Consider the following 210,743-nt stretch of genomic DNA (forward strand, 5'->3'; position numbering starts at 1 on the left):
CACGGTCGCCGACTCGATGATCAAGTCGGGTGCGGCGAACAAGGCGCTCGTCGTCGGCTCGGAGGTGTTCTCGCGCATCCTCGATTTCAACGATCGCACGACGTGCGTGCTGTTCGGCGACGGCGCCGGCGCGGTCGTGCTCGAGGCGTCCGACCAGCCCGGCATCCTCGCTTCGGACCTGCACGCGGACGGCAGGCACGTGGGCATCCTGTGCGTGCCGGGCACCGTATCGGGCGGCAAGGTGCTGGGCGAGCCCCTGCTGAAGATGGACGGCCAGGCCGTGTTCAAGCTCGCGATCGGCGTGCTCGAAGACGCCGCGCGCAAGACGCTCGCCAAGGCGGGACGCACCGATGCCGACATCGACTGGCTGATTCCGCACCAGGCCAACCTGCGCATCATGCAGGGCACCGCGAAGAAACTGAAGCTGCCGCTTCACAAGCTCATCGTGACGGTGGACGAACACGGCAACACGTCGGCGGCATCGATCCCGCTCGCGCTCGACGCCGCCGTGCGCGGCGGCCAGATCGAGCGTGGCGACACGCTGATGCTCGAGGGCGTGGGCGGCGGCTTCACCTGGGGCGCCGTCCTGCTCGACTACTGAGGCGCCGCGAGGCGGCCCCGCGGAACAAGAAATCACATGAAACCGTTCGCATTCGTCTTTCCCGGACAGGGTTCGCAAGCCGTCGGCATGCTCGATGCGTGGGGTGATCATCCTGCCGTCAAGGAGTCGTTGCGCGAGGCGTCCGACGCGCTCGGCGAGGACCTCGGCCGGCTGATCCGGGAAGGCCCGAAGGAGGCGCTCGCCCTCACCACCAACACGCAGCCCGCGATGCTGGTCGCGGGCGTGGCGGCGTGGCGCGCGTGGAAGGCCGAAGGCGGGGCCGATCCGGTCGTTGCGGCCGGTCACTCGCTCGGCGAATATTCCGCGCTGGTGGCGGCGGGGTCTCTCACCCTCGCCGACGCCGCGCCGCTCGTGCGCTTTCGCGCTCAGGCCATGCAGGAAGCCGTGCCCGTCGGAGTCGGCGCGATGGCCGCCGTGCTCGGCATGGATGCGCACAAGGTGATCGAAGGCTGCGCCGAGGCGCAGCGCACCTTCGGCACCAACAGCGACGAGGTGGTCGAGGCGGTGAATTTCAACGATCCTCTGCAGACGGTGATCGCCGGCAGCAAGGCCGCCGTGGACAAGGCGTGCGAGATCCTGAAGGCCAGCGGCGCCAAGCGCGCGCTGCCGCTGCCGGTGTCGGCCCCCTTCCATTCGAGCCTCATGAAGCCCGCGGCCGAACGGCTGAAGGAAAAGCTCGCGGCCACCGAGTTCGCTTCGCCTCGCATTCCGGTCGTGAACAACATCGAGGCGAAGTCCGAAAGCGATCCGCAGCGCATCCGCGCGGCACTCTACGAGCAGGCTTTCGGTCCGGTGCGATGGGTCGACTGCGTGCGATCGATCAAGGCGCACGGTGCGCGGATCGTGATCGAGTGCGGTCCCGGCAAGGTGCTCGCGGCCATGGTGAAGCGCATCGACGGCGAGCTCGCCTCCGGCGCGATGTACGACCCCGCGACGCTTGCCGAAGCGAAGGGGCTCGTCGCATGACGGCTGCGAAGTTCCAGGGACAGGTGGCGCTCGTCACCGGCGCGTCGCGCGGCATCGGCGCGGCGATCGCGCACGAACTCGCGCACCGCGGCGTGAAGGTGATCGGCACCGCGACGACGGATGAGGGCGCGTCGAAGGTGAGCGCGGCACTCGCCGAGTTCGCGGGCTGCCGAGGCGCGAAGCTCGACGTGAACGATGCCGCCGCGGCGCAGGCGGTGGTCGACGCGATCGCCGCGGAGCACGGCGGCTTGCAGGTGCTCGTCAACAACGCCGGCATCACGCGCGACACGCTCGCCATGCGGATGAAGGACGAGGACTGGGACGCCGTGCTCGACACGAACCTGAAGGCCGTGTTTCGCATGAGCCGCGCCGTGATGCGCACGATGATGAAGCAGCGCTACGGCCGCATCGTGAACATCACGAGCGTCGTGGGCGCGAGCGGCAATGCGGGTCAGGCCAACTACGCGGCCGCCAAGGCCGGCGTGGCCGGCATGACCCGCTCGCTCGCCCGCGAGCTCGGCAGCCGGGGCATCACGGTCAATTGCGTGGCGCCGGGCTTCATCGAGACCGACATGACGGCGAGCTTGCCGCAGGAGCAGCAAAAGGCGCTGCTCGGCCAGATCCCGCTCGGCCACCTCGGCAAGCCGGCCGACATCGCGCATGCCGTCGCCTGGCTCGCCTCGCCCGAGGCCGGCTACGTGACGGGACAGGAGGTCCATGTGAACGGCGGGATGTACATGGCCTGACGCATGCGTGCAAATGGGGCGATTCGCCCGAGCCCGGCCGGGAGGGCTGCCCGGTCTAGAATTGCGGATTCAGTCACAACCCTCCGAGGGATCAAATGAGCGATATCGAAGCACGTGTCAAGAAAATCATCGCCGAGCAGCTCGGCGTGGAGGAGTCGCAGGTCACCAACGAGAAGGCTTTCGTGGCGGACCTCGGCGCCGATTCGCTCGACACGGTGGAGCTGGTGATGGCCCTCGAGGATGAATTCGGCATCGAGATTCCCGACGAGGACGCCGAGAAGATCACCACGGTGCAGAACGCGATCGACTACGCGCAGCAGCACCAGAAGGCTTGAGCGGATGGGAAGCGGAATGCACGCAGCGCGCAGCGTGGGCGCAGCATGAGTCGCCGTCGCGTTGTCGTGACCGGCCTGGGCTGCATCAGCCCCGTGGGCAACACGGTGGCCGAGTCGTGGGCCAACCTCCTCGCGGGCAAGCCGGGCATCGATTCGGTCGCATCGTTCGACGCGAGCAATCTCGCGTGCAGGTTCGCGGGAGAAGTGAAGGGCTTCGACATCGGCGAATACATCGCCGAGAAGGAAGCGCGGCACATGGACCGCTTCATCCACCTCGGCCTCGCCGCGGCGTGCCAGGCGGTGGCCGACAGCGGCTTGCCGACCGGCGACGCGCTGGATGGCGAACTCGCCACGCGCATCGGGGTGAACATCGGCTCGGGCATCGGCGGGCTGCCGCTCATCGAGCAGACGCACACGGAAATGGTCAATCGCGGCCCGCGCCGCATCTCGCCTTTCTTCGTGCCGGCTTCGATCATCAACATGATCTCGGGCCACGTTTCGATCAAGTTCGGCTTCCAGGGGCCGAACATCGCCGTGGTGACCGCGTGCACGACGGGTCTCCACGCGATCGGCGTGTCGGCGCGGATGATCGAATCGGGCGACGCCGACGTGATGGTCGCGGGCGGCGCCGAATCGTGCGTGTCGCCGCTCGGCATCGGCGGGTTCGCGGCGGCGCGCGCGCTGTCGACGCGCAACGACGATCCGAAGACCGCTTCGCGGCCCTGGGACAAGGACCGCGACGGATTCGTGCTCGGTGAAGGCGGCGGCGTGCTCGTGCTGGAAGAGTACGACCATGCGAAGGCCCGGGGCGCGAAGATCTACGCGGAGCTCGCCGGCTTCGGCCTGAGCGCGGACGCCTTCCATATGACGGCGCCCAACGTGGACGGTCCGCGCCGCTCCATGGCGATGGCGCTGAAGAACGCGGGCGTGAATGCGCACGAGGTCGATTACATCAACGCGCACGGCACATCCACGCCGCTTGGCGATGTCAACGAGACCAACGCGATCAAGCTCGCGCTCGGCGAGCATGCGAAGAAGGTCGTGGTGAACTCCACCAAGTCGATGACGGGCCACCTGCTGGGCGGCGCCGGCGGCATCGAATCGGTGTTCACCGTGCTCGCGCTGCACGAACAGAAGAGCCCGCCCACCATCAACATCTTCAACCAGGACCCGGAGTGCGACCTGGACTACTGTGCCAACACGGCGCGCGACCTGAAGATCGACGTGGCGGTGAAGAACAACTTCGGGTTCGGCGGCACCAACGGCACGCTGGTGTTCAGGCGCGCCTGACCTGATCCGTTTCCCAGGCATGCATCGCGCCCCGTCGGTGAGCTACCCGGTGGGGCGTTGCCGTTTCGCGGCCGCCGCCTGCGTGGTCGCCTGGCTGCTGGGTGGCATCGCCCTTTCCGGGTGGGCGTGGCAGGGCCAGCCGCTGAACGCGCGCCACGGTGCGGCGCTGGTGCTCTGGTGCGCCGTGGGGGCGGCCGCGGTCGCCGGCTGGTGGCGCTCGCCGGGCGGCATGATCGAATGGGACGGCGGCATCTGGCACTTCGGTACCCGCGAAGCCGAGGTGCTGCGCGTGGCGCTCGACCTGCAGCACGTCCTGCTGCTGTGCGTGAAGGTCTCCGGCGGCGAGGAGTGGCTGTGGGCCGAACGGCGCGCGGCGGCGTCCGACTGGGATGCGCTGCGGCGTGCGGTATATTCGCGCGCCAGGACCGCGGCGCTGGTCCGTCCGCCGGTGGCTGCCCCATGACCGAGACTCCTGCCGCGCCGCCTCCTTCGCCCGCCGATCCCGATTTCGTCCTGGTCGAGCGCACGGTCGCGGGCGACCACAAGGCCTACGCTCTTCTCGTGCTGAAGTATCAGCGGCGCATCGAACGGCTGATCGGGCGCATGGTGCGCGATACCGACCTGATCGAGGACATCGCGCAGGAAACCTTCATTCGCGCCTACCGCGCGCTCGGGCAGTTCCGGGGCGAGGCGCAGTTCTACACGTGGCTGTACCGGATCGCGGTGAACACCGCCAAGAAGGCGCTCGTCGACCTGAAGCGCGACCCGCTGGTGTCGGAAAGCGCGCTGAAGGGCGGCGGCGATGAGGACGGGGACGAAACTTCCGCCGTGGAGAACGAACTAACCTCCGCGGAAACGCCCGAAACGGTGCTCGCGGCCAAGGAGATCGCGGCCACGGTGAACTCGGCCATGGAAGCGCTGCCCGAGGAGCTGCGCCAGGCGGTGCAGCTGCGGGAGATCGAAGGTCTCTCGTACGAGGAGATCGCGGAAGTGATGAACTGCCCGATCGGAACGGTGCGCTCGCGAATCTTCCGGGCGCGCGAGGCGATTTCGGCCAAGGTCAAGCCCCTGCTGGAGAACCAGTCGGGCAGGCGCTGGTAGGCGCGAAGGGTGATGCAATGAACAATATGAATACGCAGGAACTGGTTTCGGCACTGGCGGATGGTCATCTTGAAGGCGATGCGCTTGCCGGGGCGCTCGACGCGGTGTGCGCGGACGAGGCGGCGCTTGCGGCCTGGCACCGGTATCACCTGATCGGCGACGTCCTGCGTTCGCAGGATCTCGCCGCGGCGACGCCGGCCGAGAGATTCCTCGCGCGCCTGCAGGAGAGCCTGCGGGGAGAATCGGTGACGCGCGAGCTGAAGCAGATCGAGTGCTTCCCGGCCGCGGCGGCAGTGGATGCCGCACGGCCGGCGGCCAACGACAGCCGCCGCTGGAAGATGGTGGCGGGCGTGGCGACCCTCACGGCCGCCGCGGCGATCGGCTGGTCCATGATCGGCGCTCCGGCCGCGGATCGCGCGGCGGGCCCGCAGCTCGCGGCAGCGCCCGCGCCCTCGGCGGGGTCGGCCATGGTCCTCACGGGGTCGGCGAACGGCCCCATGATCCGCGACGAGGACCTGGATCGCCTGCTGGCCGCGCATCGCCAGTTCGGCACGGCCACGGCGCTGCAGACTCCCGCGCAGTTCGTGCGCAACGCGGCCTTCGAAGGCCCGGCTCGCTAAAGCCCGCGGCGCGCAATGGCATTCGCAACCCCCTCGACGCTGCTCGCGCGCGCCGGACGATGGGCCCTGCTCCTGTGGGCGGGTGGGGTCGTCGGCATCGCCGCCGCGCAGACCGCCGCGGCGCCTCCCGAAGGCAAGGAGGCGCGCCAGCGCGGCATCAACGAATGGCTGCTTCGCATGCACGACGCCTCGCGCCTACGCAGCTATGCCGGCACCTTCGTGGTCTCGTCCCCCACCGGGCTTGCGAGCGCGCGCATCTGGCACGCGTGCGAGGGCGACGTGCAGGTGGAGCGCGTGGAGTCGCTCACCGGGGCGCGTCGTTCCACCTTCCGCCGCAACGAAGAGGTGGTGACGCTGCTGCCGGAGAGGCGCCTCGCGCGGACCGAGCATCGCGAATCGCTCGGCATGTTCACGGACCTGCTGAAAGGTGCGGGCACTTCGATCCCGGCGTTCTACGAGGCGAAGCGCGTGGGCGAGGACCGCGTGGCGGGCTTCGACACCGACGTCGTCCAGATCGTGCCGAAGGACAACCTGCGCTTCGGCTATCGCGTCTGGAGCGAGAAGAAGACGGGCCTCGTCGTGAAGACGCAGACGCTCGACGTGCTGGGCGCCGTGCTCGAGCAGGCCGCTTTTTCCGAGCTGCAGCTCGACGCGCCCGTGCACGCCGAGCGGCTGGCGCAGATGATGGCCGTTCCGGAGGGCTGGCGGGTGGAGCGCAGCGAAGCCGTCCGCACGACGCCCGATGCCGAGGGCTGGTCGATGCGCACGGCCGTGGCGGGCTTCAAGCCGCTCAGCTGCTACAAGCGGCCCGCCGAAGGCGTGCTGCAGTGGATCTTTTCGGACGGACTCGCTTCCGTCTCGCTCTTCATCGAGGCGCTCGACCGTCGCCGCCACGTCCAGGAAGGCATCTTCGCGAGCGGCGCGACCCATACGCTCACGCGCCGGGTTCAGGGCTCGTGGCTCACCGTCGTGGGCGAGGTGCCGCCGCAGACGCTCAATCAGTTCGCGCAGGGCCTGGAGCATCGCAAGTAGGATCGCGTGAGGCGGCGGCCCGCGCGAGCCCGGTGGGGGGTGCGGGCGGCGCGCGGGCGGGGGTGCGCCGAATGCGCCCTCGGCTGACGCTGAACCAATTTGCCGCAGCGTATTCTGAGCATTATTGTTCTCAGCCGTTTCTCCAGGAAAGGTCGATATGTTCCGCATCGAATGGAAGGCGTTGCGCACCGGTGCCGCCGCTCTCGGGCTTGCGTTCGGCGCCTCGATGGCGCTCGTGCCCTGCGCCCCTGCATTGGCGCAGTCGGCGCCGCAGCCGCGCTCGCTGCCTGATTTCACCGAACTGGCCGAACAGGTGGGCCCGGCCGTGGTGAACATCCGCACGCTCGAGCGTGCGCGTTCCTCGCGGGGGGACCCGTCGGATGAGGAGATGCAGGAATTCTTCCGGCGCTTCTTCGGCGTGCCCATGCCCAACGTGCCGCGACGCGGCAACCCGGGCCGGCCGTCGCCGGCGCCCGATGAGGAGCATCCGCGCGGCGTCGGCTCGGGCTTCATCCTGTCGCCCGACGGCTACGTGATGACGAATGCCCACGTGGTGGAGGATGCGGACGAAGTGATCGTCACGCTCACCGACAAGCGCGAGTTCAAGGCGAAGATCATCGGCTCGGACAAGCGCACGGACGTCGCGGTCGTGAAGATCGAGGCAACCGGCCTGCCCGCCGTGCGCGTGGGCGACGCGAACAAGCTGAAGGTGGGCGAATGGGTGATGGCCATCGGCTCGCCGTTCGGCCTGGAGAACACCGTGACCGCGGGCATCGTGAGCGCCAAGCAGCGCGACACGGGCGACTATCTGCCTTTCATCCAGACCGACGTCGCGATCAACCCGGGCAACTCGGGCGGGCCGCTCATCAACCTGCGCGGCGAAGTGGTGGGCATCAACAGCCAGATCTACTCGCGCTCGGGCGGCTTCATGGGCATCTCGTTCGCGATTCCGATCGACGAGGCGATCCGCGTCTCCGAGCAGCTTCGCACGACGGGACGCGTCTCCCGCGGGCGCATCGGCGTGCAGATCGACCAGGTGACGAAGGACGTGGCCGAATCGATCGGGCTCGGCAAGGCGCTCGGCGCGCTCGTGCGCAATGTCGAGAGCGGCTCGCCGGCCGACAAGGCGGGCGTCGAGGCGGGCGACATCATCACGAAGTTCAATGGCGTGGCAATCGACAAGGCGACCGATCTGCCGCGGCTCGTCGGCAACACCAAGCCGGGCAGCCGCGTGAACATGACGCTCTTCCGGCGCGGCGGCTCGCGCGACGTCACGGTGACCGTGGCCGAGATCGAGCCCGAGAAGGAGCAGGCCCGGGCGAACTCGTCCGAGGAACAATCGAAAGCCACGCCCAGCGCGAAGACACTCGGCCTTGCCGTGCGAGAACTCACGGACGCGCAGAAGAAGGAGAACAAGGTGAAAGGCGGTGTGGTGGTCGATGCGGCGAGCGGCGCCGCCGCGCGAGCCGGCATCCAGGAAGGCGACATCATCGTCGCCATCGGCAACACGGACGTCCGCAGCGTGCGCGAGTTCGACGCGGTGATCGCGAAGGTCGACAAGACGAAGCCGGTGCCGGTGCTGCTGCATCGCGGAGAGCTCGCGACCTACGCTCTCATCCGGCCGTCACGCGGGTAGCTCCTTTCGGGGCATGCCGGCGAGGGAGCCCCAAGCCCGTACTCGGGTTTGGGGTTTTGCTCAAGGGGTGATCAAAAAAAGACAGGCCTCGAAATTTTTTTCGGCCGGGCAAGGCGATCCGGCTAGTTAGCGTACGCACACTTTGATCGGAGCTAACGACTATTTTCGATAGAATCGAGAGTGCCGAGGCGCGATTGGCCACATATCAGGCAACCGGGGTCACCACGATGCGGGATGGTCTCAGCCATTGCACAGCGCATCCACAGATCGCCCACACGTTGTCCCAGCCATTTGCCCCAATCTTGTTGACAAGATGTGTACAAACTGCGAGTTGCGACCCTGCAACGACCCCCTGGATCGAACGGCGCGACTATACGCCCGGGGCTTTTTGCCTAAAATGAAGTTCCAACTATCGCAGTTGCCATAGATTGTTGGTTTAGGGCGCGTCACTTGAGGGCGCGCCCTTTTTTCTTTGTGCGCGCCCTTTCGAATCAATCACTTGAGTGTCCCCCTTGATGAATCACATCAGAAACTTCTCGATCATCGCGCACATCGATCACGGCAAATCGACGCTCGCCGATCGCCTGATCCAGCGTTGCGGCGGACTCTCCGACCGCGAGATGGAGGAGCAGGTGCTCGATTCGATGGAGCTCGAACGGGAGCGTGGGATAACCATCAAGGCGCAGACCGCTTCGCTCGCATACAAGGCGCGTGACGGCAACGTCTACAACCTCAACCTGATCGACACGCCGGGCCACGTCGACTTCTCGTACGAAGTCTCGCGCTCGCTCTCCGCATGCGAAGGCGCGCTGCTCGTGGTCGATGCGAGCCAGGGCGTGGAGGCGCAGACGGTCGCGAACTGCTACACCGCGCTCGACCTCCACGTCGAAGTCGTCCCGGTGCTGAACAAGATGGACCTGCCGCAGGCCGACCCCGAGCGCGCGAAGGAGGAGATCGAGGACGTGATCGGCATCGACGCGAGCCACGCGATCCCCTGCTCGGCCAAGACGGGCGAGGGCATCGACGACATCCTCGAAGCGATCGTCGCGCGCATCCCCGCGCCGCGCGGCGACCCGGAAGCGCCGCTGCGCGCGATGATCATCGACAGCTGGTTCGACAGCTACGTCGGCGTCGTGATGCTCGTGCGCGTGGTCGACGGCCGCGTCGCGAAGGGCGACCGCATCCAGCTCATGGCATCGGGGGCGGCCTACGACGCCGACCAGCTCGGCGTCTTCACTCCCTCCAATGCCCCGCGCGATGCGCTCGAAGCGGGCGAGGTGGGCTACGTCATCGCCGGCATCAAGGAGCTGAAGGCCGCTCGCGTGGGCGACACGATCACGCGCATCCGCGCCGGGCAGCGCAGCGTCGTGCCGGCCGAGGAGGCGCTGCCGGGCTTCAAGGAAATCCAGCCGCAGGTGTTCGCCGGCCTCTATCCGACGGAGGCGAACCAGTACGACTCGCTGCGCGACAGCCTGGAAAAACTGAAGCTCAACGATTCGTCGCTGCGCTACGAGCCCGAGGTGAGCCAGGCGCTCGGCTTCGGCTTTCGCTGCGGCTTCCTGGGCCTGCTGCACCTGGAGATCGTGCAGGAGCGGCTCGAACGTGAATTCGACCAGGATCTCATCACGACCGCGCCTTCGGTCGTCTATCAGGTCGAGAAGAACGACGGCGAAGTCGTCATGGTCGAGAACCCCGCCAAGATGCCCGAGCAGGGGCAGCTGCGCGAGATTCGCGAGCCGATCGTGACCGTGCACCTGTACATGCCGCAGGAGTACGTGGGCCCCGTGATGACCCTTGCCAATCAGAAGCGCGGCGTGCAGGTGAACATGGCCTATCACGGGCGCCAGGTCATGCTCACGTACGAACTGCCGCTCGGCGAGATCGTGCTCGACTTCTTCGACAAGCTGAAGTCGGTGAGCCGCGGCTACGCGTCGATGGACTACGAGTTCAAGGAATTCCGGGCGTCCGACGTGGTGAAGGTCGACATGCTCCTGAACGGCGAGAAGGTGGATGCCCTCTCGATCATCGTGCACCGCACCCAGGCGCAGTACCGCGGACGGGCGGTCGCCTCGAAGATGCGCGAGATCATCAGCCGCCAGATGTTCGACGTGGCCATCCAGGCGGCCATCGGCGCCAACATCATCGCGCGGGAGACCATCAAGGCCCTGCGCAAGAACGTGCTGGCAAAATGCTACGGCGGCGACATCACCCGCAAGCGCAAGCTCCTCGAAAAACAAAAGGCAGGCAAGAAACGCATGAAGCAGATCGGGTCCGTGGAAGTCCCGCAGGAAGCCTTCCTGGCCATCCTGCAAGTAGAAGAATGATGAGCCCCCGCACTCCCCACTCCGTGCGGCAGGCGCCCCCCGAGGGCGCTCGCGCGCCCCTCGGCTCGGCACGAAAGGCGCGATGATGCCCTTCCTCACCGCCGTCGTCCTGGCCGCATTCGTCGCATACGCGGGCGCGTGGTACTTCGAGATGATCGAAGGCAACTTCGCGCTGCTCCTCTTCCTCGCGACCGTCGTGACCGGGCTCTACTGGGTCGCCGAGCGCCTCTATTTCCTGCCGAAGCGCCGCGAAGCGGCCGCGACGCTGCAGGCGCAGGCCGCGCAGCGCAAGGCGCAGCTCTCGGCCAAGGGCATCCAGGCCGATGGCGGCGACATCTCCGAGGCGCGCCAGCGCCTGCTGATGCAGCCGTGGTGGCTCGACTGGACGGCCGGGCTTTTCCCCGTGATCCTCGCCGTCTTCGTGCTGCGTTCGTTCCTCTTCGAGCCGTTCAAGATTCCCTCCGGCTCGATGGTCCCGACGCTCCTGGTGGGCGACCTGATCCTCGTCAACAAGTTCACCTACGGCCTGAGGCTGCCGGTCGTGAACACCAAGCTCACCGAGGGCAACGCGCCCCAGCGCGGCGACGTGATGGTGTTTCGCTACCCGCCCAAGCCGAGCCTCGACTACATCAAGCGCGTGGTGGGCGTGCCGGGCGACACGGTCGCCTACATCGACAAGAAGCTCACGATCAACGGGCAGCCCGTGAGCAAGGACCCCGTGCCCGAATACTTCGACGCCGACTCGATGCGCTACTTCAAGCAGTTCGAGGAAGTGCTCGGTGGCAAGCGCCATCGCATCCTGAACGACGACGCGCGGCCCGCTTTCGTGGAGGGCGCGTTCGACTTCCCGTATCGGGAGAATTGCCGCTACAGTGTCGACGGCGTCACATGCAAGGTTCCCCCGGGCTACTATTTCATGATGGGGGACAACCGCGATAATTCGCAGGATTCGCGGTACTGGGGGTTCGTGCCCGACCGCAACATCGTCGGCAGGGCATTCTTCATCTGGATGAATTTCACAAGCCTGGGCCGCATCGGCTCGTTCGAGTAGCTCTCACTCAGAGGGGTTTGGTAGATGAGACAGCAACGCAGGACCCGGCAGGCGGGTATTTCGTTTTTCGGATTGATCTTCGTGATCGCCGTGCTCGCGAGCGTGGGCGTGCTCGCCGCGCAGGCCTTCCCGACCGTCCTCGAGTATCAGGCCATCCTCAAGGCCGTGAACAAGGCCCGCGAAGGCACGACCGTGCAGGAAGTGCGCACCATCTTCGACAAGGCCGCGCAGATCGACGACATCACCTCCATCAGCAGCAAGGACCTTCAGATCACCAAGAACGGCGACCGCGTGGTCGTCTCCTTCGCCTACGACAAGGAGATCCACATGTTCGGTCCGGCCTATCTCCTGCTCAAGTACCGGGGGCAATCGATCTAGTGGATGAATCGCTCGCAGCGCTGCAGCAGCGCTTGCAGCACCGCTTTTCCGATCCGCGCCTGCTCAGGCGGGCGCTCACGCATCGCAGCTTTGGCGCAGAGCACAACGAACGCCTGGAGTTCCTCGGCGACTCCGTGCTGAACCTGGCCGTCTCCGCGCTGCTCTACGAGCGGCTGCAATCGCTTACCGAGGGTGACCTGACGAAGATCCGTGCTTCGCTCGTGCGTCAGGACTCGCTGCACCAGCTCGCGCTCGGGCTCGAACTGTCCGAGGCGATCCAGCTCGGCGAAGGCGAACTGCGCACGGGCGGCCGGCGGCGCCCCTCGATCCTTGCCGATGCGCTGGAAGCCGTGCTGGGCGCGGTCTATCTGGATGCGGGCTATGCGGCGGCCGAGGCACTCGTGCACAGGCTCTTCAAGGACGTGGAGGTCCGGCCGACCCTGGCGGCGGCCGCCAAGGACCCGAAGACGGAGCTGCAGGAATGGCTGCAGGGCCGCAAAATGAAGCTGCCGGTCTACCGTGTCGCGGCGACCCTGGGGGCGGCGCACAAGCAGACGTTCGATGTGGAATGCGAAGTCACGGAGCTCGGCGTCGTCGAACGCGGCATCGGCGCGACGCGGCGCGCCGGCGAGCAGGCGGCCGCGGCCGCCGTTCTGATGGCACTCAAGGCACGCAAGTGAGCGATACGGGCACCGGGACCGGCAGCAACGCGACCGCGGGTCGGCACTGCGGCCTGATCGCGATCGTGGGCAAGCCCAACGTGGGCAAGTCGACGCTCCTGAACGCGCTCGTCGGACAGAAGATCAGCATCACGTCGCGCAAGGCCCAGACGACGCGCCACCGCATCACCGGCATCCGCACGGTGGGCGACACGCAGTTCGTGTTCGTCGATACGCCGGGCTTCCAGACGCGGCACAGCACGGCACTCAACCGTTCGCTCAACAAGGCGGTAAGCGGTGTGGTGGGCGACGTCGACCTGGTCCTCTTCGTGGTCGAGGCGGGCACCTTCACGCTCGCCGATGCGAAGGTGCTCGCGCTTCTGAGGCCCAACGTGCCGGCGATCCTCCTTGCGAACAAGCTCGATCAGGTGCATCGCCGCGAGGAGCTCGCGCCTTGGCTGCGCGAGATGCAGGAGCGGCATGCGTTCGCCGAATTCGTGCCGATGTCCGCGAAGAACCCGAAGGACATCGAGCGGCTCTTTGCCGTCTGCCGCAAGTACCTGCCCGAGCAGCCGTGGTGGTACGGGGAGGACGAACTCACCGACCGCAGCGAGAAGTTCCTGGCGGGCGAAATCGTGCGGGAGAAGCTGTTCCGCCTGACCGGGGAAGAGCTGCCCTACACCTCGACGGTGGTGGTGGATCAGTTCGAGGAAGAGCCGAGCCCGAAGCACGGCCGGTTCGTGAAGATCGCGGCGACCGTCGTGGTGGAGCGCGACAGCCACAAGGCCATGGTGATCGGCGACGGGGGCGAGCGGCTGAAGCGCATCGGCACCGAAGCGCGCCAGGAACTCGAGAAACTCTTCGGCGCGAAAGTCTTCCTGCAGCTCTGGGTCAAGGTGCGAGGCGGCTGGGCCGACGACGAGGCGCGCGTGCGCAGCTTCGGGTATGAATGACGCATGAAGCGCACCGCGGACGAGCCGGCCTATGTGCTGCACCGCTATGACTGGAGCGAATCCAGCCTGATCCTCGAGGTGTTCACTCGCCACCACGGCCGCATCGCGCTCGCGGCCAAAGGCGTGAAGCGGCCCAGCTCGAATTTCCGGCCGGTGCTGCTGCCGCTGCAGCGGCTGGAGATCGCCTTCGGCGGCACCGGCGAGATACGGCAGCTCAAGTCCGCCGAATGGGTCGGCGGGCAGGTCATGCCCACGGGCGAGGCATTGCTGTCGGGCTACTACCTGAACGAACTCCTGTTGCGCCTCATCGCGCGCGACGATCCCCATGCGAAGCTTTTCGACGCGTACTCGGCCGCCGTGCAGGTGCTGGCCAGCGAACATGGCGAGGCATTGCAGCCGGCGCTGCGCGCTTTCGAGCTGCTGCTCCTGCGGGAAATCGGCCTGCTGCCCATGCTCGATGCGCAGACCTCGACACTCGCGCCCTTGCTTGGCGATGCGCGCTATTCGCTGCTGCCCGAAGCGGGACTGGTCGAAACGGGGGGCGACGACGCGCGGCCCGCGATGGCGGGCGGCCAGTGGCGCCAACTGCAAGAGGCGCTGGACGGCCCAGCACCGTTTTCCGCGGTGCTGCCCCTCACGGATTCGATGATGCAGGCCCTCAAGCCCCAGCTGCGCGCGCTGCTGAACTACCATTGCGGAGTCAACGTGCTGCGCACCCGGCAGATGATGATCGATCTCCAGTCCCTATGAGCATGTCAGCCCCCACGCTTGTCACTTCGTGTACTGCGCTGCCCCCCGAGGGGGCGTTCGCCGCCTTGGGGCGGCCCGGCGACGGCTCATGACCACCGCCCTTTCGGTCAACGTCAACAAGGTCGCGCTCGTACGCAACACGCGCCACCTGGGCATCCCGAGCGTGGTGCGGGCGGCCACGTTGTGCCTGCAGGCGGGCGCGCACGGGATCACGGTGCATCCGCGGCCGGATGCGCGGCACATCCGCGCCGAAGACGTGCACGACCTGCGCGAACTCATGAAGTCGTGGCCGCAGGCGGAATTCAACATCGAGGGCAATCCCTTCCACAACCTCATGGACTTCGTGCGCGACGCGCGTCCGGACCAGTGCACCTTCGTGCCGGACAGCGAAGGCCAGTTCACGAGCGATCACGGCTGGGACCTACGTGCCGACGGCGAGCGCGTGAAGCCGCTCATCGCCGAAGCGAAAGCGCTCGGCGTGCGCGTGAGCCTCTTCATGGACCCGCTGCCCGATGCGATGGAGCTCGCGAGGGCCGTGGGCGCCGACCGGGTGGAGCTCTACACCGAACCTTATGCGTCTTCGTGGGGCACGCCCCGCCAGACGCAGGAGCTGGGCCGGTTCGCGGATGCCGCGCGCGCGGCCGCGGCGCAAGGCCTGGGAGTGAACGCGGGCCACGATCTCAACCGCGACAATCTGCCGGATTTCCTGCGCGCTGTGCCCGGCGTGCTGGAAGTGTCGATCGGCCACGCGTTGATCGCCGACGCGCTGGAGTTCGGCTACGCGCAGACGGTGCGCCTCTATCTGCAAGCCATCGGCCAGGGCAGCGGCGGCGGGAGCCCATGATCTTCGGCATCGGCACCGACATCTGCGACGTGAGGCGCATCCGCGCCACCTACGAGCGCAACGGCGAAAAGTTCATCCGCCGGGTGCTGAGCGAAGGCGAGATCGCCGTGTGGAAGCACCGCACCTCGCGCTGGCCGGAGCGCGGCATCCGCTTTCTCGCGACACGCTTTTCCGCCAAGGAAGCTTTCAGCAAGGCGGTGGGGCTGGGACTACGCATGCCGATGGCGTGGCGCCTGTGCGAGATCGCCAATCATGCGAGCGGCAAGCCCTACATCGTCCTGCACGGCGGACTGAAGGACTGGTTCGATGCGCGCGGTCTCACCGCGCAGGTGACGGTCACCGACGAAAGCGATTACGCCGCGAGCTTCGTGATCGTGGAGAAGAAGGAGAACGAATAGTGAGCGAGCACGCGCCTCTTGTCATCGACGTTGCCGGCACCGAACTCACGGCGGTGGACCAAAAGCGCCTCGCGCATCCGCTCGTGGGCGGCATGATTCTCTTTGCCCGCAACTGGAAGGACCGCGAGCAGCTCACCACCCTCTGCACGGCGGTGAAGTCCGTGCGCGAGGACCTGCTCGTCTGCGTCGATCACGAAGGCGGCCGCGTGCAGCGGTTCCGCACCGACGGGTTCACGCACCTGCCGCCCATGCGAGCGCTGGGCGAGATGTGGATGACCGATGCGATGCAGGCCACCAACGCGGCCACCGCGTGCGGCTATGTGCTCGCGTCGGAACTGCGCGCTTGCGGCGTCGATCTGAGCTTTGCACCGGTGCTCGATCTGGATCACGGCGCGAGCAGCGTGATCGGCGACCGCTCGTTCCACTATGACGCGCGCGTGTCGGCGCTGCTCGCCAAGAGCCTGATGCACGGCATGCTGCAGGCGGGCATGGGCAACTGCGGCAAGCATTTCCCGGGGCATGGATTCGTGAAGGCGGATTCGCACGTCGACGTGCCGGTCGACGACCGCGCGCTGAAGGCGATCCTTGCCGACGATGCGATGCCGTATGGCTGGCTCAGCACGGTCTTGACCGGTGTGATGCCGGCGCACGTCGTCTATCCGAAGGTGGACCGGCGGCCCGCGGGATTCTCCACGAAATGGCTGAACGGCATCCTGCGCGGGCAACTCGGATTCGAAGGTGCGGTGTTCAGCGATGACCTGAGCATGGCCGGGGCGCGATCGATCGACGGGCGGCAGGTGACGTACAGCGAAGCCGCGGTCGCCGCGTTGAATGCCGGCTGCGACATGGTGCTGCTGTGCAACGAGTCGGCGCAGTCGGGCGGCAAGGCGATCGATATGGTGCTCGAGGAACTGGAGCGCGCGCGCGTGGCGGGCGACTGGCAGGCGAGCGAGCGCAGCGAGCAGCGCAGGCTCGCGCTGCTGCCCTCGATCGGGGCGCCCTCGTGGGATGCGCTGATGTCGGACCCGCATTACATGCATGCGGTCGGGCTCGTGCCCTAGCGAGCCAGCCACCCGCCTCGAGCGATCAGCCTTCGCGCCTGAGAGCGGGAAACAGGATCACGTCGCGGATGCTCGGGCTGTCGGTGAGCAGCATCATCAGCCGATCGACGCCCACACCGCACCCCCCCGTGGGCGGCATGCCGTATTCGAGCGCGCGCACGAAGTCGTGGTCGAAGAACATGGCTTCGTCGTCGCCCGCGTCCTTCGCGTTCACCTGGGCCTGAAAGCGCGCGGCCTGATCCTCCGCGTCGTTCAGTTCGGAAAATCCGTTGGCCATCTCGCGGCCGGTGATGTAGAGCTCGAAGCGTTCGGTGACTTCCGGCCGCTCGTCGTTGGCGCGCGCGAGCGGAGAGATTTCGGTCGGGTGTTCCATGATGAAGGTCGGCTGCCAGAGCTTGTCCTCGACCTTCTCCTCGAAATAGAGCACCTGCAGCGACGCAAGCGAGCGCGTGGAGAGGCGGTTCTTCTCCTCGCTCAGGCCGGCCTTGCGCAGCGCGCCGATCAGCCAGTCGCGGTCGTCGACGCCCGAGCCCGCCTCGGTGTGCTTCAGGATCGCATCGCGGATCGTGAGGCGCGCGAAAGGCTGCGCGAGGTCCACGGCCTCGCCGGCGTAGGAGAGATCGAGCCGTCCCACGGACTTAATCGCCATGTCGCGCACGAGCGCTTCCGTGAAGTCCATCAGGTCGCGGTAGTTCCAGTAGGCCGCGTAGAACTCCATCATCGTGAACTCGGGGTTGTGGCGCACCGAGATGCCTTCGTTGCGGAAGTTGCGGTTGATCTCGAACACGCGTTCGAACCCGCCCACGACGAGGCGCTTCAGGAAAAGCTCGGGCGCGATGCGAAGGTACATCTCCTGGTCGAGCGCGTTGTGGTGCGTGACGAAGGGGCGCGCGTTCGCTCCGCCCGGAATCGGGTGCAGCATCGGCGTTTCGACTTCCAGGAAGCCGTGGCTCACCATGAATTCGCGCAGGCCCGAAATCGCCTTGCTGCGCGCGACGAAGCGCCTGCGCGCCTCCTCGTCGGTCATGAGGTCCAGGTAGCGCTGGCGGTACTTCATCTCCTGGTCCGCCATGCCGTGGAACTTGTCGGGCATGGGGCGCAGGCTCTTCGTGAGAAGCCGGATCGACGTGGCGTGGATCGAAAGCTCGCCCGTGCGCGTCTTGAACACCTTGCCCTCGGCCGCGACGATGTCGCCCAGGTCCCAATGCTTGAACGCCGCGTAGGCCTCTTCGCCCACGCCGTCGCGCGTGACGTACAGCTGGATCTGCCCGGAGCCGTCCTGCACGGTGGCGAAGCTCGCCTTGCCCATCACGCGTTTGAGCATCATGCGGCCGGCCACGCGCACCTGGACGGCTTCGGCTTCGAGCGGACCGGGCTCCTTGGCGCCGTGGTCGCGATGCAGGTCCGCCGCGTGGTGCGACGGCTTGAAGTCGTTCGGGAAGGCGACGCCTTGTCCCGCCTTCTGTGCTTCGCGCAGGAGGCGCAGCTTCTCGCGGCGCTCGGCGATCAGCTTGTTCTCGTCGACGGGCAGGGATTCGTTGGACATTCGGGAAGGAAAGAGGGGAAAGCGGCGAGCCGACGCGAAACGTGTGATTTTAGGGGTCTATGGCGCATCGCGCTTCCGCGCCGAGTGGACGGCATCCGTCATCCCAGGCTTCGCCAGGCGCCTTGGATTCCCGCTTTCGCGGGAATGACGGGACGGAGGCGGGGACGACGAGTGTCATCGATAGAGCGGAAACGCCGTTTCTCGAGCCTCCCGCGCTTTGGATACGATCCCTGCCATGTTCCTGCGTGCCGGTGCACTTTCCCTGGCCCTGCTGGTGGCCAGCCGGCTGCTGGGCCTGCTGCGCGAAACCGCGCAGGCGGCGGCCTTCGGCGCGTCGGGCCTTGCCGACGTGGCCGTGCTCATGCTCACGTTGCCCGACTGGATGGCGAGCCTCGTCGCAAGCGGGGCGCTCGCGTACGTGATGCTGCCGGCGTGGTCGGGGCAGTCTTCGCACGCCATCGCGGCAGGGCAAAGGCGGCTGGCGCGCGTCCTGCTCGCGGCAGGGCTCGCCATCGGCGTCACGCTCGCGCTCTCGCGCGATGCCGCGCTCGATCTGCTGGCGCCGGGGCTCGGCGCGTCGCTGAGGAGCGAAGGCGCCGAAGCATTGTGGTTCAGCGGGGCGGCGCTGCCGCTCGCGCTACTCGCGTCGCTCTGGGCGACACGCCTGCAGCACGAGCGCGAATTCGTCGGCATGTACGGCGCCAACCTCGTCGTGAATGCCGTGCTCATCGCAACACTCTGGCTGCTTGCCGCGCACGCGGACGCCGCGGTGGTCGGACTCGGCTCGGGGCTCCTTGCCGCGATGGCTTTGCGCCTCGTGTGGCTGCATGGGCGACTGCCGCGCCACGAGCTCGCCCGAGAAGATCGCGAGATCGCATTGCCGCCCCCCGCCACGTGGTGGTGGGCCGCGCTCGCGGCGGGCCTGCCGCTCGCGCTGCCTTTCGCCGCGCGTTCGGCCGCCTCCGCCGACGGCGAAGGCGCGCTCGCCGTCTTCAACTACGCGTGGAAGCTCGTGGAGCTGCCCCTCGTGCTTGCGATCCAGCTCGTCGCGACGCTGGCCTTCCCCGGCATCGCGCGCGCCTTCGCCCAACCGCAGCGCCTCGACGAGGCCGAAGTGCGCCTGGCCGTTCGGCCCGCCTTCGCCCTCGCGTGGACGCTCGCGTGCGCCGCCGCCGCCGGGGTGATCCTCGGGGCACCCGCGCTCGCGCACCTGCTCTTCGGCTGGGGACGCATGACGAGCCTCGCGCTCGTCCACGTGGCCGAGTGGGGGCGCATCGGCGCATGGGGGCTCTTGCCGCAGGCGGTGATCGCCGTGGCGCTCACGATCCTCGCGGCGCGCAGGCGCATGCGCGTGGCCGTGCTCGCCTATGCGGCCGCGCTGGCGCTGCTGCTGGCCGCGGCGGCCGCGGGTTTCAACGGCGGGGCGGCCATGATGCTCACGCTCGACATGGTCCTGGCCGCGATCGCGGCCGTGCTGCTCATCGCCCTGCGGTCGCTTCCCCGTTGCATCCCGTGGCGGACCATGACAGTGGCTGCCGCGACCCTGCTCATCCTCGTGCTCGGCACGAAGGGGGGCGGCATCCTGCCCGCGAACGACGCCCTGCAGCTCGGCATTGCCGCGTGCGCGGCAGCCCTCGTGCTCGTGGCGACCTCCATCGCGAGCCCCGAACTGCGCACGGCCCTGCGGCGATAATCGACGGGTCATGCTCGAGCTGATCCAGATCACGAACGACCCCGCCTTCGCGCGCCGCTGCGACGCGCTCGCGAGCTTTCGACTCTTCGTCGACCTCGAACGCCTCGGCAAGGCCGAGCGACAGGCGGGGCGCAACACGTTCATCAGCGAACATCGCATGGACGACGTGGGCCGCGTGCGCGACGCCGTGCGCCACTGCGACCTGATGGTGCGCGTGAATCCGCTGCACGACGACACGGAAGAAGAGCTCGACGAGGTCCTCGACTACGGCCCCGACTCGCTCATGCTGCCGATGTTCCAGGGAGCCGCCGACCTCGGCGAATTCGCGCGCCTCGTGAACGGGCGCGCGCCGATCGTGGCTCTGCTGGAAACCTCGGCCGCCTTGCAATCGCTCGACGAGTGGATCGCGACCCCCGGCCTGGATGAAGTCTACGTCGGCCTCAACGACCTGCACGTCTCGCTCGGGCTTGCCTTCATGTTCGAGCCGCTCGCCAACGGAGACGTGGAGCGTGTCGCGCGAGCCGCGCAGGCACGCACGCTCGCGTTCGGCTTCGGCGGGATCGCGCGGCTGGACGATGGCCTCCTGCCCGGCCGCGACGTGCTGGCCGAGCACCTGCGCCTGCAGTCCGATGCCGTGATCCTCTCGCGCACCTTCCATCGCGAGGACTCTCCTGTGACGTTCGAACGCGAGGTGAGGGCACTGCGCGAGGCCGAAGCGCGGCTCGCCCGGCGCAGCCGCGACGAGGTGGAAAACGATCGCGTGCGCATCGCCGCGCGCATCCGGGAGATCGCGGCCGGGCTTGCCAGGCCGTGACGAAGCGCGCCGTGGATGTGCTCCTGTCGCTCGCGGCGCTGGTCGTGCTGTCTCCCGTTCTCGTTGCCACGGCGGTCGGGATCGCGCTGGAGGATGGATTTCCCGTGCTGTTCCGCCAGGCCCGCATCGGCCGCGCGGGGCGCGAGTTCGCGATGTACAAGTTCCGCAGCATGGTGAAGAACGCCGCCGCTCTCGGCCCGTATTTCACCGCGTCCGGCGATCCGCGCGTGACGCGCGTGGGCCGTTTCATCCGCCGCACGAGCATCGACGAGCTGCCGCAGCTCTTCAACGTGTTGAAGGGCGACATGAGCCTCGTCGGCCCGCGCCCGGACGTGCCCGCGCAAAGGTCGCTCTACTCGGAGGAGGACTGGGCGCTGCGCTGCAGTGTGCGGCCCGGCATCACAGGATGGGCGCAGGCGAAGCTGCGCTCGGAAGCGACGGAAGACGAGCGGCGCGGGCTCGATCTGCGCTATGCGCGGGAACACACGCTCGCGCTCGACCTGCGCATCATGGCGTGGACGCTCGGACGCCTGTCGGGCAAAGGCAGCAATTGAAGTGAAGCGACATCGCGCGCCCATCGTCCCCGCGTCAAGGGTCGTCGTCCTCGCGTCAAGCGTCGTCATACCCGCGTCAAAGTTCGTCATCCCCGCGAAAGCGGGGATCCAGGGCCTCCTGACACCCTGGATTCCCGCCTTCGCGGGCATGACGACGCGCCCCCGCGAAAGCTGACCCCATGTGCGGCATCTTCGGCTACTGGGACCGCGGCGCGCGCGCCATGCCGGACGAAACGCTCGCCGTCATGGCGAGCAAGCTCGCACACCGCGGCCCCGACGACCAAGGGACATGGCACCAACCCGGGCGCGGCGTCGCCATCGGCAACAAGCGCCTTTCGATCATCGACATCGCCGGCGGCCACCAGCCGATGGTGTCGGACGACGGACGCATTGCCATCGTGCAGAACGGCGAAATCTTCAACTACGTCGAACTCGCCGACGAACTGCGCGCCCAGGGCGTGGCGCTGCGCACGCACTCCGACACCGAAGTCATCCTGCGCCTCTACGAACGCGAAGGCATCGCCTGCCTGAACCGCCTGAACGGCATGTTCGCGATCGCGATCGACGACGCGCGGGCCGATGCGCTCTACCTCGCGCGCGACCGCATCGGCGTGAAGCCGCTCTACATCGCCGAGCAGAGCCGCCGCGTGGTGTTCGCCTCCGAGATCAAGGCGATGCTGCCCGCGCTCGCGGCGCAGCCGGCCATCGACCTGGAGGCGATCCACCACTACCTCACCTTCAACTACATCCCGCCGCCGTGGACCGTGTGGGAAGGCGTGCGCCACGTGATGCCCGGGCACTGGATGAAGTTCACGCGCGGCGGCACCGAGGTCCGCCGCTGGTGGGACCTCTCCTTGCAGCGCGAACGTGACCACGGCTTCGACGAATGGCGCGACGAGTTCCTCGCGCTGCTGGACGACGCCACGCGCATCCGGCTTCGCGCGGACGTGCCGTGGGGCGCGTTCCTCTCGGGCGGTGTCGACTCGAGCACGATCGTGGGCCTCATGGCGCGGCACGTGAGCCGGCCGGTGGAGACCTTCTGCATCGGCTTCGAAGACCCGCGCTTCGACGAATCGCGGCACGCAGCCGAGGCGGCGATACGCTTCGGCTGCGAGCACACGATGGAGGTCGCCGAGCTGAACATGCTGGGCCGCTGGCCGCACGTGCTGTACCACCTCGACCAGCCGCACGGCGACGCGTCCTTCATGCCGACGCTGCGCGTGAGCGAGCTCGCGGCCAAGCACGTGAAAGTCGTCCTCACGGGCGACGGCGGCGACGAACTCTTCGCAGGCTACGAGAAGTATTCGGCCTACTTCGGGCAAGACGGCATCGCAAGCCTCCCGGAGGAATCGTTTCGCCGCAGCTACTTCGATTCGATCTCGCTTTTCACACCGGCCGCCAAGCTCGACCTGTATCGGCCGGCGGTCGCGCGCAGACTCTGGGAAGTCGACAGCTTCCGCGCGGCGGCCGAATCCTGGTTCGACGAGGCCGCGCACTTCGACCGCGTGAACCAGGCGCTCTACCTCGACATGCAGCTGCTCCTGCCCGGCAACAACCTCGTGAAGCCCGACCGCATGGGCATGGCGGTCTCGATCGAGGCACGTACACCGTTTCTCGACTGGCGCGTGATGGAGCTTGCCTTCCGTTCGCGCGGCGCGACCAAGCTGCACGGCGCCGACAAGAAGCACTGGTACAAGCGGGCCGTCGTGCCGCTGATCGGCGAAGACCTCGCGCATCGCAAAAAGCAGATGTTCACCGTGCCCGTGGGTGAATGGTTCCGGGGCGAGAGCTACGAATGGTTGCGCGCGACGCTCGCGGGCAGCGGCTTGTTGCAGGAACTGTTCCGCCCCGAGGCCATCGCAGCCCTGCTCGAAGCCCATCGGGACGGCACGGCCAACCACACCCGGGAATTGCGGGCGCTTTGCGCTCTCGCGCTGTGGGCGCCGGACTCGGCCGCTATCCGATAATCCGGCCATGGCTCGAGCGAGGATCCTGTTCGTCACGTACGGTGGCGGCCATGCACAGATGGTCGTTCCCGTGGCGCGCGCATTGGCCGCGAGCGATTGGGCCGAGCCGGTCGTGCTCGGCCTCACGACCGCGGCGAAAGCGGTGCGCGATGCGGGCTTGCCGCTCGTGCAGTTCAAGGACTTCCTCGGTCCGGCCGACGCCGCGGCGCGCCGCTGGGGCGAACGGCTGCTTCGCGAGATGAGCGGCGCGACCATCGACGCCGAGGAATCGATTGCCTATCTCGGCCTCTCGTTCGCCGAGCGCGTGGACGAGCTCGGCGAGGCCGCCGCGCTCGACGAATACCGAGCGAAAGGGCGGCATGCCTTCCTGCCCGACGTGACGCTCGAGCGCATCCTGCGCCGCGTGCAGCCCGACCTGGTGGTCGCGACCAGCTCGCCCCGGGCCGAACAGGCCGCGTTCATCGCCGCGCGCCGCCTGGGTATCCCTTCCGTCTGCATGATCGACACGTTCATCCGCGACGACGCGAAGCGCCTCGGCGCGCCCGGCTACGCGGATGCGTACTGCGTGCTCAACGAGGCCGTGGCGCAGGTGCTCGTGGCGTGCGGCGTGCGCGCGCAGCAGGTGCACGTCACGGGCAATCCGGCATTCGACGCACTCCTCGATGTTCGCAATCTCGAGCGCGGCAAGGCGCTCAGGCAAAGCATGGGCTGGCAGGGACGCTACGTCGTGCTGCTGCCGGCGCAGAACTTCCAGCCGTGGCACCCGCTCACCGGGCCTTGGGCCGAACACGATCTGCCGCAGCGGCTCGAAGCCGTGATGCTGCGCTGGCTCGAGCGCAACGAGGACGCGGTGCTGTGCCTGCGTCCGCGCCCGGGCGAGGCGGCCGCGAACACACCGGTGAGCGATCGCGCCGCGATCACGGGCGGCGCCGAATGGCCGCTCGCGCCGCTGCTCTACGCCGTGGATGCGGTGGTGACGATCTGTTCGACCGTCGGCATGGAAGGGCGCCTGGCGGGCGCGCGGCTCGTGCAGGTACTGGGCACGCCGTTCGATGCCGACACGCCCTGGCTCGAATCCGGCATCGCGGACCGCGCGGTCGAACTCGACGGCGTCGAACGCGCGCTCGACGAAATCCGCGGTCTGCCGCGGCACGATCTTGCCGGCCGTCATGCCGCCACGCCCCAAGTCATCGAAGTCCTGCGCGAAGCCGTGGCCGCCGCGCACACGCAATGAAATTCCAACGAGTCCTCGTCACCGGCGCCGACGGCTTCATCGGCTCGCACCTCGTGGAGCAGCTCGCCGCGGCCGGCCACGACGTGACGGCGCTTGCGCTCTACAACTCCTTCAACGACTGGGGCTGGCTCGAAACCATCGACCGCGAGCGCGTGAAAGTGGTCACGGGCGACGTGCGCGATCCGGCGTTTTGCCGCAGCATCGTGGCGGGGCACGAAGCGGTGTTCCATCTGGCCGCGCTGATCGCGATTCCGTATTCGTACGCCGCGCCGGACAGCTACGTGGACGTGAACATCCGCGGCACGCTCAACATGTGTCAGGCCGCGCGCGATCACGGCGTCGCGCGGTTCATCCAGACTTCGACCTCCGAGGTGTACGGCACGGCGCAATACGTGCCCATCGACGAGAAGCATCCGCTCGCGCCGCAGTCGCCCTACAGCGCAAGCAAGATCGGCTCGGACGCGATGGCGCTCAGCTTCCATCTTTCATTCGATCTGCCCGTGATCGTGGCGCGGCCCTTCAACACCTACGGCCCGCGGCAAAGCGCGCGTGCGGTGATCCCCACCATCATCACGCAGATCGCCGCGGGGAAGGACCGCATCCGCCTCGGCGACACGCGCCCGACGCGCGACTTCAACTACGTGGCCGACACGTGCCGGGGGCTGCGCCTGCTCGCGGATTGCGATGCGGCGGTCGGGCGGACCGTGAACATCGGCTCGAACCGCGAGATCTCCATCGGCGACACGTTCGCGCTCATCAACCGCCTCATGGGCGCGAACGCGGAAATCGAAAGCGATGCGGAGCGCACGCGGCCCGCGAATTCCGAAGTGCATCGCCTCTGGTGCGACAACTCGCTGATCCGCGAGCTCACGGGGTTCGAGACCGAGTACACGCTCGAAGAAGGTCTTGCGCGCACCATCGAGTGGTTCACGCAGCCGGGCAACCTCGCTCGCTACAAGACGGATATCTACAATGTCTGAGATCTCCGGACGATTGCGCGAGCTGTACGAGTTCATCCGCGAGCTGTACGGCCGCGAGGGCCGCATCGCGCTGCACGAGCCGGTCTTTCGCGGCAACGAAAAGAAATACCTCGCCGACTGCATCGACACGACCTACGTTTCTTCCGTGGGCGAGTACGTGGACCGCTTCGAATCGATGATGCAGGAGATCACCGGCGCGCGTTTCGCGGTCGCGACGATGAACGGCACCGCCGCGCTGCATCTCGCCTTGGTCGTGGCCGGCGTGCGCGACGGCGACGAAGTGATCACGCAACCGCTGTCGTTCGTCGCGACCTGCAACGCGATCGCGTATCAGCGTGCGCATCCGGTGTTCGTCGATGTCGATGCCGACACGCTCGGCATGTCGCCGGATGCGCTGCAGGCTTTTCTCGAAACGTCGTGCGAGCGCGTCGATGGCGAATGCCGCCACCGGCGCACCGGCCGGCGCGTGGCGGCGGTCGTGCCGATGCACACCTTCGGGCTGCCTTGCCGCATCGAGGAACTGGCCCGGCTGTGCGCTCGCTGGGGCCTCGCGCTCGTCGAGGACGCGGCCGAATCGCTCGGCGCGAAAATCGGTACGCGCCACACCGGCACCTTCGGGCGCATCGGCGCGTTCAGCTTCAACGGCAACAAGACCGTGACCTCGGGTGGCGGCGGTTGTATCGTGACGGACGACGAAGCACTCGCGCGCCGCGCGAAGCACCTGAGCACGACGGCCAAGGAATCGCACCGCTGGGAGTTCCGGCATGACGAAGTCGGCTTCAACTATCGCCTGCCCAACCTCAACGCGGCGCTCGCGTGCGCACAGCTGGAGCAGCTCGACGGATTCCTCGCGAACAAGCGCGTCACGGCGCAGGCCTATATCCGCCGCTGCGACGCGCTGGGCGTGCCCGTGGCCCGCGAACGGCCCGGGACGACTTCGAACTACTGGCTGAACGCTGTCTTCGCCGCCGACGAAGGAGAGCGCGACGCCTTCCTCGCGTACTGCAACGACGCGGGCGTGATGGCGCGTCCCGCGTGGAAGCTGATGAACGAACTGCCCGCGTTCGCCGCGGCGGCATGCGCGCCGATCCCGAATGCGAAATTCGGGGCCGAGCGCCTCGTCAACCTGCCGAGCAGCGTGCGGCGATGAGCGATATACGGCCGCCCGAAGGCGCTCCGATCCGGAGCGCGCAGCGCGAAGGCGGACCGGTGACCGCCATCGTGCTGGTTGGCGGCGGAGGGCATTGCCAGTCGTGCATGGCCGTGCTTCAGAGCGCGGGCCGCGAGATCGCCGGTGTCATCGACGTCCGGCGGGGCGTGGCGCCGCCGGGAACGGTCTGGCTCGGCGACGATGCCTGGCTCGACACGAACGCGGCGCGGGATTTCGTGTATCTCGTGTCGGTCGGCCTGAATCGCGTCGGCCCGCGCCGCGCCGCCATCTATGAAGCCATTCTTCAGCGCGGCCTGTCGCTTGCGACCGCCGTGGCATCGAGCGCTGTCGTGGCGCCCGGCGCATCGATCGGGCCCGGGACCATCGTCATGCACCAGGCCGTGGTCAACGCGGGCGCCCGGATCGGTGCGAACTGCATCGTCAACACCGCGGCCATCGTCGAGCACGGCGCGGTCCTCGGCGACCATTGCCACGCGGCACCGGGCTCGATCGTGAATGGCGACGCACAGGTGGGAAGCGGCTCGATGATCGGCGCCGGCGCGGTGCTGCTGCCGGGCACGCGCATCGGCGCGAACGTGATGGTGGGCGCGGGCTGCGTGGTCACGCGCGACCTGCTCGAAGACGGCACGACCTGGGCGGGCGCGCCCGCGAGGAAGCTTTCATGACGCCCTGGCAGCAACGCGTGTTCGTGATCGGCGAGGCGGGCGTCAACCACAACGGCGATCTCGCGCTGGCCCTCGGGCTCGTCGATGTCGCGGCCGACGCGGGATGCGACGCCGTGAAATTCCAGACCTTCCGCGCCGAGGCGCTCGTCACGCGCGACGCGGCGATGGCCGACTACCAGCGCGAGAACACGGGCGTGAGCGAAAGCCAGTTCGACATGCTGAAGCGCCTGGAGCTGGACGAAGCCGCGCATCGCGCGCTCGCGGCGCGCGCGGGCGAGCGCGGCATCGCGATGTTCTCCACCGCGTTCGATCTGCAAAGCGTCGACCTGCTCGCGGAGATGGGCATCCCGCTTTGGAAGATTCCCTCCGGGGAGATCACGAACTACCCTTATCTCGTGAAGATCGCGCAGCTCGGGCAACCGATCGTGCTCTCGACCGGCATGGCGACACTCGCCGACGTGGCCGAGGCGCTGGACGTGCTGCTCGCGCACGGCGCCGCGCGCGAGCGGGTCTGCGTACTTCACTGCAACACCGACTACCCCACGCGCTTCGAAGACGTGAACCTGCGGGCGATGGCCACGATGGGACGCGCGCTCGGTGTGGCGTTCGGCTACTCGGACCATACGCCGGGGGTCGAGATCCCGACCGCGGCCGTCGCGCTCGGCGCACGCGTGATCGAAAAGCACTTCACGCTCGATCGCGCCTTGCCCGGCCCGGACCAGGCCGCCAGTCTCGAGCCCGGCGAACTCGGCGCGATGGTCCGCGCGATCCGGCGCGTGGAAGCCGCGCTCGGCGACGGCATCAAGCGGCCGAGCGCGAGCGAAGCGAAGAACCGCGCGGTCGCGCGCAAGTCGATCGTCGCCGCGCGCGCGATCGCGGCCGGCGAGCCTTTCACCGAGGCGAACGTCACCGTCAAGCGTCCGGGAACAGGCATCTCGCCGATGCGCTGGAACGAGGTGCTCGGCGTGCGCGCGCCGCGCGCCTTCGCGCCCGACGAGCCGATCGAACTGCCGCGATGATCGTTGCGATCCACCAGCCGAGCTACTTTCCGTGGCTGGGCCTGTTGCACAAAGCCCGAGGCTGCGACGTCTTCGTGCTGATGGACGAAGTGCAGCTGACCGACAGCGCCTATCAGCATCGCAACCAGTTCCTCACGACGGCGGGCGAGGTGAAATACCTCTCGATCCCGTTCGTGCGCAAGGGCTACCTCGACCGGCCGCTGCGCGACATCGCCCTGGCCGATCCGCATTGGGCGAGGCGGCACCGCGACTTCCTCTGGAACAACTACCGCAAGCACCCGTTCGCCGGCGAGCTGTTCGAGCGGCTCGAAGCCTTTTACGCGCAGACGTACGCGACGCTCTTCGAGGTCGTACGTGCCTCGATGGCGCTCAGCTTCGAATGGATGCGCATTCCCGCGCGCGTCGTGCTGCAAACGAGCCTCGACTACGACCGCACGCTTCGGCGGGGCGATCTGGTGCTCGCGCTGGTACGAGCAGCCGGCGGCGACGTGTACCTCTCCGGCACGGGTGCTCGGGCGTATCTCGACGAAGGCGCGTTCGGGCGCGACGTCGCACTGCGATACGATCGCTTCACGCACCCGGTGTATCCGCAAGCCCACTCGGCCGCCTTCGTGCCGGGGCTCGCTTGCCTTGACGCGTTGTTCAACGTCGGCCTCGAGGAAGCATGGAAACTGCTCGTGGATGCGGGCACGGTGTGAAGCGATGAAGAAGATTCTGGGCCTCACCTCGATCCGTTCGGACTACGACCTCCTGAGCGGCGTGTACACGCTGCTCGCGCGCGAGCCCGGCGTGGACTTCCGCCTGCTAGTGGCCGGCACGCACCTTTCGGCGAACCACGGCCACACGATCGACATGGTGCGAGCCGACGGCCTGCCGATCCTCGCGGAAATCGAAAGCCTGATCGATGGCGACGCGCCGCGTTCGCGCGCGAAGTCCGCGGGCATCTTCCTGCAGTCCGCCTGCGACGCCGTTGCGTCCTGGGCGCCGGACCTCTTCATCTTCGCGGGCGACCGCGAAGATGCGCTGATGGCCGCCGCGCTCGGCGCCTACCTGCAGGTGCCCACGGTGCACTTCTTCGGCGGCGACCACGAACAGGATGGCCATGCCGACACGGCCGCGCGTCATGCGATCTCCAAGCTCGCGACGGCGCACGTCGTCGCCACCGACGAACAGCGCCGCCGCCTGCGGGCGATGGGGGAAAGCGCGCATCGCATCGTCGTGGCCGGCAGTGTCGCGCTGGACCGCTTCGTCGCGCATCGCGCACCGACGCCCACGGAGCTGAAGCAACTGCTCCCCCCGGACAAGTCGCTCGACGGCTACGCGCTTCTCATCTTTCACCCGGTCGATGCCGAGCGCGAGCACGCGGGCGAGCAGTTCGAAACGATCCTGCGGCAGTTGCGCGATCGCGGCATCCCGGTGTGCGCGAGCTATCCGAACACCGACCCGGGCAATGCGTCCATTCGCAACGCCATGGCGAAGTACGAACACGAACCGGACTGCTGGTTCTTTCACAACCTCGCGCGCGAACCCTTCCTCTCGGTCTACAAGTCCGCGAGCTTTCTGATCGGCAATTCGTCCTCCGGCATTCTCGAGGCCGCTTCGATCCCGCTGCCGGTGGTGAACGTGGGCCTGCGCCAGCGCGGCCGCGCGGCGGGGGCGAACGTGGTCTTCTGCGACGCCGATGCGCAAAGCATCGGGGATGCGATCGATGGCGTGCGTTCGGAGGCGTTTCGCGCCGGCATCGCAGGCATGGAGAACCCCTACGGGCGCGGCGACAGCTGCCGGCGGGCCGTGCGCTTCCTGCTCGAGACCGACTTCGCCGCGATCCGCGCGAAAATCGAGGATCCATTGACGCTCACGAACCCGAACGAGAGGACGCCCGGTGCAGGCCACTGAATCCGCGCAGGTGCGCAACACCGAACGCAACGCGCAGATCTGGCAGGCGCTCTATGCGGCCGGCCGCAACGACCTGCGTTACCCGAGCGACATGCTGGTGCGGCTTTCCGCCCGCTGGTGGCCAGCGGGCGAGCCGCGGCGCATCCTCGACTACGGCTGCGGCACCGGCGCCAATCTCGCGCATCTCGCGCGTCTCGGTCACCGGGTGCAGGGTGTGGAGGTCGCGCAGTCCGCCGTCGAAGTGGCGTCGTCGCGCCTGCTCGAAGCCGGGCTTTCCGGGCAGGTGCATCTCGTCGGGGCGGGCGCGACGCTTCCCTTCGAAGACGAATCGTTCGACGCGGTCGTGGCGTGGCAGGTGCTTTACTACAACGAGCGCGCGACGTGGTCGGCGGCCATCGCCGAAATCGAACGTGTCGCCGCACCCGGCGCGCGCATCCTGATCGCGACCGCGGCGCCAGGCGACATCTCGCATCGGATGAGCCAGGCGCTCGGCGATTCGATCTATCGTTCGCAAGTGCCCGGGCAGGAGGGCTGCATGCTCCTCATCCCCGAGCGCGACGAGCTTGCCGCGCTTTTCCCCGGGCGCGAACTGGAAGTCGGCGAATTCGGCCACGAGTTCGGCGGCACGCGTTCGAGGCACTGGATCATCACCTACCGGATGCCCGACGCATGACGAATCGCATTCTCGTGGTCGCTCCGCATGCCGACGACGAACTGCTCGGCTGCGGCGGCACGCTGCTGCGCCGCAGGGACGAAGGCGTGGAGGTCGACTGGCTGCTCGTCACGGGCATGTCGGCAGCCGCGGGCTACGCGGCCGACCGGGTCGCGCGCCGCGCGGAAGAGATCGCGCAGGTCGCCGCGCAAGTGGGCTTTCGCAAGGTCACGCAGCTCGGCTTCGCGCCCACCCGGCTCGATGCGCAGCCGCTCGGCACGCTCGTGCAGCGCATCGGCGAAGCGATCGAGGAGGCGCAGCCGTCGGAGATCTTCGTGCCGTCGCCTTCGGACGTCCACTCGGATCACCGCGTGGTGTTCGATGCTGTCGCGGGTTGCGCCAAGTGGTTTCGCTATCCTTCCGTGCGGCGCGTGCTCGCCTACGAGACGCTGTCGGAAACCGATTTCGCGCTCGACCCCGGCGCGGCGTTTCGCGCGAACGTGTTCGTCGATATTTCCGCGCAGATCGAACGCAAGCTGGAGCTCCTCGCGATCTACGCATCGGAGCTCGCGGCATTCCCCTTTCCCCGCAGCGTCGAGGCGGTGCGCGCGCTCGCGCAGGTGCGCGGCGCGGCGAGCGGGTTCGCCGCGGCCGAGGCGTTCCAGCTCCTGCGCGAGCGGCTGTGAGATTCGCGCATGGGTGACTGGCACGAAACGCTGACGCCCGAGACGGCGAACCTGCGCGAAGCCATCGCGCGCATCGACGCGAGCGCGCTGCAGATCGCGCTCGTGGTGGACGCGAACGGCCGCCTTTTGGGCACGCTCACGGACGGCGACGTGCGCCGCGCATTGCTGCGCGGCGCCTCGCTCGATGCGCCCGTGTCCGATGCGATGAACACCGCGCCCACGGTTGCGCATGCCGGCGACAATCTGCGCGAACGCCTCGCGGTGCTTCGCGGCAAGGGCATCCAGCGCATCCCGGTGGTCGATGCCGACGGCCGCGTGATCGGGCTCGAACGCATCGAACAGCTCGCGATGCAACCGCCCGAGCGCGACAACTGGGTCGTGCTCATGGCGGGCGGCCTCGGCAGCCGCCTGAAGCCACTCACGGACGATCGTCCGAAGCCGATGCTGCACGTGGGCGACCGGCCGATCCTCGAGACGATTCTCGCGAGCTTCGTGGAACAGGGCTTTCGCCGCTTCTTCATCTCCGTGAACTACCGGGGCGAGCTCGTGCGCGAACACTTCGGCGACGGCAGCCGCTTCGGCGTGGAGATCCGCTATCTGGTGGAAGACCGCCGCCTCGGCACCGCGGGCGCGCTTTCGCTGCTGCCCGAGCGGCCCAGCGAGCCGTTCTTCGTCATGAACGGCGACATCCTCGCGCGCGTCAACTTCAACGCGATGCTCGACTTCCACGCGGGCTCCAACGCGATGGCATCGGTGGGCGTGCGGCGCATCACGCATTCCATTCCCTACGGCGTCGTGAAACTGCAGGGCCAGCGGCTCGTGGACATCGTCGAGAAGCCCGAAGAGGAGGTGTTCGTGAGCGCGGGCATCTACGTGCTTTCGCCCGCGGCGCTCGATCTCGTCGCTTCCGGTGCCACGCTCGACATGCCCTCGCTCCTGCAGGGCCTCATGGCGCGCGGCGACGCGGCGGTCGGATTTCCGATCCACGAATACTGGCTCGACATCGGGCGCATGGAAGACTTCGCGCGCGCACACGAAGATTACGGGATGGTCTTCAAATGATCTCGGGGCGCTCGGTGCTCGCGCTGATCCCCGCGCGCGGCGGCTCCAGGAGACTTCCCGGCAAGAACATCCGCGCCCTCGGCGGCAAGCCGCTCATCGCGTGGTCGATCGATCTCGCGCGCTCGGTGCAGGGCATCGACGAGGTGCTGGTCTCGACCGACGACGCGGACATCGCGAAAGTCGCGAAGGCGCACGGCGCGAGCGTGCCGTGGCTGAGGCCCGCCGAGTACGCGACCGACACGTCGCCCTCTTCGGACGCCATCGTGCATGCGATCCAGGAGCGCGCGCGAGAAGGCCGCTCGTTCGACATCTTCGTGTTGCTGCAGCCGACGTCGCCGTTTCGTTCGGCCTCGCACGTGCGCGAGGCCATCGAGTTGTGCATCGCGCACGACGGCGAGCCGGTCGTCGACTTCGCGCCAGCGCGCTCGCACCCGGGCTGGTGCTTCACCGTGGATGAAGAAGGCCGTGCGCATCCTTTGCTCGAAGCGGGCGGCACGGCCCTGCGCTCGCAGGACCTCGCGCCGGTGGTGGAGGTGAGCGGCAGCCTCTATGCGATCGGCGTCGCGCGGTTCCTTCGCGAGCGGACGTTCTTCTCGCGGGACACGCGGGCGCTCGTGCTCGCCGAGCGCCATCTCGCGCTCGACATCGACGACGAATTCGACTGGATGGTGGCCGAGGCGGTGCTCGCGCACGGCCTGGCGCGGGCATGAAGGCGCTTCGCTCTCGTCTCGGTTCGACCCTCGCGCCGCTCGCCGCGGATTTGCTGCTGGTGATGGCGGCGTGGTGGGCGGCGTTCTGGCTGCGCTTCAACCTCGACCTGCCCGACGAATTCGAGCAGATCGCACTGCTCGCGAGCCCCTGGTGCGTGCTCGCCTACGGCATCGGCCTGGCGGTGACTCGCGTGCACCGGCAGGTGTGGCGCTACACGGGCCTGCCGGAACTGCAGCAGCTCGCCACCGGCGTGCTGCTGGGCGCGGTGCTCACGGCGGCGGCGGTGCTCATGCTGCGCTTTCCGTCGTTCCCGCGTTCGGTGCTGCTGCTGCAGCCGATGATCGCGCTCATTCTGCTCGGCGCGTTGCGCGCGGCCTGGCGCATGCTCGCGGAGCGGCGCATCCTCACCGATGGCGCGAACCGGCTCGTGATCGTCGGCACGCTGGCCGATGCATCGAACGCATTGCGCGCGCTGAAGGGGTCGCATCAATGGCAGGCCATCGGCATCCTTTCGCCCGACCCGGCCGAAGAAGGACGCTCGATTCAGAACGTGCGCGTGCTCGGCACGATCGCGGGGCTGCCGCGCGCCTGCGAGGCGCTCGGCGCTCAGGCGGCGCTCGTGGCGAGCCCGCCCGGCGCGCCCGAGCGGCGCGACGCGCTGCTCGCCGCGGCGGCGGCGGGCATCACGCTGCTCACGCTGCCGCGGCCCGACCAGTGGCTGAGGCCCGAGGGCGTGGGCCCGCGCAAGATCGAACTGGAGGACTTGCTCGGGCGCCAGCCCGTGCAGCTCGACGTCGCGGGACTCGCGCAGATGATCTCCGGCCAGACGGTGCTCGTCACCGGCGCGGGCGGCTCGATCGGGTCGGAGCTGTGCCGCCAGATCGCGCGCTTCGGCGTCGGCCGGCTCGTGTGCGTCGATGTGTCCGAATACGGGGTGTACCAGCTCGAACAGGAGTTGCGCGAGGCGCATCCGCAGATGGAGGGCGTCTATTACACGGCGAACGTGCGCGAACTGGAACGCCTGGCCGCGATCTGCGCGAAGCACCGTCCGGCGGTCGTGTTCCACGCCGCGGCGTACAAGCACGTGCCGCTCATGGAAACCGCCAACGAGATCGAGGCGCTGCGCACCAACGTGCTCGGCACGTGGCATGCGGCGCGCGCCGCGGGCGAATGCGGCGCGCGCCGCTTCGTGATGATCTCCACCGACAAGGCGGTGAACCCGACGAACGTGATGGGCGCGAGCAAGCGCCTGGCCGAACTCGTGGTGCAGGCGGAAGCCGCGCAGTATCCGAAGACGCAGTACGTGTCGGTGCGCTTCGGCAACGTGCTGGGCTCCAGCGGCTCGGTGGTGCCGCTCTTCACCGCGCAGGTGGCGCGGGGTGGGCCGGTCACGGTCACGCACCCGGACATCGTGCGCTACTTCATGACGATCCCCGAGGCCGCGCAGCTCGTGCTGCAGGCGGGCCTCATGGGGCGCTCGGGGCAGATCTTCGTGCTGGACATGGGCGAGCCGGTGAAGATCGCGGATCTCGCGCGCATGCTCATACGGCTGTCGGGCAAGACGGAGCAGGAAGTCCCGATCACCTACACGGGCCTGCGCCCGGGCGAAAAGCTCTTCGAGGAACTGCTTGCGAACGACGAGACGACCGAGCCCACGCCGCATCCGAAGCTGCGCGTGGCGAAGACCGGCGGGCCGCTCGCGGACGTCGATGCGGTCATGCGGTGGGTGGTGCAGGCGGGGGCGGCGCCTTCACCGGAAGACGTGCGCGAATGGTTGAAGACGCAAGTGCCGGAATATCAGCCGCGGATGTGAACGGCGCCCGGGCTCGACGGAACGCGCCTCGGCGCGAAAGTGCCGAAAGCGCTGCGGTGCCATCTCCGCGGCGACGGGCGAGGGCGGGGCTCACTGCGTGATGCCGGTTCGCGTGAGCACATCGCTCACGAGTTCCAGCCGCACGAGCGGATTCTCCAGTTCCATGAGGCGCTGCTTCAAGGCGATCGGCAGCGGCAGCAGTTCGCACCAGCGGTTCGCGACCCAGCCGCAATCGTCGAGGTGCCACGGCGGCATCACCGGCGCCTGGTCGGGCGCGGGTGCGCGCTCCTGCAGCGACGTGATCACTTTCTCGAGCGCGGCGGAGGTGACCTTCAGGTCGTCGGGCACCGGCACCGCCTGGTCGCTGTCGACGCGTTCGACGTCGGCCACCCACAGGCCGTGCTTCAGCTGGTCGCTCGACGTGATGCGGAAGCGCTGCTCGCCGCTTGCGCGCACGAGCATGAGGCCGGGGCGCGGCGTTTCGAATTCGGTGATGGTGGCGAGCGTGCCCACGCGCGAGAACGCTTCCTTCACGCCGGGCAGGCGCACCTCGCCGCCTTGCGTGAGCGACACCACGCCGAAGGGCGCGCCCGCCTTGCGGCAGCGGCCGATCATGTCGAGATAGCGCACTTCGAAGATTCTGAGCGGCATCACGCCGCCGGGAAACAGGACGGCCGCGAGCGGAAAGAGCGGCAGGGACTGCAGGGTGAGTGCGGCGGACACAGGGATCAGGACGCGGGCAGACGTCGGCGAAACATGGGTTCTGCCCGCTATCATCCCACGGCCGCAACGGAAGGCGCTCCATGATCTTCGAAATAGTCAAGTTCCTGCTGGACGTGGCCGTCGGCCTGCTGGCCGGGGCCTGCCTCCTGCGTCTCTACATGCAGTACCAAAGGATTGCATTCGGCAACCCCGTCGGCCGCTTCGTGTTCTCGCTCACCGACTGGCTGGTGCTGCCGCTGCGCCGCCTGCTGCCGGCCGTCGGCCGCTGGGACACGGCGAGCATCGTCGCCGCGTTCCTGCTCGAACTCGCGCAGTACGGGCTGCTCTGGCTGCTCGCGGGCCGTGCCGTGCAGGTCCCGGTCGTCCTGCTCCTGGCCGTGTTCGGCCTGCTGCGGCTTGCGCTGTCGGGGCTGATGGGCCTCGTGATCGTCTACGCCATCCTCTCCTGGGTGCGCGCGGATACGCCGATCACGGACCTGATCGAGCGGCTCTGCGCGCCGCTCATGCGGCCCTGGCGCCGCATCATCCCGCTCGTGGGCGGCATCGATCTGTCGCCGCTCGCCTTTCTCGTCGTCGCGCAGATCCTGCTGATCGTGCTCACCTCCATCGAGCAGGCGGCGCTGCAAGGCGCGCTGCGCTGACGGCGGACGTGGCCGCCCCCGACCCCTGGCGGATCGCGCGCCTGCCGGACGAATGGCAGGACCTCGGGGGCGCGCTGCCCACGCCCATCGCCTGCTGGGATGTCTCGTGGCCGACAGCGCCGCGGGACGCGCTCGCAGTGAATTTGCTGCGCCTGCAGCGCGAGGCGTTCGGCGCGGAGGAGGCCCAGCCGCAGGACGATACCGGGCCGCACGCGGACGCCGACGTGCTTCCCCGGTTCGCCGCCGGGCTCGCCGTGCACCTCATGGGGCTGGGCATGCCGACCGCCCGCGACTGGTTCGCCGCGCTCCCATGGCAGCCCGCGCGTGAATTGCGCTATCCCTACGCCGACGAAGTCCTGGCCGAGTTGTGCGGCCGCGCGGCGCTGCGCATCGCGCGCGCGCTCGCGCAGCGGGGCGACGATTCCTTCGCGTCGTTTCGCGCGGCGGCCGCGCAGTCGATCGAGCAGGAGAGCCGCAGATTCGAGGGGCTGCGCCCGAACGACGGCACGATCGATACCGTGCTTCACGCGATCGGACGCGGCATCCCGGTGCGGCGCATCGTCACCTCCGCGGCGGTCTACCGGTTCGGCGACGGCAGCGCGCAGCGGCGGCTGTGGCGCGGCTTCACGCAGTCGACGAGCCACATCGGCACCGTGATGGCAACACGCAAGGACGTGACGAACGAGCTGCTGCGCACCCACGGCTTTCCGGTGCCGCGCCAGGCGCTCGCGAGGGATTTCGAAGCCGCGAGGAGGGCGGCCGCCGCGATCGGCTGGCCGGTCATCGTCAAGCCGGCCGCCAGCGACTTCGGAACGGCGGTGACGACGAATATCCGCGACGAGGCCGCGTTGCAACGCGCCTTCACGGCGGCGCGGGCCCACGGCATCGCCGTCGTGGAAAACCACGTGCCCGGCGAGGACTACCGCTTCACGGTGCTCGGCGGCCAGTGCTTCAGCGTGCTGCTGCGCCTGTCCGCGCGCGTGACGGGCAACGGCCGGGATTCGATCGCCGTGCTGATGGCGCGCTACGCCGAGGAGCGCAGGCGCGATCCGCAGATGAGGAGCTATCGCGCCGCATCGCTGGACGATCCGCTCGTGGCCGCGACGCTCTCCGATCAGGGCCTGTCGCCGAAGGACGTGCCTCCCGAGGGGCGGGTCGTGCTGCTGCGCACCAATTCCAACGTCTCCACGGGCGGCGTGTCGAAGGAGGTGAAGGAAGCCACCCACCCGGACAATCTGCGCCTGGCCGAGCGCGCCGCCGCCTGCCTGGGCCTGGATCATGCGGGGATCGACTTCCTCACGACCGATGTGAGCCGTTCGTGGCGCGAGGTGGGCGGCGCGATCTGCGAGGTGAATCCGACTCCCGCCCGGGTGAGCGATGGCGGGCCGAAGCGGGTGGTCGATCATCTGTTTCCGCACGGCGGCAACGGCCGCATTCCCGTGATCGTCGTCGTTGCGGCCGCCGCCGAGGCCGCCCGGTCACGCGAGGCGATCGAAGCATACGCGCGCTCGCGCGGCCTGTGCCTGGGCGCGGTGTTCGGTGGCGACGCGTTCGCCGGTCCGCTCGCGATCAATGCGGCGCGGGGCGCCTCCACCGCGGACCTCGTGCGCATGGTGCTCGGCGACACGTCGGTCGATATCGCCCTCGTGCAGGTCGAAGCCGACGTGCTGCTGGCCCAGGGATTGCCGCTTGCCTGTTGCGACGTGGCCGTGTTCGAGGCGGAAGGCGAGGCGAAGGATCGCATCCTGCAGTCGCGCCTGTCGGTGCTCGGGCGCTCGCGCGCGATCGTCACGGGGCTCGAGCCGTCGCCGCTCCTGGAAGCCCTCGAAACCCTGATGCCACCGGTGACCGCGGCAATTGCGTAGGATGGCCGTCATGGACTCGCTTGCCCTCGACCCCGCGATCGTCGCGACGCTGCAAGGCGTTTCGACCGCCACCCTCACCACCGTGCTGCTGAAGCACGGCTTGCGCAACGTCTGGCTGCGCGGCACGCGGCCGCTCGCGCCCGGTTATCCGCGGCTCGTGGGCCGCGCGTTCACTTTACGTTTCGTGCCCGCGCGCGAGGACCTTGCCACGCCGGCGTCGTGGGGCAACCCGATCTCCACGCGCGCGGCCATCGAGGCCATGCCCGAAGGCTGCATCGCCGTGGTGGGCGCGATGGGGGTGACGGATGCCGGCATCTTCGGCGACATCCTGTGCGCTCGCATGGCACAGCGCGGCGTGGCCGCGCTCGTGAGCGACGGCGTGGTGCGCGACGTGACGGGCGTGCTCGGCACGCAATTGCCGGTGTGGTGCCAGGGGACCGCCGCGCCTTCGTCGGTGACGGGGCTCACGTTCGTGGGCTGGCAGGAGCCGATCGGCTGCGGCGGCGTCGCGGTGTTTCCGAACGACGTCGTCGTCGCGGACCAGGACGGCGCGGTCCTCATTCCGCAGGCCTTGCTGGACGAAGTGATCGAGGCTTCCGTCGAACAGGAGCGGCTGGAAGGCTGGATCATGTCGCAGGTGGCAGCCGGTGCGAAGCTGCCGGGGCTCTATCCGCCCAACGACGAGAACCGGAAGAAGTACGAGGCGTGGAAGAAGTCGGGTGGCCGGTGAGAGTGGGAGGTGCCTTTCGCCGACCCCACCCCGCCGGGCACCGTGTGTCCTAGCGCAGCATGTGGAAGTTGAGCAGCCGCGTCGCCACGATCGTCTCCCACAGGAAGCACAGCAGCGCGAGCAGGAAGCTCACCACGCCGATCAGGAAACTCACGACCGCGCTCACGTTCGTGCGGAACTCCACCGCCTCCCCGAGGAAGATCAGGATGATCGTGAGGCCGATCAGGATCGCGCACGTCGTGAGCAGGGCGATCGCCGCATTCGACAGGCGCCCGCGAAATCGCAATTCCGCCAGCTCCGCATAGGCGCGCTTTACGGTTTCGTCGTCCCGCGCCTCGCGCGCGATGTCCTCCACGCGCCTCGCGCGGTCGATGATGCGCGCAAGCCGCGTGGCCACCACGCCCGTCATGCCCGACACCGCCGTGAGCAGGAACACCGGCGCGATCGCAAGCTGGATGCCGTGCGTGATGCTTTCGGTGTCGGTCGGAAGCGCCAGCGTATCGCGTCCCTCGTCAGCGCGAAATGAAGCGCGCTTTGCCGGCCGTCCAGCGGTCGAGCTTCTGCCGCGCGCCGTTCCTGGCCGGGTCCATCGCCTCGTCGTGGTTCGGCCGTTTCGCGCACAGTTCCAGCACGTAGCCGTTCGGGTCGCGAAAGTAGATCGAGTCGATGAAGCCGTGGTCGGAAACGCCGCGCGTCTCGATGCCCTCGGCCTTGCCTTTCTCGAACATGCGCTGCAGCACCTCGGGCTTCACTTCCAGCGCGATGTGCAGGTCGTAGTCGTGCTGCTTCTTGAACTCGAACGGCATGTCGCCCGCCTCGAAGAAGGCGAGGTGCGAACCGTCGTCGAGCCGGTAGAAGGTGTGCAGCGTGTCGGTGGCGCGGCCGCTTTTCGTCTCCCTGATCTCGACCACGCCCGCGAGCGTGAGGCCGAGGAAATCCTCGTAGAACCGGCGGGTCTCCTCGGAGTCGCGGCAGCGGTACGCCGCGTGGTGCAGCTTCTCGATCACACCGTCACCATCGGCTGGTCCTTGATCGACTGCGCGTAGCCGGTGATCGCCTCGTGCACCTTGCTCCAGCTGGAAAGCGCCTTCATGCGGCCGAGCCAGGCGCACACGTTGGGATAGTCGCTGAACTTGCAGCCGGTGATCTCGCCCACGCCGAGCATGGCGGCGCCGAGGTAGTCGGCGATGGTGATCCTGTCGCCGCAGACGTAGTTGTTGCCCGGGCCGAGGATGTGGTCGTTCATCACCTTCAGCCACTTCTGCGAGCGTTCCTTGCCCCACTGCACCGTGGCGTCCTGCACTTCGGGCGACGAGCGCTTCAGGAAGCCGAAGATCTGCGGATAGAGGAATCCGTAGTTGAACTCGCGGTTGAGCTGGGTGTTGAACCAGTCCATCCGCTCGTTGACGCGAGCGCGTTCCTTCAGGTCCTTCGGGTACTGCGGGGAATCGATCTTGTCGGCGAGGTACTTGAGAATCGCCGAGGCTTCCGTGAGGCGGAAGTCGCCGTCTTCCAGCACGGGCACGAGGTGGTTCGGGTTCACCGACTCGAACGCGGGCTTGTATTGCTCGCCGGTGAAGATGTCCACCAGTTCGTATTCCAGCGGGATGTTCGCCTCGGCGGCGAAGAGCATCGGCGGGCGGCAGCTGGTGGAGGCGGGGTGGTAGTACAGCTTCATGCGAACTCTCCTTGGGTGGGCTCCGAGGAGCGCATGCTACTGCGACGAGGGGGGAATGTCTAAGGCTGCCGGCGTCGGCGAGCCCCTCACCCCGACCCTCTCCCCAGAGGGGAGAGGGGGCAATACCGTGCCCCTATTGCGCGACCCGATGCTGCGCAAGCACCTCCAGCGCGAGCACCAGCGCCGAATGATCCGCCTGCGCGTTGCCGAGCGCGGCGCACGACTGCATCAGCTGCGCTGCCATCGCCGTCTGCGGCAGCGCCATCGACAGGCCGCGGGCGCCCTGCAAGGCAAGGTTCAGGTCCTTCTGATGCAGCGCGATGCGAAAGCCCGGCGCGAAGGTGCGCTTCACCATCCGCTCGCCATGCACTTCGAGCACGCGCGAGCTCGCGAAGCCGCCCATCAGCGCCTCGCGCACCCGCGCCGGATCGGCACCGGCCTTCGACGCGAACACGAGCGCTTCGGCGACCGCCGCGATGTTCAGCGCCACGACGATCTGGTTGGCGACCTTGCACACCTGGCCGTCGCCCACGTTCCCGACGAGCGTGATGTTCCTGCCCATCAGCTCGAGCAGGGGCTTGACGCGGTCGAACGCGGCGGGCTCGCCACCCACCATGATGCTGAGCGTCGCGGCCTTCGCGCCGACTTCGCCGCCCGACACCGGCGCGTCGAGATAGTCGCAGCCGAGCCCGCGAATCTTCGCGGCGAACGCGCGCGTCGCGATCGGGTCGATCGAGCTGCAGTCCACGACCGTCTTGCCCTTCGCGAGTCCCGAAGCCACGCCGTATTCGCCGAAGAGCACCTGCTCCACGTCGGGCGTGTCGGGCACCATGATGAAGATCGTGTCCGCCCGCTCGGCCACGCCGCGCGCGTTCACGCACACCGTCGCGCCACCGGCGACGAGCGCCTCGGGCACCTTGCCGCGCGTGTTGACGAAGAGGACGTGTCCCGCGTTCAGCAGATGCTGAGCCATGGGCGCGCCCATCACGCCCAGGCCGATGAAGCCGATCTTCAGTCCGGATTTGGTCATTGAAGTTGTTCCTCGAGCCAGTTCAGTCCTTCGGCGGTGGTGGTCTTCGGCTTGTATTCGCAGCCGATGTGACCCTTCCAGCCGATCGCGTCGATGTGGCGCAGGAGAAAGCGCCAGTTGATCTCGCCCGTGCCCGGCTCGTTGCGGCCGGGGTTGTCGGCGAGCTGGATGTGGCCGATGCGCGGCAGGTTCTTCCGAAGCGTCGCGGCGAGCTCGCCTTCCATGCGCTGCGCGTGATAGATGTCGTACTGCACAAAGAGGTTGTCCGAGGCGACCTCCTCGATGATCGCGAGCGCCTGGTCCGTGCGCGTGAGGAAGAAGCCGGGGATGTCGAAGTGGTTGATCGGCTCGATGAGGAGCCGGATGCCGTTCGCGCGCAGCAGGCCCGCGGCGAACCTCAGGTTCTCGACGAACACCTCGCGCGCCTCGGCCGGGTTCACGCCTTGCGGGAGCTTTCCCGCGAGGCAGTTCACCTGCGGGCAGTCGAGCGCATGCGCGTACTCGATGGCGCGCGAGACGCCTTCGCTGAATTCCTTCACGCGCTGCGGATGGCAGGCGATGCCGCGTTCCCCCGCGGCCCAGTCGCCCGCCGGCAGGTTGTGCAGCACCTGCTTCAGGCCGTGGCGGCGCAGGAGCTGCGACAGCGTTTCCTTCGGGTAGTCGTAAGGGAAGAGATATTCGACCGCATCGAAGCCCGCTTTCCTGGCGGCGGCGAAGCGGTCGAGGAACGGCTGCTCGGTGAAGAGCATCGAGAGGTTGGCGGCGAACCGGGGCATGGCGGGCGTCTTCCTTTCAGTCCAGCAGGGCCGCGACCGCGGTCGGCGCATCGGCCCGGTTCTCGGCGAGTTCCTCGAACTCGACGATGTTGTCGATCTCGGTTCCCATCGCGACGTTGGTGACGCGTTCGAGGATCACCTCCACCACCACGGGCACCCGGAATTCCTTCATGAGTTCGTCCGCGCGCTTCAGCGCCGAGCGCAGTTCATCGGGCGTGTGCACGCGGATCGCCTTGCAGCCGAGCCCCTCCACCACCTTCACGTGATCGACCCCGTAGCCCCGCTCGGGCGCGGCGTCCTCGGGCATGTTGATGTTGTCGAAGGCGAGCTGCACGCAGTAGTCCATGTCGAAGCCGCGCTGCGACTGCCGGATGAGCCCGAGATAGGAGTTGTTCACCACCACGTGGATGTAGGGCAGCTTGAACTGCGCGCCCACGGCCAGCTCCTCGAGCATGAACTGGAAGTCGTAGTCGCCCGACAGCGCCACGATGCGCCGCGCGGGATCGGCCGCGCGCACGCCGAGCGCCGCGGGCACCGTCCAGCCGAGCGGGCCCGCCTGGCCGCAGTTGATCCAGTGCCGCGGCTTGAAGACGTGCAGGAACTGCGCGCCCGCGATCTGCGACAGGCCGATCGTGCTCACGTAGCACGTGTCGCGGCCGAACGCGTTGTTCATGCACTGGTACACGCGCTGCGGCTTCATCGGCACCGCTTCGAAGTTCGTCTTGCGCAGCATCGTGCGCTTGCGCTCGCGGCAGGCCTCGGCCCAGTCGCCGAAATTCCGCAGCCGCCCCTCGGCCCGCCATTCGCGCGCCACTTCGACGAAGAGCGCGAGCGCGGCCTTCGCATCCGACACGATGCCGTAGTCCGGCGCGAAGACGCGCCCGATCTGCGTGGGCTCGATGTCCACGTGCACGAACTTGCGCCCCTGGGTATAGACGTCCGTCGAGCCGGTGTGCCGGTTGGCCCAGCGGTTGCCGATGCCCAGCACGAAGTCGCCGGCGAGCATCGTCGCGTTGCCGTAGCGGTGGCTCGTCTGCAGGCCGCACATGCCGGCCATGAGCGGGTGATCGTCGGGGATCGCGCCCCAGCCCATGAGCGTCGGAAGGACCGGCACGCCGGTGATCTCCGCGAATTCGACGAGCAGTTCGCACGCATCCGCATTGATGATCCCGCCGCCCGCGACGATGAGCGGGCGGTCGGCGGCCTGCAGCATCGAGAGGGCTTTTTCCACCTGCGCTCGCGTGGCCGCGGGCTTGTAAGCGGCAAGCGGCGAGTAGGTGTCCGGATCGAATTCGATCTCGGCCGTCTGCACGTCGAAGGGCAGGTCGATCAGCACCGGGCCGGGGCGGCCGGAGCGCATCAGGTGAAAGGCCTGCTGGAAAGCGCGCGGCACCTGTGCGGGTTCGCGCACGGTGACGGCCCATTTCGTCACGGGCTTGGCGATGGATTCGATGTCGACGGCCTGGAAGTCTTCCTTGTAGAGGCGCGCGCGCGGCGCCTGGCCGGTGATGCACAGGATCGGGATCGAGTCGGCCCACGCGGAATAAAGGCCCGTGATCATGTCGGTGCCCGCGGGCCCGGACGTGCCGATGCACACGCCGATGTTGCCCGCGGTCGCGCGCGTGTAGCCCTCGGCCATGTGCGACGCGCCTTCCACGTGCCGCGCGAGGATGTGCCCGATCGAGCCGCGCCGGCGCAAGGCCGAATAGAGCGGGTTGATGGCGGCGCCGGGCACGCCGAACGCCTGCGTCACGCCTTCTCTTTCCATCACGTGCACGGCCGCATCGATCGCGCGCATTCTTGCCATCTATGTTCTCCTCGAGCTGTCTTGCATTTCTCCCTCCCGCGCAGGAGGGGAGGGCCGGGGTGGGGCATGCCTTCACTGTAGGAACACGGGCCGCGTTGCGGAATCCGTCCCCCGCCCATAAGATTTATTCCAAGATGGAATGAGCGATGGAGTGGAGTACTCACGATGGACCGGCTGCTGGCGATGGAAATGTTCGTGCGGGTGGTGGAGACCGGAAGCTTTTCCAAGGCCGCGCGCGAGTTCGCGACGACGCAGCCCACCGTCACGAAGCAGGTCGCCGCGATCGAGGCGCGCCTGAAGGCGCGCCTCCTCAATCGCAACACGCGCGGCGTGAGCCTCACCGAGGCAGGCACGCTCTACTACGACAAGTGCAAGACGATCCTGCGCGAAGCCGAGGAGGCCGACAGCATCGTGAAGCTTCGCCAGGGCCAGGCGCAGGGCCTGCTTCGCATCGGAAGCTCCGTGGCGTTCGGCCGGCGCGTGGTGGTGCCGCTCGCGCTCGAATTCATGGCGCAGCATCCGCAGCTGAAGGTGGACCTGAGTTTCGAGGACCGCTACACGGACCTCGTGGCGCAGGGCATCGACGTCGCGCTTCGCCTCGGCAAGCTGGCCGACTCGTCGCTCGGCGCGCGGTTCCTCGGTGCGAACCCCTGGGTGCTCGTCGCGTCGCCGAAATACCTGAAGAAGCACGGCGTGCCGAAGAAGCCCGAGGACCTGAGCGCGCACGATACGCTCATCTACAGCAGCGTGCAGGGCAACGACGTGTGGCGCGTGATCGCACCGAAAGGCGAGCCGGTGAGCGTGCCCGTCACCGGGCGGCTGCGCTCGAACAATCTGTCGGCGGTGCTCGCGGCCGCGCGGTCGAGTCTCGGCATCGCCGCGCTGCCGTGGTATGTGGCATTCGAGTCGCTGAAAGCCGCAAGTCTCGTGGAGGTGCTCAAAGGGCACGGTCTGCCCGAGCAGGAGATCAACGCCGTGTTTCCCTCGCCCAAGCTGGTGCCCGGCAAGGTGCAGGCCTTCATCGCTTTCCTGCAGGGCAGGTTTGCGGGAAACTGGTGGGAACTGCTGCCGCGGGGTTGAAGTGAAATGAACGAATACACCGTCGTGCGCACCGCGAGCTGGCAGCTTCGCCTGCCGGCCGACTGGGCGGACCGCACCGAGACCGCGTCCGAGGAGGTGTACTTCGAATCGGCGGACGGCACCAAGGGCGTCTACATCGCGACGTGGAACATCCCGATGGGCGCCGAACACGACGGCAAGCAGGCCGCGAAATCGTTTCGCCGCGCCGAACAGGCTTCGCTTCGGCGCATGCAGGGCTACTCGTGGGACTTGCTGCAGGACGAGTCGATCACGCTCGGCGCGACCACCGTGGCGATTTCGGACGCCTTCGCGCGGGGACAGGCCTATCGCATCGCCTCCAAGGTGATCGCGCACGTGCCGCTGGTCGTTCGCGCCGCGTTTCACGACTACCAGTGCGACGACCTCGCGGCGTCGCAGCGCTATTTCGCCGATATCATCGAGTCTCTGCGCCTCAACTGGGACGGAGCCTGATCCGACATGCCGATCGTAGTGCGCCCGCTCACCGCCGAACGCTGGGACGACCTCGAGGCCGTCTTCAACGCGAAGGGCTGCTCGGTGGCGCGCAGCTGCTGGTGCATGTACTACCGCAAGAGCGGCAAGGAAACGGGCTACATGCGCCCGGGCGACGACCGCGTCGCGCGCAACAGGAAAGCGCTGCATGAACTCGCGAGCCATGATCCGCCGCCGGGTCTCATCGGCTATCGAGGCCACAAGCCGGTGGGATGGGTCTCGCTCGGGCCGCGCGAGGACTACCGCAAGCTCGAGAAGTCGCGCGTGATGAAGGCCGTGGACGGCGAGCCGGTGTGGTCCATCATCTGCTTCGTCGTGCCATCGGAGTTCCGCGGGCAGGGCGTCGCGCGCGAATTGCTCGCCGCGGCCGTCGGGTACGCGCGCAAGCGCGGCGTGAAGCTCCTGGAGGCGTATCCGGTGGACAAGGACGAGCCGGGCGCCGCGCGGGCCGACTGGTTCGGCTCCAAGCGCATGTTCGACGAGGCCGGGTTCGGCGAAGTGGCGCGCCATCGCCCGGACCGGCCGATCGTGCGGCTTGCGCTCGAGGTCGCGGCGCCCGCGCCGAAGCGGCGATGAAATCGTTCTCCGGCCTGAGGCTCCTCGCGCCGCGCATCGAGCTGCGACCGCTCGTGGCGGGCGACGAGCCGGCGCTCTTTTCCATCTTCTCGGACCGCGAAGTGATGCGCTACTGGAGCACGGTGCCCTGGCAGTCCATGGATTTCGCCGAGCGGTTCGTGCGCACCGACATCGATGCGATGGCGCGCGGCGAGCACCTGCGCCTGGGGATCGTGCGGCGCGAGGACGACGCCCTTCTCGGCATGTGCACGCTCTTCGATTTCGTCGAGGCCTGCCGCCGCTGCCAGGTCGGCTACGGACTCGCGCGTTCCGCATGGGGCAAGGGCTACGTGCACGAAGCGCTCGTGCAGCTGCTGGACTATGGCTTCGCGGAGCTTTCGCTCAATCGCGTCGAAGCGGACATCGATCCGCGCAATGGCCGTTCCGCGCGCAGCCTGCAGCGGCTCGGCTTTCGCAAGGAAGGGCACTTGCGCGAACGCTGGATCGTCGACGGGGAAGTGTCGGATTCGGAACTGTACGGCCTGCTGCTGAGCGACTGGAACGGAAGGAGCGCGTCATGAAGAGGACGCTTCACGCAAGGCTCGCGCGCCATCTCGCGCTGCCGATTGCATTGGCGCTCGCCACCGCCGCATTCGCCGCGCATGCCGAAGCGCCCGACATCGGCAGGCTCGCCTGGCTGGCCGGCTGCTGGACGGCCGAGGGCGGCGAACCGGGCTCGGGCGAACACCCGCAGCACGAATTCCCCCAGCGCGTGGTCTATGCCCGCGAAGGCGCCGACCGGCTTGCCGCGCGCATCGAGGGCATGCGTGGCGGCAGCCTGCGGGTGATCCCGTTTCCCATGGTGCGCGTGAGCTGCGACGCGCTCCTGCAAGGCGCGAAGCCATGAACTTTCCACTCGAAGGCGGCTGCGGCTGCCGCCATGTCCGCTACCGCATGCACACCGCGCCGCTCGTCGTGCATGCGTGCCACTGCCGCTGGTGCCAGCGCGAAACGGGCACGGCTTTCGCGCTGAATGCGATGATCGAATCGGATCGCGTCGAGACGCTTGCGGGCGAGCCCGATCTCGTCGATACGCCTTCCTTGAGCGGGCAGGGGCAGCTCATCGCGCGCTGCCCGCAATGCCGCGTCGCGCTCTGGAGTCACTACGCCGGCGCGGGGCCCGTGCTGAAGTTCGTTCGGGTGGGCACGCTCGACGACCCGGACGCACTTGCGCCCGACATCCATATCTTCACGTCGTCGAAGCAGCCGTGGGTCGTGTTGCCCGAGGGTGCGCGCGCGGTGCCGGAGTACTACGACAGCAAGGAAGTGTGGTCCGCCGAAAGCCTCGAGCGGCGCCGCGCGATCATGCCGAAGATCGAAGCGCACCGGGCGCGGCAAGGGCGCTGAGGCTGCATCGCCCCTGGATCGCGCTTGCGAAGTCCTGCGGGTTTTCTCTGGAAGGCTATTTCGCCGAAGTCCCCGAAGATCGGCGGACGCTGGCGCGATCACGAGCGCTGGGCGATCGTGGCGCGATGAAGGAGAGCGGAACATGTCGAACTCGCCAACCGTGGCCGATCCCGAAGCGTGGCACCGCTTCTTCGGATCGCAGGCGAACAACCGGGCCTGGGAACTCGCCGAATTGCCGGGTCGCAACGAGGCACAGACGCGGGAAATGGTCGATGCGGCCCACACCGCGGCCTGGCACTGGGGCCACGTCGGCACGGAGCTGCATCGCATGCGCGCGGCGATGCTGCTCGCACAGGCGCACGCGCTCGCGGGCGACGGCCCCGGCGCGATCGCCTATGCGCGGGAGATGAGCGAATTCTTCCTCTCGCGCCCCGAGACGCCCGATTGGGAAATCGCTTTCACGCACGCGATCCACGCGCATGCGGCGAAGGTGGCGGGGCTCGAGGCCGAGCACAAGCGCTCGTACGGGCTCGCCGCCTCCAGCGTCGAGGGCATCGAGGACCCCGAGGACAAGGCGATCGTGCTGCGCACCTTCCGCCACGTGCCTGCGCCATGAGAGGTGCCGTCATGAGGTATGTGCATGCGGTGCTGGCGGTGCTCGTGCTGCTCGTCGCCGGTTGCGCCTCCACGGGTGCGCCGGACACGGAGCGCCTGCGCGAACAGGTGCGTGCCACCGAAGCCGCGTTCGCGCGGACGATGGCCGAGCGCGACCACGCGGCGTTCACCTCGTTTCTTTCGGACGAGGCGGTGTTCTTCGGCCGCACGGTGCAGCACGGCAAGCGCGAGGTGTCCGAGGCGTGGGCGCGGTTCTTCACGCAGCGGGCCGCGCCGTTTTCGTGGGAGCCCGAGCAGGTGGAGGTGCTGCCTTCGGGCCAACTCGCGCTCAGCTCGGGGCCGGTGCACGATCCCGAGGGCAACCTGATCGGGCGCTTCACCTCGATCTGGCGGCAGGAAGCGCCGGGGCAGTGGAGGATCGTCTTCGACAAGGGGTGCAACTGCCCGCTGAAGTGAGGCGGCGTCGAGACGTCGGCGCGCTCGCGGGACGGGCGGGGGAATGACGGTGCGCAGACGACCGGCGAGTGCGGCGATGACGCGTGCGTGCGTGAACGACCCGCAACGCGGCGCAATAATCGCGTCATGGAAACCAAGTGGCTCGAGGATTTCGTGAGCCTCGCCGAAACGCGCAGCTTCAGCCGCTCGGCGCAGCTTCGCCATGTGACGCAGCCCGCCTTCTCACGGCGCATCCAGGCGCTCGAGGCGTGGGCGGGCACGGACCTCGTCGATCGAAGCTCCTACCCGACGCGCCTCACGCCCGCCGGGGAAACCCTCCATTCGCAGGCGCTCGAGATGCTGCAGTCGCTGCAGACCACGCGCGCGATGCTGCGCGGACACTCGGCGGCCGCGCAGGACGTCGTGGAAGTCGCCGTGCCGCACACGCTCGCCTTCACGTTCTTCCCGGCGTGGATCTCGAGCCTGCGCGACAAGTTCGGGCCGCTCAAGAGCCGGCTCATCGCGCTGAACGTGCACGACGCGGTGATGCGCCTCGTCGAAGGCAGCTGCGACCTGCTGATCGCCTACCACCACCCCTCGCAGCCGTTCCAGCTCGATACCGACCGCTACGAGATGGTGCCGCTTGGCCAGGAATCGCTCGCGCCCTACTGCAAGGCCGACGCCGAGGGCGAGCCGATGTTCAGGCTGCCGGGGCGCGCGGGTCACCCGCTGCCCTATCTCGCCTACGCGCCGGACGCCTACCTCGGAGGCGTGACCGAGCTCATCCTGAAGCAGGCCGGCACCGCCATCCACTTCGACCGCGTGTACGAGACCGACATGGCCGAGGGCCTGAAGGTGATGGCGCTCGAAGGCCACGGCGTGGCCTTCCTCCCATACAGCGCGGTGAAGAAGGAACTGCGCTCGCGCCGCCTGGTGAACGCGGCGCCGGGCCTCGCGGGACTCGAGATGTCGATGGAGGTGCGCGCTTATCGGGAAAAACCCGTAGGCAAGGACCAGCCGAAGCGGACCGTGCAGTCGCTCTGGGAATACCTCGCTTCTCACCATCCTTCCGTATGAGCGCCGTATGAATTTCTTGCATGACCCGGCGCGCAAACAGCATTTGCTCGCGCGGGCGGGGCCCACTACAGTTCGCGCGAATTCGAAACCACCCCCGCATGCCATCCGCTGAATATCGCGTCGAGCACGATTTCCTCGGCGACAAGCGCATTCCTTTCGATGCCTACTGGGGCGTGCACACGGCGCGCGCCATGGAGAATTTTCCGATCTCCGGCACGACCGTCGCGCAGATGCCGGAGCTGATCCGAGCGCTCGGCTTCGTGAAGAAGGCGGCGGCGCGCGCCAATCAGCAGTTGGGCGCACTCGACCAGCTCCGCGCCGGCGCCATCGCCGCCGCCTGCGACGAGCTGATCGCCGGGCGCTTCCACGAGCACTTCGTGGTCGACGTGATCCAGGGTGGCGCGGGCACTTCGACCAACATGAACGCGAACGAGGTGATCGCGAACGTGGCGCTCGAAATCATGGGTTACCAGAAGGGCCGCTACGACGTCTTGCACCCCAACGACCACGTGAACGCCTCGCAGAGCACGAACGACGTTTATCCGACCGCGGTGCGGATGTCGCTTTGGCTCGGCATCGAGGGGCTGCTCGCGGCCATGGCGAAGCTGCGCGAAGCGTTCGAGGACAAGGCCGCGGAATTCGCGACCGTGCTGAAGATCGGCCGCACGCAGCTGCAAGACGCGGTGCCGATGACGCTCGGCCAGGAGTTTTCGGCCTACGCCGTGATGCTGGACGAGGACGAGGCTCGCCTGCGCGAGGCGCGCTCGCTGATCCAGGAAGTGAACCTCGGCGCGACCGCGATCGGCACGGGCATCAACTCGCGCCACGGCTATGCGGAACTCGTCTGCCGGCTGCTCGCGGAATCGAGCGGCATTCCCGTCGTGAAGGCGCACAACCTGATCGAAGCCACGCAGGACACGGGCGCTTTCGTGCAGCTCTCCGGGGTGCTGAAGCGCGTCGCGACCAAACTGTCGAAGACATGCAACGATCTGCGCCTGCTCTCGAGCGGCCCGCAGGCGGGCTTCGGCGACATCCGGCTGCCGGCGCGGCAGGCGGGGTCCTCGATCATGCCCGGCAAGGTGAATCCGGTGATCCCCGAGGTCGTGAACCAGGTCGCCTTCGAGGTGATCGGCAACGACGTGACCGTGACGCTCGCATCCGAGGCGGGGCAGCTGCAGCTCAACGCCTTCGAACCCATCATGGGATGGAGCCTTTTCAAGAGCATCACGCACCTGTCGAGCGCATGTCTCACGCTCGAGGCGCATTGCGTGCGCGGCATCGAAGCGAACACCGAACTGCTTGCAAGGCGGGTGCGCGAATCGATCACGCTCGTGACCGCCCTGAACCCGATCATTGGCTACGAGAAGGCGGCGCTCATCGCCAAGACCGCGATTGCCACCGGCCGTCCGGTGGACGACGTGGCGAAGTCGCTCGGCATCCTCACGCAAGAGGAAATCGAAGCGCTCCTCGTGCCGGAAAAACTGACGCAGCCTTTGCGCCTGAAAGCGTGATGGCATGGAGGCTGCTTTCAGTCTGGATTCCTAAGGGTAATCCGGGTAATCCCTCAAGCCCGGTTCCATAGAATCCCGTTGTCCCATCACACGATATTCACTCCAGGAGAAACAGGCATGAAGAAGCATTTGCTGGCCTTTGCCGTGGCCGCCGTGGCCGCGAGCGGCGCTTTCGCGCAGGCTAACGACACGATCGCCAAGGTCAAGTCCTCCGGCACCATCACCATGGGTGTGCGCGATTCGTCGGGTGGCCTGTCGTATGCCATCGGAGACGGCAAGTACGGCGGCTTCCACACCGAAGTCTGCCAGCGCATCATCGCCAACCTCGAGAAGCAGGTCGGGCGCAAGGTGAACGTCGTGTATCAGCCCGTCACCTCGCAAAACCGGATTCCGCTCGTGGCCAACGGCACCGTGGACATCGAGTGCGGCTCGACCACGAACAACGCGACGCGCCAGAAGGACGTCGCCTTCCTCGATACGACGTACGTCGAGGAAGTGCGCACCGCGGTGAAGGCCAACTCGGGCATCACGTCGATCAACCAGCTGAATGGCAAGACCGTCGCCACCACGACCGGCACGACCTCCGTGCAGCACCTGCGCAAGCACGAGCGCGCCTCCGGCATCGACTTCAAGGAAGTGTTCGGCAAGGACCACTCCGACAGCCTGCTGCTGCTGGAGACCGGCCGCGCGGACGCCTTCGTGATGGACGGCCAGATCCTCGCGGGCGAGATCGCCAAGTCGAAGAACCCGGCGGAGCTGAAGATCTGCTGCGAAGTGCTGTCGGTGGAGCCCATCGCCATCATGGTCCGCAAGGGCGACCCCGCGTTCAAGAAGCTCGGCGACGACACGATCGTCCAGCTCGTGAAGTCGGGCGAGATGTCCAAGCTCTACGACAAGTGGTTCATGCAGCCGATCCCGCCGAAGAACGTTCGCATCGGCCTGCCCGCGTCGGACAGCACGAAGGCCGCATGGGCCAATCCGAACGACAAGCCGATGGAAGACTACGCCAAGAAGTAACCGGCCGATTTCGGCTCGACCCCTGACCGGACGGGTTCCGGCAGGGGTCTTCCCGTTTCGCCCCCCGTTTCGCCCCATATCGAAGAGGAGTACCGCATGGCTTGGGACTGGCAGGTGTTCTGCAAGGAGACGACCACCGGTGAAGTGATTTCGGGTTGCCTTGCGGGATTCGCCAAGGGACAGGACCAGACCTATCTCAACTGGCTGATCACCGCCTGGGGCTGGACGCTCGCCGTCGCAATCCTGTCGCTGATCGTGGCGCTGGTGGCGGGGCTCGTCGTCGGCACGCTTCGCACCTTGCCGAACAGCCCGTGGCTCGTGCGCTTCGCCAACAGCTGGGTCGAGCTCTTTCGCAATGTGCCGCTGCTGGTGCAGATCTTCCTGTGGTATTTCGTTGTGCCCGGCATCTTCCCCGCGATGAAGGACACGCCGCCGCTCCTGCTCGTGATACTGGCCCTTGGACTCTTCACTTCCGCGCGGATCGCGGAGCAGGTACGCGCGGGCATCCAGGCGCTGCCGCGCGGGCAGCGCTATGCCGGGCTTGCGCTTGGCCTCACCACCGCGCAGACCTATCGCTACGTGCTGCTGCCGATGGCGCTGCGCATCGTGATCCCGCCGCTCACGAGCGAGTCGATGAACATCATCAAGAATTCGTCGGTGGCGTTCGCGGTGTCGATCACCGAACTCACCTTCTTCGCTCGCCAGTCGGGCGAGGAGACTTCGGCGCCGGTGCAGATGTACATGGCGGTGACGGTGCTCTACGCGATCTCGGCGTTCGTGATCAACCGGGTGATGCGCGTGATCGAGCGCAGGACGCAGGTGCCCGGCTTCGTGGCCGCGGGCGGCATGGGGGGCCACTGAGATGCTCGGAAATCTCGACCTCTCGTTCTTCAGCTGGGACGTCCTCGCGCCGTTCGTCATCAAAGGCTTCTGGTTTTCGATCTGGCTCACCATCGTCGCCACCATCGGTGGCATCGCATTCGGGACCGTGCTCGCGCTCATGCGGCTTTCCGGCAAGCCGAGCCTCGAGCTGCCGGCCGCCGCGTACGTGAACACCATGCGCTCGGTCCCGCTCGTGATGGTGCTGCTGTGGTTCTTCCTGCTGATCCCCTTTGCGATCGGACGGCCGATCGGCGCGGAGATGTCGGCGATCATCACCTTCATCGCGTTCGAGGCGGCGTACTTCTCCGAGATCGTGCGCGCGGGCATCCAGTCGATTCCGCGCGGCCAGGTCTACGCGGGCTATGCGCTCGGGATGAGCTATGGCCAGAACATGAAGCTCGTCATCCTGCCGCAGGCATTTCGCAATATGCTGCCGGTGTTCCTCACACAGACCATCATCCTGTTTCAGGACACCTCGCTCGTCTACGCGATCGGCGCGTACGACATGCTGAAGGGGTTCGAGACGGCCGGCCACAACATGGGGCGCCCCGTGGAGGCGTACCTGCTGGCCGCCGTGCTGTATTTCCTCATGTGCGTGACGCTCTCCTGGATCGTGCGGCGCGTGCAGTTGAAAATCCAGATCATCCGCTGAAGGAAAGCGCGCCATCATGTCCATGATCGAAATCAAGAACGTCTCCAAGTGGTACGGACCGGTGCAGGTGCTCAACGACTGCTCGGTGAACATCGACAAGGGCGACGTCGTCGTGGTGTGCGGGCCCTCGGGCTCGGGCAAGTCGACGCTCATCAAGACCGTGAACGGGCTCGAGCCGTTTCAGAAGGGCGAAATCTACGTCGACGGCATCGGCGTGCACGACGCGAAGACCGACCTGCCCAAGCTGCGCAGCCGCGTGGGCATGGTCTTTCAGCACTTCGAGCTCTTTCCCCATCTCTCGGTCACCGAAAACCTCACGATCGCGCAGATCAAGGTGCTCGGGCGCAATCCCGACGAGGCGAAGACGCGCGGGCTGAAGATGCTCGACCGCGTGGGCCTCATGGCGCACAAGGACAAGTTCCCGGGCCAGCTTTCCGGCGGGCAGCAGCAGCGCGTGGCGATCGCGCGGGCGCTTTCGATGGACCCGATCGTGATGCTCTTCGACGAGCCGACCTCCGCGCTCGACCCCGAGATGGTGGGCGAGGTGCTCGACGTGATGGTGAAGCTCGCGAAGGAAGGCATGACGATGATGGTGGTCACGCACGAGATGGGGTTCGCCCGCAAGGTGGCCAATCGCGTGATCTTCATCGACGTGGGCGGGCGCATCCTGGAGGACTGCACGAAGGACGATTTCTTCGGCAGTCCCGAGGCGCGGCAGCCGCGGACCAAGGATTTCCTGAACAAGATCCTGGCGCACTAGGGGCTTGTTCACCGCAGAGGCGCAGAGCAGATTGCAGAGGGCCGCAGAGAAGATTTGGTTTTTCTCTGCGGCCCTCTGCGTTGGACCGCGCGGCCTTGCGTCAACGACAATGGGGCCATGAAGTCCCTCACCATCACCCGTCCGGACGACTGGCACCTGCACGTGCGCGACGGGGACGCGATGCGCGCGGTGGTGCCGCACTCGGCGGCGCAATTCGGCCGCGCGATCGTGATGCCCAATCTGCGACCGCCGATCACGACGACGGCGCTTGCACTGGCCTACAAAGAGCGCATCCTGGCGTGCGTTGCGAACGGTTCGAGCTTCGAGCCGCTCATGACGCTCTACCTCACCGACAACCTGCCTTCTGAGGAGATCGCGCGGGCGAAGGCGGCGGGCATCGTGGCCTGCAAGCTCTATCCGGCAGGCGCCACCACCAACAGCGACGCCGGTGTCACGGATATCCGCAAGACCTACCGGACGCTCGAAGCGATGCAACGCGAAGGCCTGCTGCTGCTCGTGCACGGCGAAGTGACGGACCCGGAGGTGGACGTGTTCGATCGCGAGGCCGTGTTCATCGATCGCCACCTGAGGCCGCTGCGCCGCGATTTTCCCGAGCTGAAGATCGTGATGGAGCACCTCACGACCAGTGAAGGCGCGCAGTACGTGCGCGATGCGGACCGCTTCCTCGGCGCGACCATCACCGCGCATCACCTGCTCTACAACCGCAACGCGATCTTCACGGGCGGCATCCGGCCGCACTACTACTGCCTGCCGGTGCTCAAGCGCGAGGAGCATCGCCAGGCGCTCGTCGAAGCGGCCACTGGCGGCCACGCGCGCTTTTTCCTCGGCACCGACAGCGCGCCGCACGCGGCGCACCTGAAGGAGCACGCGTTCGGCTGCGCAGGCTGCTACACGGCCATCACGGCGATGGAGATGTACGCCGAGGCATTCGAGCGCGCCGGCGCGCTGGACCGGCTCGAAGCCTTCGCGAGTTTTCACGGCGCCGATTTCTACGGACTGCCGCGCAACGCCGGCACGCTCACGCTGACACGGGAAGAATGGACGGTGCCCGAAACCTTGCCGTACGGGGATGCGCAGCTGAAGCCGCTGCGCGGCGGGGACGTGCTCAACTGGCGCGTTGCCGCCTGAGGCAAAAGCCATGAACGGAAAAGCCCGCGTGGCCCTCCTGATCGACGCCGACAATTCGCCGGCGGGCAAGATCGACCTGATTCTGAACGAGCTTTCGACCTTCGGGGAAACCAACGTGCGGCGCGCGTACGGCAACTGGAAGAAGTCGGAGCTGAAAGGCTGGGAGGAAATGCTGCACGAGCACGCCATCCGCCCCATGCAGCAGTTCGACTATTCCAAGGGAAAGAATGCGAGCGACATGGCGATGGTGATCGACGCGCTCGACCTGCTCTACACCGACCGGCCCGACGCGTTCGGCATCGTTTCGTCCGATGCCGACTTCACGCCGCTCGTCATGCATCTGAGGGCCAAGGGCGCCGCGGTCTACGGGTTCGGCGCGCGCAAGACGCCCGAGCCGTTCGTGAACGCGTGTTCGCGCTTTCTCTTCCTCGACGAGCTGCGCGCGTCGCCGAACGAAGCGGAAGCCGAGGCGGTTGCCGTGGCGCAGCCGCTTCGCATGAGCACCGCGCAGCTGAAGCAGGACGCGAAGCTCGTCACGCTGCTGCGCAACGCGGTGCAGGCCGCGGCCGACGACGAGGGTTGGGCGCGCGTGGATGCCGTGGGCAACCAGATCGCCAACCAGGCGTCCTTCGATCCGCGCAACTACGGCTACGCCACGCTCACGAAGCTCCTGACCGCCACGCAGCTGTTCGAGCTCGCGAACGAAGGGCGGGGCGCCGTCGCCGTGCGCGACAAGCGCCTGTCCAAAGGCGCCCGCGGCTGATCCGCCCGCCCGTCCGTTCGTGGTCCTTTCGCGATCCGTTCGTGATTCGCCCGTGATCCGCGCCATCGACTGGACCGCGCCCTGGTTTCTTCCCTGGCGCGACAGCGGGCAGGCGGTGGCGCATGCCGTCGCGCGGGAAGCGGCGGTGCACGATGCGCTGAACGCGCAGGGCACGGCGCCGGTCCGGTTCGTGGCGGCCAGTGAGCTGCCGCCGGGCGCGCCTTACGAACTGCACATCTTCCGCCACGGCACCTGCCCGACGCGCGGCAACCTGCACGACTTCTTCAACGGCCTCGTCTGGCTGCGCTTCGCGCGCAGCAAGCAGGCGCTCAATCGCCTGCAGGCCGAGGAGATCGTGCGCAGCGGCGTCGGCGCGCGCCGCGGCCCGGTGCGCGATGCGATCACGATCTTCGACGAGAACGGCGCCTTGCTGCACGCGCCCGCGCCGCTGTGGGAAGCGCTTCGCGCGCGCGAGTGGCACCGCGTCTTCGTCGAACTGCGGCCGCTCTGGCGCAAGGCGACGGTCACGGTGTTCGGCCACGCGCTGCTCGAGCAGCTCGCCGCGCCGCGCAAGAATCTGACCGCGCACGTGTGGTGCGCCGATGCGCCCGGGCAGCGGGCGGAACTCGACGCGTGGCTCGCGGATCGAATGAAGCCGGAGGCACTCGCCGCCAAGCCGTTCACGCCGCTGCCGGTGCTCGGCGTGCCGGGCTGGTGGCCCGGCAACGCCGACGAATCCTTCTATGATGACCCGCTCGTGTTCCGGCCGCCTCCCGTCTTGAAACAGGGCCTGGCGGCCTCATCTGTGGCGCCGGGCGAGTTTTCAAGCCCAACGGAGAATCCATGAAACGCATCGTCCTCTTCGTGCTGACCAACCTGGCCGTGGTGCTGGTGCTGGGCATCGTTGCCCGGCTGCTCGGCGTCGACCGCTATCTCACCGCCAACGGCATGAACTTCAACGCGCTGCTCGTCTACGCGGCCGTGATCGGCTTTGGCGGCGCGATCATTTCACTGCTCATTTCCAAGCCGATGGCCAAGTGGACCACCGGCATGACCATCGTGACCGGTACCGAAGGCGCCGACGAGGCCTGGATCGTGAACACGGTGCGCCGCTTCGCCGAGCAGGCCGGCATCGGCATGCCCGAAGTCGGCATCTACGAAGGCGAGCCGAATGCGTTCGCCACCGGCGCGTTCAAGAACAGCGCGCTCGTGGCCGTGTCGACCGGCCTGCTGCAGGGCATGACGCGCGAGGAAGTGGAGGCCGTGATCGGCCACGAGGTCTCGCACATCGCCAACGGCGACATGGTGACGATGGCGCTGATCCAGGGCGTGATGAACACGTTCGTCGTGTTCCTCTCGCGCGTGATCGGCTGGCTGGTGGACAGCTGGTTGTCGCGCGGCGACGAGCGCAGGAGCGGCCCCGGGATCGGCTACTGGATCACGACCATCGTGCTGGACATCCTGCTCGGGTTCGTCGCGGCGATGATCGTGGCGTGGTTCTCGCGGCAGCGCGAATTCCGCGCGGACCGCGGCTCGGCGAATCTGCTCGGTCGCCCGCAGCCCATGATCAATGCGCTGGCACGCCTCGGCGGCATGGTGCCGGGCGAGTTGCCGAAGAATCTGCAGAGCATGGGCATCACCTCGGGCGTGGGGAGGCTCTTCTCCACGCACCCGCCGATCGAGGAGCGCATCGCGGCGTTGCAGAACGCGGGCGCGCAGTGACGGCGGCGCGCTGGCCGATCGCGGTGGGCTAGCCGAAGGGCAGTCCGCCTTGCGCTGTGCGAAAATCTTCCCGTGAAGCACGCCAGACCGCCGCTGGTGCATTCGCCGAAAGGCCGCACTGGAGGAACGTCCGGACTGCACAGGGCAGCGTAGCAGGTAACACCTGTCCACCGTGAGGTGAGGATCAGAGCAACAGAGACGAGTCCTCGCGGGCGACCGCGAGGGGTGAAACGGGCAATCTCTACGCGCAGCAATACCAAATAGGCCGGCACGGCAGCAGGGCAGCCTGCTGCCTCACTGTGGCCCGCAAGACGCCGGCGGGTAGGTAGCACCGAGCCGGGGGGCGACTCCCGGCCCAGAGGAATGGCGGTCACGCGTGGGCGACCACGCGCACAGGATCCGGCGTACCGGCGCGCTTCACTTCTTTCCAGGCGGAGCCTGGAAAGAAGTGATGCTCCTGCTTCAGGAACCCCTCACCCCAACCCTCTCCCCGAGGGGGAGAGGGAGTAATGCACGTCACTCCGGCGTACGATGCTTCATGGTCACGCGAGCTGCAGCGATTCGATCCGCTGCACGTGCGCGAGCAGCGAACGCTGCGCCACCGGCCACATCCGCTGCGGCACATCGTCGTAGGCGAGCTCGACCCATTCTTCCAGCGTCCCGTTCGGCTTCGCGCGCATCGCGGCGAGCACCTTGGCCTCGCGCTGCAGCCGATGCGCCTTCAGATGCGCGATCGCCTCCTTCGCGAAACCGATCACGTGGCCGTGCGCGGGCAGGATGAATTCGATGCCGAAGGTGTCGCACGCGGCCATCAGGGTGTCGAGCGAATCGATGTAGGCCGTCATGTCGCCGTCCGGCGGGCTCACGACCGTCGTGCTGCCATTGAGCACATGGTCGCCGGAGAAGAGCAGGCCGTCCTCGATCAGCACGAGGCACAGGTGGTTGGCGGCGTGCCCGGGTGTGTGGACAACATGCAGCGTGTGCGTCGCGCCGCCGCCTTCGAGCACGACGCGCTCGCCGTTCGCAAGCTCCCGGTCTGGATGGAATTCGCTGTCCGTCCGCGCCGTCGGACGCGAGCCGAGTCCGAGGATGGGAGGCTTCTCCTTGCACAGCGCCTGCAGCGGCCGGGCGCCCGGCGAATGATCCGGATGCGAATGCGTGCAGACGATCGTGCGGATGTTCCCGCCCGTCGCGCGCCACAGGCGATCGATGTGTTCCGGCTCGTTCGGCCCGGGGTCGATCACGAGGTAGCCGCTCGACGGATCGCCCACGATGTAGCTGTTGGTGCCGGGGCCGGTCATCACGCCGGGATTGGGCGCCGTGAGCCGCGTGACGTTCTTCAGCAGCGCCACGGGCTCGTCGGTGCGCCAGTCGAGGTGATGCAGCATCTGGCCGTCGGGGCAGACGAGCGCGAGTTCGCCGAACTGCATTTCATGTTCCATGTAGCGCGCCTCGGCGCCGCGCAGCAGCCCGCCGCGTGGACAGCTCGTCCACAAGGGCTTGTCGCCGGCGCACGTCGCGAGCACTTCGTCGACACGCGCGAATCGCGTGAGGCGCTGCAGCGTGCGGATCGTCGGAAAGACCATGAAGAAGCGGCCCGCCTCGTGCCTTGCGAGCGCGTCGGCCGGACGCACCCACTCCGGCTCGAACTGTTCGGCCTCGTCGGCCCGCGGCGACTGCCCCGCCGGCATGCGCGCGACGAGGAAAGGCACGTCGAAGCGGCGTGGCAAGTCGCGGTCGGTGATCCAGTGGGCGAGCACGAACACATCGTCCGCCGCGAGCGTGAGGCCCGCCGCGGAGCACTGCTCGAAGAATGGCGCCTCGCGATCGAGCGCGGCGACTTCCCGCGCCGTCACGGGCGAGCCGTCGGCATGCCGCGCGAGCAGCACGCCGACTTCCTCGAACGATTCGCGGATCGCGGCGATCGCCTGCGTGAGCAGAAGGTCGCCTTGCGAGGGCCTGCGCGCGGCGAGCGCATGCGCCTTCGCATCGGCCGCGTCGATGGCGCCGCCGGGAAAGACGTAGGCGCCAGGAGAAAAGCTCGCGGTGGGCGACCTTCGGGTCATCAGCAGCTCGACCCCCTCGGGCCCGTCGCGCATGAGAAGAACTGTGGCGGCAGGGCGCGGCGCGACGGGCTCGCGCCGGGGATGCAGCAGTTGAGTGGCTCGTACCATGCGAAACAGCATACCGCCGCTGGCGCGTCCCGACCCCATGCCCCGATAATCCAGGGATGTCGGCCCCCACGCTTGTCACTTCGTGTACTGCGCTGCCCCCCGAGGGGGCGTCGGCCTCCCTGAGGCGGCTCGGCGGAGGCTGAGATGCGTGTGCGGTTCACCAAGATGCAAGGGGCGGGCAACGACTTCGTCGTGCTGGACGAAACGCGCGGCCGCCTCGGGCTTCGCCGCGAGCAGTACCGCTGGCTCGCGGACCGCCATTTCGGCGTGGGCGCGGACCAGATCCTTTCGGTGAGGACGGCGCCCGAAGCCGGCGTCGACTTCGAATACGTGATCCACAACGCCGATGGTGGCGAGGTGGAACAGTGCGGCAACGGCGCGCGCTGCTTCGTGCGCTACGTGCGCGAACACCGCCTGACGGACAAGGACACGATCCGCGTGAGCACGCGCGGCGGCGTGATCGAGCCGCGCCTCGACGCCGACGGCCGCGTCACCGTCGACATGGGCGCGCCGGTGTTCGAGCCGGCATCGATTCCCTTCGATGCCGCCGGACTCCGCGAGCACCCGGAAGGCGGCTGGCATCGCTGGCACCTGGCACTCGATACGCATGCCCAGTCGCCCGTCGTGCCGCTCGCGGTGCTTTCCATGGGCAATCCGCATGCGGTACAGGAGGTGGCCGATGTCGATGCGGCGCCCGTCCAGTCGCAGGGGCCGCGTATCGAGCACCACCCGCGCTTTCCCAATCGCGTGAACGCGGGCTTCATGCAGATTGTCGATCGCACCCACATCCGCTTGCGCGTGTGGGAGCGCGGCGCGGGCGAGACGCTCGCGTGCGGCACCGGCGCGTGCGCGGCGGTCGTGGCGGGGATCCGGCTCGGGCGGCTCGATGCCCGGGTCGACGTCGAAACCCGCGGCGGCACGCTCACGATCGAATGGGCGGGCGGCCACGCGCCCGTGTACATGACCGGCCCGGCGGCCACCGTGTTCGAAGGCGAGATCGAGATTCCCGAATGAGCGACATGAACCCCATCACCGAAGAAGACATCGCCAACTACCTCGCGAACACGCCCGACTTCTTCGAGCGCCACGCGGAGCTGCTCGCATCCGTGCAGCTCGCGAGTCCGCACGGCAATCGCGCGGTGAGTCTGCAGGAGCGGCAGGCGGAGATGCTGCGCGAGAAGATCAAGGCGCTCGAGCACCGCATCATGGACATGGTGCGGCACGGCAACGAGAACCAGATGATCGCGGAGCGGCTCTACCGCTGGGCGCGGGCGCTCTTTCTCGTGCAGTCGGGCCGCGCGTTGCCGGCCACGCTGGTCGCGGAGCTGCAGCGGACCTTCATGGTGCCGCAGGTCGCGCTGAAGGTCTGGGACGTCGACAACCGCTACGGCAACGAGCCCTTCGCGCTGGGCGTGAGCGAGGACGCGAAGAGTTTCGCCACGTCCCTCACGCAGCCTTACACGGGCGTCAATTCGGGTTTCGAAGCCGTCTCGTGGCTGGAGGACCCGGACACCGCGATGTCCGTGGCGCTGATCCCGTTGCGCTCGGGCACCGCGAACGGCTCGGGCGATGCGTTCGGCATGCTCGTGCTCGCTTCGCCCGATCCGCAGCGGTTCGCGGCAGGTCTCGGCACGGACTTCCTGGAACGCATCGCGGAGCTCGCGAGCGCCGCCCTGATCCGCCTCAGGCCACGGTAGGCCGCCCCCGTCAAGCCGCACCAGGGGCAATGCAAGACGCCGCACTCCTCGAGCGATACCTCGAACACGTGCGCGTCGAAAAGCGCCTTGCCGCGCGCACCGTCGAGCTCTACGCGCTCGATCTCGCCCGGCTCGCTGCCAACGCCGCGAAAGCCGGCGTCGATCTCACGCGCGTGCAGAACGCCCACATCCGCCGCTGGGTCGCGCAGATGCACGGCGCGGGCCGCAGCGGGCGCGGCATCGCGCTGATCCTGTCCGGCTGGCGCGGCTTTTACCGCTGGCTCGGCCGCGAGGGGCTCGTCGCGAGCAATCCGGTGCAGGACGTGCGCGCGCCCAAGCAGGCCAAGCCGCTGCCCAAGGCGCTGGGTGTCGAAGATGCAATGCAGCTTGCCCAGCACCATGACGATCGCGGCGGCGCATGGCTCGACGCGCGCGATGCGGCGATCGTGGAACTGCTCTACGGCTGCGGCTTGCGTGTCGGCGAACTCGTGGGGCTCGACGTGCGCGCGAGCGCGCACGCGCGAGGCTGGATCGATCTCGACGCGGGCGATGCGCACGTGCTCGGCAAGGGCGGCAAGCGGCGCAGCGTCCCGGTGGGCAGCAAGGCGGCCGAAGCGCTCAGGCTGTGGCTGGGCGCGCGCGCGCAGGCGCCCTGGGCGGCGTCCGAGCCCGCGCTCTTCACGGGGCGCAACGGCACGCGGCTCACGGCGCAGAGCGTGTGGGCGCGCCTGAAGCGCCGCGGCCTCGAGGCGGGACTCGCGACCCCCGTGCATCCGCACATGCTGCGCCATTCGTTCGCGAGCCACCTGCTGCAGTCGAGCGGCGACCTGCGCGCGGTGCAGGAACTGCTCGGGCACGCGAACATCACGACCACGCAGGTCTACACACGGCTCGACTTCCAGCATCTCGCGAAGGCGTACGACGCGGCGCATCCACGCGCGCATCGGCCCCGAAAGCAAAGCGGCGAGCGGTGACTACGAAGTCGCCACCGCCCGTTGCAGCGTGAACACCGCGCGCTTGCTGTCGCCCGGCACGCTCGCAAGGAGCACCTGCAGCTCGCCGAGCAGCACGTCCGGGTCGGTCCCGTCCATCGGCACGAGCGCCTGCGCCACGCGCACCTGCGCCACCCACTCCATCGGCTTGCCCTTGTAGGGCATCAGGCAGCGCGCCACGATGCGCGGCCCGGCCGCGGCCAGTTCCTCGGCGGTGAGCGGTCCTTCCAGCAGCACGCCGAAGCGGTGTTCGGCGAGCCTCGCGACACTGTCGATCTCGCGCGCCGCCGAGATGAGCCGGCCCGCGACCTGCAGCGGCAGCTCGGCGGCCGAACGCGGGCCGAACTGTTCGCGGATCGTCTCCACGTTGGCGATCTGCACGAGCAGCACGGCGCTGCGCAGCTTGAGCCGTTGCGAGATCGCGATGAGGCGCAGCAGGCGGTCGCGAAAGACGTGTTCGTTGATGAGCCCGGTGGCGGGGTCGATGCGGTCGAGCCCCTGCATGCGCCGCGCGAGCTCGCGCCGGTGCTGGCTGCGCAGCATGAGGATCAGGAGCACGAGAGGCAGCTCGATCGCCATGCCGACCTGCATGCCGTGCAGCGTCCAGAAGCCCGCCGGGACGAGGTCCGCCGCGTGCGCGATCGCCAACGCCGAGGCGAGGACGACCGGCAGCGACGCGAGCAGCAGCCAGAGCCCCCAGCGGTCGCCGCGGCGCACGGCCCAGACGAGCGCCGCCGTCGATGCGCTCGCCGTGAGCGCGATGCAGGGCACCATGAGCCAGAATCGATGCGAGGGTTCGACGAGCATCGCGCCCGCCGCCGCGACGATGCTGAGCATGCCGAGCGCCGACAGCATCCGGTGCATGAGCGGCGAGCGCTCGGGCAGCGAGACGACGGCCGAGAAGAACCACGGAAGCGATCCCACGGCGAGGATGGGCAGCACGATCGAGGAAGCGTCGTTCCAGAGCGGCCATCGCGGCCACAGATGCAGCCCCGCGATTCCCGTCATCGACGCCTGCGTCAACCCCATCAGCGCCACGGTCACCGCGTAGAAGGCATAGGCCCGGTCGCGCAGCGACGCGGCGCTCAGCGCGGCGAGCATCGCGGCCAGTCCGGCGAGGCCGAAGTAGATGCCAAGGACGAGCGACGTGCGCTGCTCGTGGCGGTTCAGCCAGCTCTCGCTCACGAAAGCGAGCGGCGCGCTGAAGCTGTGGGCGTTGCGTACGCGCAGCAAATATTTGCGCGGCTCCTCCGCGGAGACGACGACCGGCATCAGCGGGTGCCGATGCGGCACGGGCCAGTCGGCGACTGCAAGCGCGTCGCCCGCCGACTGCGACTGCCACTTGCCGATGCTGTCGGGCGCGAAGAGCGTGACCTGGTCCACCGACGGATCGGGCACATCGAGGTACCAGCGCTCCCCATCGGGCGCGGGCGGCACCGTGAAGCGAATCCAGAGCGCCCGGCGCTCGCCGAGGTCGTAGCTCGTCTCCTGCCCCGTCGGCCGCCAGGGAATGGCCGGATCGGTGGCGACGCGCTCCACGGCGGCTTCGCCCGTTTCGTCGATCCACGCATCGCCCCAGTCGAGAAGGCGCACGGGCTGGCGAGCCGCATCGAGCTCCAGCACGGATCGTCCCCATGCGGCCGTGAGCGAAAGGCTCGCGCAGAGCAGCACGAGCGCGAGCACCCACCGGCGCGTTCCCTGCATTGCCATCGTCTTGTCTTCGAGCATCCGTCACGCGATTGTCGTATGCGGACGGCGGCCTGGTGTCTCGCCCCGACGACAATGGGGGCATGAAAGTCATCCGGCTGCACCCGGGGCGCGAGCGTTCGCTCCTGAGGCGCCACCCGTGGATCTTCGATTCGGCGGTGGCCAAGGGCGGCGCCGACCCCGGCGAGACGGTGCGCATCGAGTCGAGCGACGGGCGTTTCCTCGCCTGGGCCGCGTTCAGCCCGGCCTCGGGCATCCGGGCGCGCGCCTGGAGTTTCGACGAGGCCGAGCGTATCGAGCCCGCGTTCTTCCGCGGCCGCTGCGCGCGCGCGATCGCCGCGCGCACGCGCCTCGACATCCCGAGCGACGCCCTGCGCCTCGTGCATGGGGAGTCCGACGGCCTGCCCGGTCTCGTCGTGGACCGCTATGGCGACACGCTCGTCGCGCAATTCCTCGCCGCGGGCGCCGAGCGCTGGAAGAAAGTGCTCGCCGATGCACTCCTGCAGGAGACGGGGCTCGCGAAGCTGTACGAACGGTCGGACGCGAACGCGCGCAAGCTCGAGGGCCTCGGCGAGACGGCCGGCTGGCTGCGAGGCGACGGGCCGACCGAGCTCGGGATCTCCGAACACGGCTGGCGCTTCGGCGTCGACATCGCCCACGGACACAAGACCGGCTTCTACCTCGACCAGCGCGACAGCCGGCGCAAGTTCGCGCAATGGGTGGGCCGCACGGGCGCGCGGCGCGTCCTCAACTGTTTTTGCTACACGGGCGGCTTCTCGGTGGCGGCGCTCGCGGGCGGGGCGGCGAGCGTGACCTCGGTCGATTCCTCGGCGCCCGCGCTCGAACGCGCGCGCGCCAACGTGGCGCTGGCGGGGTTCGACGCCGCCCGCGCGGAGTTCGTCGACGCCGACGTCAACGATTCGCTCCGGCGCTTCGTCGCCGAGGGCGCGAGCTTCGATGCGATCGTGCTCGATCCGCCCAAGCTCGCGCCGAGCGCGGCGGCGGCCGAACGCGCGGCGCGCGCCTACAAGGACCTGAACCGCCTTGCGCTGAAACTGCTCGCGGAAGGCGGCGTGCTCTTCACGTACTCGTGCTCGGGCGGGATCGGCGCGGACCTGTTCCACAAGATCGTGGCATCCGCAGGCGCCGATGCCGGCGTGGACGGCTACATCGCCGAGCGGCTCGGCGCCGCGCCCGACCACCCGATGACGCTCGCATTTCCGGAGGGCGAGTACCTGAAGGGCCTGATCGTCGTGCGCAAATGACCGGGCTCACCGCGCGGCGTCCCGCGCGAGCCTACACTTCACGCTTCAACGGAGTCGCATCAAAATGGCCCTCATCCCCGCCACGATCCTCACGGGCTTTCTCGGCTCGGGCAAAACCACCTTGCTCAAGCGCGTGCTGAACGAGGCGCACGGACAGAAGATCGCCGTGATCGAAAACGAGTTCGGCGAGGAGAACATCGACAACGACATCCTCGTGAACGAGACGAAGGAGCAGATCGTGCAGATGAGCAACGGCTGCATCTGCTGCACGATCCGCGAGGACCTGAGGGAGGCGCTGCAGGCCCTGGCCGCCAAGAAGCGCAAGGGCCTGCTCGACTTCGACCGCGTGGTGATCGAGACGACCGGCCTCGCGGACCCGGGCCCGGTCGCGCAGACATTCTTCATGGACGACGAGATCGCCGAGAGCTACCTGCTCGATTCGATCCTCACCCTGGTCGATGCGAAGCACGCCGACAAGCAGCTCGACGAGCGCCAGGAGGCGCGCCGCCAGGTGGGCTTCGCCGACCAGATCTTCATCAGCAAGACCGACCTGGTCGCCCAGGACGAGGTGGACGCGCTCGTGCACCGGCTGAAGCACATGAACCCGCGCGCGCCGCATCGGCCGGTGCACTTCGGCGACGTGCCGATCGGCGAGGTGTTCGACCTGCGCGGCTTCAACCTGAACGCCAAGCTGGACATCGACCCCGACTTCCTGAAGGAAGAGGACGAGCACCACGATCACGAGCATGGGCACGACCACGATCACGATCATGAGCACGGCGAGCACTGCGACCACCCGCACCACCACCATCACGACGACGACGTGAAGAGCTTCGTGTTCCGCTCGGACCGGCCGTTCGATCCGGCCCGGCTGGAGGATTTCCTGGGCGCCGTGGTGAACATCTACGGCCCGCGCATGCTGCGCTACAAGGGCGTGCTGCACATGTCGGGCACCGACCGCAAGGTGATCTTCCAGGGCGTGCACCAGCTGATGGGCAGCGACCTCGGGCCGCTGTGGGCCGAAGGCGAGGCGCGCGGCAGCAAGATGGTGTTCATCGGCATCGAGCTGCCCAAGGAGATCTTCCTGCAGGGACTCGAGCAGTGCCTCGTGTGACGGCCGGGGCACGGTCGCACTTCGGTTAGGCTTCGGGCTGGCCGGCCGAATGGCTGGCGGGGAGGGCCGTCATGTTTGTCTCGATTCTGCAACTGCTGGGTTTCCCGGCTTTCGGAGCGGGGGCGCCCGCTCCTGCCGCGCAAAAGGCCGACAGTGACCGTTCGGCGACCGTCAATCAGGGTATAAATCGCCCTCATGAAGGCGCTTCGACTCGACAACAAGGCAGCACGGCGCACCCGCATGCTGCTCACAGCGCCACCGACGCGAGGAGACCAGCCGTGAAGCCTCAGCCCAAGAGCGCTGCCAAGGCCGCCAAGAAGCCCGCCGGGGCGCGGCCCGCCGCGAAGGCGCCGGCCAGGAAGGCGGTGGCCAAGGCCGCGGTGAAGAAGGCAGCGAAGGCACCGGCGAAGAAGGCCCCTTCGCGAGCCGCAGCCCCAGCGCCCGCCAGGGCTCCGGCCAAGGCATCTTCCAAGGGTTCCGCCAAGACGGCCGCACGGACTTCGGCGAAGCCCGCGACCGGGACTGCCGTCAAGTCCGCGGCGAAACACGCCGCCGGTGCGGTGAAGACGGCGATGAAATCGGCCGTGAATCCTCCGCAGAAGGCGGCCGCGCCGGAAGCAGCCAAGCCCCATCCCGCCGCCCGGGCGGCCGCGCCCGCGAAGGCCGGGCCTGCCGGCGGCACACCCAGCAAACCCACGCCGGCGCCCGTCGCCGGCGCCGTCCAGCCTGCTCAAGCGGCTGCCGCGCGAGCTCCGGCCCCGTCGAATGCGACGGCGAGTGCCGCGACGCAGCCGGCAACCGCGAGCACGGCCTCCACCGCTGCACATACCGCTGCCCCTACCGCTGCAAAAGCAAGCTATACCCCCATGTCGTCCCAATCCCTCCTGAATCCCCCGCCCGTCGTGGCAATCAAGAAAGACCCGAAGCTCGCGAACAACTGGAAGACCAAGACGGCGGAGGAACTCTCGGACGAGGAAGTGCTCGCCATGCCCGACGGCGAGTACATGAACGAGAAACAGCTCGCCTTCTTTCGCCTGAAGCTGATCGGCCTGAAGGAAGACATCCTGAAGAGCGCCGGCGAGACCACCGAGCACCTGCGCGACGACACCGTGATCGTTCCGGACCCCGCCGACCGGGCCACCATCGAGGAAGAACACGCGCTCGAACTGCGCACGCGCGACCGCGAGAGAAAGCTGCTGAAAAAGATCGAGCAGTCCATCGCGCGCATCGACGCGGGCGACTACGGGTATTGCGACGAGACCGGCGAGCCGATCGGCGTGGGGCGCCTCCTTGCGCGGCCCACGGCGACGCTCTCGCTGGAGGCGCAGCAGCGGCGCGAGCTGAAGCAGAAGATGTTCGGAGACTGAAGTCTCGGTGGCATCCACCGCCCTTCGGCCGGACAATCGAAATCATCATGGCTGCAAAGGACGACCCCGGCCTTTTGTCGAAAGTCGTGCGGTTCGTAAAGAACACCACGACGAACTGGGCCGACCTCGATCAGCAGGAGACCGAGCGCGAGAGCTCCTACAGCAAGCAGATGCTGAAGGAGATGATCGAGCGCAAGCGCCGCAACGATTTCGTGAGGAAGCGCGAATTCGACATGCTGCGCAAGATGCGCCGAAGCGAAGTGATGGCGGGTCAGGACCCGGCCGCGCGTCCGTCCTTCTTCCAGAGCTCGATGCCGTCCAAGCCGGACGATCGCGCCACCACGCTGAAGAAGATCGATGAGATCGAGGCGCAGATGTCGATGCAGTGGTGGAAGACGAAGCATGCCGACACCGCGGCGCGCACGGGCGGCCCGACCAGCCAGTTCCCCGTGTCCACGCACATGCCGCCCGATTCCACTCCGGGCAGCCGCCCCGTGGGCTCGCCCACGCTCAAGTCGACCGCGTACACCCGCACGGAACCCCAGCCGCTCGTGAGCGCCAAGGATGCGGACAAGACGCGTCCCGTGGAGCTTCAGCCGATGCTCGACGTGGTCACGCCCGCGGCCGTGGCGGCGAAGTCGGCCGTGTCCGTTTCCGAGCAGCCGGCGAGCGCTCAGCCGCCGTCGCTCTCATCGTCGTCCTCCGGCTCGTCCCGGATGTCCAGCGGCGCGGCGGCGGGGCCGGTGTCGGAGCCTTCCGGCGGCGCAAGCGCATTCACGCCCTCGAAACTCTTCGCGATCGACGTCGACGAATTCGCGCACGACCCCGAGCTCGAGGAGGCGGCCATCCGCTTTGCCAACGGCGACAGCGCGGGTGCCGAGGCGGGCCTCCTGGAAGTGCTCGCACCGCATGGCGCGCGGGTCAACCACGACGAGACCTGGCTCACGCTCTTCGACCTCTACCGCGCAACCGGCCAGCAGGACCGCTTCGAGACCGCCGCGATCGATTTCGCGAGCCGCTTCGGCCGCTCCGCCCCGCAGTGGTTCTCGCTGCCGGAACTTGTGGGGCGCATGACGACGGTCACACCGTCGAGCCTGCCCTCAGGGCAGGCCGTGGCCGACTGGACCTCGCCCGCGGTGTTCGGCACGCAGACTCTTGCCGCGATGAATGCCGCGCTCGCGAAGGCGCCCGCGCCGTGGCGGCTTGCCTGGACCAAGCTCAACTCGATTGCCGAGTCGGCCGTGGAGCCGCTCACGAAGATGTTCACCCAGTGGGCTTCCCAGCCCGTGCAGCTGCGCTTCATCGGCGCCGACGTGTTCGAGAAGGTGCTGAAGGAGGCGACGCCTTCCGGCGACCGCGGCGTGAACCCCGCGTGGTGGAAGCTGCGCATGGAGGTGCTGCGCGTGATGCACCGGCCCGACGAATTCGAACTGGTCGCGCTCGACTACTGCGTGACGTACGAAGTCTCGCCGCCCTCGTGGGACAGCGCGCGCTGCGACTTCAAGGCGCTGCAGGCCGATGGCAGCCTCGCGCACGGCCATACGATCATCGGAGAGGCCTTTCGCGACTCCCTCGCCTCCGGCATGAACACCGCCTACGGCGATACCCAGATGCCTTCCATGAGTTCGCAGATGTCGAACGTCTCGACCGTGGAGCTTGCCGGCCACATCAGCGGCGACGCGACCGAAGCGGTCGATACGCTCGAAGCCCGGCTTGCCGGCGCGGACGTGATGGTGATCTCCTGCTCCCGGCTGGTGCGCATCGACTTCTCCGCCGCGGGCACGCTGCTCAACTGGGTCACGGCCCGGCAGGCGGAGGGCCGCCAGGTGCAGTTCGTCGAGGTGCACCGCCTGGTGGCCGCGTTCTTCAACGTGATCGGCATCAGCGAACACGCGCGCATCATTCCGCGCCACGATTGATCCTTCTCGCGCTTGCTTATCGCGGCGCACGCCCCATTTCACAACGATGGAACAGTTTCACGGCACGACCATCCTGAGCGTGCGGCGCGGCGGCCAGGTGGCGCTCGGCGGCGACGGGCAGGTGACGCTCGGCAACCTGGTCGTCAAGGGCACGGCCCGCAAGGTTCGCAAGCTTCATCACGACAAGGTGCTCGCGGGCTTCGCGGGCGCGACCGCCGACGCCTTCACGCTCTTCGAACGCTTCGAAGGCAAGCTCGAGAAGCATCAGGGCCACCTCGTCCGCGCGGCGATCGAGCTCACCAAGGACTGGCGCACGGACCGCGTGCTGAGGCGGCTCGAAGCGATGCTGGCCGTCGCCGACCGGGACGCCTCGCTCATCATCACCGGCAACGGCGACGTGCTCGAGCCCGAGTACGGCATCGTCGCCATCGGCTCGGGGGGGCCGTACGCGCAGGCCTCGGCGAAGGCCCTTCTCGACAACACGCAGCTGTCGGCGGCGGACATCGTGAAGAAGTCGCTCGAGATCGCGGGCGAGCTGTGCATCTACACGAACATGCACCATACGATCGAAGTCCTGGGGGACAAGCCTTGAGTTCGATGACGCCCCAGGAAATCGTCTCCGAACTCGACCGCCACATCGTCGGGCAGGACGGTGCGAAGCGCGCCGTCGCGATCGCGCTTCGCAACCGCTGGCGCCGCCAGCAGGTGGACGAGAAGCTGCGCGCGGAGATCACGCCGAAGAACATTCTCATGATCGGCCCCACGGGCGTCGGCAAGACCGAGATCGCGCGGCGGCTCGCCAAGCTCGCGGATGCGCCCTTCATCAAGGTGGAGGCGACCAAGTTCACCGAGGTCGGCTATGTCGGCAAGGACGTCGACGCGATCGTGCGCGACCTGGCCGAGATGGCGGTGAAGCAAACGCGCGTCGCGGAGATGCAGAAGGTGAAGACGCGCGCTGAGGACGCCGCCGAGGAACGCATCCTCGAAGCATTGCTGCCCGGCACGCGCGGCGACGAACACAACGCCACGCGGCACTCCTTCCGCAAGCGCCTGCGCGAAGGCCAGCTCGACGACAAGGACGTGGAAGTCGAGGTCGCGGAGCCCAAGCCGCAGGTGGAGATCATGACGCCGCCCGGCATGGAGGAGATGACCGAGCAGCTGCGCGGGCTCTTCAGCCAGATGGGTAGCGGCCGCCGCAAGTCGCGCAAGCTGAAGATCGCCGAGGCGATGAAGCTGCTCGTGGAGGAAGAGGCCGCGGGCATGGTGAACGAGGACGAGATCCGCGCGCGGGCCGTGCACAACGCCGAACAGAACGGCATCGTCTTCATCGACGAAATCGACAAGGTGGCCTCGCGCGGCGACGTCGCGGGCGCGGACGTTTCGCGCCAGGGCGTTCAGCGCGACTTGCTGCCGCTCGTCGAGGGCACGACGGTGGCGACGAAGTACGGGCCGATCCGCACGGACCACATCCTCTTCATCGCAAGCGGCGCGTTCCATCTGTCCAAACCGAGCGACCTGATCCCGGAGCTGCAGGGACGCTTTCCGATCCGCGTCGAGCTCGCATCGCTTTCGGTGGGAGACTTCGAGGCGATCCTCACGAGCACGCACGCGTCGCTCGTGAAGCAGTACCAGGCGCTGCTCGCCACCGAGGGCGTCACGCTGCGGTTCACGCCCGACGGCATCACGCGGCTCGCGGCGATCGCCTTCGAGGTGAACGAGCGCACCGAAAACATCGGGGCGAGGCGACTCTCCACCGTGATGGAGCGGCTGCTCGACGAAGTGAGCTTCGATGCCACGAAGCTCGCGGGCGGCACGGTGACGATCGACGGTCCTTACGTCGATGCACGGCTGCAGCAACTGAGCCGTGACGAAGACCTCTCGCGCTACATCCTCTGAAGCCTGGGCGCAGTATCGCGCTGGTTGTCGCGCTGGTTGTCGCGCCGTCCCGTGTCGCGGCAGCGACGGGCGCGGCGGGAGCCATCCGCGAAATTGGCGGAACCGGGGGAATCAGCGGAATTGGCGTTTGCACTGTCCCTGAAACGGATGCCGCGGTTCATCCTCGACGCATTCGAAAGTGACAGGGACATGCACGATGGACGTCGGTGAAATCAGGCACCTGATCGAGCAGGTGCGCCGCGCGAAACTCTCGCGCCGCGACTTCGTGAGCAAGATGGCGGCCGCGGGCCTCGCGGCGCCGATGGCGTCGATGCTGCTCGCGCACCACGGCGTTGCCTGGCCCCAGGCCGCGCCTGCCTACAGTCCGACGAGGCGCGGCGGCGGCGGCACGCTCCGGCTCATCTCGTGGCAGGGGTCCACCTTGCTGCAGCCGCACTTCGCCAACGGCGTGAAGGACCAGGAGGCATCGCGCATCTTCTACGAGCCGCTCGCCAACTGGGATGCCGAGGGCTCGCTCGTGCCGGTGCTGGCCGCCGGGATTCCCACGCGCGAGAACGGCGGCGTTTCCGCGGACGGCACCTCGGTCACGTGGAAGCTCAAGCAAGGCGTGACGTGGCACGACGGGCAGCCCTTCACGGCGGACGACTGCGTGGCGACCTGGGAATTCGTGAGCCATCCGCAGGCCGCCACGGTCACGGGCGGCAGCTACCGGGGCTTGACCGTGACGCGGGTCGACTCGCACACGATCCGGATCGTCTTCGCGAAGCCCACGCCGTTCTGGGCGAGCCCGTTCGTGGGCGCCATCGGCATGATCCTGCCCCGGCATCACTTCGGGGCCTACATCGGCGCGAAGTCGCGCGAAGCGCCCGCGAACCTGCGGCCGGTAGGCACCGGCCCCTACAGGTTCGTGGACTTCAGGCCGGGCGATTTCGTGCGCGCCGAGCTCTACCGCGATTACCACATGCCCAACCGGCCCTACTTCGATGCCGTGGAAATCAAAGGCGGCGGCGACGCCACGTCCGCGGCCCGCGCGGTGCTTCAGACGGGCGACTTCGACCATGCGGGGAACATCCTCGTGGAAGACGACGTGCTCAGACGGATGGAAGAGGGCGGCACCGGCCACGTGCGCACCGTGCAGGGCGGCGACATCGAATTCATGCTGCTCAACATGACCGACCCCTGGTCGGAATTCGAAGGAGAGCGCGCGCACGCGAAAACGAGGCACTTCGCTTTCTCCGATCCGGCCGTGCGCGAGGCGATGTCGCTTCTCGTCGACCGGGCCGAATTGCAGCGCTTCGTCTACGGCCGCTCCGGCACCGCGACGCCCAACATCCTGAACAATCCGGAGCGCTTCCGCTCGCCGAACAACAGGATGGTGTTCGACACCGAAAGGGCCGCAGCGCTTCTCGAAGCGGCCGGATGGAAGCCGGGCGCCGACGGCATCCGCGAGAAGGCGGGGCGCCGGCTGAAGTTCGAATTCCAGACCTCTGTGAGCGCGCCGCGGCAGAAAGCCCAGGCCGTGATCAAGCAGGCGGCGCGCGCCGCGGGCGTCGAGCTCGAGCTGAAGACCGTCATCCCGTCGGTGTACTTTTCATCGGACGTGGCCAACCCGAACACCTACAGCAAGTTCTGGAGCGACATGCAGATGTACGCCCATCCGCAGACGCAGCCCGATCCGGAACGCTTCATGTTCCAGTTCCGCGCGGCCGAAATCCCGACGAAGGCCAACAAATGGCAAGGCCGCAACATCGCGCGGTGGACGCATCCCGAGTACGAGCGCGCGTGCGCGGCGGCCGAGGCGGAGCTCGACCCCGCCGCCCGCGCGGCGCTATTCATCCGCATGAACGACATCGTCGTGCGCGACCACGCGGTGATCCCGCTCGTGTTGCGCTCCCGGGTGTCCGTCTCGGCGAACGACCTTGTCGCGCCGATGTCGCCGTGGGATCTCGACCTGTCGACCCTGCACAGCTGGCATCGGCGGACCTGACACTTACCCTTCGCGCGTAGCGGCAGCCACCGGCAGCTCGAGCGTGAAAGTCGAGCCGCGGCCGGCGCCTTCGCTATGGGCGAGCAGCCGCCCGCCCATCTCCATCGCCGCGAGGGCGCTGCTGTGCAGGCCGAAGCCGTGGCCGTTCTTGCGCGTCGTGAAGCCATGCGCGAAGAGCCGCCGCAGGTTCTCGGGCGCGATGCCCTCGCCGCAATCGCCGACGGTGATTCGCAGGCGCGAGCCGGTCCGGTCATCGACGATGCCTGTGCCGAGCGTGAGCACGCGCGAGCCTTCGGCGGTGTTCGCCATCGCCTGCGCGGCGTTGTCGATCAGGTTCACGAGAATCTGCAGCATGCGCGGCCGGTCGAGCGCCGCGGGCGGCAAGTCGGCGTAGCGGCGCACCACCGCGATGCCGCAGGTCCCGGTCGTCTTCGCGCTCAGGCGCAGCGCCTCTTCGAGCAACTCCTGCGGCCGGGTCGCCTCCAGCAAGCTGGACGGCCCGGCATGCGACTGCTGGGTGGAGACGATGTAGGAGACGTGTTCCACGCTGCGTGTGAGCCGGTCGAGGTTGGCGCGCATGTCCTGCCGCTCCGCGCGAAGCGCGGCGGCCAGCTCCTTCAGGTAGCTGAAAAGCGCCGCTCCGCGCGAGTCGCGCCCGAGGAAGTCCGGCAGGTCGTGCTGATGCTCCTGAAGCAGCGCCACCGCGCGATCGAGGCCCGCGCCGCGCGATGCTTCGACGAGATGGCGCACGACGCTCGCCGACACGTTGATGCTGTTCAGGACGTTGCCGACGTTGTGCAGCACGTTGTTGGCGATCTCCGCCATGCCCGCGCGGCGCGCGGTCGCGACGAGCTCGGCCTGCATTTCCTGCAGCTCGCGCGTGCGCGCCTGCACGCGCTCTTCCAGGCTTTCGTAGAGTTGCGCGTTGCCGAGCGACACGGCGAGCTGCCCCGCGATGAGCATCACGGCGTCGAGCGACTGCGCGTTGAACGCGGCTCGCCCCTGACGGTTTTCGAGCAGGAGGATCGCGCCCGCTTCGCCCTGGATCGCGATGGGCGCCGCCATCATGGAGCAGGAAGCGAGCCGGTCGAAGTAAGGGTCTCGCGAGAAACGGTCGTCGGCCACTGCATCGTCGATCACGAGCACTTCGCGCGTGCGCTCGACGTACGAGAACACCGACTGGGGCACGAGGCCCTGCTGCGCCGCGCGCGAGACGGGGATCGGCGCGCCGCCCGGGGCGAGCAGCGACCATCGGCCTTCGACGCACGAGAGCACCAGCACCTGCGTCGCGCCGCTCAGGGCCGCCACCACTTCGGTGACGCGGGCGGCCAGGCGGTCCAGGCTCGTTTCGGAGCTGAGCGCCTGCGACGCGCGCAGCACGCCAAGCAGATCGAGGGATTCGGACAGGACGCTGTTGGAGCCGCCCTTGGTGGACGACTGCGCGAGGCGCGGTGCCCCACGCTGCGGCTCCTGCGGCTGCGTCGCGCGCAGGAAGTCGTATTCGTTGCGCAGGCTCTCCGCCTTCGCCGCGGCGCCCCAGGCCTGGTAGGCGTCCCGGGCGCGGGCGAGGAGATCGCGGCCCGCGGCGGTCAAACCCTGCTGCAGGTAAAACCGCCCCGCGCGCTCCTTGATGAGCGCGGCGTGCCAGGGCCGGGAGCGAATGCCCGATTCGAGCACCGCCGCATCGAATGCCTTGGCCGCGTCCCATGGCCTTGCGAGCGCCCAGGCTTGCTCGGCTTCCACGAGTCGCAGCAGGTGCAGGAAATTGTGGGGCTGGTCGGTCGCCCGCGCCGCGAGCCAGGCGCGGCAGCCTTCGAGCTCGCGCTCCTGCGCCTGGTGCTCCGGGTTCTCGAGGTGCTGCTCCTGCTGATGCGGGGCCTCCGCGCCGCCGCGAAGCTGCCAGGCACGAGCGAGCGCGAGCGCCACGTGGTTGTGAACCGCGGTCAGGAACGGCCGCACGCTCGCGAGCGTGTCCGCATGCCGCGCGATGAATTCGAAGTCGCCCATGACGAGCGCGTGCAAGGTCCGGTAGTCCGTGTGGATCGTGGCGAACGCGGATGCCTCGCGCGCTCGCAGCGTTGCCTCGCTCCCCTGGGCGTCCCCGAAGGGGACGGGCGCGCGCGGCTGCCTGCGCAGCGCCCGCTGTAGCTGCTGCTGCGAAAGATGAAGCCCCGCCGAGTACGCGTTGCCCGTGCTTTCGGCGAGCGCACCGCCTCGCGCGACGCTCGCCTCGAATTCGTCGAGACTCGGGGCGGTTTCCAGCACGAGCAGGTTGATGGCGAGATGCACATAGGACGCGTAGGATGCGTCGCCCGACTCCCGCACGCCCGCGAAGGCGCGCTCGAGCTGTTCGAGGACGTTCTCCAGCGGCTCGATCCAGTGCCCGGCGAAGGTGCAATAGATGAATCGCGCTTCCGAGGTCTGAGGCTCGTATCCCAGCGTTTCGCCCACGGTGACGACGTGCCGTGCGATGCGGCAGCCGGTGAAATAGTCGTGGCGCCCGCGGATCAGTGCGACGCTCAGGCGGCCGAGGCCCGCCACGAGTTCCGGACAGGGGCCGTGCTCGTCCCACATGCGACGGCTTTCCATCAGGAGCCATGCGAAAGCGTCTTCCTCGCCGAGGAAATAGGCGGCCCGCACCATGCAGCTCATGAGCCGCGCCACTGCGCGCGTTCGCCTGTCCGTGATCTGCGCGCGAGAGCGATGGTCCAAGGCGCTTTCCTGCGCGAGCCACGCGGCCGAGGTGTCGAGCCGCTCCTGCGTGTCGGCGGCGCAGCCTTCGGACATCTCCTGCCCGAGGCGGGCCAAGAGCTGCCGTCCCAGTCGAAACGAGTCGCGCAGCCGCGCGCGCATGTCCAGACTGCGCATCTGCAGGCATGCGGGCTCGACGATGTCGAGCGGCTCGACGCGAGCCGCCTGCATCTGCGCGAACAGCAAATCCGCCTCCTGCAGGCGCCCGAGGCTGTACAGCGCGGCGTGACGCGCGGCATCGACTTCGGCTCGCAGCGACTCGCTTTCATGCTGTCCGCGGTCCGCGAGAAGCTCCGAAGCTGCTGCGAGATAGCGTTCGGCCAGCAGGTTGCTCGCGGCGTCCGCGAGCCGCCGGGCGAGACGATGGAAGAGCCGGCAGGCGAGCAGTTTCTCATCGGCGTCGCTGAGCAGTCCCGCGCACGCAAGGTACTGCTGGGCCGCCTCGGCCTCGAATTCGGGACGGGCGGCCAGGCGCCGCGCCATGAGGAGGTGACGCGATTCGCGTTGGCCGGCACCCATCGAGCCCAGCACGGCCTGCTGGACACGGTCGTGCGTAAAGCGCACGCGCCGAAGCGGGGCGCCGTCGCTCACCAGTGCAAGGCCTTCCTCGATGGCCGGATGCAAGCCCTTGTCCAGTTCATCCGCTTCGAGTCCGCAGGCGATGTGCAGGAGTTGTGCGTCCACGACATTGCCCAGGCAGCTCATCGAATCCAGCAGTAGCCGCGAGGCCTCGGGCAGGCGGGCGATGCGCGCCGCGAGGAGGTCCGCCACGCTCTTGCGCCCCGCGAATCCGACGATCGCGTCTTCGTCCCATTCCCAGCCATGGCGTCCGATGCGCAGCAGATCGGCTGCGCGCAGTTCGTTGATCAGCTCGACCGTGTCGAAGGGATTGCCCGCGGCGACCTCTCCGATCGCGCGGGCCAGCCGCTCCGCCCAGGGGCGGTCCAGACGCAGCATGCCGGCGATGAGCTCGGTGGACTCGGCTGTCGGCATTCCGGCGAGTTCGATTCGCACCGCGGGCAGCTCCCGGTCGCGCAGGCTCGCAAGCAGCGGCGTGAGGCTGTCGGCCGCGTGCAGGGGCTCGGTGCGGTACGTCCCGATCAGCAGCAGGCCGGCCACGCGGGGCTCGAGCGCGAGCCGCTCGATCGTGCGCAGCGACAGCGCGCCGGCCCACTGCAGGTCATCCAGGACCACCGCGATCGGCCGGGCGGGGGACGCGACGGCGGTGAAGAGAGCGACGATGGCCTCGCGCATCTGCGATTCGGCCAGTTGCGGGTCGACTTCCAGCGCATCGGATTGCTCGCCGAGCAGCAGCGCGAACTCGGGCAACCACCGCGTGATGAGTGCGGCATTGCGGCCCAGGTGAGCCAGTAGGCGCTCTTTCTGTCCGGCGATGTCGTCGCTCGCGAGCAGCACGCGGCCGAGGCCGCGCAGCACCTGCGTCACTCCGCCGTCAGTGGCGCCTTCGCGCTGATATTGATCGAACTTGCCCTGCAGGAACAGGCCGCCGGCTTCGGCCACGACGGGCCGCAGTTCGTTCACCAGCATGGTCTTGCCGACCCCCGCCGCACCGGCGACGAGCACGATCCGGGCCGACTCGCGAAGGACATCGGCGAACGATTGCCGCAGCAAGGCGAGTTCCGCCTCGCGCCCCACGAGCCTGGCCGGCGCGGCGAGGCGCGCCGGGAAGTCGCGCTCGCCCAGCGCGAACGCGTCGTCCCCGCCTTCGGCGAGCACGGTGCGCAACCGCTCCAGGTCATGCAGGAGGCCTTCGGCGCTTTGATACCGTTGCTCCGGCACCTTTGCGAGCAGGCGCAGCACGATCCTCGAGAGGCCGTCCGGCACGCGCTCGTCGAGGCGCGAGGGCGGCACGGGCTCGCGCACGAGATGGTCGTGCACGAGCTGCAGCGCATCCTGTGCATCGAAGGGCAGGCGCCCCGTCGCCATCTCGTAGATCGTGACGCCCAGTGCGTAGAGGTCGGCCCGGTGGTCCACCCCGCGTCCCGTGCGGCCGGTCTGTTCGGGAGCGAGATAGCCGAGCGTGCCCACGACTTCACTCGTCGCGCCCGGCGCGCTCGGCTGATGCGCCCACGCGGCCGAGTCGAAGTCGATCAGCACGGGCTCCTGCGAGGCCGCGAGGAGGATGTTGGAGGGGTTGATGTCGCGGTGGACGACCGCGGCGCGGTGAATCCCGGTGAGCGTTCGCGCGATCTTCGCGGCGAGGTCGATCGCCTCGAGCGGCGGCAGAGCGACCCCGCGCAGCCGTCGCGCGAGCGGCTCGCCTCCGCAGTCCCGCAGCACGAGCAAGCCGTCCGCGCGAGGCCCGGATGCGAGTTTCGCGACCCCATCGACCGCGGCGAGGCCGGCGAGGATCGCGCCTTCGTGCCCCAGGCGTTGCGCGGCCGCCGGACCGAGCGGCTCCTTGCAGATCACGCCCGCATCGGCAATCCGCCAGACCCGCGTCGTCGAGCTCTCGTAGAGCATCTCCGAAAACGGCCCGGCGGCCATGTCTGCCGGCAGAACGCCGGTGTCTGTCATCCCGCCGCTAAGCATCGCATCGCTGGTTCGATCGCCTTGTGGTTGTGCCGCGCACGCCTGCGAAAAGGGCGGGCTTGCCGCGCTTCGCACGTGTATGTGCGCAGGTATACCAGCATGCGCGGCCCTGTTCCAGCATTCGGATGAGGTCGCGTTGCGTGCAGGGACGGTTCGGTCCGCGAAACGCCTGAGCCTCATGAATCACTTTCAGAGCGTGACGTAAGTATTTGCTCCTGAAGGAGAAACAGCGCGAGCCGGCCTCGAAGATCGGCCCTAACTCCTTGATTTCGTTGCGAATTTTGATACACGAGTTTGCCGCACGCCGGTTTTTTCCTGCTACAGTGCAAAAAAGTGCAATTAAGTGGTGGTCAGTGCCTTCGGGGCTGGCCTCGCGCCGTTCGAACGTAGCCGAGGATTTACGCAGGTGTTCCAAGGGGCTTCATCGCTCAGTCTCGATGCCAAGGGCCGGCTCTCGATGCCGACCCGGCACCGTGACGTGCTCGCCTCGCAAGCGAACAACCAGCTCACGATCACGAAGCATCCGCACGGCTGCCTCATGATCTTTCCGCGCCCCGAATGGGAAAAATTCCGCGACCGGATCGCGCAGCTCCCCATGGCCGCGCAGTGGTGGAAGAGAATCTTCATGGGCAACGCGATGGATGTGGAGCTCGACGGCACCGGCCGCATGCTCGTGTCTCCGGAACTGCGCAGCAGCGCGGGAATCGAGAAGGAAACGATGCTGCTCGGGATGGGCGACCATTTCGAACTCTGGGACCGCGCGACCTACGAGGCGAAGGAAGCCGAGGCACTGCTGAGCGACATGCCGGACGCATTCAAGGACTTCTCTTTCTGAAGGCAGGCGGTGGAAGGCACATGGCAACACACCACCGTCTTGTTGAACGAAGCAGTCGATGCACTTTCGGCCGATGCGTTCTCCAAGCCGGGACAGACCTACGTGGACGCGACCTTCGGCCGCGGAGGTCACTCCCGGCTCATTCTCTCGCGCATCGACCCGTCGTCGCATCTCATCGCCTTCGACAAGGACCCGGAAGCGGTCGCCGCGGCCAACGCGATCGAGGACACGCGCTTCGAGATTCGTCACCAGGGCTTCCGCTCGATCGGCGAATTGCCGCGCCGCGGCGTGGCGGGCGTGCTGATGGACCTGGGCGTGAGCTCGCCGCAGATCGACAACCCCGCGCGCGGCTTTTCCTTCCGCGCGGAGGGGCCGCTCGACATGCGCATGGACACCACGCGCGGCACGAGCGCCGCGGAGTGGCTCGCTGCCGCCTCGGTGGAGCAGATGGCGGAGGTGATCCGTGACTATGGCGAAGAACGGTTTGCTCTTCCGGTTGCAAAGGCGATTGCTGCTCGCCGACAGGAACGGGGCCCTCTTGCAACCACCGCCGAACTGGCCGAGCTCGTGGCTCGTGCGGTCAAAACCCGCGAGCCGGGCCAGGACCCTGCAACGCGCACATTTCAGGCTCTTCGGATTTTCGTCAACGCCGAGCTTGAAGAGCTGCAGGAGGCGCTAGATGCGAGTCTCGACATCCTGCAGACCGACGGGCGCCTCGTCGTCATCAGCTTCCATTCGCTGGAAGACCGCATCGTGAAGCAGTTCATCGCGAAGCATTCGCGCGAGGTCTACGACCGCCGCGCGCCCTTCGCGCGGCCCGAGCGGATGAAGCTCGAGGCGATCGCGCGAGTGAAGCCGGGTGAAGAAGAGATCGCGCGCAATCCGCGCGCGCGCAGCGCGATCATGCGCGTGGCGCGAAGGACCGACGCATGACCCGGGTGAACCTCGCGCTCCTCGCCGCCGTGCTCGCGAGCGCGCTCTACCTCGTGCATGTGCAGTACGAGTCGCGCTACCTCTATGCCGAGATCGAGAAGGCGCAGGCGAGCTCGCGCCAGATCGAGATCGAGAACTACCGGCTCGAAGTGGAAAAGCGCGCGCAGGCCACGCCGCTGCGCGTCGAGAAAGTCGCGAAAGACCAGCTGCAGATGCGCACGGCCACGCCCGCGATCACGCAGTACGTCGCGCGGCCGACGGGGAGCCAGCCGTGAAGAACGCCAAGGCCGTCCTGCACGCCCCGAGCCCGCTGCTTGCGAGCAAGACGCCCGTGTGGCGCAGCAAGCTCATCGTGGGCGCGATCGCGCTCGGCTTCGCCGCGCTCGCGGGCCGCGCCGCGTGGGTGCAGATCTTCGGCAGCGAGTTCTTCCGCAAGCAAGGCGAAGTGCGCTTCGAGCGCTCGCTCGAGCTGCCCGCCAACCGGGGCCGCATCTTCGACCGCAACGGCCTGCTGCTCGCGACCAGCGTCCTCGCGCCGAGCATCTGGGCGATCCCGGAGGATGTGGACCGCGATCCCGCGAAACTCTCCAGGCTCGCGAAGCTGCTCGACATGCCGATGTCCGAGCTCGGCCACAAGCTCGAAAACGAGGACAAGACCTTCGTCTGGCTGAAGCGCCAGGTGGACGAACCGGTGGCGCGCGAGATCGCGAAGCTCGGCATCGCGGGCATCTATCAGCGAAAGGAATACAAGCGCGAATACCCCGAAGGCGAGGCCGCGGCGCACGTGGTGGGCTTCACCAACGTCGAGGACGTCGGGCAGGAAGGCATCGAGCTCGAATTCAACAAGGAGCTCGCGGGCCGCCCCGGCTCTCGCCGCGTGATCAAGGACCGGCTCGGGCGGATCGTGGAAGACGTGGGCCAGCAAGTGCCGCCGGTGGACGGCGCGGACATCCAGCTTTCCATCGACTCGAAGGTGCAGTTCTTCGCCTACCAGAAGCTGCGCGACGCGGTGATCGAGCACAAGGCGAAGTCCGGCAGCGCCGTCGTGCTGGATGCCGAGACTGGCGAAGTGCTCGCGCTCGCGAACTATCCAAGCTACGACCCCGGCCGCCGGCAGAATCTCTCGGGCGCGCAACTGCGCAATCGCGCGCTCACCGACACATTCGAGCCGGGCTCGACCATGAAGCCCTTCGTGGCGGCGCTCGCGCTCGAAAAAGGCGTCGTCACGCCCGACACGGTGATCCAGACTTCGCCCGGGCGCCTCACGATCGGCGGCTCGACCATCAGCGACGCGCACCCGCAGGGCGCGCTCACCGTGAACCAGGTGATCCAGAAGTCGAGCAACGTCGGCATCGTGAAGATCGCGATGCAGATGCAGCCGCGCGACATGTGGGAGATCTTCAGCGAAGTGGGACTCGGTCAGAAGCCGCAGATCAGCTTCCCGGGCGCCGTCGGCGGCCGGTTGCGGGCCTGGCGGAGCTGGCGGCCGATCGAGCAGGCGACCATGGCCTACGGCTACGGCCTCTCCGCGAGCCTTTTTCAGCTCGCGCATGCGTACACCGTGTTCGCGCGCGACGGCGAGCTCGTGCCGGCAACCCTCCTCAAGTCGCCAGGCGATGCGGCGGGCCTGCGTGTGATCGATCCGGAAGTCGCGCGGGCCGTGCGCAACATGCTGCACCTCGTGACGCAGTCCGGGGGCACCGCGCCGCGCGCGCAGACCATGGGCTATTCGGTGGGCGGCAAGACCGGCACCGCGCACAAGCAGGAAGGCAAGGGCTACGCGGAACACAAGTACCGCGGGTTCTTCGTGGGCATCGCGCCGGTCGAGAAGCCGCGCATCGTCGTGGCCGTGCTGATCGACGAGCCCTCCGCGGGCCGCTACTTCGGCGGCGACGTCGCCGCGCCGGTGTTCAGCGCGACGGTGCAGCAGACCCTGCGCATGCTGGGGGTGCAGCCCGACATGAACGTGAAGCCGCAGATCGTGGTGGAACAGGTGGAGGAGTCGTTCTGATGCTCGACTTCCACCATCCGCGCGAAGCCGCCCGGTGGCTGGCCGGGCAGGTCGACGGCACGCTGCACTGCGACAGCCGCAAGCTGCAGCCAGGCGATGGATTCATCGCCTGGCCGGGCGCCGCCACGGACGGACGACAGTTCGTGCGCGAGGCGCTCGCGCGCGGCGCGGCGGCCTGTCTCGTCGAGGCGGAAGGTGCCGAATCGTTCGCCTTCGATTCGCCGCAGGTCGCGGGCTACCGGGGCCTGAAGAACGCGACTTCGCTCGTCGCAGCCGAGTACTACGGCCATCCGAGCGAGCAGATCGACGTGCTTGCCGTGACGGGCACGAACGGCAAGACATCGACCGCGTGGTGGCTCGCGCAGGCGCTTTCGGGCGTGAAGCCGCATCCGATCGGCTGCGCCGTGATCGGCACGCTCGGCACGGGCCAGCCGCCTCATGTGCATTCGACGGGCCTCACGACGCCCGACCCCGTCTTGCTGCAGCGCGAACTGCGCCGCTTCGCCGACGCGGGCCTGGGCGCCTGCGCGATGGAGGCCTCTTCCATCGGGATCGCCGAGCATCGCATGGACGGCATGCGCATCCGCACCGCGATCTTCACGAACCTCACGCAGGACCACCTCGACTACCACGGCACGATGCAGGCGTACTGGGAAGCGAAGCGAATGCTCTTCCGCTGGCCGGGGCTGCAGGCCGCGGTCGTGAACGTCGATGACGAGAAAGGCGGCGAACTGCACGACGAGCTGAAGGATGCGGGCATGGACCTCTGGAGCGTCTCCTGCCTCGGACCCGCGCGGCTGCGTGCGCTCGACATCGCCCATGCGACCGAGGGCCTCGCCTTCACCGTCGCGGAAAACGGCGACCGCGAAACGCTTCGCACGCAGCTCGTCGGGCAATACAACGTGTCCAATCTCCTCGGCGTCATCGCCGCGATGCGCACGCTCGGCGTGTCGCTCGCCCGCGCTGTGGAGGCGTGCCACGCGCTGCTGCCTGTGCCGGGACGCATGGAACGCATCGGCCTGCCCGGCCAGCCGCTGGTGGCGGTCGACTACTCGCACACCCCCGACGCGCTCGACAAGGCGCTGGCCGCGCTCAGGCCGCTCGCGCGCGAGCGTGGCGGCAAGCTCTGGTGCGTGTTCGGCTGCGGCGGCGATCGCGACCCGGTGAAGCGGCCGATCATGGCCGCTGTGGCCGAGAAGGGCGCGGACCACGTGGTGGTCACGAGCGACAACCCGCGCGGCGAAAAGCCCGAAGCGATCATCTGCCAGATCCTGCTTGGCCTCTCGCACAACGAATGCGTGAATGTGCAGGCCGACCGCGCGCGGGCGATCCGCGAATCGATCGCCCAGGCCGCTGCCGAGGACGTGATCCTCATCGCCGGCAAAGGGCACGAGGACTATCAGGAGATCGCGGGCGTGAAGCACCCGTTCTCCGACCAGGCGCACGCGCGCGAGGCGCTCGAGGAACGGCGGGCATGACGATGTTCACGCTTCGGGAAGCCGCGCAGTGGCTGGGAGGAAAAGTCGTGGGCGACGCTTCGCTCCAGCCTGCGCGCGTCCACTCCGACACGCGCACCCTCGAGCCCGGCGATCTCTTCGTGGCGCTCAAGGGAGAACGCTTCGACGCGAACGATTTCATCGCCGAAGCGCAGGCCAAGGGCGCCCTGGCGGCGCTCGCGCATCGCGGCCGCATCCCGGCGGGCTTCAGCGGCATCGAGGTCGACGACACGCTTCTTGCGCTCGGGCGGCTTGCGAAATCGTGGCGCTGCCGGTTCGATCTGCCCGTCATCGCCGTGACCGGCAGCAACGGCAAGACGACCGTGACGCAGATGATCGCGGCGATCCTGCGCGCGTGGCACGGCGACGCCGCGCTCGCGACGCAGGGCAACCTCAACAACGACATCGGTCTGCCGCTCATGCTGCTGCGCCTTGGCGAGCGGCACAAGGCCGCCGTGTTCGAGCTCGGCATGAATCATTCGGGCGAGATCGGCTACCTCGCGGGCATCACGAAGCCCACCGTCGCTCTCGTGAACAACGCGCAGCGCGAGCACCAGGAATTCATGGCCACGGTGGAAGCCGTGGCGCGCGAGAACGGCAGCGTGTTCTGCGCGCTCGCGCGTTCGGGCACGGCGGTGTTCCCCGCGGGCGACGAGTTCACGCCCTTGTGGACGCGGCTCGCGGGCGAGCGCGCCTGCACGACTTTCGGCGATGCGACCAGCGCGCAGGCCGACATCCGTCTGGCCGGGACTGAATGGCACGACGACGGACACTGGCGCGTGAGGGCGCAGACGCCTGCCGGGCCGGTGGCCTACCGTCTCCATATCGCCGGCCGCCACAACGTGCGCAACTCGCTTGCCGCGGCCGCCTGCGCGCTCGCCGCGGGCGCGCCGCTGGAGGCGATCGTGCGCGGGCTCGAAGCGTTCGAGCCGGTGAAGGGCCGCTCGCGTGCCGTGGCCCTGACGCTTGCGGGCCGCACGATCACGCTGGTGGACGACACCTACAACGCCAATCCCGATTCCGCGCGGGCGGCCGTCGACGTGCTTGCGGAACTGCCCGCGCCCCAGCTGCTCGTGCTGGGCGACATGGGCGAGGTGGGCGAGAACGGGCCGCGGTTCCATGCCGAGGTGGGTGCGTATGCGCGCGAGCGCGGCATCGCGCTTCTCTTCACGCTGGGAGATCAATCGGTGGCGATGGCGGGGCGCCATTTCGGCAACGTCGAGTCGCTGAAGGCGGCGGTGCTCGAGCAATTGCCCCACGTCGCGAGCGTGCTCGTGAAGGGGTCGCGATTCATGAAGATGGAACGCGTGACCGAGGCGATCCTCGCGCTGGGCCGGCAGGAACGGCAACATCCGCAAGGAGACAGCGCGTGCTGATCTTCCTCGCCTCGTGGCTGCAGTCGCTCGGTCCCGAGTTCGGCTGGCTGCGCGTCTTCCAGTACATCACGTTCCGCGCGGTGATGGCCGCGATGACGGCGCTCCTGATCGGCCTCGTGGCCGGTCCGTTCGTGATCCGGCGCCTGGCGGAGCTGAAGATCGGCCAGCCGATCCGCGGCTACGCGATGCAGACGCACCTGAGCAAGAGCGGCACGCCCACGATGGGCGGCGTGCTGATCCTCATCTGCATCACGGTGAGCACGCTGCTCTGGTTCGACTGGACCAACCGGTTCGTGTGGATCGTGCTCGCGGTCACGCTCGGCTTCGGCGCGATCGGCTGGGTCGACGACTGGCGCAAGGTCGTGCACAAGGACCCGGAGGGCATGCGTTCGCGCGAGAAGTACTTCTGGCAGTCCCTGATCGGACTGCTCGCCGCGCTCTATCTCGTGTTCAGCATCTCCGAAGTGTCGAACTGGCGCGTGCTGGAGCTCTTCTTCAAGTGGGTGGCCTCGGGGTTCGACGTGAACCTGCCGCCCAAAGCGGGGCTGCTCCTGCCCTTCGTGAAGGAGGTGAGCTATCCACTCGGCGTGTTCGGCTTCGTGATCCTCACCTATCTCGTGATCGTGGGTTCCAGCAACGCGGTGAACCTCACCGACGGGCTCGACGGCCTCGCGATCATGCCGGTGGTGATGGTGGGCTCGGCGCTCGGCGTGTTCGCCTACGTGACGGGCAACGCGGTGTATTCGAAATACCTGCTGATCCCGCACATCCCCGGCTCCGGCGAGCTGCTCGTGTTCTGCGCCGCGATCTCGGGCGCGGGGCTTGCCTTCCTCTGGTTCAACACGCATCCGGCGCAGGTCTTCATGGGCGACGTCGGCGCGCTCGCGCTCGGCGCGTCGCTCGGCACGATCGCGGTCATCGTGCGGCAGGAGATCGTGCTCGCGATCATGGGCGGCATCTTCGTGGTCGAGGCGATTTCGGTCATGGCGCAGGTCGTGTACTTCAAATACACGAAGCGGCGCTACGGCGAGGGCCGGCGCATCCTGAAGATGGCGCCGCTGCACCATCACTTCGAGAAAACCGGCTGGAAGGAGACTCAGGTCGTGGTCCGCTTCTGGATCATCACGATGCTGCTGTGCCTGGTCGGCCTGTCTTCGCTGAAGCTCAGATGAGCGCGATGGAAGCAGGCCACATCCTCGTCCTCGGCTGCGGCGCATCCGGCCTCGCGATGGCGCGCTGGTGCGCGGGGCGGGGCGCGCGCGTCACCGTCGCCGACACGCGCGAGGCGCCGCCCGGGCTCGCGGCCCTGCGCGAGCAGGTGCCGCAGGCCCGCTTCGTGCCCGGCACATTCGCGCCTTCGCTGCTCGAAGAGGACGTGACGCTCGTCCTTCGCAGCCCGGGCCTCGCACCCGCCCAGACCGCGCCGGTGACCGAGGCGGCGCGCGCGCGCGGTATCCGCGTGATGAGCGAGCTCGGGCTCTTCGCCGATGCGCTGGTCGCGCTGAAGGCCTCCGACGGCTATGCGCCGCGGGTGCTCGCGATCACGGGTACGAACGGCAAGACGACGGTGACGTCGCTGACGGGTCAACTTGTCGAACGCGCCGGACGCACGGTCGCGGTCGCGGGCAACATCGGCCCGACGCTGGTCGAGACGCTCGGCGCGAAGCTGGAAGCGGCAGCGCTGCCGCAGGTGTGGGTGATCGAACTCTCCAGCTTCCAGCTCGAAGGCGCCGACAACTTCGAGCCCACGGCGGCGACGGTGCTGAATGTCACCCAGGACCACCTGGACTGGCACGGCACGATGCAAGCGTATGCCGCGGCGAAGGCGCGCATCTTCGGCAAGGAGGCGCTCATGGTGCTCAATCGCGAGGATCCGCTCGTGATGAGCATGCTGCCGCAGCCCGTGCGCGTGAAGGGCGGCAAGTTCGAAGAGCGAGCGCACGTCACCTTCGGCGGCGACATGCCCCGGCGCCCCGGCGACTTCGGCCTGGAGGTCGTGCACGGCATGGCGTGGCTCGTGCGCGCGCACGAAGCCGACGAGACGCAAAAAAGGCGCAAGGACGAGGAAGAAGAAATCCACATCCAGCGCCTCATGCCCGCCGATGCCTTGCGCATCCGCGGCCGTCACAACGCGATCAACGCGCTCGCGGCGCTCGCGCTCGCGACCGCGGCAGGCTCGCCGCTCGCGCCGATGCTCTACGGCCTGCGCGAATACCGCGGCGAGCCGCATCGCGTCGAACCCGTGGGCATCGTGAACGGGATCGAGTATTTCGACGACAGCAAGGGCACGAACGTGGGCGCGACGGTCGCGGCATTGCACGGCCTCGGCGCGGAACGCAAACTCGTCGTGATCCTGGGCGGCGACGGCAAGGGCCAGGACTTCGCGCCGCTCGCGACGCCCGTTGCGCAATACGCGCGCGCGGCCGTGCTGATCGGCCGCGACGCTCCGAGCATCCGGTCGGTGCTCGAAGATACCGGCGTGCCGCTGCTCGAAGCCGGTTCGATGGAAGACGCGGTTCGCCTCGCCACGCAGCGTGCGCATGCGGGAGACGCGGTGCTGATGTCGCCCGCGTGCGCGAGCTTCGACATGTATCGCGACTACAAGCACCGGGCGGCCGTCTTCTGCGAGGTCGTGCATTCGGTGGCGAACGACGCCGGCGTGGTGATCGAAGGGGACTGCCGGTGAACCTCCACGCCGTTCTTCGCCCCTGGACACCGCGCCGTGCGCAGGCCGATGGCCGCCTGCGCGCGGCACACATGGCCGGGTTCGACCAGGCGCTGCTCTGGGTCACCGTCGCGTTGCTCGCCTGGGGCCTCGTGATGGTGTATTCGGCCTCGATCGCGATGCCGGACAACCCGAAGTTCTCGCGCTACGCGCACGACTTCTTCCTCACGCGCCACGCGCTCTTCCTCGCGCTCGCCTTCGCCGCGGGGCTGCTCGCATTCCAGGTGCCGATGTCGGTGTGGGAGAGATGGGCGCCGTGGCTTTTCGTCGTGTCCCTCCTGCTTCTGATCGTGGTCCTCGTGCCGCACGTGGGCAAGGGCGTGAACGGCGCGAGGCGGTGGATCGCCCTTGGCGCCCTCAACTTCCAGCCCTCGGAGCTCGCGAAACTGGCGGTGCTGCTCTACGCGGCCGACTACATGGTGCGCAAGATGGAGGTGAAGGAACGCTTCTTCCGCGCCGTGCTGCCGATGGCCGTGGCGGTCGCGGTGATCGGCTCGCTGCTGCTCGCGGAGCCGGACATGGGCGCCTTCATGGTGATCGCCGTGATCGCGATGGGCATCCTCTTTCTGGGGGGCGTGAACGCGCGGATGTTCTTCCTGATCGCGGCGGTGATGACGATCGCCTTCGTGCTGATGATCGCCCTGTCGGACTGGCGGCGCGAGCGCATCTTCGCGTATCTCGATCCGTGGAGCGAGAAGAACGCGCTCGGCAAGGGCTACCAGCTGTCGCATTCGCTGATCGCGCTCGGCCGCGGCGAACTGTTCGGCGTGGGGCTGGGCGGCAGCGTCGAAAAGCTGCACTGGCTGCCGGAGGCGCACACCGACTTCCTGCTCGCCGTGATCGGCGAGGAATTCGGCTTCGCCGGCGTGCTCACGGCGATCGTGCTCTTCCTCTGGATGACGCGGCGGATCATGCACATCGGCCGGCAGGCGATCGCGCTCGACCGCGTGTTCTCCGGGCTCGTGGCGCAGGGCGTCGGCATCTGGGTGGGCTTTCAGGCCTTCATCAACATGGGCGTGAACCTGGGCGCGCTGCCCACCAAGGGGCTCACGCTGCCGCTCATGAGTTACGGGGGCTCCGCGGTGCTCATGAACGTGATCGCGATCGCGATCGTGTTGCGAATCGACGCGGAAAACCGCACGTTGATGCGCGGAGGGCGGCCATGACGAGATGCGCGCTCGTCATGGCCGGCGGCACGGGCGGCCACATCTTCCCCGGCCTCGCCGTCGCGGAGGCCTTGCGCGGCCGGGGCTGGCGCGTGCACTGGCTGGGCGGGCGAAACAGCATGGAAAGCGACCTCGTGCCGCCGCGCGGCTTCCCGCTGGAGACCATCGATTTCTCGGGCGTGCGCGGCAAGGGACTGAAGACGCTGGTGCTGCTGCCGCTGCGCCTGCTCAAAGCCTTCTGGCAAAGCATCGGCGTCGTGCGGCGAGTGCGTCCGCACGTGGTCGTGGGGCTCGGCGGCTACATCACCTTCCCGGCCGGGATGATGAGCGTGTTGCTCGGCAAGCCGCTCGTGCTGCACGAGCAGAACTCGGTGGCGGGCATGGCCAACCGCGTGCTCGCGGGCGTGGCCGATCGCGTGTTCACCGCGTTTCCCGGCGTGCTCGGCAAGGGCCGCTGGATCGGCAATCCGTTGCGCGGCGAATTCCTGAAGCAGCCCGACCCGGCCACGCGCTTCGCGGGACGCGAAGGCCCGCTCGAAGTGCTCGTGGTGGGCGGCAGCCTCGGTGCGAGGGGATTGAACGACGTCGTGCCGAAGGCGCTCGCGCTCCTGCCGGAGCATGAGCGCCCGCGCGTGCTGCATCAAAGCGGAGCCAAGCAGATCGACGAACTGCACGCGAACTACGTGGCCGCGGGTGTGCAGGCCGATCTCACGCCCTTCATCGAAGACACCGCGAGCGCGTATGCGCGGGCCGACCTCCTCATCTGCCGGGCCGGCGCGAGCACGGTCACCGAGATCGCGGCGGTGGGCGCGGCGGCGCTCTTCGTGCCGTTCCCGTTCGCGGTGGACGATCACCAGACGACGAACGCGAAGTTTCTCGTGGACGCGGGCGGCGGCTGGCTCGTCCAGCAGCGCGACCTCACACCCGAGAAGCTCGCGCAATTCCTGCAGGACGCGACGCGTGCGGAACTCCTGAAGCGCGCGCAGGCCGCGAGCAAGATGCGCAAGACGCAGGCCACCGCGGACATCGTTGCCGCATGCGAAGAGTTGGCCGGACCATGAAACACGAGAAATCGACCCACCCCCGAAGCGCCTGCACCGATGGCCCGGCAAGGCCGGTTCCACGGTGGCACTGGAAGAGATCGTGAAGCGCTCATGAAACACGCGATCAAGCACATTCACTTCGTCGGCATCGGCGGTGCCGGCATGTCGGGCATCGCCGAGGTGCTGCGCAACCTCGGCTATCTCATATCCGGATCGGACCAGAGCGACAGCGCGACGCTCGGGCGCCTGCGCGGCCTGGGCATCCAGACCTACGTGGGCCACGCCGCGAGCCAGGTGATCGGCGCGGACGCCGTGGTGACTTCCACGGCCGTCCAGCCGGACAACCCCGAGGTGCTCGCCGCCCGCAAGCGCCGGATTCCGGTCGTGCCGCGCGCGACGATGCTCGCGGAGCTGATGCGCCTGAAGCAGGGCATCGCGATCGCGGGGACGCATGGCAAGACGACGACGACGAGCCTCGTGGCGAGCCTGCTCGCCGAAGGCGGGCTCGATCCGACGTTCGTGATCGGGGGCCGCCTGAACAGCGCGGGCGCGAACGCCAAGCTGGGCGGCGGCGACTACATCGTGGTGGAGGCCGACGAATCGGATGCGTCGTTCCTGAACCTGATGCCCGTGATGGCCGTCGTCACCAACATCGACGCCGATCACATGGAAACCTACGGCCACGACTTCGGCCGCCTGAAGCGCGCGTTCGTCGACTTCCTGCATCGCATGCCCTTCTACGGCACGGCCATCCTGTGCGTGGACGACGAAGCCGTGCGCTCCATCGTGGCGGAGGTGCAGTGCCCGGTGACGACCTACGGCTTCGGCGAAGACGCCCAGGTGCGCGCGAGCGGCGTGCGCGCGGTGGGCGCGCAGATGCACTTCCACGTGCAGCGCCGCAACGGCGTGACGCTGCCCGATCTGGACGTGAAGCTCAACCTCGCGGGAATGCACAACGTGCTCAATGCGCTGGCCGCCATCGCGGTCGGCGTGGAGCTGAACGTCCCCGACGATGCGGTGCTGAAGGCGCTCGCCGAATTCAAGGGCGTGGGGCGGCGCTTCCAGAGCTACGGCGAACTCGCCGTGCCTGCTTCACAGGGCGGCGGCCGGTTCACCGTGATCGAGGACTATGGCCATCATCCCGCGGAAATCGCAGCCACGCTCGCGGCGGCGCGGGGCGCCTTTCCCGGGCGGCGCATCGTGGTCGCCTTCCAGCCGCATCGCTACACGCGCACGCGCGACTGCTTCGAGGACTTCGTGAAGGTGCTGGGCCTCGCCGACGCGGTGCTGCTGGCCGAGGTCTATGCCGCCGGGGAGGAGCCGATCGTCGCGGCCGACGGCCGTGCGCTCGCGCGTGCCGTGCGCATCGCGGGCAAGGTCGAGCCGCGATTCGTGGGCGACGTGAGCGAGATGCCGCAGGCCGTGCTCGACACGGTGCGCGACGGCGACGTCGTGATGTGCATGGGCGCGGGCTCGATCGGCGGCGTGCCCGCGAAGCTGGTGGAGATGGGAGGCTCGGCATGAGCGTCGACCCGAAGTCCTTCGGCAAGGTGGCCGTGCTGATGGGCGGCCGTTCGGCCGAGCGCGAGGTGTCGCTCATGTCCGGCAGCGGCGTCTTGAAGGCCCTGCAAGCGAAAGGCGTCGACGCCCATGCGTTCGATCCGGCCGAACGCGACCTCGTGGAATTGAAGCGCAAGGGCTTCGGGCGCTGCTTCATCGCGCTGCACGGCCGCTTCGGCGAAGACGGCACGGTGCAAGGCGCGCTCGAGCTGCTCGGCATTCCCTACACCGGCTCGGGCGTGATGGCCTCGGCGATCGCGATCGACAAGGTGATGACCAAGCGAGTCTGGATCGCGGAGGGCCTGCCGACGCCGAAGTTCGTGCTGCTGAGGCGCGGCACATTCACGCGCGAGCAGGTGCGCTCGATTCCCGACGAGCTCGAGCTGCCGCTCATCGTGAAGCCCGCGCGCGAAGGCTCCTCCATCGGCGTGGGCAAGGTGCACGGCTACTCGGAGATGCAGGACGCGGTGGAGGCGGCCGCGGCGCTCGATGCGGACGTCCTGTGCGAGCAGTTCATCTCGGGCGACGAAGTGACGTGCCCCGTGCTCGGAACGGGCGACGCGGCGCGCGCGCTGCCCGTGATCCGCATCGTGGCGCCCGAGGGCAACTACGACTACCAGAACAAGTACTTCACCGACGACACCAAGTACCTCGTGCCGTGCGGCCTGCCCGCGGGGGAGGAGGAGGCGATCCAGGACATCGTGCTGAAGGCGTATCGCGTGCTCGGCTGCCGCGGCTGGGGCCGCGCCGACGTGATGATCGATGCGGCGACGCGCAAGCCCTCGCTGCTGGAGATCAACACGTCACCGGGCATGACGGGCCATTCGCTCGTGCCGATGTCGGCGCGCGCGGCGGGCATCTCCTACGAAGACCTCTGCCTGCAGCTGCTCGCGATGGCGGCGCTGGACCATGAAGCCGGGGAGGCGAAACGCAGATGACCGCGGGCCTGCCCACGCCGCTCGACGTGAAGCTGATGAACATCACCGCTTCGGTGCTGTTCGCGGCGTTCGCGCTGCTGCTCGCTGCGGCGGCGGGCTGGTGGGCGCTGCGCCATCAGATGTTCGCGATCGCGGCGATCGCGGTGGAAGGCGATACGTCGCACAACAGCGTCGCGATGCTTCGCGCCAACGTGGCGCCGAAGCTCTCGGGCAACTTCTTCACGCTCGACTTGCAGCGGGCGCGCGCGGCATTCGAGGCGGTGCCGTGGGTGCGCCACGCGGTCGTGCGCCGCCAGTTTCCGAACCGCCTGCGCGTGCGCCTGCAGGAGCACGAAGCGGCGGCGCTCTGGGGCGCCGAGGGCGCCGAGGGCGATTCGCGGCTGGTGAACACCTACGGCGAGGTGTTCGAAGCCAATGTCGGCGACGTGGAGCAGGACAACCTGCCGCGCCTGGCGGGCCCCGAAGGCGAATCGGCGCAGGTGCTTGCGATGTATCGCGCGCTGCAACCGGTGTTCGAACCGCTGGACCTCGCGATCGAGCAGCTCACGCTTTCCAACCGTGGCAGCTGGGCGGCGACGCTCGACTCGGGCGCGGTGATCGAGCTCGGGCGCGGCAGCGGCGCCGAGGTGGTCGCGCGCACGCAGCGGTTCGCGCAGACGCTCACCCAGGTGACGGGTAAGTACGGACGCAGCCCCGAGGCGCTGGTCTCGGCGGACCTGCGCCACACGGACGGTTATGCGGTGCGGCTGAGGGGCGTCAGCACGACCGAGCCGCCGGCGAAGAAATAGAGGGACGAGGACGGAGATGGCAAAGGACTACAAGGATCTGGTCGTGGGCCTCGACATCGGGACCGCCAAGGTCATGACGGTCGTGGCCGAGGTGATGGCGAACGGCGAGCTGAAGCTCGCCGGGCTCGGCGTCGCGCCGTCCAACGGACTGAAGCGCGGCGTGGTCGTGAACATCGACGCCACGGTGCAGAGCATTCAGCAGGCGCTGAAGGAAGCCGAGCTGATGGCCGACTGCAAGATCACGCGCGTCTACACCGGCATCACGGGCAGCCACATCCGCGGCATCAATTCGAGCGGCATGGTGGCCGTGAAGGACCGCGAGGTGACGCCCACCGACGTCGCGCGCGTCGTGGAGACCGCGCGCGCGATCAACATCTCGACCGACCAGCGCCTCCTGCTCGTGGAGCCGCAGGAATTCGTGATCGACGGCCAGGACGTGAAGGAGCCGATCGGCATGAGCGGCATCCGGCTGGAAGCCAAGGTGCACATCGTGACGGGCGCCCAGAGCGCGGCGGAGAACATCCTGAAATGCGTGCGGCGCTGCGGGCTCGAGGTGGAGCAGCTCATGCTGAATCCGCTCGCGTCGAGCCAGGCGGTGCTCACCGACGACGAGAAGGAGCTGGGCGTGGCATGCGTCGACGTGGGCGCGGGCACGACCGACGTCGCGATCTTCACGGGCGGCGCGATCCGCCACACGGCGGTGATCCCGATCGCGGGCGACCTCATCACGAGCGACATCGCGATGGCGCTGCGCACGCCGACGAAGGACGCGGAGGACATCAAGGTCGAGTCGGGCTATGCGAAGCAGCTCCTCGCCGATCCGGAGGTCCAGGTCGAAGTGCCGGGGCTTGGCGACCGCGGGCCGCGCATGCTGTCGCGCCAGGCGCTCGCGGGCGTGATCGAGCCGCGCGTGGAAGAGATCTTCTCGCTCGTGCAGCAGGTGATCCGCGACTCGGGCTACGAGGAGGTGCTTTCCTCGGGCGTCGTGATCACGGGCGGCAGCGCCGTGATGCCCGGCATGGTGGAGCTCGGCGAAGACATCTTCCTGAAGCCGGTGCGCCGCGGCGTGCCGCGCTACGTGGGCGCGCTGTCGGACATGGTGGCGCAGCCGCGCGCGGCGACCGTGATGGGCCTGCTCGAGGAAGCGCGGCTCGCGCGCGTGCGCGGTGCGCGCGTGGCGCAGAAGAACGGGTCCGTGAAAACCGCGTTCGGCCGCATCAAGGACTTCATCGTGGGGAATTTCTGAATGGTTCGAACCGGAACAAGAACCCATCGGAGGCGACGACGATGTTGCCCGTGCACCGATCCGCCTTTTGAGCGTTATCGAATCACGCGAACAAGCACACCAACAAGACGGCAAGTGGCAACTGCAACAGATAGGAGCATCAAATGAGCATCGAAATGATCGAAGTCGAGGAGTTCCACCAGGGCACGCAAATCAAGGTGATCGGCGTGGGCGGCGGCGGCGGCAACGCCGTGCAGCACATGATCGAGCGCAAGGTGCAGGGCGTGGAATTCATCTGCGCCAACACCGATGCGCAGGCGCTGCAGCGCAACTCCGCGCACAAGCATATCCAGCTCGGCTCGAGCGGCCTGGGCGCGGGCAGCAAGCCCGACAAGGGGCGCGAAGCGGCCGTCGCGGCCGACGCCGCGATCCGCGAGGCGATCGCCGGGGCGCACATGCTCTTCATCACGGCGGGCATGGGCGGGGGCACCGGCACGGGCGCCGCGCCCGTCATCGCGCGCGTCGCGAAGGAAATGGGCATCCTGACAGTGGGCGTCGTCACCAAGCCGTTCGACTGGGAAGGCGGCCGGCGCATGACCAACGCGGACCAGGGCCTCGCCGAGCTCGAAGCCAACGTCGATTCGCTCATCGTCGTGCTCAACGAGAAACTGCTCGACGTGCTGGGCGACGACATCTCGCAGGACGAAGCCTTCGCGCACGCGAACGACGTGCTGAAGAACGCCGTGGGCGGCATCGCGGAGATCATCAACGACTACGGCCACATCAACGTCGACTTCGAGGACGTGCGCACGGTGATGGGCGAGCCGGGCAAGGCGATGATGGGAACGGCGATGGCCTCGGGGCCGGACCGCGCGCGCATCGCCGCGGAGCAGGCCGTGGCCTGTCCGCTACTCGACGGCATCGATCTTTCCGGCGCGAAGGGCGTGCTGGTGCTCGTGACCGCGGCCAAGGGGTCGCTGAAGCTGTCGGAGTCGAAGCTCGCGATGAACACCATCCGGGCCTATGCGTCGCAGGATGCGCACGTGATCTACGGCGCCGCCTACGACGACAGCCTCGGCGACAACGTGCGCGTGACGGTGGTGGCGACGGGGCTTTCGCGTCCCGGCGAGCCCGCTCGCCGCGCCGCCCCGCCGCTGAAGGTGCTGCGCACCGGCACCGACAACGTGCCGCTGAACGTGCCGACGATCCACAACGCCGTGGGCGGGCCCGGTGCGATCGTCACGCGCGAGATGCAGATGGGCACCGCCACGGCCGCGCAGGACTACGCGGGCATGGCGGTGCCGAGCGTCTGGCGCAACAACCGCGGCCAGGCGGCGGCCAGGGTCGATGCGCTCACCGCGGGAGGCCTGGACGAAATCGAGGTCCCGGCGTTCCTGCGCAAGCAGGCGGACTGAGCAGGAAAAAAAAGAGCGAAATCACGAAGAGTGTTCTCCAAGGGGAGTGCTTGGGGTGGGCTTGTCCCACCCTTTTTCTTTGTCGCGGGGTCTGCGCGAGCCTCGCACCGTCCTTTCCTGCGCACCGACTCTGCGCTATAAACAGGCCGCAGAAGAAACTTCGAAGAACAAGGGCCACGCATGAAGGGGCACAACAGCGCGAAGCGCGCAACGGGAGTCTGGCAGCGGCAGGGCGTGGCGGCGGCTTTCGCGGCCCTTTGCGCCTGGACCGCGCACGCGCAGCCGGCAAGCGTCGCGGCGCGAAGCGACATCGACCTGAGCGATCTCTCGATCGAACAGCTCGCCAACATCGTCGTCACGTCGGTCTCTCGCCGCGACGAGTCGCTGCTGAGGGCCGCGGCTTCGGCCTACGTGATCACCGCAGACGACATCCGCCGCTCGGGCGCGCGCAGCCTGCCCGAGGCGCTGCGCCTCGCGCCGAATCTTCAGGTCGCGCGCGTGAACGCGGCTCAATGGTCGATCAGCGCGCGCGGCTTCAACAACGCCATCGGCAACAAGCTGCTCGTGCTGGTGGACGGGCGCACCATCTATTCGCCGCTTTTCTCCGGCGTGTTCTGGGACGCGCAGGACGTGATGCTGGAAGATGTGGACCGCATCGAAGTGATCAGCGGCCCGGGCGCGACCCTCTGGGGCGCGAATGCCGTGAACGGCGTCATCAACGTGGTCACGCGCGCTTCGAAGGACACGCAAGGCGCGTTGCTCGGCGCGAGCGGCGGCGGCACCGACGGCCAGCTCGCGGCCCGCTTTGGCGGCAAGCTGGGACAAACCGGCACGTTCCGCGTCTACGGCCTGGGGATCGAGCGCGAGCATTCGCATAGCGCGAGCGGAGCAAAGCTGAACGACGCGACCCGCAAGAAACAGGCCGGCTGGCGTGCGGATTGGGACATGGGCGCGGACGGCTTCACGTTCCAGGGCGACGCGTACGAAGGCGGCGAGCGGCCGGGCACGCCCGAAGCGCCGAAGCTGGACGGCGCGAACGTGCTGGCGCGTTGGAACCGTCGCGAGGTCGATGGCTCGTCGTGGCAGTTGCAGGCGTACTGGGACCAGAGCCGGCGCGTCGAGCCGTTCTCGTTCAACGACGACATGCAGGTGATGGACGTCGAGTGGCAGCACAGCCCGGCGCTCGGCCAGTCGCACAAGCTCGTCTGGGGCGCGGGCTACCGCCAGGCGCGCGACGATACGCAGGCCACGTTGCTCGTGCGCTTCATCCCGCAGCAGAAGGACCTGCGCTGGGTGAACGTGTTCGCGCAGGACGAGATCGCGCTCGGCGACCGGTGGGCGGTGACGCTGGGCTCCAAGCTGGAACGGAACGTCTACACCGGCTGGGAGTTCCTGCCGAACGCGCGCCTTGCCTGGACGCCTTCGCCCACGCGCATGGCCTGGGCATCGCTGTCGCGCGCCGTGCGCGCGCCGGCACGGCTGGATCGCGAGTTCTTCTTTCCGGGCGCGCCGCCCTTCTTCATCAACGGCGGCCCCAACTTCCAGTCGGAAGTGGCGAAGGTCGCCGAAATCGGCTGGCGCGAACAGCCGACGCCGCACCTTTCGTACTCGGTGACGCTCTTCTACGATCAATACGAGAAGCTTCGCAGCGGCCAGCCGCCGCCGGCCGTGGTGCAGAACATGATCGAAGGCCACACGAGCGGCGTCGAGGCGTGGGGCCTCTGGCAGGTGAGGGACAACTGGCGCCTGAGCGCGGGGTTCAATCAGCTGCACAAGAGCCTGCATCTGCTGCCCGGCAGCACCGACCCGACGGGGCCCAGCGCGCTCGGCAACGACCCTCGCATGCAGTGGCAGGTGCGCTCCAGCCTGAACGCCGGCGCGCACGAATTCGATACCACCGTGCGCCATGTGGGCGCGCTGCCGTCGCCCTTCGTTGCCGCATACACCGCCGTGGACCTGCGCTGGGGATGGCACGTGTCGAGGCGGACGGAGCTGTCGCTTCTCGTGCAGAACCTGTTCGACTCGGCCCACGTGGAGTACGGCGCCGCGCCCGGCGCAGCGGAGGTCCAGCGTGCGGTCTGGATGAAGATCTTGTGGCGGATGTAAGGATTCGCTGCGGCTGCGAGCGCGTTGCCGCACGACTCCCTAGAATGCGCGGATGCTGCGCCAACGGACCCTCAAGACCCTGACCAAGGCCGTCGGCGTTGGATTGCACAGCGGCCACCGCGTGGAGCTCACGCTGCGCCCCGCGCAGCCGGACACGGGCATCGTGTTTCGCCGAGTCGATCTGCCGCTGCCGGTGGACATTCCCGTCTCGGCGACCGCCGTCACCGACACGCGGCTCGCGTCCACCATCTCCAATGGCGGCGCCAAGGTGATGACGGTCGAACACCTGATGTCGGCCTGCGCGGGACTGTGCATCGACAACCTCTATGTCGACATCACGGCCGAAGAGGTGCCGATTCTGGACGGATCGTCTTCTTCGTTCGTCTTCCTGCTGCAAAGCGCGGGGATCGAGCTGCAGAACGCCCCGAAGCGTTTCGTGAAGGTGAAGCGGACAGTGGAGGTGCGCGAAGGCGAGGGCCACAACCTCAAGTGGGCGCGCCTGGAGCCCTATCACGGCTACAAGCTCGCGTTCGAGATCGTCTTCGATCATCGCGTGGTGGAGGGCCAGCGCTACGAATTCGATCTGTCCACCGGCAACTATTCGCGCGACATCGCGCGTGCACGCACGTTCGGCTTCACGAAGGACGTGGAGGCGATGCGCGCGAGCGGCCTGGGCCTGGGAGGCAGCCTGGACAACGCGATCGTGATGGACGACTACCGCGTGCTCAATGCGGGCGGCTTGCGCTACGACGACGAATTCGTGAAGCACAAGCTGCTCGATGCGATGGGCGACCTGTACCTGATCGGCAAGCCGCTGCTCGCGAGCTACAGCGCGTTCCGTTCGGGGCATGCGCTGAACAACCGGCTGCTGCGCGAGCTGCTGGCGAATCCGGCGTCGTTCGAAATGGTGACTTTCGATGACGAGAGCCTCGCGCCGGCGGGCTTTGTGCGGATGGCGCGGGCCTGGTAGCGGCGCCGGCGCGCAGGCGCTTCGAAGGGAATCGATTTACTCAATATCCTGAGTAAAATTACTCAGGATATTGAGTAAATCGTCATGGCCTATCGCCGCCCGCAGTTCGCCGTTCTCGCCGCCCGGCTTGCCGAGCCCAGGCGCTTCATCCAGGTGGTCGCCGGCCCGCGGCAGGTGGGCAAGAGCACGTTGGCTCAGGATGCGGTGGCCGCGTCGCGGCTGCCCCATCGCATTGTGAGCGCCGACGAGCCCTCCCTGCGGGGCCCTGGATGGATCCGGCAGCAATGGGAGGCCGCCCGGCTCGCTTCGGCCGGCGCCGAGCAAGGCGGTGGCGTCCTCGTGCTCGACGAAATCCAGAAGATTCCCGGCTGGTCCGATGCCGTGAAGAGCCTGTGGGACGAGGACACGCGCAACCGCTCGGCCCTGAAAGTCGTGCTCCTGGGGTCCGCGCCGCTGCTCATCGAGCGCGGTCTGAGCGAAAGCCTCGCGGGGCGTTTCGAGTTGATCCACCTGCCGCATTGGTCGTTCGCGGAAATGCGCGAAGCCTTCGGCTGGGACCTGGATACCTATGTCTTTCACGGCGGCTATCCAGGCGCGGCGGCGCTGATCGGCGAGCCGCATCGCTGGTCCCGCTACATTCTCGATTCGCTGGTGGAGACGTCGATCTCGCGGGACGTTCTTCTGCTGTCGCGCGTGGACAAGCCGGCGCTGATGCGTCGCCTCTTCGATCTGGCGTGCCGCTACTCGGGCCAGATTCTGTCGTACACGAAGATGCTCGGTCCCTTGCAGGACGCGGGCAACACCACGACCCTGGCACATTACCTCGAACTGCTCGCGGCGGCGGGGATGGTCACGGGCTTGCACAAGTTCGCGGGCGACGAAGCGCGCAGCCGCGCCTCGAGTCCGAAACTGCAGGTCTACAACAACGCGCTCATCACGGCGCCGAGCGGATTCACGCAGGCGCAGGTGAGGGCGCAGCCGGAGCTGTGGGGTCGCCTCGTGGAGTCGGCGGTCGGTGCGCATCTTGCGAACGCCGCGGCGGGCGGCGCCTTCGAACTGTTCTATTGGCGCGATCGTGGTCATGAGGTCGACTTCGTGGTGCGCGCCGGGCGTCAGGTGACAGCCATCGAGGTCAAGAGCGGCCGTAGCCCGCAGGCTCTCGCGGGCATGGCCGCATTCGAGGCCGCGTTCAAGCCGCGGCGCACACTGCTCGTCGGCGGCGATGGCATCGCCGTGGACGAATTCCTCGCTCGCTCGCCTTCGGACTGGGTTGCTTGAGGCGCCATGGGTGGATCGCACTGGGACGGCTGCGAGGCCGCTGGTTCAGGCGATGAGACCCTCGGCGCGCACTTCCGCCTCCACGAGAGCGAGGCAAGGTTCCATCGCGGGCCATCCGACCGGAAAGAAGTCCGCCACGTCGGCTTGCGAGGCGTCGAGTTGCGCCTTCGCGCGTCGAACGAGATCGAGAAGAGCCGTCAATGCCGAAGGCCGCTCATGCGCGAACGCGGAGTTCGCCACGAGCACGTGATTGATCTGCGCAAAGCCGCGGCGCGCATGCCATTCGCGCGCGCAGGCGTCCGCATCGCCGAAGGCCCCGCGCACACCGCAGACACCCCGGATATCCGGAAGCACTGCGGCGTCGAGGCGGCGCTCCGAGAGCATCTGGCGCAAGTCGCCGGGAGGCATCCGCTCCAGCGCGGGCGGCTCCGAATGGCCGGGGACATCTCCGCCGTCCATCGCGATCCAGCGAATGGTGCCGGGGTCGATACCGCGCTCGCGCAGCATCGACTTGATCCAGACGACGGTCGTTGCCGTGTGCGAGCGAACGCCCACGGTGCGGATCGACTCGAGGCGCATGCCGCGCGCTTCGTCCACGACGAAGTACGGATGCTGGAAACGCGCCTGAACCGCCACGGGCAGCAGCGTGACCGGAAAACCACGCGAACGCGCGATGAGGCTCGTGACGAGTGGCAGCTCGGCCACGTCCCAGTTCATGGATTCCAGCAGGCGCAGGAAGCGCGGACCGGAAGCCGCGAGTTCGCTCCAAAGCAAAGTGAGATTTTCATTGGCGATCGTTCCCTCGACGAGCGGCGCCGTCAGCGCATTGCGCGCACAGACCATGCGGACTTCTTCGCAGGCCGCCAACGGGGATGCGCCGGACATCAGTGGCGAATCTTGTCCCAGATGCGCTCGCGCAACTGGTTGAAGAGCGGCGTGCTCATCATCTGATGCGTACGCGGTCGTGGCAGATTCACGTCGATGCGGTCGACGACGCGCCCCGGCCGCGCGCTCATGACGATGATCTCGTCGGCGAGGTACACGGCTTCGCTCAGCCCGTGCGTCACGAACACGATGGTCTTGGCCGTCTTCGCCCAGATGCGCAGGAGCTCATCTCCCATCGTGAGGCGGGTCTGTTCGTCGAGCGCGGCAAAGGGCTCGTCCATGAGGAGCACGGGCGGGTCCTGCACGAGCCCGCGCGCGATCGACACGCGCTGCTTCATGCCGCCGGAAAGCTCGTGCGGGCGGCTGTTGCCGAAATCGGCGAGGCCGACGAGGGCCAGGGCTTCGCGCGCGGCGCGCGAGCGCTCATCCTTCGCGACACGCTTCAGCTCCAGCGGAAATTCGACGTTCTGCTGTGCCGTGAGCCAGGGATACAGGTTCGCCTCCTGGAACACGACGCCGATCCGGTCGGGATCGGGCTTCGTCATCGGCTTGCCCTCGCACAGGATCTCACCGCCCGTGAGCGGCCGCAGGCCCGCGAGCGTCATGAGCAGCGACGACTTGCCGCACCCCGACGGCCCGACGATCGCGACGAATCTGCCGGGAGCAATCGTGAACGACACGTTCTCGAACGCCTGCACCTCGCGCGAAGCCGAGCCGAACCGCAGTGAGGCGCTACGCACCTCCATCGCATATTTGGCTTCGGCGTGCGCCGCCTCCACGAGGCGCGGGGCGCGGGAATCCGGATCGGCGCTGGCTTTCATCAGGTACATGGTTTCAGATTTCTCCTCGACTTATTATCATAATAATGTTGCGATGACGTCAACACCACGAAAATATGGGTGCGCTTGCACCAATTTCTATCTTGCGTGCCGCTCAATTGTTATATTAAGATAATCGCGAACACCGAAAGGATCGATCACATGCCAGCCCAGGATTCCACGACGCGGCCCATCCAGTTCGAGAAGACGAGGCGTCCGCTGCCGGAGGCGTCGCACGCGCCCGGCTTCATCTACCACTCGGAAGAAGTGCTCGCCGAGGAAAAGCGCAAGATCTTCCTGAAGGAATGGCTCTGCGTCGCGCGCAGCGAGGAAGTGGGCGAGCCCGGCAGCTACATGACGCTCGGCATCCTCGGCGAGCCCATCGTCATCACGCGCGATGCGCAAGGGCGCATCAACTGTTTCGCGAACATGTGCCTGCACCGCGGGGTCGAGGTGGCCTACGGCTGCGGGCACGCCGAGGAGTTCAGCTGCCCTTATCACGCCTGGCGCTACGACCTGAGCGGCCGTCTCGTGAGCGCGTCGTACATGCGCGAGTCGTGCGGGTTCGACCCGAAGGCCGTGCGGCTGAAGCCCATCGCGGTGGGCGAGTGGACCGGATGGGTCTTCATCAACCTCGCGGACGACCCCAAGCCGCTGCAGGACCACCTGGAATTCTTCTCGCGCGACCTCGGCTTCCTGAAGATGGAGGACTGCCGCATCGGCTCCAAGCTCGTGATCGACCTGAAGGCCAACTGGAAGTTCGTGGTCGAGAACCTCATGGACATCTATCACGCGCGGACGCTGCACATCAACACGTTCGGCAAGTTCCGCTCGAGTCCCGAGAAGCACCCCACCGAGCCCCGGCCCAACGGCGGCACCTTCATGATCTACGAGGCCGCGCCCATGACACCCGATGGCAAGACGCTCTTCGGGCGGATGCCCGCGATCGCGGATCGCGGCGACAGCTTCGCCTGCTCCTCCCACCTGTTCCCCAACATGCAGGTCATCGCCCGCAGCGACAACATCCACCCCCTCGTCATGTGGCCGGTGACGGCGAACACGAGCCGCACGATCGTCTACAACCTGTTCCCCAAGGAATTTCTCGAGCAGCCGGGCGCGCACGAACGGGTGAAGGTGTACGACGACTACATCCACGTCGTGCTGGAGGAGGACCGGCTCATGATGGATTCGCTGCAGCGCGCAGTCCAGTCGAAGAACTACGAGCCCGGCCGGATGAGCACGCTCGAAGTCGGCATCTACACGGTGGTCAACGACTACCTCGACAGGATGTTCGGCTCTCGCTGAGGAAGGACGAACCATGCCAGTGAGCCAATCCGAACTCGTGCGTGCCTGGCGGCACGTGCTCGATCTCTCGCGCGTGAACGCCCAGGAGACCGTGGCGATCCTCACGCGCCAGGGTGCCGACGCGCGCAACCTTGCCGCCGCGCAGCACGCGCTGGCCGACATCGGTGCCAAGGTGTTTCTCATGGAGCCGGTGCTCGACGGCCGAAGCCTGCGCGAGAACGCCGTCGCCATGCACGCGCTCAAGAGCGTGGACATGGTGCTCGATTTCCTCGGCCTGCACCACCTGCGCACCTACGAGCAAGCCGACATCATGCAGGCCGGCGTGCGCATTCTCTACACCGTCGAGCCGCCCGAAGGCATGCTGCCGCTCATTCCCTGCGCCGAAGACAAGCGCCGCGTGAAGGCGGCGGCGCAATGCCTGAAGGCGGCCAAGGCGATGCACGTCGAATCCGATGCGGGAACGAACCTCGACGTGCGCGTGGGCGAATACCCGCTGCTCACGCAGTGGGGCTACAGCGACGAGCCGGGGCACTGGGACCACTGGCCCTCCACCTTCCTCGCGACCTGGCCGAACGAAGGCTCGGCCAACGGCACCGTGATGCTGATGCCCGGCGACATCGTCCTGCCGCTGAAGAACTACGTGACGTCGCCGGTGAAGCTCACGATCCGCGAAGGCTATATCGTGGACGTCGAGGGCGGCTTCGATGCCGAATACCTTTCGGATCACATCGCGAGCTACGGGGACCCCGAAGCCTACGCGGTTTCGCATCTGGGCTGGGGCCTCGATCCGCGCTCGCGGTGGACCACGCTGGGAACGATGGCCAAGCACCAGACGAACGGCAACGAAGCGCGGGCCTTCGCGGGCAATTTCATGTTCTCCACGGGGCCGAACACGGACGCGGGCGGCAAGCGCGACACGCGCTGCCACCTGGACATCCCGATGCGCAAGTGCTCCGTGTTCCTCGACGGCGTGCCCATGACGCTCAAAGGCAAGGTCATTCCCGCGGACCAGGCGGGCTGAGGGCGCGGAAGAACGAGGAGACACGATGAGTGAACTGGATTTCATGGGCTTTCGGCGCCGGGACGGCGGCATCGGCATCCGCAACCTGATGGTCGTGCTGTCGGCAACCGATGCGGCGAATCCCGTCGCGCGTTCGATCGCGGCGCAGTTTCCGGATGCCGTCGCCGTCACGCCGCCCGGCGGCCGAGGGCAGCTCGGGGACGACCTCGAGCAGCGCATTCGCACGCTCGTCGGTCTCGGCTGCAGCCCGAACGTCTTCGCCGTGCTGGTGGTGAGCCTCGAATCGGTGGCGGGCGAGCGCATCGCCGAATCCATCGCGCGGTCGGGCAAACCCGTCGAACTGCTGTCGATCCAGGGCGAGCACGGCACGCAGGCCGTGCGCCGCAAGGGAGTCGAATGGCTGAAGGTGTGGCAGCGCGAACGCGATCGCCAGCGGCGCGAGCCCGGCAGCGCGCGCGAACTGAGCATCGGCCTCGAGTGCGGCGGCTCGGACGCCACGTCGGGGCTCGTGTCGAATCCCGCGATCGGGCTCGTTACGAACCGCATCGTGGACCGCGGGGGCATCGCGATCTTCTCCGAGCCGGTCGAGTGCCTGGGCGGCGAAGAGGTCCTGCGGCGCCGCGCGAAGGATTCCGTGGTGGCCGAGCGCATCCTCGCGACGATCCACCACTATGAAACGATCGCGATGCGCGCCGGCGTCGACCTGAACCGCATCAACCCCGCGCCCGACAACATCAAGGGCGGCCTCAGCTCCATCGAGGAGAAGTCGCTCGGTTCGATCTGCAAGTCCGGCGCGCGATCGATCTCGGGCGTGCTCGCCTATGGCGAGCGGCCGTCCGGCCCCGGACTCTTCCTCATGGATGCGCCGGCTCCCGCCACGGAAAACATCACCGCGCTCGCGGCGGCGGGCGCGCAAGTCATCCTCTTCGGCACGGGCATGGTCAACACGATCGGCAGTCCGATCGCGCCGACCATCAAGATCTGCGGCAACCCGAACAGCTGCCGCACCATGGGGCCTCACATCGACGTCGACCTGGGCGACGTGATCGACGGCACCGCGGGCCTGGACGACGCCGCGGAAAAGATCGTCCGCGCGTTGTCGGGCGTGCTGAACGGCGAGCCGACCTGCTGCGAGGTGCTCGGCGAACTCGAAGTCGCCATCAGCCGCATCGGGCCTTCGATATGAGCAGCCCTGCATCGCCCTCCGTCTGGATTCTCGATCGAAGCGACAACGTCGGCTCCGTCGTCGGAGTGGATGCCGCGAGCGGCGCGCGATGCGCGATGCGAGGCGCGGCAACCGGCCAGCTCGAAGTGCGCCAGGACATTCCGCACGGTCACAAGGTGGCCCTTCGCGCGATCGCCGCGGGCGACCCCGTGATCAAGTACGGCGCGCGAGTGGGACGCATGACCGCGGATGTCGCGCCGGGCGAGCACGTGCACGTGCACAACATGGAGTCGCTGCGCGGCCGCGGCGACATCGCTGTCGCGCAGGGCGATCCGCGCGCGCAGTACGAACCGCGTTCGACGGTCACGGCCAGCTACCTGGAGCGGTTCCGCGTGGAATGCGCCGAAGCAAGCGTCGCGGCGAGAAAGTCCCTGCCTTGCACGCTCGACGTCGCCTTCGGCGAGGCCGCGGGCGACCGGCTCGACCTCTTCTGGAGCGAACGCCGCGAGCAGGCGCCGCTTTGCGTCTTCCTGCATGGCGGCTTCTGGCGTTCGAACCGCAAGGAAGACTTCAGCTACGTCGCCACGGGGCTCACCCAGGCCGGGATGAACGTCGCGATCGTCGACTACGACCTCATTCCGTCGGTGCGGATGAGTCGGCTCGTGGATCAGTGCCGCGACGCCGTCGCCTGGCTCGCGCGCAATGCCGGGCGGCTCGGCCTGCGCGATGGAAGTGTGTTTCTGTGCGGACACTCCGCCGGTGCGCACGTGGCCGCGATGCTGCTGTCCACCGATTGGGCGGCGCGCGCGAGCGATCTCCCGCGGGACTTCATCCGCGGCGCCATCGGATTGAGCGGGCTTTACGACCTTGCACCCGTGCAGCAGGCGCCGATCAACCAGACACTCGCGCTCACCGATCAGGAAGTGCGCGACTTCAGCCCGGTGAACCTGAGCCCGCGCGTGCAATGCGCTTTCGAGCTCCTGGTGGGCAGCGCCGAGACGACCGAGTTTCAGCGGCAAAGCGACTTGCTTGCCGATCGATGGAAGTCCGGGATAACAGCGCCGCGCGTGCGAAGAATCGCGAACGCGAACCACTATTCCATTCGCGGCCAGCTTGGCGACGCGCGCAGCGAAGTGACGAAGCTCGTGCGCGAGCTGTGCGTCGGCGGCGGAGGGCAGGCATGAGCGCCGTGCGGCCTTGCGAAGGCGCTTCACTTCCGCTGTCGAGCGCCGAGCGCTTCGACATCGTGATCGTGGGAGCGGGGCACGCGGGGGATCGCGCCGCGGAGGCCGCGCGGCTCGCGAATCCTCACGCGTCCATCGCTCTCATCGGCGATGAATCGTGTCTCCCCTACGAGCGCCCGCCGCTGTCGAAAGGACTCCTTGCGCATCCGGCGGCGCTGCTCACCCACAGGCGCCACGATCCGGCGTTCTACGGCGACAGGCGCATCGGGCTCGTGCTGGGCAGCCGCGTTGTCTCGGCCGACGCGACGCAGCGGCGGCTCGTCCTTGCGGACGGACGCGCGATCTCGTACGACGCACTCGTTCTCGCCACGGGATCCCGGCCGAGGCGGCTCGCGCTGCTCGATGGATTGCCGAACGTGCACTACCTGCGCACCGCCGCGGATGCGCTCGCGCTCGCGGCCTGCCTGCGCCCTGGTGAGCGGCTCGGCGTGGTCGGTGGCGGATTCATCGGACTCGAAGTCGCCGCGACGGCCGCGCGCCTGGGTTGCAGCGTCACTGTGATGGAGCAGGCGCCCGTGCTGCTCGGCCGCGTGTTGCCTGCGGCTGTTTCGGAGGCGATCCGGAAGTTTCACGAAGCCCAGGGCATCTCCGTGCGCACCGGGTTCGAGATCGAGTCCGCCGGCACGGATTCGCAAGGTGCCCTGCGGCTTCGATCGCGCGAGGGAGAGACCCACGTGTTCGCGTCCGTCGTGGTGGGCATCGGCGTGCAGCCCAACGTCGAGCTCGCGCAGGCGCTGGGACTCGACGTCGACGACGGCATCGTGGTCGATGCCTTCGGGCGCGCGTCGCTGCCGGGCATCTATGCCGCCGGCGAAGTCACGCGCCACCCCGTGCCGCATGCAGGCGGCACGGCGCGTCACGAGTTCTGGCAGATCGCCGAGCACCAGGCGTTCGCCGCCGGCAGTTCTGCGGCGGGGCGGCCCGCGGAATTCGGGGAGATGCCGTGGTTCTGGTCGGATCAGGGAGAATTGAAGCTGCAGTCCGTCGGCACGTGGAGTGCCGATGCGGCGTGGGCGATGCGCGACTACGGTCGCGGCCGGCTCACCGTGCTGGCGATGCAGGAGGGCCGGCTCACGGGCGCCGTGACGCTGAACGAGGGACGGGACATTTCGATTTCCAAACGGCTCATTGCGGCCGGCGCTGCTGCGGCGGCGCATGCGCACCGGTTCGCGGACGCCGCCGTCCCGCTGGCAGCGCTCTTGAAGGACGTGCGGGCGGCAGCGATGGAGACAGTGACGTGAGCGAGTGGCACAAGGCGTGCGCATCGGACGATGTGTCGGAGGGAGGGCCCTTCGGATGCGTGCTGGCCGGCGTGGAAATCGCCATCTTCCGCATCGGTGAGCGGTGTTTCGCGACCAGCAACGTGTGCACGCACGAAGTGGCGATGCTGTCCGAAGGCTGGCAGGAAGGCGACGAGATCGAATGCCCCGTGCACCAGGCGAGATTCAGGATCACCGACGGCAAGTGCACGGCGGGCCCGGCGAAGGACGACCTGCGATGCTTCCAGGTCGATGAAAAGGATGGCGCGGTCTACGTGGCCGTCGACCCCGAATGAACACGAAAACCCTAGGCACCAGCGACAAGCCCCTGTACCTGCAGTTGAGCGATGCGCTCGAGCAGCGCATCGACGAGGGCGAATTCCAGCCCGGCGACAAGCTGCCCGGCGACTTCGCGCTGAGCGAGGAATACGGGATCAGCGTCATCACCGCGCGCGCGGCGATGCGCGTGCTGATCGACAAGCTGAAGGTGGTCCGCTATCCGGGCAAAGGCACGTTCGTGCGCAAGCCCGACGGCGAGACGCCCGTCTGGGGGCTGGGCTCGATGTTCGACCTCGTCCTGATCGGCTTGCAGACCAAGCTGGTCTTGCTGGACAGGTCGCTCTCGATCCCACCGGCGTGGGCCGCGAAGAAATTCGGCCGTTCGGCAAACTCGAAGCTCTATGTCGTGCGCACGGCGCGTGAAAGCCAGGGCGAACGGTTCTCCATCGCCGATGTCTACTACCACCCGAAAGTCGGCGAGCTCATGGACAAGGTCGACTTCGAGGACCCGGCGTTCCAGAACCAGCTGATGATCACGGTGCTGCAGGAGAAGACGGGGATCGTGGCTCACGAGACCTACCAGACGATCACGGCGGAAATCTGCGACGAGGAATCCGCGAAGGCGATGGGCGTGAATCCGGGCGATCCGCTGCTGGTGCTCGATCGCGACTACTACGACGAATCGGGCAACCTCGTGCAGGCCGCGCGCACGAAATACCGCGTGGACCACTACCAGTACCGCATCAGCTTCTCCAGCGTGCGGCCGCCTTCGCGCCTGCGCCGGCGCACGCTGGCCAAGCCGGCCTCCTCCGCGGGCTCCGCTTCCTCCGCGCGTCCGCGCGGCAGGAAGGCCGGCTGAGCGGAACACGGGCGATGACGTCGCCGAACGAGCTGAGCGTCTCGCAGGCGCTCGCGCAGATGAAGTCGGGGCGTCTCAGCTGCGGCGAACTCGTGGAAGCCTGCCTTGCGCGCGTCGCAGCGCGTGAAGCGTCGGTCGGTGCTTGGACTTTTCTCGAACCCGACTCGCTTCGCAAGGAGGCGCTCGAGAAGGATCGTGTCCCCGCGGCGATACGGCCGCCGTTGCACGGCTTGCCCATCGGGATCAAGGACATCATCGACACGGCCGGCATGCCGACGTGCCGCGGCTCGCGCATCTACGCCGAACGCGTGCCGTCTTCCGATGCCTCGTGCGTGGCGTTCATGAAGCGCGCGGGTGCCCTCGTGATGGGCAAGACGGTGACGACGGAGTTCGCGTACTTCTCGCCGGGAAAGACCCGCAATCCGCACGACGTGGAGCGCACCCCGGGCGGCTCGTCGAGCGGCAGCGCGGCGGCGGTGGCAGATTTCATGGTCCCTGCCGCTTTCGGCACGCAGACGGCAGGATCGATCATCCGGCCCGCCTCCTATTGCGGCGTGGTGGGCTACAAGCCGAGCACGGGCGCATTCTCGCTCGTGGGCGTGAAGGCGCTCGCCGAGTCGCTCGATACGCTCGGGCTGCTCACGCGCCACGTGGCCGATGTCGTGCTCCTGCGCGCGGCGCTCGCGGGCTGCGATCCCGAGGCCGCGACCATCGTCGCGCAGCCGCCCCGCATTGGCCTGTGCCGCACGCCCTGGTGGAGCGAGGCCGATGCCGATTCGAGAAATGCCGTGGAGCTTGCCGCGTCGATGTTCGCTCGCGCCGGAGCGGAGGTGGACGAATTCATGCTTCCCGCGGAGTTCGAGCGACTCGCGGCGGACCAGAAGGAGATCATGGCTTTCGAAAGCGCGCGTGCACTAGCTTACGAGCGCGACGCGTTCCGGGAGCAACTGAGCCCGGAACTCACGGAGTTGATCGAAGCTGGAGAGGCGCTGTCGTGGAGTGACTATGCCGCTGCGAAGACCCGGGCGCGACGCGCGAGAATCGAATTCGCATCCATGATTCAGGACGGGCGCATCCTGCTCTCGCCGAGCGCGAAAGGCTCGGCGCCCCTCGGCCTGCGCGCCACGGGCGACCCGCTTTTCAGCCGCATGTGGACGCTGCTGGAAGTGCCCACGATTTCATTGCCCGGCCTGAAATGCGCGAATGGCTTGCCCATCGGCGTGCAACTCGCGGGCGGCTTCGGCGAGGACGATCGGTTGCTCGCGAATGCCCGGTGGTGCGAAGAAGCGCTCGCCTGATGCGAGTCCAGGGCCGATCAGAGATTCGCGCCGCAGGCGAGTCCGAGCTCGCGGCCGAGAGTGCGCAGCTCCTCGATGACCTTCGAATGCAGCGGCACGCCGAGTGCGAGATTCGATTCGCGCACCCGCTGGCGGCGATCGCCCGGCGCGAGGATATCGCTGCCCGCGGCCGACGGCGCGGCCCGTAGCTCCTCGAGCATCCGGTCGATTCGCGCGATGAATTCGGCAAGCGGCATGAACGCGGCGGGATCGATCGCGCAAATGAAGTGACCGACTTGCGCAGGCGCGGCCGTATCCGTCTGCGATCGCACGTGCGGGGCGAAGGCGCCGCCCGTGAGCACGCCGCACAGCACTTCGAGCGCGACGATGAGCGCATAGCCCTTGGCGCCCGCCATGGGCAGCACCGAACCGCTCAAAGCCGCGGCCGGGTCGGTCGTGGGGCGTCCTTCGGCATCGACGGCCCACCCTTCGGGAATCGGGCGGCCCGTCTGTTGCGCGAGCAGGATGCGTCCTCGCGCGGTCACGCTGGTCGCCATGTCCACCACGAGCGGGTGCGACGAAGTGGGCGCCGCCAGCGCGAACGGATTGTTCGCGAAGAACGCGCGCTTGCCGCCCCAAGGCGCGACGGAGGGCTCGCCGCTCGATGAGGACAAGCCGATCATCCCCGCGCGCGCGATCCGCTCGCAGTAGAAGCTGGCAAATCCGAAATGGTTGCTGTGGCGAACACCGACCCACGCCACGCCCTGCGTTCGGGCAAGGCGGAGGGCTTCATCCGCCGCAACGCCGGCGGCCACAGGACCGGGCGCGTTGTCGCCGTCGACGACCGCGCAGCCGCCCACGCCGGGCAGGATGCGGACGTCGGGCGTGGCATTCACCACTGCCGCGCGCAGCCGCTTCGCGTACACGGGCAGGCGCGCGACGCCGTGCGTATGCACGCCGCAGAGGTCCGCCGCGACGAGGCAATCGCCGATGCGCTGGGCGTGCCGCGGCGAGACGCGCAGCGTTTCCATGCAAGCCTGAACGAATGCCTGCAGCCTCTCGCCGGGGATGCGGACCGCCTCGCCCGAGTTCATGACGGGCTTCTCGCCGCGGTGACCATGATCTCGACCAGGTGGCCGCGATCCAGCGTCGCGCCTACTACGGCGCGGGCCGGCGGATGGCCCGGATCGATCCAACGGCACCATACGTCCGTCACCGCCTGCCATGCCCCGATGTCGTGCAGCCAGATCTGCGCGGAAAGCAGCATGCGCTTGTCGCTGCCGGCCTCGCGCAGGTAACCTTCGATCTTCGCGAGCACCTGCTCGGTCTGACCCGCGACATCCTGACTCACGTCGTCTGCCGTCATGCCCGCGAGGAAGACGAGATCGCCGCAGCACACCGCGCGGCTCGGCCAGGCATTGGAATCGATCCGCCGAATCGTGTTCATGGGTTGCCTATAAGTTGTTATGTCAATGTAGCGACGAATTGGGGGTCCGTTCGGTTTCAGTGCGATCCTGCACTCCCCCGCCGCCACTGCAATTCTCCTTGCAATCTTCATGCACTAACAATATTATAACAACTAGGCCATCCAGCAATTCGCATTTCTTCAAGGAGCATAGCCATGTCTCGACTTCCGATACGACCGCGTGCCGCACGCGGCCTGCCGAGCCGAATCGGCGCGTTCGCCATCGCGCTCGCCGCGAGCGCGATGCCGCTTGCCGCCGCGGCCGCGGACGTGATCCGGATCGGCCTGCCGGTGAAGGCCTACTGGAGTACCGTCACGACCGACGCAGCAACCAACCTGAAGCTGTTCCAGAAGGAAGGCATCACCGCCGAAGTGACGATCTTTCGCAGCAGTGGCGACGCATTCGAGGCGATGGCCGCGGGTTCCACGGACCTGATCCTCGCGTCGCCGTCCCAGGTGGCCGCGGGGATCACGCGCGGTGTGGCCAGCAAAGTCGTCGCCGGCGGCGCGAACAAGCCGAACGGCTGGTACCTGCTTGCGACCGCGAAGTCGCCGGTGTCGAAGGTGCAGGAGATGCAGGGCAAGAGCATCGGCATCGCCGGCGCGGGCTCCATGACGGATCTCTTCGCGCGTTGGGCGGCGACCCAGGGCAACGTGGAGGTGAAGCGCATTCCCGTGGGCAGCGCGGGCGTCGTTCCGAACCTGATCGCGGGCAATGTGGACACGGCGGTGATCATGGCGCCGCAGAGCTTTCAGCTCATCACGGAGAAGACGGCCAAGCCGGTCGTCGACTTCGGCACTCAGATGCCCGAGATGCTGTCCGAAGGCTGGATCGCCACCGACAAGCTGATCGCGGAGAAGCCGCAGCTCATCCAAAGGGCGCTGAATGCGCTCTACGGCGGCCTGCGCTACGTGCAGCAGAACCGCGCCTACGGCATCAAGGCAATCGCCGAAGTGCACGGGATTTCCGAACCCGTCGCGGTAAAGCAGTACGAAGACGTCGTGCTCAAGCTACTGCCCAACGGGGAAATCAGGAAGGAGTGGGTGGAAGCCTGGCTCGACCTGGCCAAGACGGGCGGCATGACCGGCCTCGCGCCCGCCGAAGCCACCTACACCACCCGCTTCAAGCCGGTGCCGACGACGCCATAGCCGCGAATGAACGTGAGGACAATCGCGGGCGCCGCCGCATCGGTCGCGAGCCGGCTCGTCATGGTGGGCATCGTGGCGGGCATCTGGGAACTGTGCGCGCGCACCGGCATGGTCGATGCAAAGCTCCTGCCCTCGTTCACCGACACGATGGTGCGCTTGTGGCATCAGGTTGCCGATCCCGCCGTCCGGTTGCATCTGCTGCTCACGTCGGCGGAAGTGCTCCTCGCGCTCGTGATCTCGATTCCGCTAGGCGCGGCGGTGGGCATTCTCGTGGCGGAGAACCGCTACTGGGGCGACGTCCTGCGGCCGCTGCTCTACTTTCCGATGAGCATGCCCAAGTCGGTGTTCCTGCCGCTTTTCGTGCTGCTGCTGGGCATCACGCTCACCGAGAAGGTCGCGTTCGGCGTATTCTCCACGGTGTTCATCATCGTGATGAGCACCGCCACGGCGATCGAGTCGGTGCTGCCGAACCACGTGATGGTCGCGAAATCCTGCGGCGCGACGCGCATGCAGATCATCTCCCGCGTCTACGTTCCCAGCATGCTGCCGCTCCTGCTGGAGGGCGTGCGCCTCGCGATGATCTTCGATCTCACGGGCATCCTGATCGCCGAGATGTACGGCGCGCGCAGCGGCATCGGCTATCTCATCACCTCCTGGGGCGATTCGTTCGCGATCGGCGACCTGCTCGCGGGCATTCTCCTCGTGTCGTTCGTCGCCATCCTCTTCAACGAGGCGATCCGCGGCCTCGAGCACGTGTTCGGAAGCTGGCGCACGACATGAAGCGTCCCATCGCACTCTCGCCGCGAGCCACGCGCTGGCTGATCGTCGCGGGCCTCCTCGCCGCCTGGGAGGTCGTCCCTCGCATGGGGCTCGTTCCTGCGCTTTTTCTTCCCTCGCTCTCGGACACACTGGTCGTCGGCGCGCGCAACTGGCACGAATACACCGAGCATCTGTGGGTCACGCTGAAGGAAGTCGCCATCGCGGGATTCTTTTCCTGCACCGCGGGCATCCTGCTGGGTGTTCTTGCCGGCGGCACGGCCACCGCGAGGCGCCTTCTGCTGCCGGTGCTCTCCAGCCTCTACGCGGTGCCGCTCATCATCATCTATCCGCTGCTCGCGGCCTGGTTCGGCGTCGGCGTGGCATCCAAGATCTGGTTCGCGGGCGTCTATGGATTGCTGCCCACGGTACTCGCGACGGCGGCTGGGGTGCGGACCATCCCACCACAATTCGTGCTCACCGCCTCCAGCATGGGCGCTTCGACCTCGCAGAAGGTATGGCGCGTGATGATCCCTGCGGCCATGCCGGCGGTGCTCGCGGGCATGCGGCTCGGCGGCGCGCTGGTGATCGTGGGGGTCGTCGTGACGGAGATGCTGTCGTCGCAGGCGGGCATCGGTTTTCTGATCACGCAGTATCGGACGCTCATGGATACGCCGCAGGTGTTCTTCGCGATTCTGCTCGTCGTGGCGATCACGGTGCTCTTCGATCGCGCGATGCTGCGGCTGGAAAGCCGCACCGCCGCCTGGCGAGAGGCGTGAGGGACATGCGGGGGCAAGCCCTGGATTCCCGCCTTCGCGGGAATGACGGAGGCGGCGGGGAATGACGGAGGCGGCGGGAACGACGGAGGCGGCGGGAACGACGGAGGCGGTGGGAACGACGGAGGCGGTGGGAACGAAGGAGGGCCAGGCCCGGCCCGCTTGCCGTTGCGCGTGTATGCTTCGGCATGCGCGCGTCGCCCTCGCCCCGCAGCCAGCCGGACGTCCTGGACTCCGGTGCCGATTCGCCGCAACTGCGCGTCGAGCCCCAACTCGTCTCCTCGGCACCTGAAGACCCCACGCCGCGTCGCGCACAGGCGCAGCGCACCTGGCAAGCCGCCCAAGCCAGCGTCGACGACGTCGTGCGCGATCGGGCCGAGCTCGAACGAATGGATCGCGGCCTGCTCGCGCTGCGCAAACACTCGGTCGCGGCGCGCAACGAGACGACGCAGTTGCGCGAACAACTGGAGCAGGCCAAGAAGGATCGCTATCCCGCCGCGGTCGTATGGGGCGCCGGCATGCTCGCCATCGTCGGCTGGGCGGCCTGGCTGCTGGAGCGGCGCCAGCGCATCGCACTCGAGGATGCCGGCGCCATGCACGACGCCCACTCCAGTTCCATGATCTTCGGGCGGAACCCCGGGCGCTCGTCCATCGCCGAGCAGAGCCCGGCCCCGAGCGTTGCGGACGACAAAGTCGAGCCGTGGATCGAAAGCGCTGAAGCGGCGACGCCGAAGGCGGCTCAGTAGGCCCGCCCGGCCTTGTACATGGCGCTCGCGCGGCGCGACGTCCGCGCCGCCTGGCCGATGCGGTCGATGGCGGTTCGGGCATGGGCATGGGTGATGGCGAGGCCCAATGCATCCGCCGCGTCCTTGCCGGGCAGGCCCGGCAGATTCAGCAGGCGCTTCACCATCTCCTGCACCTGAGTCTTGGCGGCCTTGCCGTAGCCGGCCACGGCCTGCTTCATCTGCAGCGCGGTGTACTCCGCCACCGCGAGATCGCACGCGACCAGCGCCGTCACGCATGCGCCGCGAGCCTGCCCGAGAAGCAGCGTGGCCTGCGGGTTCACGTTCACGAAGACGATTTCCACCGCGGCGACGTCGGGCTCGTAGCGCGCGCGGACTTCGGCGATGCCGTCGTAAAGCGCCTTCAGGCGTGCTGGCAGGTTGCCGCGATCCAGGTGCGTCGTGGTGATCGTGCCGCTTGCGACATAGGCGAGCGACTGGCCCGGGGCGACGTCCACCACGCCGAAGCCGGTGGTCTGGAGACCGGGGTCGATGCCGAGAATGCGCATGCCCGCATTACACCCCGAAATACCACCGCACCGAATGAAAAAAGATCGGCGCGGCAAAGCAGAGCGCATCCACGCGATCGAGCAATCCGTTCGCTCCAGTGACCGACAGGCTCCGCTTGCCCCATGACGTCACGCCGCGATCGCGCTTGAGCGCCTTCATGACGAGGTGGCCGAGCGAGCCCGCGGCGCAGGCGATGAAGCCCATCGCGAGCGCCTGCGCGGGACGGAAGGGCGTGATGAACGACAGGAGCGCCGCCACCATGCTGCCCACCGACATGCCGAGCGCCCAGCTGTACCAGTTGAAGCTCGCGCTCACCTGCGGGATGCTCGGCGGCCGCCTCAGGTTGCGCGCGAGCACGCGCTGCACGAGCAGGCAGGTCTGCACCACGAACACGAGGAAGAAGACGAGAAATGCTCCCTTGCCGACGAAGTTGCGGCGCGGGAAGTCGAGCAGCATGAGCGCGGGCACGTGGCTCATGCCGTACACGCACACCACGATGCCCCACTGCAGCTTGGCGTTGCGTTCGAGAAAGCGCTGGGGGTCGCCCTCGAGCACGCTCGCCACCGGGATCAGGAGGAACACGTAGACCGGGATGAAGACGGTGAAGAGGTCGAAGTGCCGCGTGCCCGCGAGCCAGAACTGCACGGGCAGGATGACGAAGAAGGCGAGCACGAGGCTGTTGTGATCGCCCCGGCGCGTGGGCGAGAGCGTGATGAACTCGCGCAGCGCGAAGAAGGCGATCAGCGCGAAGAGCACGGTCGCGACCGTCTCGCCCGATGCCCACGCGAGCCAGAACACGATCACCATGAACCAGGACGTGCCCAGCAGCCGGCGGAAATCCTTCAGCTCCTCGTAGCGGACCTCGTCGAGCGGCGTCGCGCGTTCGCGAAACGTGAGCAGGAACGCCGTGACGCTCGCGATCACGAGGCAGCCGAACACGATGATGAAAAGCGCCGCGACCTGCTGCGTGGAAGAGAGCGTGCGAAGGAACTCGTTCATACGTCACGCAACGCGACGACGGCCTGCTGCGCGCGATCGAGGAAGGCCCGGCGCTCCTCGCCTTCGGCCAGCGCGATCGGCGCGCCGAACGTGACCGAGCAGAGGATCGGCACCGGCACCACCTCGCCCTTGGGCATCACGCGCTGGATGTTGTCGATCCAGGCGGGCACGAGCACCACTTGCGGAAACTTCTGCGCAAGCGCATGGAGCCCGGACTTGAACGGCTGCGGCTCCTCCGCGTTGCCGCGCGTGCCTTCGGGAAAGAGGATGATCGAGTCGCCGCTTTCGAGCGCTTTCACGAGCGGCGCGAGCGGGTCCTCGCCTTCCTTGCGTTCGCGGTCGACGTAGACGGCATTGAACACGGCCGTCGTGATCCAGCGGCGAAAGGGCGTCTTCGTCCAGTAGTCCTTTGCCGCGATCGGCCGCGTGATGCCGCGCAGCTCCTGCGGCAAGGCCGCCCAGATCATCACGAGGTCGGCATGGCTCTGGTGGTTGGCGAAGTAGATGCGCTGCTCCGCCTTGGGCGGACAGCCGTACCAGCGCGCCTGCGCGCCCGTGAGCACGCGCACGATGGCCAGGAGCAGATAGCCCATCAGTTTGGCGAGCATGGCGCGGATCATAAGCGCGGGCTTTCGAGGGGCGTCCCGCGACCGCCCCCGCCGGCAGCGCTCCTCAGCCGCGCGCCGCCGAGGCCGCCACCAGGGCCGTCATGTTGATCACGCGCCGCACGGTCGCCGAGGGCGTGAGCACGTGCACCGGCGCGCGCGCGCCAAGCAGGATCGGCCCGACCGTGATGCCGTGGCCGCCGCTCATCTTGAGCACGTTGAAGAGGATGTTGGCCGAATCGAGATTCGGGCAGATCAAGAGGTTGGCCTCGCCGGAAAGCGTGCCGCCTTCCATGAGGCTCGCGCGGCGCACGTTCTCGGAAAGCGCCGCGTCGCCTTGCAGTTCGCCATCGCATTCGATGTCCGGCGCCATCTGCAGGAAGACGTCGCGCGCGCGGCGCATCTTCGCGGCCGAAGCGCGTGTCGAGGAGCCATAGTTGCTGTGCGAGAGGAAGGCCACTTTCGGCGGCAGACCGAAGCGGCGCACTTCCTTCGCCGCCATGAGCGCGATCGAGGCGAGCAGCTCCGCGCTCGGATCGTCGTTCACGTACGTGTCGGCGATGAAGAGCGTGCGGTCCTGCAGCATCACGGCGTTCAGCGTCGCGAAGCCGGGCGCGCGTTCCTCGAGGCCGATCACGTGGCGCACATGTTCGAGATGCTGGTCGAAGCGGCCGAGCAGGCCGCACAGCATCGCATCGGCGTCGCCGAGATGTACCGAGAGCGCGCCGATCAGCGTGTTGGAGCGGCGCACCGCCGCCTTCGCCGCTTCCGGCGTGATGCCGTTGCGGCCCATCAGGCGGTGATACGCCTCCCAGTACTGGCGAAAGCGCGTATCGCTTTCCGGGTTGACGCATTCCACATCCGTGCCGAGCCTGAAGCGCAGGCCCGCCTTGGCGATGCGTGCTTCGATCACCGCGGGCCGCCCGATCAGGATCGGCTGCGCGAGCTTCTCGTCGAGCGCCGTCTGCGCGGCGCGCAGCGCCCGCTCGTCCTCGCCTTCGGCGTAGGCGATGCGCTGGCGAGCCACCGCCTTGGCCGCGGCGAACACCGGGCGCATGATCATGCCCGTCTGGTAGACGAAGCGCAGCAGGTGCTGGCGGTACGTGTCGAAGTCCTCGATCGGGCGCGTCGCGACGCCCGATTCCGCCGCTGCTCGCGCCACCGCGGGCGCGATGCGCAGGATGAGGCGCGAATCGAACGGCGTCGGGATGATGTAGTCGCAACCGAACTTCAGCTCCTTGCCCGCGTACGCGTTGGCGACTTCCTCGCTGATGTCGGCCTTGGCGAGCTGCGCGATCTCGCGCACGGCGGCCAGCTGCATTGCTTCGGTGATCTTCGTCGCGCCGCAATCGAGCGCGCCTCGGAAGATGTAGGGGAAGCACAGCACGTTGTTCACCTGGTTCGGATAGTCCGAGCGGCCGGTGGCGATGATGCAGTCGGGCCGCGCGGCCAGCGCGACTTCCGGTCGAATCTCGGGCTCCGGGTTGGCCAGGGCGAGGATGATCGGCTTGTCGGCCATGGTCTTCACCATGTCGGCCGTGAGCACGCCGGCGGTGGAGCAGCCGAGGAACACGTCCGCATCGCGCGTGATGTCGGCGAGCGTGCGCTTGGACGTCTCTTGCGCGTACTTCGCCTTGGATTCGTCGTAGCCTCCGGGGCGGCCCTCGTGGATGACACCCTTGGAATCGCACACGAAGATGTTCTTCGGCGACATGCCCAGGCCCACGAAGATGTCGAGGCACGCGATCGCCGCGGCGCCCGCGCCGGAGACGGCGACCTTCACGTCGCGGATGTTCTTGCCGACGAGCTCCAGGCCATTGAGCACCGCGGCCGCGGAGATGATCGCGGTGCCGTGCTGGTCGTCGTGGAATACGGGGATGTTGAGCCGGTCGCGCAGTTTGCGCTCGATGTAGAAGCACTCGGGCGCCTTGATGTCCTCGAGGTTGATGCCGCCGAGCGTCGGCTCGAGCGCCGCGATGATGTCGACGAGCCGGTCGGGGTTCTTCTCGGCGAGTTCGATGTCGAACACGTCGATGCCCGCGAACTTCTTGAAGAGGCAGCCCTTGCCTTCCATCACCGGCTTGCCCGCGAGCGGGCCGATGTCGCCCAGGCCCAGCACGGCGGTACCGTTGGTGACGACGCCGACCAGGTTGGCGCGCGAAGTGTATTCGGCGGCAAGCTTCGGATCGGCCTGGATGTCGAGGCAGGGATACGCGACGCCCGGCGAGTAGGCGAGCGACAGATCGCGCTGGTTGGAAAGCGGCTTGGTGGGCGTGATGGAGATCTTGCCGCGCGTGGGCGTGCGGTGGTATTCGCGGGCGGCCTCGCGCAGGGCCTGTTCGGCTTGTGACAGTTCTCTGTCCATCGTTGTCTCCTTTTGGGGGGCGAATGATACCGCTGCAGGCAAGGCGCCTCGGCCCTCAGAACGAAACGCAGGCCGCGGCCCTCACGCGAAGCACGGACTCTTGCCGGAACTGTGCCTTGTATTGCGAGACGATCTCGCGGATGGCGGCGTCCGAGGCCGCGTCCGGTGCATGCAGTAGGGCCAGCACGTGGGAGCTCTCGCGCGTGAGCGAACCATTTCCCGCACGCCACTGTCCTGAAGCCGGCCACGTGGTGAGTCCGGCGGGAAAGCGCGGAGTGACGACGCGTTCGAGGAAGGCTTTCCATTCGTCGTCGGAGACCACCCCGCCCGGCATCGCGGTGCCGAAGAAGAGGAGATCGTTCACCATCGTGTCTTCGCCCGGCCCGCAAGCCTGTGAAGGAGGCGCCGAAGAGGGTGAAGAGAGCGGCGCGCAGCTCGCGAGCAGCAGCAGCCCCGCGCAGGCGAGCGTGCTACGGAGCATTCGCGTTGCCTTGGCCTGCTTCGCGAGCCTGCCTGGCGCGCAGGACGCGGCCGCGCCAGCGAAGCAGACCTACGGCGTAGCTGATGTAGTAGCCCGCGAGGAGACCGAAGGCCGAGAGCGTGAGCGGACTGCGGGCGAACTCCGTGGCGCTGTACTGAGCTTGCGGCGCGATGTAGAACACTTCGATGAGCCTGTAGGCGATGCGAGCGACGAAGACAAGCGAAAGTGCGATGCCGAGATGGGCGTTGGGCGTATAGAAGAGCCCCTGGCCCGGGACGGCTTCGAAGCGCGTGTGGGCGAGGCCGAAGAAGCCCAGTGCGACACCGCAGCCGAGTGCGGCCGCAAACCACAGCAGATTGAGCGGATGCGCGAGCGACGCAAGGGCGACCAGTGCGACCAATACGGGGAAGATGACGAGTGTGATGGCGGGGCGGTACTTCGACAGCCTTTGCCGTCCGACCATCCGGCGAAAGCGCGAGTAGACGCGCCAGGCGACGAGCGCGCCGAGGGACACGTAGGCGGCGGTGGAGGCGAGTGGGTGCATTTCGGATTCCGGCTTCCTGGGTCACTCGAGCAGCGGAAGCCCTCGAGCCCGGAGTTCCGGATTCTCGCGCAAACTCAATTGGGGACGGGCTTCGCGCTGATCGCAATGCGTGCCGGGTTGCGCGCATCATCTGCCCAGATCACCACCTCGACGCAAAACTGATCAGCTATGAGAGTACGTCAATGACTTCCTTTCGGGCCGGATTCCATATGTCGGGATTTTGCTCCTCAAGCTGGCCTTCGAACCACTTCCAGCCTCTCCCGACGACGAGCGCTGCTTCGGTACCTGTGATCGGCACAAGATAAGCAAAGACCGTTGGAGGAGACGGAGATTCGAAATGGGTCAACGATTCATCAAAGGGGCTCGGGTTCGTCACATAGATTGCCGTAGTCGATGCGCCCGGAACAACTGGTGTCGCCGGACCCAAGACATCCCCGCGCAACAAAGCCTTTCCACCGCGGAGCACGTGTTCAGCTATCGACAGCATCAAGCCAGCGATGGCAGCGGGCTCGACGTCGTCGTTGGCGGACATCAGCAATTCCTGCCTGACCTTCCTGGCTCCCGGCAAGTCCACCACGTGCTCACTCAGACCAAGCGTCGCATAGGATCTGACGCCGGGCTCTGGCTGGCTTTCAAAGCAAACGACCTGAACCCCGTGCATGCGATCTTCATCCGACCACCCGCGTGCGATTTCACCGAGATGCTTCTCGTAGTGAGCGGGCAGCGACGAGGGGTCAGTTTCCATTGTCCGATCGGTTGCATCCGACGCAGCGAAGACGCGTGCCAGTGTTGTACTCGTCGAGAACGCCCTTCCGATCCTTCCCGGCAAGGTCTCGGTCTCGCCACGGCGGAATGTGATCGTTGTCCCAATCCTTGCTCTTTTCTCCCGGCTGGGAGCTCACTTCCCTTCCGCACGTGGGGCAGAGCTTGCTCCCATTCTCACCGTCCTGAGCATTGTCCCAATTGGCCTGTTCGGTTCCCTTTCGTACTCGCGAAGGACGCTTGGTCACGTCCTTCTGGTCGGCTGATTGACCATCACTCCCGGTGCCTTGACCTATCGGCCGGTTGTCAGCTTCATTGAAGATCAGGCCTGTTGCCCTGTCAAGTAGCTCGCTCGTGCGTTGCAGTACCCGATTTGCTCCCTCGACCATCAGGAGGCGGGCTTCCGGTGAAAGCTGCGAAGCGATGCCGATCCCAACCAGCCCGACGCCGAGCGCACCTGCCGCGGCGATCGGATTGCGGCCGTCCAGGTCCACATACCGATACGGATTGTTGTTCGCATACGCGTACCGGTTGAAACTGTGCAGATCGTTCGGGTCCACGCCCTTCGGATCCACTCCCATGAAACGCCCGATCAGCGGGTCGTAGTAGCGCGCCCCGAAATACGACAGGCCGGTCGCCGCTTCGTACTGCTTGCCCGCGAACCAGCTTGGGTTGTCCGCCGCGTTCGACGGATTGCTCAGCCGGTAGCCGAAGGGTAGATAGTTCTCCTTCCACGCGATCAGACCCGCAGCATCCGTCGCGAGCACCGGCGAGCCGGCAAGGTCGTTGTGAAGGTACGTCGTGGGCGCGCCGCCGCCCACCGCCTGCGCTACACGCCTTTCGCCGAGATAGAAATGCTCGACCAGCCTGCCGTTCGCCGGCGTGAACTCGACCAGCAGGCGGCCCTCGCGGTCGTGGATCTCGATGGTCACCACGCCGTTCCTCTTGGCCGCGAGCCGCTGGTTGCTCGCGTCGTAGATGTAATTCACGGCCTTGGCCGCGTTGGCGCAATTGGCGCAGACGAGATTCGGCACACCGTCGTACGTGAAGGTGTTGGCGCCCGCGGCCACGACATCGCCCCAGGCGTCGTACGCATAGCTCGCACCGAACGTCCCACCGATCGAGCTCAGCCGATTGGACGCGTCGTACGCATAGCCGAACGTCACCGGCCCATAGCTTTGCTGCGCGATATTGCCCGTGGCCGTGTAGCCGATGGTGCCCGTGCCGGCGAACGTGTCCGCACCGGTGAGGCGGTTCAAGCCGTCGTAGCGCAGGGTGCGGTTGTACGCGGCGTCCTGCGTGTCGACGATGCTCGTGAGATTGCCCGCGCCGTCCCACGCGTAGCTCGCGTTGGCGAGCGACGTGCCCGACTTCGTCACGCGCAAGGCGCTGGGCAGCAGGCGCGAGTTCTGGTCGTACGTGACGCTCACGCTATTGGCGTACGTCACCTGGTTCAGCTGCCCGTTGGGCCAGTACGTCACCGTACTCGCGATGCCCGACATCTTCGTCGGCCGCCCGAGCGCGTCCGGCGAATACAGCACGCTTCTGCCGGAAAGCGGGTAGCCGATGCCACCCAGATGGTCGTTGGCGTCGTACGCATAGGTGATCGCCACGTTCGTGTCGCCGATGCCGAGCGAGTCGGACAGCAGGTTGCCGTTGCCGTCGTACGCATACGTGCGGTTGCCGATGGCGGACGTGGAGCGTGTGATGCGATGCGCCCGGTCGTACGCGTGCGTGACGGCCGCGGCGCCCGTGTAAGTCACCGACGTGAGGCGGTTCTGGCCGTCGTAACCGTAGCTCGTGGTTCCGGCGGCGCCGACGGAGCGGCTTGTCATGTTGCCCGCCGCGTCGCGTCCGTAGATCGTCGTGCCGGTCTCGGGGTTGTAGACGGTCGTGAGGTAGTTGTTGCCGCTGTAGCCGTAGGTGCGCGTGAGGCCGCCTTGCGTGATCGAGGTCACCCGGTCGCGCGAATCGCGTTGCAGCGTGAGGCTCGCGCTCGGCTCGGGCGCGCTCACGGCCATCGCAAATGTCCGATCCGGATCACCGTATGCACGGTAGCTGTAGCTCGTGGCGAAGCCTCGCTCGTCGGTCACGGTCTTTCCGGCGGGACCGTAGGCGATCCTCACCCGGGTGGCGTCCGCGTGCGTGACGAGCGTCGGCCGGCCGAGGATGTCGTACTGCACCGTGTCGCCCTGCGTCCCGCTGCCGGGGTTCGAAGCGAATGTCGTGCGTCCGAGCGCATCCACGGTGAAGGTGCGCGCGATGCCGCCCCGGACCACCGATACGGTGTTGCCGAAGCCGTCGTAGCCGGTCGTCTCCACGAGACCGCCCCGTGTGGCCTGACGCGTTGTTGCGCCGTAAGTCACCGCGACCGCGTTGCCGACGGGAGGGCTCACGGACGTGACGCGGTTCAGGCCGTCATAGCCGTAGCTCGTCGTGAATCCCTCGCCGTTCGTCTGCGAAGAGACGTTGCCCGCGTCGCTCACCGTGCGCGCGAGGTTCACGCCTTCGGGCTGGTTTTCCGTCTGCGCGACGCCGCGCTTGTAGTTCGAATACTGGTGCAGCAGGCCGCGCGGAAACGTCGCCGTGCTCACGTTGCCTTGCGAGTCGTACGTGTAGCTCGTGCTCACGCCGTCGCGCGAGATCGCGAGGAGATTGCCGTTGCCGTCGAACGTGCGGTCGACGGTGCTCGCGCCGACCTCGTCCTGTACCTGCTTCACGAACCACTTCGCCGTGTTGACGTAGTAGCCGACCTGCGTCGTGCGGTTGCCGCCGTTCGGCCCCGCCTCGCCGATCGTGCCGGGGTTGCCGAAGCCGTCGAAGCCCGAGTACGCGGTGGCGTACGTCGCGCCGTCGCGCGTGATCGTCCTGGCCGTCAGCACGGGCGCGTTCGTCGCGCCCGAATCGATCTTCGTCACGAAAGCGCCGGGGCGAAAGTAGTTCTCGGAGGAGATCTTGAGCTTGCCCCACGTGTAGCTCTCGGTCTGCGCGGTGCCGATCGTCCTGGATATCAGCAGGCCGACCATCCACACCGTGCCCGAACTCGAATAGTTGGGCCCGACGTGCCGGTAGACGATTGTGCCGGCCGGTGTGTTCGCGGTCGTGGTGTCGAGAGTGCCGGGGCCGCCGGGCTGGTAGGTGAAAGTCCAGTTGCCTCCCGTGCTCACCGACTTCGTCGCGACGACGGCCGTGCGGCTGAGGGGGTTGGCCTGCGAGTCGAAGTAGACGTACGCGTAGCCGTAGTTGATCTGCCCGCCTTGCGGATACGTGACGCGGCTCATCAGGTAGCTGCCGGCCGCGCCGTTCAGGTTGCCGTTGTACGCGTAGTTCCACGTTCGCCCGTCGGGTCGGGTCACGGAGGCGAGCTGATAGAGGCCCGCAAATCCGGTGACGGCCTGGTAGCCGTACGTGTACGTCTGCCCCGCCGCGGTGATCGAGGAGATCCTTCGGGTCGCGAGGCCGCTGTCCGCGTAAACGAAGGCGATGCTGCGTCCGTCGCTCGTCGAAACGCCCGCGATCTGCTGCGTGGCGCCCGCATACGCGATGGTGGCGTAATTGCCGTTGCGGTCCGTGATCTTCGTCGTGTACCACGCGTAGACGGGCGCGAGCTGCGTGCCCACGTTGACCGGCTGCGTCATGTCGTAGCGCGTGCCGTCGGGCGAATACACGGCCAGGCCGCTGCCGAAGCAGTCGGCCTTCCACCACTGCGAGGTGAGCATGAGCGGCGATGTGCCGCCCGTGAAGGCGAGCAGTTGGCGGCTGCCGTCGGGCAGTTCGAGCACCGGGTTGTCCGCGACGGAGAGCGCGTTCTGATTCGTGCAGACGAACGCCTGCTTCGCCTTCAGCACCCGGCCGAAGTGCACGGTCCACCCGAGCCCGGCGAGCGATTCGTAGGCCGCCGGGTTGGCGCTGTCGATGCTCGCGCTGTTGTACGAGCGCACGACCTTCAGGTCGAAGCCGCCGTTGCCGGGCAGATGGATGTCGACCGAATGCAGCTGCAGGGCACCGGTGAACGGATCGATGTGCTCCGTGACGTGCTGGTTGACGTAGCTGCGGTTGGGGTAGAGACCGGGGTCCTTGTAGAAGTCCGGAATCACTTCCTGCCCGAATGCGGCGGCGCTCCAAGCGGCGCACGACGCGACGAAGCAGGCGAATGCGTTTCGCCAGTTGGCCATGTGTCGTTCCTCCCTGAAGCGCGCGATCTTAGTTCAAACTTTTGTTTCTCGACCGCGCCGTTTCCGCAAGATGTCGCCGGGAAGCTGTGACACGTGTCCTGGACGCGGCCCACGCGCCTCGAGCGGCTGACGCAGGTTGTTTCGCTCGCGCGCGAAGTGCCCGGCTACACCGCCACCTCCGGCGACGGCTCGCTCCTTCGCACCTCGCCCGCGAAGCCCGCGCGATCCATCACCTCCCTCGGCTGCTCCTGCAGGTTCTCGATGAAAAGCGAGCCGCGCCGCAGCAGCACGGCCTTGTGCAACTGGCGCAGCGAATCGAGGCCGGACGTGTCGAGGTGCACGAGATGCAGCGCATCGAGCACGACGACCGGCTGCTCGGGCCCGCGCTCGACCGCCTGGAGCACTTCGTCGACTTTCGCGACCGCGCCGAAGAAGAGCGACCCGTAGAGCTTGTATTCGATGAGCGCGCCCTCGCGCTTCACGAGCTCCACCGAGAAGAGCGAGCTCATCTTGCGGATGAAAAGAACGCAGGCGACCACGAGGCCCGCCTGCACGGCGACGGTGAGGTCGAACACGACCGTGAGCGTGAAGGTGCCCAGCATCAGCACGCGGTAGTGCGTGCTGTACTTCCACATGTGCGAGAACTCCCGCCACTCGCCCATGTTCCACGCGACGAAAAGAAGGATGCCCGAGAGCACCGACAGCGGCACGAGCACCGCGAGCGGCCCCGCCAGGAGCACGATCGCGGCGAGCGTGATCGAGTGCACGATGCCCGCCACAGGCGTCGTCGCGCCGGATCGCACGTTGGTCACCGTGCGCGCGATGGTTCCGGTAGCGGGCATGCCGCCGAAGAACGGCGTGATGAAGTTCGCGAGGCCCTGCGCCATCAGCTCCTGGTTGGGGTCGTGGCGCGGCAGTGCCGTGAGCTGGTCGGCCACGCGCGCGCACAGAAGCGACTCGATCGCGCCGAGGAGAGCGATCGTGACGGTCGGCGTGACGAGCAGCTTCACGGTCTGCCAGCTGAAGGTGGGCAGCGCAAGCGTTGGCAGCCCCGTCGGAATCTCGCCGAAGCGCGTGCCGATCGTCTCCACCGGCATGTGGAAGTACCACGCGACAAAGGTGAGGGTGACGAGCGCCACGATCGGCCCGGGCGTACGCGCGCTGAACTTCACCGCGCGGCGCATGCCGGGCACATCCATCGCGAGCTGGACCGGCGAGCGCTCGCTCCAGAGGCGCGGCCAGAGGACGAGGCCCACGACGCACGCGAGCCCGAGCGCGAACGAGTAGATGTTGAAGGTGTCCAGATGCGCGGCCATCACCTCCAGCTGGGTGAAGAAGTCCGCCGGCATCTTCGCGATCCTGAGGCCCAGCCAGTCCTTCAGCTGCGATGCGGCGATCAGCACCGCGATGCCGTTGGTAAAGCCGATCACGATGCTCACCGGCACGTAGCGCACGAGCCGGCCCAGCTTGAGAAGGCCGAGCGCGAAGAGCACGACGCCCGCGCAGGCCGTGGCGATCATGAGGTTGGCGAGCCCGTAGCGTTCGAGGATGCCGTAGACGATGACGATGAAGGCGCCGGCGGGGCCGCCGATCTGCACGTTGGAGCCGCCCGCGAGCGAGATGGCGAGCCCCGCGATGATCGCGGTCCAGAGGCCCGCCTCGGGCTTCAGCCCGGAGGCGATGGCGAACGCCATGGCAAGCGGCAGCGCGACGATGCCGACGGTGATGCCCGCGCCGAGGTCGCGGACGAACCGCTCACGGTCGTAGCCGCGAACCGCATCGAGCAGGCGGGGGCGGAATGCTGCGAAGGAAAGGCGCAATGAAGTCTCCGGAAGTCGAACCGAACCGCGAATGACGGTCAGGCGACTGCCGGAGGCCCGCAGTGATGCAGGCGGGTGATGAAACGCCTGCGACGCGAAAGGGGCAGCAGGACGGTCGGGTACATGCCTGCCAGTCTAAGGGCGGGCGGGGAGCGCGTCACTTGAGAATTCGCAAGTGGCGGCGGGCTACTTCTCGTCTTTCCTGCCATCCGGGATGACTAGGTCGGCCGCGGCGCCGACCGCCTTGCCCGTGAGCTTGACCGCGCCCACGGCGACGTCGGCCGCCGTGACCACCGCGCCCACGACCATGCTCACGCACCCGGACAGAAGGATGCAGGCGGATGCTGCGGCGAGAACGGACTTCATGGACTGCCCCGGGAAGAACTGCAAGGAGGACGGATCGAACCGATTCTCCGGCCGGGGGAGCGCTTCGCCAATGTCTGGCGCGTGTTCCGCTTGTAAAGCGTTGGGTCGCGCCGACACCGCTTGCGCGGGTTGCGGCCTGCGCTAGCGGTTCAGCGCGAGCCGAGTGGATTCGCGTCTCGTCGCGTCCCTTCCCGTCTAGCGCGAGGTGGCTTCGCCGGTCGTGCCTTGGTGCGCGACTTTCTTCACGCTTTCAACTTCGGCGACGACCGAATCCTCGGGCAGCGCCTTGCCGACGATGTAGACAGTGGGCAGCGTCACGAGCATCGGCTCGTGACGGGCCGGTGCGCGCATCTGGTCGCCCCAGATGATGATGCTGGCGGATGCGATCGATGCGATCACCAGTGCGGCGGTGCGGGCGATGTCCGCGCCTTCGATTGCCGGCCTTTCGCCAGCGCGCCGGAAGCGGCGCCAGGAATTCGTTTTCATTGCGTGCCTCGAAAGGGAAGCGAGTCTAGGCAGACTGCCGAGGCACGTCTCTATACGTTCGTATCGTCTTGCCGCGTCGACGGCGGCACGCGCGGGGCCCAGCCCTATCGGACGCGCATCCCCGGCTGCGCGCCGGGCCAGGCGGAGAGCACGAAGATGCCCGGGTTCGACTTCTCGTCGCCGTGGCTCGCGGAGAGCACCATGCCTTCGCTCACGCCGAACTTCATCTTGCGTGCGGCCAGATTCGCGACCACCACCACGAACTGCCCCTGCAGGTCCTCGGGCTTGTACGCCGAAGCGATTCCGGAGAACACGTTTCTCGTGCGTCCCTCGCCGACGTCGAGCGTGAGCTGCAGCAGCTTGGTCGACCCTTCGACGGGCTTGCATTCGACGACTTTTGCGATGCGCATGTCCACCTTCGCGAATTCGTCGATGGTGATGTCCTGCCCGATGGCCTCCCCGCCTGGCAAGCCGCTCCCTCCCGCTTTGGGGGAGGGCTGAGGTGGGGGCGCTTCCCCCGCCGGCTCGAACAACGCGTCGAGCAGCTTCATATCCACTCGCTGCATCAGATGCCGGTATTGCGCCACGACGTGGCCTTCCCCGAGCGGCACCGCCGCATTCGCCCACGTGAGCGGATCGCATTCGAGGAACGCCTCCGCATGCTGCGCGAGTTCGGGCAGCACGGGCTTCAGGCACGCCGTGAGCACCTTGAAGGCCTCGATGCATTCCGAGCAGACTCGGGCGGCGTCCTCGCGCCTGTCTTCCTTCACGAGTTTCCAGGGAGCCGCAGCGTCGAAGCGCAGGTTCACCTCGTCGGCGAAGGCCATCACTTCGCGCAGCGCCTTGCCGAATTCGCGCGACTCGTAAAGCGCCTTCACGCTGTCGACGAGCTTCGCCGGCTGCAGTCGCGCCGTGTCCGACTTCAGGAGCTTCCCGCCGGGAATGAACTTCACCGCGCGGCTTGCGATGTTCACGTACTTGCCGATGAGATCGGCGTTCACGCGCGCCACGAAGTCGTCGGGGTTGAAGTCGACGTCCTCCACGCGGCTGTTCAGCTTGGCCGCGATGTAGTAGCGCAGCCACTCGGGGTTCATGCCGAGCGACAGGTACTTCAGCGGATCGATGCCCGTGCCGCGGCTCTTGGACATCTTCTCGCCGCTCACGGTGATGAAGCCGTGCACGTTCACCTGCGAAGGCGTCTTGCGGCCGGAAAACCGGAGCATCGCGGGCCAGAAGAGCGTGTGGAAGTACACGATGTCCTTGCCGATGAAATGCACCTGCTCGACTTCCGGGTCGCTCACGAACTGCTCGAAGGTGGCATCGGTGCGCGAATGCGGGTCCGGGTGATTCCTGGCTTGCCCCTTGTCGAAATGGTTCTTGAGACTTGCGAGGTAGCCGATGGGCGCATCGAGCCACACGTAGAAGTACTTGCCCGGCGCGTCGGGGATTTCGATGCCGAAGTAGGGCGCATCGCGCGAGATGTCCCAGTCCGCGAGGCCCGCTTCGAACCACTCGCTTGCCTTCTTCGCCATCTCGGGCTGCAGTTTGCCGTCCTGCGTCCACGACTGCAGGAATTCGACCACCTTCGCATCCGAGAGCTTGAAGAAGAAGTGTTCGGACGTGCGCAGCTCGGGCTTGGCACCCGTCAGCACGGAGTAGGGATCGATCAGCTCCGTGGGCGAATACACGCTCGAGCACACCTCGCACGAGTCGCCGTACTGATCTTTCGAATGGCACACGGGGCATTCGCCCTTGATGTACCGGTCGGGCAGGAACATGCCCTTCACGGGGTCGTAGAACTGTTCGATGGTGCGCGAGGCCACGAGCCCGCCCGCCTTCAGCCGCTCGTAGATGCCTTGTGCGAGTTCGGCGTTCTCGGGGCTGTCGGTGGAGTGCCAGTTGTCGAATGCGATGTGAAAGCCGTCGAGGTATTCCTTGCGCCCGGCCGCGATGTCCTGCACGAACGCCTGCGGCGTCTTGCCGGCCTTCTCGGCGGCGATCATGATCGGCGCGCCGTGCGCGTCGTCCGCGCCCACGAAGTGCACCATGTGAGCGCCCATTCGCTGGTGCCGCACCCAGATGTCGGCCTGGATGTACTCCATGATGTGGCCGATGTGGAACTTGCCGTTGGCGTACGGCAAGGCGGTGGTGACGAAGAGCTTGCGCTGGGGCATTGGCGGCGATCGGGGGGACAATCCGGGGAAACGACGATTTTATTCCGCGAAGGGCAGAGGATTTGGACCGACCGAAGATCGTCCTGATTGCAGGACCGAATGGCGCTGGGAAGACGACGTTCGCAAGGGAGTACCTGCCCCGGATCGCGTCTTCCCCCATTTACCTGAATGCCGATCTCATCGCGGCGGGGCTGTCGCCATTTGCTCCGGAGCGGGCCGCGGTGCAGGCGGGTCGACTTCTGCTGGAAGCGATCGATCAGCACGTCTCCCGAGGCGAAAGCTTTGCCTTCGAAACGACGCTCTCGGGCTTGGGGTACGCACGCAAGATCTCGCGTTGGCGTGCAGCCGGCTATGGCGTGGAGCTGATCTTCCTGCGGCTGCCGACACCCGAATTCGCGATCGGTCGGGTGGCTGCCCGGGTGAAACAGGGGGGGCATCACATTCCGGAAGAGATCGTGAGGCGCCGATTCGCGGCAGGGCTCGAGCTCTTCGAGAGGATCTACAAGCCATTGGTGGACTGCTGGGTTCTCTACGACAATGTGAAAGTCCCGCCTTTGTTGATCGACACCGGCGGCCAATCGATGACCTTTGGCGCGATGGAAGAACCAGCAGACCGCTATCCGGGGCTACCTCCGAATGCCCCACCCGAAATTCGTGTCTCGTACGAGGCCCTGTTGCGCGCTGCCGAACGCGCGCGGGAAATCGCGAAGCAGACCGGGACGTATCTCGTGATGTGGCGCGACGGCCGCGTCGTTCACGTGGACCCGCACACGGGAGAGGAACGGTCCTGAGGCGCGCGGCTCCTGTCGGTACACTCGCATGGATTCGAGACACCCCATGCCCACTCCAGACCAGCTCCTCCAGGTCCTCGCTTCCGTCACCGACCCCAACACCGGCCACGACTTCGTCTCCACCCGGCAGCTGAAGAATCTTCAGGTCGAAGGCGCGGACGTCTCCTTCGACGTCGAGCTCGGCTATCCCGCCAGGAGCCAGCTGCCCGCCCTGCGCCAGTCGTTCATCGCGGCGGCGAAGACTGTCGCCGGCGTCGGCAACGTCTCCGTCAACATCTCCACCAAGGTGATCGCCCACGCCGTGCAGCGCGGCGTGCAGCTCATGCCCAACGTGAAGAACATCGTCGCCGTCGCCTCGGGCAAGGGCGGCGTGGGCAAGAGCACGACGGCGGCCAATCTCGCGCTCGCGCTCGCGGCCGAAGGCGCACGCGTGGGCCTGCTCGACGCCGACATCTACGGCCCCTCGCAGCCGATGATGATGGGCATCGACCGCCGCCCCGAAAGCGAGGACGGCAAGACGATGGACCCGCTCGAGAACTACGGCGTGCAGGTGATGTCGATCGGCTTTCTCGTGAACCAGGACGAAGCCATGATCTGGCGCGGGCCGATGGCAACGCAAGCGCTCGAGCAGCTGCTGCGCCAGACCAACTGGGACGATCTCGACTACCTCATCGTCGACCTGCCGCCCGGCACGGGCGACATCCAGCTCACCCTCTCGCAGCGCGTGCCGATGACGGGCGCCGTGATCGTCACCACGCCGCAGGACATCGCGCTGCTGGACGCGCGCAAGGGCGTGGCGATGTTCGAGAAGGTGGGCGTGCCGATCCTCGGCGTCGTGGAGAACATGGCCGTGCACATCTGCAGCAACTGCGGGCACGTGGAGCACATCTTCGGCGAAGGCGGCGGCAAGCGGTATGCGGCCGAGCACGGCGTCGCCTACCTCGGCGCGCTGCCGCTCGACATCCGCATCCGCGAACAGGCCGACAGCGGCAAGCCGACGGTCGTGGCCGACCCCGACGGCGAGATCGCTTCGATCTACAAGACCGTGGCGCGGCAGGTGGCGCTCACGATCGCCGCGAAGGCGAAGGACTTCACCGCGAAGTTTCCGACGATCACGGTTTCGAAGAACACCTGAGCGCTGGCGCGGTGCCTCACGGGCGGATCACGCGCGCGTCGGCGGATGCGTAGAGCGCCTCCACCTCCGCTTTGCGCCTCTCCAGCACGGCGCGCTGATTCACGTAGCCCTTGTCCGTGATCTCCCCCGCATCCGCACTCGGCGGCTCGTCGAGCACCAGCGCGCAGGTCGGCGTCCGAGAGGACCCGAGGCCCTCGGAGCCCAGCGCGCGCAGCGCCTGCCGCACGTGCGCACGCAAGTCTTCCGCCGGCAGCGCCTTCGCCTGCGGCGTCGCGAAGACGAGCAGGCCGATTTCCTCGCGGTCGTGGCCGGCGACTACCACATCCGCCACGTGCGGTGCCATGGCGCTCACCGCCTTTACCCGCAGCATCCCCACGTTCACCCACGTGCCGGACATCAGCTTGAAGTCTTCGGCCACGCGGCCGTCGAAGGCGACGCCTTGCACCGGATCGTCCGCGTCCACGAGCCGGCCCGCATCGCCGATGCGGTAGTAGCTCTCTTCGTCGAACGCCTGCGATGACAGCTCCGGCGCGTCGCGATAGCCGGGAAACACGCTCGGCCCGCGCACGCGCATCTCCAGCTTCGCGCCGTTGGGCACGAACTTGAGCGTCACCCCCGGCAGGGGCAGGCCGATGCAGCCCGCGCGTTCGATTCGCCAGTGCACCTGCGTCGCGGCAGGAGAGGTCTCCGTCGATCCCCACGCGGAGGTGAACCACAGCGGCCGCTCGCGCGCCTTTCGCGCGACCGCTTCGAGGCGCTGCCACACGCTTTGCGGCAGCGCCGCGCCCGCGTAGAAAATGCCTTCGAGCCGCTCGAAGACATCGCGGGCCGCGGCGGCGTCGGCCTCGAGGAAGGGCAGCAGCATGTCGAAGCCGCGCGGCACGTTGAACCAGAAGTTGGGCTTCACCTCGCGCAGGTTGCGCAGCGTCTTCTCCACGAGCCCCGGCGCGGGCCGGCCTTCGTCGATGTAGAGCGCGCCGCCGTGCGCGAGCACCATGTTGAAGTTGTGGTTGGCGCCGAACGTGTGGCTCCACGGCAGCCAGTCCACGAGCACGAGCGGATGCCGCGCGAGGAACGGCCACACCTGCTCGATCATCTGCTGGTTGGCGCAGAGCATGCGGTGCGTGTTGATCACGACCTTCGGAGCGCCGGTGGAGCCGCTCGTGAGCAGGTACTTGGCGTGATCGTCGGGGCGAATCCGCGCGAAGGCCCGCATCACGGCGCTGGTTTCGCGCGGCTCCAGCAGGTCGGCGAAATCGTGCGAGCCCTCGATGCGCCCGGCGCCGAACACGACGGGTGACTTCGCGCCCCACGCGGTCACGGCCGGGCCGTAGACCGCGACGTCCGAGGCGTACACGAGCGCGGGATCGAGCGCATCGAGAATCGCGGCGATGCGCGAATGATCCTTCGTGAGGCGGCAGTACGCGCTCGACACGGTACAGCTCGGACGGCCGACGTGCATCGCCGCCAGCGAGAGCAAGGCGGCGTCCACGGAATTGTCCGAGAGCGTGACGACGGGCTGGCCGCCCGCAAGGTCCATGTCCAGCAGCGCCTGCGCGATGCGCCCCACCGATTCGCGCACCTGGCGGTACGACAGGCGGCGCCATGCGCCCGAGGCTTCGCGCTCGGCGAGGAAGATCGCATCGGGCGTCGTGCCGGCCCAGTGATCGAGCCATGCGCCGACGCAGCGTGCGTACGGCTGCAGCGGCTCGGGGTGGCGCAGCACGAAGCCGCCCGTGGGCAGGCTTTCGCACGTGACGCGAGGCGGCGCGAGCGCCGCGGGGTCGCCGAAGGGGTAGGGAGGAAGTTCGCGCATTCGCCAAGCCAGTATCGGCAGCACGGCGCGAACCGGCATAGGGAAACGCCCGAGAATCAGGGTAAGGCCCAGGGAGGGGCCCGGCCGGATCGGCAGGCGATCCGGCTTTCTTGCCCATCCGCGCCCCGCCGCGTCCCGACCGGCGCTACAGTGTCCGGATGACCCCGCGCCCGAGCATCGAAGTTGCCGTGGTGATGCGACGCATCCGCCAGGCGAGCGCGTGGCAGCCCTGGCGGTGGGAGCTGGGCGAGGTCATTCCGAACGAGCCGGCGTTCGGCAGCCAACCCCGGTGCCTCGTGAACAACGCGAGCGAGGAGCGCTGGCTGCACGCGGGCTTCACCGTCGAACTCTTTCGCGACGACGCGGAAGGCTACTACCTCAACGCCACCACACCGGCGCCGTGCTGGTTCGTGCTGTGGCGGATGGAGGAGACGCCCTCGATCTCCGAGGCGCCGATCGCGCGGCCCGTCGCGGTGAGCCTCAGCTATCACGACGCGGGCCGCTGGCTCGACGCGCAGGAGACGGTGGAGCAGGTGAGCGCGCCCGCCGACGTGATCGAGTGGATGCGCGCGTTCGCCGACGAGCACTATGTGCCCGAGCCGAGAAAGCGCCGGCGGCCGCAGAGTTTCCGCGCGCTCGAGGACCGTTTCGCAGGCGAGCCGGAGCACGGGAGGCCCGATGAGTGACGAAGGATTCCTCGCGCGCTGGTCGCGCCGCAAGGATGCGGTTCGCGAGGGCAAGGAGGTGCAGGCGGAGCCTGCCGCCGAACCGCAGCCGGCTTCGGTGCCCGCTTCGGTGCCCGCTTCGCAGCCCTCTCCCGCGGCCGCTGACTCAGCCGGGAAAGCGCGCGAAGATGGGCAGGCCGCCGTGCCCCTCCCGACTCTCGAAGACGTCCGATCCCTCACGCCCGAATCCGACTTCAGCCGCTTCGTCGCGGCCGAGGTCCCCGAGGACGTGAAGAACGCCGCGGTCAGAAAGCTTTTCTCGGACCCGCACTTCAACCGCATGGACAGGCTCGACGTCTACATCGACGATTATTCCCAGCCCGATCCGATCTCGCCGCAGATGCTGAAGAAGATGGCGAGCGCGCAAGTCCTGCGGTTGTTCGACGAAGAAGAGACCGAGCCGACAGCCGGCAGGGAAGACGCGGATCACGCGCTTTCGCAAAGCGTGGCACAGTCGGGCGAGCAACCCCATGCCGACTCTGATCTGCGACTGCAACCGGACGATGCCCCTGGACCCGAAGGCCCTGGGCAGCGCGCTGAATGAGGACCTGAAACTCCATTCGGTGCTCTGCCGGCGCGAGGCCGGCGACTTCCAGCAGGCGATGCGCGGCAGCGGCGAGGTCGTGGTCGCCTGCACGCAGGAAAGGCGCCTCTTCACGGAGATCGCCGAGCACACCGAAGGCGCGGTGGCGCCGGTGCGCTTCGTGAACATCCGCGAGACGGGCGGCTGGAGCCGCGACGCCGCGAGCGCTGTCCCCAAGCTTGCAGCCTTGCTCGCCGCGGCGAAGCTGCCCGAGCCGGAACCGGTGCCGACCGTCACGTACAAGAGCGATGGCCGCTTGCTCGTCATCGGGCCCCTGGACGAGGCGGAAGGCTACGCGGCGATGCTCGCGGATGCACTCGACGTGACGATCTTCGCCTGTGGCGGCGCGGGTGCGCAGGAGCGCCGCTGGCCCGTGCTCGCAGGGCGCATCGGCCGGCTCTCGGGCCGGCTCGGCGCCTTCGAGCTCGCGTGGACGCGGACCAATCCCATCGACCTCGACCTGTGCACGCGCTGCAACGCCTGCGTGGCCGCCTGCCCCGAGAACGCGATCGGCCTCGACTACCAGATCGACCTTGCGGCCTGCCGGGAGCATCGCGACTGCGTGAAGGCTTGCCAGGTGGCCGGCGCGATCGACTTCACGCGCGAGCCGCATGAAGACGTCGAAAAGTTCGACGTCGTGCTGGACCTGCGCGAGCGCCCGGCGTTCGCGCGGCACGCGAAGCCGCAGGGGTATTTCCACTTGCGCGCGGATGCGGCGGCCTCCGCCGGGAGCGGGTGGGCGCTGCCGACGCTCCTCGAGGTGCGAGGCCTGGCCGGCGAATTCGAAAAGCCGCGCTTTTTCGCGTACCGGCAAAAGCTCTGCGCGCACGCCCGCAATGAAACCGTGGGATGCAATGCCTGCGTCGACATCTGCTCGGCCGAAGCCATCGCGAGCGACAAGGAGCGCAACCAGGTCCGGGTCGATCCCTACCTGTGCGTGGGCTGCGGCGCGTGCTCGGCGGTGTGTCCCACGGGGGCGATGACTTTCGCGTATCCGGCCGTGCACGAGCAGGGCCTGAAGGTCCGCACGCTGCTGCACACCTACCTGAAGGCCGGCGGCCGCGGCTGCGCGCTGCTGCTGCACGATTCGCAGCGTGGCCAGTCGCTCGTCGAGGAGCTCGGCCGCGCGGCGCGCGTCGGCGCCGCGCACGGCGTGCCCGCTCACGTGATTCCGATGGCGCTGTGGCATGCGGCCAGTACCGGCATCGACCTGTGGCTTGCCGCCGTGGCGCACGGGGCGTCGCAGGTGATCGTGCTCGCCACGGGCGAAGAGGCGCCGCAGTACCGGCAGGCGCTGCTCGCGCAAATGGCCGTCGCGCAGGACATTGTGGAAGGCCTCGGCTTCGATGCCGTGCGTCTGAAGCTGATCGAGTGCGGCAATGCGCAGGACCTCGACCAGGAACTGCGTCTCGTGCCCAGGCGCGAAGGCAAGACGCCGCCGCCGGCCACCTTCGCGGTCGTGAACGACAAGCGCGCGACGCTCGGACTCGCGATCGATCACCTCGTGCGGCACGCCCCGCTCGAGCCCGGTGCGATCGCCTTGCGTCCGGGCGCGCCTTTCGGCACGGTCGAGGTGGACAAGGACAAGTGCACGCTGTGCATGGCGTGCGTGAGCGCCTGCCCGGCGAGCGCGCTGCAGGACAATCCGCTCGCCCCCGAGCTCGGCTTCGTCGAACGCAATTGCGTGCAGTGCGGCCTGTGCGAGAAGACCTGTCCGGAAGATGCGATTCGCCTCGTGCCGAGGCTCGCGCTCACGCCCGAGGCGCGCCGGCCGCGAATCCTGAACCGTACGGCGCCTTTCGACTGCATCCGCTGCGGCAAACCGTTCGGCACGCTCAAAGGCGTCGAAGCCATGCTCGGCAAGCTGGCCGGCCACGCGATGTTCCAGGGCGCGGCGCTCGAGCGGCTGAAGATGTGCGGCGATTGCCGCGTGATCGACATCCACTCCTCGGGCGGCGAGGCGAAGATCACCGGCCTATGAAGGAGCCTTCGCTGCAATCGTCCGCGCTCGACGAAGAGGTCGCGCGCGCCGAGCTGTACGGGCTGCTCGCCCAGCTGTATTACGCGCCGCCCGCACCGGAACTGCTCGCCGCGCTGCGCGTCGCGGTCACCGATGCGCCGGCGCGCGGCGCCTTCCTCGAAGAGCCCTGGCGGGCCCTGGTCGGCGCGGCGCGCGAAGCAGCCGACGCCGAGATCGCGAGCGAATACGACGCGCTCTTCGGCGGCGTCGGAAAACCCGAGGTGTTCCTCTTCGGCTCGCACTACCTCGCGGGCTTCCTGAACGAGCGGCCGCTCTCGAAGCTGCGCGACGATCTCGCGACGCTCGGCCTCACGCGCGACGAGGCCATGCCCGAGACGGAAGATCACATCGCCTACTTGTGCGAGGTGATGCGCTTCCTGATCGCGGGGGACGACGCGGGCGTGTCCAACCTCGCGCGGCAGCGCGAGTTCTACACGCGGCACCTGCAGCCGTGGGTGAATCGGTTGTGCGACGCAATATCGTCCGAGCCGCGCGCGAGGTTCTATGCGCGCCTCGCGGACTTCACGCGGGCCTTCGCAAGCGTGGAAGCCCAGGGCTTCGACCTGCTCGCCTGAGAGTGCGAATGCATCGGGCGGTGCCTGTCCGCCAAAGGTCCACATCGCGTTAACCCTGAGGCGCATCGGCGACTTTTCGCATGCCGAGGGCTTCGCTTCGGACTAGAGTATGTAAGGGATTTCATAAGAGCAGAGCGCTCCGAAGCGCTCCCCGCTCCCTTATCCAGGCAGGAGACGAAGATGCAACCATCCTCGAACAAGAAGGCATCGCGCCGCGGCTTCCTCTGGGGCGCGGCCGCCACCGGCGCCGCCGCCACGGCGGTCGCCACGTTGCCGAATGTGCAGGCACCTTCCGCCCCCGCCGTCGCCGAAGATGCGCCGCCGCCTCCCGAGCGCGGCGGCGGCTATCGCGAAAGCGAGCACGTGCGGCGCTACTACAAGACCACGCGGTTCTGAACAACCGAGGTGAGGAGACATCCAATGTTGCTGACCCGCAAATCGGCCCCGGGCGAGCGGACGCATTCGCCTTTCGTGCACAGCCTGCAGCGCGGCCTGGCCGCCGCGATTCCGACGATGGACCGGCGCGCGTTCCTGCGCCGCTCCGGGCTCGGGGTGGGCGTGGGCATCGCCGCTTCGTCGCTCGCGCTCGTGAAGAAGTCCGAAGCGAAGGAAGGCGGCGCCGAGCCCGCCGTCGGCGCGGGGCGAGTGGAGGTGAAGCGCACCGTGTGCACCCACTGCTCGGTGGGCTGCGCCGTCGACGCGGTCGTCGAAAACGGCGTGTGGGTGCGCCAGGAGCCGGTGTTCGATTCGCCCATCAACATGGGCGCGCACTGTGCGAAGGGCGCCTCGGTGCGCGAGCACGGGCACGGCGAATTCCGGCTTCGCTATCCGATGAAGCTCGTGGACGGCAAGTACCAGCGCATCGGCTGGGACCAGGCGTACAGCGAGATCTCGGCGAAGCTGCAGGACATCCGCAAGGCGAGCGGCCCGGACGCGGTGTTCTGGGTCGGCTCGTCGAAGCATTCGAACGAACAGTCGTACCTGATGCGCAAGTTCGTGAGCCTGTGGGGCAGCAACAACTGCGACCACCAGGCGCGCATCTGCCACTCCACCACCGTCGCCGGCGTCGCCAACACGTGGGGTTACGGCGCGATGACGAATTCGTACAACGACATGCAAAACAGCAGGTGCGCGTTGTACATCGGCTCCAACGCCGCCGAGGCGCACCCGGTGAGCCTCGTGCACATGCTCCACTCCAAGGAAAACGGCTGCAAGATGATCGTGGTGGACCCGCGCTTCACGCGCACCGCCGCGAAGGCCGACGAGTACGTGCGGCTGCGCTCGGGCGGCGACATCCCCTTCCTCTTCGGGCTGCTGTACCACGTCTTCAAGAACGGCTGGGAAGACCCGAAGTACCTGCACGACCGCGTCTACGGCATGGACGACGTGAAGAAGGACGTGATGGCCAAGTGGACGCCCGACAAGGTGGAGGAGGCCTGCGGGGTGCCGGAAGCGCGCATGGCGCAGATCGCGGAGATGTTCGCGAAGAACCGCCCGTCCACCATCGTCTGGTGCATGGGCCAGACGCAGCACACGATCGGCAACGCGATGGTGCGCGCCTCGTGCATCCTGCAGCTCGCGCTCGGCAACATCGGCGTGTCCGGCGGCGGCGCCAACATCTTCCGCGGGCACGACAACGTGCAGGGCGCGACCGACGTCGGGCCCAACCCCGATTCGCTGCCCGGCTACTACGGCATCGTCGAAGGCTCGTGGCGCCACTTCGCCAAGGTGTGGGGCGTGGACTTCGACTGGCTCAAGGGCCGCTTCGCCAACGCGGGGATGATGTCCAAGCCGGGCATCACCGTCTCGCGCTGGATCGACGGCGTGCTCGAGAAAAACGAGCTGATCGACCAGGACCCGAACCTGCGCGCGCTCGTCTTCTGGGGCCACGCGCCGAATTCGCAGACGCGCGGCCTCGAGATGAAAAAGGCGATGGACAAGCTCGACTTGCTGGTCGTGGTCGATCCTTATCCCTCGGCAACGGCCGCCATGGCCGCGATGCCCGGCAGGCCGGAGGACCTGAATCCGAACCGCACGGTGTACCTGCTGCCCGCGGCCACGCAGTTCGAGACCAGTGGTTCGGTGACCGCGTCGAACCGGTCGATCCAGTGGCGCGAGAAGGTGATCGAGCCGCTCTGGGAAAGCCGCAGCGACCACATGATCATGTATCAGCTCGCGGACAAGCTCGGCTTCGGCAAGGAGCTCGTGAAGAACTTCAAGATGCAGCAGGTAAAAGGCATGGACGAGCCCGTGCCCGAGGACATCCTGCGCGAAATCAACAAGACCTGCTGGTCGATCGGCTACACGGGCCAGAGCCCCGAGCGGCTGAAGGCGCACATGAAGAACATGGCGGCCTTCGACGTGAAGACGCTGCGCTGCAAGGGCACCGTGAAGGACAAGGACACGGGCTACGACCTCACGGGCGACTACTTCGGCCTGCCGTGGCCCTGCTTCGGCACGCCGGAGCTGAAGCACCCCGGAACGCACGTGCTGTACAACACGAATCTGCCCGTGATGGACGGCGGTGGCTGCTTCCGCGCGAATTTCGGCGTGGAGCGCAACGGCGTGAACCTGCTCGCCGAGGACGGTTCGTACCCGAAGGATTGCGACATCACCACGGGCTATCCCGAGATCGACCACGTGTTCGTGAAGAAGCTCGGCTGGTGGGGCGAGCTCACGCCCGCCGAGCAGGCGGCGGCCGAAGGCAAGAACTGGAAGACCGATCTCTCGGGCGGCCTCATCCGCGTGGTGATGAAAAACCACGGCGTCTACCCCTTCGGCAACGCGAAGGCGCGCGCGGTCGTGTGGAACTTCCCCGACCCGATCCCGCAGCATCGCGAGCCGCTCTACAGCACCCGGCCCGACCTCGTCGCGAAATATCCGACGCACGACGACAAGAAGGCGTTCTGGCGGCTGCCCACGCTCTTCAAGTCGCTGCAGGACAAGAACCTGCGCGACAAGGTGGCGGAGAAGTTCCCGCTCATCCTCACCTCGGGCCGGCTCACCGAATACGAAGGCGGCGGCGAGGAAACGCGGTCCAACCCGTGGCTTGCGGAGCTGCAGCAGGAGTCGTTCGTCGAGATCAATCCGAAGACGGCGGCCGCGCGCAACATCCGCAACGGCGACCGCGTGTGGGTGAAGACGCCCACGGGCGCGCAGCTCAATGTGCAGGCCATGGTGACCGAACGCGTCGGGCCGGACACGGTGTGGATGCCGTTTCACTTCTCGGGGCGCTGGCAGGGCATGGACATGCTGCCTTACTACCCGAGCGGCGCGGCGCCGATCGTGCGCGGCGAAGCCGTGAACACCGGCACGACGTACGGCTACGACAGCGTGACGATGATGCAAGAGACGAAGACCACGATCTGCGACGTGCAGCGGGCCTGAAGGAGAGCGCGACATGGCACGAATGAAATTCATCTGCGACTCCGAGCGCTGCATCGAGTGCAACGGCTGCGTGACGGCGTGCAAGAACGAGCACGAAGTCCCCTGGGGCGTGAACCGCCGCCGCGTGATCACGCTGAACGACGGCGTGCCGGGCGAGCGGTCGGTCTCGGTCGCGTGCATGCACTGCTCCGATGCGCCGTGCATCGCCGTGTGTCCGGTCAACTGCATCTACCACACCGACGAAGGCGTGGTGCTGCACGACAAGGACACGTGCATCGGCTGCGGCTACTGCAGCTACGCGTGCCCCTTCGGCGCGCCGCAGTTTCCGGCGCAAGGCGCGTTCGGCGTGCGCGGCAAGATGGACAAGTGCACCTTCTGCGCGGGCGGGCCCGAGGCGAACGGCAGCGAAGCGGAATTCGAGAAGTACGGACGCAACCGCCTCGCCGAGGGGAAGCTGCCGGCGTGCGCGGAGATGTGCTCGACCAAGGCGCTGCTCGCGGGCGACGGCGACGTGGTGGCGGACATCTTCCGCAACCGCGTGGTGAAGCGCGGCAAGGGCGCGGAAGTGTGGGGCTGGGGCACGGCCTACGGCTCCAAGCAGGCGGGCCAGCCGGGAGGACAGAAGTCATGACGCAACCGCACGAGCAGCCTCAGCAACCGAAGCGGCCGCGCCGCGTGGTGATCGTGTGGTGGGCGTTCACCGCGATCGCGATGTCGGCGTGCACGGAAGCCCCCCAGACCGCGACCGGCGTGCGCAGCGACTCGCCCGCGTTCCAGGGCACGAATACGATGCCCTTCACCGCCGCCGGGTGGAAGCCGGGAGACCGGGGCAGCTGGGAGGAGCACCTCAAGGTCCGCACGCAGACCGGCCAGAACGACTATGCCAAAGTCAATTGATCCCCCCCGAAGCGGCCTGCGGCCGCCTCCCCCCGAGGGGGGTGCACCCGGCGGCCCGGCGAAGCCGGTTGCGCGGGGGCACTGGTGCATCTTGGGCGTGGCATCGCTGGTGCTCGCGGTGGCCGGCAGCAGCGCCTTCGCGCAAGCCGCGGCGCAAGGCCAGAGCTCCGCCGAGAAGCCGGCGCCCGCGGCGAGCAAGATCGTCCCCGAGGACATCGTGCCGGGCCAGGCCGCGCCGGGCGGCATCCAGTCGCAGAACATCTTCGACGTGAAGCCGGAGGTGAAGCGCGACGCGCCGAGCGATCCCGGCTACCTGCAGCAGAACAACGGCCAGCGCAACCGCGTGCAGCCCGGCAACAATTCGCCCGCATGGCGCGGCGTGCATGCGGGGCAGGAAGGCTTCACGAACTACCCGCGCGACACGTACCCCGAAGCGGGCGTGGCGATCCAGCCGCAGGTGCGCTACCCGGGCTCGCACACGACGACCGCCGGGCAGGCGTGGCGCGAAACGCGCAACCTGTGGATCCTGCCTTACGGCGGCTCGCTCCTGCTCATCGCGCTCGTGGCGCTCGCCATCATGTGGTTCGCCCGCGGCGAGATCGGCCACAACCCCGCGGTGGGCGGCGGCGGGCGGCGCATCGAGCGCTTCACGCCGTTCGAGCGCGCGGCGCACTGGACGAACGCGATCGCGTTCAGCGTGCTCGCGATCTCGGGCCTCGTCATGGCGTTCGGCAAGTTCCTGCTGCTGCCCCTGATGGGCGGCGTGCTCTTCGGCTGGCTCACCTATGTCCTGAAGAACCTGCACAACTTCTTCGGCCCGCTCTTCGCCGTGTCGCTCGTGATCGTGTTCATCACGTTCGTGCGCTCCGAATTTCCCGAGCGCGGCGACCTGCGCTGGCTGCTGCACGCGGGCGGCGTGTTCCGCCGCAAGGCAAGGCAAGGCGTGGGCGACGAACTGCCCGCGGGACGGTTCAACGCGGGCGAAAAGGTCGTGTTCTGGATCGGCGTGCTGATCCTCGGCTTCGTCGTCGTGGCCTCGGGGCTCTTCCTCGACAAAGTGCTGCCCTCGATGGACTACGTGCGCGGCAACATGCAGCTCGCGAACATGGTGCACGCCACCTTCGCCGTCCTCATGATGTGCGTGTTCGCGGTGCACATCTACCTCGGCACGATCGGCTACAAGGGTGCCTACGACGCCATGCGTCACGGCTATGTCGATGAGGCCTGGGCGAAGGAACACCACGCCTACTGGCTGGAAGACATTCATGCGGGCAAGGTGCCGGCCGAACGCAGCAAGGCGCAGCCCGTGGTGCGTCCGAGTGACGAAACGGTGCGGCCCGCCTGAGGAGGAAGCGACATGAAACGATGGATGCCGGTGCCCGCGCTGATTGCGTTCCTTGCGTGCGGCTTCGCGCTCGCGAAACTGCCCGCGCCCGACGACGCCGCCAAGGCGAAGGCGGCCGAGGCGGCAGCGAAAGCGGCGTGGCAAGGCAAGGTGGACGCGTTCGGCCTGTGCAAGGCGCAAGACAGGGTGGCCGCGAAATTCGGTAAACACGATGCGGCGGCGAAGCCATCGGCCGTTTCCGCGTCGAAGCCCGCGGCAGCGGCCTCGGCCGCGAAGGCGGGCGCGAGCGCGAGTGCGCCGACGCCGTCGCCCGCGGTGGCTGCCGCCCCCACGGTGCCCGCGTGCGCGGACCCCGGGCCGTTCGCGTACAACCCGCCCTCGCAGACGCCGGTGGAAACGTCGGGCGCGCATTCGCCCGCGGGAAACGCGGCGAGTCCGCCGAGTGTGAACAAGACGGCGGGGGAGATGAAGCCTGCCGAGAAGAAGAAGTAGAAGTCGTCGTACGATGGCGGAGTGCCCTTCGGGTACCCGGCCCGCGCAGGGTGGGGGAGTCGAGCGAAGCGGAGGGCACCTCACCGCCCATGCGTATTCCCCGCCTCACCCAAGCCCGCGCCCCGCTCACCCGCGACGTCCGGACCGTCAACGAAAAGGGCGAGGTGCAATCCACCTCGATCCCCGCCGAGCGTGCGCTCACCGTCTACGTCGACAACCGCGAGCTCGTCACCCTCATGACGCTCGGCGCCGAGCCCGAATGGCTGGTGCTCGGCTACCTGCGCAATCAACGTCTCGTGGAATCGGTGGAGGAAGTCGAATCCATCACCGTCGACTGGGACGTGGATGCGGCCGCCGTCAGGACGCGCGAAGGCATCGCGCGGATCGAGGAGCGCACGAAAAAGCGCGTCGTCACCACCGGCTGCGGCCAGGGCAGCGTCTTCGGCGACATGATGGAAGAACTCGACCGCATCGAGCTGCCCGCGGCTTCCATCTCGCAGGCGCAGCTCTACGGCATCGTGAACACGATCCGGCTGCAGGAGACCACGTACAAGTCGGCGGGCTCCGTGCACGGCTGCGCGCTCTTCGCGGGCGGGGAGATGCTCCTCTTCATCGAGGATGTCGGGCGGCACAACGCGATCGACACGATCGCGGGCTGGATGTGGCTGCACGGCGCCGACGCGGCGCGCGGCGACGACAAGGTGTTCTACACGACGGGGCGCCTCACGAGCGAGATGGTGATCAAGTCCGCGCAGATGGGGGTGCCGATCGTCGTGTCGCGCAGCGGGATCACGCAGATGGGCCACGATGTGGCCAAGCGCCTCGGGCTGTGCACGATCGGGCGGGCGACCGGGAAGCATTTCCTCTGCTACACCGGCCAGGAGAGGCTGCTGCTGCAGCCCGAACTCGCGCAGCGTTGATGAAAGGAAAGCGCTCGCCGCGGGCTGTCGGCTACTGCGCGACGGCGCTCATGCGCACCGGCTTTCCGTTCGCGGGCGTGAACTTCACATCGAGCGTGCGGTCGCCGAACTCCAGCAGGAAGAGCTGGTCGCGCGCCTCTTCGGGCCAGCGCACCGCGACCTCCAGTTTGCGCGGGCCGAGCCACTGCGAGCGCGAATACGCCACTTCGCCTCGCCACGGCGCGGCGGCGCTCCAGCCCTGCAGGCCCAGCGGCCGCACTTGCGGCTCGGGTGCGTCCTCCCATTGCAGCTCGTAGCGTCCCGCGCCGGTGAAATCGATCGTCACCGCACGCAGCCGCGCGGGATTGGGTTCGAACCTGAACGTGTGCGACTGCGGCGGCGAAGCATCCTTGGCGTGGGCCGGCGCGGGTGGCGTCGCCGCCTTCCGCACCTCGGCCTGCAGCAGCGCGTGGGCGGAATCGTCGGGCGCGATCGCTTCGTCGGATCGCACCGCGCCCACGAGCTTGTCGATCACGTCCTCGAACGCGTAACCCGCACGGCCTGTGAATGCGGCAACCACCCGCTGGCGCGGCAGCACGACGATGAGCTGGCGCGCATAGCCGACCGCGAGGTAAGCCTCTTTCGAAGGCAGCGTCCACCAGCCGTCGGCGTAGCGCCACTGCGCCATGGGATGCATCGGCACCTTCGCGTCGAACACCTTGTCGACCCAGGCCCGCGGAACGACGGGCCTGCCGTTCCATTCACCGTGGTTCAGGTAGAGATAGCCGTAGCGCGCCATGTCGCGCGTGTGCATGTACAAGCCCATTGCGCCGGTGTTCACCCCTTGCGGGTCTTCACGCCAGCGGAAATCGCGAATGCCGATGGGGTCGAGGAGACGCCGTACGGCGAATTCGCGCGTGCTCATCCCCGTCTTGCGCGCGACGATCGCTGAAGCGAGCTGGCTGTTTCCCGAGTTGTAGTTGAACTCCGTCCCCGGCGCGCTCGCCATGGGCTGGTCCAGCACGTAGCGCACCCAGTGGCTGCTGCGTTCCATGGCCACGAGCGAGCGCGGAAAGTCGGACGTGAGCGGCTCGTGCCACTCGATGCCGGAAGTCATGTCGATCAGGTGCTGCAGCGTGATCGCCCGGCGCGCAGGGTCGGTGGACGACTCGCCGAGCTGGACGAGCGCGCCGCCCTGCGGATCGAGCAGGCCCTCCGCGGCCGCGATGCCCACCAGCGATCCCACGAAAGCCTTGGTGGCGGAATTGATGCGGTGCTTCATCGCCGCGTCGTACGGCGCGTAGTAGGCCTCGGTGACGATGCGCCCGTGGCGCGTGACGACGAGGCTGTCGACGTGGGCGAAGGACGCCCAGGTGAGAAGCTCCGCGAGCGCGCGAGACGACATGCCTTGCGACTCGGGCGTCGCCGTTTCCCAATCGTCCCCGGGCCAGACGTCGCGCGCGGCGTGCGCGGCGAGTGACACGATCGCAAGCGAGAGCGCAGCGACCAAGTTCAGGGTGCGTGACAGCATGGGCACTCCGGACATCGTGCGCCCGACTATAAGGCCTCCGATACAAGCGGCGTCCCCGCTCCCTGTCTCACGCTCACCTCATTCGGCAGTGCGCCTTTTGTAATACGCTTGCGAACATGCAAACCGCGTCCCCCTGGTCCCTCGGCTGGCGCACGCTCTGGCGCGACCTGCGCGCGGGCGAACTGCGGCTCCTGATCGTTGCGGTGACGCTCGCGGTCGCGGCGCTTACCGCCGTCGGCTTCTTCGCCGACCGGCTGAAGACCGGCCTCTCGCGCGACGCGCGCGAACTCCTCGGCGGCGACGCGGTGATCGTGAGCGACAACCCCACGCCGCAAGCCTTCATCGACCGCGCGAAAGCGCTCGGCCTCGAAACGATTTCGACGCAGGTGTTTCCCTCCATGGCGCGCGCTGCCGACGCGAAGGGCGGTGCGAGCCGACTCATCGCATTGAAGGCGGTCCCGCCGGGCTATCCGCTGCGCGGCAGTCTCACGGTCGCGGACGCGGCGCACCCGGCGCACCGGACGCATGACGTGCCCGCCCGCGGCGAGGCGTGGGTCGATGCGGCGGTGCTGGAAGCGCTGGGCCTCGACTACGGCGACACGCTGCAGCTCGGCGACGCGACCTTCGGCATCGCGCGCACGATCGTCGTGGAGCCCGATCGCGGCGGCGGCTTCCTCAACTTCGCGCCGCGCGTCATGATCAACGCTGGCGATCTCCCCGCGACGCATCTCGTGCAGCCGGCCAGCCGCATCACGTGGCGCTTCGCGGTCGCCGGGCGCGATACGGCCGTCGCGCGCTTCACCGACTGGGCGGCGCAGGAAGCGAAGTCGCCGGCCGTGCACGGCCTGCGCATCGAGTCCTTCGAAGGCGGCCGGCCCGAGATGCGCCAGACGCTCGACCGCGCCGAAAAATTCCTGAACCTCGTCGCGTTGCTGGCCGCGTTGCTGAGCGCGGTGGCGGTGGCGCTTGCCGCGCGCGGCTTCGCGGCCAACCACCTGGACGACTGCGCGATGCTGCGCGTGCTGGGCGAAAGCCAGCGCCGCATCGCGCTTGGCTACACGTTCGAGTTCGCGCTTGTGGGGCTCGTTGCGAGCGTCGCCGGCGTGCTGCTGGGTTTTGCCGTGCACTTCGTCTTCGTGTACCTGCTCGGCGGACTCGTGGAAACGTCGCTGCCCGCGCCGGGCGCATGGCCCGTGCTGTTCGGCGTCGGCGTCGGCCTCACGCTGCTCTTCGCGTTCGGCCTTCCGCCGGTGCTGCAGCTCGCGCAGGTGCCGCCGCTGCGCGTGATCCGGCGCGACGTGGGCAACCTGAAGCCCACATCGATCGCGGTGCTCACGCTCGGCGTCGCGGGCTTCGCCGCGCTGCTCCTGGCCGCCAGCAGCGACGTGAAACTGGGCGGCATCGCCGTCGGCGGTTTCGCGGGCGCGGTGCTCGTGTTCGCGGGGCTCAGCTGGGTCGCCGTGAAGCTGCTGCGCCGCGTCGTCAACGAATCCACCGCGCCGCGCTGGCTCGTGCTCGCCACGCGCCATATCTCCGCGCGCCCTGCGTACACCGTGGTGCAGGCGAGCGCGCTCGCGGTGGGGCTGCTCGCACTGGTGCTGCTCGTGCTGCTGCGCACGGACCTGATCTCGAGCTGGCGCCGCGCCACGCCGGCCGATGCGCCCAATCGCTTCGTGATCAACGTGATGCCGGAGCAAAGCGACGCCTTCGTGAAGACGCTGCGCGACGAGGGCGTGCGGCAGCTCGACTGGTATCCGATGTTTCGCGGCCGGCTCGTCGCGGTGAACGGGCGGTCCGTCTCGCCCGAGGACTATGCGGAAGATCGTGCGAAGCGCCTGATCGACCGCGAATTCAATCTCTCCTACAGCGCCGAGCGCCCGCCGCACAACGACGTCGTCGCGGGGCGCTGGAAGCCCGAAGAGCGCGATGCGGTGAGTGTGGAGCAGGGCATCGCCGAGACGCTCGGACTGAAGATCGGCGACAAGCTGCGATTCGACATCGCGGGCACGCAGACCGAGGCGAAGATCACGTCGCTGCGCAAGGTGGACTGGAGCTCGATGCACGCGAACTTCTTCGTGATGTATCCGGTCGCGCGCCTGCCCGACGTGCCCGCGACCTTCATGGGCGCGTTCCGTGCGCCCGAGCGGCGCGGCTTCGACAACGAGCTCGTGCGGCGCTTTCCGAACATCACCGAAGTGGACATGACGGCCACGATCAACCAGGTGCAGTCGGTGCTGGACAAGGTGATCCGTGCGGTGGAATTCCTCTTCGGCTTCACGCTCGCCGCGGGGGTGGTCGTTCTGTTCGCGGCCGTGACCGCGACGCGCGAGGAGCGCGCGCGCGAGTTCGCGATCATGCGTGCCGTGGGTGCGAGCAGCGCGTTGCTGCGGCAGGTACAGCGCGCGGAACTCGCGGGGGTTGGCCTGCTGGCGGGCTCGCTTGCGAGCATCGTTGCCGCGGCCGTCGGCTGGGCGCTCGCGAAGTATGCGTTCGACTTCGAGTGGACCGCCTCGCCCTTCGTGCCGCTCGCCGGCGCCGCGGCGGGGGCGCTGCTCGCGCTGGCGGCGGGGTGGTGGGGGCTGCGCGAGGTGCTCAGCCGGCCGGTGATCGAGACGTTGCGCAAGGCCCCCGAGTGATCGAAACGTTATGCGGCGATGGGACAATCGCGCGCATGGAAACACAAACCCCGTTCGAGCGCATCGGCGGCGAAGAGAAGGTGAAGGCGCTCGTCGAACGCTTCTACGACCTGATGGACCTGGAGCCGCGGTACTCGGCGCTGCGCGCGGTGCACGGCAGCGAGCTCGGGCAGGCGCGGCAGAAGCTCTTCTGGTTCCTGTGCGGCTGGCTCGGCGGCCCGCAGCACTACACGAACCGATTCGGGCATCCGATGCTGCGCGCGCGGCACCTGCCTTTCAGGATCGGGATCAGGGAACGCGATCAGTGGCTCGCGTGCATGGACCAGGCGATGCAGGAGACGGGGGTGGAAGAGACGATGCGCGAGCGGCTGCGCGAATCGTTCTTCCAGACGGCGGACTGGATGCGCAATGTGGGTGGGGGTTCGGGTTGAGGCGCTTGATTCCCGACCGACTGCGAGGCACGATTCGTTCTCGACAGGTTGATGGGAGTTCAAGTGGAGCGCGGGATAGTTCATTTGTTGTCCAGTGCGGTTGGCGTCGGTGCACTTGCTTGGCTATCCCATGTCCTCGACCTGCCTGAAAAGGTCAAGAAAGGCATGGACGAAATCTGGCCACCCAGGGAGCTGGTCGCCTATATCCCCAACATCAACTTTGCGAACATTCATTCCACTCCGGGGGACGGCGGCGCGGCCTACATCAAGTTTCGATATGACGGAGTGGAGCCGCGAAACGCCCAGGTTCTGGCGGTCAAGCTCGTGGCCACCCGCGACGCGCGTTCGGCGATGCATCCATGTCAGGGCAACGAGGAAACCGCTTGCTACCGGGTGCTGTCCGAAATTCCCGACTTCACGACTTGGAAGGGGGACTCGGACTCGTTGAAGCCGTTCGGTGTATCGCTTCCGCCGAGACAGCCGGCGACTCTGGCTGTCGATGCGCAAAGCGTGATGTTCGATTCCCAGCTCACATCCGATATTGGGTTCCTGGTCGTCTATCAAGTGGAACCTGGCACGGGTTCTCAGCAGTCGCGCGTCTTGCGTGGTCAGACCGTGGAGCGCATCCCGCAGACGCAGGATCTCCGCCTGCTGATCGAGGACCGCGGACCGCAAGTGCTCTATGCCTACGGCCGTCCCTGGATAGCCCACAGGGCTCGAGAAATCTGGGCGAGCAAGGCTTGGTATCTTTGGATTGCCGGCCTGTTTGCGTTCACGATCCTTGCGTATTCCGCGCTGGCTCGAATCCGGAACAGGCGCCACGCAGAGTCCATCGAGGGCCTCCCATCCGTGCCTCCGGCGTGACGCCTCGACCCGGCGTCGCTCGTGGTCTCTAGAATCGCTCCAAAGGAGCGTTCATGCCGGAAATTGTCTTCAAGGGCAAGGAGTACGTCTACAACCATCACCTGACGGTGCCTTACCGGCCGCTCGTGGTGGACAAGTCCAAGGGCATCGGGCCCGGCGATCTGTCCGGCAACCTCATCGTTCACGGCGACAACCTGCACGCGCTGAAGGCGCTCCTGCCTCGCTACGCCGGGCAGGTGGACCTCGTCTTCATCGATCCTCCTTACAACACCGGCAACGAAGGGTGGTGCTACAGCGACAACGTCAACAGTCCGATCATGAAGGAATGGCTCTCGTCGAATCCCGTGGACGGCGAGGACATGCTGCGGCACGACAAGTGGCTGTGCATGATGTGGCCGCGGCTCGTGCTGCTGCGCGAGCTGATGTCGGACAAGGGGAGCATCTGGATCACGCTCGACGACAACGAAGTGCATCGGGCGAGGATGATGCTGGATGAGATCTTCGGGGAGGAGAACTTCGTTGCTGCATGTGTGTGGCAAAAGAACTTTTCACCGAAGAATACGGCGCAATTCTTCAGCGAAGACCATGACTATTTGCTCGTGGTCGCGAAAGATAAGAAACAATGGCGACCGAATCTGCTGGAGCGAACCGAGGGAATGGAGGCCAGGTATGCAAATCCGGACGGGGATCCTCGTGGACCTTGGACATCTGGCGATCTCTCCGCACGAAACTCCTATAGCGAGGGTGTGTACGACATCACGTGTCCCAGTGGTCGACTGATCGAGGGACCTCCCCCTGGGACCTATTGGAGAGTGAAGAAGTCAAAGTTCCTCGACATGGACAAGGAAGGCAGAATCTGGTGGGGCGCCGACGGAAACAACCAACCAAGGATCAAACGATATCTCTCCGAAGTGAAGCAGGGCCGCACTCCTCAGACGCTGTGGTTTTACGAAGAGGTCGGGCATACGCAGGATGCCAAGAAGACGCTGTTGGAGATAGGTGTCCTCGAGGGCAATGAGAGCTCCATTACCCCGAAACCTGTGGGTTTGATTGAACGCGTTCTGGAACTTGCTAGCAACGAAGACTCGATCATCCTCGACTCCTTCGCCGGCTCCGGCACCACCGCGCATGCCGTCCTCAAGGCCAATGCCAAAGACAACGGCAACCGCAAGTTCATCCTCGTGGAAGGCGAGGACTACGCCGACAAGCTGACGGCCGAACGCGTGCGCCGCGTCATCGACGGCTACGCGTGGAGCGGCACGCAGCGCGAGACGCTCCTGGAAGAGAAGATCAACTGGGCGCAGTTCAGGAAAGCGGACGAATGGCTCGCGAAGGTCGATGCGCTCAAGGCCCGCGAGGGCTTCGCCGAGGGCGATCTCGCGGACCGCGCGACCGACCGGCGCAAACGCTTCGACCGCATCAATGTGGAGTTGAAGGACGGCATCCTGCGAGTCGAAGGCGAGAAGAAGGTGTCCGAACGCGCCGATGGCCTCGGCGGAGAATTCGCCTACTGCACACTCGGCGAACCCCTGGACATCGAGAAGCTCCTGTCCGGCGAGTCGCTCCCGGCGTGGGAGGCCCTGGGCGCGTGGCTGTTCCACACCGCCACGGGCGGCTCGCTGCCCCCGGCGCCCAGGGATGCGCCTCGCTGGTACCTCGGCGAAGCCAAGGACGCGCACGTCTGGCTGATCTACGAACCGCGCCTCGCGTTTCTGAAGTCGCCCGACGCGGCCCTTACCCTGAGCCGGGCGACCGAGCTCTCGACATGGGCAAAGGACCATGCGGCTCGAACCGCGGGCGAAGTGAAGCGGTGTCTGGTCTTCGCGCCCGCGAAGTACCTGAGCAACAAGCAGCTCGCGGAGCACGGGATCGAATACGCCGCATTGCCCTTCGCGCTGTATCGGAACGGGTGACGCGATGAGCCGCCAACGATTCCAGGAGCACCGGGCGCTTTTCGACAAGGCGCTGGCACGGCTGCACGAAGCACTCGCGGAAAACGAGACCGCCATCGTCCGCGACGCGCTCATCCAGCGCTTCGAGTTCACCTTCGAGATGGCGTGGCTTTCATTGTTCGACTACTTGTCGGCGCAAGGCGCTGGCGTGCCTCGTCAGGCCTTTGCCGTCATTCCGCTGGCTTTTCAGTCGCAGCTCCTCGCGGATGCGCAGGTGTGGGATCAGATCCGGGCCTATCGCAATCTCACGAGCCACACGTACGACGAAGCCAAGGCGATCCAGGTGGCGGCGTTCATCCGCTCCACGGCCGCGGGCGCCTTCGACGTCTTGCAGCAGAAACTGCGCACGCTATGACCGACGCCGCGGGGGACTTCGGAATCGCGCGCTCGTCGGCCGCGAAGCTGCGCGCGCTCTTCGAAGAGGCGAGCGGACTTCAGCGGGTCTGGATCTTCGGTTCTCGCGGCCGCGGCGACGCCCGGCCGGATTCCGACATCGATCTGGCTTTCGACGCGCCGGGTTGGACATTCGCGGATCACGCGGGGCTCGCGGGGCGGATCGAGAGTCTGAACCTGCTCTACAAGGTCGACGCGGTCCTGTTGCAGGACACGCTCGATCCGGCCTTTCGAGCGGCAATAGAGCGCGATCGGAAACTATTCTGGGAGATCCGGTTGCGCCCGGCTTCACGCGAGGGCGCGGCCCAGCTGAAGAAGTTCCAGAGCGAGACGCTCGCTCAGCTGGACCGCTACCTCGATCACCTCGTGCAGTGCCGCCGCCAGAGCGAGCAGCAGCTTGCACACTTGCGCGCGATGGAGGGTGCCGAGGATCTCGCGCTGCAGGCACGGGACTTTCCCCGAAAGGCCTGGGCAGCGATGCAGAAATCGGGCGCGCTGCCGCCCAAGTTCGCCGTCCATCCCCATTCCAGCCGCTTCGACGGGGCCGGCCGCGCGATTCCCAATGTCTGTTTCAAGGTGCCGACGGGTGGGGGCAAGACGCTGCTCGCAGCGGCGAGTCTCGGCAAGGTGTTCAATGCCTACCTGGAACGGCATGTGGGATTCGTCCTGTGGATCGTGCCGAACGACGCGATCTACCGGCAGACCCTGAGGACGCTTGCCGACCGCGATCATCCCTATCGGCAGATGCTCAACCTGGCGGGGGCCGGGCGCGTGAAGATTCTGGAAAAGAACTCGCCGCTCACGCGGCTCGACGTGGATTCGCACCTGTGCGTGATGGTGCTGATGCTCGCGGCGGCGTCGCGCCAGAACAAGGAAACGTTGCGGTTCTTCCGCGACCGCGGCAACGTGCTGGGGTTCCTGCCCCGCGAGGACGACATCGAGGCGCACTGGAAGCTGCTCGCCGATGTGCCGAACCTCGATGCCTACGGCAGCCCGTGGGCTCGTCCCGAAGAGGCGCGAGCGCAGAAGGGCAGCATCGTCAAGAGTTCGCTCGGCAACGTGATGCGGCTCGTGCGGCCGATGGTCGTCATCGACGAGGGCCATCACGCCTACACCGAGACGGCGCTCGCGACCCTCGACGGGTTCAACCCCTGCTTCATGCTCGAACTGTCGGCCACGCCGAGAATCGGGAGCGGGGAGGCGGGCGGGGACGGCGGCGGATCCAACATCCTGGTGGACGTGCGCGGCACCGATCTCGACGAGGCGGAGATGATCAAGCTGCCCATCCACGTCGATGTGCGGCACTGGACGGATTGGCGAAGCTGCCTCGCTGAAAGCGTGCGCAGGCTCGACATGCTTCAGCGCGAGGCCGAGGTTTTGCAGGGCGAGACGGCGCGATACGTTCGGCCCATCCTGCTCGTACAGGTGGAACGTACGGGCCGGGACCAGATCGACGCCGGGTTCATTCATGCGACGCACGTGCGAGAGTACCTGGCGCAACTCGGACTGACGGAGCGTCAGATCCGCGAGAAGACGAGCGAGAAGGACGAGATCGGCGATGAGGAATTGCTTTCGCCAGCGAGCGAGGTGCGCGTCATCATCACCAAGCAGGCCTTGCAGGAAGGATGGGATTGCCCTTTCGCGTACGTGCTGTGCGCGCTCTCCGCAAGCAGGGGCAAGCGCGCCATGACGCAGCTGGTCGGGCGCATACTGCGGATGCCCAACGTCGCGAAGACGGGACGGCCGGCGCTCGACGCGTGCTACGTGCTGTGCCATGACGCAAGTACGGGGGAGGTGGTCAAGGCCATCAAGCAGTCGCTGGAAGGCGAGGGCATGGGCGATCTGGGCATCGCCGTTCACGGGGACGCGGGCGATCCCGAGGTGCCGAAACCGGTACCGCTGATGCGCCGGCCGGAGCTGGCGCAGCTGAGAATCTTTCTGCCGCGCGTGACCTGGGTGGGGCCCGACGGCGCGCGCCGCGAATTGCAGTACGAGAGCGACGTGCTGTCGCGCCTGGACTGGGACGGCCTGCAGCCCGATGAGTTGGCGCGGAGCTGGGCGCCCAGCCCGGGCGCCTCCGCGGTGGACATGCATCTGGAGGTGGGATTGTCGATTCTCGACGACGAGTCCGCGCCGCTCAGGAACGCTTTGCAATCGCTGTCACAGCGCGTGGATGGTGCGCGTCTCGTGCGGACTTTGGCCGATCTGGTGCCCAATCCCTGGCTTTTGTGGGAATGGGTCTCGGCCGTTCTCGCGCGCTTGCGCAAGACTTGGGACGACACCGCGATCGCTCTGTCCGACGCATCGCTGATCGAGCGGCTCAGGATAGACGTCGAAGCGGAGCGCGATCGTCTCGCGCACGACGTCTTCTGCAGGCTGGTGGCCGCGGGACGCATCGAGTTTCGGTTGCGCGCGGATGGCACCGACTACGAATTGCCGCACGACGACCTCCTGCAGATCGCGGGCAAAACCGACAAGCTGACTCGCCCGGACGGCTTCTCCGACATCGGCAAGAGCCTGCTTGCCCCGGCGCTGCGGACGCCCGACATGAACAATTTCGAGGCCTTGTTTGCGGGATATCTCGACGAGCAGGCCGCCCTGCGCTGGTGGCACCGGAACGTCGCGCGAACGCAGTACGGCCTGCAGGGCTGGAAGCGGCACAAGGTGTATCCGGACTTCGTCTTCGGCTTTCTCACGCAGGGCGCCGACTCGCGGGTCGTGGTGCTGGAGACGAAAGGGGTCCACCTGGCGGGGAATTCCGACACGGCCTACAAGCAGGCCTTGCTGGCCGCTTTGACCGAGGCCTACTGCGACGAACGCTTCCGCAGTTCCGGCGAACTCGCACTGGAAGGCGCGAGGGAAACGATCGAATGCGATCTCGTCTTCAACGAAGCGTGGCGCAGCACGATGGCGGCCCGATACTTCTCTTAAGCCGGCTTGAGGAGAACGACAACCGCCCCCGCCCCGCCCTCATCCGCCCGCGCCTGCACGAACGCGAGCACTTCGTTCTTCTGCACGAGCCACCCGTGCACCTTGCCCTTGAGCACCGGCGTCTTCCCCGGCGAGCCGAGGCCCTTGCCGTGCACCACGCGCACGCACCGCCAACCCTGCTTCAGCGCATCGCGCAGGAAGGCCGAAAGCGCTTCGCGCGCGTCGTCCGTGCGCAGGCCGTGCAGATCGATTTCGCCCTGGATGCTCCAGTCGCCCCGGCGCAGCTTCTTCGTCACTTCCATGCCGATGCCGGCGCGTCGAAAACTCATCGCGTCGTCGACGTCGAGCAGCGTGCTCGCATCGAATTCGTCACTGATGGATTCGCGCAGCACTCGCTGATCGTCGAGCTGCCGCTGCACGGGAATCGGCGCGGGCGGCTCCGGCGCGTGATGCACCTTGCCGTGCGCGCGCAGCGGCACCACCCGCCCCGCCGCGCGCGAAAAAAGATTGCGCTCCGCTTCGGCCTTGCGCGCGGCTTCGCGGCGCGCGGCCTCCGCCGCCGCCGCGGCCTCGCGCGCATCCGCGAGTGACTTGCGCATCGCGTGGAGGTCCTGCAAGGACTTCGATCTCACAATAGCCCCTTCTCCGACATCGACAACGCCTCGCCCGGCGCGACGATCACGTGATCGAGCACGCGCACGTCCACGAGCGCGAGCGCCGCCTTCAGCGCCTGCGTGAGCGTTTCGTCCGCGCGCGAAGGCTGCACCATGCCGCTCGGGTGATTGTGCGCGAGCACCACCGAGGCGGCGTGATGGTGAAGCGCCTTCAGCACGACCTCGCGCGGGTAGACGCTCGTCTGCGTGAGCGTGCCGCGAAAGAGCTCCTCCATCTCGATGAGTCGATGCTGCGCATCGAGAAAAAGTGCCGCGAACACCTCGTGCTTGCGATGCGCCAGGTGCAATTGCAGGAAATTCTTCACGGCCTCGGGCGAGCTGAACACCTCGCGGGCCTTCAGCCGCTCGGCCACCGCGCGCCGCGCGAGTTCGAGCACCGCCAGCAACTGGGCGCGCTTGGCCTTGCCGCCGAGCCCCTTGATGGCCTTCATCATCTCCCCGTCGGCGTTGAGCAGGCCCGCGATCCCCTGGAAATGCCTGAGCACCTCGTCGGCCATGGTCATGACCCCGCGGCCGCGCGTGCCCGTGCACAGCAGCAGCGCGAGCAGTTCGGTGTCCGACAGGGACGCGGCGCCGCGCGCGAGCAGCTTTTCGCGCGGCTGGGCATCGGCTGGAAGGTCTTTGAGCTGCATGAGCGAGGAAGAAAGCTTGTGTTTCTACAATGGAGCCCAGTTTATCGGGACTTCCATGGGCTCCAGCGCTTCGTCGTCGCCCCGCGTCCACGCGGGCTCCTTTCTCACGCTGCACTATCGGCTCGCGGGGCCCGGGGGCGACATCATCAATACGTTTGGCGACAAGCCCGCCACGCTCACGCTCGGCACCGGCGAGCTGTCGCCGGCCGTGGAGCAGCGGCTCATGGGCATGCAAGAGGGCGCGAGCGCGACGTTCGACATTCCCTCGGGGGAGGCGTTCGGCGAACGCAACCCGGACATGGTCCAATGGGTGGCGCGCAGCCTCCTGAAGGAAATGGGCGACCCGGACGAGCAATACCACGTGGGCGAGGTCGTGCAGTTCCCCACGCCCGACGGCATGGGCCAGTACGCCGGCACCGTGCGCCAGGTGAGCGAGGAGGCCGTGCTCTTCGACTTCAACCATCCGCTCGCGGGCCAGCCCGTGACTTTCGAAGTGCATGTGATCGGTGTCCTATGACGAGCCATGAGCTGCAGAAGATCGTCCTCGCGGAGCCTCGCGGCTTTTGCGCCGGCGTCGACCGCGCGATCGAGATCGTCGAGCGCGCGCTCGCGAAGTTCGGCGCGCCGATCTACGTGCGCCACGAGATCGTCCACAACACCTACGTCGTGAACAACCTGAAGGAAAAGGGCGCGATCTTCATCGAGGATCTGGCCGAAGTGCCGCGGGGTGCCACGCTCGTCTTTTCCGCGCACGGCGTGAGCAAGGCGGTGCAGCGCGAGGCGGACGCGCGCGGCTTCACCGTGTTCGACGCCACGTGCCCGCTCGTGACGAAGGTGCACGTCGAAGTCGCGAAGCTCGCTCGGGAAGGCTACGAATTCATCATGATCGGCCACAAGGGCCACCCCGAAGTGGAAGGCACGATGGGCCAGCTCGACCACGGCATTCACCTGGTCGAGGATGTGGACGACGTGCGGCGCGTGCAGCCTTCGCAGACGGAGAAACTCGCGGTCGTGACGCAGACCACGCTGTCGGTGGACGATGCGGCGGAAATCTCGGCGGCGGTGCGAATGCGCTTTCCGCGCATTCGCGAGCCGAAGCAGCAGGACATCTGCTACGCCACGCAGAACCGGCAGGACGCGGTGAAGCTCCTGTCGAAGCAGGTGGACGTGGTGATCGTGGTGGGCAGCCCGACCAGTTCGAACAGCAACCGCCTTGCCGAGCTCGCGCGCAAGCTCGGCGTCGACGCGTACATGGTCGACAGCGCGGAGGAACTGCGGCCCGAGTGGCTCGCCGGCAGGCAGCGGGTGGGCATCACCGCGGGAGCGTCCGCGCCGGAGATTCTGGTGCAGCACGTGATCGAGCGCATCCGTGCGCTGGGGGCTGTGGCCGTGCGAAGGATGGATGGCATCACCGAGACCGTGAAGTTTCCGCTGCCGAAGGGACTGAAGCTTGAATCGAGCTGAAATCGAGCGGGCCGCGAAGCGGTATCGCGAAGGCCGTCCGCACTTCATCCGCCGCACGCCGCTCTGGAAGTTGCCCGGGGCGGCACTCGGCGTGGATTGCCGCGAAGTGTGGCTGAAGCTCGAGCACCTGCAGGCAAGCGGCAGCTTCAAGGCGCGCGGCATGCTCAACCGGCTGCTCGCCAACGAAATTCCGGCAAGCGGCGTGATCGTCGCTTCGGGTGGCAATGCGGGCATCGCCACCGCGGCGGCCGCGAAGGCGCTGGGTGTGAAGTGCGAGGTGTTCGTGCCGACGGTGTCGAGCGCGTCGAAGCAGGCGAAGCTGCGCGAACTGGGGGCGCGGCTTGTCGTGACCGGCGCTGTCTATGCCGAAGCGCTCGAAGCCTGCAACGCGCGTCAGAAGGAGACCGGCGCGCTCCTCACGCATGCGTACGACCAGCCGGAGGTGGTGGCGGGCGCGGGCACGGTGGCGATGGAGATCGAGGAGCAGGGCGGCGAGGTGCCCGACAGCGTGCTCGTGAGCGTGGGCGGTGGCGGGCTCATCTGCGGCATCGCGTCGTGGTTCGATGGTCGCGCGCGCGTCGTTGCGCTGGAGCCTGAGCTCGCGCCGACGCTGTACGAAGCGCGCAGGCACGGCAAGCCGGTGGATGTGGCGGTGAGCGGCGTGGCGGCGGATTCGCTGGGCGCGAAGCGCATCGGCGCGATCGCGTGGGAGATCGCGCAGCGCTGCGTGGACGACGCGCTGCTCGTCGACGACGCTTCGATCCGTGCGGCGCAGCTGTGGCTGTGGACGGAATTCAAGCTCGCGGTGGAGCCCGCCGCGGCGCTGGGACTTGCTGCGTTGCGCACGGGCCGCTATCGGGTGCGTGCGGACGAAAGGGTCTGCGTGGTGCTGTGCGGGGCGAACGTGGATCCTGCGACGCTCGCGTGAGGGCGGGCGCGGGCTTCTCGCTTTACCCTTCGCAATTCACCATCCACGGCACGCCGAACCGATCGGTGACCATGCCGAAGTGCGCGCCCCAGAACGTGGGCGAGAAGGGCATCGTCACGTGGCCGCCTTGCCCGAGCGCGTTGAAGATGCGCTCGCCCTTGTCCTTTTCCTTCGGCAGGTTCACCGACATCGAGAACCCCGTGTAGCCGGCGGTGGCCGTGCCCGGCATGGTGTCGCTCGCCATGAAGCGTGCGCCTTCGGATTCGAAGGTGGCGTGCATCACCTTGTCCTTCCAGCCGGCGGGGAGGTCCGCGTCGTCCATCGGCGAGCCGCCGTAGCGGTGCAGCGCGAGTGTCTTGCCCGCGAACACTTGTTCGTAGAACTTCAAGGCCTCTTCGCAGTTGCCGCCGAAGAACAGGTAGGTTTCGATCTGCATGGCAAGACTTTCGTGGGGGCAGGGCAGAAGCGGGGATGGTACGTGGCCCACGAATAAAATGGAACCATCATGCTCGACATCACCTTGCTGCGAAAAGACCTGGACCAAGTCGTCGCGCGCCTGAAGACGCGCGATGCGGCCCAGCCCTTCCTCGACGTGGAGGCGTTTCGCGGCCTCGAGTCCGAGCGCAAGACGATCCAGACCCGCACCGAAGAGCTGCAGTCGCGGCGCAATTCGCTTTCCAGGGAGATCGGCCAGCTGAAGGCCAGGGGCGAATCGGCCGACGCCGTGATGGCGCAGGTGGCGCAGATCAAAGTCGAGCTGGACGCATCGGCCGCGCGGCTTGCGCAGATCCAGCCGGAGATGGAAGCGCTGCTGCTTGCCGTGCCCAACCTGCCGCACGAAAGCGTGCCGGTGGGCGGGGGCGAAGACGACAACGTCGAAATTCGCAAGTGGGGCTTGCCGCGCGAATTCGGCTTTGCCGTGAAGGATCACGTGGACATCGGAGAAAAGCTCGGGCTCGACTTCGAGACGGGCGTGAAGCTGAGCGGTTCGCGATTTACCGTGATGCGCGGGCAGATCGCGCGGCTGCATCGTGCGATCGCGCAGTTCATGCTCGACGTGCAGACGACCGAGCATGGGTATACGGAGTGCTACACGCCGTACATCGTGAACGGGGACACGTTGCGCGGCACGGGGCAGTTGCCGAAGTTCGAGGGCGATCTGTTCGCCGTGAGCAAGGGCGGGCAGGAGGGGCTTGCCGATGAGGAGCAGAAGGCGCTCTATCTGATTCCCACGAGCGAGGTGACGTTGACCAATTTCGTGCGGGATGAGGTGGTGACGGAGGCGGCGCTGCCGATCCAGCTCACCGCGCATACGCCTTGTTTCCGTTCGGAGGCGGGCAGCGCGGGCAAGGACACGCGCGGCATGATCCGGCAGCATCAGTTCGACAAGGTGGAGATGGTGCAGATCGTGCATCCGCAGAAGAGCTACGACGCGTTGGAGAGCATGACGCGGCATGCGGAGGCGATCCTGCAGAAGCTGAAGCTGCCGTATCGCGTGGTGCTGCTGTGCACGGGCGACATGGGGTTCGGCGCGTCGAAGACGTACGACCTGGAAGTGTGGATGCCGGGGCAGCGGAAGTATCGCGAGATCAGTTCGGTGTCGAACTGCGAGGCTTTCCAGGCGCGGCGGCTGCAGGCGCGGTTCAAGAATGCGCAGGGGAAGAACGAGCACGTGCACACGCTCAACGGTTCGGGCCTGGCGGTGGGGCGCACGCTGGTGGCGGTGCTGGAGAATTACCAGAACGAGGATGGGTCCGTGACGGTGCCGGAGGTGTTGCGGCCGTACATGGGCGGCGTCGCCGCGCTGCGGGCCTGACGGCCCGCCGCCCCCCGCCGCCCCCCGCCCCCCCCGCTGTCCGCTACTGCGTGTTCAGCCCGAGTCGCCGCACGAGCGGGCCGTAGAGCGCGTTGTCCCGCTGGACGATCTTCGTGAACTCCTCCGGGCCGGCGTAGGCGACGTCGCCGAACTGGCCGAGCCGCTGCTGCACTTCCGGCAGCGCGAGCGCCCGCTCCAGCTCGCGCGAGATCCTGGCGATCACTGCAGGCGGCGTTCCCGCCGGGGCCGCGAGTCCGAGGTACACCTCGCCGAAGATCTGGTCGCCGTAGCCGAGCTCCGCCATCGAAGGCACGTCCGGAAACTGCGGAGACCGGATCGCGCCGCCGATCACGAGCGGCCGCAGCTTGCCGGACTTCAGAAGCTCGATGAAGCTCGTTCCGATCACGGCCTGCACTTCGTTGGCCATCGCGGCCTGGTAGCTTTGCGCGCCGCCCTTGTACGGCACGTGGACCATGTCGATTCCGGTCTTGAGCTTCAGCGCCTCGAAGTGCAGATGCGCGAGACTGCCGATGCCGTAGCTGCCGTAGTTGATCTTGTTGGCCTTGGCGTACTTCAGGAACTCGTCGAAGGTGTGCACGGGCAACTGCGGATTCACGGCCATGATCCAGCCCGAGTTGCGCATGAGGCGGCCGATGTACGCGAAATCCTTGGTGGGATCGTAAGGCGGCGTCTTGTACAAGGCGGGCACGACGCCCGCGAGATCGGGGTTGAACGAGAGCAGCGTGTAGCCGTCGGCCGGCGCACGCATCACCATCTGCGCGGCGATGAGCCCCGCGGCGCCGGGCTTGTTGTCGACGATCACCGTTTGCCCGAGCCCTTGCGACATCTTGTCGGCCACGAGCCGCATGGCGATGTCGGTGGATGCGCCCGGAACATAGCCCACCACGATCTTCACGGGACGCGACGGAAAGTCCGACTGCGCGACAGCCGCCGTCCCGAGGCCGAGCCACGCGAGCGCGGCCAGAAATACGAATGCGATACGCTTCACCAACATCTCCTTTGTTCCGGGGGCTAGTCGCTGGAAGTCATGCCGATGGCTTCGAGCGCGAAGCCGTAGGGCAGCAGTTCGGCGATCTGCCGGCGCAGCGGCTCGGTGATGAGCAGCCGGGCGTAGCGGCGCACGAGATCCGGCTGCGAGGCGATCTGCCGGGCGAGTTCCCACGCGCGCGGCAGCAGCTCGCCCGCCGGCAGCACCTCGTTGACCATGCCGAAGTCCAGTGCCTGGCGGGCCTTCACGGTCTGCCCGGTGAGCAGGAAGTAGCGGGCGCGGTTCAGGCCCATCACGGCCGGAAACACGATGTGCACACCGTCGCCCGGCACGAGCCCGCCCACGAAGTGTGCCGAGTCCTTGAATTCGGCCGTCTCGGCGGCGAGCACGACGTCGCACAGCATCGGCAGTTCGGCGTGGCGCAGCGCGGGGCCGTTCACGGCGGCGATCATCGGAACGTCGACGGCGAGGATGTTGGACAGCAGGCCCTTCACCTCCCAGCCCAACTCGACCACGTCGGCCGTCGTCTTGCGATGCGCCGCCTTGTTCGCGGCGGGATCGGGCACCGGACCGGAGAACTCGGCGCCCGTGCCCGTGAGGATCACGACCTTGTTCTCGCGGTCGCGACCGATGTGCATGAACGCCTCCTCCAGCTCGGCGTGCGTCTGGCGGCTCCAGCGCAGCGGGCCGCCGCCGGTGTGCATCGCAACTTCCAGGATGCCGTCCTCGCGCCGGATGCGCAGCGTGTCGTACTTCTTCGCGTAGTCGCCGAGCCGGCTGCGCATGCGTGCGAGATCCATGGCGGCGCCCCGGCTACGGCTTGCGCGTGTTGCGCGCTTCCGCGATGTGCGTGCACGGGTGGTCGATGAGAGGCGTCACCTCGATCTTCATGTAGGGGAACATGGGCATCGACATGAGCGTCTCGTGCAGCGCCTCGAGCGTCGGCGCCTCCCACACGCTGAAGTTGGCGACCCGGCCCACGATGCGCCAGATGCGCACCATCACGCCTTCGCCGATCAGCTGTTCGGCGCGCGCGTTCTCGCGCTGGCGCAGTTCGTTCTTCTGGTCTTGCGGCATCTCGGCCGGAACGCTCACGTCGATGTGGCACATGAAAAGCATGTTCGAGGTCCTTGGGGAAGTGGTTGAATGTCTTGTTTCAGAAGGCGACTTCGCCGCGGCCCTTCAGCCGCAGCAGTTCGCGCGCTTCGTCGGGCGTCGCGGGCTCCAGGCTCAGCGCGCGGACGATGTCCACGATGCGCCGGACCTGATCGGCATTGCTCCTGGCGAGCGTGCCGGGGCCGTCCCACAGCGAATCCTCCAGGCCGACGCGCGCGTTGCCGCCCATCGCGAGCGACATCGCGGCGATCGGCATCTGATTGCGCCCCGCGCCGAGCACGGACCACACGTAGTCCTTGCCGAAGAGCCGGTCGGCCGTGCGGCGCATCTGCAGCACGTCCTCCGGGTGCGGGCCGATGCCGCCCAGCAGGCCGAATACGGACTGGATGAACAGCGGCGGCTCGAGAATGCCGCGTTCCAGGAAGTGCGCCGCGGTGTAGAGGTGCCCGATGTCGTAGCACTCGATCTCGAACCGCGTGCCGTTGCCGCCGCACGATTCGAGGATGTGGCGGATGTCGCGGAAGGTATTGCGGAAGATGAGCTCGTCGGAGTTGCGCAGGTAAGGCTCTTCCCAGTCGTACTTGAACTCCTTGTGGCGATCGAGCATCGGAAAGAGCCCGAAATTCATCGAGCCCATGTTGAGCGAGGCGACTTCGGGCTCGAGCTGGAGCGCCGGCTGCAGCCGCTCCTCGACGGCCATCGTCGGCGCGCCGCCGGTCGTGATGTTCACCACCACGCCGCTGCGCTCCTTGATCGAGGGCAGGAACTCGCGAAAGAGCGCCGGGTCCTGCGACGGCCGGCCGTTGTGCGGCAGCCGTGCGTGAAGATGCACGATGGCCGCGCCCGCATCGGCCGCGGCGACGGCCTCGTCGGCGATCTGACGCGCCGTGACGGGAAGGTGCGGCGACATCGAAGGCGTGTGGATCGCCCCCGTGACCGCGCAGGTCACGATGACTTTGCGTGTGGAAGCCATCGTCCTACGCGCCGGCGCTGACCGTGCGGAACTCGAACCTGTCCCATGGATAGGCGTCGGGGAAGTCGACGTCTTTCCACTGGAGGTCGACCGGGTGGGCCGTCTCGGCGAAGGTCATCGCCAGGTCGTACAGCGTGCGCGCGTCTTCCGGCAGCTCGCCGATCGTCCACTGATCCAGATACGCCAGCGCCTCCCGCAGGCGCGGCAGCACGGCGTCGTAGAAGGCGCGGAGGTCCTCGATCGTCGTCGTGTGCAGCTTGCGAAAACGTTCCTGCTCCGACCCGAGCGCCCAGGCGTCCACGAACGGCTGGAGGGTGGCGAAGGGCTCAGGCAACTTTCGGGAGGGCATGCACGTTCCTTTCGGCGATGAGGTCGTCCGCGGCGCGGTAGTGGTTCTGGATCAGCATCTCCTGCTGCGACAGGAAGATGTGCGGCAGCGCGCCCGAAGACACGCCGAGGTAGTTCGTCTCCATCGTCGCGAGGTCCTCGCGCAGCACTTCGCGACCCCGCACGATGGCGTACTGCTGAGCGATGCGGTCGGCGGGCCGGTCGGTCTGGAATGCGAAGCGCTGCACGCGCACGTCGGTGGTCTCGTGGTCGATCGGCCAGAACCACATGAGCGAGTGCGTGTTGGCCTGCGGACCCAGCACGACGTTGGGCACCAGATGCACGATGTCGAACGCCCACTGGTGAAAGCGGGACGGGTTGACGCCCGGCGCAAGCTTGTCCATGTCGAACTTGATGAACGACGGGAACATGGGCCGCGACGCGGTGTACAGGATGTCCTCGGCGGGCGTGGCCTTGTGGTTCGGATTGCCGTGCGCGGAGTAGCGCGCGAAGTGGTCGCCGACCTCGATGTAGGCGCGATGTCGGTTCGGGTTGGAGCCGCTGCCCTGGTAGTCGGGTACCGTGTTGCGGTGGATGTAGAGGTTGTGGTAGCCCTCGCAGAAGGCGTTCACCGCGAGGTTCCAGTTCGTCTTCAGCACCACCCGGTGATCCGCGATCTTGGTGCGGCCGTCGGAGAAGCCCTTGTACTGGTCGTGGATCGGCCCGAGCCACTCGGCGAGCGTCTGGCGCGGGTTCGGATCGAAGTTGACGAAGACGATGTTCTCCCAGACCTCGGAGTTCACGGGGATCAGCCCGTGCGTGGACTTGTCCAGCCCGCAGAACTGCGTGGCGTCGGTCACGCCGATCAGCTCGCCCGTGTTCGCGAAGGTCCACGCGTGGAAGCCGCACGTGAAAGCGCGGCGGCAGCCGTTCGCGTCGCGCACGAGCTTCTCGCCGCGGTGCCGGCAGACGTTGTGGAACACGCGGATGCGGTCGTCCTGGCCGCGCACGATGAGCAGCGACGCCTTCAGCGGCGGAATGTCGGTGACGAGGTAGTCGCCCTTCTTCTTCAGGTCGAGCGCGCTCGCCGCCACCAGCCACGATCGCCTGAAGATCGCGGCCTTTTCGGTCTGGTGGAATTCGGGCGTCATGCGCTCGGCGATCGGGATCACGTTGCGCAGGCGCGAGGTGTCGCCCTTGAAGACGGTGAAGCTCTTGTTCTCCGCGGTCGTCATGGCCGCCTCACTCGACGATCGAGGCGAGCACCATGTCGCCGAGCGCCTGGAAGCGCAGCAGATTGCGGATGCGCTCCATGACGCCCGAGGTGAGCGCGACGAAGGTGAGCTCGCGTTCCGGGTCGACCCAGAAGCCCATCGAGCCCAGGCCCCAGCCGCCGAAGGAAGACGGCGAGGCGAGCATCGCGATGTGGCTCGGGAAGATTCCCTCGCCGCGCAGGAAGGTGCCGAGGCCCAGGTATGCGGGGAAGGGTGCCATGCCGTGCAGCGCGCGCGACGAGTTGAACATGCTGTTGGGCCGATCGCCCGTCTGGTTGCGCACCATCGCGCGCACCATGGCGGGCGAGAGGATGCGCTTGCCGTCGAGCGCGCCGCCGAGCCGCAGCATTTCGGCGAAACGCACGAGGTCCTGCGCGGTGGAGAAGGTCGCGCCGCCCGAGGCGAGCTCGGTCGATTCGGTCGCGCCGTTGTCGCGCGCGGCGAGAAAGGCCTTGTTCAACTCCGGCGCATCGGGGTCGCGCACGATCACGGGCACGCGCCGGCTCGCGAGATGCGGCGCGAGGCCGAACGACGTGTCGCGCATCTGCAGCGGCTCGAAGACGTCCTGCGCCATGATGTGCCGGAAGGCGCGCTGCTTCTCGTCGAGCCGCTTCACCACGCCCGCGAGGATCGTGTAGCCGGTCATCGCGCTGTAGCTCACGATCTCGCCGGGGGCCGATTCCAGCGGCAGATCGCAGATCGCGGCCACCGCGCGGTCGAGGTCGCCGAGCTGGTCCACGGGCAGCGGCGCGGGTGCCATGCCCAGCCCCGCCGTGTGCGTGAGGATCTGCCCCACGGTCACGCGTTCCTTGCCGCGCTTCGCGAACTCCGGAATGATGTGCGACACGGGCGTGATGAGGCTCACCTGGCCGCGTTCCACGCAGCGCAGCAGCGCGACGGCCGTCATCACCTTGGAAATCGACATGATGCTGAAGGCCGAATCGGGTTTCAGCATGCGGTCGGCGTCGCGCTGGGCATAGCCGAGCGTGAGATCGAGCACCGTCTGGCCTCTGCGCGCGACCATGATGCGCGCGCCGTCGTACTTGCTGGCGGCGATGTCGGCCGATACCTTGCCGGCCACGCGGGCGAGGGATTGCGGATCGAAGCCGAGCTGCGCCGCCGCGGCGGTCACGCCGTGGGATTCCTGCATTGCGTTTTCTCCTGTGGGTATGCCGTGGCCGACTACTGTTCGGCGTGGATGTTGGCGGCCTTGATGACGCGGCCCCAGCGTTCGTATTCGTTCTTCATGTAGGTGTCGAGGTCCTGGATCGACGAGACCCCCGCGCCGCCGATCGTCACGCCCACGCGGGTGAGTTCGGCGCGCGTCTCGGGATCGGCGAGCACGGTCTTCATCTCGCGGTTCAGGCGTTCGACCACCGCGTCGGGCGTCTTCGCGGGCACGAGGATGCCCTGCCAGAACGCGAGCGTGAGCGGCACGCCCTGTTCGGTGAAGGTCGGCACCTCGGGCGCATCCGCGACACGCTGCGTCGTGTCGACGCCCAGGATCTTCACCTTGCCCGCGCGCGCATTGGCGAGGGCGAGGCCGAGCGGAACCATCGTCACGTCGACCTGGCCCGCGATGGCCGCCTGGAAGGCGGGGCCGGAGCCCTGGTACGGCACGTGGAGCATCGAGATGCCCGTCGCGTCGCAGAACGCTTCGGTGCGGATGTGGCCGCCGCTGCCCACGCCCCAGGTCGAATACGTCAACTTGCCGGGATTCGCCTTCGCGAGCTTCACGAATTCGGGGATGTTGTTCGCCGCGATCTTCGGGTTCACGACCAGCGCGTTGGGCATCGAGCCCACGAGCGCCACCGGGCGGAAGTCCTTCAGCGCGTCGTAGCGCACGTGCGGAAACACGTGCGGGTTGATCGAATGCGAGTCCGCCACCGTGTACTGGATCGTGTAGCCGTCCGGCGCGGCGCGCGCGACGTATTCGGTGCCCACCTGGCCGCTCGCGCCGGAGCGGTTGTCGACGATGACCTGCTGGTGCAGGCGGTCGGAGAGATGCTTGGCGATGATGCGCGCGACACTGTCCGTGCCGCCGCCGGCGGGCCACGCCACCACCATCTTGACGGGGTGGTCCGGGTATTCGGCCCGCGCGGGGGCGACGAAAGCGAGCGCGGCCATCGCGGACGCCGCGATCTGCAGCAAGTTCATGGGGATTGTCTCCTGTCGGTACTACACGTCTGTCTGGAACCCCAGTGTAGGAACAAGTCCGCCCGCGGTCACCCCGATGACAGCGAATAACTAGAATTCAGAACATGAATGAGCTGGATGTGCGGCTGCTGCGGGCGCTGCTCGTGCTGATGGCCGAGCGCAACGTCTCGCGCGCCGCGGAGCGCCTCGGGATGAGCCAGCCCGCCACGAGCCACGTGCTCGCGCGCCTGCGCACGGTGTTCGGCGATCCGCTGCTGCTCAGGTCGCGCGGCGGCATGACGGCGACCAACCGCGCGCTCGAGATCGAAGCCGAAGTGCGCGAGCTCCTCGCGCGGTACGACGACCTGGTGAAGCCCGGGCTCGGCTTCGAGCCCGCCACGTCCGTCCGCCGCTTTTCCGTGACCGCGCCGGAATTCGCGGAACACATGCTGATGCCGCCCGTGATGAAGCAGTTGCGCGCGCGTGCGCCCGGCGTGCGCGTGGACGTTCGCGCGCCCGACCCCCAGCGGTCGTACGAGCTGCTGGAGCGTGGCGAAGTCGACCTGCGCATCGCGTGGCTGCTCAAGCCCATGCCTTCGCTGCGTTCGCTGCAGCTCTTTCAGGACCACATGGTCTACATCGCCGACGCCGAACACCCGAGGATTCGCGGCCGGCTGACGCTTGCGCAATTCCTGGGCGTGCCGCACCTGCGGACGTACGGGGCGAGCGTGAGCACGACCAACCGGGTGATCGACGAGGCGCTGGAGCGCGCGGGCAAGCGGCTGGAAATGGTGTTCTACCTGCAGAACTTCCTCACGGTGCCTTCCATGCTCGTGGGCACGGACGCGGTCGCGGCGCTGCCGCTGCGCCTGGCGAGGCGGTTCGCGCAGCAGTACCCGCTGCAGGTGCTCGAGCCGCCGCTGAAGCTGCCTCGCATCCGCTACGCGGCCTATTGGCACGAGCGCAGCCAGCACGACGCCGGGCATGCGTGGCTTCGGCAGATCGTGCGTGAGGCGGCGCAGTCGATCTCGGATTGATTCGGCGATACTTGCGGTCTGCTCATCGGGCGGCTCTTTCGCGAGCCGAAACGTCATGCTCAACGGAAAGACAGCTCTCGTCACGGGTTCCACCAGCGGCATCGGCCTCGGCATCGCGCGGTCGCTCGCGCGCCAGGGGGCGCGGATCGTGCTCAACGGCTTCGGCGACGTGGAGGCCGCCCGCGCAGAGGTGGCGGCGCTCGGGGTCGAGGTGGACTATCACGGCGCGGACATGAGCAAGCCGGCCGAGATTGCCGACATGATGGCATTCGCGGCTGCGCGGTTCGGCCGGGTGGACGTGCTCGTGAACAACGCGGGCATCCAGCATGTGGCGCCGATCGAGGAGTTCGATCCGGCGCGCTGGGACGCCGTGATCGCGATCAATCTGTCGAGCGCGTTTCACACGACGCGGCTGGCGATTCCGGCCATGCGGCAGGCCGACTGGGGGCGCATCATCAACATCGCGTCGACGCACGGCCTGGTGGCTTCGCCCTTCAAGTCGGCCTACGTGGCCGCCAAGCATGCGATCGTCGGCCTGACGAAGGTGGTGGCGCTGGAAACGGCCACGACGGGGATCACGTGCAACGCGATTTGCCCGGGCTGGGTGCTCACGCCGCTGGTGGCCAGGCAGATCGAGGCGCGCTCGCATGACGAGGGCATATCCGTCCAGCAGGCCGAGCGGGAGTTGCTGGAGGAGAAGCAGCCTTCGCTTGCGTTCACGACGCCGCAAGAGCTGGGCGAACTGGCGGTGTTTCTTTGCGGCCCGGCGTCGAAGAATGTCCGGGGCGTGGCGTGGAACGTGGATGGTGGGTGGGTGGCGCGCTGAGATAGAATGCAAGGCTTCGCACCACGCGAACCGAATTCAGGAGCGGTGGCAGAGTGGTCGAATGCGCCGGACTCGAAATCCGGTATACGGTTTACCGTATCGAGGGTTCGAATCCCTCCTGCTCCGCCAGGATCCCGTCCACAGGGGTCCACCAGAGTCCCCACAGCAGCAAAAGGCCTTGAGAAATCAAGGCTTTTTGTCTTCTGAGGTCCATGTGGGTCCACCGCGATCCACAACCTAAAGGGGGTACTTAGCGGGGTATCGAGGCAAGCCGTATGGGGGTATTTTTCTATCCAGGCTTGAAGGACCTCAAACGTGTCTGAAACGACAACCCTCCGTAGAACCCGTCAGCTCAAAGGACAACTGACGGACCTGAAACTCCGCAACCTCGAGACGCGAGAAAAGCCGTACAAGGTGGCCGACGGCAACGGCCTGTACGTGCTCGTGTCGGCAACTGGGCTGCGCGCGTGGCGGTGGAAGTACCGCTTTGCCCGCAAGGAAAAGGTACTGCCGCTCGGCAAGTACCCGGATGTCACTCTCGCAGAGGCGCGGGCGGCGCGCGACGAGGCGCGGAAAAAGCTGCTCGCGGATATCGATCCGGCGGAGGAGCGACGTGACGCCAAGGTCGCGCTTCTCGTTGCTCACGAAAACTCTTTCGAAACAGTCGCTCGCGCTTGGCACGAAGTGTGGGCTCCGACCAAGCACCAGCGCTATTCAGAGGACGTCCTTGTCAGACTCGAGCGCAACGTGTTTCCTGTCCTCGGTCACAAGCCGGTGTCGCAGATCGAACCGAAGGACGTGGTCCGGGTGATGGATCTCGTTCAGGGCCGCGGTGCGACTGACATTGCCCGGCGGGTGCGCAACACGTGCAGTCAGATCTTTCGGTACGCCGTTACCAAAGGTCTGTGCAGCCGCAATCCAGCTGCTGACTTCAAGCCGTCCGATGTTCTGCCGCAGCGGAAAGCAGAGAACCATGCCCGCATCGATGAAGCTGACCTCCCAGAACTCCTAAGAAAAATCGAAGCCTATGAAGGGTCTCAGCTCACCCGTCTTGCCATGAAGCTGCTGGCTCTCACCTTCGTGCGGACATCAGAGTTAATCGAGGCACGGTGGAATGAGATCGACTTCGACAACGCCGAATGGAGGATTCCAGCCGAGCGCATGAAAATGAAGCGCCCTCATATCGTTCCTTTGGCGCCGAAGGCGATCGAGGTCCTGCGTACGCTCCAGTTGATCTCGGGCAGGTTCGAACTCCTCTTCCCCGGCGAGCGGGATCGCAAGAAACCGATGAGCAACAACACCATCCTCAAGGCTCTCGAGCGAATGGGATACAAGGGAAGAATGACTGGCCACGGCTTCCGCGGCTTGGCGTCCACTGCACTTTATGAACGCCAGTTTCCCTCTGACCACATCGAGCTGCAGCTCGCGCATGTGCGCGGAAAAGTGCGAGGTGCTTATGACCACAGCCGGCAACTGCCACAACGCCGCAAGATGATGGAGTTCTGGGCGGATTACTTAGACAGCTGCTTATCTGCAAGGTCGACAGCCCAACAAACCGCACCCGCCGAATCAACGACCCAGGAATGCGAGTACGTGTAGCACGAGTCGAGAAAACGAAGTCGGTACTGGTGCCGTCTGTGGGTGTCGCGTATTGTCCACAGACGGGACTCCCAAATGTGTACGGAGCGTTTTCGACTCACATAATCTGATCACCACCTTTTTCGAGGTGTGCTAGCGGTCGATTCAATCGAGAACTGTCGGCTCGCGGGTACCGCATGTGGGGCACCCCCGCTGGACTAGCGAAATTAGACCTTGACCCACTCAAGGCACAACGCGCGGCACAGCCGCGTGGAGATGTGCTTTGAGTGCGGAACTCTCACTTCCATCGACTCGGGCCCTTGAGACGCACCTCGCGTTCTCTATCAAGGAGTTCTGTCGGCTTCACGGAATCAGCAGGTCCTACTTCTACGAGTTGGATCGTGATGGAAAAGCTCCGGACAAGATGATCCTCGGTCGTCGAGTGCTCATCACTGCCGAGGCTGCGGCTGCGTGGCGCCAGCAATTCACCAGGCCGCGCGCTTCCGTTGCGCCCCCGCTGGACATATCCCGGAACGCCTCGCGGGGCAGCTAGCGATCAATTACATGACTCGCAACCTGGCAATGCTCGCCAGATCTGTGCGCCGCAGCGGAGTCGCGCGGCACGAATGCATGGAAGAAGAGCACTTGGAATTAGCCATGCCCGCAACAAACGAGGAGGGGACTTGTGGAGGCACGATGGAGTACTCGAAAAGAGCGATACCGGAAGCAAAGACGCGAGGAGATGGCGGCGGTGCTGGCGCGGCACCGCTGGACGCACTGGGTGACGCTCAAATTCAATCGCGCGTGGCCTGATGAAGAGGCTGTGCGGGCCTTGGGCAGATTTGCGTACTACGTGGCTCAGGCACTGTTTGAGCGAGCCACCTTTCGCCCTGAAATCGGGACGCGTCCGCTTTTTTTCGTGGCGTTTCTGGAGTGGACGAAGAAGGGCTATCCGCATTGGCACGTGCTGTTCGAACTGCATGGGCCACCTTTTGAGCGGGTGGAGCAAGTAATGAAACGGAAGTGGCGATTCGTCCCTTCAGGCGGAGTCCACATTCGTCCGGTAGGCCTCTCGCAAATGGATTACTCGAAAGTCTCGGAGTACGCGACAAAGTGCCTGTCCGCCGATCGCGCCTGGAACTACTTGAGGGTCAGCACGGACTTCGACCTGCCGAAGTACGCGGTTGAACCAGTTGTTTCGATGAGCCTTCCCGGATCACATGGCGCCGCGGCCGACGTAGGTGCAATCGCTCACACCAATTTCGTCGCCGATGTCGAACGTCCGCAGAGCCGGGGTCCTCCGGCCCGATCACTCTCCAGTGCTCAAGCGCCTTTGGCAGTCCCATCCCACCCTAATATTCCCCAACATATTTGTGAGCAATTCTCTATGAACGACTCTACGAATCATTCGGCCCCTCTGGGCCCCACATCAGCTAGCGAAAACTTTCATGCAGACGACGCAACGATGAACGTAATGAAACCATTTGAACGTCACCCGCTCAGCGAAATCTTCGGCGAGTGGGATCCCGGGGAATTTGCTCGTCTGAAGGAGAACATGGCTACCCATGGCTTCGACGAGAGGCACCCCATCGTGCTCTTCGAAGGGAAGGTGCTGGACGGATGGCACCGACAGTGCGCCGCACGCGATCTCGGCATCATCGCGCCGACCACCAATTTCCAAGGAACGCTTGACGAAGCAAGGGCGTTGGTCGAGCGCGAAAATGATGTACGTCGGCACATGCCTACTGCGCGGCGAATCATGGTGATCGGCAAGCTGAACGCCTGGCTGCCACCCGGCAATCCGGCTCAAACCGGCAATACTGCCGGGTTGACCGAAGCAGAGATCGCCCGGCGTTCGGGCGCCAGCGAAAGGTCTGTGCGAGATGTGAGAGTGGTGATGGAACGCGGGTCGCCGGAGATCCAGAAAGCAATGAGTGAGCAATCGATTTCGATCGCGAAGGCTGCCGACATCGTGCGGCGCGAAGTCCCTAAGCGCTGGCAGTTGGCCGCTGTCGCGGCCGCTTCGGTCGAGCCCGTTCAGTCTCGACCGAAGCGCAAGCCGGTCGCAGACGACGCACTTCCGAGATATGAAGATCTTGCGAAAGAGAACGGGGAATTGCGCGAAGAGAATGTGATCCTGCGCGAAAAGCATCAGATCCTCATTGACGAGGTGGACCGGCTCCAGGACCGGCTCGCCATCGTCGCGATGGACGCAGCAACCGAGGAAGAGCGCGCGCTTGCCGAGCAGACCCTCACCGAACTGCGCAACGAGAACCGCGCGCTGCACGCGAAGATGGAGGCTATCGTCGCCATGCGCGACGGCATCAACGCGGAACTGAACGAGCTGAAACGGCAGTGCTTGATGTACAAGGCTACGCTTAGAAGGATCCGGAGGGCCGACAGTTCCAGGTGACCAGCGATCCAGATTTAATTCGATTGAGGTGCCAGCAGCCGCATTTGCAATGCAAGCCCTTGATTTTTGATCGGTCTTGGCCGACTGGGGACCTGCCGGTCCCCAGTCTTGTTCCCCATAGCACTTTTACTTCCAAGCACACCGAGAGCGCGCCAGCGCATCGGAGCAGGAGTCTGTCAAGGGCCGCGCCAGCACTTTGCGCCACGTAATGCGACTCCCAATCCGCCATCCTGTCCGCCAAGGGCGAGCCCGGGCCTACGGCCTTTTTGCCCCGTGGCGATTGGGGCGAGCCATTGGAATTGCCGGCTGAACACGACGCGCCAGATGGCTCGAATCGTTCGACCTTGCCGACTGCTCCAGCGTCCTAGTACTTCGAGCGAGCGCAGGACTACAAGCATCCTACGACTTCTTCGCCTTGGCTTCGAGCGCAGTCGTCAATAGGTCGTGCAGAGGTGAATGATCCGCCCACGAGCTCTTGGCAGTCCGCCGTTCAGCTGTCGGCCAGTCGCGCGAAGAGTAGTAGATAGCGAGTTGGACGTATAGCGGCTGCGCGGAGTACAGGCGGTTCAACTTGATCCGTGCGGGGCTGTCGCCGAAGCGGCCAACATAGATGGCAGCGGACGCCCGCAACGTCTGATCCCGCACGCCGCTCTCTAGCAAGGCCAGCGAGTTCTTCACTGCGCCATTGACCGGGGCCTCCGCCTGCATGAGGGCGGCCAGTACCCACATGCGCTGCCAATCCATTGTCGTCCCGTCCTTGAGCATCCCCGCGAGAAACTTCTTGACTTCCGCGTATTGGAGAAACCCCGCGAGATAGGCGGCGTAGATCTGCGACATGGACGGCCGCTCATTGAACGCCTCCAACACGTGATCAACTGCATAGTCCGAATGGGCACGCGCGAAGAGAGGCAGACAGAACCTTTCAATGTTCTCTTCACTCCCTTCATAATCACCGATCGAATCGAAGAGCGCCTTTGTGGCCGCGAGTTCCAGCTCTTCGCGCTTCTCTTGGTCAATGTCGTCGTCCCACTCCGCCTGAAAGCCGTATTCGGACTGAATCTCTTCATCCGACAGTTGATCCTTAGCTTCTTCGAATGCGGCGTTGAACAGCTCCTCAAGGTCGGGTTCTTCGGTAAGAAGCGTCTTGGCTGGCAGAATCCTTGACTTCGCCTCGTTGAGAATGAGGTCATAGCTACGCAGCATCGGAATGAGCCTTCGTACGACATCAACGGACGCATCGATGCTTTCGAGAAAAATGTGAATGTCATCGACGTAGCGGGCAGACAGAACACGAAGATCGTCTTTCAGGAATTGATCGATGGGCGCGAGGTAGAAGTTGCCGAAAAGATCGGACGGATACATCCCCTGCAAGATTCCGCGCGAGTTTCGCTCACCGGTGTGGCCCAGAAGCATCTCTTCTAGCTTCGAGGCCAGTGGAGCCGGATAGCCGCGGTCACTCAGGATGTTGATGAGTTTGTGCTGATTGAGAGAGCCAAAGTAGTTCGCAATATCGACGCGAAGTGCGTATCTCACTCCCTCCGCGCGCGCATGCCTCCGATTTGCGTCTTGCAGATCATTCCAGCATCCCCGACTCGAACGGAACATGGCGGCCGATGAAGGAGAAGACAGCTGATGACTGAACGAACGCTCGTGGTCGGTGGCCCTTTCGACGATGGGAGCAGCTTGGTCGGCCAGCGCCTGGTAGAACAGGCGATCGTTCGGCAGCAGGATGCTTCCGGGACGTGAATAGTTGGGGCCGAACAGACCGGGCTTGCCATGAGCCACGGCAACGCGGAACGTCTTGGGGACCTCAACCGTGACGGGTGCGCCAGCTCGAAACTTGCCCGACTTCAACTCTCCGGCAACTTGGTCGATAAGCGCCTCTCCGGCGTGCAGGAAGAGGTCGGTGGCGCCAGTTACTTGAGTTGCAGCAGTTCTGGCCAGTCGTATCCGGGGTGGAAGTGCTCATTGCCGCGCACCATGGTCGGAAGAACGGCATCTGCCCAGAGATGTTCAGCGTCTACGGCTGCAAGCCGAAGTTGATTGTCATCAGCGACGACTACAAGCAATACGAGACACAGGAGACGACGACCTTCTACGGCTCGAAGGCGAGTGGCATCTCCGGATTCCGTACAGACCTGGGGCTGCGAAAGGTGCTTACCACGCGATGCGACGGGCCCTTGGTGTTCTCGTTTCGGGGCCGGGACTGCTTCGTCTACTGAGCGCGGCAAGGGCAGCTCAAGGCTGCTCCCTTAGGACCAGGTTCAACTCCTGGAGTCGCAGGCCTAGCTAGAACGGCCTCTGGACTGTTTCAGCCGCTGCGCTGCTCCCAAGGATTCGAAGCAAGAGCCTTGACGAGTTCGACTGGCAGGTTTGTGCCACTGAGCGCGCGGTCATGTGCGGAGTCCGAGCGACCGCAACCGCTGCGAAGCAGTCGTTCTTCACGGTTGCGAGGAGCGGGCACCAAACGCCCCAAATTGCACCCGATCGGAAGTCCACTCCCGGCCACAGTCAGCCGAGCTGGTGCGGGGTACCGCTTGGGGGCGACCGGAGGAACTTGCTCCGGTCGGGCGCGGCCGACCATCACTTACGCGCGAGATGCTGCTGCCTTCTCATCCGCAACACTCAGGGGCTGCTTCGCCACCGCTCGAGCGTAGATTCGGCAGTGCGACTCCGATCACCCCAATCTTGCCACTTAAAATTCCGGTGAGAAGTCTAGAGAGCAAAGGTAGCATGTCTTCAGCGTCATGAAGAACTCGATCGCGTACCGACTTTGCAACGTGATGAGTGTCTACCCCGCAGTAGGTGCGTTGACCATGACCATTCCCTCCTGAAGTTCCCGCTTGAAGTGCGCAGCTTGCCGCAGCGACATCGTCACCACGCTAGCGAGGGACCGAAGGGCATAAGCACGAAGTAAGGCGGGCATCAGCGTGGGCACTGGGTCCAAGAATTGACGCTAGGAGATGACGGAATCTGCGTTCGTGCTGGCGGAAGATTTCGCAAGGAGCGCCGCTTGGACTCAGGCATCAGTTCTGAGCCTACGCCGTGCTGCTCTCGCGTCGATCCGTGACTGCTGCCTTTCAATCACAATGGCGTCGCTACGATTCGCCCAAATTAGTTTTGCCTTGGCGATGCGTCCTTAGCCTGGGCAGCTGCCTTGGCCATGCCGTCGAGCCGGGCGATGTCTTCGCGCAAGAACACGCTAATCTGTGCGGGCGACAACTGCACAACGTCGGCGCCGAGTGTCTCGAACAATTTCCTCACCTCGGCACGACCGACCGCCTTGTTGAGTTCCAGGTTGAACCGCGCCACGATGCGCTCCGGGGTTCCTGCGGGAGCGAATACTCCGCTCCACCCGACGATCTGAAAGTCCTTGTAGCCTGCCTCGATCAACGTGGGCACTGACGGAAGGCTGGATGTCCTGGCGGGGCTGGCGACAGCAAGTGGTCTCAGTCCTCCATTCCCGACGATGGAACTCAGTGCGGTGATCAGTAGATCGACCCGGCCGGCCATCACATCAAGGATGGCATCTCCAGTGGCCTTGTAGTTGACGCGCAGCATGTCCAGGTTGGCCCGCTGCTCGAACCCGTCGGCAATCAATTGCGCAAGTGCTCCACTCGTCGCGTAGCTGAGTTTCTTGTTCTTTGCCATGGCAACGAACTCTTCGAGAGATCGGGCAGGGTGGTCTTTTCTGACCGCAAATGCCATCGCTGCAGTGTTCAAGAACCCGACCGGCACGAAGTCCTTGATCGGATCGTAGGGAATCGGGTTCCCAAGGGCGAGAGCCACCGACATGCCCGACGCGGAACCCACCACAAATGTGTATCCATCGGGTTTAGCGCGGGCTGCAGCCTGCATGCCGACTTGTCCCAAACCGCCGGCGCGATTGTCAACCGTTACTGGTTGGCCAAGCCCCTTTCCGAGTTCGTCAAGTACGGCCCGGGCGGCAATATCAGCAGCCGAGCCGGGCGCGAACGGGACGATCAGCCGCATTGGCCGGTTTGGCCACGGCTCCTGCGCAAGGGCTCCCGCAAACGTGAGTGCGAGCAGAAGGAACGCGATCGTTCGTTTCACTTATCGTCTCCATCAGTATCGTGCGGGGCCGGAGTCATCCGGCCCCGCGACACAACGGCGTGGAATGCGCCGCCGATGTCTTCACTTCACCGCTGGCTGGCCAGCGCGCTCCTCGTAGGCGCCCAAGATCGCCAGACTTTCCATGCCCAGCCCGTATCCCAACAGATCCTGCATGCGCTTGCGCAGATGCTCCACCAGAAGCAAACGCGAATATCGAAGCAGAAGCGTCGGGCGTTTGGCCATGTCGGCCGCGATCTCCCATGCCCGAGCCAGCACCTTGTCCTGCGGGAGCACTTCGTTCACAAGGCCCAGTTCGAGCGACTGCTGCGCGTCGAGGATCTGCCCTGTCAGCAGAAAGTAGCGACCACGGTTCATGCCCAGCAGCATGGGGAAGACGATGTGCATCCCATCGCCGGGTGCCATGTTGTTGATGAAGTGGCCCGAGTCCTGAATCTTTGTCGTTTCGGACGCGAGAACGATATCGGACAGGAGCGGAAACTCAGCGTGTCGCCATGCAGGTCCATTCAGCGCCGTGATCACGGGAACTTCGATGCTCAACAGGTTCATTAGCATTGCGCGGCCCTCCCAATGCACTTTGTCGAGGTGCTTGATGGTGGGGCAGGTTTCCCAAAACTGGCTCTGCGAACCCGCCGGCGGACCGGAGAACTCGTTGCCGATGCCTGTGAGGATGACGATGCGGTTCTCGCGATCCTGCGCGATGTCCGCGAAGGCGGACGGCAGTTCCGAGTGAGTCTTCAGATTCCATCGCAGGGAGTCGCCGTTGGTGTGGAAGGTCACCTGCAGGATTCCATCGCGCCGTTCGAAGCGGATGAATTCGTATTTCTTGGCGTATTGGTCCAGGGGCAGCATGTGGCGGTTTCCGTGAAGTGATGTGGAAAGAAGGCAACTTTTGCGGCGTTCGAAGCCTCCCTACCCCGCACATTACACTGACTCATGAGTCAACTGCAAGCGCGTTTCTCATAGGTGTTTGTACCTCCCCGCCATGCGTTGACTCATAAGTCAACATCTAGCTATGATCAGGGCTCCGAACACCCCCCCAGCTCCTGTGCCATGCCCATCGTTGCCCCAATTTCCGCCAAAGACGTCGAACAGCAGCTCGTAACCCGCGAGGAGCAGCGGCGAGCGGCACTGCTGGCTAGCGATCTGAGTCGAATCGGGGAAATTTACGATGACCGGCTGTTCTATCGGCACGCCAATTCGCGCGTCGACGACAAGACCAGCTTTATGGATAACTTTGCCCACATCAAGTACGAGAGCCTGGAAGCGTCCGACATGTCTGTGCATCTGGCGGGTGACACGGCGATTGTCAGTGTGGCCGAGCGCGTCGTGGTCAAGCGCGACGGGGTGAAGCGCCAGTTTCACGTACTGGCGATGAACGTCTGGATGCGTGAGAGTGCGTCAGCGCCGTGGCGCTTCTTGGCACGTCAGGCGACCTTCGATCCGAAGGCGCCCGGTGTCGTGGAACTGCCTTAAGACCGTCTGCGTGCCTCGGGTCATCCGGGTTGGGTCATGCAACGCTCGACGCGCTGCTTGCGTCGCGGAACGGAAGCACATGAATATCGAGCCACTCCATCCTACGCTCGGCGCGGTAGTCCACGATGTGGACCTCGCGTCGATCGGCCCATCGACTTTCGAGCATATCGAGCAGGCGTTCTATGTCCACGGAGTGCTGGTTTTTCCAGGCCAGCGACTCACGAACGAAAACCATCTCGCGTTTAGCCGAATGTTCGGGCCCTTGCAGAAGCGCACAACTTATGCACGCGACAAGGAGCGGATCGATTCCGACGAGATCGCAGATATCTCGAATATTGACGCAAACGGGATGCTGCTATTGCCCGACTCCCGTCAACGCGCGATGAACATGGGTGATCGTCTGTGGCATACGGATGGTACGTTTCAGCAGGTGCCATCAATGATCTCGCTTCTGTACGCAGCTGAGGTGGTACCAGTTGGAGGTAACACCGAGTTTGCAGACATGCGCGCAGCATATGACGCGTTACCTGCCAGCGAACGGCAAGAGTACGAAAACCTTGTTCTCGTCCACAGCGTATATCGCTCCCGTGAGCAAGTAGGATTCACCGAATTCAACGAGCACATTCAGCAGTTGCGTCCCCCGGCGCAGCAGGTGATGGTACGGGTGCACGAGAAGACGGGCCGCCGCTCCTTATATTTGGCCTCCCATGCCTCACACATCATTGGACGCGACGTGCGCGAAAGCCGCGCGCTCCTGCGGCGACTGATCGAATTCGCGACTCAGGAGCGTTTCGTCTACTCGCACCGATGGAACGCTGGCGATCTGGTGATGTGGGACAACCGCTGCACCATGCACCGAGCTCGGCCTTTCGACGACCTGAGGTATCGGCGGATCATGCAGCGTACGACGGTCCTGGATTCCGCCAATTCAGTGGAGAAGGCGCTCGCTGCAGGCCGCAAGCTTGAACTCGGGCCGGTTGAATTCAGGCTGGGTATGGTTCCCTCACTTGACGCTCCAATCACTTAGGAGAAACGTTCTTGATCACTAGGCGGACTCTCTTGCATGCGGGGCTGGGACCCGTTGCCTCCGTTCCCCTTTACGCGTACTCACAGGCTGACACTCGCAAGTTGCTGCGATACGGGTATGCGGGCAAGCTGATCAATTCCGCAATCATCAATATGGTGATTCCGGAGGATCTTGGCTATTACAAGGAAGAGGGTATCCGGCTCGAGTTCTTCCCGCTCGGCAGCTATCCAGCGACGCTGGACGGCCTGCGCGTGGGAACGCTCGAATTCGGCACAGTAGCCACCACAGTCAATCTGCCCCTGATGGCAAAAGGGGAGAGTCTGCCCATACGCAACTTCATGGAATACACCTATCCCTTCAAGTGGGGTATTGCTGTGAAGCCCGAATCAAAGATCCGGCAGGTTACGGACCTGAAGGGAAAGCGCGTAGGCATACCGTTTTTTGGCAGCGCTGATCTCGAGGTGGGCAAGCTGGTGCTCGGTTTGACGGGGATGGATCCGGAACGGGACGTGCAGTGGATTGCGGTCGGCGAGGGCACGCCGGGTGGCCTGGCCATCGACCGCGAAGATATCGATGCCCTGTTCACTTATGACAGCCATCTGGCGGCTATCGAGGCGGCTGGCATCGCCGTTCGGTACTTGCCGTTGCCTGCCAAGGTGCCCAAGGTAGGCGGGTGGTGGCTAGGCGGCAGCGTAAAGCGCTTCTCGGAGCCGGAGTACAGGCGTTGGGCTGTGGCATTTGGGCGCTCGGTAGCCAAGGCGAATATTTTCATCCGAGAGAACCCGGAGGCGGCGGCTTACCTGTTCATCACGCGTTACCCGGAGACTGCGCCCGCGGGCCAGAGCGTGCCGGAGAAGGTGAAATCCATCCTGAAGTTTGTGGAGAAGCGAGCACCACTCTACGCTCCTTATGACAAGGCCGTCACCAAGTGGGGGTACACAAAAAAGGAGGAGATGATGGACGAACTCGACTTCAATAAGGTACGCGGTAAGGTGGATCCCGCGTTGCTCTGGACCAACGAACTGATAGACGACATAAACCATTTCGATGCCGAAAAGATTCGTAGGCAAGCGCGTGAGTTCGCGGTGCCCTACAAGCGATAGTCACCGCGCGTTCCCCTTGCAAGGAGCGCGAGCGCGGCTCGCCCGGACTGGGCGGGCGACGACTGAACGGCTTGAGGCGGTGCCCATGACTGCCCGTGAATGAACTGCCACTGCCCTGTGAACAAGATGCACGACGTTGCCCGCGAACCCCTCATGCAAGACCCATCGAGGTCGATCGGAAACGACGCTGCTTCCGGTGCAGCGCGGGACGTGCCGCTCGTCCTGGTCGCCAATGGGATCAACAAGAGCTTCACCACTCGCAGTCGCGAGCGTGTCGATGCGATAGGCCAGATTTCCATTTCACTGGAGGAGGGCGCCTTCGTGAGTTTGGTCGGTCCATCGGGGTGCGGAAAATCGACGCTTCTGAAGATTGTCGGCGGCATTGTGGCGCCCACCGCTGGCCAAGTCTTGTACAAGGGTCGCGCCGTCGACGGTGGCCAAGCGGAGATGGGGGTGGTGTTCCAGTCCCCGGTATTGCTGCCATGGCTCACCGTTCTCGAGAACGTTCTGCTGCCCGCGCACGTGCTCAAGCTAGAGGCAGGAGCCGCGACCGCGCGCGCTCGTGACCTGTTGCGAAGCGTGGGTCTCGAAGGGTTCGAACGCAAGTACCCAGGCGAACTCTCCGGCGGCATGCAACAACGCGTCAGCATCATTCGCAGCCTGATTCATGAACCGGGTCTGCTGTTGATGGACGAACCATTCGGCGCCCTCGATGCCCTCACCCGAGAGAACATGAGCTTGGAGCTGCAGCGGATCTGGCTGGACCATCGCAAAACAGTGCTCTTCATCACCCACAGCATTTTCGAAGCGGTGTTTCTGTCGGACCGAGTCGTCGTCATGTCGGCGCGGCCTGGAAAAATCATCAAAGAGTTCAGAATCAATTTTCCGCGTCCGCGCAGCTTCGAGCTCACCACCCAACCTGCATTCGGCGAAGTCGTCCAGGAGATCCGTTCGTTGTTGGGCGCAACTGCGCATACCTGAGCCGGAAAGGGAACGAAATGAAAGTACGCCGCCTTTCTTATGCACTGGGTGCCGAAGTCCTCGGCGTGGACATTACGGGTCCGCTGCCTCCAACTCTCGTCGAAGAGATCCTGGGGTTGTGGCACGAACATCAAGTGCTGTTATTCCGTGGGGCAGCGCTGACGCCCCAGCAGCAAATTCAATTCACCGAGAACTTTGGTGAGCCCGATCGTCACGAAGGCAATCCGAACTTTCGAATGGCGGGCTATCCCGAACTCATTGAGATTACGAACAAGTTATCGGCGAACGGTAAGGCCTCGCCGACCAAGGACGTGGGGCGGGCCTGGCATTCCGACCTGGAACACACCCTGCAACCGCTGAAAGGATCAGTGCTTTGGTGCGGCGCATTGCCTGACGTCGGCGGGGACACGATGTTCGCGAACATGTACATGGCCTTCGAGACTCTCTCACCAGGCCTGCAGAAGACTCTCGCGTCGCTGGAGGCGGAACACGACGTGATTGCGAGCTTCTCCCCTAAGTACGCACCGCCTGATCCCGAACACGTAGCGGCCCTAAGGCGAACGGCGCCGCCTGTGGCGCACCCCGTCGTGCGCGTGCATCCCGCCACGGGCCGCAAGTCGCTATTTTTGAGCGAACGTGTGAGCGGCTTTGTGGGCTGGACCTACGAGGAAAGCCGACCCCTGCTGCAATTTCTATCGGAGCACTTCACCCAGCCTGAACTGGTTTACCGGCACCAGTGGCAGCTGCACGATATGGTGATGTGGGACAATCGGTGCGTGAATCATCAGGCACTTGGCAACTATGACCGCAGCCAGGTGCGGTACATGCGGCGTACCAGCATCATCGGTGAGCCGCTCGGTCGGCCGATGAACTCAGTGCTAGCCGTGGCGTGAGTTCGAAATGTCGATGCAAGTCACGAGCGAGCATCAGGCCGAAGAATCGGTGAAGCGACAATGGCAACACCGGAGCACTGGCAGCTCGCGAAGACGAGGAGGCAGCATCCATGAACCCTTGAGGGGCTACGCCTCGGGCAAGAACAGTCGAACCAGTCTTTTCCTGCGCTGATTGCTAACAGTCGGCAGACGCCCGCTAGCGCAGCGCTTCCCTTACTGCCCGCAGTTCTTCAGCCGTGCGTCCCTGTAGCCCGTAGACAAGCGGCCCATCACGCATCAACGCAGAGTTCGAGCCGAGCAGGCGCATACCGTCAATATGCAGCCACACCCGGAGCATCAGGCGCGCCTTGGCGGGGTCCGTCGCGTTCTCGAAGTCGGAGCGGCTGTGGAGTACCGTGTAGTTGTTGAAGAACTGGATGTCCCCAGGAGCCATGTACTGCCCAATGTGAAATTCCGGGCGGCGTGCCGTTTCCTCCACAAATGCAAGCGCCCGCTCCTGCAACGGTGTCAGCGGCTCGCCGGCCTCCTCCGAGCCCCGCCGGATCATGCTTCTGTTGTATCGGCAGCTCACCACCCCGCCCACCGATATGAATACCGGAATGCGAGGACCATATGAAGCCTCGCTCGGAGCATGTTCTCCGTTGCGAGACCAGTGGAATCCTCGCGCCAGCACGTCCAGATACTCTGGCGCCTTCACCCGCATTTCGTTATAGATGGCCAGCGAACTGGCCGCTAGGCTTTCGCCACCAGCGGCCGCAGCTCGCACGCATAGCAGCCCTGCAACGTCTGAAAGATCGACGTGGAACGCGAGTGCAGCGCGACTCTGGTAACCACGGTTGTTCAGGCGGCTTTCCCCGCGGTCGCTAACAAAACCGACCAGGTCGCCAGCGCTGCTCTGAGCCAATCCCCGACCGAGTAGCGTGCTCATCGCCCAAAATCCCGAAGCACATTGGTGGTCCGAGAGTTCGGCAACAGGAAAGCCCTTGACCAATGCGATCCCGCGCCCATTCGCGATCTCGTCACGCACCTCGTCGACGAGGGGCTTCAGGCTGGGCAGCATAGTCGCCAGGGTGCTGGCTGGCGTGTACTCAGGTGCAATATCGGCACGCCGTGCGAGCGCGAGCAGTTCAGCGACGTGAACGGGCGCCAACGTGAATGGCTTCTCTTGCTCGATGTCTTTCCGCTTCCAGACTGCCCGTCCGGTGGCTTCAGGCCACTTACGGTCGTTCAAAGCGGTGTGTTCAACGCTTGACATCCAGGCTGTTCTCCTCTGAACCGCAAACTACCGCTTCGCCGCTCTCGAGACTGGTGATCGACAACGACGCGGTGGCCCGACGTGAGTTCTATCTCGCAGGCGCTCGATCAGGCGCGTGAACATCCATCACTTTTTTTCCGAGGTGTTGCCACGGAAGGAAAAGGTCTTTTCCTCGCTCGTGATGAATTCCAGCAGCGCCGCGCGTCCATTCTCCGTCTCGCGCCGTGCGCGCTCGAGCGCCGGTGCGATTTCGTTCGGATCTGAAACCCGTTCGCTCCACCCGCCGAGGTCAGCGCCTATGCCAGCGTAGTTTCCCCCGATGTCGCGTGTGCGGTACTTCTCGTGTGACACGGCAAGTGCTTTGGTTTCGATGGCCATCGTCGAGTTGTTGAAGACGATGGTCAAAATCGGCGCATTCACCCGAACCGCTGTTTCGAAGTCGAGGCCGGTCATGCCGAAGGCAGCGTCACCCATGAAGTTCACGCAGAACTTCTGCGGTGCAGCGAGCTTTGCCCCGATGGTGAGACCCAGGCCGGTTCCCAGCGCGTGAGACTTGCCCCAGCCCAAGTACGACCGGGGCACCGTTGCTCTGTAGAACGGGGTCAGCTGGTCCCGCGGGCTACCCGAATCATGCGTAACAATGGCTTCTGCAGGGTCCACTTGCTTCATGAATTCGCCAAGAACGCGATATGGGGTGATGGGCTTTTCCGCCGACTCGAACTTGTTTTGCCACTCGGCCAGCCATGCGTTGCGCAGTCGTACGACCTCGCGCCGTCGCGCTCCGTCGGCAACACGTTTACCCATGCGATCGCGAGCAGCGGCCAGCAATTGGCGCAAGACCAACTTGGCGTCCCCGAGCAGTGGTAGGTCAATGTCATAGCCTTTGTACAAATCCCGCGTGTCATTGGTGGCTTGAATCAAAACCTTGCCTTTCGGCAGTGGCGGGTTAACCAGGTTGTGCGGCGTGAAACTCGTGCCCACGCCCAGAATGAGGTCGGAGTGGGTGAGGAAATGGCGTGCATGGCCGGTAACAACGATGCCGCCAGCGCCCAGCGACAGCTCATGATTCTCCGGAAACGCGCTCTTGCCTTCGATAGTCGTCATCACAGGGATGTCCAGCAGTTCCGCGAGAGCGACGAGTTCCTCGCTAGCCTCGCTGTACAGCACGCCTTGACCGGCCTGGATCATGGGCAGCCGCGCGTCCATCAGCATCCGTACGGCTGAGTCGATGTCCGCCTCGTTGGCGGAGGAGGTGGTGGAGCGCACCGGCCGGTACTCGGCTGCGGCGACTTCGATCTCCGATTCGGCCAATTCACGCGGGATCTCGACGGCTACGGGCGCGAGCCTGCCATTGCGCAGCTGGCCGAACGCGCGGCGCATCAGGGCGGAGATGTCCTGCGGCTTGATCAGTTCTTCGCTGCTCTTGGTGACTGGCTGAAGCGCACGCGCCCCGCGGAACATCGAGAACATCTGGCCCGTGGACTGATAGTGGCCCAACGGCAGCAGCAGCACCGGCGATGAATCGGAATAGGCCGTCGCGATCCCAGAAAATGCGTTCTCGACTCCAGGCCCGTACTGCATTGCAAAGACCGAAGGCGGCTTCCCGTTGGACACGCGCGTAAAGCCATTGGCCATGTCGACCCCGACCCGTTCCTGTCGGCAAAGGATCGGACGAATCCCCGCGGCGGCGCAAGCATCAATCACCGGGGTGGTGGGGTAGCAGAAGAGGGTGTTCACGCCCTCCTTACGAAGGATGTCGGCAATCGCGTCGATGACTCGCATGAAGTGCTTTCGTGTGTGCTTGGAGAGCTTGGTTGCTACGCTTCCAGGGCGTTGTTGGTGCCACCCCAGAATACGAGTCGCCTCTGAAGGGCGCGCATTGACTCGACCAGAACGCACCCGACCGCGGCGAGCACCGCAAGAATGGCGAAGACGCCTGCCGTGTCGGACACCGCCTGTAGCTGGCTGATCATGACTCCCGCGCCCTTCTGCCCGCCCAGGAACTCCGCCACCAGTGTGCCGAGCAGAGCGTAGACGACTGCGATGTTGAGACCTGCGAAGATGAATGGAAGCGCACTAGGCAGCTTGACGCGCCAAAATGTCTGAAGCCGCCCTGCGCGCAGCGACGTCATCAGCTCCAGCCGCTCCCGCTCCACCGAGCTGAACCCTTGCATTGCGTTGACCAGCACGGGGAACACTGCAATCGTCGCTGCAATGGCAATCTTTGACTCTATCTGATAGCCGAACCAGATGATGAATAGTGGCGCCACAGCGACCTTCGGCATACTCTGGAAGCCCACGACATACGGAAAAAGCCAGTACTCCACCGCCTTGAATTCAGCCATCGCAGCAGCAACCAACACGCCGACCGTGGCGCCGATCAGGAATCCGAGCAGGGTCGCCCACATCGTCGGGGCGAACTGAAACCAGTAACTGGAGCGGTTGGAAGGACTCGAGATGAAGCCGCTCACCAACGCTTTGCCCACGGCGCGGGGGTCAGGCAAGATGTAGCTCGGAATCTTGAACACGTTGACCACGATAAACCACGCTGCCAAGCCCGCCAATATGCTCGCCGCGGCAATCACGGTTCGATCGTGAACTCTCGGAAGACCCTTAAAGAGCATCCTGGACATCGGGGGCGTCTCCATCGCGGCAGATGTTGCGACTCGAAAGATAGTAGCCGATGTCTGACGTACAAGTCAAACCGGATGCGTGGCTGGCAGGGTGCCGTTCCAGTAGTCGCCGACACGCGAGTAGCTCCAAAAAAAACAGTGCCCCATCCGCGACGACAGCCCTCCTCCCAGTTCGGGGAAGGCGGGGGGCACGTAGTTGACTCCCGCGTCAGTAAACGCTAGATTTGGATTCCCCGCAAAGATTGACGGCGATACATGACAGCTGAACTCGACGGCCAAGTAGCCATCATCACAGGCGGGTCGCGCGGTCTGGGGCACGCGATGGCACGAGCACTCGCTCAGCAGGGCGCACGTACCGTACTTGCAAGTCGGAACTCTAACGAGTGCGTCGCCGCCGCAGCCCGTGTTCAGTCCGACTTCGGCTCGCCTTCGGTGGGTGCAGCAGCCGACGTTTCAAATCCCCAGGACACTGACCTGCTGGTACGGCGCGCGGTCGACGCTTTCGGGCGAATCGATATTCTCGTCAATGCTGCAGGCATCATGGTGCGCGGTGGAATTGAAGAAACGAGCGTTGAAGAATTCGACCGCTGCTTCGCGGTGAATCTTCGTGGTAGTTGGCTTATGTGCCGTTCCGTCGCCGCAGTGATGAAGGCGGCCCGATACGGGCGAATCATCAATGTAGCGTCGGTCCAGTCGTTCGTCGGGTTGACACACCGGACGGCTTACGCATCAACAAAGGGTGGCATCGCAAGCCTCACCCGGGCGCTGGCCCTGGAATGGGCGGCAGCTGGCATCACGGTCAATGCCATCGCACCAGGGGCGTTTGTGACACCGATGGTGGAAAGAGCAAGCCACACTCCGGAATTCAGTGAAATGATTCAACGTGAGGTCCCGCTGGGCCGATCGGGCCGCCTCGAGGAGGTCTACGGTGCGGTGCAACTGCTTGCATCGCCGCGCTCAAGCTACATACTCGGCGCGATCATTTCCGTCGACGGAGGCTGGGTGGCGCACTGATCTCGCCAAGGGGCCGCTCAGCCCCTCGTTGGTGTGCAGACCCCCGCATCTGTCAGCGCTTATACGGCAGAACAAAATCTCGCGCCAGCTTCTTGACTTGGTTTGCATCGAACCTGTTCACCTCATCGACAAGTTCGTTCGTCCATAGCTGCGACGCCTGCGCTTTGCCTTTCAAGTTCATCAGCGCAATCTCCGTCTCAAGATCTGCGGGAACCGTATACCCCCACTTCGAACTCTCGTCGTACGGGGCAAGAAGGGGTGCACGCTTGTCAACCAGCCTCTGCACGGCCTTCACGCTGTCCGGAAGCGACAGTCCAGCCGGTGCCGTCTCCGGATATCGCTTCACGAACAAATATGCGGCAGCCTCCGGATTCTCGCGCGTGAAGATGTTGGCCTTCGCGATCGCCCGCCCAAAGCCGATTGCGAGCCGCCGGTATTCCGGCTCATTGAACTTGTCGCTTCGCGCTCCCAGCCACCATCCGCCGATCTTTGGCAGGTTACTCGGCAAAGTGAGGTAGCGAAGCGTCATTCCAGCCGCTTCGATCGCCGCCAGGTGGGTGTCATATGTGAAGAGTGCGTCAACGTCGTTGCGTTGCAAGGCAATTCCACCAGCCGTGCCATCGCCGGTAGCTATCCACTGCACATCCTGTTCCTTCACCCCAACCAAGGAAAGGACCTGCTCCCCTACTTCCTTGTCGAAACTGCCGAAGAACGGGATGCCGATCCTCTTGCCCTTGAGGTCCGCCAAGCTTTGGATCTTCGCGTCCGGCCTGACCACCATGCTCCACTTGAAGGGATACAGATATTCCATGTAGTTGCGGATTGGGAGATTCTCGCCTTTCGCAAGGAGCGGAAGTAGGACCGGGGTAGCAACCGTTCCGAAATCGAGTGTCCCACGGCGCAAGCCGTCCAGAATCGGAGGGTAGCCCCCCACTGGAAGTATCTCCAGGTGAAAGCCTTCCTCGCGATAAAAGCCAAGGTCCTCGGCGATCACAAAATTGACGATTGCGGTGTTGATCACGCGCCCGGCAAATCCCCACTTGACCGTCCTCAGATTGGCTTGGGCGAGCGCCGGCGCAGGCGTCAGCAACGTCAGGGTAACTGCTAGCAAGGCGCCTGCCGCCAGTAATATTCGCTTTGTCGTCACTTGGAGTCTCCTTGTGTTGAGAGGAACTTGACTGCTCTGTTTATCGCTGCTGCGCCCACGGACCAAGCGAACAACACATGCAGCAGCACTGTGACCACGCATGCCCTTGGCCGCGCTCTCTGCAAACTGCAGTGCGATGACGTCCGCCTGCAGTGCCGGGCTTGCAAATCCTAGGTATAGTTGACTCGTGTGTCAACATGACTAATACTGACCCGACTTAGCGGTGAGGCGCAATATGGCATATGTGTGTAACGGAGACCAATTGCTCGCAGCATCGCCCCTATTACTGATCGGGGGCTGCCCCGAGCAGCGTCGGCGCACGCCATAGGAGAACGTTGAATGGACAGACCTGAATGGCCGAGAGCGGTCGGTCCGGCTGTGTGGCGGGGACCGGAGATCGCGCGACGTGTCATCATGGCAATCTCTCCTGTTCAAGAGGCGGAGATTCTTACAGCATCACGGTTGCTTCCCTCAGATCTAGGCGCGATCAGTGCGTCGGCCGTTCGGGAACTGGTGCCCTCCTGGCTTCCTCTCTTGGCCGCTGTGCGGCGAGAGCTCCTGAATGGCTGCGGCGTGGCACAAATCCGAGGCATTCCTGTCCAGCGCATGACAGAGGTGGAGTGCGCTGTCGTGTTCTGGGCATTGGGAACACTGCTGGGTACCGGCGTCTCCCAGAGTGCCGCCGGGGACCTGATCGGGTTTGTTCGCGACCGCGGGGCGGCTGCGGTGCAGAACAGGGGTTATCAAAGTCGTTCCAAATTGCTTTTCCACGTGGATTATGCCGATTGGGTAGGGCTGTTGTGCGTGAGACCGGCGCGCTCGGGTGGCCAAAGTTTGATAGCAAGTTCTCTTGCGATTTACAACGAGATGCTAGATATCCATCCGGAGTATCTCGATATCCTTGCCCGCGGTTTCTACTGGTCTCGCAATGGAGAGCAGGGCGAGGCTGAACCGACCACTAGCGATCGCATTCCGGTGTTTGCAGTGAGCGACGCCACCATCAGCTGTCGTTACAACCACCCCGTGATGCGCAACGGATGCGCACTTCGCGGACAGCCCGTGACCGCAGAAGAAGAAGAGGCGCTTGCATTCATCGAGGAGACTGCGAAGCGAGCTGAATTCTGTTTGGTTCAGACTTTCGAGCCAGGGGACGCCCAGTTCCTAAACAACTACACGGTCTTGCACAGTCGAACCGAGTATGAAAACGATGAGGATCCACGCCACGACCGGCTGCTTCTCAGGTTGTGGCTGCGCTGCGAAGACGGTCCGAATCTTGGAGAGCATGCGTCGGCGATGCGCACGGGTGCCCTTGTCTATGGCAGGCAAGGCCGCACGGCAGACGAGCTCAAGGCGTTGGGTGCATCCCTGCACGTGCGCGTACCTTAGGCGTCCGTCACGATGCGCTCTCGGCGTCTATGAGCACGAACGCGACACGCGCTACTTCCGTGGACCGATTGGCCCATGCGTGACTGGTGCCGCGCTGAATTAGAACGTCACCGGCACGCAAGACCTTCTCGCCTTCATCGAGTACCGCGACGATTTCGCCGTACAGAATCAACGCATAGTCGATTGTCGCCGTAGTGTGCATACCCACTACTTCGGCAGCCGTGGGCTTATGTGCTGCGTCAGGAAACATCTCCGCCATGGTCGCCTCAACCTGTCTCCGATGCACTTCCGGATCGGATGGGATCGGCGGAAAGTCGATAACGCGCAGGATAGTGCCGCTAGGTGGCGGGTGAAGGCCTTTGTGCGAACCCACATCGTCTGGTGCGTCTACCCGGGACCTGGCACCAGTGGTTCGCCACAGACTCGCGCTGCGGAAGCCAGGGCGAGTAGCCATCGTTACCGTGGCAGGTGACTCCCCGTCATGGGCAAAGAAGGACCGGCCCTTGCCATCAACGGCAGTTACTATCCGGCGTACAGGGGGTAGTGTATTCATATCTTTTCTCAGTGGTGTTGCGGGTGCAATATGATTTTTCCGAGAACGCTGCCGGTCTCCAGCATGCGATGTGCGTCGGCAGCAGCGGACAATGCCATTCTGTGACTGATCAGAGGCCGGATGCGCCGCTCTTCGAGCAGGGCGATGACTGCGGAGAGGGATCGCCGTCTTTCCTCCGGGAGCTTGTCAAAGGTGTGCATCGTGAACAAGCGAACTGCGGGACTCTTGCCAATGTGCTCCCGCATTGGCCCGAGCAGATTCGAATCCGGGAAGCCTTGCAGCAGCCCATAAATCACAATCAAGCCGAGGGGCGCGACCATTTCAAAATTGCGCGGGAAACCGGTACCGCCCACTGGATCCAGCACGACATCCACTCCGCGGCCCTTGGTGAGTTCCTTGATGCGCTCCGGCACGTCTTGATTGCTACGGTTCACTGTTGCCTCTGCACCATTTGCGAGAGCGACATCGCACTTCTCCTGGGTGCTGCAAACCGCTATCGACCGGCGCTCCATCACTGCACACAACTGAACTAAGGCGCTCCCCACCCCGCCCGATGCACCGTGGATCAGAACTACATCTCCAGTCCCCGGCGCGGCGTGACGCAACAGGTGCCACGCAACTTGGTAGTTCGACAGACATGCAGCTTCATCGAGCCTGACGCCATCAGGCAGGCGAGAAACTGCCTGTGCCGGCGCGACTGCGTACTCCGCATAGCATCCGGCACGGAACGGCAGGTCACGTGCGGATAGGAACACGTTCTGGCCCACCGCAATGTCGCTGACGGACCGGCCGACTTCCACAACGGTGCCGCTCAACTCAATGCCCAAGACCGCCGGGAGAGGGGGAGCCCACGCATATTGACCGCTTCGAATCAGCAGATCCGGTACCCCGACTCCACAAGAATCCGACTTGATCAAGACTTCGTCAGCACCCGGAGAAGGCCTGGAAACCTCTCCTACTTCGATGACCTCGGGACCTCCGTATCGACGAAAAAGAGCGGCCATCATCTTCTGCATTCCAGCTCCTCGTGTCGCGCATCCTCGTTTGACGCGCGGGTCAGGAATCAATGCTACCATGGTTGATCTACAGCGAGAAGGGGTGATCGATCATGAATTCCGCCGGGGCCGCCGACACAATTACTCTCTCTGAAGAAAGCATCAAGGCTCGTGAGAACCAGCGGCGTGCAGCGACTGTCGCTGGAGACTTTCCGCGCTTGGAAGGTCTTCTCGACGATCGGTTGCATTACCGGCACGCGAATGGAGTGTTGGAGGACAAGCGTGCGTATCTCGCCAATTTTCGTGAAGTGACCTATCACAAGTTTGTCGCGACACATGAAGCCGTTACGGTTGCTGGTGACGCGGCGATCGTCTCCCTCACGGAAATCGTTGCACTTACGATCAAGGATGGCTCGCACCAAAGCGTGGTGGTGCACGCCTTGGACGTGTGGTCAAAAAATCCGGATGGCGTGTGGCGGCTTCTTGCACGCCAAGCCCTCTATCAGAAGTGAAATGAGCACGGGGAGGGCAAATCCGACCCGAGACGATAGTTCATCAAGACGGCGCACCGATCTTGAGACGAAATCCTTGCTAGGCCGCGCGACGCGCGTTGCGCATTCCAACTTGACGCCGCGCCCGCGCGACGCAGAGCTGCTGGCGTGAAGGCTGAAGAGATGGGCGACCCCGCGGCGGTGCATCCTCACAGACAGACTTTTCGGCCTTGCATCTAGACTGGCGGTTGCGAGAAACCTTCAACCGCTGTGCCACGCGGCCCGAGGACATCGCGCCCCGCAAGGTGATCTTGGCGGACAGCGGAGCTGACACTTATACTTTGAACCTTTGAATAAAGCCTTCAACTCATGTCGGATGCAGCGCGCTCGCCAAAGTCTCTACCGCGATCAACGTTCCACAACGCCAAGAAAATCAGTTCTGCGAACCTAGCGAGCACCAAAGCAGAAGCCAAGAATCTCAAGCCTCGAGCTCGTAAGGAGCGCGCGGACGCCATCGCCATTCGAACTCAGATCAAAGAGGCGGCGGAAGACCTTTTGATCAAACATGGGCTTATCAAGATGACGCTCGCGATGGTGGCCGAGCGACTCCAGATCAGCAGGCCAACCATTCACTACTACTACTCGACAAAGTCCCGTCTGGCCGAAGCCGTGCTAGAAGATTACGTCAGCCGAAGCATCAAGATGTCTCAGGAAATATGGCTGGACCCGGAGAATTCGATTGGGGCAAAGTTCGCCGCTTCACTGGTCTGGGCCCGACGAAGGTATGAACGATATAGCGGCACCGGGACCGGAGACTGGAGTCTGTTCTCGAGGTTCTATCAAGAACTCGAACTGATGACACCTTCAATGGTTGCGCTGATGAAGAGCATGGCACGCGAACAGCAATCCTATTATGCAGCGGCGATCAATATTGCAAAAGCGCGGCAAGAGCTGTCGGCCGATACTCCCGCAACCGAGCTGGCTCTCCAGATTGTGGCGATGCTCCATCACGTGGGCTGGCTCACTTGGGCCAGCGGCAGCTTCAAGTCGGTCGAGACCATCTATGCAACCACGCTCGAATGCATTGAGCGCGCATACGGAAACTCGATGGAGGCTTCCAGGACTCGGCAGCGAGGCTCGGCGAGGAAATGAGCCCGAGTTGACTTTAGGTCGCGCGCAGCATTCGCTGTAAGTCAACAGCTGGACCGCGCAAGGTCACCCGGCCTCGATCGAGCACAAGCACCCTGTCGCAAAGCCGCGATGCGAGATCGAGGTGTTGCTCAACCATCACGACCGCTGTGCCCTCGATCGCCCACTGCCTGATGAAGGCCATGATGGGAGGCAACAGCGCCTGAGCCAAGCCAGTCGACGGTTCGTCGCAAAGCAGCACTTTGGGCTGGGCGAGGAACGCCTGTCCGAGCGCCAGCATCTGTTGCTGCCCGCCACTCAGATCTCGAGCCTCGTGATCGCGCTTCTCGCCGAGGATTGGGAACACGCCAAATACACGGTCCGCCGCTTTGCGAAATCCGCTCGAATCGTAGCCCCGGACTGCGCCGCCCAATCGTAGATTGTCGAGTACCGACAGCTCGGGAAATACACGATGCCCGTCAAGGACCAGACGCACGCCTGACCGCACAATTTCCAGGGGAGAGCGGCCGGCAAGTTCCTTGCCGTCCAGCGTGATGCGGCCGCGTGACGGCTTAAGAAGTCCGCTCAGCGTGCGCATCAATGTGGTCTTGCCGGCGCCGTTCTCCCCGGCGACGAGAAGCATTTCTCCTGGACGCGCCTCGAACCCGACGTCGCGCAGTATCGGGACGCGGCCGTAGCCCGAATCGAGACTCTCAATCTGGAACATGTTTGTCACCCACAAACATCTTGGCAACAACGGGGTGAGCGGCCATTGCGGACGCTGTGCCGCTTGCGATGACACGGCCAGACTCGAGCACCGTGATGCGGTCGGCGATGCCCCATACGAATCTCAGATCATGTTCGACCAGAACGACGGTAGTTCCGCGTTCGTTCTTCAATCGCATCAACAGAGTGGCGAACGCGGCGCGCTCTGCCGGAGAAAGCCCTGCGGCAGGCTCGTCCATCAGCAAAATGTCGGCTCCCTGCAGGATGACGCGGACAACCTCCGCCAGCCGGCGCTCGCCATGCGAGAGCCAGTCGGCGTTCTGCGGTCCGTCGGTCAGGGGGGATGCCAGCCCCTCGTCGTGCTCGCGACCGAGAGCCCGAGCGGCGTCCTGCCCCAACATGAGGTTCTCCTGAACAGACAGGTTGGGGACTATTCGCGGGGTCTGAAACGTGCGCCCGACACCAAGCCCGGCGATAAGGTGAGGCCGCAAACAGCTGATGTCCACACCTGCCGTGCGAATCATTCCGCTGTCAATCGCGTTGAACCCGCTCAACGCATTCAGTAAGCTGGTCTTTCCTGAACCATTGGAGCCGATCAGCGCGTGAATCTCGCCACGCCGAACCTCCAGGTCCACTCCGTCCAGCGCGACAACGCTGCCGAAGGACAGGCAGGCACCTTGTACTTCAATTGCCGGACGCCCGGGCTGAACCCACGGATCTCGTCGCGGCAGGATCGGTACATCGAGAATGGAACCCGGCCCCGCGTTTGCGAGCGTACGCGACGGGCGCAACTGCAAGCGCCAGTGTGCCCAAGCGCCAACGATGCCTTCGGGAAACGCGTACATCGCCACAAATGCGATCGCGCCGTAAATCAGCAGCCGGTACTCCACCAAGCCGGCCAGCAGCATATTCGGTACCAGGTACAGCATGGCCACTCCGAGCAGAGGCCCGAGCACGCTGGTGCGCCCGCCGATGATGACCGACATGAAGAAGAGGACCGACATGTCCATTCCGAAGGCCTGTGGGCTGACGAATCCGATCACCGCCGGGTAGAGTGAGCCGGCCAGTCCCGTACCGGCCGCGGCAATGATGAAAGCGACGAAGCGCATGCGGCCCGGGCTGATGCCGAGCGACTGGGCCGCCTCGGGGCTGAATGCGGCAACCCGCATGGCACGTCCCAGCGGTCTCCGCCGAATCCACTCGTAGGCCAGAAACGACGCAATGGTGAGCGCCAGCACGGCGACAGACAAGGGTGACACGAGACCCCATATTCGATCATTGCGCCGGGACGCCGCCTGGATGGTGATGCCGCCAATGCCGTTCGTGTATTCGTTGAGGGCTGTCACGAGTTGCGGAAAGACGAGCGCTCCGCTAAGCGTCACGAAGCCGAGGTAGTAGTGCTGCACGCGTAAAGCAGGCAGCGCGAACAATATGCCGAGACCGCAAGCTGCCAGAGTACCCAGGCATGCGGCATACAGATAGGGCAGGGCGTGCAGTCCCACGGCAATTCCCGTGCAATACGCGGCTACGCCGAACACTGCGCCTTGACCAAACGACACTTGTCCGGCATCCGCCAGCAACAGGTTCTGGCACAGGGCGGCTACCGCTAGCAAGTTCACAAGCTGGAAGGAGAGCGTCCAGTAATCAAGATGCAGTGCGTCAGGCACCAGGACGCCGAGGCTGGCAAGTGCGACGGCAATCGTCAACGTCGAGTAACGCGGGGACTCCGAGCGAGCCTTCTTCCGAGTCGAAGGCTCGGCGATCTCACCCTGCGCAGATGGGCTTGCACTCATACCCGCCGCGCCGCAGGCCGGCCAAACAGACCTTGTGGCCTCAACAGCAGAATTGCCACCAGAATCAGCAACATCGCCATGTCCTGGAACTCTCCGCCGAGTTTGAAGGCGACAAGCACACCCAGTACGCCCACAATCGGTCCGGCCACCAGCGCCCCCGAATCGTTACCCATGCCGCCGAATACCGCGGCCAGAAATCCGTTGATGAGGTATCGCGTTCCTGTATCGGGGGCCACCGACAGCACGGGCGCGGCCGCGAAGCCTGCGGTTCCAACGATCACGCCGCTGATAGCGAACGACAGCAATTGCAAGCCATTGACGTTGAGCCCGGCAGCCCTCGCGGCATCGATATCCTGCGCTAGGGCGCTCATCGCCAGACCGGTGATAGTGCGGGACAGAAACAACCGCAGAGCGGCATACCATCCCAGCGCAAGCAGCGCCAACGCGCCATAGGCCGCCGGTGTACCTACGCCCAGGATCGTCATGTCATCGAAGACGCTGTCGACGGATTGCACCCACGGACCTTTGAGCTTGAGGAGAACCGCCACCATGATGATCGAAGCCGCCATCGTGGTGACTAGCCATGACTCCTGCCCACGCGAGGTGCGCATCGGCCACAAGGTGACCTGACCCTGAAGTGCAAGCAGTACCGCGCTGAGCAGGCCGCTCGCGACTAGACCGGCAATCCACGTCTCCTTGCTGATCCACCCGAGGCCCGTGGTCATGAAGGCAAACACGCCTCCAAGAATGAGAATCTCCCCCTGGGCGAAATTGACGACCCCCGTTGAGCGAAAGACCATGTTCAGGCTCATCGCCACCAAGGCATAGAGCGATCCGAGGCCCAGACCCCGCACACCGATGATGGCGAGCTCGATCACCAGAGCTTCACTTGCAATCTGCGCGCAGCATCATCCGATCATCGGGACGCGACGTCTCGATATGCATCATCGCCAAGTCTGGGAGGCCCGATAGAAAATGCGTGCTGGACGAAGCCGAGTCGGTGAAAACGATGCCTTTGTACTTGCCCGTGTTCGACTCGATCCAGGCCGCGAGCGTCGGTCCGTCGGTCTTGCCTGCGCTTCCTTCAACGGCGGCCTTGAACAAATTGACGGCGTCGTAGTGCATGCCGGCCGTGGCGAGCGCCAGCTTGGGCGCCACATCGGGGGCGAACTGTTTCAACTGCTCCGCCAGCCGCGATGTCCGAGTGGGCGTCGGGTCTCCCGGACAATAGGTGAATGCCTTGAAGTTGAGAGCCACCGTGTTGCGAAAGGCTTCCTTGCCGCCGGCAGCGGCGATCGCGCCTTCCGAAGCGTAGCCGGTTCCGATGTCTCCGATCACCTTGGGACTCCAATTGAGCTGCGCCAGCCCCTTGTGCACATTGCCGGTATCCGCTCCCAATGAGGAAAAGAGAAACAGCACATCGGGATTCTTGCCGCGCAAGTCGAGCAATTGCGGCACCATGTCACGGGCGGCGATTGCATACTCTTGGATGCCCGTGATAGTCAGCCTTCGAGACTCCAGTTCCTTTTTCATGGCGTCGACGCTGAGTTTGGAATTGGACCCGTTGTTGCCCAGAAGCGCGAAGGTCTTGGCCCCGTGGGTCTTTACGGCGTAATCCACCATGGCCTTGATATTGGTATCCATTGCGGAGAAACTGGCAAAGCTGTAAGGCGCTTGGGGAAGCGGCATCAGCAGCGAAGACCCGCTGATGTTGAGAACCTTGGCTTGCGTCACCAAGGGCTGGAAAGCCATGGTCACGTGGCTGATGCCGCTGCCGATGATCGCGACCACTTTTTCCTGCGAGATGAGCCTGGACACCTCCGTGACCGCCGCGGTCGGATCGCTCTTGTCGTCTCCGACCACCAAGACGACCTGCCGCCCGCCAATCCCGCCGGCATCGTTGATCTGCTTGACGGCCAACTCGGCGCCGGTCTTGTTCGATAGGCCAAAGGTGGCCGCCGGCCCGCTCAGGTGAAAGATGCCTCCCAGTCTGATCGGCTGAGCACTTTGCGAGCGCGCCCCGAGCGACATCAGAGCCAGGGCGACGACAGTCAGACAACGTGCCGCGGTGCGAGCGACATGGCGCGCGGTTCGAGAAGTTGAGTTCATGGGATTCCTCGACGAATCGTTGAATGATGGGCCGCGAGGTCAGCGGACCGGACCAGGCATTGCCTGCGCAAGCGAAAACGAACGAACGGCGTCATAGGCGTCCGCTACCGCATCGCCAATGCGGCGAACGCTTTGGGCGTCTCCTACGACCGCGATCGAAATCCCGAGAGCCCGAAGCTCGTCAAGCATTCCGTCGACCGGTCGCTGACCTTGAGCGATCAAGGTATGCGCCACATGGATCTGTTCCGAGGACTCGCCACGGCGCAGGCTGATTTCGCCCTGGGTCACGCGGGTCAAGGTCGCGTGGTCGATGACGCGGATGGAAGAGTTGGCCGCGAGCCGCTGGAGCAGCGCCTTGCGATATAAGCGCTCTGCGTTCCGCGCCAGCTCCGTTTGCGAGGATCGTGTGATCAGTGTCACCGAGCAGCCGCGCTCGGCCAGAAATTCGGCCGTTTCGCATCCGGTTTCTCCGCCGCCGTATACAGCAACTCGCTCCTGGTTCAACGAAGCCGCCGAGACAGGGTCGTCGCCCATGAGCACGCCATACGCCATGCTGGCTCCGGGTCCGTCCTCTCCTTCGATTCCCATCTTCGTGGGTGGAGCGCCATAGGACAAGATTACCAAGGCCGGATCGATGGCCCGCAGCAGCGCAGGCGTGGCCGGCGTGCCAAGCTTCACGTCGATATTGCTGGCATCTACCTTCGCCTTCAAATATTCGAGATAAGCGAACAGTTTGTCCTTGTGCGGGGGCGTTGCGGACGCGATCAATCCGCCGCCAAGTTTGTCGCGGGACTCAAAGAGAGTCACGACGAAGCCGGACTGGTCAAGCAGCAGGGCTGCAACAATGCCAGCGGGCCCGGCGCCTACCACTGCCGCTGGTCGGCCCGCTCCAAAGCGCGGGATGGGCGGATCGTCCTCGTGGCCCGCGCGCGGATTCTGGGCGCACGCCGTTCCCGCATTCCTGCGATTCGGCGCCGCGCACCAGTTGCACGTGGTACAGGGACAGATTTCCGAGTCGCGTCCGAGTCTGGCCTTATTGGGCCACTCGGGGTCGGCAAGCAGCGGGCGCCCCAAGCTGATCATGTCGCCGTCGCCATCGATCAGCGCTTGTTCGGCCATGGCCGGTGTCCGGACCATTCCCGAAGCCAGGACAGGCACGTTGACTGCGTCACGGATGCGGCGGCAGTATGGCAGGCGCCAACCTTCTTTCATGGACATGGGCTCCACAACGTATTCGAGGCTGTCGAACGTACCCATGGACACATTGAGAGCATCCACGCCGGCCAGCGCCAGCCGGGGCGCGAGGGCGGCGGTGTCCGTGATGGTCAGACCACCCACGACGAACTCTTCTGCCGAAAGCCGCCAGATCAACGGACGTGCCGGGCCGAGCACCGACTTGACTGCGGCGATGACAGCGCAAGGAAAGCGCAGCCGACGTTCAAAGTCGCCCCCCCAGCCGTCCGTACGCACGTTCGTGTAAGGAGACAGAAATTGCCCCAGCAAATAACCGTGTGCGCCGTGCAGCTCGATGCCTTGATAGCCCGCATCGACCGCCCATTGCGCGGATTGCCGGAAGCATTCGATCAGGCGGTGAATCTCGGCATCTTCCAGGCTGCGCGGAACGATCGTTCCTGCGGCTGTTGTATACGGCACGGGACTCGGCGCGACCGGCTGCGCACCGCCCAGAGCTTCACGCGACGTCTGCCGGCCAGCGTGGTGCAGTTGCAAGACGGCGCGCGCACCCGTGGCGGTGATCGCATCGACGATCCGAGCGTGACCAGCAACGTTTTCCGGCGTATCCAAGCATAGCTGCAAGGGCTCGGCCAAGCCAGTGCCGCGATCGACGCAAGTGTATTCGACCGTCAACAGGCCGACACCGCCTTGCGCCCTTTCGCGATAGAAGGCTACTTGCGATGCAGTGACGAAACCGTTGCTGCCGAGATGGGTGGACATTGCCGACATTGCAATCCGGTTCGGAATGGTCAGACCGGCAATCTGGATCGGGTTGAACAGATGCGGATACTTCATTTCACACGACAGCAGTTCAGCGAGTCCGAATCGCATCGCAGCTGCACCCGCGACACCATAGCCTCACCGCTCTTGGATGGAACGATTTTGTGAGCTTGCTTTATTGCCTTTGCTTCGTTCACAGGGCGTGCGTCAACAGTTGGGGGGCCGCCGCTCCGGCAAAGTCGCCAATGCCGCCAAAGCAGATCTCTCATCACCTCGTCAATTGTGACAAGCGAGCTTCCGCTGCTCTGGCGGATGCGTTCGCTCGGGGAACGCATGCCGTCGGCGGAGCAAGAAGCGTGGAAGCCGCGAGATAGAGATCTACGCCTGAAAACCATGAGCACCTCGAAGTTTTTGCGCTGGCTGGCGCGGTGCCTACCCATCGATGGTAAGTATTGACTCATGAGTCGAATATGCGGGTTTGCCCGAACAAAGGCGTCTCCCCCCTCGCTCAGACCGAAGGGAGATCTTCTCGCCGCGATCGGATTTGACTAAAGTGTCAATGTTCGCGACACTTAGACATCGAACGTATTTGGACGAACGGCTCCGTCGATGCGTCGCGTTCCGTAGATGCAGCAAGCACCTTTCGAGGTGAGCCGAAAAACGCCCCCGGGTGCTTATCACCGGGTGACGGATGTTAGATGCTCGCGGTGTAGTCACAGTGACTGTGACGGTAGGACCCTGCGCGCTCAATACGCACTCATTACGTCAATGCGTGCCGGTGGCCTGCCCGTTCATGCAGCTGACACCAGTAATTGCAGTTGTCTTCACACTGCATCCCCCGAACCGAAGTGTGCTTCCGGGCCAGAAGCAGCCTGACCAGCGATGCAATCAAGCGCAAATCGCTTGCTCCGCCCGCGCCACTGTGATCCGCGGTATGTGAATGCCAACCGGAGGCGGAAAACCTGCGGGCTTCAGTGAAATCCCCGATGTGCGCTTGACCTGCCTACGCGGAAATCCGTTTCGTGCGCTTCGTCTTCTTTCTCCTCCGCCAGCTCGCACTTGCCGCCGCCTTGCTGCCGTGTGTCCTCGCGGCCGCGCAGCCGGTTCGCGAAGACTTGCTCGCGTCAGCGGGACGTGCGGACGATCTGGTGTTCCCTGCGAGTCCCTCTTCCTTCGGGTTGTTCGCGGCCCCGAAGCTCGCGCTCTACAAGCCGGACGGCGTCGGTCCGTTCCCGGCGCTTGTCCTCATGCATCAATGCGGCGGATTGCGCGCGCGCAATGGCTGGCAGAACCGCTCCATCCTAGACTGGGCACAGCGCGGCGTGGCTAAGGGCTACGTGGTGCTCGTGGTCGACAGCCTTGGCCCGCGAAACGTCTGGTCCGTTTGCGAGCGTGCGGAAGGGTTTGTCAACTTCCCTCGCGGCGCGAAAGACGCTTACCAGGCTGCCCGGTACTTGGCCGGGCTTTCGTACGTCGATGCATCGCGGATCGCGATCGCGGGGTTCTCGTGGGGCGCAATGGTGACGCTGCTGACTACGCACGAGGCTTGGCAGCGCACTTTCGGCGATTCCGTGCGTTTCGCTGCGGCCGTCGCGTTCTATCCGGGCTGCGCCGGTTCACCCACGCAAACGGACATGTTCCTTGGCGACGACATCGCCACGCCCCTGCTGGTGCTGATGGGGGCCCAGGACAATGAAACGCCACCTTCGGCTTGCACCGAGAGGCTTGAATCGCTCAAGAGCGGCGGGCTCCCGGTCGATTGGCACGTTTATCCGAACGTCGGCCATTGTTGGGATTGCGAAAATCTCAACAACTTCAGCAAGACGGTCCGCGGAGTTCAGGTCGTTTATCGCTACGACAAGGCCACACACGAGGATTCCGCGGGCCGGCTGTTCGATTTTCTGAACACGCACATGAGCAAGAACTGATAGGAAGCGGGCAGGGTGTGCTCGTGTCGCGTCGGTGGGTTGACACCGCCTTGGATGCAGGCAAAGGAAAGAGCTGCGTTCGCCAGAAGCAGCCCTCGCGCATCCACGCATTCGGCGGTCTCAAGGCCGCGCGAGGCGAATATTCCCGATCAAACTGCGGCGTGCGACTCGCGCACGCGGCGTCGCGAGAAGGGTATGCGGCGCATGCGCACACCCGTCGCATCGGCAATGCCGTTGGCGATCATCGCCGCCGCCGGTCCTTGCGCTGCTTCGCCAGTGCCGAGAAAGGGCTGCCCGGGGCGGGGCACGATATGCACATCGATTGCAAGCGGCACCTGGGGAAACCGCAGGATCGGGTAGCCGCCCCAGTCGCGCGTCAGGACGCGCGTGCGATCGAACGCCGCTTCTTCGCTGAGGGTCCAGCTCGTAGCCTGCACGATACCGCCTTCGATCTGGTTGCGAATGCCTCCAGGGTTGACGATCTCGCCACTATCCACCGCGGCGACAACGCGCAGCAATCGCACTTCGCCGGTATCTCGGAGGACTTGAACTTCGCAGGCCATCGCGCAATAGGCGGCGAGGTTCTTGTAGCGCGCAAATGCGAAACCGCGCCCGATGCCTGCGCGGCGCCGGAAAGAATCCCAGCCGAACTTGGACGCGGCCAGGCGGATCACGTCCAGCGCACGCGGATCGGCCAGCTGGCGCAAGCGGAACTGCACCGGGTCCGAGCCGGCCGCTCGCGCGAGCTCGTCGACGAAGCTCTCGATCGAGAACACATTCATGTACGCGCCGAGAGAGCGCAGTGCTGACGTCCGTATCGCGTTCTCGCCGGCGAGGAAGTGGTGAGTCACCCGCGCCTGGGGAAACGAGTACAGCGGCACGGCGTTGCGGTCGCCTCCACCCTCCGGCTGCGGGATCGGTTTGGGCGGGGTCGGCTCGAACGCCTTTTCAATGTGACGGCCCGCGAGCAGGTCGCCGGCCGCGCCGGGCCGCGCGTTGTGCGTAGCGCTCCACACGTCGTATTGCCACGCGGCGACGGTGCCATCGGGGCCGAGCGTGGCCTGCGCACGCGTGACCATCGGTGGTCCGAACGGCTCCCACATATGCTCGTCTTCGCGCATCCATTGCACGCGCACCGGGACGCCGGGCATCTGGTGCGCCAGAAGTGCGGCATCGGCGGCGACGTCGTCGGCGGCGTTGTGTCCGTAGCAGCCCGAGCCTTCGGCATGCACGCAGCGGATCGTGGACTCCTCGACGCCGAGAAGCTGCGCCAGCGCCTTGCGCAGGGGAAACACGCCTTGCGAATGCGTCCACACCGTGTAGCGGCCGTCCTTGAACTGGGCCACGGCGCAGGACGGCCCGATCGACGCGTGCAGCTGGTACGGGCGCACATACTGGGCCGACAGCTGCCGCCCTGAGGCGGTCGCGATGCCGCGGTCGAGGATCACCGTGTCCTGCGCCGGTGCAGCGAGAACGCTTTCATACAGGCGTTCGGGCGGGGGAAGCGACTCTTGCTGCGTCCACTTCGCTGCTGCCTCGAGCGATTTCAGGGCCGCGACGGCCTGATATTCCCGCTTCGCGATGACCGCCACGAAACTCCCGTCTCGGACGATCTTGGCGACGCCCGGCATTTTCTGAACAGAAGCCGCATCGAAACCCACGAGTCGCGCGGCGGGGCTGGGCGGGCGCAACACTCGCGCGTGCACCATACCCGGCAGGCGCAGGGCGTGCACATATGCGACGCCGCCGGTCACCTTGGGCTGGGCGCGTTCGAAGCGGGCGGCTTCGGGCCTTCCTTCAAATACAGCGCGTCCCAGATCCCGATGAGCGGCCGGAAACCGAGCGGAAACATCAGGCGATTCTGCGGCGCGATCGCTTGCACGGGATCGCGCGTCATCAGGAATGCGTAGAGCGCGGCGATGTCGTCGTCGGTGAGGTGGGTGAAGTGGTCGTACGGAAACGCCGGGTACAGGCGATGGCCGTCGCGTGAGATGCCTTGCCGCAGCGCGCGCCGGAAGGCATCGAGCGGCCATTCGCCGATGCCCGTTTGCGGCTCGGGAGTGATGTTCGTGCTGTAGATTTCTCCGAATGGCGTTCGGACGGCGACGCCCCCGGCGAATGCCGAACCTCCGCTCGGAGTGTGGCAGCCCGCGCAGTCGCCGAGCGCGGCGAGCTGGCGTCCCCGACGCACCTGTTCCTGAGGAAACGAGTCTGCTGCCGGAGCAGGCTGCGCCTGGATCGGAGAAGAACCGGCTCCGAGCCCCAGCGCTCCACACATCGCCACGCCCAGCGCCAGCATGAACAGCCACCGGCAACCGATGCTGTTTGCGACGCGCTGGAGAAACGACACGCGCGCACTGTACGCGCACTGGATGGACGGGCGCGAAGGATAATTCCTACACGCGTCAGTTGCGGCTTACGCGCGCTTGGGAACTAACGCGTGTGATCGGTCGTGCGGCAGTTGCTCTGGTCGGAAGGCAGACTCTTTACCCTCCCGGCCGCGCAACTTCGAGGGTGGGAAGTTCCGGGGCGACACCGAAGGATCGGTTCCGCGTGGTCGCGCAGTCGGGGAGTCCGTCCGTCCCGCAGCGGGCAGACGCGTCGCGGCGAACACCTCCCGTTCCGTGACATGTGCTCCACGTCACGCAAAATGAAGTCTGCGACCCGCATAGCTCCAAGACGTACCGCGGAATTCAAAGCGGGGCAACAGCACCTTGATTCAGATGACGCCCCGCACCTTCGCGCCTGGCGGACGACGGCGCCGGCGCCATGTCGCCACTACGACGGTGCAACGGGGTCGAAGCAGACATCGCGTTACGGGGGTGCCCGCAGGGTCTCGCAGTTCAAACACAAGTCCATAACGGCATAAGAGGCGCGCAGTTGCGCCTCTTTATGCTGTCTCTGTTCCGCCAGATCGAACCCCGCCCACGCCGCTGGCCGACCCGTCGCTGATTGGCGACTGGTCATCCCTTCAGCGGGTTGCTGTGAAGTAGGAGGGCACGGAATGCGTAGTACGATTCGCCGCGTTTAGCCAAGCGATGGTGCAGCTTGAAGAGAATCAAACTTAGGACGGGGAGCGGAAAAACCGAGGGCGACAAGTTCTTTCGAACGCCGCTCTGGCACTGGACACTAGCCGTCCGCGAGGCGCCTCGGCCTTGCCTTTGCGAGGCGCTGTCCAGCCCTCAGGTGCCTGACGTCAAGGTAGCCTCGATGGAGAACCAGCAGTGACCGGGATCAGCAAGGGTGGCACTTACAAACTGGGTGACCGACTAGTCAATCGAATCGGCTACGGAGCCATGCAACTCGTGGGGTCGGGGACCTTCAGTCCGCCGAAGAATCGGACTGCAGCCATCACGCTCCTCCGCGACGCGATCGAAAGCGGCGTCAATCACATTGACACAAGCGACTTTTGCGGTCCCCACGCGACCAACCAGCTGATCCGCGAAGCGCTGCACCCCTACCCGCGCGACCTGGCGATCGTCACGAAAGTTGGCGTAACGCGCGGCGCTGACGGCTCTTGGCGCCCGGCGACTTTCCCCCACGAACTCGAAAGTGCAATCCACGACCACTTGCGTAGCCTGAAACTCGACGTCCTGGACGTCGTGAATCTTCGTGTCCTGTTTGACCTCGAGAGGCACGGGCCGGCGGAAGGGAGCATCGAAGCCCCGCTGACCGCACTCGCGGAGCTACGGCAGCGGGGGCTTATCCGCAACATCGGGCTCAGCAACGTCACCGTCGCCCAAGTCGCAGAGGGCCGGGTAATCACTCCAATCGCCGCGGTCCAGAACCTATACAACTTGGGTGCCGCCGAGACGACGTGCTGATCGACAACCTCGCGGAAGTCGGGATTCCCTACGTGCCGCTGCAATCCTCGCTGCTGTCCGACGTGGCTGACGTCCTCGGCGCCACCTCGATGCAGGTGGCAGTGGCGTGGCTACTCCAGCGGGCGCCCAACATCCTCCTGATTCCAGGTACGTCATCCTTGAGCCACCTGCGGGAAAACCTCGCCGTTGCCGACCTCGAGCTTCCGGCCGATCTGGTTAACCTGCTTGACGGCGTCAAATCGAAAGCCGAAACCGACTGACGGCTGTTTGACTATCACCTTTGGGAGAGGCACACGCAGGAGGATCGCACGATACTCGATCATCGACCTCTGGTCCGCTCTGCTTTGGAGAAGCGTCACGAAAGACTTCATCGAGCGCTGCATGACAAATCGCATCGTTTGCCCCGAAGATGGCGCCGCCTTGGCGAAAGCCTTCCGCAGCCACGGCGGTGTCGCGCTCGCAGATGAATTCGCGCAAGCAATTGCCCCGTGCCAGAGTCAGCCGGTGTCGACCGTTGCAAGCTGGATCGTCCTCAGAAAAATCATATCTTTTCCGGCCTTCGGCTCGCTCGCTCTTCCCCTCGTGCAGTTCTCGAAATTCCGGCCAATCGAGGGACTTGATCGAGTGCTTCTCGAGCTTGACGCGCTCGACGATCTCGAGCTCGCCGGATGGTTTCTTGTGCCGAATCCATGGATGGGTGACGTGCCGCCGGCGGACAGATTGCGCGACGACCTCTCTGCAGTGCTTTCGGCTGCAAGAGCGTACCGTTGGTTGATGTTTGGATGACTGGCGGGTGCGAGTAGGCTCATACGGGACGCGATGACGGTAGCGCGGCGACCGCGTACTTTGAGGACTCCCTGCGGACAGTGCGATGAGGCTGCCAACCTTCAGCCAGTGAATGCTCAGGTACATCGACGAGGCCACGACCGGTAGCGATGCTCGCGGCCTCGGTTCGACAACGGGCATTCAGCTTGGACATGATTGATTTGACGTGAGCTTTCACGGTGCCTACTGCAATGTTCAAGTCATGCGCAATCGCTTTGTTGCGAGAGCCCTTGGCAAGTAGCCGGAGAACCTGTTCTTCACGCGACGTCAAGACGTCACGCATCAACTCACCGGCTCGCTGACGCCCAATAAGTGAGGATAGAAATTTTCCGCCTTGAGAGAGAACACGTACACCATCAACGAGATCAACCGCGGGGCCGCTGGCCAATACGAATCCGTGCGGTCCGTTGTCGATTGCGCGTCTAAGGAAGGTCTGAACAACGCGCAAACGCGCACGATTTGAGCGCGCGCGTGTTGCGGGACTTGAAGGATTGCATGTTCAAGGCGTCTTTGCGTGAGATTCGGCGTCGTTCTTGGGCGTCATGCGATCTGCGGACGCACCTGCCCCATCAACTGCCTTCGCGCCATCCACAGATTCGACAGTGCGAACAGCGTCAGCAGATGCTGCGTGTTCTTCTGCAAGCCCTTGAAGCGCACCTTCACCAACCCGAATTGACGCTTGATCACACGGAACGGATGTTCGACCTTCGCGCGCACGCTGGCCTTGCGATGCTCGCGCTGTTGCACCCGCGCCTTCGCCTTGCCCTCGGGCAGCTTGGCGATGTCGCTGGGCCGTGCGGCGATGTACCACTTCACCTCGCGCGGCACTCGATCTTGCGCTCCCCGGTAACCGGAGTCGGCCCAGACCTGCTGCTCCTTGCCGTGCAGCAGATCGGCCACTTGCTCGACGTCTGCTTCGTTGGCCGCCGTCGTCGTCACCGTGTGCACCAAGCCGCTGTCGGCATCCACGCCGATGTGCGCCTTCATGCCGAAGTGCCACTGGTTGCCCTTCTTGGTTTGATGCATCTCGGGATCGCGCTCGCCTTCGGCATTCTTCGTGGAGCTGGGCGCCGCGATGATGGTCGCATCGACGATGCTGCCTCGCTTGAGCAGCAGGCCCTTGCGAGCCAGCAGTGCGTTGACCTGCTTGAAGATGTCCTCGGCCAGGTCCGACTCTTCGAGCATGTGCCGGAAGTTCAGGATCGTCGTCTCGTCGGGGATCGGCTCGCTGAGCTTCAGGCCTGCGAAGTTGCGCAGCGAGGCGATCTCATACAGGGCCTCTTCCATCGCCGGATCGCTCAGCGCAAACCAGTTCTGCATCAGGTGCACGCGCAGCATCGCTTCGAGCGGGTACGGCCGGCGGCCACGGCCCGCTACGGGGTAGTGCGGCTCGATCACCTTCAGCAGTGCCTTCCACGGCACCACCTGCTCCATCTCACCCAGGAAGACTTCGCGCCTCGTCTTCTTCCTCTTGCCGGCGTACTCCGCGTCCGAAAAACTCAGCTGGCTCATCGCTCAAGCTCCTTTGCGTCTTTCAACGCATGAAGGCATCATCGGTGGACTTGTTCAGACGTTCC

194 protein-coding genes, 1 tRNA gene, 1 other RNA gene and 1 pseudogene (1 of these 197 only partly in view) are annotated in these 210,743 nt (G+C 66.2%); 138 read left to right on the plus strand and 59 right to left on the minus strand.

The features are described from left to right. From VHA82_RS16035 to nagZ, 19 genes are all read left to right on the plus strand, one after another. On the plus strand, nucleotides 1-601 hold the 3' portion of the coding sequence (locus VHA82_RS16035) for a beta-ketoacyl-ACP synthase III (RefSeq protein ID WP_325545472.1). 377 nt of this gene lie to the left of the window's left edge; only the last 601 of its 978 coding nucleotides appear in the window; its start codon lies beyond the left edge, outside the window; its stop codon occupies nucleotides 599-601. 36 nt (nucleotides 602-637) lie between these two features. Next, the gene (gene fabD, locus VHA82_RS16040) at nucleotides 638-1,588 is read left to right on the plus strand and encodes an ACP S-malonyltransferase (protein WP_325545474.1); all 951 of its coding nucleotides are present in this window, start codon (nucleotides 638-640) and stop codon (nucleotides 1,586-1,588) included. Continuing rightward, nucleotides 1,585-2,334: a 3-oxoacyl-ACP reductase FabG gene (gene fabG, locus VHA82_RS16045; protein ID WP_325545476.1), complete on the plus strand. Its 750-nt coding sequence runs from the start codon at nucleotides 1,585-1,587 to the stop codon at nucleotides 2,332-2,334. Before fabD ends, fabG begins: the two co-directional genes overlap by 4 nt. A 95-nt stretch (nucleotides 2,335-2,429) precedes the next feature. Then, nucleotides 2,430-2,669 (plus strand): acyl carrier protein, encoded by a 240-nt coding sequence (gene acpP / locus VHA82_RS16050; RefSeq protein WP_187074699.1) that lies wholly within the window; start codon nucleotides 2,430-2,432, stop codon nucleotides 2,667-2,669. Between the two features lie 45 nt (nucleotides 2,670-2,714). Beyond that, nucleotides 2,715-3,959 carry a beta-ketoacyl-ACP synthase II gene (gene fabF, locus VHA82_RS16055; RefSeq protein ID WP_325545480.1) on the plus strand — a complete coding sequence of 415 codons (1,245 nt, stop codon included), beginning with the start codon at nucleotides 2,715-2,717 and terminating at the stop codon, nucleotides 3,957-3,959. 37 nt (nucleotides 3,960-3,996) lie between these two features. Beyond that, entirely contained in the window at nucleotides 3,997-4,422 is a 426-nt protein-coding gene (locus VHA82_RS16060) for a hypothetical protein (RefSeq protein WP_325545482.1), read from the plus strand. Further along, nucleotides 4,419-5,060, plus strand: coding sequence for an RNA polymerase sigma factor RpoE (gene rpoE / locus VHA82_RS16065; RefSeq protein ID WP_325545484.1), 642 nt, complete (start codon nucleotides 4,419-4,421; stop codon nucleotides 5,058-5,060). The genes VHA82_RS16060 and rpoE overlap by 4 nt, the downstream gene beginning before the upstream one ends. 17 nt (nucleotides 5,061-5,077) lie before the next feature. Then, nucleotides 5,078-5,680 (plus strand): sigma-E factor negative regulatory protein, encoded by a 603-nt coding sequence (locus tag VHA82_RS16070; RefSeq protein ID WP_325545486.1) that lies wholly within the window; start codon nucleotides 5,078-5,080, stop codon nucleotides 5,678-5,680. A 15-nt stretch (nucleotides 5,681-5,695) separates the two neighbouring features. Then, entirely contained in the window at nucleotides 5,696-6,712 is a 1,017-nt protein-coding gene (locus VHA82_RS16075) for a MucB/RseB C-terminal domain-containing protein (protein ID WP_325545488.1), read from the plus strand. Between the two features lie 157 nt (nucleotides 6,713-6,869). Further along, nucleotides 6,870-8,348, plus strand: coding sequence for a DegQ family serine endoprotease (locus VHA82_RS16080; protein WP_325545490.1), 1,479 nt, complete (start codon nucleotides 6,870-6,872; stop codon nucleotides 8,346-8,348). A gap of 515 nt (nucleotides 8,349-8,863) precedes the next feature. After that, the gene (gene lepA, locus VHA82_RS16085; RefSeq protein ID WP_325545492.1) at nucleotides 8,864-10,672 is read left to right on the plus strand and encodes a translation elongation factor 4; all 1,809 of its coding nucleotides are present in this window, start codon (nucleotides 8,864-8,866) and stop codon (nucleotides 10,670-10,672) included. A gap of 85 nt (nucleotides 10,673-10,757) precedes the next feature. After that, nucleotides 10,758-11,723: a signal peptidase I gene (lepB, locus tag VHA82_RS16090; RefSeq protein WP_325545494.1), complete on the plus strand. Its 966-nt coding sequence runs from the start codon at nucleotides 10,758-10,760 to the stop codon at nucleotides 11,721-11,723. Nucleotides 11,724-11,747: 24 nt separating this feature from the next. Beyond that, on the plus strand, nucleotides 11,748-12,101 hold the full coding sequence (locus tag VHA82_RS16095) for a DUF4845 domain-containing protein (RefSeq protein WP_325545496.1): 354 nt from the start codon (nucleotides 11,748-11,750) through the stop codon (nucleotides 12,099-12,101). Further along, nucleotides 12,101-12,781, plus strand: a complete 681-nt coding sequence (gene rnc / locus VHA82_RS16100) for a ribonuclease III (protein ID WP_325545499.1) — start codon at nucleotides 12,101-12,103, stop codon at nucleotides 12,779-12,781. Before VHA82_RS16095 ends, rnc begins: the two co-directional genes overlap by 1 nt. Next, complete coding sequence (era, locus tag VHA82_RS16105) at nucleotides 12,778-13,713, plus strand: GTPase Era (protein WP_325545501.1); 936 nt, start codon at nucleotides 12,778-12,780, stop codon at nucleotides 13,711-13,713. The genes rnc and era overlap by 4 nt, the downstream gene beginning before the upstream one ends. Nucleotides 13,714-13,716: 3 nt before the next feature. Next, complete coding sequence (gene recO / locus VHA82_RS16110; protein ID WP_325545503.1) at nucleotides 13,717-14,463, plus strand: DNA repair protein RecO; 747 nt, start codon at nucleotides 13,717-13,719, stop codon at nucleotides 14,461-14,463. Between the two features lie 88 nt (nucleotides 14,464-14,551). Then, entirely contained in the window at nucleotides 14,552-15,307 is a 756-nt protein-coding gene (locus VHA82_RS16115) for a pyridoxine 5'-phosphate synthase (protein ID WP_325545505.1), read from the plus strand. After that, nucleotides 15,304-15,705, plus strand: a complete 402-nt coding sequence (gene acpS / locus VHA82_RS16120) for a holo-ACP synthase (RefSeq protein WP_325545507.1) — start codon at nucleotides 15,304-15,306, stop codon at nucleotides 15,703-15,705. Before VHA82_RS16115 ends, acpS begins: the two co-directional genes overlap by 4 nt. Next, nucleotides 15,705-16,766: a beta-N-acetylhexosaminidase gene (gene nagZ / locus VHA82_RS16125; protein WP_325545510.1), complete on the plus strand. Its 1,062-nt coding sequence runs from the start codon at nucleotides 15,705-15,707 to the stop codon at nucleotides 16,764-16,766. Before acpS ends, nagZ begins: the two co-directional genes overlap by 1 nt. 25 nt (nucleotides 16,767-16,791) lie before the next feature. Here nagZ and lysS read toward each other — a convergent pair whose 3' ends face one another. After that, nucleotides 16,792-18,312: a lysine--tRNA ligase gene (gene lysS, locus VHA82_RS16130; RefSeq protein WP_325545512.1), complete on the minus strand. Its 1,521-nt coding sequence runs from the start codon at nucleotides 18,310-18,312 to the stop codon at nucleotides 16,792-16,794. Nucleotides 18,313-18,547: 235 nt separating this feature from the next. Here lysS and VHA82_RS16135 point away from each other — a divergent pair, with 235 nt between their 5' ends. The 16 genes from VHA82_RS16135 to VHA82_RS16210 all read left to right on the plus strand — a co-directional run bounded on the left by VHA82_RS16135 (nucleotide 18,548) and on the right by VHA82_RS16210 (nucleotide 35,229). After that, nucleotides 18,548-20,005: a lipid II flippase MurJ gene (locus VHA82_RS16135; RefSeq protein WP_325545514.1), complete on the plus strand. Its 1,458-nt coding sequence runs from the start codon at nucleotides 18,548-18,550 to the stop codon at nucleotides 20,003-20,005. A 10-nt stretch (nucleotides 20,006-20,015) separates the two neighbouring features. Then, on the plus strand, nucleotides 20,016-20,819 hold the full coding sequence (locus VHA82_RS16140) for an aldolase/citrate lyase family protein (protein WP_325545516.1): 804 nt from the start codon (nucleotides 20,016-20,018) through the stop codon (nucleotides 20,817-20,819). Next, on the plus strand, nucleotides 20,816-21,373 hold the full coding sequence (locus VHA82_RS16145; protein WP_325545519.1) for a sugar transferase: 558 nt from the start codon (nucleotides 20,816-20,818) through the stop codon (nucleotides 21,371-21,373). The genes VHA82_RS16140 and VHA82_RS16145 overlap by 4 nt, the downstream gene beginning before the upstream one ends. 179 nt (nucleotides 21,374-21,552) lie before the next feature. After that, nucleotides 21,553-23,340, plus strand: coding sequence for an asparagine synthase (glutamine-hydrolyzing) (asnB, locus tag VHA82_RS16150; protein WP_325545522.1), 1,788 nt, complete (start codon nucleotides 21,553-21,555; stop codon nucleotides 23,338-23,340). Between the two features lie 7 nt (nucleotides 23,341-23,347). Continuing rightward, nucleotides 23,348-24,574: a hypothetical protein gene (locus VHA82_RS16155; RefSeq protein ID WP_325545524.1), complete on the plus strand. Its 1,227-nt coding sequence runs from the start codon at nucleotides 23,348-23,350 to the stop codon at nucleotides 24,572-24,574. Then, the gene (locus VHA82_RS16160; protein ID WP_325545526.1) at nucleotides 24,571-25,554 is read left to right on the plus strand and encodes an NAD-dependent 4,6-dehydratase LegB; all 984 of its coding nucleotides are present in this window, start codon (nucleotides 24,571-24,573) and stop codon (nucleotides 25,552-25,554) included. Before VHA82_RS16155 ends, VHA82_RS16160 begins: the two co-directional genes overlap by 4 nt. Continuing rightward, nucleotides 25,547-26,704 (plus strand): LegC family aminotransferase, encoded by a 1,158-nt coding sequence (locus VHA82_RS16165; RefSeq protein ID WP_325545528.1) that lies wholly within the window; start codon nucleotides 25,547-25,549, stop codon nucleotides 26,702-26,704. The genes VHA82_RS16160 and VHA82_RS16165 overlap by 8 nt, the downstream gene beginning before the upstream one ends. Next, nucleotides 26,701-27,390, plus strand: coding sequence for an acetyltransferase (locus VHA82_RS16170; RefSeq protein ID WP_325545530.1), 690 nt, complete (start codon nucleotides 26,701-26,703; stop codon nucleotides 27,388-27,390). Before VHA82_RS16165 ends, VHA82_RS16170 begins: the two co-directional genes overlap by 4 nt. Next, nucleotides 27,387-28,409 (plus strand): N-acetylneuraminate synthase, encoded by a 1,023-nt coding sequence (gene neuB, locus VHA82_RS16175; protein WP_325545532.1) that lies wholly within the window; start codon nucleotides 27,387-27,389, stop codon nucleotides 28,407-28,409. Before VHA82_RS16170 ends, neuB begins: the two co-directional genes overlap by 4 nt. Next, nucleotides 28,406-29,107, plus strand: a complete 702-nt coding sequence (locus tag VHA82_RS16180) for a WbqC family protein (RefSeq protein ID WP_325545534.1) — start codon at nucleotides 28,406-28,408, stop codon at nucleotides 29,105-29,107. Before neuB ends, VHA82_RS16180 begins: the two co-directional genes overlap by 4 nt. A gap of 4 nt (nucleotides 29,108-29,111) precedes the next feature. Further along, complete coding sequence (neuC, locus tag VHA82_RS16185) at nucleotides 29,112-30,305, plus strand: UDP-N-acetylglucosamine 2-epimerase (RefSeq protein ID WP_325545537.1); 1,194 nt, start codon at nucleotides 29,112-29,114, stop codon at nucleotides 30,303-30,305. Continuing rightward, nucleotides 30,292-30,978: a class I SAM-dependent methyltransferase gene (locus VHA82_RS16190; RefSeq protein ID WP_325545539.1), complete on the plus strand. Its 687-nt coding sequence runs from the start codon at nucleotides 30,292-30,294 to the stop codon at nucleotides 30,976-30,978. Before neuC ends, VHA82_RS16190 begins: the two co-directional genes overlap by 14 nt. Further along, nucleotides 30,975-31,643: a PIG-L deacetylase family protein gene (locus tag VHA82_RS16195; RefSeq protein WP_325545541.1), complete on the plus strand. Its 669-nt coding sequence runs from the start codon at nucleotides 30,975-30,977 to the stop codon at nucleotides 31,641-31,643. Before VHA82_RS16190 ends, VHA82_RS16195 begins: the two co-directional genes overlap by 4 nt. 9 nt (nucleotides 31,644-31,652) lie before the next feature. Beyond that, complete coding sequence (locus VHA82_RS16200) at nucleotides 31,653-32,705, plus strand: nucleotidyltransferase family protein (protein ID WP_325545543.1); 1,053 nt, start codon at nucleotides 31,653-31,655, stop codon at nucleotides 32,703-32,705. Beyond that, nucleotides 32,702-33,415 (plus strand): acylneuraminate cytidylyltransferase family protein, encoded by a 714-nt coding sequence (locus VHA82_RS16205; RefSeq protein WP_325545545.1) that lies wholly within the window; start codon nucleotides 32,702-32,704, stop codon nucleotides 33,413-33,415. Before VHA82_RS16200 ends, VHA82_RS16205 begins: the two co-directional genes overlap by 4 nt. Further along, the gene (locus VHA82_RS16210) at nucleotides 33,412-35,229 is read left to right on the plus strand and encodes a nucleoside-diphosphate sugar epimerase/dehydratase (protein WP_325545547.1); all 1,818 of its coding nucleotides are present in this window, start codon (nucleotides 33,412-33,414) and stop codon (nucleotides 35,227-35,229) included. Before VHA82_RS16205 ends, VHA82_RS16210 begins: the two co-directional genes overlap by 4 nt. 90 nt (nucleotides 35,230-35,319) lie before the next feature. On the opposite strand, the gene VHA82_RS16215 is transcribed toward VHA82_RS16210, so the two are convergent. Continuing rightward, entirely contained in the window at nucleotides 35,320-35,952 is a 633-nt protein-coding gene (locus VHA82_RS16215) for an LON peptidase substrate-binding domain-containing protein (RefSeq protein WP_325545549.1), read from the minus strand. Nucleotides 35,953-36,032: 80 nt separating this feature from the next. Between VHA82_RS16215 and VHA82_RS16220 the strand changes: the two genes are divergently transcribed. The 3 genes from VHA82_RS16220 to VHA82_RS16230 are packed head-to-tail and all read left to right on the plus strand — an operon-like array spanning nucleotide 36,033 to nucleotide 39,188. After that, a complete protein-coding gene (locus VHA82_RS16220) occupies nucleotides 36,033-36,593 on the plus strand; it encodes a YggT family protein (protein WP_325545552.1) in 561 nt (186 codons plus the stop codon). A gap of 8 nt (nucleotides 36,594-36,601) precedes the next feature. Continuing rightward, entirely contained in the window at nucleotides 36,602-38,458 is a 1,857-nt protein-coding gene (locus tag VHA82_RS16225) for a hypothetical protein (RefSeq protein WP_325545554.1), read from the plus strand. A 10-nt stretch (nucleotides 38,459-38,468) separates the two neighbouring features. After that, a complete protein-coding gene (locus VHA82_RS16230) occupies nucleotides 38,469-39,188 on the plus strand; it encodes a ribonuclease activity regulator RraA (protein ID WP_414708661.1) in 720 nt (239 codons plus the stop codon). A gap of 49 nt (nucleotides 39,189-39,237) precedes the next feature. Here VHA82_RS16230 and VHA82_RS16235 read toward each other — a convergent pair whose 3' ends face one another. From VHA82_RS16235 to gcl, 6 genes are all read right to left on the minus strand, one after another. After that, on the minus strand, nucleotides 39,238-39,684 hold the full coding sequence (locus VHA82_RS16235; protein WP_325545876.1) for a DUF2721 domain-containing protein: 447 nt from the start codon (nucleotides 39,682-39,684) through the stop codon (nucleotides 39,238-39,240). 16 nt (nucleotides 39,685-39,700) lie between these two features. Continuing rightward, nucleotides 39,701-40,195, minus strand: coding sequence for a VOC family protein (locus VHA82_RS16240; RefSeq protein WP_325545558.1), 495 nt, complete (start codon nucleotides 40,193-40,195; stop codon nucleotides 39,701-39,703). Then, on the minus strand, nucleotides 40,192-40,866 hold the full coding sequence (locus VHA82_RS16245; RefSeq protein WP_325545560.1) for a glutathione S-transferase family protein: 675 nt from the start codon (nucleotides 40,864-40,866) through the stop codon (nucleotides 40,192-40,194). The genes VHA82_RS16240 and VHA82_RS16245 overlap by 4 nt, the downstream gene beginning before the upstream one ends. 133 nt (nucleotides 40,867-40,999) lie before the next feature. Then, complete coding sequence (locus tag VHA82_RS16250; protein WP_325545562.1) at nucleotides 41,000-41,896, minus strand: 2-hydroxy-3-oxopropionate reductase; 897 nt, start codon at nucleotides 41,894-41,896, stop codon at nucleotides 41,000-41,002. Further along, nucleotides 41,893-42,672, minus strand: coding sequence for a hydroxypyruvate isomerase (hyi, locus tag VHA82_RS16255; RefSeq protein WP_325545565.1), 780 nt, complete (start codon nucleotides 42,670-42,672; stop codon nucleotides 41,893-41,895). Before hyi ends, VHA82_RS16250 begins: the two co-directional genes overlap by 4 nt. Nucleotides 42,673-42,688: 16 nt before the next feature. Continuing rightward, nucleotides 42,689-44,479 (minus strand): glyoxylate carboligase, encoded by a 1,791-nt coding sequence (gene gcl, locus VHA82_RS16260; protein ID WP_325545568.1) that lies wholly within the window; start codon nucleotides 44,477-44,479, stop codon nucleotides 42,689-42,691. Nucleotides 44,480-44,644: 165 nt separating this feature from the next. Here gcl and VHA82_RS16265 point away from each other — a divergent pair, with 165 nt between their 5' ends. From VHA82_RS16265 to rnpB, 19 genes are all read left to right on the plus strand, one after another. Beyond that, complete coding sequence (locus VHA82_RS16265) at nucleotides 44,645-45,559, plus strand: LysR family transcriptional regulator (RefSeq protein WP_325545570.1); 915 nt, start codon at nucleotides 44,645-44,647, stop codon at nucleotides 45,557-45,559. A gap of 6 nt (nucleotides 45,560-45,565) precedes the next feature. Next, the gene (locus VHA82_RS16270; protein WP_325545572.1) at nucleotides 45,566-46,030 is read left to right on the plus strand and encodes a hypothetical protein; all 465 of its coding nucleotides are present in this window, start codon (nucleotides 45,566-45,568) and stop codon (nucleotides 46,028-46,030) included. 6 nt (nucleotides 46,031-46,036) lie between these two features. Further along, nucleotides 46,037-46,645: a GNAT family N-acetyltransferase gene (locus tag VHA82_RS16275; RefSeq protein ID WP_325545574.1), complete on the plus strand. Its 609-nt coding sequence runs from the start codon at nucleotides 46,037-46,039 to the stop codon at nucleotides 46,643-46,645. Beyond that, a complete protein-coding gene (locus tag VHA82_RS16280) occupies nucleotides 46,642-47,205 on the plus strand; it encodes a GNAT family N-acetyltransferase (protein WP_325545577.1) in 564 nt (187 codons plus the stop codon). Before VHA82_RS16275 ends, VHA82_RS16280 begins: the two co-directional genes overlap by 4 nt. Beyond that, nucleotides 47,202-47,531: a hypothetical protein gene (locus VHA82_RS16285; protein WP_325545579.1), complete on the plus strand. Its 330-nt coding sequence runs from the start codon at nucleotides 47,202-47,204 to the stop codon at nucleotides 47,529-47,531. The genes VHA82_RS16280 and VHA82_RS16285 overlap by 4 nt, the downstream gene beginning before the upstream one ends. Continuing rightward, nucleotides 47,528-48,031 (plus strand): GFA family protein, encoded by a 504-nt coding sequence (locus tag VHA82_RS16290; protein WP_325545581.1) that lies wholly within the window; start codon nucleotides 47,528-47,530, stop codon nucleotides 48,029-48,031. The genes VHA82_RS16285 and VHA82_RS16290 overlap by 4 nt, the downstream gene beginning before the upstream one ends. 142 nt (nucleotides 48,032-48,173) lie before the next feature. Continuing rightward, entirely contained in the window at nucleotides 48,174-48,647 is a 474-nt protein-coding gene (locus tag VHA82_RS16295; protein WP_325545583.1) for a hypothetical protein, read from the plus strand. Further along, nucleotides 48,644-49,102: a nuclear transport factor 2 family protein gene (locus VHA82_RS16300; RefSeq protein WP_325545585.1), complete on the plus strand. Its 459-nt coding sequence runs from the start codon at nucleotides 48,644-48,646 to the stop codon at nucleotides 49,100-49,102. Before VHA82_RS16295 ends, VHA82_RS16300 begins: the two co-directional genes overlap by 4 nt. Nucleotides 49,103-49,228: 126 nt before the next feature. Continuing rightward, the gene (locus VHA82_RS16305) at nucleotides 49,229-50,158 is read left to right on the plus strand and encodes a LysR substrate-binding domain-containing protein (RefSeq protein WP_325545588.1); all 930 of its coding nucleotides are present in this window, start codon (nucleotides 49,229-49,231) and stop codon (nucleotides 50,156-50,158) included. Nucleotides 50,159-50,256: 98 nt separating this feature from the next. Beyond that, nucleotides 50,257-51,669 (plus strand): aspartate ammonia-lyase, encoded by a 1,413-nt coding sequence (gene aspA / locus VHA82_RS16310; RefSeq protein ID WP_325545590.1) that lies wholly within the window; start codon nucleotides 50,257-50,259, stop codon nucleotides 51,667-51,669. 117 nt (nucleotides 51,670-51,786) lie between these two features. Continuing rightward, nucleotides 51,787-52,686, plus strand: coding sequence for an amino acid ABC transporter substrate-binding protein (locus VHA82_RS16315; protein ID WP_325545592.1), 900 nt, complete (start codon nucleotides 51,787-51,789; stop codon nucleotides 52,684-52,686). A gap of 96 nt (nucleotides 52,687-52,782) precedes the next feature. Next, complete coding sequence (locus VHA82_RS16320; protein WP_325545594.1) at nucleotides 52,783-53,547, plus strand: amino acid ABC transporter permease; 765 nt, start codon at nucleotides 52,783-52,785, stop codon at nucleotides 53,545-53,547. A gap of 1 nt (nucleotide 53,548) precedes the next feature. Beyond that, on the plus strand, nucleotides 53,549-54,220 hold the full coding sequence (locus tag VHA82_RS16325) for an amino acid ABC transporter permease (protein ID WP_325545596.1): 672 nt from the start codon (nucleotides 53,549-53,551) through the stop codon (nucleotides 54,218-54,220). 22 nt (nucleotides 54,221-54,242) lie between these two features. Next, on the plus strand, nucleotides 54,243-54,980 hold the full coding sequence (locus VHA82_RS16330) for an amino acid ABC transporter ATP-binding protein (protein WP_325545878.1): 738 nt from the start codon (nucleotides 54,243-54,245) through the stop codon (nucleotides 54,978-54,980). A gap of 117 nt (nucleotides 54,981-55,097) precedes the next feature. Then, nucleotides 55,098-56,129: a dihydroorotase gene (gene pyrC / locus VHA82_RS16335; protein ID WP_325545598.1), complete on the plus strand. Its 1,032-nt coding sequence runs from the start codon at nucleotides 55,098-55,100 to the stop codon at nucleotides 56,127-56,129. 10 nt (nucleotides 56,130-56,139) lie between these two features. Further along, nucleotides 56,140-56,892: an NYN domain-containing protein gene (locus tag VHA82_RS16340; RefSeq protein ID WP_325545600.1), complete on the plus strand. Its 753-nt coding sequence runs from the start codon at nucleotides 56,140-56,142 to the stop codon at nucleotides 56,890-56,892. A gap of 52 nt (nucleotides 56,893-56,944) precedes the next feature. Further along, nucleotides 56,945-57,739, plus strand: coding sequence for a DUF3025 domain-containing protein (locus VHA82_RS16345; RefSeq protein ID WP_325545602.1), 795 nt, complete (start codon nucleotides 56,945-56,947; stop codon nucleotides 57,737-57,739). Further along, nucleotides 57,736-58,614: a protease HtpX gene (gene htpX / locus VHA82_RS16350; protein WP_325545604.1), complete on the plus strand. Its 879-nt coding sequence runs from the start codon at nucleotides 57,736-57,738 to the stop codon at nucleotides 58,612-58,614. The genes VHA82_RS16345 and htpX overlap by 4 nt, the downstream gene beginning before the upstream one ends. A 74-nt stretch (nucleotides 58,615-58,688) precedes the next feature. Further along, nucleotides 58,689-59,037, plus strand: an RNA gene (gene rnpB / locus VHA82_RS16355) — RNase P RNA component class A. Nucleotides 59,038-59,156: 119 nt separating this feature from the next. Here rnpB and VHA82_RS16360 read toward each other — a convergent pair. Further along, complete coding sequence (locus VHA82_RS16360; RefSeq protein ID WP_325545605.1) at nucleotides 59,157-60,788, minus strand: MBL fold metallo-hydrolase; 1,632 nt, start codon at nucleotides 60,786-60,788, stop codon at nucleotides 59,157-59,159. 144 nt (nucleotides 60,789-60,932) lie between these two features. Between VHA82_RS16360 and dapF the strand changes: the two genes are divergently transcribed. From dapF to VHA82_RS16375, 3 genes are read left to right on the plus strand one after another with little or no spacing between them, the layout of a single operon-like run. Continuing rightward, nucleotides 60,933-61,802 (plus strand): diaminopimelate epimerase, encoded by an 870-nt coding sequence (gene dapF / locus VHA82_RS16365; RefSeq protein ID WP_325545608.1) that lies wholly within the window; start codon nucleotides 60,933-60,935, stop codon nucleotides 61,800-61,802. Then, nucleotides 61,799-62,485 (plus strand): DUF484 family protein, encoded by a 687-nt coding sequence (locus VHA82_RS16370; protein ID WP_414708662.1) that lies wholly within the window; start codon nucleotides 61,799-61,801, stop codon nucleotides 62,483-62,485. The genes dapF and VHA82_RS16370 overlap by 4 nt, the downstream gene beginning before the upstream one ends. Before the next feature lie 29 nt (nucleotides 62,486-62,514). Further along, nucleotides 62,515-63,459, plus strand: coding sequence for a tyrosine recombinase XerC (locus VHA82_RS16375; protein ID WP_325545610.1), 945 nt, complete (start codon nucleotides 62,515-62,517; stop codon nucleotides 63,457-63,459). On the opposite strand, the gene VHA82_RS16380 is transcribed toward VHA82_RS16375, so the two are convergent. After that, on the minus strand, nucleotides 63,460-65,205 hold the full coding sequence (locus VHA82_RS16380) for a 7TM diverse intracellular signaling domain-containing protein (protein WP_325545612.1): 1,746 nt from the start codon (nucleotides 65,203-65,205) through the stop codon (nucleotides 63,460-63,462). A gap of 62 nt (nucleotides 65,206-65,267) precedes the next feature. Between VHA82_RS16380 and VHA82_RS16385 the strand changes: the two genes are divergently transcribed. Further along, the gene (locus tag VHA82_RS16385) at nucleotides 65,268-66,449 is read left to right on the plus strand and encodes a class I SAM-dependent rRNA methyltransferase (protein ID WP_325545614.1); all 1,182 of its coding nucleotides are present in this window, start codon (nucleotides 65,268-65,270) and stop codon (nucleotides 66,447-66,449) included. A gap of 64 nt (nucleotides 66,450-66,513) precedes the next feature. Then, complete coding sequence (locus VHA82_RS16390) at nucleotides 66,514-67,563, plus strand: GTP-binding protein (protein WP_325545616.1); 1,050 nt, start codon at nucleotides 66,514-66,516, stop codon at nucleotides 67,561-67,563. 286 nt (nucleotides 67,564-67,849) lie between these two features. On the opposite strand, the gene VHA82_RS25245 is transcribed toward VHA82_RS16390, so the two are convergent. After that, nucleotides 67,850-68,260: a hypothetical protein gene (locus VHA82_RS25245; protein WP_414708663.1), complete on the minus strand. Its 411-nt coding sequence runs from the start codon at nucleotides 68,258-68,260 to the stop codon at nucleotides 67,850-67,852. Nucleotides 68,261-68,429: 169 nt separating this feature from the next. Between VHA82_RS25245 and dksA the strand changes: the two genes are divergently transcribed. From dksA to VHA82_RS16415, 5 genes are all read left to right on the plus strand, one after another. Beyond that, nucleotides 68,430-68,930, plus strand: coding sequence for an RNA polymerase-binding protein DksA (dksA, locus tag VHA82_RS25250; RefSeq protein WP_414708664.1), 501 nt, complete (start codon nucleotides 68,430-68,432; stop codon nucleotides 68,928-68,930). Between the two features lie 47 nt (nucleotides 68,931-68,977). Continuing rightward, on the plus strand, nucleotides 68,978-70,849 hold the full coding sequence (locus VHA82_RS16400; protein WP_325545618.1) for an STAS domain-containing protein: 1,872 nt from the start codon (nucleotides 68,978-68,980) through the stop codon (nucleotides 70,847-70,849). Between the two features lie 46 nt (nucleotides 70,850-70,895). Next, entirely contained in the window at nucleotides 70,896-71,441 is a 546-nt protein-coding gene (gene hslV, locus VHA82_RS16405) for an ATP-dependent protease subunit HslV (protein WP_325545620.1), read from the plus strand. Further along, a complete protein-coding gene (gene hslU, locus VHA82_RS16410; RefSeq protein WP_325545622.1) occupies nucleotides 71,438-72,745 on the plus strand; it encodes an ATP-dependent protease ATPase subunit HslU in 1,308 nt (435 codons plus the stop codon). The genes hslV and hslU overlap by 4 nt, the downstream gene beginning before the upstream one ends. Nucleotides 72,746-72,941: 196 nt before the next feature. Further along, complete coding sequence (locus VHA82_RS16415; RefSeq protein ID WP_325545624.1) at nucleotides 72,942-74,732, plus strand: peptide ABC transporter substrate-binding protein; 1,791 nt, start codon at nucleotides 72,942-72,944, stop codon at nucleotides 74,730-74,732. A gap of 3 nt (nucleotides 74,733-74,735) precedes the next feature. Here the strand turns inward: VHA82_RS16415 and VHA82_RS16420 are convergent, their stop codons facing one another. Continuing rightward, nucleotides 74,736-80,021: a trifunctional serine/threonine-protein kinase/ATP-binding protein/sensor histidine kinase gene (locus VHA82_RS16420; protein ID WP_325545626.1), complete on the minus strand. Its 5,286-nt coding sequence runs from the start codon at nucleotides 80,019-80,021 to the stop codon at nucleotides 74,736-74,738. Nucleotides 80,022-80,442: 421 nt separating this feature from the next. Here VHA82_RS16420 and mraZ point away from each other — a divergent pair, with 421 nt between their 5' ends. From mraZ to VHA82_RS16510, 18 genes are all read left to right on the plus strand, one after another. Continuing rightward, on the plus strand, nucleotides 80,443-80,871 hold the full coding sequence (mraZ, locus tag VHA82_RS16425) for a division/cell wall cluster transcriptional repressor MraZ (RefSeq protein WP_325545628.1): 429 nt from the start codon (nucleotides 80,443-80,445) through the stop codon (nucleotides 80,869-80,871). Nucleotides 80,872-80,880: 9 nt separating this feature from the next. Then, a complete protein-coding gene (gene rsmH / locus VHA82_RS16430; RefSeq protein ID WP_325545630.1) occupies nucleotides 80,881-81,804 on the plus strand; it encodes a 16S rRNA (cytosine(1402)-N(4))-methyltransferase RsmH in 924 nt (307 codons plus the stop codon). Continuing rightward, the gene (gene ftsL / locus VHA82_RS16435) at nucleotides 81,801-82,079 is read left to right on the plus strand and encodes a cell division protein FtsL (RefSeq protein WP_325545632.1); all 279 of its coding nucleotides are present in this window, start codon (nucleotides 81,801-81,803) and stop codon (nucleotides 82,077-82,079) included. Before rsmH ends, ftsL begins: the two co-directional genes overlap by 4 nt. After that, the gene (locus VHA82_RS16440; RefSeq protein ID WP_325545634.1) at nucleotides 82,076-83,815 is read left to right on the plus strand and encodes a penicillin-binding protein 2; all 1,740 of its coding nucleotides are present in this window, start codon (nucleotides 82,076-82,078) and stop codon (nucleotides 83,813-83,815) included. Before ftsL ends, VHA82_RS16440 begins: the two co-directional genes overlap by 4 nt. Then, nucleotides 83,815-85,293 (plus strand): UDP-N-acetylmuramoyl-L-alanyl-D-glutamate--2,6-diaminopimelate ligase, encoded by a 1,479-nt coding sequence (locus tag VHA82_RS16445; protein WP_325545636.1) that lies wholly within the window; start codon nucleotides 83,815-83,817, stop codon nucleotides 85,291-85,293. The genes VHA82_RS16440 and VHA82_RS16445 overlap by 1 nt, the downstream gene beginning before the upstream one ends. Before the next feature lie 2 nt (nucleotides 85,294-85,295). Further along, a complete protein-coding gene (locus tag VHA82_RS16450; RefSeq protein ID WP_325545884.1) occupies nucleotides 85,296-86,687 on the plus strand; it encodes a UDP-N-acetylmuramoyl-tripeptide--D-alanyl-D-alanine ligase in 1,392 nt (463 codons plus the stop codon). Next, complete coding sequence (gene mraY, locus VHA82_RS16455; protein ID WP_325545638.1) at nucleotides 86,681-87,859, plus strand: phospho-N-acetylmuramoyl-pentapeptide-transferase; 1,179 nt, start codon at nucleotides 86,681-86,683, stop codon at nucleotides 87,857-87,859. The genes VHA82_RS16450 and mraY overlap by 7 nt, the downstream gene beginning before the upstream one ends. Then, nucleotides 87,856-89,373 (plus strand): UDP-N-acetylmuramoyl-L-alanine--D-glutamate ligase, encoded by a 1,518-nt coding sequence (gene murD / locus VHA82_RS16460; RefSeq protein ID WP_325545640.1) that lies wholly within the window; start codon nucleotides 87,856-87,858, stop codon nucleotides 89,371-89,373. Before mraY ends, murD begins: the two co-directional genes overlap by 4 nt. Continuing rightward, the gene (ftsW, locus tag VHA82_RS16465) at nucleotides 89,259-90,578 is read left to right on the plus strand and encodes a putative lipid II flippase FtsW (protein ID WP_414708665.1); all 1,320 of its coding nucleotides are present in this window, start codon (nucleotides 89,259-89,261) and stop codon (nucleotides 90,576-90,578) included. The genes murD and ftsW overlap by 115 nt, the downstream gene beginning before the upstream one ends. After that, on the plus strand, nucleotides 90,575-91,639 hold the full coding sequence (gene murG, locus VHA82_RS16470; RefSeq protein WP_325545644.1) for an undecaprenyldiphospho-muramoylpentapeptide beta-N-acetylglucosaminyltransferase: 1,065 nt from the start codon (nucleotides 90,575-90,577) through the stop codon (nucleotides 91,637-91,639). The genes ftsW and murG overlap by 4 nt, the downstream gene beginning before the upstream one ends. 93 nt (nucleotides 91,640-91,732) lie before the next feature. After that, entirely contained in the window at nucleotides 91,733-93,145 is a 1,413-nt protein-coding gene (murC, locus tag VHA82_RS16475) for a UDP-N-acetylmuramate--L-alanine ligase (RefSeq protein ID WP_325545646.1), read from the plus strand. Next, on the plus strand, nucleotides 93,142-94,119 hold the full coding sequence (locus tag VHA82_RS16480) for a D-alanine--D-alanine ligase (RefSeq protein ID WP_325545648.1): 978 nt from the start codon (nucleotides 93,142-93,144) through the stop codon (nucleotides 94,117-94,119). Before murC ends, VHA82_RS16480 begins: the two co-directional genes overlap by 4 nt. After that, nucleotides 94,116-94,907, plus strand: coding sequence for a cell division protein FtsQ/DivIB (locus VHA82_RS16485; RefSeq protein WP_325545650.1), 792 nt, complete (start codon nucleotides 94,116-94,118; stop codon nucleotides 94,905-94,907). Before VHA82_RS16480 ends, VHA82_RS16485 begins: the two co-directional genes overlap by 4 nt. A 16-nt stretch (nucleotides 94,908-94,923) precedes the next feature. Further along, nucleotides 94,924-96,153 (plus strand): cell division protein FtsA, encoded by a 1,230-nt coding sequence (gene ftsA / locus VHA82_RS16490; protein WP_325545652.1) that lies wholly within the window; start codon nucleotides 94,924-94,926, stop codon nucleotides 96,151-96,153. 143 nt (nucleotides 96,154-96,296) lie between these two features. Further along, entirely contained in the window at nucleotides 96,297-97,547 is a 1,251-nt protein-coding gene (ftsZ, locus tag VHA82_RS16495; protein ID WP_325545654.1) for a cell division protein FtsZ, read from the plus strand. A 180-nt stretch (nucleotides 97,548-97,727) separates the two neighbouring features. After that, nucleotides 97,728-99,653, plus strand: coding sequence for a TonB-dependent receptor plug domain-containing protein (locus tag VHA82_RS16500; protein WP_325545657.1), 1,926 nt, complete (start codon nucleotides 97,728-97,730; stop codon nucleotides 99,651-99,653). A 52-nt stretch (nucleotides 99,654-99,705) separates the two neighbouring features. After that, complete coding sequence (lpxC, locus tag VHA82_RS16505) at nucleotides 99,706-100,623, plus strand: UDP-3-O-acyl-N-acetylglucosamine deacetylase (RefSeq protein WP_325545659.1); 918 nt, start codon at nucleotides 99,706-99,708, stop codon at nucleotides 100,621-100,623. A gap of 84 nt (nucleotides 100,624-100,707) precedes the next feature. After that, nucleotides 100,708-101,901 (plus strand): ATP-binding protein, encoded by a 1,194-nt coding sequence (locus VHA82_RS16510; protein ID WP_325545661.1) that lies wholly within the window; start codon nucleotides 100,708-100,710, stop codon nucleotides 101,899-101,901. 45 nt (nucleotides 101,902-101,946) lie between these two features. On the opposite strand, the gene VHA82_RS16515 is transcribed toward VHA82_RS16510, so the two are convergent. After that, on the minus strand, nucleotides 101,947-102,786 hold the full coding sequence (locus VHA82_RS16515; protein WP_325545663.1) for a hypothetical protein: 840 nt from the start codon (nucleotides 102,784-102,786) through the stop codon (nucleotides 101,947-101,949). Beyond that, nucleotides 102,786-103,616 (minus strand): ABC transporter ATP-binding protein, encoded by an 831-nt coding sequence (locus VHA82_RS16520; protein ID WP_325545664.1) that lies wholly within the window; start codon nucleotides 103,614-103,616, stop codon nucleotides 102,786-102,788. The genes VHA82_RS16515 and VHA82_RS16520 overlap by 1 nt, the downstream gene beginning before the upstream one ends. Nucleotides 103,617-103,766: 150 nt before the next feature. Here VHA82_RS16520 and VHA82_RS16525 point away from each other — a divergent pair, with 150 nt between their 5' ends. From VHA82_RS16525 to VHA82_RS16560, 8 genes are read left to right on the plus strand one after another with little or no spacing between them, the layout of a single operon-like run. Next, entirely contained in the window at nucleotides 103,767-104,909 is a 1,143-nt protein-coding gene (locus VHA82_RS16525) for an aromatic ring-hydroxylating dioxygenase subunit alpha (protein ID WP_325545665.1), read from the plus strand. Between the two features lie 13 nt (nucleotides 104,910-104,922). Next, on the plus strand, nucleotides 104,923-105,930 hold the full coding sequence (locus VHA82_RS16530) for a 2,5-dihydroxypyridine 5,6-dioxygenase (RefSeq protein WP_325545666.1): 1,008 nt from the start codon (nucleotides 104,923-104,925) through the stop codon (nucleotides 105,928-105,930). A gap of 25 nt (nucleotides 105,931-105,955) precedes the next feature. Continuing rightward, on the plus strand, nucleotides 105,956-107,116 hold the full coding sequence (locus VHA82_RS16535) for a UxaA family hydrolase (RefSeq protein WP_325545667.1): 1,161 nt from the start codon (nucleotides 105,956-105,958) through the stop codon (nucleotides 107,114-107,116). Further along, entirely contained in the window at nucleotides 107,113-108,279 is a 1,167-nt protein-coding gene (locus VHA82_RS16540; protein ID WP_325545670.1) for an alpha/beta hydrolase fold domain-containing protein, read from the plus strand. Before VHA82_RS16535 ends, VHA82_RS16540 begins: the two co-directional genes overlap by 4 nt. After that, nucleotides 108,276-109,580 (plus strand): NAD(P)/FAD-dependent oxidoreductase, encoded by a 1,305-nt coding sequence (locus tag VHA82_RS16545; RefSeq protein WP_325545672.1) that lies wholly within the window; start codon nucleotides 108,276-108,278, stop codon nucleotides 109,578-109,580. Before VHA82_RS16540 ends, VHA82_RS16545 begins: the two co-directional genes overlap by 4 nt. Then, on the plus strand, nucleotides 109,577-109,894 hold the full coding sequence (locus VHA82_RS16550; RefSeq protein ID WP_325545674.1) for a non-heme iron oxygenase ferredoxin subunit: 318 nt from the start codon (nucleotides 109,577-109,579) through the stop codon (nucleotides 109,892-109,894). Before VHA82_RS16545 ends, VHA82_RS16550 begins: the two co-directional genes overlap by 4 nt. Further along, complete coding sequence (locus VHA82_RS16555; RefSeq protein WP_325545676.1) at nucleotides 109,891-110,736, plus strand: GntR family transcriptional regulator; 846 nt, start codon at nucleotides 109,891-109,893, stop codon at nucleotides 110,734-110,736. Before VHA82_RS16550 ends, VHA82_RS16555 begins: the two co-directional genes overlap by 4 nt. A gap of 14 nt (nucleotides 110,737-110,750) precedes the next feature. Beyond that, nucleotides 110,751-112,034, plus strand: a complete 1,284-nt coding sequence (locus VHA82_RS16560; RefSeq protein ID WP_325545678.1) for an amidase — start codon at nucleotides 110,751-110,753, stop codon at nucleotides 112,032-112,034. 17 nt (nucleotides 112,035-112,051) lie between these two features. Here VHA82_RS16560 and VHA82_RS16565 read toward each other — a convergent pair whose 3' ends face one another. Both VHA82_RS16565 and VHA82_RS16570 read right to left on the minus strand, forming a co-directional pair. Continuing rightward, nucleotides 112,052-113,107 (minus strand): Ldh family oxidoreductase, encoded by a 1,056-nt coding sequence (locus VHA82_RS16565; RefSeq protein ID WP_325545680.1) that lies wholly within the window; start codon nucleotides 113,105-113,107, stop codon nucleotides 112,052-112,054. Then, complete coding sequence (locus VHA82_RS16570) at nucleotides 113,104-113,460, minus strand: RidA family protein (RefSeq protein WP_325545683.1); 357 nt, start codon at nucleotides 113,458-113,460, stop codon at nucleotides 113,104-113,106. The genes VHA82_RS16565 and VHA82_RS16570 overlap by 4 nt, the downstream gene beginning before the upstream one ends. A 174-nt stretch (nucleotides 113,461-113,634) precedes the next feature. Here VHA82_RS16570 and VHA82_RS16575 point away from each other — a divergent pair, with 174 nt between their 5' ends. The 4 genes from VHA82_RS16575 to VHA82_RS16590 all read left to right on the plus strand — a co-directional run bounded on the left by VHA82_RS16575 (nucleotide 113,635) and on the right by VHA82_RS16590 (nucleotide 116,905). Next, complete coding sequence (locus tag VHA82_RS16575) at nucleotides 113,635-114,627, plus strand: ABC transporter substrate-binding protein (RefSeq protein ID WP_325545685.1); 993 nt, start codon at nucleotides 113,635-113,637, stop codon at nucleotides 114,625-114,627. 6 nt (nucleotides 114,628-114,633) lie between these two features. After that, entirely contained in the window at nucleotides 114,634-115,407 is a 774-nt protein-coding gene (locus VHA82_RS16580; RefSeq protein ID WP_325545688.1) for an ABC transporter permease, read from the plus strand. After that, nucleotides 115,404-116,162: an ABC transporter permease gene (locus VHA82_RS16585; RefSeq protein ID WP_325545690.1), complete on the plus strand. Its 759-nt coding sequence runs from the start codon at nucleotides 115,404-115,406 to the stop codon at nucleotides 116,160-116,162. The genes VHA82_RS16580 and VHA82_RS16585 overlap by 4 nt, the downstream gene beginning before the upstream one ends. A 185-nt stretch (nucleotides 116,163-116,347) precedes the next feature. Then, nucleotides 116,348-116,905, plus strand: a complete 558-nt coding sequence (locus VHA82_RS16590; RefSeq protein ID WP_325545692.1) for a hypothetical protein — start codon at nucleotides 116,348-116,350, stop codon at nucleotides 116,903-116,905. Here VHA82_RS16590 and ruvC read toward each other — a convergent pair. From ruvC to metG, 12 genes are all read right to left on the minus strand, one after another. Further along, the gene (gene ruvC, locus VHA82_RS16595; protein WP_325545694.1) at nucleotides 116,899-117,450 is read right to left on the minus strand and encodes a crossover junction endodeoxyribonuclease RuvC; all 552 of its coding nucleotides are present in this window, start codon (nucleotides 117,448-117,450) and stop codon (nucleotides 116,899-116,901) included. The two genes, VHA82_RS16590 and ruvC, sit on opposite strands and share 7 nt — an antisense overlap. A 7-nt stretch (nucleotides 117,451-117,457) precedes the next feature. Further along, the gene (locus VHA82_RS16600; RefSeq protein ID WP_325545696.1) at nucleotides 117,458-118,450 is read right to left on the minus strand and encodes a phosphatidate cytidylyltransferase; all 993 of its coding nucleotides are present in this window, start codon (nucleotides 118,448-118,450) and stop codon (nucleotides 117,458-117,460) included. Further along, nucleotides 118,447-119,058 (minus strand): lysophospholipid acyltransferase family protein, encoded by a 612-nt coding sequence (locus tag VHA82_RS16605; protein WP_325545698.1) that lies wholly within the window; start codon nucleotides 119,056-119,058, stop codon nucleotides 118,447-118,449. The genes VHA82_RS16600 and VHA82_RS16605 overlap by 4 nt, the downstream gene beginning before the upstream one ends. A gap of 64 nt (nucleotides 119,059-119,122) precedes the next feature. After that, a complete protein-coding gene (locus VHA82_RS16610; protein ID WP_325545700.1) occupies nucleotides 119,123-121,420 on the minus strand; it encodes an NADP-dependent malic enzyme in 2,298 nt (765 codons plus the stop codon). A gap of 55 nt (nucleotides 121,421-121,475) precedes the next feature. Beyond that, a complete protein-coding gene (locus VHA82_RS16615) occupies nucleotides 121,476-121,901 on the minus strand; it encodes a DUF3574 domain-containing protein (RefSeq protein WP_325545702.1) in 426 nt (141 codons plus the stop codon). Next, nucleotides 121,891-122,445 (minus strand): hypothetical protein, encoded by a 555-nt coding sequence (locus VHA82_RS16620; RefSeq protein WP_325545704.1) that lies wholly within the window; start codon nucleotides 122,443-122,445, stop codon nucleotides 121,891-121,893. The genes VHA82_RS16615 and VHA82_RS16620 overlap by 11 nt, the downstream gene beginning before the upstream one ends. A gap of 166 nt (nucleotides 122,446-122,611) precedes the next feature. Beyond that, entirely contained in the window at nucleotides 122,612-123,190 is a 579-nt protein-coding gene (locus VHA82_RS16625; protein WP_325545706.1) for a suppressor of fused domain protein, read from the minus strand. Next, nucleotides 123,180-127,382, minus strand: coding sequence for an RHS repeat-associated core domain-containing protein (locus VHA82_RS16630; RefSeq protein WP_325545708.1), 4,203 nt, complete (start codon nucleotides 127,380-127,382; stop codon nucleotides 123,180-123,182). The genes VHA82_RS16625 and VHA82_RS16630 overlap by 11 nt, the downstream gene beginning before the upstream one ends. A gap of 164 nt (nucleotides 127,383-127,546) precedes the next feature. Then, nucleotides 127,547-129,202, minus strand: a complete 1,656-nt coding sequence (locus VHA82_RS16635; protein WP_325545710.1) for a SulP family inorganic anion transporter — start codon at nucleotides 129,200-129,202, stop codon at nucleotides 127,547-127,549. A 186-nt stretch (nucleotides 129,203-129,388) separates the two neighbouring features. Then, a complete protein-coding gene (locus tag VHA82_RS16640; protein WP_325545712.1) occupies nucleotides 129,389-129,568 on the minus strand; it encodes a hypothetical protein in 180 nt (59 codons plus the stop codon). A 195-nt stretch (nucleotides 129,569-129,763) separates the two neighbouring features. Further along, nucleotides 129,764-130,054 carry a hypothetical protein gene (locus tag VHA82_RS16645; RefSeq protein ID WP_325545715.1) on the minus strand — a complete coding sequence of 97 codons (291 nt, stop codon included), beginning with the start codon at nucleotides 130,052-130,054 and terminating at the stop codon, nucleotides 129,764-129,766. Between the two features lie 104 nt (nucleotides 130,055-130,158). Next, on the minus strand, nucleotides 130,159-132,228 hold the full coding sequence (gene metG / locus VHA82_RS16650) for a methionine--tRNA ligase (RefSeq protein WP_325545717.1): 2,070 nt from the start codon (nucleotides 132,226-132,228) through the stop codon (nucleotides 130,159-130,161). Between the two features lie 62 nt (nucleotides 132,229-132,290). On the opposite strand from metG, the gene VHA82_RS16655 reads away from it, so the two are divergent. Both VHA82_RS16655 and apbC read left to right on the plus strand, forming a co-directional pair. Continuing rightward, complete coding sequence (locus tag VHA82_RS16655) at nucleotides 132,291-133,019, plus strand: zeta toxin family protein (protein WP_325545720.1); 729 nt, start codon at nucleotides 132,291-132,293, stop codon at nucleotides 133,017-133,019. Between the two features lie 46 nt (nucleotides 133,020-133,065). After that, nucleotides 133,066-134,154 (plus strand): iron-sulfur cluster carrier protein ApbC, encoded by a 1,089-nt coding sequence (apbC, locus tag VHA82_RS16660; protein ID WP_325545722.1) that lies wholly within the window; start codon nucleotides 133,066-133,068, stop codon nucleotides 134,152-134,154. Nucleotides 134,155-134,170: 16 nt separating this feature from the next. On the opposite strand, the gene VHA82_RS16665 is transcribed toward apbC, so the two are convergent. Continuing rightward, nucleotides 134,171-135,970 carry a feruloyl-CoA synthase gene (locus VHA82_RS16665; RefSeq protein WP_325545724.1) on the minus strand — a complete coding sequence of 600 codons (1,800 nt, stop codon included), beginning with the start codon at nucleotides 135,968-135,970 and terminating at the stop codon, nucleotides 134,171-134,173. 158 nt (nucleotides 135,971-136,128) lie between these two features. On the opposite strand from VHA82_RS16665, the gene VHA82_RS16670 reads away from it, so the two are divergent. From VHA82_RS16670 to VHA82_RS16720, 11 genes are all read left to right on the plus strand, one after another. Continuing rightward, nucleotides 136,129-136,656, plus strand: a complete 528-nt coding sequence (locus VHA82_RS16670; protein WP_325545726.1) for a DUF3305 domain-containing protein — start codon at nucleotides 136,129-136,131, stop codon at nucleotides 136,654-136,656. Continuing rightward, nucleotides 136,649-137,239, plus strand: a complete 591-nt coding sequence (locus tag VHA82_RS16675) for a DUF3306 domain-containing protein (protein ID WP_325545727.1) — start codon at nucleotides 136,649-136,651, stop codon at nucleotides 137,237-137,239. Before VHA82_RS16670 ends, VHA82_RS16675 begins: the two co-directional genes overlap by 8 nt. Beyond that, the gene (locus tag VHA82_RS16680) at nucleotides 137,166-139,259 is read left to right on the plus strand and encodes a 4Fe-4S binding protein (RefSeq protein WP_325545728.1); all 2,094 of its coding nucleotides are present in this window, start codon (nucleotides 137,166-137,168) and stop codon (nucleotides 139,257-139,259) included. Before VHA82_RS16675 ends, VHA82_RS16680 begins: the two co-directional genes overlap by 74 nt. After that, the gene (locus VHA82_RS16685) at nucleotides 139,256-139,873 is read left to right on the plus strand and encodes a TorD/DmsD family molecular chaperone (RefSeq protein WP_325545730.1); all 618 of its coding nucleotides are present in this window, start codon (nucleotides 139,256-139,258) and stop codon (nucleotides 139,871-139,873) included. Before VHA82_RS16680 ends, VHA82_RS16685 begins: the two co-directional genes overlap by 4 nt. Before the next feature lie 180 nt (nucleotides 139,874-140,053). Next, entirely contained in the window at nucleotides 140,054-140,269 is a 216-nt protein-coding gene (locus VHA82_RS16690; RefSeq protein ID WP_325545731.1) for a twin-arginine translocation signal domain-containing protein, read from the plus strand. A 24-nt stretch (nucleotides 140,270-140,293) separates the two neighbouring features. Next, a complete protein-coding gene (locus tag VHA82_RS16695; protein ID WP_325545733.1) occupies nucleotides 140,294-143,260 on the plus strand; it encodes a formate dehydrogenase subunit alpha in 2,967 nt (988 codons plus the stop codon). 13 nt (nucleotides 143,261-143,273) lie between these two features. After that, the gene (fdh3B, locus tag VHA82_RS16700) at nucleotides 143,274-143,891 is read left to right on the plus strand and encodes a formate dehydrogenase FDH3 subunit beta (protein WP_325545735.1); all 618 of its coding nucleotides are present in this window, start codon (nucleotides 143,274-143,276) and stop codon (nucleotides 143,889-143,891) included. Further along, entirely contained in the window at nucleotides 143,888-144,157 is a 270-nt protein-coding gene (locus VHA82_RS16705; protein ID WP_325545737.1) for a hypothetical protein, read from the plus strand. Before fdh3B ends, VHA82_RS16705 begins: the two co-directional genes overlap by 4 nt. 97 nt (nucleotides 144,158-144,254) lie before the next feature. Beyond that, nucleotides 144,255-145,502, plus strand: coding sequence for a formate dehydrogenase subunit gamma (locus VHA82_RS16710; RefSeq protein WP_325545739.1), 1,248 nt, complete (start codon nucleotides 144,255-144,257; stop codon nucleotides 145,500-145,502). A 12-nt stretch (nucleotides 145,503-145,514) separates the two neighbouring features. Further along, nucleotides 145,515-145,994: a hypothetical protein gene (locus VHA82_RS16715; RefSeq protein ID WP_325545741.1), complete on the plus strand. Its 480-nt coding sequence runs from the start codon at nucleotides 145,515-145,517 to the stop codon at nucleotides 145,992-145,994. Between the two features lie 89 nt (nucleotides 145,995-146,083). Continuing rightward, complete coding sequence (locus VHA82_RS16720; RefSeq protein ID WP_325545743.1) at nucleotides 146,084-146,914, plus strand: formate dehydrogenase accessory sulfurtransferase FdhD; 831 nt, start codon at nucleotides 146,084-146,086, stop codon at nucleotides 146,912-146,914. A gap of 31 nt (nucleotides 146,915-146,945) precedes the next feature. On the opposite strand, the gene VHA82_RS16725 is transcribed toward VHA82_RS16720, so the two are convergent. Further along, on the minus strand, nucleotides 146,946-148,424 hold the full coding sequence (locus VHA82_RS16725) for a serine hydrolase (protein ID WP_325545745.1): 1,479 nt from the start codon (nucleotides 148,422-148,424) through the stop codon (nucleotides 146,946-146,948). A 116-nt stretch (nucleotides 148,425-148,540) separates the two neighbouring features. Between VHA82_RS16725 and VHA82_RS16730 the strand changes: the two genes are divergently transcribed. From VHA82_RS16730 to VHA82_RS16755, 6 genes are all read left to right on the plus strand, one after another. Further along, on the plus strand, nucleotides 148,541-151,060 hold the full coding sequence (locus VHA82_RS16730) for an ABC transporter permease (protein ID WP_325545747.1): 2,520 nt from the start codon (nucleotides 148,541-148,543) through the stop codon (nucleotides 151,058-151,060). A 35-nt stretch (nucleotides 151,061-151,095) separates the two neighbouring features. After that, complete coding sequence (locus VHA82_RS16735; RefSeq protein WP_325545749.1) at nucleotides 151,096-151,491, plus strand: group II truncated hemoglobin; 396 nt, start codon at nucleotides 151,096-151,098, stop codon at nucleotides 151,489-151,491. A gap of 165 nt (nucleotides 151,492-151,656) precedes the next feature. After that, nucleotides 151,657-152,355: a hypothetical protein gene (locus VHA82_RS16740; RefSeq protein ID WP_325545751.1), complete on the plus strand. Its 699-nt coding sequence runs from the start codon at nucleotides 151,657-151,659 to the stop codon at nucleotides 152,353-152,355. A gap of 53 nt (nucleotides 152,356-152,408) precedes the next feature. Continuing rightward, entirely contained in the window at nucleotides 152,409-154,268 is a 1,860-nt protein-coding gene (locus VHA82_RS16745) for a site-specific DNA-methyltransferase (protein ID WP_325545753.1), read from the plus strand. 4 nt (nucleotides 154,269-154,272) lie between these two features. Then, entirely contained in the window at nucleotides 154,273-154,662 is a 390-nt protein-coding gene (locus VHA82_RS16750; RefSeq protein WP_325545756.1) for an HI0074 family nucleotidyltransferase substrate-binding subunit, read from the plus strand. Next, entirely contained in the window at nucleotides 154,659-157,631 is a 2,973-nt protein-coding gene (locus tag VHA82_RS16755) for a DEAD/DEAH box helicase family protein (protein ID WP_325545759.1), read from the plus strand. Before VHA82_RS16750 ends, VHA82_RS16755 begins: the two co-directional genes overlap by 4 nt. Here the strand turns inward: VHA82_RS16755 and VHA82_RS16760 are convergent. Then, a complete protein-coding gene (locus VHA82_RS16760) occupies nucleotides 157,628-158,230 on the minus strand; it encodes a Smr/MutS family protein (RefSeq protein ID WP_325545886.1) in 603 nt (200 codons plus the stop codon). The genes VHA82_RS16755 and VHA82_RS16760 overlap by 4 nt on opposite strands. 29 nt (nucleotides 158,231-158,259) lie before the next feature. Continuing rightward, a complete protein-coding gene (radC, locus tag VHA82_RS16765; protein ID WP_325545762.1) occupies nucleotides 158,260-158,937 on the minus strand; it encodes a RadC family protein in 678 nt (225 codons plus the stop codon). A gap of 55 nt (nucleotides 158,938-158,992) precedes the next feature. On the opposite strand from radC, the gene VHA82_RS16770 reads away from it, so the two are divergent. The 3 genes from VHA82_RS16770 to VHA82_RS16780 are packed head-to-tail and all read left to right on the plus strand — an operon-like array spanning nucleotide 158,993 to nucleotide 161,329. Beyond that, nucleotides 158,993-159,454, plus strand: a complete 462-nt coding sequence (locus tag VHA82_RS16770; RefSeq protein WP_325545765.1) for a peptidylprolyl isomerase — start codon at nucleotides 158,993-158,995, stop codon at nucleotides 159,452-159,454. After that, nucleotides 159,451-160,401, plus strand: a complete 951-nt coding sequence (gene ispH / locus VHA82_RS16775) for a 4-hydroxy-3-methylbut-2-enyl diphosphate reductase (RefSeq protein ID WP_325545767.1) — start codon at nucleotides 159,451-159,453, stop codon at nucleotides 160,399-160,401. The genes VHA82_RS16770 and ispH overlap by 4 nt, the downstream gene beginning before the upstream one ends. After that, nucleotides 160,388-161,329 (plus strand): threonine/serine dehydratase, encoded by a 942-nt coding sequence (locus VHA82_RS16780; RefSeq protein ID WP_325545769.1) that lies wholly within the window; start codon nucleotides 160,388-160,390, stop codon nucleotides 161,327-161,329. The genes ispH and VHA82_RS16780 overlap by 14 nt, the downstream gene beginning before the upstream one ends. 22 nt (nucleotides 161,330-161,351) lie before the next feature. Here VHA82_RS16780 and VHA82_RS16785 read toward each other — a convergent pair whose 3' ends face one another. Continuing rightward, nucleotides 161,352-161,765 carry a VOC family protein gene (locus VHA82_RS16785; RefSeq protein ID WP_325545771.1) on the minus strand — a complete coding sequence of 138 codons (414 nt, stop codon included), beginning with the start codon at nucleotides 161,763-161,765 and terminating at the stop codon, nucleotides 161,352-161,354. A gap of 69 nt (nucleotides 161,766-161,834) precedes the next feature. On the opposite strand from VHA82_RS16785, the gene serS reads away from it, so the two are divergent. Then, on the plus strand, nucleotides 161,835-163,145 hold the full coding sequence (gene serS / locus VHA82_RS16790; RefSeq protein WP_325545773.1) for a serine--tRNA ligase: 1,311 nt from the start codon (nucleotides 161,835-161,837) through the stop codon (nucleotides 163,143-163,145). 43 nt (nucleotides 163,146-163,188) lie between these two features. On the opposite strand, the gene VHA82_RS16795 is transcribed toward serS, so the two are convergent. From VHA82_RS16795 to VHA82_RS16830, 8 genes are read right to left on the minus strand one after another with little or no spacing between them, the layout of a single operon-like run. Next, nucleotides 163,189-164,154, minus strand: coding sequence for a tripartite tricarboxylate transporter substrate binding protein (locus tag VHA82_RS16795; RefSeq protein WP_325545775.1), 966 nt, complete (start codon nucleotides 164,152-164,154; stop codon nucleotides 163,189-163,191). 23 nt (nucleotides 164,155-164,177) lie between these two features. Further along, complete coding sequence (locus VHA82_RS16800) at nucleotides 164,178-164,954, minus strand: enoyl-CoA hydratase/isomerase family protein (RefSeq protein ID WP_325545777.1); 777 nt, start codon at nucleotides 164,952-164,954, stop codon at nucleotides 164,178-164,180. Between the two features lie 13 nt (nucleotides 164,955-164,967). Next, complete coding sequence (locus tag VHA82_RS16805) at nucleotides 164,968-165,273, minus strand: muconolactone Delta-isomerase family protein (RefSeq protein ID WP_325545779.1); 306 nt, start codon at nucleotides 165,271-165,273, stop codon at nucleotides 164,968-164,970. Between the two features lie 37 nt (nucleotides 165,274-165,310). Continuing rightward, nucleotides 165,311-166,243, minus strand: a complete 933-nt coding sequence (locus VHA82_RS16810) for a 3-keto-5-aminohexanoate cleavage protein (RefSeq protein WP_325545781.1) — start codon at nucleotides 166,241-166,243, stop codon at nucleotides 165,311-165,313. A 4-nt stretch (nucleotides 166,244-166,247) separates the two neighbouring features. After that, nucleotides 166,248-166,592: a hypothetical protein gene (locus VHA82_RS16815; protein ID WP_325545783.1), complete on the minus strand. Its 345-nt coding sequence runs from the start codon at nucleotides 166,590-166,592 to the stop codon at nucleotides 166,248-166,250. Further along, entirely contained in the window at nucleotides 166,570-167,805 is a 1,236-nt protein-coding gene (locus VHA82_RS16820; protein WP_325545785.1) for an aromatic ring-hydroxylating dioxygenase subunit alpha, read from the minus strand. Before VHA82_RS16820 ends, VHA82_RS16815 begins: the two co-directional genes overlap by 23 nt. 7 nt (nucleotides 167,806-167,812) lie before the next feature. Further along, nucleotides 167,813-168,994, minus strand: a complete 1,182-nt coding sequence (locus VHA82_RS16825; protein WP_325545787.1) for a serine hydrolase domain-containing protein — start codon at nucleotides 168,992-168,994, stop codon at nucleotides 167,813-167,815. A 32-nt stretch (nucleotides 168,995-169,026) separates the two neighbouring features. Continuing rightward, the gene (locus VHA82_RS16830; RefSeq protein ID WP_325545789.1) at nucleotides 169,027-170,001 is read right to left on the minus strand and encodes a tripartite tricarboxylate transporter substrate binding protein; all 975 of its coding nucleotides are present in this window, start codon (nucleotides 169,999-170,001) and stop codon (nucleotides 169,027-169,029) included. A gap of 104 nt (nucleotides 170,002-170,105) precedes the next feature. On the opposite strand from VHA82_RS16830, the gene VHA82_RS16835 reads away from it, so the two are divergent. From VHA82_RS16835 to VHA82_RS16855, 5 genes are all read left to right on the plus strand, one after another. Then, entirely contained in the window at nucleotides 170,106-171,017 is a 912-nt protein-coding gene (locus VHA82_RS16835) for a LysR family transcriptional regulator (protein WP_325545791.1), read from the plus strand. Nucleotides 171,018-171,072: 55 nt separating this feature from the next. Continuing rightward, a complete protein-coding gene (locus VHA82_RS16840; RefSeq protein ID WP_325545793.1) occupies nucleotides 171,073-171,843 on the plus strand; it encodes a 3-hydroxybutyrate dehydrogenase in 771 nt (256 codons plus the stop codon). 39 nt (nucleotides 171,844-171,882) lie between these two features. Then, a tRNA-Ser gene (locus tag VHA82_RS16845) sits at nucleotides 171,883-171,972 on the plus strand. 186 nt (nucleotides 171,973-172,158) lie between these two features. Then, nucleotides 172,159-173,442, plus strand: coding sequence for a tyrosine-type recombinase/integrase (locus VHA82_RS16850; RefSeq protein WP_325545795.1), 1,284 nt, complete (start codon nucleotides 172,159-172,161; stop codon nucleotides 173,440-173,442). A gap of 721 nt (nucleotides 173,443-174,163) precedes the next feature. Next, nucleotides 174,164-175,834, plus strand: a complete 1,671-nt coding sequence (locus tag VHA82_RS16855) for a hypothetical protein (RefSeq protein WP_325545797.1) — start codon at nucleotides 174,164-174,166, stop codon at nucleotides 175,832-175,834. Between the two features lie 399 nt (nucleotides 175,835-176,233). Here the strand turns inward: VHA82_RS16855 and VHA82_RS16860 are convergent, their stop codons facing one another. Further along, the gene (locus VHA82_RS16860) at nucleotides 176,234-177,688 is read right to left on the minus strand and encodes an RNA-directed DNA polymerase (protein WP_325545799.1); all 1,455 of its coding nucleotides are present in this window, start codon (nucleotides 177,686-177,688) and stop codon (nucleotides 176,234-176,236) included. 71 nt (nucleotides 177,689-177,759) lie between these two features. Between VHA82_RS16860 and VHA82_RS16865 the strand changes: the two genes are divergently transcribed. After that, entirely contained in the window at nucleotides 177,760-178,056 is a 297-nt protein-coding gene (locus VHA82_RS16865) for a hypothetical protein (RefSeq protein ID WP_325545801.1), read from the plus strand. A gap of 892 nt (nucleotides 178,057-178,948) precedes the next feature. Here VHA82_RS16865 and VHA82_RS16870 read toward each other — a convergent pair. Together VHA82_RS16870 and VHA82_RS16875 are read right to left on the minus strand one after the other, a co-directional pair. Beyond that, entirely contained in the window at nucleotides 178,949-179,908 is a 960-nt protein-coding gene (locus VHA82_RS16870) for a tripartite tricarboxylate transporter substrate binding protein (protein WP_325545803.1), read from the minus strand. An 81-nt stretch (nucleotides 179,909-179,989) separates the two neighbouring features. Continuing rightward, a complete protein-coding gene (locus tag VHA82_RS16875) occupies nucleotides 179,990-180,778 on the minus strand; it encodes an enoyl-CoA hydratase/isomerase family protein (RefSeq protein ID WP_325545805.1) in 789 nt (262 codons plus the stop codon). A gap of 201 nt (nucleotides 180,779-180,979) precedes the next feature. On the opposite strand from VHA82_RS16875, the gene VHA82_RS16880 reads away from it, so the two are divergent. From VHA82_RS16880 to VHA82_RS16900, 5 genes are all read left to right on the plus strand, one after another. Then, nucleotides 180,980-181,402 (plus strand): nuclear transport factor 2 family protein, encoded by a 423-nt coding sequence (locus VHA82_RS16880; RefSeq protein ID WP_325545807.1) that lies wholly within the window; start codon nucleotides 180,980-180,982, stop codon nucleotides 181,400-181,402. A 79-nt stretch (nucleotides 181,403-181,481) separates the two neighbouring features. Then, entirely contained in the window at nucleotides 181,482-182,429 is a 948-nt protein-coding gene (locus VHA82_RS16885) for a TauD/TfdA family dioxygenase (RefSeq protein ID WP_325545809.1), read from the plus strand. A gap of 101 nt (nucleotides 182,430-182,530) precedes the next feature. Next, the gene (locus tag VHA82_RS16890; protein ID WP_325545811.1) at nucleotides 182,531-183,532 is read left to right on the plus strand and encodes an ABC transporter substrate-binding protein; all 1,002 of its coding nucleotides are present in this window, start codon (nucleotides 182,531-182,533) and stop codon (nucleotides 183,530-183,532) included. A gap of 126 nt (nucleotides 183,533-183,658) precedes the next feature. Beyond that, nucleotides 183,659-184,513 (plus strand): ABC transporter ATP-binding protein, encoded by an 855-nt coding sequence (locus VHA82_RS16895; protein ID WP_325545813.1) that lies wholly within the window; start codon nucleotides 183,659-183,661, stop codon nucleotides 184,511-184,513. Nucleotides 184,514-184,530: 17 nt separating this feature from the next. After that, nucleotides 184,531-185,406 carry a TauD/TfdA family dioxygenase gene (locus tag VHA82_RS16900; protein ID WP_325545815.1) on the plus strand — a complete coding sequence of 292 codons (876 nt, stop codon included), beginning with the start codon at nucleotides 184,531-184,533 and terminating at the stop codon, nucleotides 185,404-185,406. A gap of 196 nt (nucleotides 185,407-185,602) precedes the next feature. On the opposite strand, the gene VHA82_RS16905 is transcribed toward VHA82_RS16900, so the two are convergent. The 3 genes from VHA82_RS16905 to VHA82_RS16915 all read right to left on the minus strand — a co-directional run bounded on the left by VHA82_RS16905 (nucleotide 185,603) and on the right by VHA82_RS16915 (nucleotide 189,246). Beyond that, entirely contained in the window at nucleotides 185,603-186,661 is a 1,059-nt protein-coding gene (locus tag VHA82_RS16905) for a TauD/TfdA family dioxygenase (protein WP_325545817.1), read from the minus strand. Between the two features lie 126 nt (nucleotides 186,662-186,787). Beyond that, a complete protein-coding gene (locus VHA82_RS16910) occupies nucleotides 186,788-188,560 on the minus strand; it encodes a thiamine pyrophosphate-requiring protein (protein WP_325545819.1) in 1,773 nt (590 codons plus the stop codon). Beyond that, nucleotides 188,479-189,246: an ABC transporter permease gene (locus tag VHA82_RS16915; protein ID WP_325545821.1), complete on the minus strand. Its 768-nt coding sequence runs from the start codon at nucleotides 189,244-189,246 to the stop codon at nucleotides 188,479-188,481. Before VHA82_RS16915 ends, VHA82_RS16910 begins: the two co-directional genes overlap by 82 nt. A gap of 303 nt (nucleotides 189,247-189,549) precedes the next feature. On the opposite strand from VHA82_RS16915, the gene VHA82_RS16920 reads away from it, so the two are divergent. Beyond that, nucleotides 189,550-190,308 carry an SDR family NAD(P)-dependent oxidoreductase gene (locus tag VHA82_RS16920; protein ID WP_325545823.1) on the plus strand — a complete coding sequence of 253 codons (759 nt, stop codon included), beginning with the start codon at nucleotides 189,550-189,552 and terminating at the stop codon, nucleotides 190,306-190,308. 52 nt (nucleotides 190,309-190,360) lie between these two features. Here the strand turns inward: VHA82_RS16920 and VHA82_RS16925 are convergent, their stop codons facing one another. Then, nucleotides 190,361-191,455, minus strand: coding sequence for an ABC transporter substrate-binding protein (locus VHA82_RS16925; RefSeq protein ID WP_325545825.1), 1,095 nt, complete (start codon nucleotides 191,453-191,455; stop codon nucleotides 190,361-190,363). 339 nt (nucleotides 191,456-191,794) lie between these two features. Here VHA82_RS16925 and VHA82_RS16930 point away from each other — a divergent pair, with 339 nt between their 5' ends. Continuing rightward, nucleotides 191,795-192,841 (plus strand): TauD/TfdA family dioxygenase, encoded by a 1,047-nt coding sequence (locus VHA82_RS16930; RefSeq protein WP_325545827.1) that lies wholly within the window; start codon nucleotides 191,795-191,797, stop codon nucleotides 192,839-192,841. 7 nt (nucleotides 192,842-192,848) lie between these two features. Here VHA82_RS16930 and VHA82_RS16935 read toward each other — a convergent pair whose 3' ends face one another. Together VHA82_RS16935 and VHA82_RS16940 are read right to left on the minus strand one after the other, a co-directional pair. Next, nucleotides 192,849-193,100 (minus strand): cupin domain-containing protein, encoded by a 252-nt coding sequence (locus VHA82_RS16935; RefSeq protein WP_325545829.1) that lies wholly within the window; start codon nucleotides 193,098-193,100, stop codon nucleotides 192,849-192,851. A 302-nt stretch (nucleotides 193,101-193,402) separates the two neighbouring features. Further along, the gene (locus VHA82_RS16940; RefSeq protein WP_325545831.1) at nucleotides 193,403-194,410 is read right to left on the minus strand and encodes a zinc-dependent alcohol dehydrogenase family protein; all 1,008 of its coding nucleotides are present in this window, start codon (nucleotides 194,408-194,410) and stop codon (nucleotides 193,403-193,405) included. A 92-nt stretch (nucleotides 194,411-194,502) separates the two neighbouring features. Between VHA82_RS16940 and VHA82_RS16945 the strand changes: the two genes are divergently transcribed. Together VHA82_RS16945 and VHA82_RS16950 are read left to right on the plus strand one after the other, a co-directional pair. After that, nucleotides 194,503-194,901, plus strand: a complete 399-nt coding sequence (locus tag VHA82_RS16945) for a nuclear transport factor 2 family protein (RefSeq protein ID WP_325545833.1) — start codon at nucleotides 194,503-194,505, stop codon at nucleotides 194,899-194,901. A gap of 348 nt (nucleotides 194,902-195,249) precedes the next feature. Next, entirely contained in the window at nucleotides 195,250-196,032 is a 783-nt protein-coding gene (locus VHA82_RS16950; protein ID WP_325545835.1) for a TetR/AcrR family transcriptional regulator, read from the plus strand. A gap of 13 nt (nucleotides 196,033-196,045) precedes the next feature. On the opposite strand, the gene VHA82_RS16955 is transcribed toward VHA82_RS16950, so the two are convergent. From VHA82_RS16955 to VHA82_RS16975, 5 genes are all read right to left on the minus strand, one after another. Continuing rightward, entirely contained in the window at nucleotides 196,046-196,735 is a 690-nt protein-coding gene (locus VHA82_RS16955; protein ID WP_325545837.1) for an ABC transporter ATP-binding protein, read from the minus strand. Further along, entirely contained in the window at nucleotides 196,722-198,440 is a 1,719-nt protein-coding gene (locus VHA82_RS16960) for a branched-chain amino acid ABC transporter ATP-binding protein/permease (protein ID WP_325545839.1), read from the minus strand. Before VHA82_RS16960 ends, VHA82_RS16955 begins: the two co-directional genes overlap by 14 nt. Before the next feature lie 83 nt (nucleotides 198,441-198,523). After that, complete coding sequence (locus tag VHA82_RS16965; protein ID WP_325545841.1) at nucleotides 198,524-199,405, minus strand: branched-chain amino acid ABC transporter permease; 882 nt, start codon at nucleotides 199,403-199,405, stop codon at nucleotides 198,524-198,526. Nucleotides 199,406-199,412: 7 nt separating this feature from the next. Beyond that, nucleotides 199,413-200,636 (minus strand): ABC transporter substrate-binding protein, encoded by a 1,224-nt coding sequence (locus VHA82_RS16970; protein WP_325545843.1) that lies wholly within the window; start codon nucleotides 200,634-200,636, stop codon nucleotides 199,413-199,415. 39 nt (nucleotides 200,637-200,675) lie between these two features. Then, entirely contained in the window at nucleotides 200,676-202,664 is a 1,989-nt protein-coding gene (locus VHA82_RS16975; RefSeq protein WP_325545846.1) for an FAD-dependent oxidoreductase, read from the minus strand. A 947-nt stretch (nucleotides 202,665-203,611) separates the two neighbouring features. On the opposite strand from VHA82_RS16975, the gene VHA82_RS16980 reads away from it, so the two are divergent. Further along, nucleotides 203,612-204,517, plus strand: a complete 906-nt coding sequence (locus tag VHA82_RS16980; protein ID WP_325545848.1) for a dienelactone hydrolase family protein — start codon at nucleotides 203,612-203,614, stop codon at nucleotides 204,515-204,517. 149 nt (nucleotides 204,518-204,666) lie between these two features. Here VHA82_RS16980 and VHA82_RS16985 read toward each other — a convergent pair whose 3' ends face one another. Together VHA82_RS16985 and VHA82_RS16990 are read right to left on the minus strand one after the other, a co-directional pair. Further along, nucleotides 204,667-206,271: a xanthine dehydrogenase family protein molybdopterin-binding subunit gene (locus VHA82_RS16985; protein WP_325545850.1), complete on the minus strand. Its 1,605-nt coding sequence runs from the start codon at nucleotides 206,269-206,271 to the stop codon at nucleotides 204,667-204,669. Then, nucleotides 206,268-206,816, minus strand: a complete 549-nt coding sequence (locus VHA82_RS16990; protein WP_325545852.1) for a cytochrome c — start codon at nucleotides 206,814-206,816, stop codon at nucleotides 206,268-206,270. Before VHA82_RS16990 ends, VHA82_RS16985 begins: the two co-directional genes overlap by 4 nt. Before the next feature lie 925 nt (nucleotides 206,817-207,741). Here VHA82_RS16990 and VHA82_RS16995 point away from each other — a divergent pair. Then, nucleotides 207,742-208,601, plus strand: a pseudogene (locus tag VHA82_RS16995) (oxidoreductase). 121 nt (nucleotides 208,602-208,722) lie between these two features. Beyond that, nucleotides 208,723-209,127, plus strand: coding sequence for a hypothetical protein (locus VHA82_RS17000; protein ID WP_325545854.1), 405 nt, complete (start codon nucleotides 208,723-208,725; stop codon nucleotides 209,125-209,127). A gap of 19 nt (nucleotides 209,128-209,146) precedes the next feature. Here the strand turns inward: VHA82_RS17000 and VHA82_RS17005 are convergent, their stop codons facing one another. After that, complete coding sequence (locus VHA82_RS17005) at nucleotides 209,147-209,449, minus strand: response regulator transcription factor (RefSeq protein WP_325545888.1); 303 nt, start codon at nucleotides 209,447-209,449, stop codon at nucleotides 209,147-209,149. Between the two features lie 257 nt (nucleotides 209,450-209,706). Continuing rightward, a complete protein-coding gene (locus tag VHA82_RS17010) occupies nucleotides 209,707-210,678 on the minus strand; it encodes an IS5 family transposase (protein ID WP_325545857.1) in 972 nt (323 codons plus the stop codon). Nucleotides 210,679-210,743 lie beyond the last annotated feature (65 nt).

Origin of the sequence: Ramlibacter sp., from assembly GCF_035548915.1 — a bacterium.
In the GTDB taxonomy this organism is placed as follows: Bacteria; Pseudomonadota; Gammaproteobacteria; order Burkholderiales; family Burkholderiaceae_C; genus Ramlibacter.

Coding starts and splice junctions, on each gene's coding strand:
- fabF (WP_325545480.1), top strand. CDS start 2,715: ATGAGTCGCCGTCGCGTTGTCGTGACCGGCCTGGGCTGCATCAGCCCC.
- VHA82_RS16450 (WP_325545884.1), top strand. CDS start 85,296: ATGTTCACGCTTCGGGAAGCCGCGCAGTGGCTGGGAGGAAAAGTCGTG.
- VHA82_RS16690 (WP_325545731.1), top strand. CDS start 140,054: ATGCAACCATCCTCGAACAAGAAGGCATCGCGCCGCGGCTTCCTCTGG.
- VHA82_RS16445 (WP_325545636.1), top strand. CDS start 83,815: ATGCTCGACTTCCACCATCCGCGCGAAGCCGCCCGGTGGCTGGCCGGG.
- VHA82_RS16390 (WP_325545616.1), top strand. CDS start 66,514: ATGGCCCTCATCCCCGCCACGATCCTCACGGGCTTTCTCGGCTCGGGC.
- VHA82_RS16830 (WP_325545789.1), bottom strand. CDS start 170,001: ATGAACTTGCTGCAGATCGCGGCGTCCGCGATGGCCGCGCTCGCTTTC.
- fabD (WP_325545474.1), top strand. CDS start 638: ATGAAACCGTTCGCATTCGTCTTTCCCGGACAGGGTTCGCAAGCCGTC.
- VHA82_RS16820 (WP_325545785.1), bottom strand. CDS start 167,805: ATGACGACCGCGGAGAACAAGAGCTTCACCGTCTTCAAGGGCGACACC.
- VHA82_RS16480 (WP_325545648.1), top strand. CDS start 93,142: ATGAGCGTCGACCCGAAGTCCTTCGGCAAGGTGGCCGTGCTGATGGGC.
- VHA82_RS16640 (WP_325545712.1), bottom strand. CDS start 129,568: ATGAAGTCCGTTCTCGCCGCAGCATCCGCCTGCATCCTTCTGTCCGGG.
- VHA82_RS16080 (WP_325545490.1), top strand. CDS start 6,870: ATGTTCCGCATCGAATGGAAGGCGTTGCGCACCGGTGCCGCCGCTCTC.
- VHA82_RS16295 (WP_325545583.1), top strand. CDS start 48,174: ATGTCGAACTCGCCAACCGTGGCCGATCCCGAAGCGTGGCACCGCTTC.
- asnB (WP_325545522.1), top strand. CDS start 21,553: ATGTGCGGCATCTTCGGCTACTGGGACCGCGGCGCGCGCGCCATGCCG.
- VHA82_RS16810 (WP_325545781.1), bottom strand. CDS start 166,243: ATGGCTTCCACACGCAAAGTCATCGTGACCTGCGCGGTCACGGGGGCG.
- VHA82_RS16730 (WP_325545747.1), top strand. CDS start 148,541: ATGCAAACCGCGTCCCCCTGGTCCCTCGGCTGGCGCACGCTCTGGCGC.
- VHA82_RS16360 (WP_325545605.1), bottom strand. CDS start 60,788: ATGGTACGAGCCACTCAACTGCTGCATCCCCGGCGCGAGCCCGTCGCG.
- VHA82_RS17000 (WP_325545854.1), top strand. CDS start 208,723: ATGACAAATCGCATCGTTTGCCCCGAAGATGGCGCCGCCTTGGCGAAA.
- VHA82_RS16685 (WP_325545730.1), top strand. CDS start 139,256: ATGAAGGAGCCTTCGCTGCAATCGTCCGCGCTCGACGAAGAGGTCGCG.
- lepB (WP_325545494.1), top strand. CDS start 10,758: ATGCCCTTCCTCACCGCCGTCGTCCTGGCCGCATTCGTCGCATACGCG.
- VHA82_RS16155 (WP_325545524.1), top strand. CDS start 23,348: ATGGCTCGAGCGAGGATCCTGTTCGTCACGTACGGTGGCGGCCATGCA.
- VHA82_RS16735 (WP_325545749.1), top strand. CDS start 151,096: ATGGAAACACAAACCCCGTTCGAGCGCATCGGCGGCGAAGAGAAGGTG.
- VHA82_RS16625 (WP_325545706.1), bottom strand. CDS start 123,190: ATGGAAACTGACCCCTCGTCGCTGCCCGCTCACTACGAGAAGCATCTC.
- ftsL (WP_325545632.1), top strand. CDS start 81,801: ATGACCCGGGTGAACCTCGCGCTCCTCGCCGCCGTGCTCGCGAGCGCG.
- hyi (WP_325545565.1), bottom strand. CDS start 42,672: ATGCCCCGGTTCGCCGCCAACCTCTCGATGCTCTTCACCGAGCAGCCG.
- ftsZ (WP_325545654.1), top strand. CDS start 96,297: ATGAGCATCGAAATGATCGAAGTCGAGGAGTTCCACCAGGGCACGCAA.
- VHA82_RS16620 (WP_325545704.1), bottom strand. CDS start 122,445: ATGCACCCACTCGCCTCCACCGCCGCCTACGTGTCCCTCGGCGCGCTC.
- VHA82_RS16930 (WP_325545827.1), top strand. CDS start 191,795: ATGGACAGACCTGAATGGCCGAGAGCGGTCGGTCCGGCTGTGTGGCGG.
- rpoE (WP_325545484.1), top strand. CDS start 4,419: ATGACCGAGACTCCTGCCGCGCCGCCTCCTTCGCCCGCCGATCCCGAT.
- VHA82_RS16305 (WP_325545588.1), top strand. CDS start 49,229: ATGGAAACCAAGTGGCTCGAGGATTTCGTGAGCCTCGCCGAAACGCGC.
- VHA82_RS16800 (WP_325545777.1), bottom strand. CDS start 164,954: ATGGATCTCGCACGCATGCGCAGCCGGCTCGGCGACTACGCGAAGAAG.
- ruvC (WP_325545694.1), bottom strand. CDS start 117,450: ATGCGCATTCTCGGCATCGACCCCGGTCTCCAGACCACCGGCTTCGGC.
- metG (WP_325545717.1), bottom strand. CDS start 132,228: ATGCCCCAGCGCAAGCTCTTCGTCACCACCGCCTTGCCGTACGCCAAC.
- VHA82_RS16720 (WP_325545743.1), top strand. CDS start 146,084: ATGCGTATTCCCCGCCTCACCCAAGCCCGCGCCCCGCTCACCCGCGAC.
- VHA82_RS16515 (WP_325545663.1), bottom strand. CDS start 102,786: ATGTCCGGCGCATCCCCGTTGGCGGCCTGCGAAGAAGTCCGCATGGTC.
- VHA82_RS16840 (WP_325545793.1), top strand. CDS start 171,073: ATGCTCAACGGAAAGACAGCTCTCGTCACGGGTTCCACCAGCGGCATC.
- VHA82_RS16945 (WP_325545833.1), top strand. CDS start 194,503: ATGAATTCCGCCGGGGCCGCCGACACAATTACTCTCTCTGAAGAAAGC.
- VHA82_RS16200 (WP_325545543.1), top strand. CDS start 31,653: ATGGGTGACTGGCACGAAACGCTGACGCCCGAGACGGCGAACCTGCGC.
- pyrC (WP_325545598.1), top strand. CDS start 55,098: ATGAAGTCCCTCACCATCACCCGTCCGGACGACTGGCACCTGCACGTG.
- VHA82_RS16160 (WP_325545526.1), top strand. CDS start 24,571: ATGAAATTCCAACGAGTCCTCGTCACCGGCGCCGACGGCTTCATCGGC.
- murC (WP_325545646.1), top strand. CDS start 91,733: ATGAAACACGCGATCAAGCACATTCACTTCGTCGGCATCGGCGGTGCC.
- VHA82_RS16935 (WP_325545829.1), bottom strand. CDS start 193,100: ATGGCGGAGATGTTTCCTGACGCAGCACATAAGCCCACGGCTGCCGAA.
- VHA82_RS16265 (WP_325545570.1), top strand. CDS start 44,645: ATGGACCGGCTGCTGGCGATGGAAATGTTCGTGCGGGTGGTGGAGACC.
- VHA82_RS16205 (WP_325545545.1), top strand. CDS start 32,702: ATGATCTCGGGGCGCTCGGTGCTCGCGCTGATCCCCGCGCGCGGCGGC.
- VHA82_RS16545 (WP_325545672.1), top strand. CDS start 108,276: ATGAGCGCCGTGCGGCCTTGCGAAGGCGCTTCACTTCCGCTGTCGAGC.
- radC (WP_325545762.1), bottom strand. CDS start 158,937: ATGCAGCTCAAAGACCTTCCAGCCGATGCCCAGCCGCGCGAAAAGCTG.
- VHA82_RS16115 (WP_325545505.1), top strand. CDS start 14,552: ATGACCACCGCCCTTTCGGTCAACGTCAACAAGGTCGCGCTCGTACGC.
- VHA82_RS16875 (WP_325545805.1), bottom strand. CDS start 180,778: ATGCTGCCCCTGGACCAATACGCCAAGAAATACGAATTCATCCGCTTC.
- dksA (WP_414708664.1), top strand. CDS start 68,430: ATGTCGTCCCAATCCCTCCTGAATCCCCCGCCCGTCGTGGCAATCAAG.
- VHA82_RS16955 (WP_325545837.1), bottom strand. CDS start 196,735: ATGTTCCAGATTGAGAGTCTCGATTCGGGCTACGGCCGCGTCCCGATA.
- VHA82_RS16170 (WP_325545530.1), top strand. CDS start 26,701: ATGAGCGATATACGGCCGCCCGAAGGCGCTCCGATCCGGAGCGCGCAG.
- VHA82_RS16250 (WP_325545562.1), bottom strand. CDS start 41,896: ATGACCAAATCCGGACTGAAGATCGGCTTCATCGGCCTGGGCGTGATG.
- VHA82_RS16385 (WP_325545614.1), top strand. CDS start 65,268: ATGAAAGTCATCCGGCTGCACCCGGGGCGCGAGCGTTCGCTCCTGAGG.
- VHA82_RS16815 (WP_325545783.1), bottom strand. CDS start 166,592: ATGCCCTCCCGAAAGTTGCCTGAGCCCTTCGCCACCCTCCAGCCGTTC.
- VHA82_RS16245 (WP_325545560.1), bottom strand. CDS start 40,866: ATGAAGCTGTACTACCACCCCGCCTCCACCAGCTGCCGCCCGCCGATG.
- VHA82_RS16680 (WP_325545728.1), top strand. CDS start 137,166: ATGCCGACTCTGATCTGCGACTGCAACCGGACGATGCCCCTGGACCCG.
- VHA82_RS16400 (WP_325545618.1), top strand. CDS start 68,978: ATGGCTGCAAAGGACGACCCCGGCCTTTTGTCGAAAGTCGTGCGGTTC.
- murG (WP_325545644.1), top strand. CDS start 90,575: ATGACGAGATGCGCGCTCGTCATGGCCGGCGGCACGGGCGGCCACATC.
- VHA82_RS16590 (WP_325545692.1), top strand. CDS start 116,348: ATGCGCGCGTCGCCCTCGCCCCGCAGCCAGCCGGACGTCCTGGACTCC.
- VHA82_RS16610 (WP_325545700.1), bottom strand. CDS start 121,420: ATGGACAGAGAACTGTCACAAGCCGAACAGGCCCTGCGCGAGGCCGCC.
- htpX (WP_325545604.1), top strand. CDS start 57,736: ATGAAACGCATCGTCCTCTTCGTGCTGACCAACCTGGCCGTGGTGCTG.
- murD (WP_325545640.1), top strand. CDS start 87,856: ATGAGCGCGATGGAAGCAGGCCACATCCTCGTCCTCGGCTGCGGCGCA.
- VHA82_RS16880 (WP_325545807.1), top strand. CDS start 180,980: ATGCCCATCGTTGCCCCAATTTCCGCCAAAGACGTCGAACAGCAGCTC.
- VHA82_RS16630 (WP_325545708.1), bottom strand. CDS start 127,382: ATGGCCAACTGGCGAAACGCATTCGCCTGCTTCGTCGCGTCGTGCGCC.
- VHA82_RS16705 (WP_325545737.1), top strand. CDS start 143,888: ATGACGCAACCGCACGAGCAGCCTCAGCAACCGAAGCGGCCGCGCCGC.
- VHA82_RS16325 (WP_325545596.1), top strand. CDS start 53,549: ATGCTCGGAAATCTCGACCTCTCGTTCTTCAGCTGGGACGTCCTCGCG.
- VHA82_RS16750 (WP_325545756.1), top strand. CDS start 154,273: ATGAGCCGCCAACGATTCCAGGAGCACCGGGCGCTTTTCGACAAGGCG.
- fdh3B (WP_325545735.1), top strand. CDS start 143,274: ATGGCACGAATGAAATTCATCTGCGACTCCGAGCGCTGCATCGAGTGC.
- VHA82_RS16670 (WP_325545726.1), top strand. CDS start 136,129: ATGACCCCGCGCCCGAGCATCGAAGTTGCCGTGGTGATGCGACGCATC.
- VHA82_RS16165 (WP_325545528.1), top strand. CDS start 25,547: ATGTCTGAGATCTCCGGACGATTGCGCGAGCTGTACGAGTTCATCCGC.
- VHA82_RS16575 (WP_325545685.1), top strand. CDS start 113,635: ATGTCTCGACTTCCGATACGACCGCGTGCCGCACGCGGCCTGCCGAGC.
- VHA82_RS16075 (WP_325545488.1), top strand. CDS start 5,696: ATGGCATTCGCAACCCCCTCGACGCTGCTCGCGCGCGCCGGACGATGG.
- VHA82_RS16895 (WP_325545813.1), top strand. CDS start 183,659: ATGCACGACGTTGCCCGCGAACCCCTCATGCAAGACCCATCGAGGTCG.
- VHA82_RS16665 (WP_325545724.1), bottom strand. CDS start 135,970: ATGCGCGAACTTCCTCCCTACCCCTTCGGCGACCCCGCGGCGCTCGCG.
- VHA82_RS16485 (WP_325545650.1), top strand. CDS start 94,116: ATGACCGCGGGCCTGCCCACGCCGCTCGACGTGAAGCTGATGAACATC.
- VHA82_RS16885 (WP_325545809.1), top strand. CDS start 181,482: ATGAATATCGAGCCACTCCATCCTACGCTCGGCGCGGTAGTCCACGAT.
- VHA82_RS16535 (WP_325545667.1), top strand. CDS start 105,956: ATGAGTGAACTGGATTTCATGGGCTTTCGGCGCCGGGACGGCGGCATC.
- VHA82_RS16695 (WP_325545733.1), top strand. CDS start 140,294: ATGTTGCTGACCCGCAAATCGGCCCCGGGCGAGCGGACGCATTCGCCT.
- gcl (WP_325545568.1), bottom strand. CDS start 44,479: ATGGCAAGAATGCGCGCGATCGATGCGGCCGTGCACGTGATGGAAAGA.
- ftsA (WP_325545652.1), top strand. CDS start 94,924: ATGGCAAAGGACTACAAGGATCTGGTCGTGGGCCTCGACATCGGGACC.
- VHA82_RS16270 (WP_325545572.1), top strand. CDS start 45,566: ATGAACGAATACACCGTCGTGCGCACCGCGAGCTGGCAGCTTCGCCTG.
- VHA82_RS16900 (WP_325545815.1), top strand. CDS start 184,531: ATGAAAGTACGCCGCCTTTCTTATGCACTGGGTGCCGAAGTCCTCGGC.
- VHA82_RS16500 (WP_325545657.1), top strand. CDS start 97,728: ATGAAGGGGCACAACAGCGCGAAGCGCGCAACGGGAGTCTGGCAGCGG.
- VHA82_RS16940 (WP_325545831.1), bottom strand. CDS start 194,410: ATGCAGAAGATGATGGCCGCTCTTTTTCGTCGATACGGAGGTCCCGAG.
- hslV (WP_325545620.1), top strand. CDS start 70,896: ATGGAACAGTTTCACGGCACGACCATCCTGAGCGTGCGGCGCGGCGGC.
- VHA82_RS16565 (WP_325545680.1), bottom strand. CDS start 113,107: ATGAACTCGGGCGAGGCGGTCCGCATCCCCGGCGAGAGGCTGCAGGCA.
- VHA82_RS16585 (WP_325545690.1), top strand. CDS start 115,404: ATGAAGCGTCCCATCGCACTCTCGCCGCGAGCCACGCGCTGGCTGATC.
- VHA82_RS16825 (WP_325545787.1), bottom strand. CDS start 168,994: ATGCAGGAATCCCACGGCGTGACCGCCGCGGCGGCGCAGCTCGGCTTC.
- VHA82_RS16920 (WP_325545823.1), top strand. CDS start 189,550: ATGACAGCTGAACTCGACGGCCAAGTAGCCATCATCACAGGCGGGTCG.
- VHA82_RS16990 (WP_325545852.1), bottom strand. CDS start 206,816: ATGCTGGCGCTGGGCGTGGCGATGTGTGGAGCGCTGGGGCTCGGAGCC.
- VHA82_RS16570 (WP_325545683.1), bottom strand. CDS start 113,460: ATGAACACGATTCGGCGGATCGATTCCAATGCCTGGCCGAGCCGCGCG.
- VHA82_RS16370 (WP_414708662.1), top strand. CDS start 61,799: ATGAGCGACATGAACCCCATCACCGAAGAAGACATCGCCAACTACCTC.
- VHA82_RS16580 (WP_325545688.1), top strand. CDS start 114,634: ATGAACGTGAGGACAATCGCGGGCGCCGCCGCATCGGTCGCGAGCCGG.
- VHA82_RS16140 (WP_325545516.1), top strand. CDS start 20,016: ATGCTCGAGCTGATCCAGATCACGAACGACCCCGCCTTCGCGCGCCGC.
- VHA82_RS16615 (WP_325545702.1), bottom strand. CDS start 121,901: ATGCTCCGTAGCACGCTCGCCTGCGCGGGGCTGCTGCTGCTCGCGAGC.
- VHA82_RS16645 (WP_325545715.1), bottom strand. CDS start 130,054: ATGAAAACGAATTCCTGGCGCCGCTTCCGGCGCGCTGGCGAAAGGCCG.
- VHA82_RS16290 (WP_325545581.1), top strand. CDS start 47,528: ATGAACTTTCCACTCGAAGGCGGCTGCGGCTGCCGCCATGTCCGCTAC.
- aspA (WP_325545590.1), top strand. CDS start 50,257: ATGCCATCCGCTGAATATCGCGTCGAGCACGATTTCCTCGGCGACAAG.
- VHA82_RS16180 (WP_325545534.1), top strand. CDS start 28,406: ATGATCGTTGCGATCCACCAGCCGAGCTACTTTCCGTGGCTGGGCCTG.
- VHA82_RS16070 (WP_325545486.1), top strand. CDS start 5,078: ATGAACAATATGAATACGCAGGAACTGGTTTCGGCACTGGCGGATGGT.
- lpxC (WP_325545659.1), top strand. CDS start 99,706: ATGCTGCGCCAACGGACCCTCAAGACCCTGACCAAGGCCGTCGGCGTT.
- VHA82_RS16210 (WP_325545547.1), top strand. CDS start 33,412: ATGAAGGCGCTTCGCTCTCGTCTCGGTTCGACCCTCGCGCCGCTCGCC.
- neuB (WP_325545532.1), top strand. CDS start 27,387: ATGACGCCCTGGCAGCAACGCGTGTTCGTGATCGGCGAGGCGGGCGTC.
- apbC (WP_325545722.1), top strand. CDS start 133,066: ATGCCCACTCCAGACCAGCTCCTCCAGGTCCTCGCTTCCGTCACCGAC.
- VHA82_RS16770 (WP_325545765.1), top strand. CDS start 158,993: ATGGGCTCCAGCGCTTCGTCGTCGCCCCGCGTCCACGCGGGCTCCTTT.
- VHA82_RS16520 (WP_325545664.1), bottom strand. CDS start 103,616: ATGTACCTGATGAAAGCCAGCGCCGATCCGGATTCCCGCGCCCCGCGC.
- VHA82_RS16375 (WP_325545610.1), top strand. CDS start 62,515: ATGCAAGACGCCGCACTCCTCGAGCGATACCTCGAACACGTGCGCGTC.
- VHA82_RS16230 (WP_414708661.1), top strand. CDS start 38,469: ATGGACTCGCTTGCCCTCGACCCCGCGATCGTCGCGACGCTGCAAGGC.
- VHA82_RS16715 (WP_325545741.1), top strand. CDS start 145,515: ATGAAACGATGGATGCCGGTGCCCGCGCTGATTGCGTTCCTTGCGTGC.
- VHA82_RS16220 (WP_325545552.1), top strand. CDS start 36,033: ATGATCTTCGAAATAGTCAAGTTCCTGCTGGACGTGGCCGTCGGCCTG.
- VHA82_RS16095 (WP_325545496.1), top strand. CDS start 11,748: ATGAGACAGCAACGCAGGACCCGGCAGGCGGGTATTTCGTTTTTCGGA.
- fabG (WP_325545476.1), top strand. CDS start 1,585: ATGACGGCTGCGAAGTTCCAGGGACAGGTGGCGCTCGTCACCGGCGCG.
- VHA82_RS16340 (WP_325545600.1), top strand. CDS start 56,140: ATGAACGGAAAAGCCCGCGTGGCCCTCCTGATCGACGCCGACAATTCG.
- acpS (WP_325545507.1), top strand. CDS start 15,304: ATGATCTTCGGCATCGGCACCGACATCTGCGACGTGAGGCGCATCCGC.
- VHA82_RS17010 (WP_325545857.1), bottom strand. CDS start 210,678: ATGAGCCAGCTGAGTTTTTCGGACGCGGAGTACGCCGGCAAGAGGAAG.
- VHA82_RS16560 (WP_325545678.1), top strand. CDS start 110,751: ATGACGTCGCCGAACGAGCTGAGCGTCTCGCAGGCGCTCGCGCAGATG.
- VHA82_RS16975 (WP_325545846.1), bottom strand. CDS start 202,664: ATGAAGTATCCGCATCTGTTCAACCCGATCCAGATTGCCGGTCTGACC.
- VHA82_RS16420 (WP_325545626.1), bottom strand. CDS start 80,021: ATGACAGACACCGGCGTTCTGCCGGCAGACATGGCCGCCGGGCCGTTT.
- VHA82_RS16415 (WP_325545624.1), top strand. CDS start 72,942: ATGGACGTCGGTGAAATCAGGCACCTGATCGAGCAGGTGCGCCGCGCG.
- VHA82_RS16530 (WP_325545666.1), top strand. CDS start 104,923: ATGCCAGTGAGCCAATCCGAACTCGTGCGTGCCTGGCGGCACGTGCTC.
- VHA82_RS16745 (WP_325545753.1), top strand. CDS start 152,409: ATGCCGGAAATTGTCTTCAAGGGCAAGGAGTACGTCTACAACCATCAC.
- recO (WP_325545503.1), top strand. CDS start 13,717: ATGAAGCGCACCGCGGACGAGCCGGCCTATGTGCTGCACCGCTATGAC.
- VHA82_RS16760 (WP_325545886.1), bottom strand. CDS start 158,230: ATGCGCAAGTCACTCGCGGATGCGCGCGAGGCCGCGGCGGCGGCGGAG.
- serS (WP_325545773.1), top strand. CDS start 161,835: ATGCTCGACATCACCTTGCTGCGAAAAGACCTGGACCAAGTCGTCGCG.
- VHA82_RS16380 (WP_325545612.1), bottom strand. CDS start 65,205: ATGCTCGAAGACAAGACGATGGCAATGCAGGGAACGCGCCGGTGGGTG.
- VHA82_RS16855 (WP_325545797.1), top strand. CDS start 174,164: ATGGCGGCGGTGCTGGCGCGGCACCGCTGGACGCACTGGGTGACGCTC.
- VHA82_RS16950 (WP_325545835.1), top strand. CDS start 195,250: ATGTCGGATGCAGCGCGCTCGCCAAAGTCTCTACCGCGATCAACGTTC.
- VHA82_RS16525 (WP_325545665.1), top strand. CDS start 103,767: ATGCCAGCCCAGGATTCCACGACGCGGCCCATCCAGTTCGAGAAGACG.
- VHA82_RS16275 (WP_325545574.1), top strand. CDS start 46,037: ATGCCGATCGTAGTGCGCCCGCTCACCGCCGAACGCTGGGACGACCTC.
- VHA82_RS16195 (WP_325545541.1), top strand. CDS start 30,975: ATGACGAATCGCATTCTCGTGGTCGCTCCGCATGCCGACGACGAACTG.
- ispH (WP_325545767.1), top strand. CDS start 159,451: ATGACGAGCCATGAGCTGCAGAAGATCGTCCTCGCGGAGCCTCGCGGC.
- VHA82_RS16605 (WP_325545698.1), bottom strand. CDS start 119,058: ATGCTCGCCAAACTGATGGGCTATCTGCTCCTGGCCATCGTGCGCGTG.
- VHA82_RS16555 (WP_325545676.1), top strand. CDS start 109,891: ATGAACACGAAAACCCTAGGCACCAGCGACAAGCCCCTGTACCTGCAG.
- VHA82_RS16835 (WP_325545791.1), top strand. CDS start 170,106: ATGAATGAGCTGGATGTGCGGCTGCTGCGGGCGCTGCTCGTGCTGATG.
- VHA82_RS16300 (WP_325545585.1), top strand. CDS start 48,644: ATGAGAGGTGCCGTCATGAGGTATGTGCATGCGGTGCTGGCGGTGCTC.
- VHA82_RS16135 (WP_325545514.1), top strand. CDS start 18,548: ATGTTCCTGCGTGCCGGTGCACTTTCCCTGGCCCTGCTGGTGGCCAGC.
- VHA82_RS16280 (WP_325545577.1), top strand. CDS start 46,642: ATGAAATCGTTCTCCGGCCTGAGGCTCCTCGCGCCGCGCATCGAGCTG.
- VHA82_RS16755 (WP_325545759.1), top strand. CDS start 154,659: ATGACCGACGCCGCGGGGGACTTCGGAATCGCGCGCTCGTCGGCCGCG.
- VHA82_RS16905 (WP_325545817.1), bottom strand. CDS start 186,661: ATGTCAAGCGTTGAACACACCGCTTTGAACGACCGTAAGTGGCCTGAA.
- VHA82_RS16970 (WP_325545843.1), bottom strand. CDS start 200,636: ATGAACTCAACTTCTCGAACCGCGCGCCATGTCGCTCGCACCGCGGCA.
- VHA82_RS16725 (WP_325545745.1), bottom strand. CDS start 148,424: ATGCTGTCACGCACCCTGAACTTGGTCGCTGCGCTCTCGCTTGCGATC.
- VHA82_RS16785 (WP_325545771.1), bottom strand. CDS start 161,765: ATGCAGATCGAAACCTACCTGTTCTTCGGCGGCAACTGCGAAGAGGCC.
- VHA82_RS16540 (WP_325545670.1), top strand. CDS start 107,113: ATGAGCAGCCCTGCATCGCCCTCCGTCTGGATTCTCGATCGAAGCGAC.
- acpP (WP_187074699.1), top strand. CDS start 2,430: ATGAGCGATATCGAAGCACGTGTCAAGAAAATCATCGCCGAGCAGCTC.
- VHA82_RS17005 (WP_325545888.1), bottom strand. CDS start 209,449: ATGCGTGACGTCTTGACGTCGCGTGAAGAACAGGTTCTCCGGCTACTT.
- lepA (WP_325545492.1), top strand. CDS start 8,864: ATGAATCACATCAGAAACTTCTCGATCATCGCGCACATCGATCACGGC.
- lysS (WP_325545512.1), bottom strand. CDS start 18,312: ATGTCCAACGAATCCCTGCCCGTCGACGAGAACAAGCTGATCGCCGAG.
- VHA82_RS16600 (WP_325545696.1), bottom strand. CDS start 118,450: ATGAACGAGTTCCTTCGCACGCTCTCTTCCACGCAGCAGGTCGCGGCG.
- neuC (WP_325545537.1), top strand. CDS start 29,112: ATGAAGAAGATTCTGGGCCTCACCTCGATCCGTTCGGACTACGACCTC.
- VHA82_RS16320 (WP_325545594.1), top strand. CDS start 52,783: ATGGCTTGGGACTGGCAGGTGTTCTGCAAGGAGACGACCACCGGTGAA.
- VHA82_RS16805 (WP_325545779.1), bottom strand. CDS start 165,273: ATGCTTTTCATGTGCCACATCGACGTGAGCGTTCCGGCCGAGATGCCG.
- VHA82_RS16330 (WP_325545878.1), top strand. CDS start 54,243: ATGATCGAAATCAAGAACGTCTCCAAGTGGTACGGACCGGTGCAGGTG.
- VHA82_RS16740 (WP_325545751.1), top strand. CDS start 151,657: ATGGACGAAATCTGGCCACCCAGGGAGCTGGTCGCCTATATCCCCAAC.
- VHA82_RS16675 (WP_325545727.1), top strand. CDS start 136,649: ATGAGTGACGAAGGATTCCTCGCGCGCTGGTCGCGCCGCAAGGATGCG.
- VHA82_RS16510 (WP_325545661.1), top strand. CDS start 100,708: ATGGCCTATCGCCGCCCGCAGTTCGCCGTTCTCGCCGCCCGGCTTGCC.
- VHA82_RS16285 (WP_325545579.1), top strand. CDS start 47,202: ATGAAGAGGACGCTTCACGCAAGGCTCGCGCGCCATCTCGCGCTGCCG.
- VHA82_RS16315 (WP_325545592.1), top strand. CDS start 51,787: ATGAAGAAGCATTTGCTGGCCTTTGCCGTGGCCGCCGTGGCCGCGAGC.
- dapF (WP_325545608.1), top strand. CDS start 60,933: ATGCGTGTGCGGTTCACCAAGATGCAAGGGGCGGGCAACGACTTCGTC.